The organism is Serratia quinivorans (genome assembly GCF_946227985.1).
Classification (GTDB): domain Bacteria; phylum Pseudomonadota; class Gammaproteobacteria; order Enterobacterales; family Enterobacteriaceae; genus Serratia; species Serratia quinivorans_A.
On record NZ_CAMKGL010000001.1, the window covers coordinates 1,147,476 to 1,378,161 of the forward strand.

The 230,686-nt window shown below is 55.7% G+C and carries 200 protein-coding genes and 4 pseudogenes (1 of these 204 running past the window's edge); 108 read left to right on the forward strand and 96 right to left on the reverse strand.

Going from position 1 to position 230,686, the window contains the following annotated elements:
* The 3 genes from OCH02_RS05355 to OCH02_RS05365 all read left to right on the forward strand — a co-directional run.
* Positions 1-1,280, forward strand: the end of a protein-coding gene (locus tag OCH02_RS05355; RefSeq protein WP_261430245.1) for an efflux RND transporter permease subunit. The gene continues 1,876 nt to the left of window position 1, outside the view; only the last 1,280 of its 3,156 coding nucleotides appear in the window; the start codon falls outside the window, past its left edge; its stop codon occupies positions 1,278-1,280.
* 1 nt (position 1,281) lies between these two features.
* Positions 1,282-2,736 (forward strand): efflux transporter outer membrane subunit, encoded by a 1,455-nt coding sequence (locus OCH02_RS05360; RefSeq protein ID WP_315899151.1) that lies wholly within the window; start codon positions 1,282-1,284, stop codon positions 2,734-2,736.
* A gap of 182 nt (positions 2,737-2,918) precedes the next feature.
* Entirely contained in the window at positions 2,919-3,296 is a 378-nt protein-coding gene (locus OCH02_RS05365; RefSeq protein WP_261430246.1) for a DUF1493 family protein, read from the forward strand.
* Between the two features lie 86 nt (positions 3,297-3,382).
* Here the strand turns inward: OCH02_RS05365 and OCH02_RS05370 are convergent, their stop codons facing one another.
* On the reverse strand, positions 3,383-3,952 hold the full coding sequence (locus OCH02_RS05370) for a DJ-1/PfpI family protein (protein ID WP_017892877.1): 570 nt from the start codon (positions 3,950-3,952) through the stop codon (positions 3,383-3,385).
* 214 nt (positions 3,953-4,166) lie between these two features.
* On the opposite strand from OCH02_RS05370, the gene OCH02_RS05375 reads away from it, so the two are divergent.
* On the forward strand, positions 4,167-5,705 hold the full coding sequence (locus OCH02_RS05375; protein WP_261430247.1) for a long-chain-fatty-acid--CoA ligase: 1,539 nt from the start codon (positions 4,167-4,169) through the stop codon (positions 5,703-5,705).
* A gap of 55 nt (positions 5,706-5,760) precedes the next feature.
* On the opposite strand, the gene OCH02_RS05380 is transcribed toward OCH02_RS05375, so the two are convergent.
* Entirely contained in the window at positions 5,761-7,035 is a 1,275-nt protein-coding gene (locus tag OCH02_RS05380) for a Glu/Leu/Phe/Val family dehydrogenase (RefSeq protein WP_017892875.1), read from the reverse strand.
* Between the two features lie 619 nt (positions 7,036-7,654).
* Between OCH02_RS05380 and OCH02_RS05385 the strand changes: the two genes are divergently transcribed.
* The 3 genes and pseudogenes from OCH02_RS05385 to OCH02_RS05395 form a co-directional block, all read left to right on the forward strand.
* On the forward strand, positions 7,655-9,112 hold the full coding sequence (locus OCH02_RS05385) for an amino acid permease (protein WP_261430248.1): 1,458 nt from the start codon (positions 7,655-7,657) through the stop codon (positions 9,110-9,112).
* Between the two features lie 259 nt (positions 9,113-9,371).
* Positions 9,372-10,874, forward strand: a complete 1,503-nt coding sequence (locus OCH02_RS05390; protein ID WP_261430250.1) for an 8-oxoguanine deaminase — start codon at positions 9,372-9,374, stop codon at positions 10,872-10,874.
* Between the two features lie 94 nt (positions 10,875-10,968).
* Positions 10,969-11,133 (forward strand): annotated as a pseudogene (locus OCH02_RS05395) (MarR family transcriptional regulator); the annotation flags it as partial.
* Here the strand turns inward: OCH02_RS05395 and OCH02_RS05400 are convergent.
* The 4 genes from OCH02_RS05400 to OCH02_RS05415 are packed head-to-tail and all read right to left on the reverse strand — an operon-like array spanning position 11,105 to position 15,505.
* Complete coding sequence (locus OCH02_RS05400) at positions 11,105-12,556, reverse strand: NAD-dependent succinate-semialdehyde dehydrogenase (RefSeq protein WP_261430251.1); 1,452 nt, start codon at positions 12,554-12,556, stop codon at positions 11,105-11,107. The pseudogene OCH02_RS05395 and the gene OCH02_RS05400 sit on opposite strands and share 29 nt — an antisense overlap.
* Complete coding sequence (locus OCH02_RS05405) at positions 12,553-13,599, reverse strand: aldo/keto reductase (RefSeq protein ID WP_261430252.1); 1,047 nt, start codon at positions 13,597-13,599, stop codon at positions 12,553-12,555. The genes OCH02_RS05400 and OCH02_RS05405 overlap by 4 nt, the downstream gene beginning before the upstream one ends.
* 10 nt (positions 13,600-13,609) lie before the next feature.
* Positions 13,610-14,113 (reverse strand): formaldehyde-activating enzyme, encoded by a 504-nt coding sequence (fae, locus tag OCH02_RS05410; RefSeq protein ID WP_261430253.1) that lies wholly within the window; start codon positions 14,111-14,113, stop codon positions 13,610-13,612.
* A 30-nt stretch (positions 14,114-14,143) separates the two neighbouring features.
* Positions 14,144-15,505, reverse strand: a complete 1,362-nt coding sequence (locus OCH02_RS05415) for an MFS transporter (RefSeq protein WP_261430254.1) — start codon at positions 15,503-15,505, stop codon at positions 14,144-14,146.
* Between the two features lie 240 nt (positions 15,506-15,745).
* Here OCH02_RS05415 and OCH02_RS05420 point away from each other — a divergent pair, with 240 nt between their 5' ends.
* Positions 15,746-16,663 carry a LysR substrate-binding domain-containing protein gene (locus OCH02_RS05420; RefSeq protein ID WP_261430257.1) on the forward strand — a complete coding sequence of 306 codons (918 nt, stop codon included), beginning with the start codon at positions 15,746-15,748 and terminating at the stop codon, positions 16,661-16,663.
* 95 nt (positions 16,664-16,758) lie between these two features.
* Positions 16,759-17,328 carry a glycerol-3-phosphate responsive antiterminator gene (locus OCH02_RS05425; protein WP_261430258.1) on the forward strand — a complete coding sequence of 190 codons (570 nt, stop codon included), beginning with the start codon at positions 16,759-16,761 and terminating at the stop codon, positions 17,326-17,328.
* On the opposite strand, the gene OCH02_RS05430 is transcribed toward OCH02_RS05425, so the two are convergent.
* Both OCH02_RS05430 and OCH02_RS05435 read right to left on the reverse strand, forming a co-directional pair.
* Positions 17,317-18,777 carry an FGGY-family carbohydrate kinase gene (locus tag OCH02_RS05430; RefSeq protein ID WP_261430260.1) on the reverse strand — a complete coding sequence of 487 codons (1,461 nt, stop codon included), beginning with the start codon at positions 18,775-18,777 and terminating at the stop codon, positions 17,317-17,319. The two genes, OCH02_RS05425 and OCH02_RS05430, sit on opposite strands and share 12 nt — an antisense overlap.
* A gap of 25 nt (positions 18,778-18,802) precedes the next feature.
* On the reverse strand, positions 18,803-20,086 hold the full coding sequence (locus tag OCH02_RS05435; protein ID WP_261430261.1) for an MFS transporter: 1,284 nt from the start codon (positions 20,084-20,086) through the stop codon (positions 18,803-18,805).
* Positions 20,087-20,471: 385 nt separating this feature from the next.
* Between OCH02_RS05435 and OCH02_RS05440 the strand changes: the two genes are divergently transcribed.
* Positions 20,472-21,257: an SDR family oxidoreductase gene (locus OCH02_RS05440; RefSeq protein ID WP_261430262.1), complete on the forward strand. Its 786-nt coding sequence runs from the start codon at positions 20,472-20,474 to the stop codon at positions 21,255-21,257.
* A gap of 68 nt (positions 21,258-21,325) precedes the next feature.
* Entirely contained in the window at positions 21,326-22,780 is a 1,455-nt protein-coding gene (locus OCH02_RS05445; RefSeq protein WP_261430263.1) for an FAD-binding oxidoreductase, read from the forward strand.
* A gap of 93 nt (positions 22,781-22,873) precedes the next feature.
* Here the strand turns inward: OCH02_RS05445 and OCH02_RS05450 are convergent, their stop codons facing one another.
* The 3 genes from OCH02_RS05450 to dsdC all read right to left on the reverse strand — a co-directional run bounded on the left by OCH02_RS05450 (position 22,874) and on the right by dsdC (position 26,875).
* Positions 22,874-24,931, reverse strand: coding sequence for a TonB-dependent copper receptor (locus tag OCH02_RS05450; protein WP_410001243.1), 2,058 nt, complete (start codon positions 24,929-24,931; stop codon positions 22,874-22,876).
* Between the two features lie 246 nt (positions 24,932-25,177).
* Positions 25,178-25,576, reverse strand: a complete 399-nt coding sequence (locus OCH02_RS05455; protein WP_410001231.1) for a DUF2946 domain-containing protein — start codon at positions 25,574-25,576, stop codon at positions 25,178-25,180.
* Positions 25,577-25,939: 363 nt separating this feature from the next.
* On the reverse strand, positions 25,940-26,875 hold the full coding sequence (gene dsdC / locus OCH02_RS05460; RefSeq protein ID WP_261430266.1) for a DNA-binding transcriptional regulator DsdC: 936 nt from the start codon (positions 26,873-26,875) through the stop codon (positions 25,940-25,942).
* 206 nt (positions 26,876-27,081) lie between these two features.
* On the opposite strand from dsdC, the gene dsdX reads away from it, so the two are divergent.
* Together dsdX and OCH02_RS05470 are read left to right on the forward strand one after the other, a co-directional pair.
* The gene (gene dsdX / locus OCH02_RS05465) at positions 27,082-28,419 is read left to right on the forward strand and encodes a D-serine transporter DsdX (RefSeq protein ID WP_261430268.1); all 1,338 of its coding nucleotides are present in this window, start codon (positions 27,082-27,084) and stop codon (positions 28,417-28,419) included.
* 108 nt (positions 28,420-28,527) lie between these two features.
* Positions 28,528-28,968 carry an NUDIX hydrolase gene (locus tag OCH02_RS05470; protein ID WP_261430269.1) on the forward strand — a complete coding sequence of 147 codons (441 nt, stop codon included), beginning with the start codon at positions 28,528-28,530 and terminating at the stop codon, positions 28,966-28,968.
* Positions 28,969-29,227: 259 nt separating this feature from the next.
* Here the strand turns inward: OCH02_RS05470 and OCH02_RS05475 are convergent, their stop codons facing one another.
* Positions 29,228-29,617 carry a nuclear transport factor 2 family protein gene (locus OCH02_RS05475; protein ID WP_261430270.1) on the reverse strand — a complete coding sequence of 130 codons (390 nt, stop codon included), beginning with the start codon at positions 29,615-29,617 and terminating at the stop codon, positions 29,228-29,230.
* A gap of 435 nt (positions 29,618-30,052) precedes the next feature.
* Here OCH02_RS05475 and OCH02_RS05480 point away from each other — a divergent pair.
* Both OCH02_RS05480 and OCH02_RS05485 read left to right on the forward strand, forming a co-directional pair.
* A pseudogene (locus OCH02_RS05480) lies at positions 30,053-30,747 on the forward strand (hypothetical protein).
* A complete protein-coding gene (locus tag OCH02_RS05485) occupies positions 30,740-31,162 on the forward strand; it encodes a hypothetical protein (protein ID WP_261430272.1) in 423 nt (140 codons plus the stop codon). Before OCH02_RS05480 ends, OCH02_RS05485 begins: the two are co-directional and overlap by 8 nt.
* A 126-nt stretch (positions 31,163-31,288) precedes the next feature.
* Here the strand turns inward: OCH02_RS05485 and OCH02_RS05490 are convergent, their stop codons facing one another.
* From OCH02_RS05490 to OCH02_RS05500, 3 genes are all read right to left on the reverse strand, one after another.
* Complete coding sequence (locus OCH02_RS05490) at positions 31,289-31,606, reverse strand: cupin domain-containing protein (protein WP_012145173.1); 318 nt, start codon at positions 31,604-31,606, stop codon at positions 31,289-31,291.
* Positions 31,607-31,727: 121 nt separating this feature from the next.
* The gene (locus OCH02_RS05495; protein WP_261430273.1) at positions 31,728-32,702 is read right to left on the reverse strand and encodes a Dyp-type peroxidase; all 975 of its coding nucleotides are present in this window, start codon (positions 32,700-32,702) and stop codon (positions 31,728-31,730) included.
* Between the two features lie 172 nt (positions 32,703-32,874).
* Entirely contained in the window at positions 32,875-34,368 is a 1,494-nt protein-coding gene (locus OCH02_RS05500; RefSeq protein ID WP_261430275.1) for a helix-turn-helix transcriptional regulator, read from the reverse strand.
* A gap of 238 nt (positions 34,369-34,606) precedes the next feature.
* Between OCH02_RS05500 and OCH02_RS05505 the strand changes: the two genes are divergently transcribed.
* Positions 34,607-35,581 carry a hypothetical protein gene (locus OCH02_RS05505; RefSeq protein ID WP_261430277.1) on the forward strand — a complete coding sequence of 325 codons (975 nt, stop codon included), beginning with the start codon at positions 34,607-34,609 and terminating at the stop codon, positions 35,579-35,581.
* Between the two features lie 2 nt (positions 35,582-35,583).
* Positions 35,584-35,817 (forward strand): hypothetical protein, encoded by a 234-nt coding sequence (locus OCH02_RS05510; protein ID WP_261430279.1) that lies wholly within the window; start codon positions 35,584-35,586, stop codon positions 35,815-35,817.
* A gap of 73 nt (positions 35,818-35,890) precedes the next feature.
* Here the strand turns inward: OCH02_RS05510 and flhA are convergent, their stop codons facing one another.
* The 6 genes from flhA to hypA all read right to left on the reverse strand — a co-directional run bounded on the left by flhA (position 35,891) and on the right by hypA (position 41,610).
* Entirely contained in the window at positions 35,891-37,957 is a 2,067-nt protein-coding gene (gene flhA / locus OCH02_RS05515) for a formate hydrogenlyase transcriptional activator FlhA (protein ID WP_261430281.1), read from the reverse strand.
* Positions 37,958-38,047: 90 nt separating this feature from the next.
* Positions 38,048-39,061 carry a hydrogenase expression/formation protein HypE gene (gene hypE, locus OCH02_RS05520; protein ID WP_261430282.1) on the reverse strand — a complete coding sequence of 338 codons (1,014 nt, stop codon included), beginning with the start codon at positions 39,059-39,061 and terminating at the stop codon, positions 38,048-38,050.
* Positions 39,058-40,185, reverse strand: a complete 1,128-nt coding sequence (hypD, locus tag OCH02_RS05525) for a hydrogenase formation protein HypD (RefSeq protein WP_261430284.1) — start codon at positions 40,183-40,185, stop codon at positions 39,058-39,060. Before hypD ends, hypE begins: the two co-directional genes overlap by 4 nt.
* Complete coding sequence (locus OCH02_RS05530) at positions 40,172-40,465, reverse strand: HypC/HybG/HupF family hydrogenase formation chaperone (protein ID WP_261430285.1); 294 nt, start codon at positions 40,463-40,465, stop codon at positions 40,172-40,174. The genes hypD and OCH02_RS05530 overlap by 14 nt, the downstream gene beginning before the upstream one ends.
* Entirely contained in the window at positions 40,456-41,250 is a 795-nt protein-coding gene (gene hypB, locus OCH02_RS05535; RefSeq protein WP_261430287.1) for a hydrogenase nickel incorporation protein HypB, read from the reverse strand. Before hypB ends, OCH02_RS05530 begins: the two co-directional genes overlap by 10 nt.
* Positions 41,251-41,265: 15 nt before the next feature.
* Complete coding sequence (gene hypA, locus OCH02_RS05540; RefSeq protein ID WP_261430799.1) at positions 41,266-41,610, reverse strand: hydrogenase maturation nickel metallochaperone HypA; 345 nt, start codon at positions 41,608-41,610, stop codon at positions 41,266-41,268.
* A gap of 260 nt (positions 41,611-41,870) precedes the next feature.
* Here hypA and hycA point away from each other — a divergent pair, with 260 nt between their 5' ends.
* From hycA to OCH02_RS05605, 13 genes are all read left to right on the forward strand, one after another.
* Positions 41,871-42,338: a formate hydrogenlyase regulator HycA gene (gene hycA / locus OCH02_RS05545; protein ID WP_261430289.1), complete on the forward strand. Its 468-nt coding sequence runs from the start codon at positions 41,871-41,873 to the stop codon at positions 42,336-42,338.
* Between the two features lie 87 nt (positions 42,339-42,425).
* Positions 42,426-43,040, forward strand: a complete 615-nt coding sequence (locus tag OCH02_RS05550) for a 4Fe-4S dicluster domain-containing protein (RefSeq protein WP_261430290.1) — start codon at positions 42,426-42,428, stop codon at positions 43,038-43,040.
* On the forward strand, positions 43,040-44,908 hold the full coding sequence (locus OCH02_RS05555) for a proton-conducting transporter membrane subunit (RefSeq protein WP_261430291.1): 1,869 nt from the start codon (positions 43,040-43,042) through the stop codon (positions 44,906-44,908). Before OCH02_RS05550 ends, OCH02_RS05555 begins: the two co-directional genes overlap by 1 nt.
* Positions 44,909-44,918: 10 nt before the next feature.
* Positions 44,919-45,854, forward strand: a complete 936-nt coding sequence (locus OCH02_RS05560; protein WP_261430293.1) for a respiratory chain complex I subunit 1 family protein — start codon at positions 44,919-44,921, stop codon at positions 45,852-45,854.
* A gap of 22 nt (positions 45,855-45,876) precedes the next feature.
* Positions 45,877-47,580, forward strand: a complete 1,704-nt coding sequence (locus OCH02_RS05565) for an NADH-quinone oxidoreductase subunit C (RefSeq protein WP_261430294.1) — start codon at positions 45,877-45,879, stop codon at positions 47,578-47,580.
* Between the two features lie 12 nt (positions 47,581-47,592).
* The gene (locus OCH02_RS05570) at positions 47,593-48,138 is read left to right on the forward strand and encodes a formate hydrogenlyase complex iron-sulfur subunit (RefSeq protein ID WP_261430296.1); all 546 of its coding nucleotides are present in this window, start codon (positions 47,593-47,595) and stop codon (positions 48,136-48,138) included.
* Positions 48,135-48,932 (forward strand): NADH-quinone oxidoreductase subunit B family protein, encoded by a 798-nt coding sequence (locus OCH02_RS05575; protein WP_261411192.1) that lies wholly within the window; start codon positions 48,135-48,137, stop codon positions 48,930-48,932. The genes OCH02_RS05570 and OCH02_RS05575 overlap by 4 nt, the downstream gene beginning before the upstream one ends.
* Positions 48,929-49,345 (forward strand): formate hydrogenlyase maturation HycH family protein, encoded by a 417-nt coding sequence (locus OCH02_RS05580; protein ID WP_261430298.1) that lies wholly within the window; start codon positions 48,929-48,931, stop codon positions 49,343-49,345. The genes OCH02_RS05575 and OCH02_RS05580 overlap by 4 nt, the downstream gene beginning before the upstream one ends.
* Positions 49,338-49,808 carry a hydrogenase maturation peptidase HycI gene (gene hycI, locus OCH02_RS05585; protein ID WP_261430299.1) on the forward strand — a complete coding sequence of 157 codons (471 nt, stop codon included), beginning with the start codon at positions 49,338-49,340 and terminating at the stop codon, positions 49,806-49,808. Before OCH02_RS05580 ends, hycI begins: the two co-directional genes overlap by 8 nt.
* A 162-nt stretch (positions 49,809-49,970) precedes the next feature.
* Positions 49,971-50,513 (forward strand): electron transport protein HydN, encoded by a 543-nt coding sequence (gene hydN, locus OCH02_RS05590; RefSeq protein ID WP_261430301.1) that lies wholly within the window; start codon positions 49,971-49,973, stop codon positions 50,511-50,513.
* 11 nt (positions 50,514-50,524) lie between these two features.
* Positions 50,525-52,681, forward strand: coding sequence for a formate dehydrogenase subunit alpha (fdhF, locus tag OCH02_RS05595; RefSeq protein ID WP_261430304.1), 2,157 nt, complete (start codon positions 50,525-50,527; stop codon positions 52,679-52,681).
* A gap of 218 nt (positions 52,682-52,899) precedes the next feature.
* A complete protein-coding gene (gene hypF / locus OCH02_RS05600) occupies positions 52,900-55,197 on the forward strand; it encodes a carbamoyltransferase HypF (RefSeq protein WP_261430305.1) in 2,298 nt (765 codons plus the stop codon).
* A gap of 1 nt (position 55,198) precedes the next feature.
* Positions 55,199-56,230, forward strand: a complete 1,032-nt coding sequence (locus OCH02_RS05605; protein WP_261430306.1) for a HoxN/HupN/NixA family nickel/cobalt transporter — start codon at positions 55,199-55,201, stop codon at positions 56,228-56,230.
* 35 nt (positions 56,231-56,265) lie between these two features.
* On the opposite strand, the gene OCH02_RS05610 is transcribed toward OCH02_RS05605, so the two are convergent.
* Both OCH02_RS05610 and OCH02_RS05615 read right to left on the reverse strand, forming a co-directional pair.
* A complete protein-coding gene (locus OCH02_RS05610) occupies positions 56,266-57,474 on the reverse strand; it encodes an MFS transporter (protein ID WP_261430307.1) in 1,209 nt (402 codons plus the stop codon).
* Between the two features lie 139 nt (positions 57,475-57,613).
* Positions 57,614-59,488, reverse strand: a complete 1,875-nt coding sequence (locus tag OCH02_RS05615; protein WP_261430308.1) for a diguanylate cyclase domain-containing protein — start codon at positions 59,486-59,488, stop codon at positions 57,614-57,616.
* Positions 59,489-60,100: 612 nt separating this feature from the next.
* Here OCH02_RS05615 and OCH02_RS05620 point away from each other — a divergent pair.
* Entirely contained in the window at positions 60,101-61,492 is a 1,392-nt protein-coding gene (locus tag OCH02_RS05620) for a diaminobutyrate--2-oxoglutarate transaminase (protein ID WP_261430800.1), read from the forward strand.
* Between the two features lie 5 nt (positions 61,493-61,497).
* A complete protein-coding gene (locus tag OCH02_RS05625; protein WP_261430309.1) occupies positions 61,498-62,970 on the forward strand; it encodes a pyridoxal phosphate-dependent decarboxylase family protein in 1,473 nt (490 codons plus the stop codon).
* Between the two features lie 115 nt (positions 62,971-63,085).
* Here the strand turns inward: OCH02_RS05625 and OCH02_RS05630 are convergent, their stop codons facing one another.
* The gene (locus OCH02_RS05630; RefSeq protein ID WP_261430310.1) at positions 63,086-63,982 is read right to left on the reverse strand and encodes a PhzF family phenazine biosynthesis protein; all 897 of its coding nucleotides are present in this window, start codon (positions 63,980-63,982) and stop codon (positions 63,086-63,088) included.
* 118 nt (positions 63,983-64,100) lie between these two features.
* Between OCH02_RS05630 and OCH02_RS05635 the strand changes: the two genes are divergently transcribed.
* The gene (locus OCH02_RS05635; RefSeq protein ID WP_261430311.1) at positions 64,101-65,033 is read left to right on the forward strand and encodes a LysR family transcriptional regulator; all 933 of its coding nucleotides are present in this window, start codon (positions 64,101-64,103) and stop codon (positions 65,031-65,033) included.
* Positions 65,034-65,367: 334 nt separating this feature from the next.
* Here the strand turns inward: OCH02_RS05635 and OCH02_RS25470 are convergent.
* Positions 65,368-65,466: pseudogene (locus OCH02_RS25470) on the reverse strand (hypothetical protein); the annotation flags it as partial.
* 565 nt (positions 65,467-66,031) lie between these two features.
* Between OCH02_RS25470 and OCH02_RS05640 the strand changes: the two are divergent.
* The 4 genes from OCH02_RS05640 (at position 66,032) to OCH02_RS05655 (ending at position 74,579) form a co-directional block, all read left to right on the forward strand.
* Positions 66,032-68,467 carry a glucose/quinate/shikimate family membrane-bound PQQ-dependent dehydrogenase gene (locus OCH02_RS05640; RefSeq protein ID WP_261430312.1) on the forward strand — a complete coding sequence of 812 codons (2,436 nt, stop codon included), beginning with the start codon at positions 66,032-66,034 and terminating at the stop codon, positions 68,465-68,467.
* 280 nt (positions 68,468-68,747) lie between these two features.
* Positions 68,748-70,841 (forward strand): EAL domain-containing protein, encoded by a 2,094-nt coding sequence (locus OCH02_RS05645; RefSeq protein WP_261430313.1) that lies wholly within the window; start codon positions 68,748-68,750, stop codon positions 70,839-70,841.
* Between the two features lie 60 nt (positions 70,842-70,901).
* Positions 70,902-73,436: a heavy metal translocating P-type ATPase gene (locus OCH02_RS05650; RefSeq protein ID WP_261430314.1), complete on the forward strand. Its 2,535-nt coding sequence runs from the start codon at positions 70,902-70,904 to the stop codon at positions 73,434-73,436.
* Positions 73,437-73,652: 216 nt separating this feature from the next.
* Entirely contained in the window at positions 73,653-74,579 is a 927-nt protein-coding gene (locus OCH02_RS05655; RefSeq protein ID WP_261430315.1) for an ABC transporter substrate-binding protein, read from the forward strand.
* Between the two features lie 43 nt (positions 74,580-74,622).
* On the opposite strand, the gene OCH02_RS05660 is transcribed toward OCH02_RS05655, so the two are convergent.
* Entirely contained in the window at positions 74,623-76,419 is a 1,797-nt protein-coding gene (locus OCH02_RS05660; protein WP_261430316.1) for a sigma-54-dependent Fis family transcriptional regulator, read from the reverse strand.
* A gap of 280 nt (positions 76,420-76,699) precedes the next feature.
* Here OCH02_RS05660 and OCH02_RS05665 point away from each other — a divergent pair, with 280 nt between their 5' ends.
* Positions 76,700-78,220 (forward strand): aldehyde dehydrogenase family protein, encoded by a 1,521-nt coding sequence (locus tag OCH02_RS05665; protein ID WP_261430317.1) that lies wholly within the window; start codon positions 76,700-76,702, stop codon positions 78,218-78,220.
* 188 nt (positions 78,221-78,408) lie between these two features.
* On the opposite strand, the gene adhP is transcribed toward OCH02_RS05665, so the two are convergent.
* Positions 78,409-79,422, reverse strand: a complete 1,014-nt coding sequence (gene adhP / locus OCH02_RS05670) for an alcohol dehydrogenase AdhP (protein WP_261430318.1) — start codon at positions 79,420-79,422, stop codon at positions 78,409-78,411.
* A gap of 153 nt (positions 79,423-79,575) precedes the next feature.
* Positions 79,576-79,776 (reverse strand): hypothetical protein, encoded by a 201-nt coding sequence (locus OCH02_RS05675; protein WP_153860444.1) that lies wholly within the window; start codon positions 79,774-79,776, stop codon positions 79,576-79,578.
* Between the two features lie 226 nt (positions 79,777-80,002).
* On the opposite strand from OCH02_RS05675, the gene OCH02_RS05680 reads away from it, so the two are divergent.
* From OCH02_RS05680 to OCH02_RS05700, 5 genes are read left to right on the forward strand one after another with little or no spacing between them, the layout of a single operon-like run.
* A complete protein-coding gene (locus tag OCH02_RS05680; protein WP_261430319.1) occupies positions 80,003-81,106 on the forward strand; it encodes an ABC transporter ATP-binding protein in 1,104 nt (367 codons plus the stop codon).
* A 33-nt stretch (positions 81,107-81,139) separates the two neighbouring features.
* On the forward strand, positions 81,140-82,426 hold the full coding sequence (locus OCH02_RS05685) for an ABC transporter substrate-binding protein (protein WP_261430320.1): 1,287 nt from the start codon (positions 81,140-81,142) through the stop codon (positions 82,424-82,426).
* Between the two features lie 11 nt (positions 82,427-82,437).
* Entirely contained in the window at positions 82,438-83,349 is a 912-nt protein-coding gene (locus OCH02_RS05690) for a carbohydrate ABC transporter permease (protein ID WP_261430321.1), read from the forward strand.
* Entirely contained in the window at positions 83,346-84,188 is an 843-nt protein-coding gene (locus OCH02_RS05695; protein WP_261430322.1) for a carbohydrate ABC transporter permease, read from the forward strand. Before OCH02_RS05690 ends, OCH02_RS05695 begins: the two co-directional genes overlap by 4 nt.
* A 17-nt stretch (positions 84,189-84,205) precedes the next feature.
* Positions 84,206-85,126: a metallophosphoesterase gene (locus tag OCH02_RS05700; RefSeq protein ID WP_261430323.1), complete on the forward strand. Its 921-nt coding sequence runs from the start codon at positions 84,206-84,208 to the stop codon at positions 85,124-85,126.
* A 20-nt stretch (positions 85,127-85,146) separates the two neighbouring features.
* On the opposite strand, the gene OCH02_RS05705 is transcribed toward OCH02_RS05700, so the two are convergent.
* The gene (locus tag OCH02_RS05705; RefSeq protein WP_261430324.1) at positions 85,147-86,253 is read right to left on the reverse strand and encodes a succinylglutamate desuccinylase/aspartoacylase family protein; all 1,107 of its coding nucleotides are present in this window, start codon (positions 86,251-86,253) and stop codon (positions 85,147-85,149) included.
* A gap of 14 nt (positions 86,254-86,267) precedes the next feature.
* Here OCH02_RS05705 and OCH02_RS05710 point away from each other — a divergent pair, with 14 nt between their 5' ends.
* Positions 86,268-86,723, forward strand: coding sequence for an Lrp/AsnC family transcriptional regulator (locus tag OCH02_RS05710; RefSeq protein WP_085116755.1), 456 nt, complete (start codon positions 86,268-86,270; stop codon positions 86,721-86,723).
* A gap of 6 nt (positions 86,724-86,729) precedes the next feature.
* Here the strand turns inward: OCH02_RS05710 and OCH02_RS05715 are convergent, their stop codons facing one another.
* The 5 genes from OCH02_RS05715 to OCH02_RS05735 form a co-directional block, all read right to left on the reverse strand.
* Positions 86,730-87,452, reverse strand: coding sequence for an ABC transporter permease (locus OCH02_RS05715; protein ID WP_261430325.1), 723 nt, complete (start codon positions 87,450-87,452; stop codon positions 86,730-86,732).
* Positions 87,452-88,144: an ABC transporter permease gene (locus OCH02_RS05720; protein WP_261430326.1), complete on the reverse strand. Its 693-nt coding sequence runs from the start codon at positions 88,142-88,144 to the stop codon at positions 87,452-87,454. The genes OCH02_RS05715 and OCH02_RS05720 overlap by 1 nt, the downstream gene beginning before the upstream one ends.
* 36 nt (positions 88,145-88,180) lie before the next feature.
* Positions 88,181-88,954 (reverse strand): ABC transporter substrate-binding protein, encoded by a 774-nt coding sequence (locus OCH02_RS05725; protein ID WP_261430327.1) that lies wholly within the window; start codon positions 88,952-88,954, stop codon positions 88,181-88,183.
* A 27-nt stretch (positions 88,955-88,981) separates the two neighbouring features.
* Positions 88,982-89,743, reverse strand: a complete 762-nt coding sequence (locus OCH02_RS05730; protein ID WP_261430329.1) for a dimethylarginine dimethylaminohydrolase family protein — start codon at positions 89,741-89,743, stop codon at positions 88,982-88,984.
* A 161-nt stretch (positions 89,744-89,904) separates the two neighbouring features.
* On the reverse strand, positions 89,905-90,843 hold the full coding sequence (locus OCH02_RS05735; RefSeq protein ID WP_261430330.1) for a LysR family transcriptional regulator: 939 nt from the start codon (positions 90,841-90,843) through the stop codon (positions 89,905-89,907).
* Between the two features lie 97 nt (positions 90,844-90,940).
* Here OCH02_RS05735 and OCH02_RS05740 point away from each other — a divergent pair, with 97 nt between their 5' ends.
* Positions 90,941-92,164 carry an MFS transporter gene (locus OCH02_RS05740; RefSeq protein ID WP_261430331.1) on the forward strand — a complete coding sequence of 408 codons (1,224 nt, stop codon included), beginning with the start codon at positions 90,941-90,943 and terminating at the stop codon, positions 92,162-92,164.
* 46 nt (positions 92,165-92,210) lie between these two features.
* Here OCH02_RS05740 and OCH02_RS05745 read toward each other — a convergent pair whose 3' ends face one another.
* The 3 genes from OCH02_RS05745 to OCH02_RS05755 form a co-directional block, all read right to left on the reverse strand.
* Positions 92,211-93,134: a substrate-binding domain-containing protein gene (locus OCH02_RS05745; protein ID WP_261430332.1), complete on the reverse strand. Its 924-nt coding sequence runs from the start codon at positions 93,132-93,134 to the stop codon at positions 92,211-92,213.
* A gap of 94 nt (positions 93,135-93,228) precedes the next feature.
* Positions 93,229-94,008 (reverse strand): TIM barrel protein, encoded by a 780-nt coding sequence (locus OCH02_RS05750; protein WP_261430333.1) that lies wholly within the window; start codon positions 94,006-94,008, stop codon positions 93,229-93,231.
* On the reverse strand, positions 94,008-95,024 hold the full coding sequence (locus OCH02_RS05755) for a Gfo/Idh/MocA family oxidoreductase (RefSeq protein WP_261430334.1): 1,017 nt from the start codon (positions 95,022-95,024) through the stop codon (positions 94,008-94,010). Before OCH02_RS05755 ends, OCH02_RS05750 begins: the two co-directional genes overlap by 1 nt.
* 192 nt (positions 95,025-95,216) lie before the next feature.
* Here OCH02_RS05755 and OCH02_RS05760 point away from each other — a divergent pair, with 192 nt between their 5' ends.
* The gene (locus OCH02_RS05760) at positions 95,217-97,175 is read left to right on the forward strand and encodes a sigma-54-dependent Fis family transcriptional regulator (RefSeq protein WP_261430335.1); all 1,959 of its coding nucleotides are present in this window, start codon (positions 95,217-95,219) and stop codon (positions 97,173-97,175) included.
* 44 nt (positions 97,176-97,219) lie between these two features.
* On the opposite strand, the gene arsH is transcribed toward OCH02_RS05760, so the two are convergent.
* Complete coding sequence (gene arsH / locus OCH02_RS05765) at positions 97,220-97,918, reverse strand: arsenical resistance protein ArsH (RefSeq protein ID WP_261430336.1); 699 nt, start codon at positions 97,916-97,918, stop codon at positions 97,220-97,222.
* Positions 97,919-98,008: 90 nt separating this feature from the next.
* Between arsH and OCH02_RS05770 the strand changes: the two genes are divergently transcribed.
* From OCH02_RS05770 to arsC, 3 genes are read left to right on the forward strand one after another with little or no spacing between them, the layout of a single operon-like run.
* Positions 98,009-98,329: a transcriptional regulator gene (locus tag OCH02_RS05770; RefSeq protein ID WP_012145119.1), complete on the forward strand. Its 321-nt coding sequence runs from the start codon at positions 98,009-98,011 to the stop codon at positions 98,327-98,329.
* Positions 98,330-98,373: 44 nt separating this feature from the next.
* Complete coding sequence (locus OCH02_RS05775) at positions 98,374-99,663, forward strand: arsenic transporter (RefSeq protein WP_261430337.1); 1,290 nt, start codon at positions 98,374-98,376, stop codon at positions 99,661-99,663.
* Between the two features lie 12 nt (positions 99,664-99,675).
* Complete coding sequence (arsC, locus tag OCH02_RS05780; RefSeq protein WP_261430338.1) at positions 99,676-100,107, forward strand: glutaredoxin-dependent arsenate reductase; 432 nt, start codon at positions 99,676-99,678, stop codon at positions 100,105-100,107.
* 39 nt (positions 100,108-100,146) lie between these two features.
* Here arsC and OCH02_RS05785 read toward each other — a convergent pair whose 3' ends face one another.
* Entirely contained in the window at positions 100,147-101,619 is a 1,473-nt protein-coding gene (locus OCH02_RS05785; RefSeq protein WP_315899153.1) for a serralysin family metalloprotease, read from the reverse strand.
* A gap of 310 nt (positions 101,620-101,929) precedes the next feature.
* On the opposite strand from OCH02_RS05785, the gene OCH02_RS05790 reads away from it, so the two are divergent.
* The 4 genes from OCH02_RS05790 (at position 101,930) to OCH02_RS05805 (ending at position 104,210) form a co-directional block, all read left to right on the forward strand.
* Positions 101,930-102,424, forward strand: coding sequence for a TIGR00645 family protein (locus OCH02_RS05790; protein ID WP_012145114.1), 495 nt, complete (start codon positions 101,930-101,932; stop codon positions 102,422-102,424).
* 253 nt (positions 102,425-102,677) lie between these two features.
* The gene (fabZ, locus tag OCH02_RS05795) at positions 102,678-103,133 is read left to right on the forward strand and encodes a 3-hydroxyacyl-ACP dehydratase FabZ (protein ID WP_261430340.1); all 456 of its coding nucleotides are present in this window, start codon (positions 102,678-102,680) and stop codon (positions 103,131-103,133) included.
* Positions 103,134-103,170: 37 nt separating this feature from the next.
* A complete protein-coding gene (locus OCH02_RS05800) occupies positions 103,171-103,959 on the forward strand; it encodes a spermidine synthase (RefSeq protein ID WP_261430341.1) in 789 nt (262 codons plus the stop codon).
* A 56-nt stretch (positions 103,960-104,015) separates the two neighbouring features.
* Complete coding sequence (locus OCH02_RS05805; protein ID WP_012145111.1) at positions 104,016-104,210, forward strand: ribbon-helix-helix protein, CopG family; 195 nt, start codon at positions 104,016-104,018, stop codon at positions 104,208-104,210.
* A gap of 51 nt (positions 104,211-104,261) precedes the next feature.
* Here the strand turns inward: OCH02_RS05805 and OCH02_RS05810 are convergent, their stop codons facing one another.
* A complete protein-coding gene (locus OCH02_RS05810) occupies positions 104,262-105,335 on the reverse strand; it encodes a LacI family DNA-binding transcriptional regulator (RefSeq protein WP_261430342.1) in 1,074 nt (357 codons plus the stop codon).
* A 267-nt stretch (positions 105,336-105,602) separates the two neighbouring features.
* On the opposite strand from OCH02_RS05810, the gene OCH02_RS05815 reads away from it, so the two are divergent.
* A complete protein-coding gene (locus tag OCH02_RS05815) occupies positions 105,603-106,868 on the forward strand; it encodes a maltoporin (protein ID WP_261430344.1) in 1,266 nt (421 codons plus the stop codon).
* A 142-nt stretch (positions 106,869-107,010) separates the two neighbouring features.
* On the opposite strand, the gene OCH02_RS05820 is transcribed toward OCH02_RS05815, so the two are convergent.
* From OCH02_RS05820 to OCH02_RS05845, 6 genes are all read right to left on the reverse strand, one after another.
* Positions 107,011-107,331, reverse strand: a complete 321-nt coding sequence (locus OCH02_RS05820) for a glucose PTS transporter subunit EIIB (protein WP_261430346.1) — start codon at positions 107,329-107,331, stop codon at positions 107,011-107,013.
* Positions 107,332-107,400: 69 nt separating this feature from the next.
* Positions 107,401-109,461, reverse strand: coding sequence for a beta-galactosidase (locus OCH02_RS05825; protein WP_261430348.1), 2,061 nt, complete (start codon positions 109,459-109,461; stop codon positions 107,401-107,403).
* A 51-nt stretch (positions 109,462-109,512) separates the two neighbouring features.
* Complete coding sequence (locus OCH02_RS05830; protein WP_261430350.1) at positions 109,513-110,718, reverse strand: arabinogalactan endo-beta-1,4-galactanase; 1,206 nt, start codon at positions 110,716-110,718, stop codon at positions 109,513-109,515.
* 4 nt (positions 110,719-110,722) lie between these two features.
* Positions 110,723-111,592, reverse strand: coding sequence for a sugar ABC transporter permease (locus OCH02_RS05835; RefSeq protein ID WP_410001232.1), 870 nt, complete (start codon positions 111,590-111,592; stop codon positions 110,723-110,725).
* Positions 111,579-112,886: a carbohydrate ABC transporter permease gene (locus tag OCH02_RS05840; RefSeq protein ID WP_410001233.1), complete on the reverse strand. Its 1,308-nt coding sequence runs from the start codon at positions 112,884-112,886 to the stop codon at positions 111,579-111,581. Before OCH02_RS05840 ends, OCH02_RS05835 begins: the two co-directional genes overlap by 14 nt.
* A 45-nt stretch (positions 112,887-112,931) precedes the next feature.
* Positions 112,932-114,167 (reverse strand): extracellular solute-binding protein, encoded by a 1,236-nt coding sequence (locus OCH02_RS05845; protein ID WP_261430352.1) that lies wholly within the window; start codon positions 114,165-114,167, stop codon positions 112,932-112,934.
* Between the two features lie 365 nt (positions 114,168-114,532).
* Between OCH02_RS05845 and OCH02_RS05850 the strand changes: the two genes are divergently transcribed.
* On the forward strand, positions 114,533-115,639 hold the full coding sequence (locus tag OCH02_RS05850; protein ID WP_261430353.1) for an ABC transporter ATP-binding protein: 1,107 nt from the start codon (positions 114,533-114,535) through the stop codon (positions 115,637-115,639).
* A 10-nt stretch (positions 115,640-115,649) separates the two neighbouring features.
* Here the strand turns inward: OCH02_RS05850 and OCH02_RS05855 are convergent, their stop codons facing one another.
* Entirely contained in the window at positions 115,650-116,291 is a 642-nt protein-coding gene (locus tag OCH02_RS05855) for a TetR/AcrR family transcriptional regulator (RefSeq protein ID WP_261430354.1), read from the reverse strand.
* Between the two features lie 124 nt (positions 116,292-116,415).
* On the opposite strand from OCH02_RS05855, the gene OCH02_RS05860 reads away from it, so the two are divergent.
* Complete coding sequence (locus OCH02_RS05860; RefSeq protein WP_261430355.1) at positions 116,416-117,438, forward strand: SDR family oxidoreductase; 1,023 nt, start codon at positions 116,416-116,418, stop codon at positions 117,436-117,438.
* Positions 117,439-117,502: 64 nt separating this feature from the next.
* On the opposite strand, the gene OCH02_RS05865 is transcribed toward OCH02_RS05860, so the two are convergent.
* On the reverse strand, positions 117,503-118,933 hold the full coding sequence (locus OCH02_RS05865) for an MFS transporter (RefSeq protein ID WP_261430356.1): 1,431 nt from the start codon (positions 118,931-118,933) through the stop codon (positions 117,503-117,505).
* Between the two features lie 180 nt (positions 118,934-119,113).
* Between OCH02_RS05865 and OCH02_RS05870 the strand changes: the two genes are divergently transcribed.
* The 6 genes from OCH02_RS05870 (at position 119,114) to OCH02_RS05895 (ending at position 125,526) form a co-directional block, all read left to right on the forward strand.
* Positions 119,114-119,977 carry an alpha/beta hydrolase gene (locus tag OCH02_RS05870; protein ID WP_261430357.1) on the forward strand — a complete coding sequence of 288 codons (864 nt, stop codon included), beginning with the start codon at positions 119,114-119,116 and terminating at the stop codon, positions 119,975-119,977.
* 271 nt (positions 119,978-120,248) lie between these two features.
* Complete coding sequence (locus tag OCH02_RS05875) at positions 120,249-121,568, forward strand: MmgE/PrpD family protein (protein ID WP_261430358.1); 1,320 nt, start codon at positions 120,249-120,251, stop codon at positions 121,566-121,568.
* 17 nt (positions 121,569-121,585) lie between these two features.
* Positions 121,586-122,923 carry an LLM class flavin-dependent oxidoreductase gene (locus tag OCH02_RS05880; protein ID WP_261430359.1) on the forward strand — a complete coding sequence of 446 codons (1,338 nt, stop codon included), beginning with the start codon at positions 121,586-121,588 and terminating at the stop codon, positions 122,921-122,923.
* A 16-nt stretch (positions 122,924-122,939) separates the two neighbouring features.
* Positions 122,940-123,854, forward strand: coding sequence for an ABC transporter substrate-binding protein (locus OCH02_RS05885; RefSeq protein WP_261430360.1), 915 nt, complete (start codon positions 122,940-122,942; stop codon positions 123,852-123,854).
* Complete coding sequence (locus OCH02_RS05890) at positions 123,851-124,768, forward strand: amino acid ABC transporter permease (RefSeq protein WP_261430362.1); 918 nt, start codon at positions 123,851-123,853, stop codon at positions 124,766-124,768. The genes OCH02_RS05885 and OCH02_RS05890 overlap by 4 nt, the downstream gene beginning before the upstream one ends.
* Positions 124,765-125,526: an amino acid ABC transporter ATP-binding protein gene (locus OCH02_RS05895; protein WP_261430363.1), complete on the forward strand. Its 762-nt coding sequence runs from the start codon at positions 124,765-124,767 to the stop codon at positions 125,524-125,526. Before OCH02_RS05890 ends, OCH02_RS05895 begins: the two co-directional genes overlap by 4 nt.
* A 37-nt stretch (positions 125,527-125,563) precedes the next feature.
* On the opposite strand, the gene OCH02_RS05900 is transcribed toward OCH02_RS05895, so the two are convergent.
* Positions 125,564-125,698 carry an AcrZ family multidrug efflux pump-associated protein gene (locus OCH02_RS05900; RefSeq protein ID WP_017892788.1) on the reverse strand — a complete coding sequence of 45 codons (135 nt, stop codon included), beginning with the start codon at positions 125,696-125,698 and terminating at the stop codon, positions 125,564-125,566.
* Positions 125,699-126,290: 592 nt separating this feature from the next.
* Between OCH02_RS05900 and osmB the strand changes: the two genes are divergently transcribed.
* Positions 126,291-126,503, forward strand: coding sequence for an osmotically-inducible lipoprotein OsmB (gene osmB, locus OCH02_RS05905; protein ID WP_261430364.1), 213 nt, complete (start codon positions 126,291-126,293; stop codon positions 126,501-126,503).
* A gap of 443 nt (positions 126,504-126,946) precedes the next feature.
* A complete protein-coding gene (locus OCH02_RS05910; protein WP_261430365.1) occupies positions 126,947-128,185 on the forward strand; it encodes a hypothetical protein in 1,239 nt (412 codons plus the stop codon).
* 34 nt (positions 128,186-128,219) lie between these two features.
* Here OCH02_RS05910 and OCH02_RS05915 read toward each other — a convergent pair whose 3' ends face one another.
* Complete coding sequence (locus tag OCH02_RS05915) at positions 128,220-129,938, reverse strand: penicillin-binding transpeptidase domain-containing protein (protein ID WP_261430366.1); 1,719 nt, start codon at positions 129,936-129,938, stop codon at positions 128,220-128,222.
* Between the two features lie 102 nt (positions 129,939-130,040).
* On the reverse strand, positions 130,041-131,966 hold the full coding sequence (mrdA, locus tag OCH02_RS05920; RefSeq protein ID WP_261430367.1) for a penicillin-binding protein 2: 1,926 nt from the start codon (positions 131,964-131,966) through the stop codon (positions 130,041-130,043).
* A gap of 283 nt (positions 131,967-132,249) precedes the next feature.
* Between mrdA and OCH02_RS05925 the strand changes: the two genes are divergently transcribed.
* Entirely contained in the window at positions 132,250-132,531 is a 282-nt protein-coding gene (locus OCH02_RS05925; RefSeq protein WP_261430368.1) for a YjcB family protein, read from the forward strand.
* Between the two features lie 53 nt (positions 132,532-132,584).
* On the opposite strand, the gene OCH02_RS05930 is transcribed toward OCH02_RS05925, so the two are convergent.
* From OCH02_RS05930 to OCH02_RS05965, 8 genes are all read right to left on the reverse strand, one after another.
* Positions 132,585-133,532, reverse strand: coding sequence for an ABC transporter ATP-binding protein (locus tag OCH02_RS05930; RefSeq protein WP_261430369.1), 948 nt, complete (start codon positions 133,530-133,532; stop codon positions 132,585-132,587).
* The gene (locus tag OCH02_RS05935; RefSeq protein ID WP_261430370.1) at positions 133,522-134,526 is read right to left on the reverse strand and encodes an ABC transporter ATP-binding protein; all 1,005 of its coding nucleotides are present in this window, start codon (positions 134,524-134,526) and stop codon (positions 133,522-133,524) included. The genes OCH02_RS05930 and OCH02_RS05935 overlap by 11 nt, the downstream gene beginning before the upstream one ends.
* On the reverse strand, positions 134,526-135,413 hold the full coding sequence (gene ddpC, locus OCH02_RS05940; RefSeq protein ID WP_261430372.1) for a D,D-dipeptide ABC transporter permease: 888 nt from the start codon (positions 135,411-135,413) through the stop codon (positions 134,526-134,528). The genes OCH02_RS05935 and ddpC overlap by 1 nt, the downstream gene beginning before the upstream one ends.
* 5 nt (positions 135,414-135,418) lie before the next feature.
* A complete protein-coding gene (locus OCH02_RS05945; protein ID WP_261430373.1) occupies positions 135,419-136,435 on the reverse strand; it encodes an ABC transporter permease in 1,017 nt (338 codons plus the stop codon).
* A 48-nt stretch (positions 136,436-136,483) separates the two neighbouring features.
* Positions 136,484-138,034, reverse strand: coding sequence for an ABC transporter substrate-binding protein (locus tag OCH02_RS05950; RefSeq protein ID WP_261430374.1), 1,551 nt, complete (start codon positions 138,032-138,034; stop codon positions 136,484-136,486).
* Positions 138,035-138,069: 35 nt separating this feature from the next.
* Positions 138,070-138,633, reverse strand: a complete 564-nt coding sequence (gene ddpX, locus OCH02_RS05955; protein WP_261430375.1) for a D-alanyl-D-alanine dipeptidase — start codon at positions 138,631-138,633, stop codon at positions 138,070-138,072.
* Positions 138,634-138,651: 18 nt separating this feature from the next.
* Positions 138,652-139,524, reverse strand: coding sequence for a MurR/RpiR family transcriptional regulator (locus OCH02_RS05960; RefSeq protein WP_261430376.1), 873 nt, complete (start codon positions 139,522-139,524; stop codon positions 138,652-138,654).
* A 246-nt stretch (positions 139,525-139,770) separates the two neighbouring features.
* Positions 139,771-140,634, reverse strand: a complete 864-nt coding sequence (locus tag OCH02_RS05965; protein WP_261430377.1) for a GNAT family N-acetyltransferase — start codon at positions 140,632-140,634, stop codon at positions 139,771-139,773.
* Positions 140,635-140,765: 131 nt separating this feature from the next.
* Between OCH02_RS05965 and OCH02_RS05970 the strand changes: the two genes are divergently transcribed.
* The 3 genes from OCH02_RS05970 (at position 140,766) to OCH02_RS05980 (ending at position 142,679) form a co-directional block, all read left to right on the forward strand.
* A complete protein-coding gene (locus OCH02_RS05970; RefSeq protein WP_261088180.1) occupies positions 140,766-140,999 on the forward strand; it encodes a type II toxin-antitoxin system Phd/YefM family antitoxin in 234 nt (77 codons plus the stop codon).
* A gap of 21 nt (positions 141,000-141,020) precedes the next feature.
* Complete coding sequence (locus tag OCH02_RS05975) at positions 141,021-141,353, forward strand: type II toxin-antitoxin system RelE/ParE family toxin (RefSeq protein WP_261094900.1); 333 nt, start codon at positions 141,021-141,023, stop codon at positions 141,351-141,353.
* 120 nt (positions 141,354-141,473) lie between these two features.
* Positions 141,474-142,679, forward strand: coding sequence for a multidrug efflux MFS transporter (locus OCH02_RS05980; RefSeq protein ID WP_261430378.1), 1,206 nt, complete (start codon positions 141,474-141,476; stop codon positions 142,677-142,679).
* Positions 142,680-142,701: 22 nt separating this feature from the next.
* On the opposite strand, the gene OCH02_RS05985 is transcribed toward OCH02_RS05980, so the two are convergent.
* Together OCH02_RS05985 and OCH02_RS05990 are read right to left on the reverse strand one after the other, a co-directional pair.
* Positions 142,702-143,139 carry a glyoxalase gene (locus OCH02_RS05985; RefSeq protein ID WP_261430379.1) on the reverse strand — a complete coding sequence of 146 codons (438 nt, stop codon included), beginning with the start codon at positions 143,137-143,139 and terminating at the stop codon, positions 142,702-142,704.
* Positions 143,115-144,026, reverse strand: a complete 912-nt coding sequence (locus OCH02_RS05990; RefSeq protein WP_261430802.1) for an AraC family transcriptional regulator — start codon at positions 144,024-144,026, stop codon at positions 143,115-143,117. Before OCH02_RS05990 ends, OCH02_RS05985 begins: the two co-directional genes overlap by 25 nt.
* A gap of 178 nt (positions 144,027-144,204) precedes the next feature.
* Between OCH02_RS05990 and OCH02_RS05995 the strand changes: the two genes are divergently transcribed.
* Positions 144,205-145,110 (forward strand): DMT family transporter, encoded by a 906-nt coding sequence (locus OCH02_RS05995; protein ID WP_261430380.1) that lies wholly within the window; start codon positions 144,205-144,207, stop codon positions 145,108-145,110.
* Here the strand turns inward: OCH02_RS05995 and OCH02_RS06000 are convergent.
* A complete protein-coding gene (locus tag OCH02_RS06000) occupies positions 145,087-145,437 on the reverse strand; it encodes a tlde1 domain-containing protein (protein ID WP_315899169.1) in 351 nt (116 codons plus the stop codon). The two genes, OCH02_RS05995 and OCH02_RS06000, sit on opposite strands and share 24 nt — an antisense overlap.
* A gap of 19 nt (positions 145,438-145,456) precedes the next feature.
* Here OCH02_RS06000 and OCH02_RS06005 point away from each other — a divergent pair, with 19 nt between their 5' ends.
* On the forward strand, positions 145,457-146,464 hold the full coding sequence (locus tag OCH02_RS06005; RefSeq protein WP_261430381.1) for an alpha/beta fold hydrolase: 1,008 nt from the start codon (positions 145,457-145,459) through the stop codon (positions 146,462-146,464).
* A gap of 29 nt (positions 146,465-146,493) precedes the next feature.
* Positions 146,494-146,994, forward strand: a complete 501-nt coding sequence (locus OCH02_RS06010) for a GNAT family N-acetyltransferase (RefSeq protein WP_261430382.1) — start codon at positions 146,494-146,496, stop codon at positions 146,992-146,994.
* Here OCH02_RS06010 and OCH02_RS06015 read toward each other — a convergent pair.
* Positions 146,978-147,700, reverse strand: a complete 723-nt coding sequence (locus OCH02_RS06015) for a 2-phosphosulfolactate phosphatase (protein WP_261430384.1) — start codon at positions 147,698-147,700, stop codon at positions 146,978-146,980. The genes OCH02_RS06010 and OCH02_RS06015 overlap by 17 nt on opposite strands.
* A gap of 330 nt (positions 147,701-148,030) precedes the next feature.
* Between OCH02_RS06015 and OCH02_RS06020 the strand changes: the two genes are divergently transcribed.
* Positions 148,031-148,390: a protease inhibitor Inh/omp19 family protein gene (locus OCH02_RS06020; protein ID WP_261430386.1), complete on the forward strand. Its 360-nt coding sequence runs from the start codon at positions 148,031-148,033 to the stop codon at positions 148,388-148,390.
* 39 nt (positions 148,391-148,429) lie between these two features.
* Here the strand turns inward: OCH02_RS06020 and OCH02_RS06025 are convergent, their stop codons facing one another.
* A complete protein-coding gene (locus OCH02_RS06025; RefSeq protein WP_261430387.1) occupies positions 148,430-148,951 on the reverse strand; it encodes a chromate transporter in 522 nt (173 codons plus the stop codon).
* A complete protein-coding gene (locus tag OCH02_RS06030; RefSeq protein ID WP_261430388.1) occupies positions 148,948-149,520 on the reverse strand; it encodes a chromate transporter in 573 nt (190 codons plus the stop codon). The genes OCH02_RS06025 and OCH02_RS06030 overlap by 4 nt, the downstream gene beginning before the upstream one ends.
* A 99-nt stretch (positions 149,521-149,619) precedes the next feature.
* Here OCH02_RS06030 and OCH02_RS06035 point away from each other — a divergent pair, with 99 nt between their 5' ends.
* Complete coding sequence (locus OCH02_RS06035) at positions 149,620-150,540, forward strand: LysR family transcriptional regulator (RefSeq protein ID WP_261430389.1); 921 nt, start codon at positions 149,620-149,622, stop codon at positions 150,538-150,540.
* On the opposite strand, the gene licT is transcribed toward OCH02_RS06035, so the two are convergent.
* From licT to OCH02_RS06050, 3 genes are read right to left on the reverse strand one after another with little or no spacing between them, the layout of a single operon-like run.
* A complete protein-coding gene (licT, locus tag OCH02_RS06040; protein WP_261430391.1) occupies positions 150,537-151,376 on the reverse strand; it encodes a BglG family transcription antiterminator LicT in 840 nt (279 codons plus the stop codon). The genes OCH02_RS06035 and licT overlap by 4 nt on opposite strands.
* A 25-nt stretch (positions 151,377-151,401) precedes the next feature.
* Entirely contained in the window at positions 151,402-152,814 is a 1,413-nt protein-coding gene (locus OCH02_RS06045; protein WP_261430392.1) for a glycoside hydrolase family 1 protein, read from the reverse strand.
* Positions 152,811-154,676: a beta-glucoside-specific PTS transporter subunit IIABC gene (locus tag OCH02_RS06050; RefSeq protein ID WP_261430393.1), complete on the reverse strand. Its 1,866-nt coding sequence runs from the start codon at positions 154,674-154,676 to the stop codon at positions 152,811-152,813. Before OCH02_RS06050 ends, OCH02_RS06045 begins: the two co-directional genes overlap by 4 nt.
* Before the next feature lie 587 nt (positions 154,677-155,263).
* On the opposite strand from OCH02_RS06050, the gene OCH02_RS06055 reads away from it, so the two are divergent.
* The gene (locus OCH02_RS06055) at positions 155,264-156,433 is read left to right on the forward strand and encodes a cupin domain-containing protein (RefSeq protein WP_261430394.1); all 1,170 of its coding nucleotides are present in this window, start codon (positions 155,264-155,266) and stop codon (positions 156,431-156,433) included.
* A 37-nt stretch (positions 156,434-156,470) separates the two neighbouring features.
* Here OCH02_RS06055 and OCH02_RS06060 read toward each other — a convergent pair whose 3' ends face one another.
* Genes OCH02_RS06060 through OCH02_RS06070 form a run of 3 tightly spaced genes read right to left on the reverse strand, consistent with a single transcriptional unit; the run spans position 156,471 to position 160,466 of the window.
* On the reverse strand, positions 156,471-157,775 hold the full coding sequence (locus OCH02_RS06060) for a c-type cytochrome (RefSeq protein ID WP_261430395.1): 1,305 nt from the start codon (positions 157,773-157,775) through the stop codon (positions 156,471-156,473).
* Between the two features lie 11 nt (positions 157,776-157,786).
* Positions 157,787-158,245: a (2Fe-2S)-binding protein gene (locus tag OCH02_RS06065; RefSeq protein WP_020826797.1), complete on the reverse strand. Its 459-nt coding sequence runs from the start codon at positions 158,243-158,245 to the stop codon at positions 157,787-157,789.
* Between the two features lie 13 nt (positions 158,246-158,258).
* A complete protein-coding gene (locus OCH02_RS06070) occupies positions 158,259-160,466 on the reverse strand; it encodes a xanthine dehydrogenase family protein molybdopterin-binding subunit (RefSeq protein WP_261430397.1) in 2,208 nt (735 codons plus the stop codon).
* Between the two features lie 238 nt (positions 160,467-160,704).
* On the opposite strand from OCH02_RS06070, the gene OCH02_RS06075 reads away from it, so the two are divergent.
* Both OCH02_RS06075 and hpxO read left to right on the forward strand, forming a co-directional pair.
* Entirely contained in the window at positions 160,705-161,199 is a 495-nt protein-coding gene (locus tag OCH02_RS06075; protein ID WP_261430398.1) for a DUF1003 domain-containing protein, read from the forward strand.
* 129 nt (positions 161,200-161,328) lie between these two features.
* Positions 161,329-162,486, forward strand: a complete 1,158-nt coding sequence (gene hpxO / locus OCH02_RS06080) for an FAD-dependent urate hydroxylase HpxO (protein ID WP_261430399.1) — start codon at positions 161,329-161,331, stop codon at positions 162,484-162,486.
* Between the two features lie 37 nt (positions 162,487-162,523).
* Here the strand turns inward: hpxO and OCH02_RS06085 are convergent, their stop codons facing one another.
* The 6 genes from OCH02_RS06085 to OCH02_RS06110 all read right to left on the reverse strand — a co-directional run bounded on the left by OCH02_RS06085 (position 162,524) and on the right by OCH02_RS06110 (position 172,322).
* Positions 162,524-164,659 (reverse strand): peptidase domain-containing ABC transporter, encoded by a 2,136-nt coding sequence (locus OCH02_RS06085; RefSeq protein ID WP_261430400.1) that lies wholly within the window; start codon positions 164,657-164,659, stop codon positions 162,524-162,526.
* A 2-nt stretch (positions 164,660-164,661) separates the two neighbouring features.
* A complete protein-coding gene (locus OCH02_RS06090) occupies positions 164,662-165,825 on the reverse strand; it encodes an HlyD family secretion protein (RefSeq protein WP_261430401.1) in 1,164 nt (387 codons plus the stop codon).
* A 641-nt stretch (positions 165,826-166,466) separates the two neighbouring features.
* Positions 166,467-170,042, reverse strand: coding sequence for a molybdopterin-dependent oxidoreductase (locus OCH02_RS06095; RefSeq protein WP_261430402.1), 3,576 nt, complete (start codon positions 170,040-170,042; stop codon positions 166,467-166,469).
* On the reverse strand, positions 170,035-170,577 hold the full coding sequence (locus OCH02_RS06100; RefSeq protein ID WP_261430403.1) for a (2Fe-2S)-binding protein: 543 nt from the start codon (positions 170,575-170,577) through the stop codon (positions 170,035-170,037). Before OCH02_RS06100 ends, OCH02_RS06095 begins: the two co-directional genes overlap by 8 nt.
* A 147-nt stretch (positions 170,578-170,724) precedes the next feature.
* Positions 170,725-171,198, reverse strand: coding sequence for a MarR family winged helix-turn-helix transcriptional regulator (locus OCH02_RS06105; protein ID WP_261430404.1), 474 nt, complete (start codon positions 171,196-171,198; stop codon positions 170,725-170,727).
* A gap of 65 nt (positions 171,199-171,263) precedes the next feature.
* Positions 171,264-172,322, reverse strand: coding sequence for a 2,5-dihydroxypyridine 5,6-dioxygenase (locus OCH02_RS06110; protein ID WP_261430405.1), 1,059 nt, complete (start codon positions 172,320-172,322; stop codon positions 171,264-171,266).
* A 327-nt stretch (positions 172,323-172,649) separates the two neighbouring features.
* Between OCH02_RS06110 and OCH02_RS06115 the strand changes: the two genes are divergently transcribed.
* The 5 genes and pseudogenes from OCH02_RS06115 (at position 172,650) to OCH02_RS06135 (ending at position 177,459) form a co-directional block, all read left to right on the forward strand.
* The gene (locus OCH02_RS06115) at positions 172,650-173,801 is read left to right on the forward strand and encodes an FAD-dependent monooxygenase (protein ID WP_315899155.1); all 1,152 of its coding nucleotides are present in this window, start codon (positions 172,650-172,652) and stop codon (positions 173,799-173,801) included.
* Complete coding sequence (locus OCH02_RS06120; RefSeq protein ID WP_261430406.1) at positions 173,798-174,592, forward strand: alpha/beta fold hydrolase; 795 nt, start codon at positions 173,798-173,800, stop codon at positions 174,590-174,592. The genes OCH02_RS06115 and OCH02_RS06120 overlap by 4 nt, the downstream gene beginning before the upstream one ends.
* A gap of 16 nt (positions 174,593-174,608) precedes the next feature.
* Positions 174,609-175,361 carry an Asp/Glu racemase gene (locus OCH02_RS06125; protein WP_410001234.1) on the forward strand — a complete coding sequence of 251 codons (753 nt, stop codon included), beginning with the start codon at positions 174,609-174,611 and terminating at the stop codon, positions 175,359-175,361.
* A 9-nt stretch (positions 175,362-175,370) separates the two neighbouring features.
* Positions 175,371-176,006 carry an N-carbamoylsarcosine amidohydrolase gene (locus OCH02_RS06130; RefSeq protein WP_261430407.1) on the forward strand — a complete coding sequence of 212 codons (636 nt, stop codon included), beginning with the start codon at positions 175,371-175,373 and terminating at the stop codon, positions 176,004-176,006.
* A gap of 145 nt (positions 176,007-176,151) precedes the next feature.
* A pseudogene (locus tag OCH02_RS06135) lies at positions 176,152-177,459 on the forward strand (MFS transporter).
* A 29-nt stretch (positions 177,460-177,488) separates the two neighbouring features.
* Here the strand turns inward: OCH02_RS06135 and OCH02_RS06140 are convergent.
* The 7 genes from OCH02_RS06140 to OCH02_RS06170 all read right to left on the reverse strand — a co-directional run bounded on the left by OCH02_RS06140 (position 177,489) and on the right by OCH02_RS06170 (position 188,767).
* Positions 177,489-178,652 carry a serine hydrolase domain-containing protein gene (locus OCH02_RS06140; RefSeq protein WP_261430408.1) on the reverse strand — a complete coding sequence of 388 codons (1,164 nt, stop codon included), beginning with the start codon at positions 178,650-178,652 and terminating at the stop codon, positions 177,489-177,491.
* 385 nt (positions 178,653-179,037) lie between these two features.
* On the reverse strand, positions 179,038-181,239 hold the full coding sequence (dcp, locus tag OCH02_RS06145) for a peptidyl-dipeptidase Dcp (protein ID WP_261430409.1): 2,202 nt from the start codon (positions 181,237-181,239) through the stop codon (positions 179,038-179,040).
* Positions 181,240-181,379: 140 nt separating this feature from the next.
* Positions 181,380-182,144 (reverse strand): xanthine dehydrogenase accessory protein XdhC, encoded by a 765-nt coding sequence (gene xdhC, locus OCH02_RS06150; protein ID WP_261430410.1) that lies wholly within the window; start codon positions 182,142-182,144, stop codon positions 181,380-181,382.
* On the reverse strand, positions 182,137-184,530 hold the full coding sequence (xdhB, locus tag OCH02_RS06155) for a xanthine dehydrogenase molybdopterin binding subunit (RefSeq protein ID WP_261430411.1): 2,394 nt from the start codon (positions 184,528-184,530) through the stop codon (positions 182,137-182,139). The genes xdhC and xdhB overlap by 8 nt, the downstream gene beginning before the upstream one ends.
* Positions 184,523-185,953, reverse strand: a complete 1,431-nt coding sequence (gene xdhA / locus OCH02_RS06160; protein ID WP_261430412.1) for a xanthine dehydrogenase small subunit — start codon at positions 185,951-185,953, stop codon at positions 184,523-184,525. Before xdhA ends, xdhB begins: the two co-directional genes overlap by 8 nt.
* On the reverse strand, positions 185,950-187,281 hold the full coding sequence (gene guaD / locus OCH02_RS06165) for a guanine deaminase (RefSeq protein ID WP_261430413.1): 1,332 nt from the start codon (positions 187,279-187,281) through the stop codon (positions 185,950-185,952). The genes xdhA and guaD overlap by 4 nt, the downstream gene beginning before the upstream one ends.
* A gap of 313 nt (positions 187,282-187,594) precedes the next feature.
* Positions 187,595-188,767: an ROK family transcriptional regulator gene (locus tag OCH02_RS06170; protein ID WP_261430414.1), complete on the reverse strand. Its 1,173-nt coding sequence runs from the start codon at positions 188,765-188,767 to the stop codon at positions 187,595-187,597.
* A gap of 100 nt (positions 188,768-188,867) precedes the next feature.
* On the opposite strand from OCH02_RS06170, the gene OCH02_RS06175 reads away from it, so the two are divergent.
* The 8 genes from OCH02_RS06175 (at position 188,868) to ydfG (ending at position 197,116) form a co-directional block, all read left to right on the forward strand.
* Positions 188,868-190,118, forward strand: a complete 1,251-nt coding sequence (locus OCH02_RS06175) for an extracellular solute-binding protein (RefSeq protein WP_261430415.1) — start codon at positions 188,868-188,870, stop codon at positions 190,116-190,118.
* A 9-nt stretch (positions 190,119-190,127) separates the two neighbouring features.
* Complete coding sequence (locus OCH02_RS06180) at positions 190,128-191,036, forward strand: carbohydrate ABC transporter permease (protein ID WP_261430416.1); 909 nt, start codon at positions 190,128-190,130, stop codon at positions 191,034-191,036.
* Positions 191,026-191,865, forward strand: a complete 840-nt coding sequence (locus OCH02_RS06185; RefSeq protein ID WP_261430417.1) for a carbohydrate ABC transporter permease — start codon at positions 191,026-191,028, stop codon at positions 191,863-191,865. The genes OCH02_RS06180 and OCH02_RS06185 overlap by 11 nt, the downstream gene beginning before the upstream one ends.
* A gap of 19 nt (positions 191,866-191,884) precedes the next feature.
* Positions 191,885-192,838: a carbohydrate kinase family protein gene (locus OCH02_RS06190; RefSeq protein WP_261430418.1), complete on the forward strand. Its 954-nt coding sequence runs from the start codon at positions 191,885-191,887 to the stop codon at positions 192,836-192,838.
* Complete coding sequence (locus tag OCH02_RS06195; RefSeq protein WP_261430419.1) at positions 192,838-193,917, forward strand: ABC transporter ATP-binding protein; 1,080 nt, start codon at positions 192,838-192,840, stop codon at positions 193,915-193,917. The genes OCH02_RS06190 and OCH02_RS06195 overlap by 1 nt, the downstream gene beginning before the upstream one ends.
* Positions 193,918-194,118: 201 nt before the next feature.
* A complete protein-coding gene (locus OCH02_RS06200; RefSeq protein WP_261430420.1) occupies positions 194,119-195,558 on the forward strand; it encodes an MFS transporter in 1,440 nt (479 codons plus the stop codon).
* Between the two features lie 97 nt (positions 195,559-195,655).
* Positions 195,656-196,177 (forward strand): GNAT family N-acetyltransferase, encoded by a 522-nt coding sequence (locus OCH02_RS06205; protein WP_261430421.1) that lies wholly within the window; start codon positions 195,656-195,658, stop codon positions 196,175-196,177.
* 189 nt (positions 196,178-196,366) lie between these two features.
* The gene (gene ydfG, locus OCH02_RS06210) at positions 196,367-197,116 is read left to right on the forward strand and encodes a bifunctional NADP-dependent 3-hydroxy acid dehydrogenase/3-hydroxypropionate dehydrogenase YdfG (protein WP_261430422.1); all 750 of its coding nucleotides are present in this window, start codon (positions 196,367-196,369) and stop codon (positions 197,114-197,116) included.
* 35 nt (positions 197,117-197,151) lie between these two features.
* Here the strand turns inward: ydfG and OCH02_RS06215 are convergent, their stop codons facing one another.
* Positions 197,152-197,478, reverse strand: a complete 327-nt coding sequence (locus OCH02_RS06215; protein WP_012145017.1) for a YnfA family protein — start codon at positions 197,476-197,478, stop codon at positions 197,152-197,154.
* Between the two features lie 147 nt (positions 197,479-197,625).
* On the opposite strand from OCH02_RS06215, the gene OCH02_RS06220 reads away from it, so the two are divergent.
* Both OCH02_RS06220 and OCH02_RS06225 read left to right on the forward strand, forming a co-directional pair.
* A complete protein-coding gene (locus OCH02_RS06220) occupies positions 197,626-197,994 on the forward strand; it encodes a DUF1283 family protein (protein WP_012145016.1) in 369 nt (122 codons plus the stop codon).
* A gap of 90 nt (positions 197,995-198,084) precedes the next feature.
* Complete coding sequence (locus OCH02_RS06225) at positions 198,085-198,384, forward strand: DUF1161 domain-containing protein (RefSeq protein WP_017892728.1); 300 nt, start codon at positions 198,085-198,087, stop codon at positions 198,382-198,384.
* A gap of 39 nt (positions 198,385-198,423) precedes the next feature.
* Here OCH02_RS06225 and OCH02_RS06230 read toward each other — a convergent pair whose 3' ends face one another.
* A complete protein-coding gene (locus tag OCH02_RS06230) occupies positions 198,424-199,911 on the reverse strand; it encodes an MDR family MFS transporter (protein WP_261430423.1) in 1,488 nt (495 codons plus the stop codon).
* 275 nt (positions 199,912-200,186) lie between these two features.
* On the opposite strand from OCH02_RS06230, the gene clcB reads away from it, so the two are divergent.
* Positions 200,187-201,467 (forward strand): voltage-gated ClC-type chloride channel ClcB, encoded by a 1,281-nt coding sequence (gene clcB, locus OCH02_RS06235; RefSeq protein ID WP_261430424.1) that lies wholly within the window; start codon positions 200,187-200,189, stop codon positions 201,465-201,467.
* Here clcB and bioD read toward each other — a convergent pair.
* From bioD to OCH02_RS06250, 3 genes are all read right to left on the reverse strand, one after another.
* Positions 201,464-202,135 (reverse strand): dethiobiotin synthase, encoded by a 672-nt coding sequence (bioD, locus tag OCH02_RS06240; protein WP_261430425.1) that lies wholly within the window; start codon positions 202,133-202,135, stop codon positions 201,464-201,466. The two genes, clcB and bioD, sit on opposite strands and share 4 nt — an antisense overlap.
* A gap of 152 nt (positions 202,136-202,287) precedes the next feature.
* Positions 202,288-203,505 carry an ROK family transcriptional regulator gene (locus OCH02_RS06245; protein ID WP_261430426.1) on the reverse strand — a complete coding sequence of 406 codons (1,218 nt, stop codon included), beginning with the start codon at positions 203,503-203,505 and terminating at the stop codon, positions 202,288-202,290.
* A gap of 158 nt (positions 203,506-203,663) precedes the next feature.
* On the reverse strand, positions 203,664-204,554 hold the full coding sequence (locus OCH02_RS06250) for a LysR family transcriptional regulator (RefSeq protein WP_261430427.1): 891 nt from the start codon (positions 204,552-204,554) through the stop codon (positions 203,664-203,666).
* A 145-nt stretch (positions 204,555-204,699) separates the two neighbouring features.
* Between OCH02_RS06250 and OCH02_RS06255 the strand changes: the two genes are divergently transcribed.
* Both OCH02_RS06255 and tus read left to right on the forward strand, forming a co-directional pair.
* On the forward strand, positions 204,700-205,965 hold the full coding sequence (locus OCH02_RS06255; RefSeq protein WP_261430806.1) for an MFS transporter: 1,266 nt from the start codon (positions 204,700-204,702) through the stop codon (positions 205,963-205,965).
* Positions 205,966-206,109: 144 nt separating this feature from the next.
* Positions 206,110-207,048 (forward strand): DNA replication terminus site-binding protein, encoded by a 939-nt coding sequence (gene tus / locus OCH02_RS06260; protein WP_261430428.1) that lies wholly within the window; start codon positions 206,110-206,112, stop codon positions 207,046-207,048.
* 97 nt (positions 207,049-207,145) lie between these two features.
* Here tus and fumC read toward each other — a convergent pair whose 3' ends face one another.
* Both fumC and OCH02_RS06270 read right to left on the reverse strand, forming a co-directional pair.
* A complete protein-coding gene (gene fumC, locus OCH02_RS06265) occupies positions 207,146-208,543 on the reverse strand; it encodes a class II fumarate hydratase (protein WP_261430429.1) in 1,398 nt (465 codons plus the stop codon).
* 253 nt (positions 208,544-208,796) lie between these two features.
* Positions 208,797-209,147 (reverse strand): hypothetical protein, encoded by a 351-nt coding sequence (locus tag OCH02_RS06270; RefSeq protein WP_261430807.1) that lies wholly within the window; start codon positions 209,145-209,147, stop codon positions 208,797-208,799.
* A gap of 454 nt (positions 209,148-209,601) precedes the next feature.
* Between OCH02_RS06270 and manA the strand changes: the two genes are divergently transcribed.
* A complete protein-coding gene (manA, locus tag OCH02_RS06275) occupies positions 209,602-210,780 on the forward strand; it encodes a mannose-6-phosphate isomerase (protein ID WP_261430430.1) in 1,179 nt (392 codons plus the stop codon).
* 139 nt (positions 210,781-210,919) lie between these two features.
* The gene (locus tag OCH02_RS06280; RefSeq protein ID WP_261430431.1) at positions 210,920-212,455 is read left to right on the forward strand and encodes a YdgA family protein; all 1,536 of its coding nucleotides are present in this window, start codon (positions 210,920-210,922) and stop codon (positions 212,453-212,455) included.
* Between the two features lie 37 nt (positions 212,456-212,492).
* Here OCH02_RS06280 and OCH02_RS06285 read toward each other — a convergent pair whose 3' ends face one another.
* A complete protein-coding gene (locus OCH02_RS06285) occupies positions 212,493-213,650 on the reverse strand; it encodes a serine hydrolase domain-containing protein (RefSeq protein ID WP_261430432.1) in 1,158 nt (385 codons plus the stop codon).
* A 102-nt stretch (positions 213,651-213,752) separates the two neighbouring features.
* Here OCH02_RS06285 and OCH02_RS06290 point away from each other — a divergent pair, with 102 nt between their 5' ends.
* Entirely contained in the window at positions 213,753-214,682 is a 930-nt protein-coding gene (locus OCH02_RS06290; protein WP_261430433.1) for a LysR family transcriptional regulator, read from the forward strand.
* 11 nt (positions 214,683-214,693) lie between these two features.
* Here OCH02_RS06290 and ampC read toward each other — a convergent pair whose 3' ends face one another.
* On the reverse strand, positions 214,694-215,830 hold the full coding sequence (ampC, locus tag OCH02_RS06295) for a class C beta-lactamase (protein ID WP_261430434.1): 1,137 nt from the start codon (positions 215,828-215,830) through the stop codon (positions 214,694-214,696).
* Positions 215,831-216,021: 191 nt separating this feature from the next.
* Here ampC and OCH02_RS06300 point away from each other — a divergent pair, with 191 nt between their 5' ends.
* A complete protein-coding gene (locus tag OCH02_RS06300) occupies positions 216,022-216,909 on the forward strand; it encodes a LysR substrate-binding domain-containing protein (RefSeq protein ID WP_410001235.1) in 888 nt (295 codons plus the stop codon).
* Positions 216,910-216,911: 2 nt separating this feature from the next.
* On the opposite strand, the gene OCH02_RS06305 is transcribed toward OCH02_RS06300, so the two are convergent.
* Positions 216,912-217,943 carry a Mal regulon transcriptional regulator MalI gene (locus OCH02_RS06305; protein WP_261430435.1) on the reverse strand — a complete coding sequence of 344 codons (1,032 nt, stop codon included), beginning with the start codon at positions 217,941-217,943 and terminating at the stop codon, positions 216,912-216,914.
* 225 nt (positions 217,944-218,168) lie between these two features.
* Here OCH02_RS06305 and malX point away from each other — a divergent pair, with 225 nt between their 5' ends.
* The 10 genes from malX to add all read left to right on the forward strand — a co-directional run bounded on the left by malX (position 218,169) and on the right by add (position 227,551).
* A complete protein-coding gene (gene malX / locus OCH02_RS06310; protein WP_261430436.1) occupies positions 218,169-219,788 on the forward strand; it encodes a maltose/glucose-specific PTS transporter subunit IIBC in 1,620 nt (539 codons plus the stop codon).
* On the forward strand, positions 219,781-220,962 hold the full coding sequence (locus OCH02_RS06315) for a MalY/PatB family protein (RefSeq protein ID WP_261430437.1): 1,182 nt from the start codon (positions 219,781-219,783) through the stop codon (positions 220,960-220,962). The genes malX and OCH02_RS06315 overlap by 8 nt, the downstream gene beginning before the upstream one ends.
* 523 nt (positions 220,963-221,485) lie before the next feature.
* Positions 221,486-222,466, forward strand: a complete 981-nt coding sequence (locus tag OCH02_RS06320) for a 6-phosphofructokinase (protein WP_261430438.1) — start codon at positions 221,486-221,488, stop codon at positions 222,464-222,466.
* Positions 222,467-222,476: 10 nt separating this feature from the next.
* The gene (locus OCH02_RS06325) at positions 222,477-222,791 is read left to right on the forward strand and encodes a PTS sugar transporter subunit IIB (RefSeq protein ID WP_153860592.1); all 315 of its coding nucleotides are present in this window, start codon (positions 222,477-222,479) and stop codon (positions 222,789-222,791) included.
* Complete coding sequence (locus OCH02_RS06330; RefSeq protein WP_012144986.1) at positions 222,784-224,151, forward strand: PTS sugar transporter subunit IIC; 1,368 nt, start codon at positions 222,784-222,786, stop codon at positions 224,149-224,151. The genes OCH02_RS06325 and OCH02_RS06330 overlap by 8 nt, the downstream gene beginning before the upstream one ends.
* On the forward strand, positions 224,138-224,980 hold the full coding sequence (locus tag OCH02_RS06335; RefSeq protein WP_037414809.1) for a ketose-bisphosphate aldolase: 843 nt from the start codon (positions 224,138-224,140) through the stop codon (positions 224,978-224,980). Before OCH02_RS06330 ends, OCH02_RS06335 begins: the two co-directional genes overlap by 14 nt.
* Before the next feature lie 74 nt (positions 224,981-225,054).
* Positions 225,055-225,324 (forward strand): hypothetical protein, encoded by a 270-nt coding sequence (locus OCH02_RS06340; protein ID WP_261430439.1) that lies wholly within the window; start codon positions 225,055-225,057, stop codon positions 225,322-225,324.
* Positions 225,325-225,333: 9 nt separating this feature from the next.
* Positions 225,334-225,771, forward strand: coding sequence for a PTS sugar transporter subunit IIA (locus OCH02_RS06345; protein ID WP_261430809.1), 438 nt, complete (start codon positions 225,334-225,336; stop codon positions 225,769-225,771).
* Entirely contained in the window at positions 225,768-226,364 is a 597-nt protein-coding gene (locus OCH02_RS06350) for an AAA family ATPase (protein ID WP_261430440.1), read from the forward strand. Before OCH02_RS06345 ends, OCH02_RS06350 begins: the two co-directional genes overlap by 4 nt.
* A 188-nt stretch (positions 226,365-226,552) precedes the next feature.
* Entirely contained in the window at positions 226,553-227,551 is a 999-nt protein-coding gene (gene add, locus OCH02_RS06355; RefSeq protein WP_261430441.1) for an adenosine deaminase, read from the forward strand.
* A gap of 153 nt (positions 227,552-227,704) precedes the next feature.
* Here add and OCH02_RS06360 read toward each other — a convergent pair whose 3' ends face one another.
* Both OCH02_RS06360 and OCH02_RS06365 read right to left on the reverse strand, forming a co-directional pair.
* Positions 227,705-227,959, reverse strand: a complete 255-nt coding sequence (locus tag OCH02_RS06360; RefSeq protein WP_261430442.1) for a cloacin immunity family protein — start codon at positions 227,957-227,959, stop codon at positions 227,705-227,707.
* 14 nt (positions 227,960-227,973) lie between these two features.
* Positions 227,974-230,520, reverse strand: coding sequence for a colicin-like bacteriocin tRNase domain-containing protein (locus OCH02_RS06365; RefSeq protein WP_261430443.1), 2,547 nt, complete (start codon positions 230,518-230,520; stop codon positions 227,974-227,976).
* Positions 230,521-230,686 lie beyond the last annotated feature (166 nt).

Here is a 230,686-nt window from a genome sequence, read left to right on the forward strand (position 1 = left end):
TCAGCCTGAAAGACTGGAGTTTACGCTCTGGCAGTGCCAATACCGCCGATGCGATTGCCAAGCGTGCGATGGCGCACTTCGCCAAGATCCGTGACGCACAGGTGTTCTCGATGAGCCCTCCGGCGATTGACGGTTTTGGCCAGTCTGACGGTTTCACCTTCGAACTGCAGGCCAAAGGCGCAACGACCCGCGCAGAATTGCAGGTGATGCGCGATCAGATAGTTGCGGCGGCGGCGAAAACCCCCAGCCTGAGCGCGGTACGCGCCAACACCTTGCCGGATACCCCACAGCTGCAGGTGGAGATCGACAATGACAAACTGCAGGCATTGGGGCTGAGTAATGGCGACGTCAACAGCACGCTTACCAGCGCCTTCGGCAGCACCTATGTCAACGACTTTATCGACCGCAACCGGGTGAAAAAAGTCTATATGCAGGGTGATGTCGAGTACCGTTCAAAACCGGAAGATCTCGACAAATGGTTTGTGCGTGGGACTTCCAGCAGCGGAGCCACCAGCATGACGCCGTTCTCGGCCTTCGCCGCGTCACACTGGATCTACGGGCCGGAAAACCTGTCTCGCTATAACGGCCTGTCGTCGTTTGAGATCACCGGTGAAGGCGCGCCCGGTACCAGTTCCGGTACTGCGATGGATGAGATGGAAAAACTGGCGGCGAAATTCTCCTCCGCCAGCAGCTTTTCCTGGAGCGGCCTTTCTTATCAGGAGCGCTTGACCAGCGGGCAGGCAGCCTCGCTGTATGCCATTTCACTGGTGGTGGTGTTCCTGTGCCTCGCGGCCCTGTACGAAAGCTGGTCAATTCCGTTTGCGGTGATGATGGTGGTGCCGATGGGCGTGGTCGGCTCGCTGTTGGCGATCACCCTGCGTGGCCTGGAAAACGATATTTACTTCCAGGTGGCGCTGTTAACCATCATTGGGCTGTCGGCCAAGAACGCCATTCTTATCGTCGAGTTCGCCGAAGAGAAATACCTGCGGGGCGAAACCCTGATCGCCGCGGCAGTCGAGGCTTCCCGTATGCGTTTGCGCCCGATTCTGATGACCTCCCTGGCGTTTACCGCCGGCGTGTTGCCGCTGGCCGTGTCCAGCGGTGCCGGCGCCAACAGCCGTATCGCCATCGGTACCGGGATTATTGGTGGCACCATCACGGCAACGATACTGGCGATCTTCTTTGTTCCGTTGTTCTACGTTTTGGTACGCCGGATGTTTTCACGCAAAACCACCGTCGCCAAACCGCTGGAAAACACTGCGCCGCAGGCAGGAGAATAATGTGTTGCAACGTTTAATCATTCTGACATTCCCGCTGTTACTGGCGGGGTGTATCTCGCTGGATCCGAACTACCAGCGCCCACAGGCACCGGTACCGACCACCATGCCACAGGGGGCGGCTTATACTGCGCCTTCCGGTAAATTATCACTGAGCTACCCGGACATTCCGTGGCGTGACTATGTGGTCGACGCCAAACTGCGTCAGGTGGTAGAGATGGGGCTGAGCAGCAGTCGAGATCTGCGTGAAGCCATTGCCAATATTGAATCGGCGCGGGCGCTCTACGGCGAGCAGCGCTCCGATTTGTTCCCAACCATTAACGCCGGTGTGGACGGCAGCCGTGGGCGGGCACTGACCGGTAACGGTAACGCCACCGCGATCAGCCAGAGCTACGAAGCCACGGCCGGCACCAGTGCATTTGAGCTGGATTTGTTCGGCAAGAACCGTAGCCTGTCACGATCGACCTTTGAAACCTATCTGGCGGAATCGGAAGCGGCCAAAAGCACTCGCCTGACGTTGATCGCCGATATCGTCACCGACTGGGTAAACCTTGCGGCGGAACGCAGCAACCTGGCTGCGGCCAAAAGCACCATGGAAAGCGCCAAGTTGTCACTGGCCGTGACGCGCAAAAACCAGCAAAACGGCATTCTGTCGATGGTTGATGTCGCTACGGCGGACACGGTGTATCAGCAGGCTCGCTCGGACGTCGCCAGCTACACCACCAGCGCCGCGCAGGCGAAAAATGCGCTGGATCTGGTGGTGGGGCAAAGCGTACCTGAGAGCCTGTTGCCCACGGATATCGCAGCATTGTCCGGCATCATGAAAGACCTGCCGGCGAATCTGTCATCCCAGGTGCTGCTGAACCGCCCGGATGTGCTGGAGGCTGAGCATAACCTGAAGGCGGCCAACGCCAATATCGGCTCTGCCCGCGCGGCGTTTTTCCCGTCTATCAGTCTGACGGCCAGCGGTGGCATAAGCAGCGGGGAATTGTCATCACTGTTTAGCAAGGGGGCTGGCGTCTGGTCATTTGCACCGAGTATCAGCCTGCCGATCTTCACCGGCGGCTATAATACCGCCCAGTTGAATTACACCAAGGCGCAGAAAGACCTGTACGTTGCCACCTACGAGAAAGCGGTGCAGACGGCATTCCAGGAGACCGCCGATGCCCTGGCGCGTAAAGGCACTATTGAGGAACAGTTAGCGGCGCAAACCGGCTATGTGGCGGCTTCTCAGGAATATTATCGCCTGGCAGAGCTGCGTTATCGCCACGGGGTGGATACCTATCTGACGATGCTTGACGCGCAGCGTACCTTATATAGCGCCCGTCAGTCGTTGATTACCACTCAGCAAACCGAATACCAAAATCTGATCACGCTGTATAAAGTACTGGGCGGTGGTATTAGCGCAGAGAAGCAGGGCGATGGTGTTATTGCCAATAATGGCTCCCTGACCCAATAAGATTTACTGCAGGCAACGCTGCTAATACGCAGGATGGCGACAACATTCTGCGTATTTTTATATTCACTCTGTGGTGAAAGTGTAAAGAAAAGGAAAATTACTTTGCCATGCAGAACTCGCCACATGAAGAAAGGTCAGAATATTATCGCATCATTCTCGCGGCCAAATAGTTTGAGGTTGAAATGGAAAGTGATATTCAGCAGCAGGTCATTTCAGTGGTCGACCGCTATAACGCGCCGGGCCTGTTCAAAAGAGGCATAGACGTGACTCTCAATACCGAAATAAACAAAGAGCTGAACCTGTCTTTGCCGATGTCGGAGACGCTGATGCATGGCTACTTCGACGCTTTCCGAATAGACAGCAGTAATTACAATCATGAGCTGTATTTTCGTCAGGTGTCTAAATCATTGTCATTCATTTCCCCATCATCCCGACGTGGTCATCATTGGGATCTTGAGATGGAAAGGATCCGGCCCTTGTATGTTTATATGCTGGTGCGTTCCGCCCGGGCAAAACGTTGGCTCTATGACATTCACTTTCTGATTGAACAATTAAAATAACCCTGGGTTGTTGGCGAAAGAATTAACCCACGAACAGTCAAAGTAAAATATTGGCCCGCAGCTGTGTTGCGGGCCTTTTCATTGCGTTATTCCGCCAGCAGTTCGGCAAATTTCGCCAACCATTGTGGATGTGCCGGCCAGGCCGGGGCGGTCACCAGGTTGCCATCAACATGGGCCTGATCGATGCCGATATCGGCAAAGTGTCCGCCAGCCAACTGCACTTCTGGCGCGCAGGCCGGGTAGGCGCTGCAGGTTCTGCCTTTCAACACGCCGGCGGCGGCCAGCAGCTGCGGACCATGGCAAACGGCGGCGATGGGCTTGCGTGCGGCGTCAAAAGCCTGCACCAGTTTGATGACCTGCGGATTCAGTCGCAGATACTCTGGCGCTCGACCTCCGGGGATCAACAGGGCGTCGTAGTCTGCTTCTTTGGCTGCCGAAAAATCGGCGTTCAGGGTGAAACGATGACCCGGTTTTTCACTGTAGGTTTGTGCGCCGTCAAAATCATGGATCGCCGTCATGATGTAGTCGCCTATGGCCTTATCGGGGCACACGGCATCCACCTGATGACCTATCATTTGTAACGCCTGAAACGGCACCATAGTCTCATAATCTTCAGCGTAATCGCCGACCAGCATCAGGATCTTTTTCTTGCTCATCAGGGGCTCTCCGTGGGGTAAACGATCCCTAACATATAGTCTATCAGGCAGCGGAGCGCGAACCTTTACACTGGTGCGACCTCTTCTATACTCATTTTTGCCGTGGTCATTTTTCACCGCAGGCTGTTCAGGGAGAGCAACCTCAGCGAGGTCGCGCAGTATCTCAGTCGATGACTCACCGGGCATGCCCGGTCTCTGCATTCGAGAAAACCTCATGCTAAATTTGGCTACATTGCTTGAAGAGAGTGCGCGTTCATTTGCAGATCGCCTGGCGCTGGTGCAGGAGGATGTTCAGTTTAGCTACGCCACGTTGAATCAACGTGCCAATCAGGTCGCTAATTTGTTGATTGCCCGGGGAGTGCAGCCGGGTGAAAGGGTGGCGCTGGCTTGCCCGAACCGTTGGGAGTTTCCCGCTGTTTACTATGGCATCCTCAAAGCCGGTGCGGTGGTCGTCCCTTTGAACACCTTATTAAAAGCGGGGGAGTTTGAATATTACCTGCAAGACTCGCAGGCGGTGAGTTTCTTCTGTTTTGAGGGCGACGCTGGATTGACGCTGGGGGAAGAGGCGCGACGTGCGTTTGAATCCACAGAGCAATGCCGTGATTTTATTATTATCGGCGACAGCCTGCCGCTGGCAGGTGACCGTTTCAGTCAGGTTATCAGCAGCCAGCCCACCGATTTTGACAGCGCCACCACGCTGGAATCCGACACCGCTGTGATCCTTTACACCAGCGGGACCACCGGCCGTGCCAAGGGAGCCGAGCTGACCCATTCCAATCTGGTGCTGAACGCGCTGGGTTCGGTACAGCTGTTCAATAGTTCGTTAGAACATCCCGATCGCCATTTGGTGACGCTGCCGCTATTTCATACTTTTGGGTCCACCGTACAGATGAATGCCGGTTTTGCTTTGGCGGCAACGCTGGTTATGGTGCCGCGTTTTGATGCGAAGCAGGTCATTGCGCTGATGCAACAGCACGCCATCACCTTTTTTGCCGGTGTCCCCACCATGTACTGGGCATTGTTGAACGCGCTGGATGATACGGCGGATCTTGCCCTGTTACGTAAAAACCTGCGCATGGCGGTCTCCGGCGGTGCCAGCTTGCCCGTACAAATCATCGAGGACTTCGCCCGGCGCTTCGGCGTTAATATTCTGGAAGGCTATGGTTTATCGGAAACCAGCCCGGTTGCCACCTTTAACCATCCGGGGCGGATCAATAAAGTCGGTTCTATTGGCCAGCCCATCTGGGGCGTGGAAGTCCGGTTAGTCGATGTCACCGGTAAAACGGTAGAGGGTATAGATCAGGTTGGCGAGATTGCGGTGCGTGGCCACAACGTGATGAAGGGCTACCTTAACCGCCCGGAAGCCACGGCCGAGGTGCTGGAAAAGGGCTGGTTCAGAACCGGTGACCTGGCACGCCGCGATGCCGATGGCTTCTATTTTATCGTTGACCGGTCGAAAGATGTGATTATTCGCGGCGGATTTAACGTCTATCCGCGAGAAATTGAAGAACTGATGATCCGCCATCCGGCCGTGTCATTGGTGGCCGTGATTGGCGTACCGCACCAGTCACTCGGCGAAGAGATTAAAGCGGTGGTGGTGCTGAAGGATTTGGACGAACCGGTGAGTGAAGAACAGCTGATCGCCTGGACCCAAGAGCGGCTGGCGGCGTTTAAATACCCACGCGTCGTTGAGTTTGTCGAACGGTTACCGATGACCAGTACCGGCAAGGTGATGAAACGATTGCTGCGTTGAAGGGATCGCTTGGAAATAATCCCGGCCTGCAGAGCAAGCCGGGAGAGATAACGCATTAACCTGGGTAAATGCCACGCTCTTTACGTGCGGTCAGGATACGCTCACAGGCGACGATATACGCCGCAGTGCGCAGGCTGCACTCTTTCTCTTCGGACTTGTTCCAAACGTGAATCATGGCGTCGGTCATGATTTTGTCCATACGCTCGTTGATTTCGCTTTCGCTCCAGAAGTAGCTGGCCATGTCCTGCACCCATTCGAAGTAGCTGACTGTTACGCCGCCGGCGTTACAGATAACGTCAGGTACCACGGTGATGTTGCGTGAACGCAGCACGTCGTCCGCGTCTGGGTAGGTTGGGCCGTTAGCGCCTTCCAGAACCAGTTTGGCGCTGAGGATTTCTGCACGTTGACGGGTAATCTGACCTTCCAGGGCGGCAGGGATCAGGATATCCATGTCTACGGACCAGAAAGCTTCGCTTTCGATTTCGCTGGCGCCAGGGAAACCGGCAATTTGCTTGTTCTTGGCCTGCCATTCAGTCAGTGCAGTCAAATCGATGCCGTTGGCGTTGAACAGGGTAGCGGAGTGGTCTTGAATCACCACTACACGCGCACCGATACCCACAAACAGGCGGGCGGCTTCGCTGCCCACGTTACCAAAGCCCTGAACCGCAACCTTGGCACCTTCGATTTGCACGCCCAGACGTTTCGCTACTTCACAGCCGGTAACGAATACACCGCGACCGGTGGCTTTCTCACGACCCAGGGAGCCGCCCAGGTGAATAGGTTTGCCGGTAACCACGCCGGTGATGGTCGTGCCGTGGTTCATGGAATAGGTATCCATCATCCAGGCCATAACTTTGGAGTTGGTGCCGACGTCCGGTGCCGGGATATCTTTCTGTGGCCCGATGATAAAACCGATTTCGCTGGTGTAGCGACGGGTCAATCTTTCCAGCTCGCCTTCAGACAGTTTGAAAGGATCGACGCGGATCCCCCCTTTGGCGCCACCGTAAGGCAGGTTGACTGCCGCACATTTGATGGTCATCCAGGCTGACAGCGCCATGACTTCATCGAGATCAACGTCCGGGTGATAACGGATGCCGCCTTTACCCGGGCCGCGCGACAGGTTGTGCTGAACGCGGAAGCCTTCGAAATGGCGGATTGAACCGTCGTCCATCTGCAGTGGGATATCAACGATCAGCGCGCGCTTCGGGTGACGCAGGGTATCAACCCAACGCGACAGATCACCCAGGTAAGGCGCAACGCGGTCGATTTGTTGCAGATAGGTGGCCCAGGCCGTTGTGCTACTTTCTGAAGCGTAGGATAGCTTTTCCATAACCAACCTTTTTTATATAGAGGTGTTTATTTTGTTTAACCGTGGTTTACCAAGTGCATAACACTTTTGCGACGCCAAATTTACCACTAAAAGCACGGCTTGTTAGCCCCCCCCTGGCGGGCTGCGGGCCGGTTTCCAGCGGGTTTTTCGACGCAAAAATGAATAGTTAATTACTTTTTCAGGAAGGGTCAGCTGACTACGCATACTTTATGCATAAAAAATGCATAAAACCCGTTTTTATCTATTTTTCAGAACCTTGAATGTGATCAAAAAGTTTCATTTTATTTAAGTGTCGTGTTGACAATGCCGTTTCCTGACGCCAGAGTTAAATTCATGTTAAATCTGCGGTGGTCGCATTTTTTTCTTAAACGGGAATGATAATAACCCACTGATATAAAGCCTTTTATCCTCCAAGCCCATGCTTCGCATGCTAAATGTGGGCTGGCACTCAGTTCGAACAGCCGTTTTCTGAGACGTACAGATATTTACTTCCCTTTAACAAAAGGGCAGGCAGCGTTTGGCCTGAATTTCTTTTTTGCCGGTAGAACGCCAACGGCGTTTCACTCCTGCTGCAGCGGTGAAAGCTGCTTAATCGCCTTAATGACGGACAGGTAACACCATGACAAAAAGTAAACAACATCGGTTGAATACCCTTTCAACCGAGGGGCACGACTGCGCCCAAACATTGCAACGAGGTCTGAGCGAACGCCATATTCAGCTTATTTCCATCGGCGGTGCCATTGGCACCGGGTTGTTTATGGGGTCGGGCAAAACCATTGCGCTTTCCGGCACTTCTATTGTTTTGACCTACGTCATTGTCGGCTTCTTTATGTTTATGGTGATGCGGGCGATGGGCGAATTATTGCTGACCAAGCTCGACTATCGCTCGTTTGCCGATTTCGTCTCCGAATACCTGGGACCCAAAGCCAGTTTTTTTCTCGGTTGGTCTTACTGGTTGAGTTGGGTGGTGACCTGCATTGCCGATGTTGTGGTGTGCGGGGGATACGTGCAGTACTGGTACCCGGAAGTTTCGCCCTGGCTGCCGGCCTTGCTGACTCTGGGGTTGCTGTGCCTGTTCAATATGCTGTCGGTGAAGATGTTTGGTGAAGCAGAGTTCTGGTTTGCCATCATTAAAGTGATTGCCATTATCGCGCTGATCCTGACCGGGGCCTGGATGGTCTTTATTGGCTGGACCTCGCCGGACGGGGTTAAAGCCTCGGTGAGTAATATCACCGACCCCAATATCTTTATGCCGCACGGCATATTCGGCTTTTTTGCCGGCTTCCAGATTGCCATATTCTCCTGCACCGGCATTGAGCTGCTGGGCACCATGTCGGCCGAGACCAAGGATCCGCAGAAAGTGTTGCCCAAGGCGATCAACGTGATTCCAGTGCGGATCATCATTTTCTATGTGTTTTCAATGTTGGCGATTATCGCCGTGACCTCATGGAGCCACGTTTCGCCGGACAGCAGCCCGTTCGTTATGTTGTTCGACCAGGCCGGTTTGCCTGCGGCAGCCGCGGTGATTAACTTTGTCGCCTTGACCTCCGCCATGTCTTCGGCCAACAGCGGGGTTTATTCCAGCACCCGTATGCTGTATGGCCTGTCGATGGAGAAACACGCGCACGGGCAGTTCAAAATACTGTCACGTACCACCGCTATTCCGATCCGCAGCCTGATGTTTTCCTGCTTCTGTATGGTGGTGGGCACCATGCTGTTGATCCTGATGCCGAACGTGATGACGCTGTTTACCATTGTTTCTACCGTGGCGGCGATACTGGTGGTTTACAGCTGGGGCATGATCCTGGTGGCCTATCTGGTTTATCGCAAACAACGGCCCGAACTGCATGAACGTTCTACCTTCAAGATGCCGGGCGGGGTGATCATGACCTGGCTGACCTTGGCGTTTTTCGCTTTCACGCTGGTGCTGATGGTCTTTGACCGGGATACGCTGATAGCGCTGTGCAGTATGCCGCTGTGGTTTATCGCCCTGGCGATAGTTTGGCGCTTCAGAATCAAAAATAGCCTGGCCCGGGAAGATTACGTCTATTACCAACCAGGCCAAGAAACCGAGTAGGCATTTAGCGTAAAAAAAGGCGAGGGCGCCCCCTAAGAAGGGGGCCGTTTGGATATGGAGTAAAACCGACATTCTTCAAATGGGTTACCGCATAAGGGGATACCCTGACACCATAACGAAAGTGTGATGGCACACGATGATGACATAACCTATATACGATAGGATAAATGCAACACCCTAAAATTAGGAATGCTCACCCAACTCCATTATATATATGATTAAAAATCAGTTTTTAAGTTTATTCAAACAAGGAAAAATCATGAAGGATCAACAACCAGATCGGCTACGTCGATTATTAGTTAAAACACCTTTTCTGGCCCCGTTATTAACCACATTACCGGTGACAGCAAAAGAGAAACTGTTATATTCCCTTACTGAAGATAAGGCGACAAATTCTATCCCGTCTCAGAGCAAGACGCTGCTGTTGAAAAATGCAAATATGGTCGTGACCATGGATAAAGACAAGCGCGAAATTAAAAAAGGCTGCGTCTTTATCAAAGGCAATACAATTGTTGCCGTGGGAACCGAAAGCGAAATGCCGCAAACGGCAGACAGAATTATCGATCTAAAAGGTCATATCGTTATTCCCGGTCTGATTAACACTCACCACCATATGTATCAGAGCCTGACCCGCGTAGTACCTGCGGCTCAGGACGGAGAACTCTTTACCTGGCTGACCACGCTGTATCCTATCTGGGAAAAGCTGACCCCTGAAATGATGAAAGTGGCTACCAAAACCGCAATGGCAGAGCTAATGCTTTCAGGCTGTACCACTTCCAGCGATCACCAGTACGTTTACCCGAACGGCATCAAGCTCGATCACAGCATCGAAGCGGCACAGGAAATGGGGATGCGTTTCCATGCCTGTCGCGGCAGCATGAGCGTAGGCAAAAAACAGGGAGGTCTGCCACCGGACTCTATCGTTGAAGATGAAAAGTTCATCCTCAACGATACTCAGCGCGTGATTGAGCAGTTCCACGATGCTGAACGCGGTGCGATGATCCGCATAGTGGTTGCACCTTGCTCGCCGTTCTCGGTCAGCGAAGGGCTGATGCGCGATTCCGCCAAACTTGCCCGGGCGCACGGTGTTTCCCTGCATACGCACCTCGCGGAAAACGTCAGCGATATTGAATACAGCAAAAAGACTTTCAACAAAACGCCTGCGCAGTATGTGGAAGATCTGGAGTGGGTCGGTCGCGACGTATGGCATGCGCACTGCGTGAAGCTTGATGATTACGGCATGAAACTGTTTGCCCGCACCGGTACCGGTGTTGCGCACTGCCCTTGCTCCAACATGCGTCTGGGTTCTGGTATTGCGCCAGTGCGCCATATGCTGGATGCAGGCATGCACGTGGGCCTGGGTGTGGACGGTTCTGCCTCAAACGACAGCGCCGATATGATTGGCGAAGTGCGTCAGGCGCTGCTGCTGCAACGTGTTGGTTTTGGCCCGGAAGCGCTGACCGCACGTGAAGCGCTGGAAATCGCCACCCTTGGCGGTGCGAAAAACCTCAATCGCGACGACATTGGTGCGCTGGCACCGGGCATGATGGCAGATATTGCGGTGTTTAACCTGGAAGGTGTTGGCCTTGCTGGCGCACAGCACGATCCGGTTTCCGCCCTGGTGTTCTGTAACCCAGGTAAGGTTGCTTACAACATCATCAATGGTCGCGTGGTGGTGGATAACGGTAAAGTGACTACCGTAGATGTACCGGTGATCATTGAAAAACACAATCGCCTGGCTCATCAACTGATGGAAGGCTAACCCCTCTGACGCTGCGCAGCCTCCTTAGCCAACGCTAAGGCGTCTAAGCTGTCTAAGGAAAACCCTCGCCAACAGCGGGTTACCCCGCCCGGGACAAGGCTTTGATAAAGCCCATTTGTGGACTTTCAAAGGGCTGGATGCGGCCCGGCATCTGTATGAAAGCGTCGGTTTCACGCTGGCAGAAGAGCAGCCGGGCACACAATGGGGTCAATTGATGACCGAGCAGCTATTCATTCGCCCCCAAGTTGCCCGAGGTTGACGTACTTGGTTTCGAGATACTCATCAAGCCCGATAGCGGCACCTTCACGACCCAGCCCGGACTCTTTGACGCCGCCAAAGGGGGCGACCTCGGTCGAAATAATACCTTCGTTGATGCCAACCATGCCGCTTTCGAGCTGACGCGTCACGCGAAATGCGCGCGCCAAATCGCGGGTATACAGGTAAGCCGCCAGTCCAAAGGGCGTGTCATTGGCACGGCGGATCGCCTCATCTTCATCGTGGAAGCGGAAACAGGCGGCCAGCGGGCCGAACGTTTCCTCATGCGCCAACTGCATCCGTTCATCGGCATCGGCCAACACCGTTGGCTGGAAGAAGGAGCCACCCAGCGGGTGGCGTTCTCCACCACACATCAGTCGCGCCCCCTGGTTTATAGCGTCCCGCAGATGAGCCTCTACTTTTTCTACCGCTTTCAGGTGGATTAACGGGCCTTGCTGGGCGCCTGGCGTCATGCCGGGAGCGACTTTCAATGTCCGCGCGGCATCGGTCAGCCGCTGGACAAAGCGGTCGTAAATGCCGTCCTGAATGTAGAAGCGATTGACGCACACGCAGGTTTGGCCGCTGTTACGGAATTTGGCCGCCATTGCGCCCGCCACCGCAGCATCCAGGTCGGCATCGTCAAACACGATAAACGGCGCATTGCCGCCCAACTCCAGCGACAGTTTTTTAACCGTATCCGCCGCCTGGCGCATCAGCAGTTTTCCGACCGGCGTGGAGCCGGTAAAAGACACTTTACGCACCCGCGCGCTGGCCATCAGTGCAGCACCAATAGCCGGGGTATCACCGGATACGGCATTAATCACCCCTGGCGGCACTCCGGCAAGTTCGGCCAGTACGATCAACGCGAAGGCGGAAAGCGGCGTCTCGTTAGCGGGTTTGATCACGGCGGTGCAACCGGCCGCCAGCGCAGGGCCTAATTTGCGCGTCAGCATCGCCAGTGGGAAATTCCATGGCGTGATGGCCGCAATCACGCCGACCGACTCTTTAAAGGTGATAATTTGGTTACCGGCTTTGGTCGCCGGAATGGTCTGCCCATAAGCGCGCTTGGCTTCTTCGGCAAACCATTCGATAAAGCTGGCGGCGTAGGCGACTTCGCCCTGGGCTTCGCTCAATACCTTGCCTTGCTCGGTAACCATCAGCTCAGCCAAAGCTGCCTGATTTTTCATGATCAGTTGGAACCAGCGTTGCAGGATTTGTGCTCGTGCCTTGGCGGGCAAGGCACGCCAAGCCGGCAGGGCAGCGGCAGCCGCGGCAATGGCCTCGTCGGTTTCTGCGCTGCCGACTGAAGCGACCTCCGCCACCGATTCACCGGTGGCGGGATTGCTGACCTGATAGTGTTGGGTACTGGTGCGCCATTGGCCACCACAGTACCAACCGTTGCGCAGTAAAGAAGAATAGTCAGTCATGCAATGTTCCTTGTGTCGGTATTGTCCATGGCAAATAGCCCGTTCGCCGGGCGGCTCTCACGCGTTATACGCTTACCGGCGGTGTAATCATTGATGACATCGCATGGGGTATAGTGGCGTTCCAGTTCGTAACGCTCATCCTCACTGAGCGGGGTAGACAAGGCACTGACGGCGCTGTCTATTTGCTGCACCGTATCGGCCCCGACCAGCATGCAGTCGACCCCCGGGTGGCTGAGCACCCAGGCCTGGGCAACCTGTGCTGGAGGGATACCCCGTAGCGACGCCACCAGACTGACCGATTGGGCAACGTTGCGTGAGGTGGCGTCGGCGTACATTTCCTGAGTGAAGAAATCCGTCTGGTTACGCACCGAGTTGAAATCGCAGCTTAATAAACCGCGCGCCAGCGGGCTGAATACCGATACGCCCAGTCCCTGATCGCGGCACAAGGGGATCATCTCCCGTTCTTCCTCGCGATAGGCGCAGTTGAGTTGCAACTGCATGTTGATGGGTTTGACGAAGCCGTGGCGCTCACAAATCCACAGAATTTTGGCCAACTGCCAGGCATACATGGTCGATACGCCGACATATCGGGCTTTGCCGGAGCGGACGATATCGTTCATCGCCGACCAGGTTTCTTCAATCGGCGTATTCACGTCGAAATAGTGCAGCATGTAAATATCGATATAATCGGTACCCAGGCGGCGCAGGCTGGCGTCAATGCTGGCCATAATGTGCTTGCGTGAATGCCCCTGATTATTAGCGCCGCCACCAATCGGGTAGCCGACTTTGGTAGCCAGTACCAGTTCGTCGCGCTGGGCCAAACGCCCAATGATATTGCCTACGACTTCTTCACCCGCACCGCTGGAGTAGAAATCCGCCAGATCAATAAAGTTGATGCCACACTCCAGCGCATGACGGATCAGCGGCTCACTTTGTTGTTCGTCGAAGATCCAGGGTTTCCACTGTTTGCTACCCATGTTCATGGTACCAAGACACAAACGGGAAACGTTCAGCCCACAGTGGCCAAGATTAATGTATTCCATGGGGTTTTCCTCAGACACGCGGCGTATAGAAGGGGTTAGACAATTGCGGCAGGGCGTCGGCAAGCTGGCTGCGGTTGGGTAAGCGATTCATCGCGGCGTGGATGGCCTGACGGCAGGCGCGATAGTTATTGCGATACACCTCGTCAAGATTGTCGCAGGCTGGGTTGACCCAGTTCGCCGTCACGATACACCACTGGTCTTCGGCCTCCGGCGGCAGAATAGCTTCCAGCAAGGCTTCGGCCACCGCTTTGGCGATCGCCGCCTGAGAGGCTCCCCAGGTAGCGTTGCCATGCAGTTCGCTGCTGATTTCAGCCTTGTTGACATACAGGGTCATCGGCTTGGTCGGCACATTGGGTTTCACCACCACCATAAACGGGCAGTGCCCCTGGCTGGGGGACGCCAGGCTGGAAGAAAATGCCTGACCCACCACGCCATGACGCGGTCCAATCATAATATTGATGTGCGAGGCGTTTACGCCATTACCTTCAAAGCCTTCACCGATATACATTTCCACGTTATTACTCCTGTTTTCAATAAGATGGTGTTATTTAGCTGATGTCAGCAACGCATTTTCTGCGCGCTGTGCTGGATCCTGGCTGGCATCAACCAGGGTTAATCCTTTGGTTTCCGGCGCCCAGGCAATGGAGACCCATGCGCCAATAATTAAAATCACCGCCAGAATGCCGGTGGTGGCGGGCATGCCATAGTGGACAATCGCCAACGGCAACAGACCGGTGCCGATAGCCGATCCCAAACGGCTCATTGAGGTGGCGAAGCCGACGCCCATCGATCGCACTTCCGTCGGGAAGCTTTCCGCCGGGAAAACGCCGACCAGGTTGCTGACCGCCGACATAATCAGGGTGAAGGCGGCAAACAGGGCAATCAGCCAGGCCGTTTGGCTGGCGGGAATGAGGCTCAGCAGCATCAGACAGGCGGCCAGGAACACGAAGGCGCCAATCAGGAAACCCCGTCGTGAGCAGAACATCGTCAGCACAATGCCAAGCAGCGCACCGACGATCAGCAGACCGTTGAGCAACAGGTCGGTCGAGAAGTTTTGGTCCAGGCCCATTACCTGCAAAATGGACGGCAAGAAGGTATAAATTGCGAAATACGGGATCACCAGACAGACAAAGAACAGGCTGTTGAACGCGGTTCGACGACGATAAAGGGGGCCAAACAGCGACAAAAATCGCGGTTTACTGAGGGTCGGCGCTTCACCGACCAGCATCACATTCGGGCCGAAATAGCGGTGAACAATCGCCATGGCCTGTTCACGACGGCCTTTGCCCAGCAGCCAGCGGGGGGATTCCGGCGTGCCGATACGCATGATCAGAATGATGAATGCCGGCACTGCAGAGGACGAGAGTAGCCAACGCCAGGCATCCGGGCCCATCGCCGTCAGAAAGTGACCGGCAAATCCGGCCGCAACATAGCCGAAGGTCCAAATCACGCTGAAGGATCCCAGCAGCACGCCACGGTGTTTACGCGGGGAGAATTCGGCAAGCATGGTATGCCCGACAGAAAAGTCACCGCCGAGCCCAATGCCCACCATGACCCGTAACAGGAACAGTTGCTCCGGCGTAGTGGCAAAGAACTGCAGCGCCGAGGCGAGGGTGATCACCACAAAGCTGAAGCAGAATATCTTTTGCCGTCCAATATGATCGGCGATCCAGCCGAGGGCCAGACTACCGATAAACAACCCGATCAACGCTGAGCTGCCGAGCATGCCTTCCCAAAAGGCGGAGATCCCCATTTGTGGTTTGATTTGTGCCAGGGCGAAACCAATGACGCCCAGTACGTATCCGTCGGTAAAGTGGGCACCAAACGTCAGTCCGGCGATTTTGAGATGGAATCGGTTTAAAGGGACGTCATCCATACGAATTTGTTGCGATGTCAGATTTTGCATTGACCAGTCCTCCGGTAGGAGCGGTGTAGGGTTGTTGTTAGAGTTTTGTTTTGAATGCGTGAACAATGTGGCAGCAGTTCGGGGTCGTCGGCGAGTGCGTTTTAGTCATACCCTCAGGTAGAAAATGCATGTGATCGGCTTCTGGTTTTACAGAAATAAGCGCCACGGAGGCTGGCGAATAACTGCAAATTAGCAACATATGATTAACAGGTGGGTTGCTGAACAGAGGCGCTGTGGATCGTGAGAAAACTTCCATCACTCAGTATGTTGCGTGTATTCGAAGAAACCTGCCGGACGCTGAGTTTCAGCAAGGCGGCAGAGGCATTGTTTATTACTCAAAGCGCGGCCAGCCGTCAGATAAAACAGCTGGAGGAGTTTCTGGGGAAATTGCTGTTTATCCGTAGCCACAGCGGCCTGGCGCTAACCCAGGATGCAATTTTGCTGTTGCCGCGGGTACGGCAGTCATTGGATATCCTCGAGGAGGGGATCCAACAGGTGCAGTTGCACAATCCGTTGCAGCATCTGCGGCTACAGGTAGCGCCGACCTTCGCGACCCGCTGGCTGGCACCGCGACTGGTGGCGTTACGTCGCCGTAACAGCCAGTTGCAGATCGCTTTGATCAGCGAGACCCGGCAAAAATATTGCGACTTTGACTGTGCCATTCGTTTTGGCGAACCGGCCGATTGTGCCGTCAATGGGGAATGGTTATGTCATGAACGCCTGGTGCTGGTCGGCAGCCCTTTATTGATGGTCAATGAGGCCTTCCCGCCGTTGCATACCCAGCCGCAGTTGCACATTCTTAACGGTGATATCCGGCTGGATAACTGGGTATGCTGGCTGGCGGCGGCGGGTCAAGTGATTGCCGGTCAGCAGAGCGGGCTGGAATTCAGTACCCAGGATCAGGTGATTAACGCCTGCATTACCGGTGCCGGCTATGCGGTACTGGATCGATTGATGATCCGTAATGAACTGCAAACTGGACTGTTGGTGTTACTGTCACCGCTGGAGTTGAAAAGTCGCAACGGCTACTGGCTGGAAATTCCGGCCGGCAAGCGCGATTTACCTCGGGTAGGTTACTTTCATGACTGGCTGCAGGAAGAAATTGTGCAGCTATCACAGCTGCTTGAACCGATGTCGGGCATGATGGCGGCGGTATGAGCAGACGTGGCGATACCGGGATGTGTGGGTGTGTTACCTTATTGTTAATGAACATTGCTCGTTCCCCATCCGGACGGGCCTGACTGGGGAAAAACGTGTCTTCAATTGTTGAGTTGTTAAAACTGCATCCGGTGATTGCCGCAGTAAAAGATAATGAAAGCCTGCAAGCAGCGGTAAAGTCGGATTGCCGGATTATTTCGGTGCTCTACGGCAACATCTGTAATATCGGGCGCATCGTGCAGCAGATTAAAGAAGCCGGGAAATACGCCTTTGTTCACGTTGACCTGCTGGAAGGCAGTTCCAACAAAGAAATCGTGATTAACTTTTTGAAGATCGTGACGGCCGCCGACGGCATCATCAGCACCAAAACCTCAATGGTGAAAGCCGCGCGTCAGCAGGGGTTCTATGCCATTCACCGGTTGTTTATCCTCGACTCCATCTCCTTTAATAACGTCGATAAACAGGTGGCGCAGTCCACGCCGGACTGTATTGAGATCCTGCCGGGCTGCATGCCGAAAGTGTTGGGATGGGTGGCAGACAAGATTGATCTGCCGATCATTGCTGGTGGTTTGGTCTGTGATGAAGACGACGCCCAGACGGCATTAAAAGCCGGGGCTATAGCCGTCTCCACCACCAACCATGACGTGTGGAAATTAAAGCGTTAACTCATCCACCAGGGGACTGAGCGCTCGTAACAGGGGATCGAGATGGGTGCTCACCCGCTGATAAACCTGCTGATTGAGTTGTTGGTAAAAGCGGTGGTTGTGGGCGTCCGGCGTAAAGCTTTCACCTACTTTCACCAGGGTGTCGGTTGCCTGCTGATAACTGTCGAATACACCTACCGCCATACCGGCGTTGATGGCGCAACCCACCGCAGCAGAACCACTCATCAAATTACGCCTGGTCGGGATACCAAACACATCGGCAAAAATCTGCATAAACAGGTCGCTGTTGGCCCCGCCGCCGGAAATGATTAGGCTGTGGAACGGCGTATTCAGTTCCTGCGCCATCTTGTCCATGTGGTTTTTCATGGTGAAGGCAATGCCTTCCAGAATGGAACGATACATATGCGCCCGGGTGTGACGCCCGTCGAAACCGATCATCGCGCCTTTGCGGAATTCCGCTTCAGGAGGGGGTGCCCAGTCATGCACGGTGATTAACCCTTCACACCCGGCAGGCACGCGTTCTGCCTCTTGGTTTAGCAGATCTTCGATGCTCACCCCGGCGTCATGGGCAGCAGACAGCGCTGCGGCACCAAATTGGTCGCGAAACCAGCTGACTGTCCACATGCCACGTCGAACGCCCATGCATTCATACAAATAGCGGCCGGGGATCGAGGCCTGAAACGGCCAGAAATTCTGCGCATTTTTCACATTGGTATGGCCATGCACCATGGCACCGATATAGGTGCCCAGCGAGACTAACGCAACCCCCTCATCCAGCGAACCGGCCCCCAGGGCTTCTACCGCCTTATCGTGTGCGGTCGCCACGACGGGAATACCGGCAGGCAAGCCGATGTGTTGCGCCGCACGTTCGCTGAGATGACCGAGGATTTCCCCCGGCTTCACCACATCAAAAACCTGATCGCGCGTCAGGTTGCAGCTTTGCCAAACTTGCGGATCGGTGCTCCAGTCCAGTGTGTCATTGTCCATCGGCCACCAGCCGATATAGTTGGCGCAGGTATCTTTAAACTCACCGGTCAACCTGTGCGTGATATAGCCGGAGGTGGTGGTGACATAGCGCACGCCCCGGTAAGCCTCGATATATTCATAGGGCTTATTCAGGCGTTTATCCATCCAGTTGATGACCGGGTAGGCCAGTTCGCCGCTTTCTTTCAGTAACGCCCGGCAACAGCGAATGATGCAGACGCCCATCGCCACAATGTCCTGCGGTTGACCGCCACGGTCGGCAAAATGCTGCATCACGCGGCGAAACGCTACTTTTAAAGCATGCCACAGGTCGTCATCAGGGTGTTCCGCCAACAGCGGTGCGGGGATATCCAGTTTGCGCAGCTGCTGTTTACCTTCGCAAATGACCTTGCCGTCCAAATCAAAAATAACCACTTTTGCGCTTTGGGTGCCAACGTCCACCCCCATCAGATACTTCTTCTTCATGCGATCGCTCCTTAAGAAAAATGCCTTACCCGACGGCCGGCTTTGTGGTTATGGTTTTAGCGTCGGTAGTTTTGATCTTGTTGAACAACAGATAAGTAAACACCACCACCAAACCGGTGGCGACCAGGCCCATCAGCCACATATTGCGGTAGGCCTCGGCGGCGGGCAGGGTGTCTTGCCAGTGTCCGACCAGCGGATAAACAAACACGTCCGGCAGGAAACCAATCACCGAGCAGATGCCGACGGTCGTCCCCATAATGAATTTTGGCGTGCGGGCTTCACCTATGCAGGCGAAATACAGCCCGCGTGAGGCGTAGCAGGCAAAAGCCAACAGCAGAATCAAAGCGATACCGACGGCGACCGACGCGGGTTGCCGATTGGTAAGTAACAGGGCCACCAGCGTGAACAAACTGACCACCGCCAGCAACTGGATCACCCGGGTGGGGGATTTCAGCCGGCTATGGCTGGTGATCAAGCCGCCGAGCGGGCCGCACATGGCGCGGAAAATTTTATTGATGACAATACCCATATAACTGGCGGCCACCAGCGTCATGCCATACATTTCGGTCAGATAATTGGTGGAGTAACTCAGGATGGCATAGATGGTGTAAACACCGAAAATGATCATGCTGCAATACCAGGTGGTACTGACCTTCAACACACTGAGGATATCGCCGAGGCTAAAGCGTCGCGAAGGCTCTGTATTGTCCGCCACCTGGGTTGAACCCTCGCTGACAAAGAACCAGCACAACACGCCGAGCAGAATATACACGCCGCTGTAAATCAGGATCACCGCTTTGAGGCTGTTGGGATCCTCGGACGCAAACAGCGAGAATATCCACATGGTGAATACCGCCAGTGCCATAACGCCGACGCCGCGCAGCCCCTCCATCCAACCCATGATTTTGCCTTGTTCCGTATGATCGCCCAGCAGCGACGCCGCCTTGATGGAAACGGACCACAACAGCAGAATAGTGGTAATGGCGAACGCAACCTGGATCAGGATCATCATCCAGAAAGGGGGGTAGAGTGCCATCAGCCCGCCCAGTAGTCCGGTGGCGATCATGGCGAAGGTCATTATTTTACGATGGGAGAATTTATCGGCGATAATACCGCTGGGGGCATAAAGGATAATAGCGGCGATGCCAAAGGTGCTCATTATTAACCCTATTTCGGTATTGGAAAAACCCATAAATTTCGCCATGGGTATCTGATATATATAACGTAAATAGGCCAAATCAAAACTCACGCCGCCGCTAATGCTTATTATCGCCAGCGTTAACCAGCGGTGAAAATTTGTTTTTTTCATGCGGCACCCCCGTAAAAATGTCAAACAAAAAAAGAGAAAAGCAAGCTCCCCGCATTGCGGGAAGTTACTTTTCTCTTCGGCTCATTCAGTAACTGCATTAACAAATAGCATGGCGATGATAATTATAACAGTGACTACCATCACAAAAGGTTAAAATAAAAACCGCAAGAGATGAGGCGGGGTAATTGTTCATAATAATCTCGAATACGGTAATTTTAGGGATGAAATGCTTTTTGTGAATCAAATCACAGAATGGCGTTAATGCCTTATGTTAGCTTGCTCCTCAGTTACTAGAGCCGATGAGAAAAGTAACTTCTCTGCCCCCCGCAGAGGAGCTTACTTTTCTCATTTTTTTTGCATTTTTTTCAAGCTAAGGAGTCAGCATATGTCACTAGATGCATTGAATGCGTTCTCACTGGATTTCTTTTCATTGAAGGGCAAGACGGCCATTGTCACCGGTGGCAACAGCGGGCTGGGACAGGCGTTTGCCGTTGCCCTGGCCAAAGCCGGTGCCAACCTGTTCATTCCCAGCGTTGCGATGGATCGCGGCCAAACCCGTGAAATCATTGAGCAGCAGGGCGTTCGCGTTGAGTTTATGCAGGTGGATATCACCGAAAAAGGGGCACCGGCAAGGGTCATCGCGCAATGTATGGCGGACTTCGGCAGCGTGGATATCCTGGTGAACAACGCAGGGATCTGCAAACTGAACAAGGTGCTGGATTTTGGCCGGGCGGACTGGGATCCGATGATTGACATCAATCTGACCGCCGCTTTTGAAATGAGTTACGAAGCCGCCAAGGTGATGATCCCCAATCAACAGGGCAAGATCATTAATATCTGTTCTCTGTTTTCTTATCTCGGCGGGCAATGGTCCCCGGCCTATTCCGCGACTAAACATGCGTTGGCGGGTTTTACCAAAGCGTATTGTGATGAACTTGGCCAATATAACATTCAGGTCAATGGCATTGCGCCGGGTTATTATGCCACCGATATTACCGCCGAGACTCGCAGTAATCCGGAAACCAATCGCCGCGTGCTGGAACATATTCCCGCCAACCGTTGGGGCGATACCCAGGATTTAATGGGGGCGATGGTATTCTTGGCCAGTAAGGCATCAAATTATGTTAATGGCCATTTGTTGGTGGTCGATGGTGGTTATCTGGTTCGTTAAATAGACGGGAGAGCTCGTTTTATCTCAGGCAGCAAGTTTTATATTCTTATTATCAGGAAGGAATAATCATGTCTCTGTCTCGTGAAGCTATTGTCACTCATTTAAAAGAAATCGTTGGCCCGGCACGGGTTATTACTGATGAAGAAGTGCTGAAAAAAAACAGCGTCGATCGTTTCCGTAAATATGCCGATATCCACGGGGTATTCACCCAGCCGTTACCTGCGGCGGTCGTCAAGCTGGAGAATACCCAACAGGTGGCTGACGTACTGAAGTTTATGAACGAAAATCGTATCAACTGCGTGCCCCGTACCGGCGCGTCTGCCACCGAAGGGGGGTTGGAGACGGTGGTAAAAAACTCGGTGGTGCTGGATGGTTCGGGATTGAACCAGGTGGTCAGCATCGATATCCGCAATATGCAGGCCACGGCCCAGTGCGGTGTACCACTGGAAGTGCTGGAGAATCAATTGCGGGCTCAGGGTTATACCACCGGGCATTCGCCACAGTCCAAGCCGTTGGCGCAAATGGGTGGGCTGGTGGCAACCCGCAGCATCGGTCAACTGTCTACGCTATACGGGGCGATTGAAGACATGGTGGTCGGGCTGGAGGCGGTGTTCCCCAACGGCACCATTACCCGGATCAAAAATGTGCCGCGCCGTGCGGCCGGGCCAGATATTCGCCATGTGATTATCGGCAACGAAGGGGCGTTGTGCTATATCACTGAAGTGACAGTCAAAATTTTCAAATACACGCCGGAGAACAACCTGTTTTATGGCTATACCCTCGACAATATGCAAACCGGTTTCGACATCCTGCGTGAAGTGATGGTCGATGGCTACCGTCCATCCATCGCCAGACTCTATGATGCGGAAGACGGCACTCAGCACTTTACTCATTTTGCCAAAGGGAAATGCGTGCTGATCTTTATGGCTGAAGGAGCCAAAGGCATCGCGCAGGCGACTGGCGCCGGTATTGAGGCGATCGTACAGCGCCATGCCGAGTGCCATAAGGTGGACAGTAAACTGATCGAACAGTGGTTCAATAATCTGAACTGGGGGCCGGAGAAGGTAGAGGCCGAACGCGTACAGATCATGAAAACCAATAATATGGGGTTCACCACCGAGGTTTCTGGTGACTGGGCGAGTATCAACACCATTTATGAAAACGTGATCCACCGGATACGTGCCGAATTCCCCCACGTCGCGGACATCACCATGCTGGGCGGGCACTCTTCCCATAGCTATATCAATGGCACCAATATGTACTTCGTTTACGATTACAACGTGGTGGGCTGCAAGCCAGAGGAGGAGATCGACAAATACCACAATCCGTTGAACAAGATCATCGTTGAGGAAACGCTGAAGCAGGGCGGATCTATGGTGCATCACCATGGTATCGGCAAGCATCGTACGCACTGGACCAAGGACGAGCATGGCAGCGCCTATTACATCCTGAAGGCATTGAAAGAGGTCTACGACCCCAACGGCATTATGAACACCGGCACCATTTATCCGCTAGAAAAGTAATCTTGCAACTGGCCCGGTTCAGCGGGCCTCCTGCACACAGGTGAATAAAAATGATTTGCCGGGTGATGATAATCACCACCCGGCTCCGTTTAGTTAGAAGGTGACATTGACCTTGGCCCAGAGGGTGCGCCCTGGCTCATTGACCGAAGTATTAGAGGAGTAACCGAAGGTGCTGTTGCCTGCCAGATTGAGATGCTCGCTGTAGGTTTTGTTGAGGATGTTATCCAGGCCGGTACTGAGTTTGACCTGCGGGTGCACCTTGTAGGCCACATTGGCGGAAAGCACGCCAAAGCCCGGACTGTCGGCAAAGTCTTTGCCCACTACGTTACCCTGATTGATCGCCACACGGTGCTGGCTACTGACCAGACGCCAAAGGCCGGTGCTGCTCCAGTCACCACGTTCGTAGGTTAAACCCAGGCGCGCTTCCAGTGGTGGAATTTGCGGCAGTGGCTGGTGGTCAGTGGTATTTTTACCCCAGGCATAGGCCAGGCTGGCATCGGTTTTCCAGTGCTCGGCAAGTTGATAACCCATGCCCATTTCACCGCCCATAATGGTTGCGTTTACGTTATCGGCCTGACTGATACGAGCATGATGCGGATCGTATTTGAACAGGATAAAGTCATTCACATGACCCAAGTACGCGGACACCCAACTGTTAAAGCGTTTATCGGTGTATTGAGCGCCGATATCGATCTGCGTGGTCTTTTCACTCTTCACGCTATCAAACGGGTTTTTACTGCCGTTCGGCCCCAGAGTCGGGGAGAACAGTTCCCAGTAGTCAGGGAAACGTTCGGTATAGCCAATCCCGGCGTAAACCATCAGCGGCATATCGGCAAGCGTATGCTCAATGCGCGTAAAACCGCTGGGCAAGGTATCGGAACGTTCACGCTTATTAACCGATTTATAGTTATCCACCAGGCTGCGATCAAGGCGCGCACCGCTGATAACCTTGCTTTGTTCGGTCGCGGTCCAGGTCAGTTCGCCAAAAGCGCCGTAGTTATGAAATTGCGCATCCTTCTGCCAACCGTCGCCTTGTTTATTGCGGTGAGTGTTGGTTTGGGTATCCATACCACTTTCCAACTTGAAATCTTGCCATAGCCAGGTACCCATGACGCGGCCGCCGACGGTGCGGCGATCCAGTTGCATCGTCATCCCCATATTCATCATATGCCCCATGCCCATGTGTCCCATCGCCATGCCGCCCTGACCGGGGGAGCGAAGGGTGACGTTATCCATAATATGGTTGGCGTAGTTGTAATAAACCTGGGCTTCGAGTTTATCCAGCACCTCGCCAATGTTGGATTTTTCAAACCGCATGCCCAGACTTTCACGCTTGAACTGTGAACCGTCCATGCTACGCCCGGCATAACGTGCTTCACCATTACCCCGGCCCATGGTCACCTCCAACAGCGTATCGCTGTCTGGCGTCCAGCCCAGCGCCAAGTCACCATTCCATTTATCCCAGCGCGATGGTACGCGGTCGCCATTGCCATCCTGATAGTCATTGGAACGCGATTTGTTGCCCATCAGGCGCAAATAGCCTTGTTCGCCCCCCAGACTGGCGTCGATATTTTCATCCCAACGACCATTAGAACCGGCCAATACGCTGGCATTGCCCTTGATGCCTGGCTTGTCAAAGCGCGGACGTTCACGCTCAAAACGTACCGTTCCCGCTGAGGAACCTGGTCCCCAGAGCACCGTCTGCGGGCCTTTGGTGATGGTCAGCAGGTCATAGCTTTCCGGTGAGATATAGGAAGTCGGGGCATCCATTCTTGCCGGGCAGGCACCCAACATTTCGCCGCCGTCGGTCAGAATTTTTAGTCGTGAGCCAAACATGCCGCGAAACACCGGATCGCCATTGGTACCGCCGTTACGGATCTGCGAGAAGCCCGGAATGGTTTTCAGGTAGTCCGATCCATCGCTGGCCGGCACCGGCTGACGGGGTGTTTTAGGTGATGTCACTATGGTCATCGGTGAATAGAGTGGCGCAGTCACGGTAATGACGTCACCGTCGTTGGTTTTGACGGCCACATCATGCTGATGCTGTTCAGCGGCATGGCTGTTGAAGGCCACCAGTGCAAACAACGGCATCGCCGCAGCAATATGCAGTGACAGAGGGTGTTTTTTATAATTCTTGATTTTACCGAACATCATCGTTCCTTAATGTAAATTTTGACGCTAAACGTATTTTCACATCTCGACCGGTTATTATTTAGGCGCAGTAATGCCCGGAACATCATGTCGCCGTAAATATGGGGTCGTCCTCGCCATAGCGGATTAATAACGCCAGTCGAGTTGCGATAAATAATGATCTGCAGCAGTAAATCTGACGGGCGTGCGTCAACCTCCTGATTGAATTATCTCAACAGGAATAATTTGGCTGCAGTCTATTAATTTTTATATCAGAGGAAGTGATGCTGGTGGGGCGCGAGGTTGTGACTTGGAGTAGGCCACATGGGCAAATAGCGGGAAGATGTAATGCGCTGGTGGAGCGTGGGACAGCAACGAACCGGACCAGAACAACGGCGAATAGACCAGGTCCAACAGCGGCACATGGATCAGCAGCACGCAGTAACCGCAGGCGCTGTCATCCATCATCATCGCCATATTGTGGCTGCCGGTCTGCATGGCCATTGGCATATCAGGCATGCTGGCCTTACCGCTCGGTGCTGACGGTGGCGGATGATGCATATGCGCCGACATATCCATACCGCAGTCAGCCATGCTGGCGGTTTCAGACTGCCCGACGCGCGCATGCTCCAGCGATCGGGAGATCACCGGGGCAATGAACAACATCAGGATCGCAAAAATCCCCAGACAGGCTGGGAGACGGCTTCGCGATGTGGCAGTCCTAATTAACGACACATATATCCTAAATTAGTGCGAAATTAACGGACGGAATTGTACTGTTTTATCTGGCAAATGTTAAAACATTTTATCCGGGGTTAGTCTATTGATAAAGTGAATTGCCGTTTTTCTCACATTCTCAACCAATTTAACTATTAAGATATATCTTGGTTCCGACGGTAAATAATACTGGCAGTGAAGAAGTGGTTATATCTTGAACATCGCATTCCTATCGGAAATATCATCCTCGACAACAAAGACGATTAAGTGATATTACCTGCCCACATCCGCACTTCCGTGAGAGACGGCTGCTTACGCAGGGCGTTCCCCCAGAGCTTTTAACCAAGCAATGAAGGCGTCAATCTTCGGCCACTGGCGGTCGGAAAGTGTCGATACATAGTAATGCTGGTCACATTTCAGCTCCATTTTCGGGAAGGGTGCCACCAGTTCACCGGAGTTAAGTCGTTTGTGGATCAACCGTTTGCGGCCCATAGCCACGCCAACATGATTGATGGCGGCCGTAACGGCCAGATCGGAACGATCAAAACCTATACCCGGAGGGGTATCCAGATTGACACCGAAATGCTGAGCCCAACTGTGCCACTCATCGGTACCGGAATCATAGTTCCAGGCTTGTCGATCGTGGAGCAGGGTGCAGTGGGAGAGGTTGCCGGGAAAGTCGGCCAGCTCAAATTGACTGGCGTACTCCGGGCTGCATACCGGGATGATCGCTTCATCCATCAGGTATTGATAATGAAGCTGCGATGACGGCGTGGCGTCAAAGTAAACCGCCAGATCAATGCCGGCGCGTTGGAAGTTCACATATTCGTTGCCGGTCAGAATGGTCAGGTTAATGGCGGGGTATCGCCGGGAGAAATCCGCCAACGCCGGCACAATCCAGCACTGAGCAATGGAGGGGCGGGAGTAAATCGTTAATGAACCTGATAGCGCCTGATTCTTGATATCCAGAATTTCCTGGTTCAGGGTGCCAAGTGAAGATTTTAGCGCCCAAAAAACCCGTTTGCCTTCGGTCGTGAGTTCTACCTTACGGTGAGAGCGGACAAACAGCTGGATACCCAGATTGGCCTCAAGCTGGTTAATATTATGGCTGACGGCGCTGGGGCTGACAGAAAGCTCATCGGCCGCCATGGCGAAAGACTCATGCCGCGCAGCCACTTCAAAGGTAAATAACCGTGATAACTGCCAGCCATTCAGTGACCGATGTGGCCCCGTTAGATTTACCGTCATAATCCCCCCTGAAAATTTAAAAATATCTGCGATTTACTCACCAGCTTGGTGAGTAAAGTTGACTCATGTCGCTAAATTGCACCATTTTTTGGCGTAAGTCACTTGTTTGATTCTGTTTTACTCATGTGAGAGCGGATTTTTATCGTTTGTCACCGATCGTCGTTTTCCTGTCCAATGACAGTCAGTTTATGACGGGGGTATGGGCTATGGATTCGCAAGTTTGGGTTGCCGGCACGTTGATCGCCAGTATCGCGATCATCATTTTGACCATCGTGAAGTTTAAGTTTCACCCTTTTTTGGCGTTGCTGTTAGCAAGCTTCTTTGTCGGCAGCATGATGGGTATGGGCCCGATTGATATGGTCAATGCCATCGAAAACGGCATCGGCAGTACGCTGGGTTTTTTGGCTGCGGTCATTGGGCTGGGGACCATTCTGGGCAAGATGATGGAGGTCTCCGGCGCGGCGGAGCGTATTGGTATTGCGTTGCAGCGCTGCCGCTGGTTGTCTGTCGACGTGATTATGGTGTTGGTCGGCTTGGTTTGCGGTATTACGCTATTTGTTGAAGTGGGCGTAGTGCTATTGATCCCATTGGCATTCTCCATCGCCAGAAAAACCGGGACTTCATTACTCAAGCTGGCCATTCCTTTGTGTACCGCATTGATGGCGGTGCACTGTGTGGTTCCCCCTCATCCGGCTGCGTTATTTGTTACCAACAAGCTGGGCGCCGATGTGGGTACGGTGATTGTTTATGGCCTTTTCGTCGGGCTGACGGCATCACTGGTAGGTGGTCCGCTGTTCCTGAAATTGCTGGGTAAACGCTTGCCGTTTAAGGCGGTACCGCCTGAGTTCTCCAACCTGGCCGTGCGAGAGGAACATTCACTGCCATCACTGGGAGCAACGCTGTTTACGGTTTTGCTGCCCATAGTACTGATGCTGGTCAAAACGGTTGCCGAGCTGAATCTGGATAAAGAAGGGCGCTTGTTTGCCGCTATGGAGTTTATCGGTAACCCGATCATTGCCATGTTTATTGCTGTATTTGTGGCTTACTACGTTCTTGGGATTCGTCGTCATATGGGGATGAGCGCGCTGTTGAGTCATACGGAGTCCGGTTTCTCCTCCATTGCCAATATCTTGTTGATCATCGGTGCCGGCGGAGCATTTAACAGTATTTTGAAGACCAGTGGCCTGGCCGACACCCTGGCGCTGATGCTGTCAAACCTGCATATGCATCCTATTCTATTAGCCTGGCTGGTTGCGCTTATTCTGCATGCTGCCGTGGGTTCCGCTACCGTAGCCATGATGGGTGCCACGGCGATAGTCGCGCCGATGTTGTCGCTTTATCCCAATGTTAGCCCGGAGATCGTGACCATTGCCATCGGTTCTGGTGCTATTGGCTGCACCATAGTGACGGATTCACTGTTCTGGTTGGTGAAGCAATATTGTGGAGCTACACTGAATGAAACCTTCAAGTATTACACTACGGCCACCTTTATCGCTTCGGTATTGGCGCTGGGCATGACCTTTCTGCTTTCATACATTATTTGAGTATGCCGGTACCGGTATCTTCATCGGTAATCGTCGCCAGGTGCAGTCCTGCGACGATTGCCGTTATTAAGGTTGTTTTGGGTCAGAAATGTATAGGGATGGAATAAAGTGCGATCGCGACCAGCCTCCAGGCTTTTGATTACTGAACCTTCAGGACAGGTTTTGTTGTTTAAATTCACGCACAGTTCTGGTGCGTTGGCGGGACAATCATATTGGGCAACACCAGGTGGCGGCGTTGAACAAGGTGAGTCCTATAAGCAAGCGGCTGTTAGAGAGCTACAGGAAGAAACGGGCATTGTGTGCAATGACGTCGGCCAGTGTGTGGCGCAAAGAAACGTTGAGATGATGTTGCCGAATGGCGAGATGGTTGAAGCGCAGGAAAATTTTTACGTTGTGCGAGTGAGACATCGCGAGATCAACACTGACCGTTGGAGCGGTGAAGAAAAGCGTGTCATCAGTGAGCATCACTGGTGGAGTATCGAAGAGTTAAGAACAACGGATGAGATTGTCTATCCACAAAACATAACTGAGATACTCGAGTCGATTTAGCCGTGGACATTCATCAGGTGGGCTGGCGGCAAACCGACGTAGAGATATCTTGAAAGGCCATGATAAAACCCAGAAGCTCAGATTCTACGTACAGTTACCTTGGTGCGCATAATGTATATTATGTTAAATTGCATTTATATCTGCGCACCGGACTGTCCAACCTGGCCATAGCTCACCTCGCCTTTCTCTTTACCGCTTCTTTCAGCAGCTAATGCCTGTTCATTGGTGACTGTTTGGTTTTGGCCCAACATCGCCTGCGTCAACAATTCGTCGGCGTGCCCTGATGAAAACGCATCTGCCATCGACCGCCATTGTCATTTGCAGATAACAACCAGATCGACGATCGCAATGTACATCGAGTAACGCCACCATCTTCACCTTGTTGAAAACTACGGTACGTCAGCAACACTGCGCCTTCGGTAATGATGGTCAGCTTAAACCCTTCGGAAAAGATCGGTGTCTGACCACTTTCGATTTGAAGTGCCGCCAGGGTTTGCTGTTTATCATAGTTATGACCTGAACGCCCAATCTCTTCAAAGTCGTCATGCAGCAACTCGCTGACCACAGCGACGTTGTTCCTCGTTACCGGCAGATGCAGCTTAACTTCCAGGGATTGGATTAATGCCAATAGCTGTGTCGAGTCGGTCAAAACGCCCTCCTTTTTTTGATCGCGCTACGTGAAATCTGAAAACAATTGGCACTAATCCCCCTGCAGATGTCGTCAAAATGCACCATTAAAGACCCCCATAATGAACAGCCAACAAAACCGTTGTCGAACCCTGCAATAACATGATCCATTCACTTTGCTGCTGGCAATACCAGAAATCTGGTGGGCTCAACTGTCCTGTAGAAATGATGCGTTCAATTTTCACATTAGGTTATGATAGCAATGTGTCGAAGGTTTCAGCTTCTGTCTGAAGTGCGGTTTCGGGAAAGTATTTGAATATATTTGTCATCATCTGAACTGACTCCATTGAGCTTACCGAGCTCCATCACACCGCTCAGTGTATTAATGTCCCCCGAATGCTGCCAGATTTAGGACAAGGTGGTTTTTAAATAAATTAAAAAGGAAAGGAGATTAAGGATGAGTAAAAGAAATGATATTATTGATGGTCGGCAAAGTCATCTTACCTTATATATACCGAAGTCCTTGGATGGATTGATCTCGGCCATGCTCAGGGTACTGATATAAGAACGCTGTTGAGAAGTTTTGATTCTGGAGAATCTTCAGGCAAGGAACGCTACGACGTTACCTATTCGCAGTCTATGATTGATCCGACCAGAACCATGAAAATGGGCAAATTTATTACCTGGCGTATCAAACGCGGTCGTTCGTATTTCGAACGCAGAAGCATTGCGCTGGCAATGATGATGTCCCTGGCCCAGAAATTTGAAGGATTGCAGGCATCATTCCCCATCAATTGCGTTACAGACAGTGGCTTCAGCGGAGAAGATCTCGTGTCAGATTTGCTGGGTTTTTACCGTGTTGTCAACCTGCCTAATCCCTTTGAACTTCTGCGTCCGGTCAGCAAAGCAGAGGCGCTAAAAAGATGGGATTATTACGGCAAGATCGGCTCCTGGAAAAACGATTCCTTTTTGCCACTTTTATTCCCCGACCCTGAAAAATTCCCCAATGCGAGGCCTCGAAGAGGTTTTCTGCCGAATTTTATGACGACAGTCAGACCCTGGAGTGACTTCCATTCGTGGAGAGTTAGTATCACCAGCGCTGATGGTTCATATATAGACAAAGCTAAAGGGGGGACATTACCCTATGCGTAAGTCACTTAAGGTATTCGGTGGTGCAACTATCATTATTACTGTTGCTCTCACCTATGCCTGGCCATGGGTTAAAATGGAGTTCACCGGTAGCGCTCACTATACCGAGCAGGATAAACGAGAGTATGATTTTTATACTCCTGAAATACTAAGAAAAATGCCGCGAATTTCCACCCGTTATTCCTTTGATTTTGCAAACATCACAGGACCTGCGGCGCATGTGTATGCAGTGAAATTCTACGATACGCAAGATACCAGTAAAATAGAAGATTATCTGATGTCCATAGGATACAAACGGGCTGAATGTGACTTTGAGTCAGCGTGTTGGCGCAGAACTGATCCTCAGGAATCTGTTTATGTCGGCACTTTGAATGGTGAGAAAACCGTAATTGTGCAGGTTGTCTACAACTTCACATAACCATTTTCTACTCTATCAGGGGGTTGAGATACTTTGCCGCACTCAATCAGAACTCCCCGCTCAGTAACGGGGAATTCCACCAGATAAGCCAATGTGAGCGCTAACCTGGCTTATCTGTAGACCGCCCTAGCGGGCCAGTTCCACGCCATCGAGTTCAGAAATCGCCAGACAGAAAACTTCGGTGATGGCATCCACCGTATAGGCGGTTTTAGCCGGGATCATCAACATCTCATGAGCCTGTAGAGTCTGATCGCCAATTTTCAGCTCACCAGACAGGACCATCAGTTTGACCCAGCCCGGATGCATTCTGGCTGACTGATGACTGCCAGCATCAAGTTTCAACAGCGCCGTGTGCCCCTGCGCCTCACGTTTCAAGATATGGTAATAGACCCCATCGTAAGGCATTTTCTCGTAGTGCAGTGTCGCCAGTGTTCTTTTATGCATGATAGCTTCCTAGTAATCAGTGATTAGTTGGATCAAGTAACACTATTCCCTAACGGCCTATAGGCCTATTAATAAATATATAGGACGTATGCCTCATACGCAAAAACTCACTTTTGCGAACTCAATCAGCCAGATCGCTTAAGAATTTTCGCGCAGGAACAAAGAAGTTAACGCCGGCAACGGCAGTAGAGAAATCAAGGATGCGGTCATGCAAAGGGGCCGGATTGCCAATGAACATGCGCTCAAGCATTTTCTCAATCACCCATAGATGGCGTGAATAGCCGATAAAATAGGTGCCGTATTCACCGCGCCCCGGTGAGGCAAAGGGCATATTATCGCGCAAAATGTCATGTTCACCCTGCTCATCTTCAATGGTGCACAGAGTCTTATGTGATTTTTGTCCCTCTGTTGCATCCGGTAACTCGACGTTATCAAACTTGGTGCGGCCGATAATGGCTTCCTGAGTTTCCACCTTCTGCGCACGCCAGGCGGCCATATTGTGCAAGTATTTTTGTATCACCACATAGCTGCCACCCGCGTAGTCAGGATCCTCATCACCCACGATTGTCGCCTGTGGTAGAGCCAGACCCACCGGGTTCGCGGTACCATCGACAAACTCCAGCAGGTCGCGTCCGTCGAAATAACGGAATCCCGCAACTTCATCGACGACAGTGATCGAATCCCCAAAGGCTTCCAACAGAATTTTCTCGAACTCAATGATTAAATCTGTCGCACCTGCGCGGACGTGGTACAGCAAATCGCCGGAGGTGGCCACGGCCGTATGCTTGGCGCCTTTGATTTCCTTAAACGGCGTCAGCTCTTTGGGCGCGGGTTTTCCGCTAAGGCTCTCCCAGACACGATGCGAAATGCCGACGTTACAGGTGAAGCTGACATCAATGGATCGTATCTGGACATTTTTAATCAGATCTTCGGTGCTGGCGATCACGGCTCGGGCGGTGGCGAGTGATGCACTATCGTCTTTGACCTTGAGGATAAGAAAGGCGGCAGCGGCCGTCATAGGCGCATCAATGTATTGGGGTTCGGTCTCAAGCGCGCGTTGCGCCAACGACAGTGGTGAAGTTGATTCTTGGCTCACGAAAATCTCCCCTAATGGGTGAGTAATCAAGGGTATTTATCTTAGCGTCGATGACGCCGCATAGCCAAGCTATATCCCTGCATATACCATTGACATTGAGTAACAAACTGCTTGGCTGGAATAGCAGAAATGCACGCAAAATGCGGGCGATATCCAGTACATTCGTACCCTATCATCCCTTTTTAGACTGCCGCTCACCGGCAAACAACCCCCGCTCTCTGGCCCAGACAATGGCTTCGCTGCGGCTGTGTACGTCAAGTTTGGAATACACCATCGCCACATGATTGCGCACCGTATTGGGGGCAAGATTGAGTCGCGTGGCGATTTTCTTGTCCGGAAGCCCCTCGCAGATTAACCCCAACACATCGCGCTCACGGGCGGTAAGATCGGTGAAGGAAAATCCGGACAGGTTGGGCTTATTGATGCTTTTCACATTGGCCAGTTTCTCGAGCAGCGTCTGACTGAACCAGGAAGCGTCCTGCATCACTTCCTCGATGGCGGAGACCAACTCCAGTTCCGAACGTTTGCGCTCGGTAATGTCCATCATGACCAACAGGTAACAGGGAGCGTCATGAATACTGACGGCATCGGCAGATACCACACAGTCGATCACTTCGTTGCCCTTCTTGCGGAGTTTAAGATCCTGGCTTTCTACATTGCCGGTTTTTCCCAGTAAGGCAAACAAGCGCCGGCATTCCCCTTGCCCATCGATAAAATTGATATCCTCGACTCTCTTGCCGATCAACTCCTCAGCGACATAGCCGGTGGTCTTCATAAAGGCTTCGTTAATATCCAGCACCTGCTGCTTGTCTGCCGTGCACACCAGCGTGGGGACCGGGCTCAAACGAAAGGACTTGGCGAACCGTTCTTCACTCTCGCGCAGCGCCGACTCGGCCTTACGGCGGGGCTCAAGGTCGGTGAAAGTGAACAGCATGCAATCGACTTCATTAATATCCAGCGGTTGGCCGGCGACGATCACCAGTTTGGTTCCTCCGGCAGGCAGCTTTAACTCGGCCTGCATCTGCGGAATGGTTGCCCCTTCGCTCAAACGCTGCACCGCCAGATCCTTATGCTCCGCTTGCTCCAGCACATCCAGCGCGTAGACCGAGTTACCCATTACCTGTTCGCGACTATAGCCGGTCATATCGAGGAACCCCTGATTAACCTTAATGTAACGCAGGTCGCTCAGGCTACAGATCACCGCGGGCGCTGGATTGGCATTGAAGGTTTTTTCAAAGCGCTCTTCGGCGCTGGCCCATTCGGTGGCGTCACTCAGGATCAATACCAGCAGCTCGGGCTGCCCTTTGGCGTCAGTGATAATCAGGCTGCGTAAACGGTGAACCCAGAGAAAATCCGCCTCGTCAGCGGGCCGTACCTCGACCAGCACGTCGCTGAACTCCTCGCCGGCAGCCACCCGGTTAAGCGGATATTGCTCTGAGCTCAAAGGATGATTATTGCGATAACGCAAGGCAAAGCGCTCTTCATACTCCTGGGCATTGGCACCCAACTCACTCAGCCTGGTCAACCCATGCATGCTCAGTGCGGCCTCATTGGCCCACAGAATGGTCCGGTCGACTTCAGTCAGGATCACCCCTTCGGTCAGTCCTGAGATGATCTGTTGTAGTTGGCTACGGTTGGTTTCGCTGGCAAGAACGGACTGGCTCATTATTTCTCCATAAGACAAAAGGTCTCAGGCCACCGGGCGGCGATCGGCGCTCCTGACAATGACACGACTTCCCAACCAGCATAGTGCTTAAGTAGTTCATTCGCGGGGTGTGAATGCACTAGCTCCATGGGTGCAAATGAACCGGGACGTTGAGTGGTGGACAGCGGCAGACTGATTCTGTCGGCGCAGCGGAGTGCTGCGCGTACAACCACTTGTCCAGTAAATATAAGGAATAACAATGACCACTGTCTATGAATCCAATCGCCTGGCGTTTAACGTTTCATGGGGCTCAATATTGGCCGGGAGTGCCATGGCGCTGGTGACCTATCTGATATTGAGTGTACTGGGTACTGCTGTCGGCGCATCGGCCGTGGATCCGTTGCACGCAGGCAATCCCCTGAGTGGCTTCGGCGTGGGGACCGGCATCTGGCTGTTCGTCACCACGTTGCTTTCCCTGGCCGCAGGAGCCTTTGTCGCCGGCCGCACGGCCCCCAACCGCGGTGGCTTGCATGGCCTGTTGAGCTGGGCGGTCACTACCTTGCTGACCACCTGGCTGGTTATTTCCTTGGCGAGCGGCGTAGTCGGTCTGGCCGGCAGTGCGGTTGGCAAGGGGCTGTCTCTGGCGGGCAACGGTGTGGCGGCGGCAGCGCCGGGTATTGGTGACAGCGTTAAACAGCAACTTGATAAAAAAGGCATCAGCCTGGATTGGGATGACCTGCAAAATCAGCTGGCTACAACGCTCAAGCAAACCGGAAAAACTGAATTAGACCCGTCCACACTGCAACAGAAAACCGAGCAGGCCGGTGCAGACGGCAAGCAGTCGGCGACCGATGCGGCGAGCGACCCGGCACAGGCGGCCACGGAGCTTAAGCAATGGTTCGAGCGCGTTAAGCAATCCGGCGAACCTACCCTGAACGCGGCGGATAAAGACGCGCTGGTGAACATCGTCGCCGCACGTACCGGCAAGAGCCACGCAGAGGCGACCCAAATTGTCGACAATTACGCCCAGGCCTATCAGCAGGCGGTGCAAAAAGTGGAGCAACTCAAGGCTCAGGCCGAGCAGAAAGCGCGTGAAGCGGCTGACGTTGCGGCCAAACAGGTATCCCGTGCCGCCTGGGGCTCCTTGCTGATGCTGCTGTTGGGTGCTGGCCTGAGTTTTGCTATCGGACGGATTGCGCTGTCAACGCGTCGTACCCTGGTTGTGAGCGAATGAAGATGGACCTTTCCACAAAGCGGGAGCTGTCATCTATCTCATTAAACTATCGTAAAGTCGTGGGGGCTTCAGTGCCGGTGCTTACCCTCGATTTTTACAATGAAAAAAACGAGCGCTATACCCTGCGTTATAACTTGCCGCCGGATACCCCGGAACGGACGGAGCGACGGGTGTCTTTACTGCTGCATCTGCTGAGCAAGCAGAAACCGCTGGAGATTAATGACGCGACAACTTAATTCACATTAAGCGACCCGCCAGGCCCGAGCCGGATACACCACCGGACTCGGGCCATTTAATGACATCACCCGGTCACTTGACCACAATCCCCCACTTTTTCATGCGCGACAGCAGCGTAGTGCGTTTGAGCCCCAGACGCTGCGCAGCGCCACGTGGGCCGGCCACCACGCCGTTGGTTTCTTTCAGTACGCGGATAATCCGCTGGCGTTCGTCTTCTCCCGCCTGGGCAGGCTCTGCCGTGGGCATGGGTAAAGCCATCGAGGGCACCGGATAGCGCAGTTCCGGCAACTCCAGGTTAAGCACCGTGCCACGCGTCAGCAAGACTGCCCGTTCGATGACATTCTCCAGCTCACGCACATTGCCCGGCCAGGGCATCTGGCTCAGCAAGCGCAGGGTCTCCGCCGGAATGCTGTCGATGGTGCGCTTCATCCTGCGTGCAATTTTGTAGGTGAGAAACTTCACCAATTGCGGGATGTCTTCCGGCCGTTCACGCAATGGCGGGATGACGATCGGGAACACGTTCAGCCGGTAAAAAAGGTCACTGCGAAACTCCCGGTCGGCCACCATTTGCTGCAGGTCACGGTTGGTGGCGGCAATCAGGCGCACATCCACCGAAATCACCTTGTTGCCGCCTACCCGTTCAAACTCCCTTTCCTGCAGCACTCGTAGCAGTTTAGGCTGCAGTTCCACCGGGATTTCGCCCACCTCATCCAGAAACAGCGTTCCTTTATCCGCCAGCTCAAAGCGCCCCATCCGCTGGTTGGTGGCGCCGGTGAAAGCGCCTTTTTCATGACCAAACAGATCGCTTTCCAACAGCCCGGTCGGCATCACCGCACAGTTCATTTTCACCATGCGCTGGTCACGTCGTTCGCTCAGGTTGTGGATAGCGCGGGCAATCAACTCTTTCCCAGTGCCGGTTTCGCCGAGGATCAGCACCGAACAGTCGCTTTTCGCTACCATTTCAACCTGTTTGAGCACCGCAGACATCACCACGCTGCGCCCGACAATCTCGCCAAAGTCCGGATTGTTGCCGTTGATTTGCTCGGTCAGATAGAGGTTTTCATGCACCAGGCTCTCTTTGAGTCGGCTGATTTCCTGGTAGGCCAACGCGTTGTCCACCGCAATGGCGATACGCTCGGCGATCTGCTGCAACACCCGCAAATTGGCGGCGTTGAAGTTGTCCGGCTGACATTGCGCCAGCTTTAATACGCCCAGGGTCTTGTTGCCAAACACCAGCGGCAAGAGGCACAGCGTTTGAATTTGATCATGCCAAAGGTCAAACAGCTGACGCTCATAAGCCGCCAGGCGATCGGAATGCTTCAGATTGAGCAGCAGCATTTCCCCGCTCTGCATCACCTGTTCGGATAAAGTGCCGGCCAGTGCCACGCTGTACTGCTGACGTTCAACCACGTCGTCTTGCAAATAATGGGTGGAATAGATGGTCACCCGATCGGTTTTATCGACGCATAGCACCATGCTGATGGCATCGATCTTGAAAAAACGGTGGATCTCAGTAGATATTTCGCCAATCAAATCATCCAGATCGAGTTTCGATAACACGGCGTTGGTGACGTCAACCAAAACGCGGTAATCGTCACGCTCATGGCATAACTGACGTTGGCGGTTTTCCGCCTGCTCGCGTAACCTGATCTGCTCCACCGCCAGCGCAACCAATTCCATCAGGGTCTGCAACTGCACCAGACTGGCATCACTGAAGGGGTGCGGGCTACTGCGTAACAGTTCACAACCGCCGATCAGGCTACCGCCAGCGTGCAGCGGCATCAGGCAATATTGGTTAAACGGCAGATACAGCGCCAGTGCGTTGATTTGCGGGTAACGTGCATGCAGATCTTCGCTCTGCCAGCGCTGCGGCAACGGGCTTTGTCGCAGTCGGCTCACTGGCCCATTGGCCAGCAAAGTCTCATCCTGATAGATGACCGGCTGCCGCTGCGCATCCAGCCCATGAAAGCTGACCCGCTCACTGTGCAAATCAAACAGTACCAGCGCCACATGGTCTGCCAGTTGCTGACGTTGGAGCACCTGGCGCAGTTGCCGTAACAAATCGGCGAAGCTGTGCTGACTGAGCAGCGTGCGGGTCGTTTCCAGTAATTCTTGTTTTTCTAATTGAGCATTCGACATTGTTTATCACTTGCCTGCGTCGCGATGATGATTTTAGTGAGTCACGTCACAAAGTGTAACGCTGGACGACAGGGTTCTCCCCCGACAGGATCAACAAATGCGCGGCAAAGGCTCGGCATGCGGCAAATCCAGCAGGCGGCTGATGCCATAAGCGCCCTGCAGTCTCACTTGTCGCCCGGCAGTCACCCGGCCAATCAATGCCGCGGCCTTGCCCAGCGGATGCGCCTGTAACGCAGCCAGTACCGCCTGTTCAGCTTCCGGCGCGGCCACCATCACCAGTTTGCCCTCGTTGGCAAAGTTGATGGCATCCAGCCCCAGCAACTCGCAAATCCCTCGCACTGCCGGTGCTATCGGTAACAAGTTTTCTTCAACTTCAATCCCCACGCCCGCCGCACGAGCAAACTCATGCAAAATGGCGTTCACGCCGCCACGGGTAGCATCGCGTAATGCCCGCACGCCGTTAATGGCACGCAGTGGCGCGATTAACGGTGCCAGCACCGCGCAATCACTGATCACATCCAGCGACATGCCCAGCTTTTCCCGCAGGTTGAGGATAGTCGCGCCGTGATCGCCGAGCGTACCGCTGACAATCACCGCATCACCGGCGCGGATATTTTGCGCTGCCCAATCCAGTTCCGCAGGGATCACCCCAATACCGGCAGTATTGATAAACACCTTGTCGGCGGCACCGCGCTGCACCACCTTGGTATCCCCGGTCACAATGCGAATACCGGCCTGCTGCGCGGTAGCGGCCATCGATGTCACTACCCGCTGTAAATCGGCCAACGGCAAGCCTTCTTCGAGGATAAACCCGCAGGAAAGATAGCGTGGTAACGCGCCGCTGACCGCCAGATCGTTAGCCGTACCGCAGACCGCCAGTTTGCCTATATCACCGCCCGGAAAGAAAAGCGGATCAATCACGTAACTGTCGGTGGTAAAGGCCAGCCGATCGCCCAATTGGGTTAACTCGGCCAAATTCAACCGGGCCTGGTCTTCACGCTGATCCAGCAGCGGATTGGCAAAGGCCGGTAAGAAAACCTCATCCAGCAGTTGCTGCATCGCGGTGCCTCCGCTGCCGTGAGCCATAGTAATTACGTTATTCATGCCGGGGTTTCCTCTGTTTCACGACGGTATTGGTACCAGGCGGCGCAGGCACCTTCCGAAGACACCATCAGCGCGCCAAAAGCGTTTTGTGGCGTACAGCCCCCCCCCAATAGCGGGCAGTCACGCGGTTTGCAACGCCCGGTCAGCACCTCCCCACAGCGGGCACGAGGATCGTCTGCCACCTGCCGGTGCTGCGGGCGGAAACGTCGTTCCGCATCAAAGGGGCCATAGGCCGGGGTTAAGGCAATGCCAGAGTCAGCAATAGTGCCAAGGCCGCGCCATTCGCTGCCGCCGCCTAGCACAAACACGTCGCGCATCGCCTGCTGTGCCAGCAGGTTGCCCTGTTCAGGTACCACCCGGCGGTATTGGTTTTCGGTGTGGCTCCGCTGCCCCACAAACTGCTCAACCAGCATCATCACCCCCTGCAGGATATCCAGCGGTTCAAAACCGGTTACTACCAGGGGTTTGCGATATTGCCGGCTGATAAAGTCATAGGGCTCGGTACCGATCACCATGCTGACATGGCCGGGCGCCAGAAAGCCGTCGATGCGCACGTCCGGCTGCTGCAACAGGCTGCGCAAGGTGGGGATCAGGCTGATGTGCTGACAAAACACGCTGAAGTTATTCACCCCTTCCAGCCGGGCCTGTTGCAGGGTAATGGCGGTGACCGGCATGGTTGTTTCAAACCCCAGGGCAAAGAACACCACCTGCCGCTGCGGGTTTTGCCGCGCCAGCATCAACGCATCCAACGGCGAGTAAATCACCCGCACATCAGCGCCGCGCTCGCGCGCCTGCAGTAAAGAGCCTTGTTTGCCCGGTACCCGCAACGCATCGCCGAAGGTGCAAAAAATCACCTCCGGGTGAGCGGCGATTTCACAGCAGGCATCAATACGCCCCATGGGCAACACACAAACCGGGCAGCCCGGCCCATGAATAAACTCAATCTGCGGCGGCAGCAGTTTATCCAGGCCAAAGCGGAAAATGGCATGGGTATGGCCGCCACAGACCTCCATGATTTGCAACGGCCGCTCGGCGGTAAACGGCAGCTGTGCGGCACGCCGCCGAATATGCTGCAACAGGGTTTTTACCCGCTGCGGATCGCGGAACTCATCAACGTAATGCATGGTTACCTTCTCCCGCCAAGAACAGCGCCACGTCCTGCTCCACTTCCCCCATCGCCTGCAGCGCCGAAAGCATCTCCTCGGCCTCTTGCCTATCGAGCCGGCTCATGGCGAAGCCCACGTGGATCAGCACCCAGCAGCCGATCATCGCTTCCCTGGGCTCACCGTCCTGACGCACCAGCGCAATATTCACTTCCCGTTGCACACCACAGACTTCGGCCCAGGCATGCTGGGGCTGCTTTTCATCCAGCGCCACGATCTGCCCTGGAACGCCTATGCACATAACTGTGTCTCCAGCCAGGAAAGCCACAGATCCATGCCTTCACCGCTGGTCGCCGAAAGGGTAATCACCTCAATCGTCGGGTTCACCTTGCGGGCATTGTCGATGCAGGCTGCCAGATCAAAGTTCAAATACGGCAGCAGATCGATTTTGTTCAGCAGCATCACCCGTGCGGCGGCAAACATATGCGGGTACTTGAGCGGCTTGTCTTCCCCCTCGGTAACCGACAGCACCGCCACCTTGTGGCGCTCCCCCAGATCAAAGCTGGCCGGGCAAACCAGATTGCCGACGTTCTCGATAAACAGCAGGCTGTGGGGTTTGAGTTCCAGACGCCGGGCGGCCTCGTGAACCATTTGCGCATCCAGATGGCAGCCTTTACCGGTATTGACCTGAATCGCCGGCACACCGGTGGCGCGGATCCGTTCCGCGTCATTGGTGGTTTGCTGATCGCCTTCCACCACCGCGCACGGGTGCTGACCACGCAGCCGCAGCAGCGTTTCCGTCAGCAACGTGGTTTTGCCGGAGCCGGGGCTGGAAACCAGATTCAGCGCCAGAATATGTTGTTCAGCGAAATACTGACGATTACCCTCCGCCAGGCGATCGTTCTTATCCAGCACCCGGGTTTCAATTTCCAGCATCCGGCGCTGGCTGATACCCGGTGCATGGGTGCCCGCCAGCCCCAAACCGTAATGCAGATCGCCCTGCACGTTGCGTTGCGGACGGAATGGCACCTTCACATCCCCTTCAATGGTCAATTCACCCTGGGCACAACCGCAGGTACTGCACATATTCATTCCCCTCTGTTATTCAATTTCCAGGCGTTTTATTTGCAAGCCATCGTCGGCCTGTACCCGCAGATTTCGTCCGGTACAGCGCGGACAGACCAGCACCTGGGGTATCAGCAGCTCGACATCGCTCTGGCAGTCATGGCACCAACACCGCGCTTTCTGTTCCGCCAGATGCAGTTCGCAACCTTCGGCCAGCGTGTCGCGGCACACCATGTCAAAACAGAACCGCAGCGATTCGGCCTCGACGCAGGAAAACGCGCCAATCTCGAACCACACCGCGGTGATCCGTTTCGCATTATTTTGGCGAGCCTGTTGCTGCATTATTTCCATTGCATGTTGGCATAAGGTTATTTCGTGCATCCGGCCTCCGTTAATGGCGATAAACGCGTTATTCCCCTCACGTTGCAAATATGATGCCAAGCCGCCAATGACATATTTGTCGAAGCGGCTGACATCGTCAGTCATTAAATCAGCCCCCCTAACGGATTGGCGGGTTAATTTAACTCTGATGGTTGAATTAAAAGGAAATAATGTAATTCGCCGGAATCTGGCACGCTTTATGCTTTAACTCGCTGACCCGGAGCTATTTCGACAACGACCATCAATTTTGAGTGAGGACAATGAGTACAATCAGTGAAGTAACCAGTCAGGCCGATTATATCGCCAACAAAAGCAATCGTCTGATGGCGCAGTGGCAGACCTACCACAGCACCCTGGTCAAAGCGGTCACCACCACCAAAAAGAAGATTAATCATCAGTTTACCTACGGACAGGAAAACGATCTGCGCTTTGTGCTGTTTAACCACTTTACGGTCAGCATCCAATTGAGCGAGGGGTTTTACAGCCAGGATATTTGCTACCGGATTAATCTGGCCACGGCCCATGAGCCGGAAAACTTTGCTCCTTTTGCCCATGCCACGCTGGATGAAAACGGCAATATCGACGGAGTAATAAACAACCGCGATATGCAGGCGGTATTTGAACATTACCTGGATAAGATCGCCGTTATTTATCAATGCCTGTTTGATTCCTTGCATGATGGCCACGCCATTCATGACGCACTGAAAAAAATAACCTTACCCGTCTGACCGTCGGCGTTAATCACCGACAGAAAACTGTCGAAGCGTCATTTTTTACTGACGATTTCGTCATAAATGACGAAGCAAGGAGTGTGCATGAACCGCTTTATTATTGCGGACCCTAAATTGTGTATTGGCTGCAATACCTGTATGGCGAGCTGTTCTGCGGAACATCGGCAATATGGATTGCAGGCATTACCCCGTCTGCAGGTGATTCGCAACGCCCGCGACTCTGCGCCGGCGATGTGCCACCAGTGTGAAGATGCCCCCTGCGCGCAGGTGTGTCCGGTCAACGCTATTCGTCATCAGGATGACGCCATCGTACTGAACGAAAGCCTGTGCATCAGTTGCAAGCTGTGCGGCATTGCCTGCCCGTTCGGTGCCATTGGTTTCGGTGGCAGCACCCCACTGGCGATCCCTGCGGACTGCAACACTTCACTGGCATTACCTGCGCCCAAAGCACCGCGCCCGATCGGCCCCTTTCTGGATTGTGTGCCCGGTGTCCGAGCCGTGGCGGTGAAGTGCGATCTCTGCGACTTCAGCCCCGAAGGCCCCGCCTGTATCCGCACCTGTCCGACCCAGGCGATCCGGCTGGTGACCGACCGAGACGTGCGCAACGCCAGCGAACAGAAAAGGCGCAACGCGATGCAGGCGCTCAGCGCCGAGCTGCCGTTTGCGGCCGTCCCTGGATCCCACAAGGAGCCAAATTGATGATATATGCCCTTTTGCCCGCCCCGTTGTTGCTGCTGACATCGGCCCTGGTCGGGTATTTACTCTGCGCCCTGTTGGGCTGGTTACTGGCCCCCTGGTCGCGTGTCAGCACTCTGCTGAGCGGCGGCAGTCTGCTCTGTGCTGTCGCTTCGCTGTTGGCCGCGGTGCAAATGCTGTTTGCGCCGCTGCACAGCGCCCGCTTGCCGTGGCTGCATTACGCGGTGGAAATCAGTGGCATCAACGCCCTGTTGCTGCTGGTGATGGCTCTCTGCGGAGTCTTTGCCGCGCTGTATCACGCAGGCAGCTTATCCAGGCTGAAGCCGCGTGCTCGTGGCCGGTTGGCTGGGTTAACCAATCTGATGCTGGCGGCATTAAGCGCCGCGGTAATGGCCGATAACGCCCTGGCTTTGCTGTTGCTGCTGGAGTTGGCGGCGCTTTGCGGCTATTTCCTGATCGTCCATGCCCCGAGCGCTAAAAGCCTGCGCGCCGGGCATAGCCAATTTTTGCTGATGCGCTTAGGTACCCTGCTGTTGGTCGCCGCCTTCGCGCTGATCTATTGCCATAGCCACAGCCTGCAGTTCAGCGTGATCCGCGCTACGCCATTGCCCGAGACATTGCGTAACGCGGTCTTTCTGCTGGCGCTGGCCGGGTTTGGCATTGTTGCCGGGCTGATGCCGTTACATGCCTGGGTGCCACAGTCACACAGCAGTGCGCCCGCTTCCGCTGCCATGTTGTTTTCCAGCGCGCTGATGAAAGTCGGCCTGCTGGGCATCCTGAAGATAGGACTGGATCTGCTGGGCACGCCGCCGCTGTGGTGGGGATTACTGGTCTTGTTGCTGGCTGCCGGTACGGCTTTTTTCGGCGGGCTGTATGCGCTCATGGAGCACGACCTGCGCCGCTTGCTGGCTTATCACACGCTGGAGAATATCGGCATCATCCTGCTGGGCATCGGAGGGGGGATGGTCGGCATGGCGCTACAACAACCGCTATTAACCGCGTTCGCCCTGATCGGCGGTCTGTTCCATCTGTTAAACCACAGCCTGTTTAAAAGCGCATTGCTGCTGGCAGCCGGCGCGATTGAACAACAGACCGGGCTGAAAGACATGGAAAAGATGGGCGGTTTGGCGCGGCTGATGCCCTGGACTGCCATTTCTCTGCTGATTGGCCTGGTGGCGATGGCCGCATTGCCGCCGTTGAACGGTTTTGCCAGTGAATGGTTGATCTACCAGGGACTGTTCCGCTTTAGCGCAGCACCCGGCTTTATTGGCCATCTGTTCGGCCCGCTGCTGGCCGTGGTTTTGGCCCTGACCGGTGCGCTGGCGGTAATGTGCGTCAGCAAGGTCTTTGGCGTTGCCTGTCTGGGTGCACCACGCTGCGCCGCTGCGGCAAATGCCGTACAGGCCAATGTCTGGCTGACGCTGAGCCATGCGCTGCCCGCCTTGCTGTGTCTGATTTGCGGCCTCGGGGCCCCCTGGGCCATTCCGCTGTTTGCCCGCCTGATTGGCATCACGCCAGAACATTCCCTTTCTGTCGGCGGTTCACTGGTTTCTACCCCACTGCTCGCCATTTTATTGCTGGCAATGCCACTGCTACCGCTGTTGATCGCGGCGCGTTATCAAACACATCGCCAGCCTTATCGGGTGCAAGGCAGCGCCTGGGCCTGCGGTTATGGGCATGAAGACGCGATGGTGATCACCGCCACCGGCTTTGCCCAACCGCTGCGGGTGATGTTTGCCCCGCTGTACCAACTGCGCCGCTGGCTGCCTGCAAGGGTCAGTGATGGGTTACACCGTAACGCATTCGTTGCCTTCTGCCGCGGTCTGGCCGCCGTAGAGTTGGCGGTGCTGCTGGTCGTGGCTTTTGCCTGAGGAGATAACGATGACCTACCCCTATGTGTTACTCGGTTTGGCGCAGGCCCTGCTGTTACTGGCTGTTGCCCCGCTGTTTGCCGGCATCAGCCGGGTGTTGCGTGCCCGCATCCATACCCGACGCGGCCCCGGCGTATTACAGGAATACCGTGATATCGCCAAACTGCTGAAACGCCAAAGCGTGGCACCAGGCGCTTCCGGCCTGGCCTTTCGCGCCATGCCTTACTTGCTGACCGGCACCTTGCTGGCCATCGCCTGCGCGCTACCGATGCTGACCACCGCCTCACCGCTGCCCGCGATTGGTGATGTGATCACGCTGATCTACCTGTTCGCCGTGGTGCGCTTTGTGTTCGCCATTGCCGGGCTGGATACCGGCAGCCCCTTCACCGCTATCGGCGCCAGCCGCGAAGCGGTGCTGGGCATTTTGGTTGAACCCATTCTGTTGCTCGGTTTGTGGGTAACGGCTCTGGTCGCCGGTTCTACCCAACTGAGCGCCATGGTGCAAAGCCTGCTGGATTTGCCGCATCACGCCTGGCTGCCACTGCTGTTGGCCGGTTTGGCCTGCGCGTTCGCCACCTATATCGAGATGGGCAAGCTGCCGTTCGACATGGCGGAGGCCGAACAAGAGCTGCAGGAAGGCCCGCTGACGGAATACTCCGGCGCCGAACTCGGCGTGATCAAATGGGGCATCAGCCTCAAACAACTGGTGGTGTTGCAGCTGTTCCTCGGCGTGTTCCTGCCCTGGGGCCAGGCGGCACAGCTCACTGCCCCGCAGTTGTTGACGGGACTGGTGCTGGCGTTGTTCAAGCTGCTGTGTGCGGTAGTGCTGATCGCGGTTCTCGAAAACAGCGTGGCACGTTTGCGCTTCCTCAAGACGGGCAGAACCACCTGGGCCGGTTTTGGGCTGGCTTTTCTGGCGCTGGTTTCCTGGCTGGTCGTCGGCTGAATAATGATTAAGGCAATCAATAATGACTAACGAACATCAAGGCCAGCACTACCTGGCGGCATTACAGCAACAATTCCCCGCTGCCATGCTGGCGGCAGAATGGCAAACGGCCGACCAACTGACGGTGACCGTCAAACTCAACGCGCTGCCGGAAGTGGTGGAATGGCTGTATTACCAACAGGGCGGCTGGCTGTCGGTGCTGTTTGGTAACGACGAACGCACGCTGTGCGGTAATTACGCGCTGTATTACGTGCTGTCGATGGAGCAAGGTACCAAATGCTGGATCACGGTGCGGGCCGAGGTTGACGCCCAAACGCTGGAGTTCCCTTCCGTGACGCCACGGGTGCCCGCAGCCGTCTGGGGTGAGCGTGAAGTGCGCGACATGTATGGCCTGCGCCCGGTTGGCCTGCCGGATGAGCGCCGACTGGTGCTGCCGGACGACTGGCCGGACGATCTCCACCCGCTGCGTAAAGACGCCATGGATTATCGCCAACGGCCCGCGCCAACCACCGATGTGGAAACCTATCCTTTCCAGAGCCTGGCCGGTAGCAAAGCCAACGTGGTGCCGATCGGCCCGTTGCATATCACCTCGGATGAGCCCGGGCATTTCCGCCTGTTCGTCGACGGCGAAGACATCATTGATGCGGACTACCGGCTGTTCTATGTGCACCGTGGCATGGAGAAACTGGCCGAAACCCGCATGGGTTACAACGAAGTGACCTTCCTGTCGGACCGGGTGTGCGGCATTTGCGGGTTTACCCACAGCGTGGCGTACACCAGTTCGGTGGAGAACGCGATGGGCATTCAGGTGCCGGAACGCGCCCAGATGATCCGCTCAGTGCTGTTGGAAGTGGAACGCCTGCACAGCCACCTGCTGAATCTGGGGCTGGCCTGCCATTTCGTCGGTTTTGACTCCGGTTTTATGCAGTTCTTCCGGGTGCGTGAACAGTCGATGAAAATGGCGGAGATCCTGACCGGCGCGCGTAAAACCTATGGTTTGAACCTGATTGGCGGCATCCGCCGCGACATTCTGAAAGACGACATGCTGCAAACCCTGCGGCTGGCGGCGCAAATGCGCAGTGAGTTGGTGGATCTGGTCGATATCTTGCTCAGCACGCCGAATACCGAACAGCGCAGCGTCGGGATCGGCCGTCTCGATCCGCAGGTGGCTCGCGACTACAGCAACGTCGGCCCGATGATCCGCGGTAGCGGCCACCGCCGCGATACCCGTCTCGATCACCCCTTTGCCGGTTACGCCAAACTGCCGGTGGAACTCTGTGTGGAAGACGGCTGCGACGTCTACTCCCGGCTTAAAGTGCGCATTCACGAAGTGTTCAACTCGCTCGGCATCATCGAGTTCGGCCTGCAAAGCCTGCCGAGCGGGCCGCTGGCGGTGGACGGTTTCACCTATATCCCGCACCGCTTTGCCCTGGGCTTTGCCGAAGCCCCACGCGGTGATGATATTCACTGGAGCATGACCGGCGACAACCAAAAACTGTTCCGCTGGCGCTGCCGGGCCGCGACCTACGCCAATTGGCCAACCCTGCGTTACATGCTGCGTGGCAATACGGTTTCCGACGCCCCGCTGATCATCGGCAGTCTGGATCCCTGCTACTCCTGTACCGACAGGATGACCATCGTCGACGTACGCAAGCGCCAGTCCATCATCGTGCCGTACAAAGAGATTGAGCGTTATGGCATCGAACGGAAAAACAAACCGTTCTAACCGGAGCCCATCATGCTGAAACTGATTAAAAAAGTGCTGAAAACCGGGCCGGCCACCGTCGCCTATCCGGCCCAGCCGTTGGTTGTCGACCCGAACTTTCGCGGCAAACCCGAATACAACCCGCAGCAATGTATTGCCTGCGGGGCCTGTGCCAACGCCTGCCCGTCCAATGCGTTGAGTATGACGACTGACCTGACCGGCGGCACGGTGCGCTGGCAGCTGTTTCTCGGGCGCTGCATCTTCTGCGCCCGCTGCGAAGAGGTTTGCCCTACCGCCGCCATCCGGCTTTCGCAGCAGTTTGAGCTGGCAGTGTGGCGCAAAGAGGATTTGTACGAGCAAGCCGACTTTGCCCTCTGCCATTGCCGCCAATGTGGCAAAGCCTATGCGTCGCAGAAGGAAATTGACTATGCCATGGCGCTGCTTGGGCTAAGCAGTACAGAAACCGCCGCGCGCCGCACGCAGTTTGAAACCTGCCCGGCCTGCAAACAGCAGCAAAACCTGACCCAGGCCGATCGCATTGACGTTGGCCGCCATTTGACCCGGGAGGTCATCTCATGAATCCGCCCCTGATTGGCCCGCGCGACGAGAATGGCCTGCCGGTGCCAATCACCCTCGACGACAGTATCGCCAAGCTGAAAACCACCCTGCTGAAGGATATCCGCCGCTCGGCCTATGTTTACCGGGTGGACTGCGGCGGTTGCAACGGCTGTGAAATTGAAATTTTCGCCGCCATTTCCCCGCTGTTCGACGCCGAACGCTTCGGTATCAAAGTGGTTCCCTCACCCCGCCACGCCGATATTTTGCTGTTTACCGGGGCGGTTACCCGCGCCATGCGTATCCCGGCGATCCGCGCCTGGCAGGCCTCGCCCGATCCGAAAATCAGCATTTCTTACGGCGCCTGCGGCAACAGCGGCGGCATTTTCCACGATCTCTACTGCGTATGGGGCGGCACCGATCGCATCGTCCCGGTTGATGTCTATATTCCCGGTTGCCCGCCGACCCCGGCTGCCACCATTTATGGTTTTGCCATGGCACTCGGCCTGTTGGATCAGAAAATCAAAGGCCGTCAGCATGACGAAACCCAGGGTGAGGCCACCCGCCTGTTGCACCCGGCATTGCCCCAGCCGCTGCGGGTGTTGCTGGATCGCGAAGCACGACGAATGGCCGGTTATCGCTATGGCCGTCAGATCGCCGACCAGTTTATGCAACTGTTGGCCGCAGACAGCCCACTGCCGGTTGAACAGCGCATTAGCGCTTACCTGCAACAGCAGGACGATATGCGTCTGAGCGAGATTGTCGGCAACTTGCAGGGGATCTATCAACGGGTACTGCGGGGGGAGCTGCGACTATGAACCACGCCCATGCGCAGGTGGTGTTCTACTCCCTGAGCCGCAAATTCGTGCAAGAGAAAAAGGCCCCACCCAAAGCCCAGGAGGTGATCTATTACAGCCTGGCGATTGGCCACCATCTGGGGGTGATCGACTGCCTGGAAGCCAAACTCAGTTGCCCGCTGGCCGGGTTCCGCGCCTGGGTAGCCCAGCTGCCCGCAGGCAGCACCGCCCGGCGCAAGCTGGAAGGGGTCGATCGCTTCGGTGAAATTTGTATCGACAGTAGCCATACCCACCTGCTGGCCACTGCGTTAAGCACCGCCGCCCCGCAAATGAACCCCCAACAGGAAGACTGGAGCCAACAGTTGATCGCCCTGCTGCAGTCGATTGAAAACGAACCCGCCATTTACCTGATGGTCCGGAGGCATGATGACTGACGTTTTATTGTGTGTAGGCAATTGCATGATGGGCGATGACGGTGCCGGGCCGCTGTTGGCAGAGCTCTGTGCCGGCACCCCCCCCGCCGGCTGGACGGTGATTGACGGCGGGGCCGCACCGGAAAACGACATTGGCCATATCCGCGAGCTGCGCCCTGCGAGGTTGGTGATTGTCGATGCCACCGACATGGGGCTGGCCGCGGGTGAAACCCGGGTGATCGATGAAAAAGACATTGCCGACATGTTCATCATGACCACCCATAACCTGCCGCTCAATTTCCTGATCGACCAACTGCGCGAAACGGTGCCGGATATTACCTTTATCGGCATTCAACCTGAGGTGGTGGCGTTTTACTACCCGATCGGCCCGGCGGTACGCCGTGCGGTGACCACCCTGCACCAACGGCTGCATGACTGGCCGATTAACGGCGGTTACCCGCCACTGGTGGTGACGAATGTCTGACGCGGCATCGTCATTTTTGCCGACGTGGCGTCGGTCACTTCGTCACCATCGGGCTAACCCTCTGCTTTTACTTGATTTTCAGGGTTGGCACGCTTTATGCCTAACTCAGGACACAATCTTTCCATAGTCATACCCGGATGAAGGGTAACCCAGGAGTTATTGATGAACCGGTTTATCATCGCCGATCCTAAAAAGTGCATCGGTTGCCGTACCTGTGAAATTGCCTGCGTGATGGCACACAGCGAAAGCCAGGATATATCAGCGCTCAACGCCGCCAGCTTCGCCCCACGGCTGCATGTGATCAAAGGCGTTAACGTCAGCACTGCCGTGCTGTGCCGCCAGTGTGAGGACGCGCCTTGTTCTAACGTTTGCCCCAATGGCGCGATTAGCCGCACCAACGGCATGGTACTGGTGATGCAGGAGCGCTGCATCGGCTGCAAAACCTGCGTGGTGGCCTGTCCTTACGGCGCGATGGAAGTGATCACCCGCCCGGTTATCCGCCAGAACGGTGCCATGATGAGCGCCACCACCGAGAAAGCCGAAGCCCATAAATGCGATTTGTGCATCGGCCGTGATAGCGGCCCGGCCTGTATGCAAACCTGCCCGACCAATGCGCTGCACTGCGTGGACCGCAACATGCTGCAGGAAATGAACGCCGAGAAACGTCGTCGCGCTGCGCTCGACACCCTGTCGTCACTGTTTTAGGAGCTGAACCGATGAAAAAAATCACAACCGTCTGCCCTTACTGCGGTGCAGGCTGCAAAATGAAACTGGTGGTCGACAACGGTAAAATCATCCGCGCCGAGGCGGCTGACGGCGTGACCAATCAGGGCGAGCTGTGCCTGAAAGGCTATTACGGCTGGGACTTTCTCAACGATACCAAACTGCTGACCCCGCGTCTGAGCCAGCCGCTGATCCGCCGTGAGAAAGGCGGCAAGTTTGAGGCCGTCAGTTGGGACGAAGCCATTAGCTATACCGCGCAGCGGCTACAGCAGATCAAGGATAAGCACGGTGCCAGCGCCATCATGCATACCGGTTCTTCACGCGGCACCGGCAATGAAACCAACTACGTGATGCAGAAGTTTGCCCGCGCGGTGATCGGGACCAACAACGTCGACTGCTGCGCCCGCGTCTGCCACGGTCCGTCAGTGGCGGGTTTGCAGGCCACGCTGGGCAACGGCGCGATGAGCAACTCGATTGGTGATATCGAAAACTCCAAATGCCTGCTGGTCATCGGTTACAACTGTGCCGATTCGCACCCTATCGTGGCTCGCCGGGTGCTGAAGGCCAAGGAGAAAGGTGCGCAAATTATCGTCTGCGACCCGCGCCGTATCGAAACCGCGCGCATTGCCGACCAGCATTTGCAAATCAAAAACGGCTGTAACATGGCACTGGTCAATGCCTTCGCCTATACGCTGATTGAAGAAAACCTGTATGACCGCGATTACGTGGCGAAATACACCGAAGGTTTCGAGGCTTACCGCCAGCAGTTAGCGGATTACGCCCCGGAAGCGGTAGAACAGCTGACCGGCGTCAGCGCCCAGCAAATTCGCCAGGCGATGCGCACCTACGCCAGCGCCCCTTCTGCCACCATCATGTGGGGCATGGGGGTCACCCAGTTTGGTCAGGCGGTCGACGTGGTCAAAGGGTTGGCCAGCCTGGCCTTGCTGACCGGTAATCTGGGCCGGGCCAACGTGGGGGTTGGGCCGGTACGTGGGCAGAACAACGTTCAGGGTGCCTGTGACATGGGCGTACTGCCCAATGAGTTCCCGGGTTATCAGGCCGTCACCGACGCCGCGGTACGCGCCAAGTTCGCCGCTGCCTGGGGCATCGATGCCGCCAAAATGGACCCGGAAGTCGGTTACCGCATCACCGAAATTCCGCATTTGGTGCACGAGGGTAAAGTGAAGGCCTACTACATCATGGGGGAAGATCCGTTACAGACCGAAGCCGATCTGAGCCTGGTGCGCGGCGCGTTCGAAGCGCTGGAATTTGTGGTGGTGCAAGACATCTTTATGACCAAAACCGCTGAACAGGCCGATGTGATCCTGCCAGCCACCTCCTGGGGTGAGCATGGCGGCGTGTTCTCCTGCGCCGATCGCGGGTTCCAGCGTTTCGAGAAGGCCATTGAACCGCAGTACAACGTCAAACGCGACTGGGAGATCATCAGCCTGCTGGCCACCGAGATGGGTTATCCGATGCATTACGACGATAACCAGCAAATCTGGGATGAAATGCGTGAGCTTTGCCCGCTGTTCTATGGTGCCACCTACGAAAAAATGGGTGAACTGGGGCATGTGCAATGGCCATGTACCACGCTTGAAAGCCAGGGCACCCCTTACCTGTATCAGGGCAACCAGTTCACCACCCCGACCGGCAAAGGCCAGCTGTTCGCTACCACCTGGCGTGCCCCGGCGGAAGTGCCGGATGCAGATTATCCGCTGGTGCTCTGTACCGTGCGTGAAGTCGGCCACTACTCCTGTCGTTCGATGACCGGCAACTGCGCCGCGCTGCAAACCCTGGCGGATGAACCCGGCTTTGTGCAGGTCAACCCACAGGATGCCGAAGCGCTGGGTATTGCCGATCAGCAGCTGGTGTGGGTCAGCTCGCGCCGTGGCAAGGTGATCAGCCGTGCCAACTATAACGAGCGTATTAACCTGGGCGCGGTGTATATGACCTACCAGTGGTGGATCGGTGCCTGTAACGAACTCACCCAGGAGAATTTGGACCCGATCTCCAAAACGCCGGAAACCAAATACTGCGCGGTAAAACTGGCGGCCATCGCCGATCAGAACTGGGCGGAAAACTATGCCCAGCAAAGCTATAGCGAGATGAAGGCCCGCCTGCGTCGCGCGGCTGAAGACGTGATGTAAATCCCCGTCATACTTGAAGCTGCATCTGTGTTGGCTGCAAGCGCTCCCCCCAGTCACTTACTTAAGTAAGCTCCTGGGGATTCACGCTCTTGCCGCCTTGACGCAACTCCAATTATTTAGGGGGTAAATTGTCAGGGGGATATAGCGCATGGCTGTGCCTCCTGATGACCAATTTGTTGGGATTCAGCGGACTAAAAAACCGCAGAAGGTAATTAACTATGTCCCATTCAGGATTACTGCTGCGCATCAGCGGCAAAGTACAGGGCGTCGGCTTCCGGCCTTTTGTCTGGCAACTGGCCGAACAGCTCAACCTGCGTGGTGAAGTCTGGAATGACAGCGCCGGGGTGGAAATTCGCCTGGTGCAACCCGTCGATCTTGAGATATTCCTGCACGTGTTACACCACCAGGCACCGCCGTTGGCGCAAATCGACCGTATTCAGCAGCGTTCGTTTACCTGGCTGCAAGCCCCCAGCGATTTCAGTATCCGCCCCAGCCAGAATGGCTCCATGGCAACCCAGATCGTGCCGGATGCCGCGACCTGCCCACAATGTCTGCAGGAAATGAACGATCCGCAGGATCGGCGCTACCGTTATCCCTTTATCAACTGCACCCATTGCGGGCCCCGCTTTACCCTTATTCGCGCCATGCCCTACGATCGTCCGGCAACCAGCATGGCGCCCTTTACCCTCTGTCCACGCTGCGCCTGGGAATACCATGCTGCGCGGGATCGACGTTTTCATGCCCAACCGGTGGCCTGCAGCGACTGTGGCCCTCAGTTGTTTAGCTGTCTGGCACAAGGGCTGCCCCAGCATCAGGGAGATCATGCGCTACAACAGGCGGTTGCGGCGTTGGCCGCCGGGCAGATTGTGGCGATCAAAGGCCTGGGCGGTTTTCACCTGGCTTGCGACGCCACCAACACCCAGGCCATCGAGCGTCTGCGCCGGCGTAAACGGCGGCCGGGTAAACCGCTGGCGGTGATGCTGCCGGATGCCGACTGGCTGGTACGCTGCGCCAACGGCGTTGACCAGACGCAATTACAGGAAGTGTTAACTTCGTCCGCCGCACCTGTGGTACTGGTCCCCCAATCCCCTTACTCACCGCTGTCTGCCGCCGTGGCTCCGGGGTTGGATGAGGTCGGCCTGATGTTGCCTGCCAACCCGATTCAACATTTACTGATGCAGGCGATACAGCGCCCCCTGGTGATGACCTCAGGTAATGCCAGCGGCCGTGCCCCGGCGTTAACCAATGAGCAGGCTTTGGCTGATTTGGTCGACATTGCCGATTTGTGGCTGATGCACGATCGCGAGATCCTGCAACGCGCTGACGACTCGCTGGTGCGTTTGCTCCCCGAGGGTCATGAAATGCTGCGCCGGGCACGCGGATTCGTTCCCGACGCCCTGCCGCTGCCGCCCGGCTTCCCTGCCCAGCAGGCCCTGCTGGCGGTGGGCGGCGATCGCAAAAATACCTTTTGTCTGGTTCAGGGAAATCAGGCCCTGCTCGGCGCGCATTTTGGCGATTTAGAGCAAGAGGATATTCAGCAGCAGTGGCAACAGGCCATCAGGCACTTCACCGGTTTGTACCATTGCCAACCGCAACGGCTGGCCAGCGATGCCCATCCCGGTTATGTCAGCCACCAGTGGGCAGCCCGGCAGTCACTGCCGGTGACCCCGGTGCTGCATCATCATGCACATCTGGCCGCTTGCCTGGCCGAGCATCGTTGGCCACTGGAGGGCGGTACCGTGATCGGCCTGGCGCTGGATGGTCTCGGCTACGGTCAGGGCGGTGCCCTTTGGGGCGGTGAGTGTCTGCTGGTCGATTACCGCCGTTGCCGCCATCTGGGGGGATTGCCCGCCGTGGCGCTACCCGGCGGCGATCTTGCGGCACAACAGCCCTGGCGTAACCAGTTGGCACATTTCGCGCGCTTCGTCCCGGACTGGCAAAGCTACCCTCAGGCCGAACGGCTGTTGGCTTACCCATGGCGACCGCTGCTGCAAGCGATTAATGCCGGTATTAATGCCCCGTTGGCCTCCTCCTGTGGCCGTTTGTTTGACGCCGCCGCCGCCGCCCTGGGCTGTGCCCCGGCACAACAAAGTTGGGAAGGCGAAGCGGCCAGCCGGTTTGAAGCACTGGCGCACCAAGGTGGGCCTTGCCCACATCCGGTGACATTGTCACTGATAGGCGTGCAATTTGATCTTGCCACGTTCTGGCAACGATGGCTGGCCTGGCAAGCGCCCGCCCCGCAACAGGCCTGGGCCTTTCACGATGCGCTGGCGCAGGGTTTTGCCAGGCTGGCCAAGCATTTTGCCCTGCAGTATGGCATTGAGCATGTGGCGTTGAGCGGCGGCGTGCTGCATAACCGCCTGCTGCGTCAACGCCTGCAGCACCATCTGGCCCCTTTACAGTTACTGCTGCCACAGCAACTGCCTGCGGGTGATGGTGGGCTGGCGCTGGGTCAGGCGCTGGTCGCCTGCGCCCAACACTCTCCGGCTTCCTCTTCTACCTTTGACAGGACCTGACATGTTAAACCGCGAGTTTTTCCACACTCATCCCCGCGCCTTTTGGTTATTACTGGCGCTGGTGGCGCTAAATCTGTTGGCCTGGGGAGCGGCTTTTGCCGCATTCCATCGCTACCCGGCGTTAATCGCTGCCGCTTTGCTGGCTTATGGCTACGGACTGCGTCATGCGGTGGATGCCGATCATATCGCCGCTATTGATAACGTCACCCGCAAGTTGATGCAGCAAGGCCAGCGTCCGGTTTCCGTCGGCGCATTCTTCTCTTTGGGCCACTCCAGCATCGTGATCCTGGCCTGCATTGCCATTGCCGCCACTTCATTGGCATTTGGCGATCGCATTGGCTGGCTGCATCAGTACGGTGCGACACTGGGCACGCTGATCTCCTCGCTGTTTCTGTTGGCCATGGCACTGCTGAACGGGTTGATTTTCCGCGATGTGTATCGCCTTTTCCGGCAGGTGAAACGCGGGGAAAAACGGGGGGAGCAAGATGTTGCCCTGCTGGTTAACGGCACCGGCGGCGTGATGACGCGCCTGTATCGCTTTGCTTTTAATCTGGTGAATAAAAGCTGGCATATGTATCTGGTCGGCTTTTTGTTTGGCCTGGGGTTCGATACCGCCACCGAAGTCGGCCTGTTGGGCATCTCCGCGGCGGGTGCCACCTCCGGCCTGTCGGTCTGGTCGATTATGCTGTTCCCCTTGCTGTTCGCCAGCGGTATGGCGCTGATTGACTCGCTGGATAATTTTGTGATGGTCGGCGCTTATGGCTGGGCCTTCAATAAACCGATCCGCAAGCTGTATTACAATATGACCATTACCGCCACCAGCGTGGCTATTGCTCTGGTGATCGGCGGCCTGGAGGGTTTGGGGTTGTTGGTCGACAAATTGGGGTTACAAGGCGGACTGTGGCACGGCGTTGAAGTCCTCAATGACCACATGGGCAGCGTCGGTTACGCCGCTATCGCGTTATTTGTGGCGTTGTGGGCGTTGTCCGCGCTGAATTACCGTCGCAAAAACTATGATTCGCTGCCCCTCTAATCCCCCTGACGGCAGCCCAGCAGGCTGCCGCCCCCTTAAGATAATATGGGTTCGGCGTGCGTCACAGAAGCGGCACGAAGTGTGCGTAAACCAATAAGTACCACCACCACCATGACAAGCCCCGCAATAATAGGGATACCGAAGCCTGCGCGTGCGCCGTAGGCATCAACCACCAGGCCCGCCAGCGCAGCACCCAGCGCCACGCCGATACTGATGCCGGTCGTCATCCACGTCAGTCCTTCGGTGATCCTGGACGGGGGCACCAGGATAGTGCCGAGATTCATGACGATCACCATGGTCGGCGCAAAGGACATACCGGCCACAAAGATCGTTCCCATCATGATATAGACATCCGCAGAAAGAATCGGCAATACGGCCGTGGCTGCGGTTAGCAGTATGCCGACAAGGAATTGACGCTCGATGGGTAAAGTTAGCCTGACGGCGCCGAATGCCAGCCCCGCCACCATCGAGCCAAGTGCGTAAGCGGCCAGAATCAAACTGGCGGCCGTTGGCCAACCCTGTACATTGGCGAAAGCCACTACAGCCACATCAATTGAACCGCCTATCACCCCCATCGCCAAAAGAGCCAAGACAATGGTACTCATACCGGGGATACGCAAGGCTGAACCTGTATGCTCACCCGTATTTTTGACCACCTTAGGTTCCGTCTGTCGTTGCAGAAGAAAAATGGTTACGCCAATCACCATTAGCAGAACAGCCACCAGCGGACCTGCTGCGGCGAAAAGACTGGTGCTGAGGCCAATCGATAAAGGCGGACCGATAACGAAGGTCAGTTCTGCCAGCACGGTATCAAGGGAGAACGCGGTGTGGAGTTGGGGTTTACCACGAAAAAGCAGTGTCCATCGCGCTCTGATCATCGCAGGCATGCTCGGCATTGTGCCTGCCAGTGCGGCAAAAATAAAAAGCACCGGGATTGGGGCTTGCCGATGTGCTGCTGTCATCAACGCCAGCAGCATGGCAATACTGAAAGCGGTAACCCAGGGAAGCACCCGCCGCTGCCCTTGCCGATCAACCAGTTTGGAAATCCGCGGGCCAATCAGTGCGTTTGCCAGCGTAAATATGCCGGCCACTGACCCAGCCAACCAATAAAGGCTGCTCTGTTGTACCAGCATGGTAATGATACCGATACCGATCATCGCCTGTGGCAAACGGGCGATAGAACTCGCGAACACTAACCCCTTTACGCCCGGGGTTGTCAGCAGTTCGCGATACGGGTTGGCCATACTTTTCTCCAGACTGTCGTTTCAGTCGGACCATATTGGTTGAAAAAAAAGGGAAGTAAAGGCCGTAATGCTGGTCAGAGAAGCGCTAATGTCCCCTCTGTCGGAGGACACTCACTGGGAGTAATGTCATACACGCCGATTAACGGATGTAATAGGTCCCTTTCCCGGCGGATTTGGCCCGATACATGGCATCGTCCGCTTTGGTCAGCAGAGCTTCTGCCGTCATGTTGCCGCCTGAGGATATGGCTGCGCCGATACTGGCGGAGAGCGTCACTTTTTGATTACCAACCTGTTGCGTCGCCGCCAGCCTGGCCAATATGCTCTCGCAAAACGCACTGACCTGCAGCTGTGGATGCGCCAAAGGCCAGAGGATGACAGTAAACTCATCACCGGCGAGGCGCGAAACGCTGTGATGAGGCCCGGCGCAGACACTGAGCAACTCGGCGAAGGTTTTCAGGATAAGATCGCCGAAATCATGGCCAAAGCTGTCGTTAAGCATTTTGAAACCATCGAGGTCGATAAACAATAAAGCCATCTGCTGCTGTGGGCAACAAGCCTGCAGCGTTGCGCCTAACCGAAGCAGGAAAGCTCGCCGATTGGTGAGCCCGGTCAGCATGTCATGAGACACGTCGTACTCTAACCGCCGCTGCAAACGTTTAAGCTCGGTAATATCCATGGAAAGAATATAGAAGCCCTGGGTTTCACTGGGTACCAGGGTGTTATGAATGATCGCCGTCCCCTGGCGCGTTTGCAGTTCATTCTCAAAACTGACGGTTTCCCCCTGTAACGCCCGTTCAATCATGGGCTTGGCTGCGGCATAAGCCTCGTCGCCCATAAATGCCTGTACGGTCATCGCATTGAGCTGAGATTCATCCAGGTCAAACCAGCTTTTGTAAGCGCTGTTGGCGAACAGAAAACGTTCATTGGCGTCAATCTGACTGATCAAGGCCGGCATATTATCGGTAATGGCCCGCAGACGTTCTTTTTCACTACTCAATTGCAGCTCGGTGAGCGCCCGATTGGCAATCTCCAGATTGAGTTTATTGACGGCAAAATTCAACTCACGGGTACGTGTCACTACCCTGTCTTCCAGCTCATGTTGCAGCGCATAAAGGTCAGCTTCTGCCGCTTTGCGCTCGCTGATATCGACAATGACCGAGATAAAGTGATGAGGCTCGCCATTAGGCATACGATTGAGCGACACCGTCAGTTGGACCCAAATTGTTGTACCATCAGCGCGCATATAGCGCTTTTCCATCGAATAGGTGTCTATTTCATTGGCCAATAACTGTTGCAACAGTCCGAGGTCGTTGTGCAGGTCTTCGCGATAGGTAATGTCCTGGAAGGTACGCTCCAACAGTGCCCGCTCAGAGTACTGCAACATTTCACAGAGCCGCGGATTCACCCGTAACCAATATCCCTCCAATGAGACCAGGGCCATGCCCACTGCGGCCTGTGAAAAGGTCTGCTCAAACAGGGCTTCGGTACGTTGCAGGTTGGATTTCAGATCCTCGGTATAGATATCACGCTCAATGCTGTGCAAATACTCTTCGATAACGGCGGCAAAATCGCGTAAATCATGCACCATCTCAGAAGAAAACGCCTGGGGATGACCGTCGATAATGCATAAGGTGCCCAACGGCAGACCATCCAGTGACAACAAGGGGTGCCCGGCATAAAAACCGATCTTTGGCCCGCCGGTGACCAAGGGGTTGTCAAAGAAACGCGGGTCAACCGCGGTATCCGGCACCACCAACGCGTCATGCTGCAAAATGGCGTGACCGCAAAACGAAATATTGCGTGGCGTTTCCCGTGCCTCCAAACCCGAGCGAGAAAGGAACCATTGGCGCTCACGGTCGATTAACGAAATCAGGGCAATACTGACGCCAAAATATTTGGCGGCCAGGCGCGTGACCCGGTCTAATTTCTCTACCGAATTCGTGTCCAGTATGTTCAGTGAGTGCAGGACCGATAGCCGTTCGGTTTCATTTTCTGGAAAACAGGGTTCGTACATAGATTGCTCCGGCTTATCCTTTCTGGGCGATGCTGATTCACAACCTGCATGGGCTAGCCGTTACCCTTAATGGCTTAACACCGCACCGTAAATGACTTATTTCATTCAGCTTAGACGGTTCTGCTGGTTTTACTGACCCTTGGGAGGAATTAATCATGCAGACAAAACGTCAATAAAACCCTCAATATTTTAGGTTTAACGACAGAAAACCCTTCTTTTAATCAGGTTATGCCGGTCTAAATTCGCTTAATTTCTAAGCAGCGATTTATTTATAATAAGTTATTGCTTAAAAAACACCCACGCGTAAACCCGGACACGATCAGAAAATTGTCAGCAAAATAAGTGCATTGGGTTAGTACCTCTACTTTTACTGAGGGAACTTTCCGTGCCTTGTCAACTCTCCCGTTACGCGCATACGGCAGCATTATTGGCCAACAAACCACCAATTTATTGTTTTTAATAGAAAAAATATTAAATACCCCCCGGCTAAATAACTATTGAGCCGGGGGGTAAAAAGCCATATATTGGGCGCGTTTTTTCACGGTAGTGACTCATTCAATTTAATAATTCAACTAGGGCGTTACTGATACCCCCAGTTGTAGGAGAGATATGATGACGGATAAAGTCCGTATTGATAATTTCGGTGTGAATTTAGAAAATGTAAACAACGAAACATATTTGGCGAGACAAGCCGAATTTGAATCGAATGTCAGGAGTTACCCCCGTAAATTGCCGTTGGCAATTGCGAAAGCCCAAGGCGTGTGGATCACCGATGTTGAGAATAATCAATATCTTGATTGCCTGGCTGGTGCGGGTACGCTGGCTCTGGGTCATAACCATCCTGACATCCTCCAAAGCATCCAAAATGTCATTACCAGCGGCTTGCCGTTACATACCCTCGATCTTACAACGCCGTTGAAAGATCAGTTCTCAGCTTATTTGCTCTCTTTATTGCCAGGACAAGGTCAGGAATACTGCCTGCAGTTCTGTGGCCCTTCAGGCGCAGATGCGGTTGAAGCCGCACTGAAACTGGCGAAAAAGCACACCGGCCGTTCTGGCGTGATCAGCTTCTCCGGCGGTTACCATGGCATGACCCATGGCGCGCTGGCGGTCACAGGCAACCTGTCACCGAAAGAAGCGATTAACGGCATGATGCCGGAAGTTCAGTTTATGCCTTACCCGCATGAGTACCGCTGCCCGCTGGGTATCGGCGGCGAAGCCGGCGTTAAAGCACTGACCTACTATTTTGAAAACCTGATTAATGATGTCGAAAGCGGCGTGCGCAAACCTGCAGCGGTCATCCTGGAAGCGGTTCAGGGTGAAGGCGGCGTCAACCCGGCTCCGGTCGAATGGTTGCAGCGCATTCGCAAAGTGACTCAGGAACACGGCATTCTGCTGATTATCGACGAAGTTCAGGCCGGCTTTGCCCGTACGGGTAAACTGTTCGCCTTCGAACACGCCGGAATTGAGCCGGACATCATCGTGATGTCCAAAGCGGTAGGCGGCGGCTTGCCGTTGGCCGTTCTGGGTATCAAGAAAGAATTTGACGCCTGGGAACCTGGTCACCATACCGGCACCTTCCGCGGTAACCAACTGGCGATGGCCACCGGCCTGACTACCCTGCAACATCTTAAAGATAACAACGTGGCCGCTAAGGTCGCTGCACAAGGCGAATGGCTGAAAGCCAAGCTGGCCGAGCTGCAAAAACGTTATCCGGCCATTGGCCACGTGCGTGGCCTGGGTTTGATGATTGGCATGGAAATCGTTAAACCGGATGAAGCCCAGGATCATATGGGTTGTTACCCGGCAGATCCTCAGTTGTCTGCCCTGCTGCAGAAGAAATGTTTCGAAGCCGGGTTGATCCTCGAGCGTGGCGGCCGTAACGGCAACGTACTACGCCTGCTGCCTTCGCTGTTGATCACCAACGACGAACTGGGCATTTTCCTGGATAAATTTGAACAGGCCCTGTTAGCCGCCGGCGTCAAACCTGTAGGTATGGAGTGAATTCGATGTCCCGGTTAAACCCGATTCTGGCCGCTTCGGCGCAAAGCACCGAAGCCTACCAGCAAGCGATCGAGCAAAGCAGTCAGGCGGTGGTGCAGTGGCTGCAACAACCCGAGATGTATCAGGGGAAAACCGTTGCCGAACTGCGTGAACGCATTACGCTTGATTTTAATCCTCAGGGCCTGGGCAACCAGGCGGCGATCGAACGCGCGATTGAGTACTTTTTAAAAGACAGCCTGTCGGTGCATCACCCACAGTGTGTCGCGCATTTGCATTGCCCAAGCCTGGTGATTAGCCAGGCCGCGGAAGTGCTGATCAACGCCACCAACCAGAGCATGGACTCCTGGGATCAAAGCCCTTCTGCCACCATCATCGAGATGAAGCTGATTGAGTGGTTGCGTACCCAGGTCGGATATCAGCCTGGCGATGCCGGCGTGTTTACCAGCGGCGGTACCCAGAGCAATCTGATGGGGCTGATGCTGGCACGCGATGCCTTCTTCGCCAAGCAGGGCCACTCTGTGCAACAGGATGGACTTGTCGGTAACCTGCGCAAGATTAAAGTCTTATGCTCTGAAAACGCCCATTTCTCGGTGCAAAAGAACATGGCGTTGCTCGGCCTGGGTTATCAATCCGTTACTCTGGTGAAAACCGATCAATTCGCACGGATGGATGTGAACGACCTGGCCGAAAAAGTGGCGCAAGCCCAGGCCAATGGCGAACAGATCCTCGCGATTGTTGCCACCGCAGGTACCACCGATGCCGGTGCTATCGACCCGCTGCGTGCGATTGCGCAGTTGGCGGCAGAACACCAGATCTGGGTGCATGTTGATGCGGCATGGGGTGGCGCGCTGCTGCTTTCCGAGAAGTACCGTGACTATCTGGACGGCATTGAATTAGTGGATTCCATTACCCTGGACTTCCATAAACAATTCTTCCAGACCATCAGTTGCGGTGCCTTCCTGCTGAAAGAGGCCCGTCACTATGAGCTGATGCGCTATCAGGCGGCCTACCTGAACTCCGAATTCGACGAAGCCCAGGGCGTGCCTAACCTGGTGTCCAAATCCTTGCAGACCACCCGCCGTTTTGACGCTTTAAAACTGTGGATGGGGCTGGAGGCATTAGGGCAACAGCAATACGCCGCGATCATCGATCACGGCGTAACACTGGCGCAACAGGTTGCCCACTATATTGGCGACCAACCGGCGCTGGAACTGGTGATGCAGCCACAGTTGGCCAGCGTGCTGTTCCGCTACCGTCCGCAGTCATTAGCCGCCAGCGGCGATGCCGCTGTGGCACTGTTGAACCAGCGAATTGGTGATGCCTTGCTGGAGTCAGGTCGTGCCAACGTCGGGGTGACCGAATTTAATGGTGTAACCTGCCTGAAAATGACGCTGTTAAACCCAACGGTCAGCCTGGACGATATCAAAGTCCTGTTGGCACTGGTGGAAAAAACCGCGCAGCAGTTGCCTGCCGCCTAATCCACCTGCCCTGACCAAGCGAAAAGCCGATAACCTTTGCGGGTTATCGGCTTTTTATTTATTGATGAACACCCACTGTGAAATCAATGATGCCTATCAGTGAATTATTCTACGCCTAAATGTTCAACCAGCCATTAATCAGCGTGCAACTCTGCCCGCCAATCCATGCCTCATCGTGAATAAAATGAACGCTAACCCGGCCTTCTCTATGTAGTTGGGTACCTTGTCGAACCTGATACCCCTGTGCTGTCTGGCCACCGTCGGGGAAGTTGGTCGCCTTCAACAAACGGGCCAGGCACGCATTAGCACTGCCAGTCACTGGATCTTCTACCAACTTATCCCATTCAACCAGAAACGCTCGCATTTCGTAATCGGCTGGACTACCAGATGAATAGGCACCATAAATCACTACGCCATCAACATGGCAATCAATTTGCAGCTTTTTAATCATGGCTTGATCCGGCGTCATTGTCAGGCAGGATTGAGCGTTTGGCATACGTACCATAAGCCAGCGAATGCCCATATCGGCAATCACCGGTATCAGGTCTGTATCAATAACCGCAAGCTGAAAAGCCGCTATTAGCCGTTCCTTTTCTTCAATAGCCAGCGTTCGAAACGTGACTTCAGGTGCGGCAAACGCCAGTGTTCCTTCAGGGAAGATATTAATCGCAACCAGTCCAATTCCGCACTCTTGCATAATAACCCCCGGCTGTTTGGTCACCAGGCCAGCTTCCAATAATGCATGAGCCGTACCCAATGTCGGATGTCCGGCAAAGGGCAACTCTTTTACGGGGGTAAAAATACGCACTTGATAATCTGCAGCCGGATTAACCGGCTTGAAAACAAACGTCGTTTCTGAAAGGTTGGTCCAGCGAGCTAATGAAAGCATCTGCATTTCATTCAACCCATCCGCCTCCAGGATCACCGCCAAGGGATTTCCCTGCAAGGGTGAAGTGGTAAATACATCCACCTGTTTGTAGGCCCGTGGTATCACATCATCTCTTCTGAGCATTTGCCATAATCCGTTATATATAATGCTTGATGATAGCTCTACCAAATGGCATACATCAATTTATGAATCTGCGGTTTTTGACCCGCACTTGCCGGCGAAAGATAGCTCAGGATGCCCGATGACAGACCCCGATCTCAATTTACTGATTGCTCTCGATGCCCTACTTACCCTGGGTAGCGTCGCGGGTGCTGCCCGCCGTCTTAAATTAAGCGCCTCTGCGATGAGCCGCACGCTTAGCCGCCTGCGAACGGTCACCGGCGATCCTTTACTGGTGCGTGCCGGCCGCAATATGGTGTTGACGCCCTATGCCGAAGAGATACGTGAGCGAACAAAAAACGCGGTGTTCGAAGCCCGCGCGGTGCTGCGTCCTGCGGTATCAGATCTGAGTTTATCAAGCCTGGAAAGAACCTTTACCCTGCGTGCCAACGAAGGGTTTGTCGAAGCCTTTGGCGCCGTGCTGATCGCAGCGGCCGCAAAGGAAGCTCCTTTGGTACGCCTGTGTTTTGCCCCCAAGCCAGAGAAAAGCTCCACCCATTTGCGCGAAGGTCTGGTCGATCTTGAGATTGGCGTGCTGGGGGTAATGGGGCCGGAAATTCGATTGCAGGCCCTGTTCCGTGACCGATTTGTTGCGGTAGTCCGCAAAGGCCACCCATTTGAACAACAGCCCGAGATTACGGCCCAACAATATGCCGCCTGTGGTCATGTGGTTGCCTCACGCCGTGGGCTATTAACCGGGCCGGTAGACCAGGCGCTGACCGAACTGGGGCTGGAACGCAAGGTCGCCGCCGTAGTACCGAGCTTTCCCGCCGCGCTGGCGGTGGCTCAGGCCTCTGATTTAGTGGCGCTGGTGCCCGCCTCTTTTCTGATCAATCACCCGGTGGGCAATGACGGTACCGCTACACTCTTTGCTTTTGAACTGCCGGTAAAAACTCAGGGCATTACCGTGTCGCAAATGTGGCATCCACGTTTGGAAGCCGATGTGGCTCATCGCTGGCTGCGACAGTTAGTCTTGCGCGTGGTTAAACAGCGTTTTGAAATTCGGGAGTTTTAAGGGGACGATGTCGGGCGCATTAATGCCGGAGGGAACGTTGGGCTTATTGGCTAACAATGGGCAATGGAAAAATACGTATTAAACCTACCCCAAGATTTTTCATCTTTCGCTTTAAAGGGCTCTGAATCGGGTTAGCGTCCACTATGCAGTGCAGGTAAAACGATGACGCCCAATCAATCGAAACACTGCACAGTGGAACGCGAATGTTAACGTAATGAATTAAATTCCTTAACCTTATGTAACTAAAAAAACCGAAAAGGTTGCGGTTAATTAATTTGTAATGACAAGCCCCAAAAATATAAGCACAAAATAGGCTATTCCCTGCTCATGAAAGTTAGCACCCCTTATTATCCCTGGCCACATCAGGGTTTAATAGATAATCAACAACCTCATCATCCACACATTGATTAACGTCGTAAAGCGCAATGGCATGCCCATCCCCTTTTTACCGTCATCTGTTATATCCACCACGCCGTCCAAAACCATAACCCTGATATTATTAGGGAATCGTTCGCATACATTTGTGATACCTGGGTGCCATAGGAATTACCAATACTCTTTAATTTGTCGTCACCCCGAGTATTTCTGAGTACCTCAAGGTCATTAACTGTCTCATCGGTACCTCTATGTTTCAGCACCTTAAGTCAGGTATTAAACAGACTTTCAAAACACTCATGGCGCAACTTCAGCTAAAGTAAACAGGAACACCTATCCCCAAGGGGCCTATTCTGTCTGCAAATATTCAAGCTTTGGTCAACGGGATCGTTTTACTGCTACCTCATGGCACGGAGGTCGTCAACGTGCCCTTACGGCACGCCAGGCTAACAATTACCGCCAAAAAGCAACATATCCTTAACTCGCTAACGAATCAAATGGTACAATATATTCATTCCGTCGCGTGATCCCCGCGTTGCAATTCCGTTTTGATTGGGCGGACGCAAAATCGCGATCACTCGAGGTAAACATGAAGAAAAACACTATCTTGGAGTCTGTCAGCCATGCCTGAATCAAATACCCGTCCGGGTATAAAATGTAAACTATGGTGTTGTTTATTGGGGATAATCCTGACCGTAGTCGGCTTATTCTTTGCCATTGCCGGTGGCAAGCTGGTCTCGTTGGGGGGCAGCAGCTACTTCCTGATTGCCGGTATCGTCACCCTACTTGCCGCAGTGCAATTCTTCCGCCGTAAATCTTCGGCGGTAGTGCTGTTCCTGCTGGTGTTTATCGGCACGCTGATTTGGTCGGTGTACGATGCCGGTTTCGATTTCTGGCCACTGGTTTCACGCTTAATGGTCCCTACCGGTTTGATGCTACTGGCCTTGCTGGGCTGGCCGACACTGCGTAAATCGGAAGGCAAGGCGCCGCTGGCGAAGCTGTCCTACCTGCTCAGCGCGGTACTGGCGGTTGGCATGGTTGGCACCTTTGTGCAGATGTTCCAGCCACACCCTACCGTTGCTTTCAACGGAAAACCCTTGCCGTTGATCCCGGTGGATAAAGCCAAACAGCAAAAAGACTGGGACAACTACGGCAACACCCCTGGCGGCAGCCGCTTCGTGGCGTTGGACCAAATCACCCGCGACAACGTGAAAGAGCTGAAAGTCGCCTGGACCTTCCACACTGGCGATACGCCGTTAAGCCCGGACGGCAACGGTGCGGAAGATCAGCAAACGCCGCTGCAAATCGGTAATCGCGTCTTCCTGTGTACGCCGCATAATAATGTCATCGCCGTCGATGCCGACAGCGGTAAAGAGATTTGGAAGCGTGAAATCAACGCGAAATCTCAAGTCTGGAACCGTTGTCGCGGCCTGGCCTACTTTGATGTTACCAAGCCAATACCGGCGCCGACGGTGCCGGGTTCAACGCCTGCCATACCTGCTACTTTGGCGGCCGGTGACAGTTGCCAGCGCCGTATTCTGATGAACACCATCGATGCACGCCTGGTGGCGATCAATGCCGATAACGGCGAGTTCTGTCAGAACTTTGGCAACCAGGGTGTAGTCGATCTTAAGGCCGGTCTGGGGGATGCTGCAGATCCCAAATACCAACTGACCTCTGCCCCTACTCTGGCCGGTACCACCATCGTGGTCGGCGGCCGCGTGGCCGATAACGTGCAAACCGATATGCCGGGCGGCGTACTGCGTGGTTTCGACGTGATCACCGGTGAAATGCGCTGGGCGTTCGACCCGGGTAATCAAGATCCGAATTCGGCATTGAAACCGGGGCAGACCTTCGTGCGCAGTACGCCGAACTCCTGGGCGCCGATGTCCTACGACCCGGCGATGAATACCGTGTTCCTGCCCATGGGCAGCTCTTCTGTTGACCTGTGGGGCGCTAACCGCAACGCACTGGATCACAAATACGGTGCCTCTATCCTGGCGTTGGATGCCACCACCGGTAAAGAAAAATGGGTGTATCAAACCGTTCATAACGACCTGTGGGACTTCGATCTGCCCATGCAGCCGAGCCTGATCGACTTCCCAATGAAGGATGGCACCAGCAAACCGGCGCTGGTGATTGGTGCCAAAACCGGGCAGCTCTTCGTGCTGGATCGCCATACCGGTAAACCTTTGACCGAAGTGAAAGAGCTGCCGGTGAAAACCCGCACCATCCCTGGCGAGCAGTACTCGGCCACTCAACCCTTCTCTGTCGGCATGCCGCAGATCGGCAATCAAAAACTCACCGAATCCGACATGTGGGGAGCAACGCCGTTCGATCAACTGATGTGCCGCATCAGCTTTAAATCGATGCGTTATGACGGGCTGTTCACCGCACCAGACACCGATATCTCGCTCAGCTTCCCCGGTTCGCTGGGTGGCATGAACTGGGGCGGTTTGTCGACCGATCCAAACAACCACTATATCTTTGCCAATGATATGCGTCTGGGCCTGTGGGTACAGATGATCCCGCAGAAAACCGATGCAAACGCGCCAGCCAGCAACGGCGGTGAGTCGGTCAACGCCGGGATGGGGGCCGTGCCGCTGAAAGGGACCCCTTACGGCGTGAACAAGAACCGCTTTATGTCACCGCTGGGCATTCCATGCCAGAAACCGCCTTTCGGCACCCTCTCCGCCATCGATCTGAAAACGCAGAAAGTCGTGTGGCAAGTCCCGGCCGGCACGGTGCAGGATACCGGGCCATTCGGCATCAAAATGCGCGCACCTATGCCGGTTGGCATGCCAACGCTGGGCGGCACACTAGCCACTCAGGGTGGCCTGGTGTTCATTGCAGGCACTCAGGATTATTACCTGCGAGCATTTGATTCTTCCACCGGTGAAGAAGTCTGGAAGGCACGTTTGCCTGTCGGCAGCGGCGGCACGCCAATGAGCTATGTTTCGCCGGTCACCGGCAAACAATACATTGTGATCTCCGCCGGCGGCGCACGCCAATCGCCAGACCGTGGCGACTACGTCATTGCTTATGCGCTTGATAAATAAATTCTCCCATAAGCTATAATTACACCAGCCCCCGCTTAATCACGGGGGCTTTTTTATATCTGTCGATATAAGGGTTAATGATAGTTAACAGTGAAAACAGCCGGAGAAAATTGGATGAGTCAAAAAATATAAATACGAGAGTATTCCTAATGTGTTGACCGGGATTATCTCTCATTCTCTCTGGTGGTTTTTTATTGCACAGGCCAGGCTATATGATGATTTCCGCTGGCAAAAAATATTATTGGTGTGAATGCCGAGCGGTTTTCAGAGGAAATGACAAATGAGTGTTTTACCCGAGCGCAGTGATGGCAGTCATCCTGTTGATATGGCTAATGAAATATTTAACGGTTTGCCGAATCTCATTGGCGTAGGTAATAGCCTCGGGGGACATTTCAATACGTTGTGGTGTGAATATACCGGCCTTGCTTCATTTGATAACCAAGACGCCTGCTGGTTGAAAGTCCTGCATCCGGATGACTATGCGCACATCAACTCGTTGTGGCAACAGTCGATAACCGCCATCACCTCGTTCGTTTATCAGGCCCGTCTGCGCCATTGCAGCGGTGAGTATCGTTGGTTTTTACTGTCGTGCGGCGTAAAAAAAGACCCGAACTCCGCTCAATGTCGTTGGTTTCTCAGCTGTACCGATATCCATCAGCAAATGCTGGAAAAACAAATCATTGCCGAGACGTTGGCGGCACAGAAAAATATGCTGGATGCCAGCGTCGACTGTATCAAAGTGATTAATAATGATGGTTCATTGCTGCATATGAACAAAGCGGGCAGCATCGCTTTGGGCGTAGATGAGAACCGGCAGCAGTTTGGCATGCCCTGGTTGGGTTTGCTGCAGCAAGAAGTTCGCCAGCGTGGCAAAAAAGCGCTACGCAAGGTGTTAAGCGGGAAAAATGCCAGATTCGCCGGCCTTAGCGCCACCCCGGATGGCAGATTGCAGCATTGGGATAATATCCTCACTCCGGTGATCGACAAGGACTCCCGGATACAAAATATATTGTGCGTTTCACGCGATGTCACCTCTCAGCGGATAGCTGAAAAACGCTTACTGATCGCCAGTGAATATGACGAACTGACCGGTCTGCCCAACCGGCGGTTATTCAAGAAAAGATTAAGACAGGAAATGAAACGCTCGCTGGCCACGAATAAATCGCTTGGGCTGATTTTGCTGGATCTCGACCACTTTAAGCTGGTCAACGATACCCTGGGACACGATGCCGGCGATCATCTGTTACGCGTATTGGCCCGGCGACTCAAGGCTGATTTGAACGCTAACTCATTTGTCTCACGATTGGGTGGCGATGAGTTTGCGGTAGTGATCAGCGACGTTGAAAACGAGCAGGATATTTTCAAAATCGCCAATAACTTTCTGCTGCAACTTGAAGCACCGGTCACGCATGGCGGTAAAGCGCTTAATTGTGGCATGAGTATTGGCGGAGCCCTCTACCCGCAGGATGCCCGTGACGCGTCAGAATTGATGAAATGTGCCGATACCGCCCTGTACGAACTCAAAGACGGCGGCCGTGGCGGCGTTTATATGTTTAATCCGCAGATGATGGATAAAGCCAGGGAACGTGCGACACAGCTTAATCACGCCCGTCAGATTGTGCGTAACAAGCAGATCCGCCCCAGCTATCAGCCCAAGGTTAATCTGGCAACCGGCGCCATTGTCGGCTTTGAAGCCCTGCTGCGCTGGTATTGTCCGCAAAACGGCATCCAGATGCCGGATAGCGTCTGCGAAGCGTTTAACGATTACGAACTGGCAACCAAAATCGGCGAAACCATGCAGATGAAAGTGTTTACCGATATCTCGACCTGGCTTGCTTCTGGTGCCGAAGTTTTGCCAGTGTCACTGAACGCTTCCCCTATCGAATTTTTACGCGATAGCTACGCCGAAACATTCCTGCAGCGCGTGCAGATGTTTAACATCCCTCACCACCTGATTGAGCTGGAAGTGACCGAACACGCCTTCAACAAGCACGGTTCGAAGTATGTGCTGCGCGCTTTGCAAATGCTCAAGGAAATGGGGATACGGATTGCGCTCGATGATTTTGGCACCGGGCACTCTTCCTTAACCCACCTGATGAACTACCCGCTGGACTGCATAAAACTGGATCGCGACTTTATCCGCCGCATGAACCACGAAGCGGCTATTTTAGGCATCGTGGAAAGTATGGGTATTCTGGGGCAAAAGTTATCCATCGATATCATTGCCGAAGGGATTGAAACCGAACAGCAGCGGCAAACGCTGTGCAATTCCGGATATCATTTGGGCCAGGGTTTTCTGTTTAGCCAGGCCGTTGAGGCGCCCCGCGCGCTCAGTATGTTGTTAAAGAGACCGGCCCCTAAAATAACCGCTTGACCTTCCCGTGGTGGGAAGCTTTAAGCTTTCCACCAACAGACAGCATAAAGGGACAGCTCAATGACTTCCATTTCTCTCAAACCCGCCTCCCCCCCGGCAATGTCTCAGGTCAGCCGACTGAGCCTGCCGGTCGATGGCATGACCTGCGCTTCGTGCGTAGGCCGTGTCGAACGTGCTCTGAAGGCCGTACCCGGAGTAGATAGCGCTTCGGTCAATCTGGCCACCGAACGCGCCGATCTGACCTTCAGCGGCGCGGCTGACCCGCAGGCGGCGGTTCGCGCCATTGAGAACGCCGGATATAACGTGCGTGAAGAGACCACGGAGCTGGTCATCGAGGAGATGACCTGTGCGTCCTGCGTCGGCCGGGTAGAAAAGGCACTGAACCAAATACCCGGCGTGCTTGAGGCCAATGTCAATCTGGCAACCGAACGTGCGCGGGTGCGTCACCTTGCCGGTGTCGTCTCTATTACAGACCTTGAGGCCGCCGTTGAAAAAGCAGGCTACCGACCACGACGCCTGTCCACCGCCACTGCCAGCACAGAGGATCAGGATACCGAGCGACGTGAGCATGAGGCCCGTGGATTACGGCGCTCGTTGCTTATTGCCGCCATCCTCACCTTGCCGGTGTTCATTCTCGAGATGGGATCGCACCTGATCCCCGCCATGCATCACTGGGTGCTGGGCGTGCTGGGTGAACAAACCAGCTGGTATCTGCAATTTGTTCTCACCACCCTGGTGTTGTTTGGACCGGGGCTGCGTTTCTTCCGCAAAGGGATCCCGGCGCTATTGCGCGGCGCACCCGACATGAACTCGCTGGTGTCGGTCGGCACAGTGGCGGCGTACGGCTATTCGGTGGTGACAACTTTCATTCCCGAGGTGCTGCCACAGGGGACCGCCAACGTCTATTACGAAGCCGCTGCGGTCATCGTCACCCTGATCCTGCTTGGTCGGACTTTAGAGGCTCGCGCCAAGGGGCGTACCTCACAGGCCATCAAGCGGCTGGTCGGCCTGCAGGCCAAGACTGCACGCGTCGAGCGTAATGGCGAAACCGTCGAAATCCCGCTCGATCAGGTGGCCCTCGGTGACATCGTGCTGGTTCGTCCGGGCGAAAAGGTGCCGGTTGACGGCGAAGTCGTCGAAGGAACCTCTTACGTAGACGAGAGCATGATCACCGGTGAGCCGGTGCCGGTACAAAAAGGCGTGGGCGCCGCTGTTGTCGGTGGCACCATCAACAAAACCGGGGCTTTCAGTTTCCGCGTCACCAAAATCGGTGCCAATACGGTGCTTGCGCAGATTATTCGTCTGGTCGAGGAAGCTCAGGGCTCCAAACTGCCGATCCAGGCGCTGGTCGACAAGGTCACCATGTGGTTCGTGCCGGCAGTGATGGCCGCCGCCGCGCTGACGTTCCTGGTTTGGCTGGTGTTCGGCCCGACCCCGGCCCTGACCTTTGCGCTGATTAATGCGGTAGCCGTGCTGATTATCGCCTGCCCTTGTGCCATGGGATTGGCCACGCCAACCTCAATCATGGTAGGGACCGGTCGCGCCGCCGAGCTTGGCGTGTTATTCCGTAAGGGCGAGGCCTTGCAGGCGCTGCGCGATGTCAGCGTTATTGCGCTCGACAAGACCGGCACCCTGACCAAAGGTCGCCCTGAACTGACTGATTTGGTGCCCGCAGAAGGCTTTGAATACGATGAGGTTCTGGCCCTGGTGGCGGCCGTGGAAACGCGTTCCGAACACCCGATTGCCGAAGCGATTGTGGCGGCAGCCAGGCAGCAGAACATGACGCTCGCCGCGATAGAAAGCTTTGATGCCACACCGGGCTTCGGCGTCTCTGCCAGCGTCGCCGGACGCACCGTCGCCGTCGGTGCAGACCGCTTTATGACCCAGCTCGGCCTTGATGCAAGCAGCTTCCAACAGGCCGCGCAGCGCCTCGGTGAACAGGGTAAAAGCCCACTTTATGCGGCCATCGACGGCCGTCTGGCGGCGGTGATCGCGGTCGCTGACCCGATCAAGGAAAGTACGCCAGAGGCCATCAAGGCGCTGCATGCGCTTGGCCTTAAGGTGGCGATGATCACCGGCGACAACGCGGCCACCGCTGCGGCGATTGCCAAACAGTTGGGTATTGATGAAGTTGCCGCCGAGGTTCTGCCCGACGGCAAGGTCGCGGCGCTGAAGAAATTCCGCAGCGGCGGTGCCCGGGTGGCCTTTGTGGGCGATGGTATCAACGACGCACCGGCACTTGCCGAAGCCGACGTTGGCCTGGCCATCGGCACCGGAACCGATGTGGCCATTGAGGCCGCTGACGTGGTGCTGATGTCGGGCGACCTGCGCGGCGTCCCCAATGCCATTGCACTCAGCCAGGCGACAATCCGTAACATCAAGCAGAACCTGTTCTGGGCCTTCGCCTACAACGCGGTGCTGATCCCGGTTGCGGCCGGCGCACTCTACCCGCTGAACGGCACATTGCTTTCACCGATCTTCGCCGCGGCGGCGATGGCGCTCTCCAGCGTCTTCGTACTCGGCAACGCGCTGCGGCTCAAGGGCTTTCAGGCCCCAATGGCGGTTGAAGAAAAGATAAGCGCTGACACGCACTAATCCCCCATAACCGACCGCCCGGCGATGCTGCCGGCGGTCGGTTTTTTTATTGCAGCATTATTTCCTCTTCAAACACTCAATGACCTGCCCCCGCCAAGCCATCCTGCAACCTGACATTTCTAAAATTAGTTAGCCAATTTTGTTCGTTCACAGATTTAGCGGCATAAAGGATAGTGAGTCGACCGCCCCAACCACCTAATAATGCAGGTAATAATAATGATGTATAGCGCAAAACTCACCGCAGCGGCGGCACTCCTGGGGATTTCTGCCCTGGCCCATGCCGCACCGGGCATTGACCTGGTTGCCAACGAAACACCGATCCATACGCAAAAAAGCCCTGAGGCGGCGGCCAGGATCCCGGCCGGATTTAAATTTGTCGAGCCGGGCACGCTAACCGTGGCCGTGTCGATACTGGGCAGTGGCCCACCTTTTGGGCTGTACGCCCGTGATAATAAAACGGTGATTGGCAGTGAGTCGGATATTGCCCGCTTGGTGGCCGATGGCCTGGGGCTGAAGCTCAAGCTGGTACCGACCTCGTGGGAGGACTGGCCGCTGGGCGTCACTTCCGGCAAATACGACGCGGCGATTTATAACATTACCGTGACTCAGGAGCGGAAAACCAAATTCGACTTCGCCACTTATCGCCAGGATACGCTGGGGTTCTACGTCAAGACCGGCAGCAAAATCACCTCGATAAAATCGGCCCCGGGTATTGCCGGCAAGAAGATTATCGTCGATTCCGGCACCAATCAGGAAGCGGTGTTGCTGGCCTGGGATAAAGAGAATCAGGCCAAAGGGCTACCCGCCCTCCAGCCGATTTACGTGACCGACAAGGCGGCCGCCACGCTGGCTATTCAGTCAGGCCGGGCTGACGCAACCTTTGGGCCAAACGTCTCCGGTGCTTATCAGGCAAAATTGAACGGTAAAACCACCTTGGTGGGCATCGTACCGGGCGGCTGGCCACGCAGCGCCAACATTGCCGTTACGGTGAAAAAAGGCAATGGCCTGGTGGATGCGGTGCAGGCTTCGCTCAATAGCGCTATCGCCAATGGCAGCTACCTGAAGGTGTTGGATCGTTGGGCGGAAAGCGACGAGAAAATCGAACATTCTGAAATTAACCCACTGGGATTGGGCGACAAATAACCCTCAGGCCAAGGCCCCGAAAGGGGCCTTGGCTATTGGGCAGTCATTCTACTGCCCGCCCACGGTGTTTCTCCATCCTGCGATAAAGCGTACTGCGTGAAACCCCCAGCCGTTTCGCCGCCAGGCTGATATTGCCATTAGCGTGGCGGATAGCGTCCAGCATCTCCTGCGGCGCGGCGCGGGAATCTGGAGGCAACGATAAGGCCTCAAACTGTTCCGGCAGTGCGTCAGGCGCAATCAGCTCGCCATCATCCGCCAGGGCCAACAGCACCTTCAGCGTGCTCAACAACTGCCGAACGTTGCCGGGCCACGGATAGCGAGCCAGCACCGCGACGGTCTCCGCGGCCAGCCGGATACCCCGAGACTCGGCCCCCAGCTCACGCCACAGATTAAGGATAAAACCCTCGACGTGCGCGCGCTGACGAAGCGGTAAAATGCGCAGGTTAAACTCCTGGATCCGGTACATCAAATCCTCACGGAACGCCCCCGCCGCCACCTGCTGCGCCAAATCTTGGTGGGTAGCGCAGATCAGCGAAAAGTCGACGGCATAGCTGATACGGCTGCCAAGCGGCGTAACCGTTTTTTCCTGCAAAACCCGTAGCAGTCGGGTCTGTAGGCTCAATGGCATATCGCCGATTTCATCCAGGAATAACACGCCACCATCGGCCTCTCTGATCTTGCCAAGGTACCCTTTTGGGTTGGCACCGGTAAAAGCACCGGGCGCATAGCCAAAAAGCTCGGATTCGATCAGGTTCTCAGGCAATGCAGCGCAGTTGATCGCCACGAAATTGCCCTGCCGCCGGTGACTTTCCTCAAACAACCGCTGGCTAAAGTACTCTTTGCCGCAGCCGGTTTCTCCGCTAATGCACAGCGCCAGCCCGGCATTCAAAATACGTAATGCTTTTTGTCTGTCGGCACCGTCACGATCAACGGCAGACAGCAGCGGCCGGATCGCCTGCGAATGACGTTTCGGCATCTGCAACTGCGAATAATAGTGACGATTATTGACTGCCAGCGTTTGACGTGGCGAGTTCAGCGTTTGACGCTGCATTTGCGGAAACAGGGTGGCGAAATTCAGAGTGCCAAAACAGGCTGCGGTAAGATTGAACTCTTGCATTGCCAGCCGGTTGGCGGCGGTGAGGATCTCATCGCGAAACACCAGTATCAGCTCATGGGCGCTGCCGAGCACCCGCGCATCACTGTGCAAGCGCAACGTCCAGTGTTGAGCGGTGACACACCCCATCACCCATTGGTGCTCTATGTGCCTGACAGCCTGCAAAATCAAGGATCGTGCGTTATCGAAAGGGCGTTGCGCCGGCGTAGAAATGTCCAGTACGCCGGCAATCAGGCCGTCGGGTCGGTAAATTGGCGCTGCCGCGCAATAAAGCCCCGTGTTCTGATTAAGAAAATGCTCGTCGCCATTAACCTCGCACAGCGCACCCAGCGCCAGCGCGGTACCTATAGCGTTGGTGCCACGTTCCTGCTCACCCCATAAATTGCCCGGAGCCAGCGAGATACGCGACGCCTTACGCAAAAAATGGCTATTGCCGCAGGTTTCCAGCACCAGCCCCTTGGCATCAGAGATCACCACTATTGAGGGTTGTCGGTTAATTTCGCCGCCCAGACGCTCGAGCAGCGGCTGCGCCAGTTGCGCCACCCAGCCATTTTGCCCACGCACTTCATTGAGCAAAGTCGGTCGGATAAAAGGAACCAAATCGTCGGCCCGGTTAAGGCCATAACCCCGGCTGCGTAGCCAGGATTCTGACAGTGAGCCGGATGCAGACAGGTTATCGCTCTCAGAGGCAAACCCGGCTTGGGTGGTCTGGTCTTTATGCAACATCCCCAACTCCCGCCAATAAAGTGTTGCATTTTTGTATCATAAATGTGCCCCATGCGTTGCGACATGGGACACAAAAAATAATAGAAATGAATAATAAGCCCGCGGTTTTATTGCTGTAGAAAGGGTTTTTGTTTATTCAATTGTTTGATATTAATGTTTTTTTGTTTTTACACCTTTGTCATTGACGCAATGTGGCACAGGCAATGCTTAGGGGTAGAGTGATGGCGCCACTCAGTCAGGCGTCAACCCTACACAGTCTGTTCCCATAAGAGGTGTTTACATGAAATACGTTCATCCCGGTTTACCTGGCTCGCTGGTTTCATTCAAGCAACGTTATGGCAATTATATTGGTGGCAAATTTGTCGAACCCGTTTCAGGCAACTACTTCACCGATACCTCCCCTATGACCGGCCAGACGGTGGCCGAGTTTCCACGCTCCGACGCAAAAGACATCGAACTGGCATTGGATGCCGCCCATGCCGCCGCCGAGTCCTGGGGTAAAGCCAGCGTGCAGGAGCGCTCCAACGTGTTACTGGCTATCGCCGACCGTATGGAGTCAAAGCTGGAGTTACTGGCGCTGACTGAAAGCTGGGACAACGGTAAGCCGATCCGCGAAACGCTGAACGCGGATATCCCACTGGCGATTGACCATTTCCGCTACTTCGCCGGATGCCTGCGTGCGCAGGAAGGCACCGCTGCCGAGATCGACCAAAACACCGTTGCCTACCATATTTACGAGCCGCTGGGCGTGGTTGGGCAGATTATCCCCTGGAACTTCCCGCTGCTGATGGCGGCCTGGAAACTGGCTCCGGCGCTGGCAGCCGGTAACTGCGTGGTGCTTAAACCGGCGGAACAAACCCCGCTCAGCATCTGTGTGTTGCTGGAAATGATTGGCGACCTGCTGCCGGCCGGGGTACTCAATGTAGTGCAGGGCTTTGGTAAAGAAGCCGGTGAGGCACTGGCGACCAGCAAGCGCATTGATAAAATTGCCTTTACCGGCTCCACCCCGGTAGGCCGACATATTCTTGCCTGTGCAGCGGAAAATATCATTCCCAGCACCGTCGAGCTGGGCGGCAAGTCACCGAATATCTTCTTTGAAGACATCATGCAGGCCGAACCGGAGTTTATCGACAAGGCAGTTGAAGGCCTGATCCTCGGCTTCTTCAACCAGGGTGAAGTCTGTACCTGCCCTTCACGCGCTCTGATCCAGGAATCTATCTACCCGCAATTTATGGAAAAAGTGCTGGCGCGCATCACCACCATTCGCCAGGGCGACCCCTTTGACACCGACACCATGATTGGCGCACAGGCTTCTCAGCAGCAGTTCGACAAGATCCTGTCTTATATCGAGATCGCCAAGAACGAAGGCGGGAAAATTATCGCCGGCGGCGAGCGTGCCAGCCATCAGCAAACGTTGCAGAGCGGTTTCTATCTCCAGCCTACGCTGATCACCGGTAATAACAGCATGCGCTTCTTCCGCGAAGAGATCTTCGGGCCAGTGATTGGCGTCACCACCTTCAAAGACGAAGCTGAAGCGCTGGCATTGGCTAATGACAGCGAGTTCGGGCTGGGTGCCGGTCTGTGGACCCGCGACGTCAACCGCGCTTACCGCATGGGGCGCGCCATCAAGGCCGGGCGCGTGTGGACCAACTGTTATCACCTCTACCCGGCGCATGCCGCCTTCGGCGGTTATAAAAACTCCGGCGTCGGCCGCGAAACCCACAAGGTGGCACTGTCGCATTACCAGCAGGTGAAAAACCTGTTGGTCAGCTACGATGCCAAACCGCTCGGGCTGTTCTGATTTGGTGGCCTTCAGATGGCTGACAAACCCGCGAAAGGGCTAAATCGGTAAGGGTCGAACATGCTCGGCCCGATTTAACCCATTAATTATGCAAAGGGGCGCAGCATGCAGCGCCCCTACCATTAAACAACAGCGTTCTTGGTCAACGGCCTCAAGGCCCCCCCGCGGTGGCCTTGGTTTTGGCAGGATTAAGAGTGGGTCAGATCGATAACCATACGGCCACGGATGCTGCCTGACTTCATCTCTTCAAAGATGGCATTGATATCCCCCAGCGGTCTTTTGGTCACTTTCGGCGTCACTTTGCCTTCAGCGGCAAACTGGAAGGCTTCTTTCAGATCTTCCCGAGTCCCCACCAACGACCCCACGACCTGAATACCGTCCAGTACCAGGCGCGGAATGCTCAGATCCATGCTCTCTGGCGGCAGACCCACGGCCACCACCTTGCCCCCGGCGCGAACCGCATTTACCGCAGAGTTAAAGGCCGAACGTGCTACCGCAGTGACCACGGCGGCATGAGCGCCCCCGACTTTCTGCTGGATAATTTCTTCGGCGTTCTCAGTTTTGGAATTGATGACCAGATCCGCACCAATTTCTTTGGCAAAATCCAGTTGGCCCTGATTAACGTCAATGGCGATCACTTTGGCGTTGAACACGTTCTTGGCATACTGCAGCGCCAGGTTGCCCAATCCGCCCAGGCCATAAATCGCGATCCACTGCCCCGGTTTGATGTCGGAAATTTTTACCGCTTTATAGGTGGTCACCCCGGCGCAGGTAATGCTGCTGGCGGCGAAAGGATCCAGGCCATCAGGCACCTTGACCGCATAGTCCGCCACCACAATGCACTCTTCGGCCATGCCGCCGTCAACACTGAAACCGGCATTTTTGACCGAGCGACACAGGGTTTCGTTACCGTTGACGCAGTATTCACAATGGCCACAGCCCTGATAGAACCAGGCGACGCTGGCACGGTCCCCGACTTTTAACGAGGTCACCCCCTCGCCAATGGCAGTCACAACGCCGACCCCTTCATGGCCCAGGGTGATGCCGGGAACCTCGCCGAAATCGCCATTTTTGACGTGAAGATCGGTATGACAAACGCCACAACACTCCATCTTGAGCGCCGCTTCGCCATATTTCAGTGGGCGAAGCTGCTTTTCCTGAATATCTACGCTGTGGTTTTTGGTGACTACGGCAGCTTTCATAGGATGTCTCTCCTCAGGTGAGTTGAAGTACAGTTGTTAATGTAGTTACTGTCTCCCCTGAGGGCAAGCCATCTGACGTTTACTTTAAAAACATAAAGTTAATAATTATTTCTTGCGAAATAGTTAAACGAAATTCTTCAGCCGGAATAATGATTAACGCTTGGTTTTAGTGATTTTTGTTGCCTTGGCGGGGTTACCGGCAACAAATTCCAGAGTGGGCGAGTAGTAAAACGGCAACCAGGCGTGGAAACTGCTTTCCCACTCCCACTTGACCGGGCAAGGCCACAAAATATCTTCGTGCAGAATATAGTAGACCCATCGCCCATGCGGACGGCGGGGTTTGGCTGTGCGCATAGACCCTGACTTCTTTGGCACAGGTAGCCGTTGTTCCATATGAAATTCTCTTTGTCATCAGGGGCTACGGAGTGGCAAAGGTCAAATTTAACATGGACGGCGGTCGGCAAGCCATCTTTCCCGCAGGGACATCCGTCCGCTACGACATACAACTGTCATTAATTATTCATACCAGATAAATACGCGCCAGCTAGGGTGAGCAGAACTCGCCAATTCAAGAAGCGCCATGAGCTATTTATCACTTTGTAACATCAAGAAAACCTGGGGCGATAAATCCGCGCTGGATGACGTCAGTTTTGACGTAAAAGAAGGTGATTTTGTTGCGCTGCTGGGGCCTTCCGGCTGCGGTAAGTCTACCCTGCTACGCACCCTGGCCGGGCTGGAGTCCGCTGACAGTGGCACAATTGAGATCCAGCAACGTGACGTGACCGCCCTGCCGCCATCGCAACGTAAGTTATCGATGGTATTCCAGTCGTACGCGCTATTCCCCCACCTCAGCGTGCGTGAAAATCTGTTGTTTGGCCTGCGCGCCAGAGGGGAAGACAAGCAACACTTTGCAGCCCGGTTAGCCGATATCAGCAAGCTAATGGAACTGGAGCCGCTGTTGGATCGCTTGCCGGCGCAGCTTTCCGGCGGGCAGCAACAGCGTGTGGCGCTGGGCCGGGCGGTGATCGCCCAGAACAAACTGTGCCTGATGGATGAGCCCTTATCCAACCTGGACGCCAAGCTGCGCCAGAGCATGCGTCGGGAAATCCGTGCGCTACAGCGTAAGCTGGGATTGACCATGCTGTATGTCACCCACGATCAAACCGAAGCCATGAGCATGGCAGACAAAATCATTCTGCTGAACGATGGCCGCATTGAGCAGCACGACACCCCAGACAACTTATATAACGACCCTGCCAGCATTTTCGTCGCGCAATTTATCGGAGCGCCACCGATGAACATCATCCCGTTAACGCGCAAAAGTGATGGGTTTCATATTGGTAACGCCCCGCTACCGGTCGTCTTTGGTAGCCAGGAAATGGCGCTGAGCCTGGGGATCCGCGCCGAAGAGATTAGCCTGTGTGCTCCGGGCAGCGGCAATCTTACCTGCCAGGTGCTCAGCTATGAATATATGGGTGCCGATACCCTCGTCGTTTGCCATCTGCCGGCGGTTCAGGGGCAAATCACGGTCAAAACTCCCGGCATGCAACACTTTACCGAAGGCAGCCTGGTCGGTCTGCAATGGGCCGGGCACGCGCAGTACCTGTTTTCCTCCGGTGGTGAGCGTTGTCACGCCATGGAGCAGGCTTTTCAGCCAGTGACTCATCAATACGCCGTTCAATAATCAAAAAACATCATTTTATTTCAGGGGAATACCATGTCCGTCTCGATCCGTTTATCCAGGTTAAGCGCTGTCATCCTGTTACTGGCCGGTGTGACGCTTTCTGCCCAGGCGGCAGATGCCGTAAAACTGCAAATGTACTATCCGATCGCGGTCGGCGGCAAAATCAGCCATACCGTTGAAGGCCTGGTGGCAGATTTCGAAAAATTGCACCCGGATATTAGTATTCAGCCGGTCTATACCGGTGACTATGCCACTACGGTGACCAAGGCATTAACCGCATTCCGTGGCGGTAACGCACCGCAAATCGCCGTAATTGGCGATATTGAAGCCTATTCGCTGATCGACGCCGGAGCCATTTTACCGGTCAGCGATCTGGCCAACGATCAGGCAGGCAAGGCCTGGATCGATGGCTTCTATCCGGCATTTATTCGCAAAATCCAGGGTAAGGTCTGGGGCATTCCGTTCCAGCGTTCTACCGTGGTGCTGTACTGGAATAAACAGGCGTTCCAGCAAGCCGGGCTTGATGGCGAGATCCCACCGGCCAACTGGCAGCAGGTGGTCGATTTTGGTCAGAAACTGGTCGTTCGCAACGGCAACGAAGTTAAACAATGGGGAATCGAGATCCCTTCAACCCCGATTGGCTATTGGACTTTCCAGGGCATTGCCGCCACCAATGGCAGCCATTTGGATAACGGCAAGGGTACGGCGGTGACCTTCAACACCCCGGCCAACGTTGAGGCATTGACCTGGCTGAGCGATTTGGCGCAGAAATATCAAGTCTCGCCAAAAGGTGCCATTACCTGGAGCACCACGCCGCAGGACTTTATCGACGGAAAAACCGCCATGATGGTGACCACCACCGGTAACCTGACTACGGTACGTGAAAACGCCAGGTTCCCGTTTGGCGTCGCCATGCTGCCGGAGAAAACCCAACGCGGCAGCCCCACCGGCGGCGGCAACCTGTACCTGTTCAAAGGCACTAACCCGGCTCAACAACAAGCCGCCGTGACCTTTATGCGCTGGCTCTCTGCGCCGGAACAAGCCGCCCGCTGGAGCATCGCCACCGGCTATGTAGCCACCTCACCGGCCGCCTGGGAAACCGACACCATGAAAGAATATGCCGTCAACGTGCCGCAGGCGACCGTGGCGCGAGAACAGTTGAAATATTCACAACCCGAGCTTTCAACCTATAACAGCGTGCAAATTCAGGAGTTGCTCAACCGCGCGGTGGAAGCCGCAGTGACACAGGGTAAAACTCCGGCGCAGGCGCTGGAAAGTGCACAAAAACAAGCCGACCGCCTGCTGCAACGCTACCAATAACCGGAGCCGGCATGACCCAAGCACATTCTGCCGCACCCGCCGCTGCCCATAAGCGCTTTTCTTTGCAGCTTTATGGTTATCTGCTGGTCCTGCCGGCGTTGGTTTTTCTGATCACCTTTACCCATTACCCGGCTTTGGCCACGGTGTGGGAAAGCCTGTTCAGCGCGGCGTACAATAACCGACCGGCCCACTTCGTTGGGCTGGAAAACTACCGTGCCTTGCTGGACGACGAAACCTTCATGCTGGCGCTGCGTAATAACCTGTTATATGCGGCCATCACCATTCCTCTGGCGGTAGGATTGGCACTGCTGATGGCGCTGGCGGTAAACCGGCGCATGCGCGGCACGGCTTTTGCCCGCGCCGCCTTCTTCATTCCTTCGCTGCTGCCGATGGTGGCCATCGCCAATCTGTGGCTGTTTTTTTATACCCCGCAGGTAGGGTTGCTGAATCAGTTGTTGGCCATGTTTTCGCTGCCTGCGGTCAACTGGCTGGGGGATCCCCAATCCGCGTTGTATTGCCTGATGGCGGTATCGGTATGGCGCGAGGCCGGTTTCTTTATGATCTTTTATCTGGCTGCCCTACAGCAGATTGATCCCAAACTGGCCGAGGCTGCCGAGATAGAGGGGGCCTCACGCAGCTACTTCTTTCGCCGCATCCAGTGGCCGCTGCTGATGCCGACCACGCTATTTATTCTGATCAATGCTTCGATGAATGCTTTCCGCATTGTCGATCAGGTGATTGCCATGACCAACGGCGGGCCGGACAACAGCACCAGCCTGCTGCTGTTTTACATCTACCGCACGGCATTCAGCTATTGGGATTTGCCCTACGCCTCGGCGATGACCGTGGTGCTGTTGGTCATTTTAGCCAGCATCGCGTTAATTAAATTCAATCTGCTGGATAAGCGAGCCCACTACCAATGAGCCTTTCCATCACGTCCTCGCCGCCGCGCAGTATTTCGCTACGCCGCCTTTGTTGGTGGCTGCTTACCTGGGGGGCCGCAATTTTGTGGGTGTTCCCGATCCTGGTTGCCACCTGGGTGGCTATTCATCCCGCGGCCGATCAGGGCGGTTTTTCATTGTTTTCGCCGTTAACTGCCCAGAACTTTATCAATGCCTGGCATGCCGCGCCTTTCGGCCGCTATTTCCTCAACACCATCATGCTGGTGCTGCTGATTGTGTTCTGCCAACTGATATTGGCCACCATGGCCGCCTACGCTCTGGTGCGATTCAGGCTTAAGGGGGCGGGCCTGTTGTTTGCTTTGGTGCTGCTGCAGTTGATGATCAGCCCCGATGTGTTGATCCTGAATAACTACCAGACCATTGGCGCGCTGGGGCTACGCGATACGCTTCTGGGGATCGCCCTGCCTTACTTTGCCTCGGCATTTGCCATTTTCCTGCTGCGACAGACCTTCAAAAGTATCCCGCTGGTGCTGGAGGAAGCGGCCATTGTCGAAGGTGCCAGCCGGTTTTACATCCTGCGCCGCATCTATATCCCGCTGGCGAAACCGGTGTATGTCGCTTTTGCGCTGGTCTCAGTCAGTTTCCACTGGAATGATTTTCTCTGGCCGTTGGTGATCACAGACTCGGTTAACGTACGGCCGCTGACCGTCGGGCTGCAGCTATTTTCAGCGCCAGAGCAAGGTGTGCAATGGGCGTTGATCGGTGCGGCGACGCTGATGACCTCCCTACCTTTGCTGGTGCTGTTTCTGGTGTTTCAGCGTCAGTTCGTTCAATCCTTTATGCGCGCCGGCATTCGCTAGCGCTGAGTGGGTAACCCATGACTTCAAATCTCACCGCAGCACAGTCTCTGGCCCTGGGCCAGGTCAGTTCGCTTTACCAGCACCCAGCACTTTCCGGGCAATCACAACCGCCAGGGCCCCTTCGCTTTGGGCTAATTGCCGATCCGCAATATGCTGATGCCGATCCCAATCTGGAATATAACCGTTACTACCGTAACAGCCTGAGTAAGCTGAGCCAGGCGATTACCGAACTGAATGATTTGCCGCTGGCCTTTGTTGCCACGCTCGGGGATTTGGTTGACGATAACTGGAGCAGTTACGCCGAGTTATTGCCGGTATACGGGCAGTTGCTTCATCCCCATGCGGTGGTGTTGGGCAACCATGACGCCGACGTCATTTCCCGTCACCTGGCGGCTCATTCCCCTGCGCTGGCGTTGCCCAAGCACTATTATCAATTCAGCCTTAACGGCTACCGTTTTATCGTGATTGACGGTAACGATCTGAGTCTGTATTGCAATCAGGCAAACGGTGACGAGCGCGCGCAGGCGCAGCAGCTGCTGGCCCGCATCCGTGCCGAGCATCAACCACAAGCACAAAGCTGGAACGGCGCCGTTGGCGATGAACAACTACGTTGGCTGGAATGCAGCCTGGCGGATGCACAAAGCAAAGGCGAAACCGTTGTGGTGTTCGGCCACTATCAGCTGGCACCGGCCAATGAACACAACCTGTGGAACTGCGATGCGCTGGTGGCCCTGCTGTGCCGTTATCAGGTTCGCGCCTACTTTGCCGGCCACTATCATTTGGGGGATTATGTGCGGGTGGAAAACACCGACTTTATCACCTTAAAGGGCATGGTCGATGGTGACGATTTGCTGCCGTTCGCTATGGTTGAACTGGCAGGCGAGACACTTTCGGTCACCGGCTATGGCCCGGAAATCAGCCGGGTGCTGGTGCGTTAGATTTTTGCTGCCGGTCGCAATCAGGACGCCAGCCCGCCGCCGCCTGCGTAAGGGGTTTTACCGGCAATCTTCATCACCTCGGCCCCCAGGGTGACAAAAGGCGTCTGGCGGCCGGCATAAATCAGTCCACCCGCTTTAGCGCGCACTGCTTTTACCGTATCGGTGATCGGGTCAACAATTTCAGCTACCGCCTCATCCGCTTCCACCCACTCCCCCGGCTGGCGTAGCAACAACAGAATGCCGCTGGCGGGTGCGGTAACAATCTCCCCGGCAGCAAACGGCAACATGGCGACCTCAAGCTGCGGTATCGCCGGGGAAGCACCGGCAACGGCACCGCGGTGCTGTAAGTATCGATAGAGTCGCTCGGCGTCACCGCTGGCCAACGGATGGCTGATATCCCGCTGGCCGCGTAACTCCAGCGTGACCGCCATACAACCTGGTGTCATCCCCTCAAGGGCGGGATGCTCTGCGGCCAGCCGGTGCCAAGGCAGGCCGCAGGCTTCATCGAAGGAGCCACCACCGCTGTCTTGCGAAAGCAGCACCGCGCCCATATCCATAAAGCGGGCCAATGTTTCCGCCTGTTCGCTCCAGGCCGGGTCGGCGTACATATGCAGGATCGCCCGGTCGTCGCAGTGCAGATCCAGCACCACATCCGCATCACAGGCCAATAGCAACAGTTGCCTGCGCAGCGCCGTGACTTCGCTGGTGTCTGGCACCGCCTGTAAAACATGGCGCATAGCGGCACGCACCTGCGGATGCGCGGGTTCTGTGGTATTGAAATCCTGCTGCTGCAACAAGCGGGCTAAATCAGGAAAATCACGGTTAAAATTGCGGCCACTGACCAGATCAAAGCGCCCTACACCCGCGTTGAGCAGCACCTGCGCCAGCCCTGGCGGGTTGGCTACCGGGACAAGAATTATTTCACTTTGCAGTTCACCACGCCGTTCCGCCTGGCTGAGCAATCTTTTAAGATAGTGCAGCACCAGCATGCCGGGCAGTTCATCGGCATGCAGACCGGCCTGCAGGTAAATTTTTTCGCCTTTACCCGGCTGGCCGAAATGAAAACTGGTGAATTGGCGCTGCCCACCCAGGGCATGTTCAGGTAACTTATGCTGTTTACTTTTCATTGGACGCCCTATCTGTGGAAAAGAAAGCCCGGCTTGATCGCATCGACAAAAAAATCCTTGAAATACTGTGCCGGGATGGCCGCATTTCGTATCAAAAACTGTCCGAACAGGTCAATCTGACCGCCCGCCCTTGCCTGGAGCGAGTTCGCGGGCTGGAGCGCGACGGCATTATTCGTGGCTACAGCGCCATTATCGAATTGCCGGAGCCGGAACATGCGTTTGTGATCCAGGCGCAGATCGCGTTGGCCGACCACGGCCACTCCCAACCGGCGTTCGAGCAGGAAATGCGCAATACCCCTGAGGTGCTGGACTGCTGGCTGGTCAGCGGCAACTTCGATTTTCTGGTGCGTATCGGCTGCCGCAGCATGGAAAACTATCGGCTGCTGGCCGATACCTGGCTGACCAGCAAAAAGTTTCGGGTGGATAAAATCGTCACCCTGACCGAGCTGCAGTCGATCAAACGCTCCTGAACGGCATCAATCGCGGCGGATAAAGGCCAGCCAGCGACGCTCCGCCCGTGAAAACATGAAGATCAGCAGGAAAGTACACAGCAGGTAGAGCGCTGCCGCCATCAGGAACGGAATAAAGGGTGAATAGGTGGCGGCATAAAAGGCCCGAGCCACGCCGGTGATATCCAGCAGCGTGACGGTGCTGGCCAGCGAGGTGGCATGCAGCAGGAAGACCATCTCGTTATTCAGCGCCGGAATGCCGCGGCGCAGCGTTGCCGGCAGCACCAGGCGGCGGATGATCTGCCATTGGCTCATGCCATAAGCCTCACCGGCAATCCACTCCTGACGCGGGAAGGTCTCCATCATGCCTGCCAACAGCTGGGCAACGTAAGCGCTGGTGTTGAGTACCAACGCCAGCGTGGCGCAGAAAGTGGCGTCGCGAAACAGCAGCCAGAAAGGCTGGTCGTTCTGCCAGCCCAACTGCACCACGTCGAACTGTGACAGGCCGTAGTAAATCAGCATCAACTGCAGGTAAAGCGGCGTACTGCGGAAAAAGTAAGTCACGCTGCGGATAATCCACGACAGCGGGCGCGGGCCATAGACCTGGCCGACAGCCATTAGCGCCGCCAGCAGCAATCCCGGCACCACCGATAACAAGAACAGTTTGGCGGTCATCGCCAGCCCGGTCACGTCGGAACCGTCGCTCCACAGAAAGCTCGGTGCCGCATCCAGCATATTTTGCAGATTCATCAGCGTGCTCCTGCCGAATGTGAGGAAGCCAACGCGTAACGCCGTGCCAGTCGGCTAAAGCCCCAACTGGAGACGGCGGTAATCGCCATATAAATCAACGCCACCAGGAAATAGAACAGGAAAGGCTTTTGCGTGGCTCGCCCGGCCTGCTCTGCCAGCCAAACCATGTCCTCCAGCCCGAGGATCGACACCAGCGCCGAGGCTTTCATCAGCCCAAGCCAGTTGTTGTTGATGCCGGGAATGGCAAAGCTCAGCATCTGCGGCAACAGTACGCGGCGAAAAACCTGGCCCGGCCGCATGCCATAGGCCATTGCCGCCTCAAGCTGGCCACGTTCCACGGTAAGAAAGGCGCCGCGAAAGGTTTCGGTGTAGTAAGCGCCAAACACAAAGCCAATGGCCAGCACGCCAGAGATGAAGGTGTTAAAACGCAGCGGCCCCAACCCCACCAGGCCAAGCAAGCCGTTGACCAGCATTTCGCCGCCAAAGAACAGCAACAGCATGATCACCAACTCGGGAATGCCGCGCACCAGCGTGGTGTAGCCCGTCGATACCCAGCGCAACCAGCGCGGACCAAAGAGTTTGATCAGCGCATTGATCATGCCGAGCGTCAACGCCACCGCCAGTGAAACCAGCATCACGCACAGCGACAGCAACGCGCCATGTGCCAGCAACGGTAAATACTCTGCGACCATTCATGGCCTCCCCTGGGTGACTGGATCCGAGCCGGTTTAGTTGCCGTAAATGTCGAAGCTAAAATACTTTTTCTGGATCGCCTGATAAGTCCCGTCGGCGCGGATCGCCTTGATAGCCCCGTTTAGCGCATCGCGCAGCGCCGGATTGTCTTTCCCCACCGCAATGCCGACGTCGGAAGAAATGCTGCTGTCTTCAATGACCGGCCCGGCGAAGGCAAACTTCTGCCCGCGTGGGGTATCGATAAAGCTGCTGGCGGCCTGAGTGTTGTCCTGCAGTGACGCATTAATGCGCCCGGACATCAGATCCAGATAAACATTATCCTGGTTGGCGTAAGAGACAATTTTCACCCCTTTCCCGCCCCAGTGCTGTTTGGCATAGGCCTCATGAATTGAACCGGTCTGCACGCCAACGGTTTTGCCTTTCAGGCTGGCGACGTCCGGCAGCAACGCGCTACCTTTACGTGCCACCAACTGGGCAGAACTGCGGTAATAGCGGTCGGTAAAATCGACCTCTTTCTTGCGTTCATCGGTAATGGTTAACGACGCGATAATGGCATCAAATTTATGGGCGTTAAGCGCCGCAATCATGCTTTCAAAGGGTTGTTTGACGAACACGCATTTGGCATGCAGCTGGCTACACAACGCATTGGCGATATCGATATCGAAACCGGTGATCTCACCGCTGGGTGCCAGCACGTCGAACGGTGGATAACCGCCGTCAACGCCAAAGCTGATGGTGTCGAAGGCCTGAGCCGCGGCTGGGCCGCCCAATGCCAGACTGGTCAGTAAAACTGCTAATGTTTTTTTCATGGCTGAGATCCCCGGTAAAAGAAAGTGTCAGAAACGCAGTGACAGACAGGTCAGGCCGCCGTCCATTTTTTTAAATTCGCTGGTGTCGAGTTGCACGATGGGCATGCCCAGCTTTTCGATTTGCGCCAGCGTTTGCGGGTAACCTTGCGGGGTGATCAGCGTATCGTTGATCCACAGCGTATTACCGGCGTAGGACTCCGCTTCCGCAATGACGATGCGGTTAAAGCCGCTAAAGGCAGCATGGTGCTGGTAGTCTTCCGTCAGCAACAGAGTGTTGCGACCCACGTAATTGACGATCGATTTCAGGTGCAGCCCGGCGCTCACCTCAATGGCCGTGACCCGATAGCCATAGGGTTCTACCGCCGCGGCAAATTCGCCAATACCGGCCTCATCGGTGCGAGACGTCAGGCCGACAAAAAACTGGCGACCGACCAGCAGCACGTCCCCACCATCAAGATGGCCGCGTTGGCTCATCCGCACCACCGGGCGTTCCCCTTCGAACAGTGGTGCAATGGTGGCCACTTCGCCCTGGCGGCTTGGCGCACCCGGATGGGTGATCACCGCCAGCTCCGGCATCACCACCGCCGTGTCTTCAACAAAGTGGGCGTCAGGAAATGCCGGAGCCGCCGGTAACACTGTCACTTTTAACCCCAGGCGGAGCAAAGTGTCCACATAGGCCAAAAACTGGCGACCGGTGACGGCAATATCCGGCGCCCCCAATTGGGCGGTGGTCTGGCCGCTGGCGCAGCTATCGGCAGGGAGTCGGGCAATGGCTTGAGTAAAGTGCATGGGCGATTCTCTCTGTTGAAAAGGACGGTCACTGTTGTTTCGATTATCAAACAGATAGCCTTGTCAAACAGGCTGAATCCGCCCATTGGCACTCTGGATTTGCGCTGTTTATTATCCCAGCGACGACCTATTCTGCTGCGCTCAGTGCAAAACCGGCCCTTTCACCGCAGGGGCGCATGTGCACCGCTGATGCGTGGCATCACTTCTTTCATCAGCTCAAGAAACTTACGCAAGCGCGCCGGATAATAACTGGCGTACGGGTAAAGCAGATAGATTGGTAAAGGTGCAGCGCGCCATTCCGGCATCAACGGCGTCAGCCGCCCTTGTTCCAGATCCTGTGTGACTACCCAGGATGACAGCATCGCCACCCCCACGCCGTTCAATGCCGCTTTGCGTATCGCATAGAGACTATCGGTGCTCAACCTGGGCGCAATGTCAAAACGGCAGCTTTCGCCACTGACACTGTGGGTCAAGGTGACCTCGTTGCGATAAAAACTGTTTAGCGCCAGCCAGGGCAGCCGCGCCAAATCCCCGATCGTCCCCAACGGCGCATGCGTTGCCAACAGCTCTGGGGCTGCCACCACAATACGCGGTACCTCCGCCAGCAGCACCGCAACCACGGAAGGATCGGTCACCGCCCCGACGTGGATAGCGCAGTCGACCCCTTCAGGAATAAAATCGGGGGAATGATCGTTGAGCGTCCACTCCACGCTGGTCTGGCTATAGCGTTGCAGGTAATCCCCCAGTGGCCCAATCAACTGATCCTGACCAAAGGCATGGGGTGCCCTTACCCGCAAGACACCGACCGGCTCATCGCGCGATCCGCGCAGTTCATCTTCCATGATTTGCCATTGCTCAATCAGCTTGCGTGCGTGCTGATAGCACCGTTCGCCATCATCCGTCAGCTTCATGCTGTGGGTGGTACGCTGGATTAATTTAACGCCCAGCAGTTGTTCCAGCACCTGCAAGCGCCGACTGACGGTGGGTTGTGATGTGTGCATTTGCGCTGCCGCCCCCGAGAGGCTGCCGCTGTCAACGATGCGCACCAGGGTTTGCAGCATGGCTATGCGGTCACCGTTAGGAAATAGGTTCTTATTCATACCTATTACGTATAACAGTTTTACCTGCGCAGGGGCTACAGTTTATGGCGAATACTGGCAAAAATAGCCGCACTTAACCACGATTGGAATAACCACCATGAGCCAGACTTCGCCCGTCCAACACACCACCTTTCCGGCCAGTGCGCTTTCAGCCAAAGTTGTCTTTCTGCTGGCTACCGGCGCCGGTCTGAGCGTAGCGTCAATTTACTACAGCCAGCCGATGCTCGGTATTATGGGCAATGAATTCCACGCCCGAGTGAGTGACGCCGGCATGGTGCCTACGCTGACCCAGGTAGGTTACGCGGTGGGGATCCTGCTGCTGGCCCCGCTGGGCGATCGCCACGATCGTCGCCAGATCATCCGCATTAAAGGCGTGCTGCTGGCGCTCACGCTGCTGCTTTGCAGTTTTTCTTCATCCTTCCCGTTGCTGTTGCTCAGTAGCCTGGCGATTGGCCTGGCCGCTACCGTGGCGCAGGACATTATCCCTGCAGCCGCCACGCTGGCTTCTGATGCTAACCGGGGCAAAACGGTGGGCACGGTGATGACCGGTCTGCTGGCCGGCATTTTACTGTCGCGGGTGTTCAGCGGCGTGGTGGCGGAATATTTCGGCTGGCGCAGCGTTTACCTGCTGGCGGCACTGGGCGTACTGGCGATCACCCTGGCGATCGGGGCGGTACTGCCACGCTTTAAACCCAATACCACACTGAGCTACCCGGCACTGCTGCGTTCTTTAGGCAAATTGTGGGCAGACTACCCGGAACTGCGGCGCGCGGCGCTGGCGCAAGGATTGCTGTCGGTGGCGTTCAGTGCTTTCTGGTCGACACTGGCGGTGATGCTGGCGGAGCGCTATCAACTGGGCAGCGCCGTCGCCGGGGCTTTTGGTCTGGCAGGCGCTGCCGGTGCCCTGGCTGCTCCCTTAGCAGGGATGCTGGCCGATCGTCACGGGCCGAACTACGTCACTAAAATCGGGGCCGCCATGGTGGTAGTTTCATTCGCCCTGATGTTTCTGCTGCCGTTACTGCCGATCCCCGCCCAGTTGACGTTGATTGCACTGAGCGCGGTAGGTTTTGACCTCGGTATTCAGGCTACGCTGGTGGCGCATCAGACCATTATTTACGCCATCAACCCGGCGGCACGCAGCCGTCTCAACGCCATCATGTTTACCCTGGTGTTTGTCGGTATGGCCAGCGGCGCGGCTCTGGGCAGCAAGATCCTCGAAACTGCCGGTTGGCCGGGCGTGGTGGCACTGGCTACTCTGGCGGCCGCAGGCGGGCTGGTACTGAGAATGTTGGCCAAGCCTGCTACACCCGCCACAGCCTGAGTCATAAAGCCGCAGTGAAAACTGCGGCTTTATGGGGTTGCCACGCTTATTTCGAGTTGGCCGCCATAAATTGGGCCAGATTATCCCGGGTGATAATTTTATAAGGCACCCAGTTGTACGGCTCGGTTTTTTGCTTTTCCAGCAGCGCTCTGGTCACCTGCACCGCCCCGGTGGCTTGCCCCTTGGCGTCCTGGAAGATGGTCAGCGTCATACCGCCATTTTTGACAAACTGCTGACCGTCCGGGGTACCGTCAATGCCCGCCACCAAAATGTTTTTATTTTTGGCCTGATTCAACGCCATGATGGCACCAATCGCCATTTCGTCATTGTTGGCGGCGATGGCGTCAATCGGGCGGCCGTTCAACAACCAGCCGGACACCACATCCACCGCCTCATTGCGCTGCCATTTGGCGGTCTGTTTCTCCAGCACCTTCATGTCTTTATACTTGGCGATCACCGCTTCCACCGCCCGCGTGCGTTCGCGAGCCTCTTCGTTGGACAGTGCCCCCATCAGGATCGCCACGTTACCGCGGTAGTTCATCTGTTTCGCCAGGGCTTCCATCTGCATCTCACCGCCCGCCGCCGAGTCGGACCCAACGTAGGCCATCGCTTTGCCCAGTTTCACCTCTGGCTTGCGGTTGACGAAAATCAGTGGAATGTTGGCGCGTTCGGCCGCATCCATCATCGGCTTCACGCCCTGGGTATCGACCGGATTAAGAATAATCGCGTCCACCCCGAGGTTGATAAGGTCATCCACCTGCTGCACCTGCAGCGCCACGTCCCCTTTGGCATCGACAAACTGCCCGTCCATATTCAACTGCTTGAGTTCACTGACCATCTGCGAGCGCAAAATAGAGACAAAGTTAAGATCGAAATTGGCCAGCGCTACGCCGACCTTATAGGTTTTCGCCTGGGCGCTGAAGGCCATGAGCATGCTCAGCAATATCAACAACACGGTTTTGGTTTTCATGGTGACATCCTGTAGGTTGAGGTATGTTTTTTTATTTACATCAAGGGATCACTGCTTATCCCGGGCAACAGGCCAATACCCGGTTTGCTTCGGTTTATAGGGTGAAATGGTCGCGGAACTGTTGCAGCGCCTCGGTGCTGTCACCGGATGCCCAGCCTTCCATCGCCACCACCCCCTGATAGCCCATTTCATCCAACGCGCAGGCGATGGCTCGGTAGTTAATTTCGCCGGTACCGGGTTGTTTTCGCCCCGGCACGTCAGCCACCTGGATTTCACCGATTGCCGGACCACAGCGACGGATCAGCTCAATCAGGTTGCCCTCGCCAATTTGCGCATGGTAAAGATCGAGGTTCATCTTCAGCCCCGGTCGATTAACCGCCTCCACCAAAGCCAAAGTGTCGTCGGCTTTGGCAAAAGGCGTGCCCGGGTGATCCAACGGCAGGTTGAGGTTTTCCAGCGTGAAAACTTTACCGGCCTGCTCCCCCATTTGTGCCAATCGGTTTAACGTATTGGCCGCCTTCAGCCACATCGCGCCCGTCACCACTGCCACCGGTTTCACCGGCAGCCCTTGCGAGTCCAGACCGGTACCGTGCAGATTCAGGCTCGGGCAGTTCAAGCGTTGCGCCACCGCCAGCGACTGCTCGGCGCTTTGCAACAGTTGAGCGATGTCCTCTTCGTCGGTCAGATTGCCGCTGAGATAGCCGGTCATCGAAGTAAAGTGCGCTCCGGTAGCCACCAAAGCATCAAGGTCTTTGTTGGCCCAGTTCCAGATTTCAACGCCGAAACCCAGCGCATCAATACGCGTCACTCGTTCTACAAACGGCAGGTCGAGAAACACCATTTCGGCACAAACGGACAGCTGAAAACGCGCCATTATTGATCTCCCAACGTGATCGGTTTGCCCTGCTGCACCGACGCAATACAGGCCAGTGCGATTTCCAGCGCATTGCGCGCGTCCTGACCCGTCGCCCGAGGCGTTTGTCCTTGCTGAATGCATTGGGCGAATTCAGTCAATTCCGCCACATAGGCGTCGTGCAGCAGATCGGTATCCTGGCGCGAAGTCTCAATGGCGATGCCACCGGCGTGATAACGCACGCAGTTATTCAAATTGATATTGCCCGCCTGCAACATGCCTTTACTGCCAAACACTTCACCGCGTACGTCATAGCCGTAAACCGCCTGGAAATTAGCCTCGGCCGTCGCGATAGCGCCGTTCTCAAAGCGAATAGTGACTACTGCAGTATCCAGCAACCCCTTGTCCTTGAAGTCCGGACGCACCAGCGCATCCGCCAGGGCATAAACCTCTACCGGTCTGGCACCGGGGTTGAAGTGCAGCAAGGTGTCAAAATCATGGATCAGGGTTTCCAGAAAGAGGGTCCACGCCGGGATCGCCGCCGGATCGCGCAACTGCGGGTCACGGGTGACCGATCGGGACAACTGGGTGGTACCATTTTCGCCCGATTTGACGGCGGCAATGGCCGCAGCAAAACCGGTGACAAAACGGCGATTAAAACCCACCTGCAGCACCACACCGGCCTGATTGGCGGCGGCAATGGCGCAATCTGCCTCCTCCAGCGTGACGGCCATCGGTTTTTCACAGAAGACGTGTTTACCTGCCCCGGCCGCCGCTATCACCCACTGTGCATGGGTACGTGCCGGAGAAGCGATAACGACGGCATCAATGGCCGGGTCATCCAGCAGCGCCTGCAAATCGCTATAGGCTTTAACGCCAAGACGTTCCGCCAGCCGCTGTGCCGCCCCTGGTAATGGATCGGCTACCGCGGCCAGTACCGCGCCCGGCACACGCCGCGCCAGAGACTCTGCATGGAAACTGCCCATTCTTCCGGCACCAATCAGACCAACGCGCAGGGTTTGGGGTAAATGGCTCATCGTGATTCCTTATGTGGGTAACGCCCTTGCGGGCAACAAGTTCACGGAGGGTATTGCAAAGGGGATGCCAGCTTAAAACGCGGGGAATTTGTGAGGCGTTGCACAGATAGCCATAACAAAGTGACAACTAAATTGACATGTCAATTTCACATGTCAATAAAATGGACATTACATTCCAAATCGGAGTTGCCCATGCATACCGCCGCCGGCCTGCTGCCAATCAAAGATGAGAGCGATCCGATCTTCAGCCTGCCGGACGGGCCGGAGGCCGGTGAATGGGACAGCCTGTTTTGGCAAGGCTGGCAAGCATTTAACGAAGGAGGTCAGCCGGGCTGGATACGCAAATCAATCCTGCAATCATGGCGGCGCTCGCGCGAGTACGGTATTGACCCCGATGAGTTCGTCTATCACTCACCGCCGGCAGAACAGCTAAAGGCCATCCTGTTGCACAACGCCGGGCTGATTAGCGTGGCGCGCAGCATCATGGAAAATCTGTTGGCCTACAACCCCGACGGCCACATCAACCTGACCGATGCCCACGGCGTCACCCTTCACTACTGCGGTGCGGACATAACGCCGGTCGGCAGTATTCTGCGTGAAGAGGTTCAGGGCACCAACTGCACCGCGCGCTGCCTGCTGGAACAGCGCCTGGTGTATGTGTTAAGCGGTGAAAACTGGAAGATGGGGCTGCGCCAACGCCATCGTCAGTGCGCAGCGGCACCGGTACGTAACGCCGAGGGAGCGATGATAGGCGTGCTGACGCTCACCGCTACGCCGGATAATTTCAATGCCCACACGCTGGGCACCGTGCAGGCGGCGGCGGAGGCCGTCGGTCAACAGCTCAGGCTGCAGCAGCTTCTGGCAGAACAGCAGTCCATTCTGGAAACCCTGAATGAAGGCGTGATGGTTTGCGATCGCCAGGGCCGCCTGAAAACCGTCAATCGCTATGCCCGCCAGATTTTTGACGGTCTGGAGCCGGGCAACGAATCGATCGATGATCTGCTGCGCCCACAGTCCGGCTCGCTGCTGACCATGCCATTTTGTAACGATCGTGAAATGGTGTTTATGCCAGCCGGTAAACCGGCGCTCTCCTGCGTGATTTCATTGATGCCTGCGCCGGATGACGGTCGGGTGCTTTCAGTACGTGAGAATCAGCGTATCCGTGCCATTACCCGCCGCGTAATGGGGGTTAGCGCCAGCTATACCTTTGAGATGATATATGGCCACTCCAACCGTATGCGCGAAGCCATCATGCAGGCGCGTACCTGCAGTCGCAGTGACAGCACGGTACTGTTGACCGGAGAAAGCGGCACCGGCAAGGAACTGTTCGCGCAGGCGATCCACAACGCTGGCGGGCGTTGCAACGAACCCTTTGTCGCCGTCAACTGCGGTGCCTTACCGCGTGACTTGGTACAGAGCGAACTCTTTGGTTATGTGGACGGTGCTTTTACCGGTTCGCGCCGAGGGGGAGCCGCCGGCAAGTTCGAACTGGCGGACGGGGGCACCCTGCTGCTCGATGAAATTGGCGAAATGCCGTTGGAAGCGCAAACCAGCCTGCTGCGCGTGCTGCAGGAAAGCGAAGTGTTGCGCATTGGTGCGGCGCAGCCGGTAAAAGTGAATGTGCGTATCATTGCCGCCACCCATTGCGACCTGGTGCAGGCGGTAGAGACGGGCGCGTTTCGCCGCGATCTGTATTACCGTTTGAACGTGCTCTCAATCCCGGTTCCGCCGCTGCGTGAGCGCCGGGACGACATCGCCGGTCTGGTTAACGGTTTTATTCACAAGCTTAGTGTGCGGATGAAAAAAGTCCCGCCGCAGGTTTCACCACAGGCGATGGCCTGCCTCAACGCCTGGCATTGGCCGGGCAACGTGCGCGAGCTGGAAAACCTGGTGGAGCGAATGGTAAACCTGTGTGAAGGATTACTGATTGACGTAGGCGACCTGCCCGAGGATATCCGCCGCATTGCCCCTGAGCCGGCCCCGCGCCCCTCCAGCCGGCTGGAAGAGCATGAGCGCAGACATATCATTCAGGTGATTGAAGCCAATGGCGGCAATTTGAGGCAGGCAGCCCAGATGCTCGGGCTGTCGCGCACTACGCTGTACAATAAAATCAATAAGTGGCAGATCGATCTGACGCTTTTGCGCCCCTGAGTGCTGTAAAAACAGGCAACTTCGCACTCAGGTACCCAACCCGGTTATATTTTTGTCTGATTAACGCGTGCGGACAACGCCTGATGGCTTTCCTTCCGCTCGCTGTATCTGTCTGCAAGATAGTCAGTCTGTCCCTTCAGCAGCAGGGTTATTTTGAACAACTCCTCGGTGACATCGACGATGCGATCGTACCAGGAAGAGGGTTTCATCCGCCCGTTATCATCAAACTCCTGCCAGGCTTTCGCCACTGAGGATTGATTGGGAATAGTGAACATCCGCATCCATCGGCCAAGAATGCGCATCTGATTCACCGCATTGAATGACTGCGAACCGCCGCACACCTGCATCACTGCCAGGGTTTTGCCCTGAGATGGGCGAACAGCACCTTCGCTTAACGGGATCCAGTCAATCTGGGCTTTCATTACTGAACTCATCGCACCATGTCTCTCTGGAGAACTCCAGACCATACCCTCACACCACCTGACCAGTTCACGCAGCTCAGCAACTTTCGGATGTGTTTCTGGCGCATCGTCAGGCAGCGGCAGACCCGATGGGTTAAAGGTTTTGACTTCGGCGCCCAACGCGGTCAGCAGGCGCCCTGCCTCCTCAGCAGCAAAGCGGCTGTATGAACGTTCTCTTACCGAACCATACAGGATCAGGATCCGTGGTGGCTCTTGCCGATGCAGACGCTCGGCAATTTGCTTATCAAAGCACTCTTCGTTCAGGGCGGGAAATTGCTCCACTTTTTTGTTCCTCATTATTTACACGCGGTGATTTTAAATCTGATACATATGAATTATCATATGTGTAATTTAAACGTATTGAGGTCCAAAATGCTACAGCCCGTTCAACTTTTCAAAATTTTGTCGGATGAAACACGACTGGCCATCATTATGCTTCTCAGAGAGTCGGGGGAGTTATGCGTTTGTGATATCTGCGGGGCCACGTCAGAGTCACAGCCTAAAATATCCCGCCATATGGCAATATTACGCAACGCAGGGCTGGTCATTGATCGTCGTGAAGGGAAATGGATCCACTATCGACTCTCGCCACATATCCCTGCCTGGGCGGCAGAGACCATCACGGCATCCTGGCAGTGCCTGCGTGAAGATGTTCGCGGATGGCTGGCGCAATCAGCGACATCCTCCTGTTAAGCCTACGGAACACATTGCTTTAATCATATATAACGGAGTCTGACATGTTACTGGCAGGGAGTCTCTTTTTACTGACGCTGGTTTTGGTCATCTGGCAGCCCAGAGGGCTTGGCATTGGCTGGAGTGCGAGTATTGGCGCCGTGCTGGCGTTGTTCTGCGGCGTCATCCACCTTAATGACATTCCTGTCGTCTGGAATATCGTCTGGAACGCCACAGCGACGTTTATCGCGGTGATCATCATCAGCCTGCTGCTCGACGAGTCGGGCTTCTTTGAATGGGCCGCACTGCATGTTTCCCGCTGGGGCAATGGGCGAGGACGTTTGCTTTTCACCTGGATTATATTGCTGGGGGCGACGGTCGCAGCGTTGTTTGCCAACGATGGTGCAGCGCTTATCCTGACGCCAATCGTCATTGCCATGTTGCTCGCGCTGGGGTTCAGCCAAGGAACAACGCTGGCCTTCGTTATGGCAGCCGGGTTTATTGCGGATACGGCCAGTTTGCCGCTTATCGTTTCAAACCTGGTGAATATTGTCTCTGCTGACTTTTTTCAGCTCGGTTTTACGGAATATGCGTCGGTCATGATCCCCGTGGATATTGCCGCTATTGCCGCTACGGTGGTCATGCTGCATCTCTTTTTCCGCAAGGACATCCCGGCGACCTACGACATAGCGCGACTGAAAACACCTGCCAGCGCCATTAAAGACCCGGCAACCTTTAAAGCCGGCTGGATTGTCCTGGTACTGCTGCTGGCGGGATTTTTCGCGCTTGAGCCATTAGGCATTCCCGTTAGTGCGATTGCCGCAGCTGGCGCTGTCGTCCTGTTTGCCGTGGCGAAAAGAGGTCATGCCATTAATACCGGAAAAGTGTTGCGAGGGGCACCCTGGCAGATCGTTGTCTTCTCTCTGGGGATGTACCTGGTGGTCTACGGGCTGCGAAATGCGGGGCTGACGGAATATCTTTCCAGTGTTCTGAATGTGCTGGCAAATGAAGGACTATGGGCTGCAACATTGGGTACCGGTTTCCTGACGGCATTGCTGTCGTCAGTTATGAATAATATGCCTACCGTGCTGATTGGCGCATTGTCGATTGACAGCAGCACGGCTTCCGGCGTCATCAAAGAAGCAATGGTTTATGCCAACATCATAGGCTGCGATTTAGGTCCAAAAATCACCCCTATTGGCAGCCTTGCCACACTGCTGTGGCTCCATGTACTTTCACAAAAAAATATGACGATCACCTGGGGATATTACTTCCGCACCGGCATCATCATGACCCTGCCCGTTCTGTTTGTCACTCTGGCCGCGCTGGCGTTGCGGCTCTCCGTTACTTTCTAATGAGATATTGATATGAGCAACATTGTCATCTATCACAACCCGGCCTGTGGCACCTCACGTAACACGCTGGCGATGATCCGCAACAGCGGTAACGAACCGACGATTATTTATTATCTCGACACACCACCTTCACATAATGAACTGGTTAAACTTATTGCGGATATGGGAATTACCGTCCGTGCGTTGCTGCGCAAAAACGTTGAACCCTATGAGCAGCTTGGCCTGGATAATGGATTATTGACTGACGCGCAGCTGATTGAATTTATGCTTCAGTATCCGATCCTGATCAATCGTCCCATCGTCGTCACCCCCATGGGTACCCGATTGTGCCGCCCTTCCGAAGTGGTGTTGGATATCCTCCCAGAACCGCAACAGGCCGCATTCACAAAAGAAGACGGTGAAAAGGTGACCGACCAGGCGGGCAATAGAATCAAGCCGGAGTAAAGGCCTTAAAAACGGTGGGCTTAGCCCACCGTGACTGATTTAAACAATAAAGTCGGTGGCCGTATTCGCTTGCCCGACAATATTAACCAGGAAGTCCGGGTTCGCCTGGCCATTTATATTTAGCGCCAACTCACTTAAATTACTTTGTGAGTCATAGGTTAGCAATGCCTCCCCCGCCTGCCCGCTAAAAGCGTCGACGAAGTGAATAACGTCTGCGCCTTTATCGCCATGATTAAAGAAGGACAAATCAATTTTGTCGATGCCGGTTTCAAAGTCCAGGATTTTATCCGGTGATTTGAACGGTGAATCACTCACCGCAGAGAAAACAAAGATATCTTTGCCGCTGCCACCGAATAACTGATCTTGCCCGCCGCCACCGTAGATAACGTCATTACCCGCACCACCATGGATAATATTGGCCGCATCATTGCCGACAATCACATCATTACCTGAACCACCAATGGCATTTTCAATCACAGCGCCTATGGCGATGGAAACGTTGCCCTTCAACCCGCCGACGTCAGAGAAAGAGCCTTCCGTCAGATTGATACGCTGGTTCTGCGCATAGCCCGAGAAATCAAGCGTATCGTTGCCACCGGCATCCCAGACTGAGAACACCAGCTTCTGGTTGCTGTCCGTCAACGAGTAGAAATCCCGCCCGGTATTGGAATTGAACCCGTACACCGTGTCCCCAGTGCGCGTAGTGGTATTGGCACCATAGAGATACTGAATAGCGGCAATATCGTCAACCAGCGGCGCGGCGGCAAAGTGACCGCCGTTATCACCACCGGTAAGGGAGTCATCCCAATAGCTCATTACGCTGAATTGGCGCGTATCCTCGGCGTAATTCGCCATGCTGTAGTTGGGTGGATTATTTTCATCAGCATTATATTTTCCTGGATGATCCAGACCCAACGTATGCCCCAGTTCATGGGTGATACTCAAACGGCCATAGTTACCCAACTCAGGGTGCAGATTAGCGTAAACCCCATCCCGGGGATCCGCGTAATCGTAATTGATGTTGAACCAGCTTTGACCATCGGTATTATGCCCTCGATAGTCGTTACCCGCCCCGCTGAATGGCTTAATTGCATAAGCCTGGCCAGAACCCTCATAATTTCCGAAGGTAATATTCGACTTTTGATCCGGGGCAACTTCAACAAACTTAAGGTTAGCTACATCAGCCCAGGATTGCAGCGAAAGCTTGGCCTGGGCTTTTTGCTCTGCGGTAAAGGCGCTAAGGCCGGTATCTTGATTATTGGAGCCAAATCGGAAATTTAAATTACTCTGATTATAATCCCAGTCAGGGAACGAGTAAGTGACGGTAGCGCCTTTGCCGGTGACATGAATGCCATTCCAGGTCTGCTCACTACGCGCTATTTGCTTGCCAGCCTCTTCCACACCAAAAGAAGGCTTATTATTGATGATTAAATTATTCCCTCTATTATGATAATTCAGCAAATCATTAACATCATCCCAACCGCTGGCCTTTCCATTTATAAAATTATCCATGTCCATCTCCAGTAGGTTAATTCACTTCCGTTATATAGAAATAAAATTTCGATATATAGAATTACTGCAACATCATACTAGCATTTAAATGCTAGTATGATTTCCAGATACCTCAATATATATTTGATGAAATAATTTATGGCGGAGTAATCATCTTTTAAATATCTAATTATCGGGGCGAATAACCCAATGGCACCGACCAGTGATAATCCAGGGAGAGGCCACCCTTAATCGAGCGACCGCCACTTGCCATTGGCCGGGCCTGTTGCGCTATACTGTGGCCCACTTTTTGTAACGAACTCAAATGACTATGGAACGCTTTCTAGAAAATGCCATGTACGCCTCTCGCTGGCTACTTGCCCCGGTTTACTTCGGCCTGTCGCTGGCTTTGCTGGCGCTGTCGATAAAATTCTTCCAGGAGATCATCCATGTTCTGCCGAACATTTTCGCCATAGCCGAGGCGGATTTGGTTCTGACGCTGCTGTCATTGATCGATATGGCGCTGGTAGGCGGACTTCTGGTGATGGTGATGTTCTCAGGCTATGAGAACTTTGTTTCGCAGCTGGATATCAGCGACGACAAAGAAAAGCTGAGCTGGTTGGGCAAAATGGACTCCACTTCGCTAAAGAGCAAAGTGGCCGCGTCAATTGTTGCTATTTCCTCCATTCACCTGCTGCGGGTGTTTATGGATGCCAAGAATGTGCCGGACAATAAGCTGATGTGGTATGTGATCATCCACCTCACCTTTGTACTTTCCGCCTTTGTGATGGGCTATCTCGATAAGCTGACACGCGACAAAAAATGATCCCCCGTTAGCCGTCATCCTCCGTTGGCGGCTAACCACCCTCCCGTTAAAACCTAATATTAATCAATACATTGATTCGAATTTTAAGCCTTTCTTTTTGGTGACGTTGTCACTAATAAAGCTTTATCCGCTTATATGCCTAATTTCACTTGGTGCATACAATGATAATAACATTATAATGTTATTATACTTCGACAGGCACAGACGCCGGCACAAGCTGAGCGTTGTCCCGCTGACAGGACCCTAACCAATCATGCCGCTCAATGGTAAACCACTACAGTTTCAGGATGTTCAATCTATCCTGCCGCATCGCTTCCCCTGTCTGCTGGTTGACCGCATTCTGCCTGACGGCACAGCCGTTGCCGAAGGCCGCTTGAGCGCCATCAAAAATATCACTGCCAACGAACCGACCTTCTGGACTGGCCACCACCAGACCACGGTATTTCCCGGCATATTAATGGTGGAGGCACTGGCGCAGACCACTGGCCTGTTGGCGCATTATTTTCTCAGCCCGCTATTACCCGGCGAACATTACTATTTTGCCGCCATTCACCACGCTCGTTTTTATCGATCGGCACGCCCTGGCGACCAACTTCGTATGGATGTCGCCTTTGTCCGGCAGCGTTCCGGCCTTGCCCGCTTTACCGGTCGTGCCACGGTAAATGGCCGCCGTATCTGTACCGCCGAGTTTATGTGCGCTCGTAAGTAGCACCGCCGTTTTTTGCTGGAGGCTTAAAGAAATGACTATGTCTATGGTTGATAAATTGCTAAATAGCCTGGATTTTTCTCCTCGTGGCCAGGTGATTGCTCGCGAGCAAGACCACTGCGGTGAAATTATTGTCTCTGACCACAAGGGCTACCGAACCCTGCGTTTTGACGGCATTTGCGAACAGAGCAAAATGTGCATCGATGCGCCACAGGTACCGGTTCACAACTACATCAAAACCATGCTGATGGCCGTGGCCTGGCAACCGCCTTCGGCAGCGCTGATCCTGGGGTTGGGCGGCGGCGGTCTGGTACGGGCACTACATGCCTATGACCCCAATATGCTGCTGGAAGTGGTGGAACTGCGCGAGGCGGTGGTCTCTGTCGCGCAAAGTTATTTCACCTTACCCACCGACGACAGGGTTGTCTTGTGCGTTGCCGATGCGGGCGATTTTTTACGAGCCCCGGTAACTCGGATGTATGATCTGATTTTTTCCGATCTCTACAGCGCCTTCAGCATGGATCCGCAACAGGGTACGCAAAGCTTTCTTCAGCGGTGTGCCGGACGGCTTTCACCGCAAGGTTGGCTGGTGCTGAACTACCATGAAGTGCCCGATGAAGATTCACTGCTGTACCACAGTTTGCACCGGGTGTTTAACAGCGTGTTGTACTGCGTTGCGCCCAGCGGCAACGTGATTATCTATGCCACATTGGCTGAAATCGAGACGCCGCTAAACCTGCTACGCCGCCTTAGTGCCGAAGTCGGGCCGAGTTTTAACTGTGACCTCGGCTACCTGTCACGCAAGATTGAACGTTTGCACTTTAGCTGAGCCGGTACTGTCATTTTACTATTATCATTTGATTATTATTCTCTGGAGTCACCATCATGGAAAAGAAAACGGCGCGCCTGACCGTACTCATTGATCCTGACAAGAAAAAAGCGTTGGAAGAGCTGTGTTTGCAACAGGACGTCACCCCCTCCCAGGTGATCCGCCAGCTGATACGCGACTATCTGCACAAACACCAGGTGGAATATCCCAGCCAGCCGACCCATTCCAATCCGCGCGTGGATAACGCCTGAAGTCAGATAGCGTACCCGCACGCCCTCTGATCTCAGGCCCGCTTAACACACTCACTGTGCCAGACGTTGAGCCAACTGGCGCAGTTGTTCGGCGATTTGCTTCAAATCCTTGTCATTGTGCTCGCGTGGCCCGGTGGAATTACGGATCACCAACTTGGCCGACAGAATGGACGAGGAACGTGAGACTTCACTCTCGCTGGTGTTAAGCACCTTCCTGACGGCTTCTTTGCCCTGCAAGTCAAGATCCAGCGAGACGGTGGTCAGCGCCGGAAAGAAGAAGGCGCTTTCATAAGCGTCATCATAACCAATGACCGATTTTTGCCCCGGAACCGGCAATTGGTTCTGATGGAAGGCGCTGAGCAGACCGAGTGCCATTTGATCGTTTCCCACCAGCACCGCCGAAAAATGCGGAGTTTCACGCAGCATCTGCAATGCACCTGCATAGCCACTTTGCGCATCCCAATTGCCGTGCAGCACGGTAACCGGCGTCAGGCCGTAATCCTGCAGCGCTTCCTGCCAGTTTTTCAGCCGTAAATTGGCGGATATCGAGTACTGCGGACCAGCCAGCAAGGCAATGTCGCGATGCCCAAGTTCATAAAGATACTTAACGCTGGCACGGGTACCGTCCGCCGGATTGAAGGAAACGTTAAATACCGAGCTGTAAGGATCGACGTCGAGAAACAGACAGGTGATGTCGTCGTTGTCCGCTGCAATTTTTTCCGCCACCGCCGTTTCCAGCGGTACGTTAATGATCACCTTCTCTACCCGCTGCGATTTTAGATCGTTGATCGAGTCTTGTATGCCATGATTGACGTTCTCATCAATCATGGATATCAGCACCTGATAACCTTCCGCATTAGCGTAACGCTTCACCGCCGCCGCCACCTGGGAAGGGGCGTGCAGTGCCAGTGAAATAGTCACCAACCCCACAGTGCGGCTCTGCTTGCCGACCAGTTGTTGTGCCAGGCGATTTGGCACGTAGCGAAGCAGTTCAATAGATTGCTCCACCTTGCGGCGCGTGCCCTCAGATACATTGGCGGACTTGTTCAACACCCGCGAAACTGTCTGATAAGACACACCGGCATGGCGGGCAACATCCTCTAAAGTGGTACTTTTCGACTTCATAACCCATTCCCTGTGATTGCTCTGTACGGATTGTAGCAGGCGTGTCCGTTACAACACAGTTAACCGGGTCACACCCAATGAATTTCCACAAAAGTTATTCGTTCACATTCCATGCATTCGTGATCCTCTTCACTAACCGTTACAAATCCCGCTGTTTTATTTGCACTAAATCACAATAAATCAATAACGCGATTGTTTGTTGTCATGATTAACCATTCTATTGCTGCGTGGATGTGAACGTAATACAAAAAACATAATGAGGCATACATGAAAACAAGACTACGCACATTGTCTGTCGCTTTGGCGATGGCGCTTTCCTCACCGGTCGCCTTTGCCGTCGAGACCCCAGGGATCGATTTCCATGGCTACCTGCGTTCCGGGGTCGGCGTATCTCAGGACGGTGGATTAGAAGAATGGCAGAAAAACAAAATTGGCCGTCTGGGTAACGAGTCCGATACCTACGGTGAAATCGAACTGGGCAGTGAAGTCTACAAAAAGAACGACGTCAGCTTCTATCTCGACACTATGGTCAGCATGGTATCGGACGGCTCGAACGACAGCGAAACCACCCTGGGAGATGACGCCGAATTCGGGTTGCGTCAGCTTAATCTGCAAATCAAGGGACTGATCCCGGGCGACCCGAACGCGGTGATTTGGGGCGGCAAACGTTACTATCAACGCCATGACCTGCACATCATCGATACCAAGTATTGGAATATTTCCGGTGCCGGTGCTGGCGTGGAGAACTACACCCTCGGCCCAGGCACGATTTCGGTAGCCTGGATCCGCGGCGACGGCAACGACGTAGACTATCGCGTCGACAACACTAACGACCTCAATATCAACTATCTCGACCTGCGCTATGCCGGTTGGAAGCCGTGGACCGGCGCCTGGACCGAGTTCGGTATCGACTATGCGATGCCAAACCCGACCAACAAGCAAAAAGAGTACGGGGGTCTGTACGACGCTGAAAACGGCGTGATGCTGACTGGCGAGATAAGTCAGGACATGCTGGGCGGCTATAATAAAATGGTGTTGCAGTACGCCACCAAAGGTCTGGCGCAGAACATGGTGTCCCAGGGCGGCGGTTGGTATGACGTCTGGAACAACACCCGCGATGCCACCGGTTATCGGGTGATCAATACCGGCCTGATCCCGATTACCGATAAGTTCTCTCTCAACCATGTGTTGACCTGGGGTTCAGCCAGCGATCTCAGCGATACGATCGACAAAAGTAACCTGATCTCCCTGGTGGGCCGGGCGCAGTACCAATTCACACAGTACGTGCGCGGCATTGGCGAAGCGGGCGCTTTCTACCAGAAAGATGACCACAAGGACGGCAGCCACTACAAGCAAGGCGGCGAGAAATACACGCTGGCGTTGGGGCTGGCGGATGGGCCAGAGTTCATGTCCCGCCCTGAATTGCGCGTATATGCTTCCTACCTCAATGATTCTGAGCAAGGCAATTCATTCAAGGACGGCACCGCCAGCAATACCTGGAACTTTGGCGTACAGGTTGAAGCCTGGTGGTAAGCGGTATAATTCAGGATAAATAACGGCTTTCGATTTATTGGCAGTAGCTTAATTCTCTCATCATTATCTTCTGTGTCTTTGACGATGCTCTCCGGTTGCTGTCGTCCATTGGTAACCACCCTTGGGTGGTTACCAATTATTTTTATTTCTGCTGATTAACTGAAAAACGCTCAGCCAGTAATTTACGCAAATTATCTGATTGCTTGCCAAATATCGCGTGAACTTCCTGGCCAATAATAATGACACCCAAAGCGCCCGACTGCTGCAATCCTTCCGTATCGACTTTGGCTAAATCCGTCACCGTCACGCGCAAGCGAGTAATACAGGCATCGACATGCTGGATATTTTCTCGCCCTCCCAGATAGCGCATCAGCGTTTCTAAAAAAGACATGTCGACACTATTATCTTTCACCGCTAATTTCGGGTGCGAGAAATAATGCGTAAAGGCTTTCAAACTGATCATGGTTATTTCCTCATAAGATACAGGCGTAAAAAAACGCCCGTTCGGATGAACGGGCGCAAGGGGAAGAAACTATGCCAGCTTGCGGGTCAATATGCGGCAGCCCCAGGGGGCCAGAGCCATTTCGCCCTGTAGCGTCGCAGCAGTTGTCATATCGACATACTCCGCTGGCAGCGCCACATCTTTCACCTTGTCGCTGTAGTTTTGCACGATAATAAACTCGGAGTCTCCGTCGGTGCGCCGCTGTGCGGTCACGCCGGGCGGCAATGCGGTGTCCAGCGCACGCGGCAACGCCAGCTGTTGCGCTATCGCCATCAAGAAATCACTCTGGAAAGCGGCGTCGTTGCGCGAAGCAACGTACCACGCCTTGCCTTCGCCAAAGCGATTGACCGTCAACGCCGGGCGACCGGCATAGAAATCGCCGCCGTAGACCGCCTGTACGGTGGCCCCCTCCAGGTTGATTAACTCACACAGATGGCGCGCCTGATAGCTGCCCTGCAAGCCCAACTCATTGCCCGGCACACCACGAATGCTGTTGGCTTCGTCATCCGTCAGGCTGTCGATCTCTTCCGCCCAGATCCCAAGCAGCGGGCGCAGTGGCCCAGGGAAACCGCCCAGATGGCACAGATCGCTCTCATTGACGATGCCGCTCCAATAGCTGGCGACAAACTGCCCGCCCTGCCGGACAAAGGCTTCCGCCCGCGCGGCAAAGCCTTCGCGCACCATATACAGCATTGGCGCAACCACCAGCTTATAGCCGGAAAGATCGCAATCGGCGTTGATGATATCCACCGCAATGCCCTGTTCCCAAAACGGACGATAATGATCCACCACCGTCTGCTCGTAATGCAGCCCGGCGTTGCGCGGCCCCTGGGCATCGTCCATTGCCCAGCGGCTTTCCCAGTCAAAGATAATCGCCACCCGCGCCTCGACCCGGCTACCGGCGACCGGTGCCATGGCGGCCAGCAGGCGGCCGAGTTCGCTTACCTCCTTGCCGACCCGGGTATCCAGCCGCCCGGAATGGTCAATCACTGCACCGTGGAATTTCTCCACCGAGCCGCGGCTTTTGCGCCACTGGAAGTACTGCACCGAATCCGCACCATGCGCAACCGCCTGCAATGAGGACAGAATATGCATGCCCGGCTTCTTCAGCTTGCTGATCGGCTGCCAGTTGGTCACGCTTGGTGTCGACTCCATCAGCACAAAAGGTTTACCCTGCTTCAGAGTTCGCATCAGGTCGTGGAACATGGCGGTATAACAGGCCAGACCGGTTTCATCCTGCCGGTTATGCCACATCGGGTAGCTGTCCCAGGAGATGAAATCGATGACCTTCGACATCTGCCAGTAATCGTAATCGTAGAAGTATTCCATAAAGTTGGTGGTGGCCGGCAAGTTTGGATTGGCCGCCTTCAGCGGCGCAATTTCCTGTGCGCAGAAATCGGTCGCCTGAGTGCTGCAAAAACGCCGCCAGTCCAGGTTCAAACCGTGAATCGACACTTCCCCCTGCGGCGCGGGCGACTCAATCTGCGACCAGTCGCTGTAGGTATGGCTCCAAAAATCGCTCCACCAGGCCTCATTCAACTGATCCAGCGTCTCATAACGCTTCTGCAACCAAGCGCGGAAATCGCTTTGGCAACGGCGGCAATGGCATTCTCCGCTGTATTCGTTAGAAATGTGCCAACCGATCACCGCCGGGTGGTGCGCATAGCGCTGCGCCAATTGCCGGTTGATCTCACTCACCTTGCGGCGATACGTCGGGGATGACAGGCAGTGGTTATGTCGACCGCCGTGCAGCGCCTGAACCCGATTGCGCCCCACGCGCAATACCTCCGGATATTTCTGCGACAACCACGCCGGGCGTGCGCCGCTTGGGGTAGCCAAAAATACGTGAATGCCTTGTGCATATAATTTATTCAACACCTCGTCCAGCCAGGTGAATTGATACTTCCCCTCTTCTGGCTCAATCTTCGACCAACTGAATATCCCCACTGACATAATATTGCAGTTAGCCTGCTTCATCAGCTCTATATCTTTCTCCACCATGCCCGGATAATTACCCCATTGTTCCGGGTTATAGTCAGCCCCATGCAATAAGCCAGGCACCTTTGCACTCAAAGGAGGAAATTTATTCATCATAATTCCTTAGAAAATAATTACTGAAATTCTTTATTAATGACGGCAAAATTAATTAAATGACTTTAATGAAGGCAACACTTTCCCCCGGCAATCGAATAACGCCTGATTTTCCCGCGCGTTGCCATCCTTGCCAGATTCGCCGATATATTTCATCCCGGCAGGCGTAGCCCAACCGGCGCCCGGCACGGCGATCCAGGTCGGCTCCCAATAAAACACACCTTTGCCACGCTGATCCGGCACGTTAATAATGCTCTGCATCAGATCGCGAATAAAATCGGCCTGCCCCTGCACGGTGCCCGGATATCCCCCATCCTGCGCTTCTTTGGCGGAGAAACTGTTGTCGGTATCGTCGCAATTTTCCAGGCCGTAGCCGTAAGCGGCCTCTACCACAATCACGTCTTTGTTATACCGCTTGCTGATGTCGTCCATATTGGTTTGCAGCTTTGAGATGGGGCCGTCCCAATAGGTGTACATCGACAAACCTATGACATCGAACGGCACATTGCGCCGGGTTATCTCGTCAAACCACCAACGGAAAGTGTCATTCTTGGTGCCCTCGGCCAAATGCAGCATGATTTTCACCTGTGCAGGCGAATCGAGGTTTTCCCGCAGTCCGGCGATCGCCGCGTTCAGCAACCCGGCCAGGCGATCGAACTCTCCGCCGCCCTGGCCCCAGCTTTTGCCTTCCGGCCACAGAATGCCGCCATTAATCTCATTACCGATCTGCACCATATCCGGCAAAACGCCTTGCTGCTTGAAGCTGGCAATGGTGTCGCGGGTATAGTCATGGATCGTCGTTTTCAGTTGGTCATAGCTCATGTTGTCCCAGGCCTTAGGCTTGAACTGCTTGCCGGGATCGGTCCAGAAGTCGCTGTAATGGAAATCCAGCAGCAGCTTCATCCCTTGCGCCTTGACGCGCTTGGCCAGCGCCAGCGTGGTGGCGAGATTATTGTTGCCGGCACCATAAGGTTGGCCTGCGCTGTCCTGCGGATCGACCCACAGGCGCAGGCGCACATAGTTCACGCCGTTGTGTTTGAGGATCACCAGCGGATCCTGCTGAACGTCGTTCTGGTCGTAGAACTTGCCGCCGTGCTGCTCCACGTCCGCCAGGGTAGAAATATCGACGCCCTTGATAAAGCCGGCCGGAACATTGCTCAGCGGTTTAATGATGACGCTATCCGCCGCAAACGCCGTGGCGGACAGCAGCCCGGCCGCCAGACACAGGCTTAATAAAGCCGGTTTGAATTTTTGCATCGCATTATCCTTTTGTGCTGCCAGAGGTCAGGCCGGAAACAAAGTACTTTTGCAGGGCCAGGTATAAGATGGCGACCGGCAGCGCGATCAACACCGCCCCCGCCGCGTAGGTGGTGTAGCTGGCGCCCATCTTTTGCGACACCAGGTTATACAGGCCGATGGGCAGCGTATATTGGTCCGGGGTACGCAAAATGGTGCTGGAGAGAATGAAATCCCCCAGCGGGCCGGTAAACGAGAACAGCGCCACCACGGCGATAATCGGTTTGGAGAGCGGCATGATGATCTCGATGAAAATCCGGAAGTTACCGGCGCCGTCCATGCGGGCAGATTCGTCCAAATCCTTCGGAATCGCATCCAGATAGCCCTTCATCAGATAGGTGTTCATCGGGATCATCCCCGCCACGTAGATCAACACCAGCGCCATATGGCTGTTGATCAGCCCCAGCAGCTGCGACAGCACAAAAATGGCAATCAGCGCGGAGAACTGCGGGATCATCTGCAACAGCAGGAACAACATCAGGCCGTTCTGCCGCCCCTTGAAGCGAAAGCGTGAAAACGAATAGGCGGTAAAACTGACGCTGATCAGCGTCAGCACCATGGTCAGGAAGCTGATTTTCATCGAGTTCCAATACCAGGTCAGGTAATTGACCTTGCCGTTGAACAAGTCGGCATAGTGCTGAAACGACAGATTTTCCGGGATGATCGAGCTGCTCAGCAGGCTGTTGCCGGCATTGAGCGACGCGCCGAGGGTCCACACCAGCGGGTAGATGATGATGACGGACACCAGAATGATCACCAGCCAGGACAGCGATAAACGCACCCACTTCTCTTTCTTGATGCTCTTTGACATTGCTCTCCCCTTAGGCCGCGTCATCGTTCTTGAACGAATTGGTGGCGCGGAACTGCCACAGCGCGATGCCCACCACGAAAATCGACAACAGAATGGTGATGGTGGCGGCGATGGCGTATTGCGAAGACGACATCGTCAGCTTGTAGATCCAGGACACCAGAATATCCGTCCCTCCGGCGTTGGAACCGGCCACCGCCGGGCCGCCGTTATTGAACAGGTAGATGATATTGAAATTGTTAAAATTGAAGGTGTATTGCGTGATGATGATCGGCGCAATCGAATAAAGCACCAGCGGCAGCGTAATGGTACGCAGCTTGGTCCAGGTGCTCGCCCCGTCCATGGTCGCGGCTTCGTACAGGTCATCCGGGATCGCCTGCAGCACGCCGGTGGTCATGGCGAACACAAACGGGAAACCCAGCCAGGTCTGCATCAGGATCAGCGCTGTTTTGGTCCAGAACGGATCGGTCATCCAGGCTTTCGGCGCAATGCCGAAAAACGCCAGAATGGCATTGTTGATCACCCCGAACGAGTCGTTGAACATACCGGCGAACACCAAAATTGTAACGAAGCCCGGTACTGCCCAAGGCAAAATGAAAATGGTGCGGATCAGCGGTTTGAAACGTAAATCCTTCTGATTGACCAGGATCGCCAACATCACCCCTACCGTGCATTGCAGCGTGGTGGCCAGCAGCGTCCAGACCACGGTCCATTGCAGCACGTCAAAGAAGGTGGAGCGCCAGATCGACAGGGTGAAGATATTGATAAAGTTCTTGAACCCGACCCAGTCAACCAGCTTGGCCGGTGGCGTGTGATACAGGTTGTAGTTGGTGAAAGCGATAGAGAAGCCAAACAAAATGGGGAAGATCACCACGAACACCAACAGGATAAACCCCGGCGTGATCATCAGATAAGGGAAGCCTTCGCTCAGCAGCATCTGGTATTGCTTGCGTACGCTGTTCAGCGCCACACCGGCATCGCGCTTTCTGCCATTCACCCAGGCGTCGCGTATCGACAGGCCGTAAACCGCCAGGCCAAAGCCAATCACCAGTACGCTGAGGATCCCCTCCGCCAACAGGAAAATGGAGTTATCGCGTGGCACTTCACTGCCGAGCGTATACAGCCCCCACAGCCCTTCGGTGAGGAACTGCCAGGTCACCCCGACAAAGCTGCTGAGCAGCACCAGAAAGATCAGCCCTTTCGCCCATTGGCGATGATAGAACTGACCAAACCCGGGGATCAGCGCCAATATCAGCGCCCCCACGGAATGGCTGTATCGGCCCCGGTCGGCGGACAACTTTTCACTTGGAGTGACAATCACACATTGCTCCTTCTTGAAAACGGGAGGAGACCTCCCGTTGCTCGGTTACTGGTTGCTGGCCTGCATCGCTTCGATCTGCATTTTGATTTGTTTGACGGCATCGTCCAGCGCCGCTTTTGGCGGCTGTTTGCCGGTCATGCTCAGTTCCAGCGCCGCGTTGGCCGGCCCCCAGACTTCCTGCATTTCCGGAATGCCCGGCATGGCGGTCGCGTGGCTGGCCTGAATGGCTACCGCACTGGCCCTTTCGTCGTTCTTGATCAGCGGATCCTCAATCATCGCCACCAGCGGAGGGATCTCTTTGGTCACCTGATAGCGCGTTTTCACGTAGGCCGGCTGATTGATAAATTCGAGAAACTTCTGCGCCAACGCCTTATCCTTGCTCCAGGTGGAGACCACGTAGCCTTTCACCCCCAGGAAAGAGTTCATGGGTTTGCCGTTCGGCAAGGTCGGCAATGGCGCTACGCCATAGTTGATGCCCGCGTCGGCATAAGGCTGGAAGGCCCACGGTCCGTTGATCACCGCAGCGGCTTTCTTCTCGGTGAACAGGGAATCGATAGCGTTCAATCCGCCATCGCCGATGATGCCCGTCGGGAACAGACCATCGGCGTAGAATTTTTTCAGATAGGTCACGGCGTCAACGGCGCCGGGCGTGTTCAGGCCGATATCCAGCGGATTCAGCCCGCCTTTACCGTCGTTGCCGAAGATATAACCGCCCATGCCGGCGATCGCGCCGCGGCTGTAATAAATCTGGTCAAACTTGGCCAGCAGGCCGTATTTTCCCGCCGCACGCTGCCGTTTGGAAAAGTCGTAATAGGCTTCCAGATTAGCCAGCGGCTGCGGCAGCAGATCCTTGTTGTAAATCAGCACCAGCGTTTCTACCGCTTTCGGCACGCCGTACAGCGTTTGATTCATGGTGAACGCGCCGATGGACGGCTTGGTGAACGCGTCGGCTGCGGCCTGATCCAGCTTTATCGGCGATAACAAACCTTGCACCACCGCTGCACCCACCTGATCGTTAGGGATCACCAGCACATCGGGGCCGATACCGGCCGGGCCGTCCAGCCGCAGCTTTTCAATCTGCTGCGCGAACGGCATTTCCAACACGTTAACCTTTACGTTGTTCTGTTTTTCGAAATCGGCGATGGCACCCTTGATGCCGTCGGACTTCTTGATGTCTTCCCAGACGGTAAGCTGTTGGCCTGCCGCTGCGAGGGCGAAACCGGAATATTGACTGGCCGCCAATGTGGCCAGTACCAGAGCAGTGATTGTTTTGGTTTTCATTACCCACCTCATGTGAAGGTATTACATTTCTTGTTTTATCACTTTGGAATTAGATGCTTTAGACCAGTCACAATGTTCGGTATTACAACGCTTAATGCGATAACCTTGCCATTGTCTCGGTTTGTTATACGCTACGCTGAGAACCGCACCAACTCTATACAATTATCACCATTGTGTGATCGTTATTGCAGAAATGAAAACCGATGATATGGCTTGAAATCCAGCGCAGTTATAGTCTTTTCAAGACTTTCTGGCCGTTATGACAATGAGAAAATAACTGTTATACGTATTACATAAAGACGAGAAAACAGCCAGAAGACACCCTGACAGGGTTTGCCTATCGATAACTTCCGAGGATCAACAAGATGTCCAGCATAAGACTGCGGAATGTCACCAAGCGTTTTGGTAAAGCGGTGACGTTGCACAATATCAACCTTGAGATTAAAGGCGGCGAATTCGCCGTGTTCGTGGGGCCGTCAGGCTGCGGTAAATCTACGCTGTTGCGCATGATTGCCGGGCTGGAGGAGATAAGCGACGGGGATATCCTGATTGGCGAAGAACGGGTTAACGATGTGGCCCCCTCTCACCGGGGCGTAGCCATGGTGTTTCAGTCCTACGCGCTCTACCCGCATATGACCGTCGCCGAAAACATGGGTTATGGGTTAAAGGTGAACGGAACGCCAAAAGAAGAGATCCGCCATCAGATCGAGATGGTGGCAAAAACCTTGCAGCTTACCCACCTGCTGGACAGAAAACCCAAACAGCTTTCCGGTGGCCAACGCCAACGTACCGCTATCGGGCGTGCCATCGTGCGCAATCCCAAAGTCTTTATGTTCGATGAACCGCTTTCCAACCTGGATGCCGAGCTGCGGGTCGATATGCGCCTGCATATCGCCAAGCTGCACCAGGAGCTGAAGACCACCATGGTGTATGTCACCCACGATCAGGTTGAAGCGATGACGCTGGCCGACAAGATTGTGGTCATGAATTACGGCAAGGTGGAACAGATGGGCGCGCCGATGGCGCTGTATTACAACCCGATCAACAAATTCGTCGCCGGGTTTATCGGCTCGCCGAAGATGAACTTTTTACCGGCCACCGTAGTGAGCTGGACGCCAGAACGCCTGACTGTATCCATCGGCGCAGACAAAACCCTGGAACTCACCCTCGCCACCCTGCAGATCGCTGCCGGCGAGCCGGTGACGCTGGGTATTCGCCCCGAGCACCTGACGACCCACTCCGACTCACCGTTACGCCTTGATTTCCACTGTGAGGTGGTTGAACGGCTCGGCAACAATACCTACCTGTTTGGCCAATGCCACGGTCACGATGGTTTTAAAATGCTGCTGCCCGGCGATGCGAACTTCCGGCCCTATCAAAAATTGCAACCGGGATTCCAGGCACAGCAATGCCTGGTGTTTGACGCCGACGGCGCGCGTATCAGCGCCGATATCGTCATTCCGCAATCCTGATATCACGAGATCATGGGGGTTCCGTGGAAGGCGGCCAACCTGGCGATGCCCCCCTCAGCAGACTGCGCAGAAACAGCATAATCAACCGGCCCGAGGGATCGGCCCCCCCATGGGTACGTTGCAAAGCCAACCCGTGCGCCATCGCCATAAAAGCCGCCGCCAGCTCATGGGGTTCTGCGGGCGGCGTTTTACCCAGCTGCTGAAACAGCGAGGCTATCACCGCGCCAATTTTTGCCTGATGGGTATCCCAGACCCTTTGATACTCGATGGCGAAGGCCGGGCTGCGCTGCGCATGCAGTTGCAGCTCTATCGACAGCATGCACCAGTCCACCTCCAGATTCAGGGTCGCCGACCAGGCCTCCAGCGCCGCAACGATCTGCTCTGGACTGCCCATATCACGCTGGGTCAGGCGGGTAAGCTGGGCCGCCTCTGTTTCCATATGCCGCTGCAACAGTTGCAACAGCAGATCCTCCTTGGAGGCGAAATTGGAATAGAACGCCCCCTGTGAATAGCCAGCCTCGCTGGCAATATCGCGGATCGACGTGCCGCCATAACCGCCGACAATAAACAATTGGCGAGCGGTTTCAATCAGCCGTTCTCTGGTCTGATGTTGGCTCTCCTCACGGGTTAATCGTTTTTTTATCGTTTTCATCTGTATCAACTTTACGCGGATTGTCACTACTTTATAAGCATTCAAGATATCACTTGATATTTTAAACCTCTACCACTAGATTTGGATATCACTTGAACTTTGAAATTCACTTAAGATTTTAATCATGATGAAAATAGAAACGGCATTTGTCACCGGCGCGACCGGTTTGCTCGGTAATAATCTGGTGCGTGGGTTGATCTCTCGAGGTGCCAGAGTCAAAGCGCTGGTTCGTTCCATGGAAAAAGGTCGCCGGCAGTTCGGGGAGATCGAAGGCGTTGAATTGATCAACGGCGATATGACTGACGTCGCCGCCTTTGCTGAACACCTGCAAGGCTGCGACATCTTGTTCCATACCGCGGCCTACTTCCGTGATAATTACAAGGGCGGTAGCCATTGGCCGAAGCTGAAAGCCATCAACGTCGAGGGCACCAAACATCTGCTGGAACAGGCTTACCATGCAGGGTTACGTCATTTTATCCATACCTCATCTATCGCCGTGCTCAACGGTGAGCCGGGCCAGTCGGTCGACGAAACCTGTCTACGGCGGCCCGAAGATGCCGATGATTACTACCGCAGCAAAATCATGGCAGATGAAGCGGTTTTGGCCTTTCTGAGTCAGTATCCGGCAATGAACGGCAGCCTGGTCTTGCCGGGCTGGATGTGGGGGCCGGGCGATCTCGGCCCCACCTCTTCCGGTCAGTTGGCCAATGACGTGATGCAGGGCAAATTACCGGGGCTGGTGACGGGCAGTTTTTCAGTGGTTGACGCACGAGATGTGGCACTGGCCATGATACTGGCGGCAGAGCGAGGCCAACGAGGTGAACGTTATTTGGCCGCAGGGCAACACATGACCATGCACCAGTTGGTACCCATGCTGGGGGACATAGCCGGTGTCAAAACCCCCACCCGCACGCTGCCACTGCCATTTCTCTACCTGTTGGCGACACTACAGGAAGCCTACGCCCGCCTCAGTGGCAAACCGGTGTTGCTCAGTCTGGCCACGGTACGCCTGATGGTAAAAGAGGCCAATCGTTCTCATTTCAATCACGCCAAAAGTGAACGTGACCTGGGGCTGACATTCCGACCGTTGGAACAAACGCTTCAGGATACGGTGGCCTGGTTACGCAATCACCACAAGCCCGGCTGAGCCGCCAGACGTTGTCCATTAAGACGTGATGTATCGCGTTAGTCGGCTCAGTCCGCCGACTAAATCACTCCCTGCTGTAATCCGCATTCGGCTTAATCGTGGCATGGTTTTTGATGGTCATTACCAGCGCGATGGCCGCCAACACGCCAGCCGTCAGGTAACTCACCCGCATGCCATTGGATATCGCCTCTGCCGTCGCCAACTTGATATCGTCGGTGTTCGCCGCCAGCATAAACAACGCGCCCATGGCAGAGGCACCGGTGATCAGGCCAAGATTACGTGCAAGGTTAACCATGCCGGAGATCACTCCGCGCTGCTCAGGCGCCGCATGCTTCATCAGCGCGGTATTATTGGCGACCTGAAATAGCGAATAACCCAGGGTAATCAGGCAAAGTGGGGCCACGTAGCCGGAAACCCCCTGCCTTAACGACATCATCGACATCACGCCCGCCCCCAGGGTCATGACCGCCAGCCCCACGGCAGTGATTTTTTTTGCCCCCAGGCAATCTACCAATCGGCCGGCAGGCACACCGCACAAAGCGGCTACCAGCGGCCCGGCTGACATCGCCAGCCCGGCATGTCCCACCGTCAAGCCCAAACCGCGCGTCAGGTAAAACGGCCCCACTACCAGCGACGTCATCATTACCGTCATCACCAGTGCGCTCATCATTAACCCACTGCTCATTCCTGGCTGGCGGAACAGCGCCAGCTGTATCAAAGGCGATGCCGTGCTGTTTTCCAGCCGTATGAACAGCCCGGTCCCCACCCCGGCGCACAGCAACAACAGCACATTGATGGCACCGAAATCACCCCGCCCCAACGTCATCGACAGCGCGTAGCTGGCCAACGTCAGACCGAGCAGCAGGGTACCAGGCAGGTCAAACCTGCCGTTGTCCTTTCGCCACTGCGGCGTGTTCCCTGGCAGATAACGATAAACCAATATAAAGGCCAGCAGCCCCAGCGGAAAACTCACCAGGAACATCGCCCGCCAGCCAAAGCCAAAGATCAATGCTCCGCCAAGCGAAGGGCCAAGCGCAGTGCCAATCGCCGACATGCTGCCAAGCAGCCCCATGGCACGGCCGGTATTTTCTTTTCCCAACGTCTCACCGACCAGCGCCATGGTCATCGCCATCATCACTGCCGCCCCCAGCCCTTGCGCAATGCGGGCGGAGAGCAGCAGCCAAATATCAGGTGCCATGGCACAGAGTGCGGAAGCGACGCTGAACAAGCCAATCCCCAGCAGCAACAGGCGACGTCGGCCAATTCGGTCTCCCAGACGCCCGACCGCGATGATGGAAGTGGTAATGGTCAGCAGATAGACGATCATCACCCACTGCACTGCCTGAAATGAGGTGTTAAACGCCAGCGCCAACGTGGGCAAACCGATGTTGGCAATGCTGGCGCCCAGTGAGGAAACCAGCATCGACAAGGAAAGGCTGGCGAGGATCCCACCAATATGGGGGCTGGGGGCGGTATGCTGTGTCATTGGCTTCATAGTCTGACTCCTGAAAGAACCTGTCAGTAGCCTATGCCGGCCAATAACCTGGCGGAAGACGCCGCATATGCAGTTTATTAGTGCATGCGACGCCCTGTTATGGCCGCTATCGGCCAGCATTAAGCAGCAAACATTCAATCCGCTTCAGGCAGATGATGAGGAACCACTCAAGGAGACAAAATGAAAATCGACCTGCTGTTTGATGACCTGTCAGTACGCGCAGTGCAATACAATGCCCGCAACTCGGTAGAAGATTTTGACGCCTGTATGGCGCAATATGCGGCGTTGGCCAGCCAGGCCAAGGCGCAAACGCCGGGAATTTATAACATCCACTACGGCATGGGCGTTGCCGAACGTCTGGATCTGTTCCCGGCCGCCAACCAGCCTGCGCCACTGTTGGTCTTTATTCACGGTGGATATTGGCACTCCCAACGCAAGGAGGAAGCCTGCTCGATGGCCGCCAGTTTTACCCGTCATGGCGTAGCGGTGGCCACGCTGGAATATACCCTGCAGCCGGAAGCCACACTGGCGGAGATTGTCCGCGAAGTGCGCAGCGCAATAGCCTGGCTTTACCATCATGCCGCTCAATACGGCATCGATCCCGAGCGTATTTTTGTCAGTGGCAGCTCAGCCGGTGGTCACCTGAGCGGAATGTTGATTGCCGATGACTGGCAGCATCTGTATCAATTGCCGATCAATGTGATTAAAGGGGCGCTGGCGCTCAGTGGCTTATACGATATTCGCCCGCTGTGCGATATCTACGTGAATGACTGGATGCGTCTGACGTCAGAACAGGCGGCAACGCTCAGCCCGCTGTTTATGCTGCCGGAAAAGGCCAATGCGCCGCAGATCCTGCTCGACGTAGGTGCCAAAGAAACCCAGGGCTTTAAAAACCAGACGCTGGCTTATTACGCCGCCTGTCGCGAAAAAGGGCTTAATGTCACGCTGCTGGAAGACCGACACTGCAACCATTTCACCCTGGTAAACGAATTGGCCAATCCTGACAGCGCCATGTTCAAGCACGTCATGGCGATGATTATGTGACGCCACCGCCCACTCAAACGGCAGAATAGTGCCCGGCTATTCTGCCTGGGTCATTTTATTAAGATCAATTGCGCCTTTGCTATGCACAAAATTGACTAAGGTGGATGCAACGCCGTCATTCTGCGCTCTCTCTGGGCTACCTGTTCTTTTTTATATTCCATTTGGCAATATGAAAGTTCCGTTCGTTCTTTCGGCTCTCGTAAAATCACCACACAATGAAATCTGAATTGCTGACCAGCGCATAACCGCATAAAAAATCAGGTTTTATATCTTGTCATCGCTCATAACCGTTCAATTTGCCCGTCTGGTGCTGGATAGCCGGCCCGAAGCCTCCGCCCTGTTGGCCGCCCGTGTTGGGCTGATGGATTACTTCGCCTGCGCATTGCCTATTGCCCAGGGCGCACTCACCGACAGCGGGCTGGCGGCGGTAAAAACGGTATTCCCCCCTGTCGGGTCAGAGAACCGGGCGCTGTATTTTGGCTATGTCAGCCACTCGCTGGATTTTGATGATTATCACCCCGCGCTGCGCGGTCACCCGACCACGGTAGTGCTGTCTGCACTGCTGGCGCTGACCGACAATAAACCTGACGTTAATGCGCTGCTGAGCGCCTATGCGATTGGCGTAGAAGCCGCCGGGAGGCTGGGGTTGGCTGCGGGAACCCAGCACTATCAGTTGGGTTTTCACAGCACCGCGACCCTGGGGGCAGTGGCCGCCAGTGCGGCTGCGGCACGCTATTTACAACTGACGCCACAACAAACCCAGATCGCACTCGGGCTGGCCGCCACCCAGGCCGCCGGGTTGCGCAGCCAGTTTGGTTCGGCCGCCAAACCGCTGCATGCGGGGTTGGCGGCACGCGCCGCAGTAAATGCGGTGCTGTTGGCTCAGGCGGGTTTTGTCGGCCAGTCGGAAGGCGTGATAGACAGCCTGCTGCACTCGCACGGTGACGGACGGCAGCGGCCGGAGCTGCTGACCGCCGACTGGGGCGCACCCTGGCGCATTCTGCAACCGGGCCTGGAGTTTAAACGCTACCCGACCTGCGGCGGTACCCACAGCGCTGCCGAAGCGGCATTCAACCTGCGTGAGCGCCTGCTTGAACAAGGCATTACCGCCGCCGATATCCCTGCGGCAATCCGTCATATTCAGGTCAGTTTCCCACCCGGTGCCGATACCGCGCCTTATATTCGTCGCCCGTCAAACGGGGTCGAGGCGCGTTTCAGCCTGGAATATGTCATCGCCGATGCCCTGTACACCGGCAGCGTGCCGCTGATGCACTACGGCGAAAACCCGGTTGATCCGCTGATTGCTGCTCTGGCGGCACAGGTCGAGCGCCACGCCGATCTGACGGCGCCACCGGATGAGCTGGATGCAGAGTTACGCTTCCACCGCGTAACGCTGACCCTGCACGACGGTCGACAATTCAGTGACGTTGTCACTAGAAAGCAAACGGCCGCCCGCCAAACCGACGTCAATGCCAAGCTGCGCAGCATTCTGCACCTGTTGCCGCACCTGGACAGTGACCGGGTGATCGGCGACTGTGCGCTGGCACAGCCTGACGCCTTGACCCGTTTAATAAAATTACTAAACCAATAATAAATATAGGAATAATTATGAGTACTTTATCTTCAACACCATCGCGTCAATTACGTCTCGGTCTGTTTGTTCAGGCGCTGGGCCACCACGTCGGCGGTTGGCGTGCCGCCGGTGCCAGTGGTTCTCCGACGGACATTGACTGGTTCACCTGGATCGCTCAAAAAGCCGAAGAAGGCACCTTTGACATGTTCTTCGTCGGCGATGCGCTGGCAACCAGCGTACACCGTTTACCGTCCACCATGTCGCGCCTGGAGCCGCTGACGCTGTTGGCTGCGCTGGCGGTGAATACCCGTCATATCGGGCTGGCGGCTACCGCCTCCACCACCTTCGATCAACCCTTCCATCTGGCACGCGCCATGGCTTCCATCGACCATATCAGTCACGGCCGTGCCGCCTGGAACGTCGTGACCTCATTCTCCAGCGATGCCGCTCGCAACTTCAGCCGTGACGATCTGCCCTCACACGCCGAGCGCTATGAAGTAGCACGCGAGTTCCTGGAGGCCAGCTACAAACTGTGGGACGGCTGGGAGGAAAACGCCATCGTGCGTGACAAAGAAAACGGTGTGTACGCCATCGACGAAAAAATTCATGCCGCCAACCACAAAGGCAAACATTTCTCGGTACAGGGGCCGTTGAATATTTCACGCTCCCCGCAGGGCCGTCCGGTGATTATCGAAGCCGGCTCCTCACCGGCCGGGCAACAGTTGGCGGCAGAAACCGCCGAGGTGGTGTTTACCGCCGCCGCCACGCTGGAAGAAGGCCAGGCTTTCTACCGCAGCCAGAAGAAATTTGTCGCCGATGCCGGTCGCAACCCGGATCACTTGCTGATCCTGCCGGGCGTGATGCCGATCATCGGCCGTACCAAAGCCGAGGCGCAGGAAACCTGGTATCAACTCAATCAGTTGGTGGATATCGATAACGGTATTGAACAGCTTTCTGCCCGTTTTGGCTTCGATTTGAGCGGCTTGCCACTTGACGGTCCGGTACCGGACGTGGGCGCGACCGAAGGCGGCCAAAGCCGGGTGAAACTGCTGACCGATCTGGCGGCGCGTGAAAACCTGACGTTACGTGAACTGGCCGCCGTGGCCGCCGGCTCACGCGGGCATCGCGTGCTGGTGGGTACCGCCGAAGAGATCGCCGATGACTTCCAACTGTGGCTGGAACAGCAAGGCGCCGACGGCTTTAACATTATGCCTGCGGTACTGCCGAACCAACTGGAGCTGTTCGTCGAACTGGTGATCCCGGAACTGCGCCGCCGTGGTCTGTTCCGCGAGGAGTATCAATACTCAACCCTGCGTGAAAACCTGGGCCTGCCGCAACCGGCAATCAACTTCGCCAACGTTAAATCGGCTTAATTCGCAGGGGAACATCATGAAAATCACCATTAAACGTACCGCACTGTCCCTGCTGCTGGCCTCTGCCGTGCTGACACCGCTGGCCAGCGGCTTCGCCGCCGAAGGCGATGTGCCCTTCCGTGCCGCAGTGAAAGCCAGCGCCGATCCGGCTTTACACAACAGCCTGCCTGAAGCCATCAAAAAGGCCGGTTACATCGTGGCAGGCACCAACCCGAATACCCCACCGACCACCTTCTATGAAGCGGATAACAAAACGCTGGCCGGTCGTGAAATTGATGTGATGAGCGCGATTGCCGATCGTCTTGGCGTGGCCATTCACTGGAAAGACACTGGTGGTTTCGACAATATCATTCCTGGCCTGAAATCCGGCCGCTATGATGTGGCGCTGGCCAATATCGACGCCAACAAAAAACGCTTCCAGCAGGTTGATTTCGTCGGCTATTACAACGCGTCCAAACTGGCACTGATTGCCCGTAAAGATGCGGCACTGGGGCCTTATACCGATCTGGCACAGCTTTGTGGCCAGACCGTCGGTGCGGGTGCTGGCACTTCGCAGATCACCCGTTTGCAGCAGGCCAGCGAACAATGCGTCAGCGCCGGCAAACCGGCGATTGTCATTCCGATCTTCCCGGACCGTCCAGCCGGGGTTCAGGCAGTGATCAGCGGCCGGGTGCCGATGTTCTTCGGCCCTTATGAAGGCTTGCGTTACCAGGCGACCCACGTTAAGCCGCTGGCGCTGGCCGGTGATATCAACATTGAAGGCACCACGGTAGCCATCGCCCTGCCGAAAGACTCCGAGCTGGTAAAACCGGTACAGGCGGCGCTGAACTCGCTGATTGCCGATGGCAGCTATCAAAAAATCCTCGACGGTTGGGATATCGGTTTTGGCGCGGTGAAAATCGCCGGTATTAATGAAGAGATCGCAAAATGAGTGGGCAATACCCTACCGACGATGCCGAGCTGCGCATCGTCGGTCATCGGCATTACGGCCGCTGGTTCAGCGCACTGCTGGTGCTGCTGATCGTTGGCATTATCGCCAATTCGATGCTGCATAACCCGCGTTTCGAATGGGCCGTGGTGGCTGAAAACTTCACCGAAGAGTCGATTATCAACGGCGTGATCATGACGCTGAAGCTGACGGTGATTTCGGTGATCTTCGGCTTTGCCGGTGGCGTGCTGCTGGCGCTGATGCGCCTGTCGGCCAACCCGGTGCTGGTGGCAGTGAGCTGGTTCTATACCTGGTTCTTTCGCGCGGTGCCCATGCTGGTGCAGCTTTTCCTGTGGTACAACATCGCTGCGCTCTATCCGCGCATCAGCCTGTGGATCCCGTTCCTGGGTGACGTCGCCAGCGCGCCAACCAACACCATTATCAGCACCTTCAGCGCGGCGGTGATCGCCCTGGTGATGCATCAGTCGGCTTACGCAGCAGAGATTGTCCGTGCCGGTATCCAAAGCGTCGGCAGCGGTCAATTGGAAGCCGCCAAGGCCTTGGGCTATCGTCGGGGGCAAATCCTCTGGCGGGTAGTTTTGCCGCAGGCGATGCGCACTATTTTGCCACCGGCCGGTAATGAGGTGATCGGGCAGCTTAAAACCACCGCGGTGGTGTCGGTGATTGCTCTGCAGGACGTGTTGTATTCGGCGCAGATCATCTACCAGCGCACCTACGAAGTCATCCCGCTGCTGCTGGTGGCCACGCTGTGGTATCTGGTGATGACCTCAATTTTGTCGATCGGCCAGTACTACGTTGAGCGCTACTTTGGTCGAGGTAGCCAGGCCAGCCGCAGCAACTGGCTGTTTCGCCGCCGCAAGGCTCCGGTTAGCCAGCCACAGGGAGCAGAGTCATGAGCGCCGCCATTCAAATCAATCAGGTTCGCAAGTCCTTCTCCGGCACTGAAGTGTTGAAGAATATCAGCCTGCAGATCCCGGCCGGCTCGGTCACGGTGATCCTTGGCCCTTCCGGCTCGGGTAAATCGACCTTGCTACGCTGCATCAACCACCTGGAGAAACTCGATGGCGGCACCATTCGCGTAGGCGAACAGCTCATCGGCTATCGCCAGAAAGGCAATCACCTGTACGAACTGAAGGAGCGTGAAGTCGCCGAACAGCGTAAAAGCATCGGCATGGTGTTCCAGCAGTTCAACCTGTTCCCCCACCGGACGGTGCTGGAAAATGTTTCTGAGGCGCCATTACTGGTAAAAAAAGAAAGGAAAGCCGTAGTTCTGGAGCGCGCAAAAGCATTGCTGACCCGCGTCGGGCTGGAGCATCGCATTCATGCCTGGCCGCGCGAGCTTTCCGGTGGCCAACAACAGCGAGTGGCGATTGCCCGTGCGCTGGCGATGAACCCAGAGGTACTGTTATTCGATGAGCCCACCTCTGCACTCGATCCCGAGCTGGTTGGCGAAGTGCTGCAGGTGATGAAAGGCCTGACACATTCCGGCATGACCATGGTGGTAGTGACGCACGAAATCGGCTTTGCGCGCGAAGTGGCGGATCAAATCATCTTTATGGATCAGGGGAAAGTGGTAGAAACGGGGACTGCACAACAGGTGCTGGATGCGCCACAGCACCAAAGAACGCGTGATTTCCTGGCAACGGTACTCTAAAACTGCATCGGGGGCATTGCGCCCCCGATCATTAAATTCAGTCTTTTTTTCGGCCAATGGCAGAGAAAAGATTACACAGCTCACCCAGACCATAAATCGAGCCCAGCAGTACGGCTATCATTACCGGCACCAGGATCACCACGGTTGCCAAACTCTCAATCATTTCTAACATCGTCGTTTCCTGGTTTTAAACAGAGAACCCTCTTCCGAAGCCGAGGATTTCCCCTTATTTATCTTGAGGTTATTTTTGGGTTGGCTCCAATCTGTGATGCAGATCACAACCAACATCGCTAATGTAACTTACACAGTTGCATTACCACAATACAAAAAAATGCTCTGTTCCAGTGCTCATGGAAGTCTCCCTGCCGCGCTCATACGACGCCTTCTGCAGACTGGCGATCGCCTCCCTGTTTGATAGCGGTCAGTTATCAACTTTTAAACAAGCCGAGTGTTAGTTGTCCTCTACTCAGTCCTTTGCTTTCCAGAAGCATCGCACTGCGTTGGTAAGTCGTGAGAGCGACTAGCCGGCGTAGCGGCAGCGGCATACCCGTGATAGGTCGCTCATCTTGGTCAGGCAGAAAAACGGGTTGTTTTATCTCCAATCCAGAACATGGCAGCGGTGAAATAAAATCTGGCCGCTCAAAATTAAGAATATTTACCTATTCTAATTTCTTGCGCAGGAATACATTCATCTCAACTTTTACCGGCACAATTAACCCATGCTTTCTTTGTCGGTTAATTAGGCAATTTACCAGGAAACTCTTATGAACTTTAAACGTGCCGCAGGTGCGATGCTTGTTGTTATGGCAACCCTTTCTGTAACTGCATGTGGGAATATGTCTCACCGCGATCGCAACACCGCGATCGGTGCAGGCGTAGGGGCATTGGGTGGTGCAGTCTTGACCGACGGCAGTACGCTGGGGACCTTGGGCGGCGCAGCGTTGGGCGGCATCATCGGTCACCAGACCAGTCGCTGATCCCAGTAGAAAAAATATCCATCTCAGAACGGTTATTATCCCTTTAATAATAACCGTTCTGAAATTCACACCATTCTATTATTTTTATTATCTGAGATAAAAGCTTAATACCTCCCACATCATTTCATCCCAATAAAATAAAACCCACTTATAATAGCAACGCTGGTACTACCGCCACTCACTCTCGCTTCCCAACGACGCCACAACGGATGTTGCTGCTGTTCTTACCCGGCTATTTTTTATTTCTTGACTTACACAGCTTCAGGATTATAGTTTCAAAATAAAATGTGAAACAAAGTTTCGTATTTGAAACTTTACCAAACTTAAAATAATAAACACTTAACTAAAACTTGTCTCATATATAAAACTTCACGAGAAATTCCATTATTTCATGGCGGAATAGACTCGCTTTTTTAAACGTCAGTTTTCATCAGGGGAAAGTCATGCGCAAAGTCTTTATCGCATTTTTATTATTTTCACCAATGAGTTACGCCAGCACCCTCACACCAGCCAGTGAGAGTTCCACCACGAAACCTGAGGTAAAAAAGAGTAGTTCTGCATTCCCCCATCTGCATTGGCAAAATGAGGACAATAATAAAAACATTGATATCGGTGGTGCATTACGCGCCAACTATCGTTATGAAGACTGGGGCAGCAGTAATTACCGCAACCCACCCCACTTGCGCTTTGATGCTTTTCGCATCGATGCCAGTGGCAATTATAATGACGCCTTCTTTGATTCCGGCTTTTGGTTTCAGGATCGCCGAAAATACGCCATCGACCGTGCCTATGTCGGCTATCACCTGAGCGGGAATGCTGACCTGCAGTTGGGCGCACCTTTCAAACCCTTTGGTTTGCAGCCTTATCCCCAGTTCGGCTGGTCCTACGGCATCCCGTTTTATCTCGGTTTCGGGGTCAATAACGGGCTAGGTGCCAAATACCAATTCCATGACCATGGCTGGACGCTGGATGCCGCCTATTTCCCCCGCATGATGCCGGCAGGCGTGCGCTATGCACCGGAAGTCGGCAATTTCGCCGATCTGAAAAATACCAACTACGCTTCGCAACATTTACAGGCCAACGAGAAGCGCGATCAGGTGAACCTGCGCCTGGCACGTGAATTCCATCAGGACGGCTGGAACAACGAACTCGGTGGGTCGCTGGCGGTTTCCCGGCTCTATAATCATGACACCGGGGATAATGGCACCTACTGGGCGACAGGTCTGCATGCTTTGGTGAACCACGATCCGTGGCATCTGTCGACACAAGTAATCCGTTATTCTTATGACGCCAAGGGACCTGAGGGAGCCAACAACTCGGTAATATTAATGGGTGGTAACGGCCTGACGCCGGCCTATTTAATTCCGGCGCAGGCCACCACGGCGTCAATCAACCTGGCGCGTGATGTCGAGGTGCCCTGGGGGCCGGTGAAAAAACTGCGTTTTTATAACGACTACAGTGTGTTGTGGAAGGATAAGGACGGCGGTTCCGACTCTAAAATGAATACCCTTGGGGTGCAGGTCTTTGCCCTGCCGGTGATGGTGTGGGTTGATCTGACCTGGGCGCAAAACGCCAACCCCTGGGGCGGTGCCGAAAACGCCACCGGCTGGACCAGTACTCAGTCTTCCGGCAGCAATAAATGGTATTTCCGCACTAACCTGAACATCGGCTATTACTTCTGATCCGTTTCCCCCTCACCGAGGGGGAAACATTGTGTTAGCCCTTAACCTGAGACACCACGTTCAACGGCTGAGCATCAGGCAGGATGTTCATATGTTCCAGCACCTGAGCCATGATTTTGCCAAACACCGGGCCGGCCACCGAGCCGCCGAAGTGTTTGCCGGCCTTCGGGTTATTAACCATCACTACCAGCGCTACCTGCGGATCGCTGGCCGGGGCAACACCGGCGGTGTAGTTGATGTAACCGCCGTCGTATTTGCCATTGGGCCCCATCTTCTCTGCGGTACCGGTTTTAATCGCCAACCGGTACCCCGGCACCGCGGCACTGAGCCCGCTGCCGCCCGGTAAAGCATCGCTTTCCATCATATGCACCACGGTTTTTACCGTATCCTCCGGCAGGATACGCTGCCCCATCACCGGTGGCGTGACCCTGGTTATCGACAAGGGTCGATAAACCCCATAGGAACCGATAGTCGCATATTCACGCGCCATCTGTAGCGGCGTTACCCGCAGGCCATAACCGAAGGAGAAGGTCGCCCGTTCGATATCTGCCCAGCGCTCACGGTGCTGCGGCAAGTAGCCGCTGCTCTCGTTACCAATCCCCAGGTCGGTCGGCAGCCCCAGGCCAAAGCTTTTGTAAACCGCCGGCAACACGGTGGCAGGCAGTGCCAGCGCGATATGTGAAACGGCGATGTCACTGGATTTTTGCAGTACTCCGGTAATGGTCAGTTTCGACCAGTGGCCCACGTCCTTGATTAAGTGCCCGTTAACCCGGTAAGGCGTGGTATCCAGCACGGTATCCGGCCTGATTAAGTGGTGCTCCAGCCCGACCATCACCACCACGGGTTTTACCGTGGAGCCTGGCTCAAAACTGTCGCTGCTGCATACGTTGCGAATATCTTTTGAGGGCGTATCCGCATAGTTGTTTGGGTTAAATGACGGGTAGCTGGCCATCCCCAGCACCTCGCCGGTATTCACCTTCACCAGCACCGCACAACCGGAGTCGGCCTGGTTGGCGACCACGCCATCACGGATCTGCGCATACAGCACGTACTGGATAAATTTGTCGATGCTCAAAGTGACGTTCGGCGGCGGCACAGGATCGACGTTCTTGATCACGCCAATCACCGCCCCGCTGCCATCCTTCTGGTAAACGCGCAATCCGTTCTTGCCTTGCAGCAGGTGGTTAAAGCCCAGCTCGATACCTTCCAGCCCCTGATTATCCTGTCCGACAATACCGATCAGCCCGGCGGCATCCTGACTCATCGGATAAAAGCGGCTGAAGTCCTGCTCGGTGCTGACGCCAGTCAAATGCAGCTTGCTGATATAGTTGGCATTATCATCTTCAACCTTGCGTGCCAGATAGACAAAACGCTTATGCGCATTAGTCTGAATCAGTTTCTGCACCTCGGTCAGCGGCATTTTCAGCACGTTGGCCAGGCTCTGCCAACGTTCATTGGTGATATCCGTATGGCTATCGAGAATATGTTTGGGATCCAGCACGATATCGCGTGAAGACACGCTCACGGCCAGAGCTTCACCATTGCGGTCGGTGATCATTCCCCGGTTGGTCGGCAACACCTGGGTGCGGATCGAACGCTGATCCGCCTGGTCGGTCAGTTGTTGATGCTCCAACAGTTGTAAATAGCCCACTCGAAACGCCAGCAGGAAAAAGCAAACCAGTATCCCGGCGCAGATCCAGCCAAAGCGAAGGGTTGAATAATTTTTACCGCTTTTTTTTATTAATGGCGCCACTGTTAACCCTGCGTTTTTATTAAAGTTATGTAATGATTTCAGTCTAACCTGACGAAAATCTTTAGAAGATTGCAGTTTGTAAGAAAGTAAAAACAAACGCGTTTACTGTTGTACATCCGCGCTGTCGTTTAACTCCGGTTTAACTTTCTGCCCTTGCTCAGGCTGCGGGGCGTTGGCCGGGTCAAAAATATGGTCGAGGATCGCCCGCGCAGTCGGCCCTGCCACCACCCCATCTCCGCCACCATTTTCCAAAATCAGCGCCATCGCGACCCGTGGGTTTTTATAGGGGGCAAACAGCGTATAGAAGATATGGTCACGCAGCCGTACCGGGATCATTTTGGCGTTATAGGTCTGATTTTCTTTCAGCCCGAACACCTGCGAAGTCCCGGATTTGGCGGCAATTTGGTACGGCGCGGTGTGGAACAGCTTATAGCCGGTACCGTTTGGCAGGTTGGCCATGCCATACATGCCGTTGCGCACAATGCCCCAATACGGCGATTTGGCATCACCAATCTGTACGGCCTGCTTCGGCGGTTGATAGAGGCTCACCTGGCGCCCCTGGCGCATGGAATACAGCAAGTGCGGGGTTTTCACCTTGCCGTTATTAACCAGCGTAGTGAGTGCCTTCACCATCTGGATTGGCGTGGCGACCCAATACCCCTGGCCGATGCCCACCGAGATGGTATCCCCCTGGTACCAGGTTTTTTTATGCACCCGCTGCTTCCATTCGCGGCTTGGCAGCACGCCACGATATTCTTCATTAAGATCAATTCCGGTCGCCTGACCGTAACCAAACTTGCTCAGCCAGCTATGAATGCGGTCAATGCCCATTTCATAGGCCACCTGATAGAAGAAGGTATCGGCAGACTCCTCAATCGCCTTGGTCACGTTCAGCATCCCATGGCCGCTTTTCAACCAGTCACGATAGCGGCGCTGGGTACCCGGCAACGTCCAGGTCGGTGCGCCAAAGAAGGTGGTATTGGGGGTGATCACCCCGGCGAACAGTGCAGAAGTCGCCATGTAGGGTTTCACGGTGGATGCCGGTGGGTACAGCCCCTGAGTTACGCGGTTTATCAGCGGCAAATCGGGGTTGGCCAACAGCGATTTATAGGCGGAGTAACTGATCCCCTTCACGAATGGATTGGGATCGTAGCTGGGGCTGGAAACCATCGCCAGAATACCGCCGTCACGCGGATCCTCAACCACCACCGCCGCTCGCTGCCCTTTCAGCACCGACTCGATATACTGCTGCAGCGACAGGTCGAGCGTCAGATAGATATTCTTGCCCGCCTGCGGCGGCTGCTCTTTCAGCAGGCGGATTACCCGGCCGTGGTTATCCACCTCCACTTCCTGATAGCCGGTGGTGCCGTGCAGCTCAGACTCATAATAAGCCTCAATGCCCTGCTTACCGATATTGTGGTCGGCAGCATAGTTCTCACTCAGGCCGGCTTTATCCAGCCGCTTCAGGTCACCGTCATTGATTTTCGATACGTAGCCCACCACATGAGCCAACTCGGCACCGTACGGATATTCCCGTTGCTGGTAGGTATCGATGGTGACCCCATCAAAGCGGTACTGATTGACCGCAAAGCGCGCCACCTCGGTCTCGGTCAGCCCGCTTTTCAGCGTCACCGGCTTGTAACGACCGTTGTGATGCATATCATCGCGGAATGCCGTGATATCTTCCGGGGTCAGATCGACAATCGGCGTCAGCGCCTGCAGTAACGCCGTCATATTGTCGATTTTGCTGGGAATGATCTGGATTTGGTACAGCGTGATGTTACGTACCAGCGGGATGCCATTGCGGTCGAAGATCAGCCCGCGACTGGGAGCAATCGGCACCATTTTAATGTCGTTCTGATTGGATCGCGTTTGGTAAAACCCATGCTGTTTGACCTGTAATCGATACAGGTTGGCAACCAGCACGCCAAAACAGGCGACGACCAGCACCATTGCCACGCTTGCACGGCGAATAAACAGCATTTCCTCTGCGGAATGGTCACGAATTTTATCTTTTAATAGGGCCATGCGTGGCGAGTTACCTGTCAGACGTCACAATTTCCCAAGATAAATCAGGGCAGTGAAAAGTCGGCAAGCATAGCCTTATTGGCAAAGGCTCCCCATTAAAAGGTTGCTAATGAAATGGCATAAATGTTTCAGCATGTTGGAATGTTACCAAATGCCGATTTTTCTGCCGGTCAGGGATTGAGCCGTGATTTATGCCAGTGCTACAATGTGACGCAGATCACACTAATTCATTTTTGCCCGCATCGCCCCCGCCGGTTGCGGCTTTTTCCAAGGACCCTGTTCGATGAGTGCCATTGCCACCGGTTTTATCATGATGCGCTGGGAGTTACTGAGCGCCGTTATGATGTTTATGTCCAGCCAGCTAAACGTCGTTTGCCGTAAGACCAGCCGCAACGGCATGGCATTTATGTTCAGCAGCCTGGGGCTGTTCACCACCTGCTGGTTTGTCATGGGCCTGATGGGCATCAGTTTCAGCCAGGAAGGCTTTACGCAATTCTGGTCCCACGCCTGGGACATGTATGTTGACGTTGTCAGCAACACCCCCACCGACTGGCCACTGCCGTAAATGCCTCGGGCCGGGCGGTCGAACTAAGCCACCCGACCCGAAAAAGACTTTCTCTAAGCCACCTTATGGCAACGCACTGCGGTTCCCCCCAGATTGACCCGCAAATTTTGCGGCAGTTGGCAGCCTTCTCCGGCATATGGACATCGCTCACGAAAGAAACACCCCTGCGGCAACTGGCGGTTGCCCGGCAGTTCGCCCTTGCGGTCTTCAATAGCGTTATCGCTCAGTGAGCGCCCTGCGCGGGGCACCGAATCCAGCAGCAACCGGGTATAGGGATGCTGAGGCTGGCGCAGCACCTGCGCGGTCGGCCCCAGTTCCACAATTTGCCCCAGATACATCACCGCGACCCGATCGCTCATGTGCTGAACCACAGAAACATTATGTGAGATCAGTACGTAAGTCAGATTGCGTTGGCGCTGCAATTCCACCAATAAATTGAGGATCTGCGCCTGTACCGAGATATCCAGCGCCGAGGTGGGTTCATCGAGCACGATAATATCCGGTTGTGAAGATAGCGCGCGAGCAATGGAGATACGCTGCCGCTGTCCGCCGGAAAACTCGTGTGGCAACCGGTCAATCGCCTCCGGCCGCAGACCGACCTGTTGCACCAGTTCCGCCGCCTGTGCCCGCCGCTGCGCCACGCGGGTATGCTGCTGCACATATACCGGCTCGGTGATAATGCGCCACACCGGCAGGCGGGGATCGAGCGACGACTGCGGATCCTGAAACACCATCTGCATACCGCTGCCAAACCAGGAGCCATCGTTGCGCGCCCGCAGCAGCTCACCGCTACTCGGTTTCAACAATCCCATCAGCAGCTGTGCCAGCGTACTCTTGCCGCAGCCGGATTCGCCAACGATACCCAGGGTTTCCCCGCGCATGATGTTGAGATCCAACCCGTTGAGCGCGTGGACATACTCACGCGGCTTGCCACGCCAGTTATAGCTGGCAGGAAAGCGTAGCCGCACGTCGCGCAGTTCCAGCAGCGCTTCAAGGTTCAATTCGCACCTCCAAATCAATAGATTGCGGATGCCAGCAGGCCACCCGCTGGGCCGGTTCTGCGGCTAAGGGCATTAGCGGCGGTGTTTGTCGGCACTGGCCGTCGGCGTGGCTGCAACGATTGCTGAAGGCGCAGCCCGGCGGCAGCGCACTCAGATTGGGCACCGTGCCGGGAATGGCCCGCAGCAGGCTGCGCGGCGCGGCGCGTTCCGGTGCCGCCAACAACAACCCAATGGAATACGGATGGCTTGGGTGTTCGATTACCCGTTCTGTACTACCACTTTCAATCACGTGCCCGGCATACATCACATACACCCGGTCGCAAAGCTGCGATACCACCGCCATATCATGGGTGATAAACAGCACCGCCGTACCGCTGGCGCGCGCTTTTTGTTGCAGCAAACGCAATACTTGCCGCTGCACTGTAACGTCCAAAGCGGTGGTCGGTTCATCGGCGATGATCAGTTCCGGCTCGCAAGAAAATGCCATGGCGATCAACACCCGCTGGCGCATACCACCGGACAACTCAAACGGGTAGCGTTCCATCACGCGTTCCGCATCGGCAATCTGCATTTCACGCAGCAGGTGGATCGCCTTGTCGCGTGCCGCCCGAGCCGATAGCCGCTGATGCAGGCGGATCACTTCACACATTTGGCGACCAATCTTGCGCGTCGGATTCAGTGCGCTCATCGGTTCCTGGAAAATCATCGATACCCGCGCACCACGCAGCTGACGCATTTGCCGCTCACTGGCATTGAGGACGTCGGTGCCCAGTATCTGCAACGAACCGCCGGTCACGCTGTAGCCGTCCTCCGCCAGCAGCCGCAGGGTCATCATCGCCGTCACCGACTTGCCTGAACCTGACTCACCGACCACGCCGACAATTTCGCCGGCCTTGACCTGCAATGAGACGCGGTTGAGCGCTTTGATGCTGCCGCCGTAAACCGGGAACTCCAACTGCAATTCATCGATAGATAACACCGTGGTTTCACTCATTAACGCCCCCGGGATTTAGGATCCAGCAGGTCACGCAGACCGTCGCCGAACAGGTTAAAGCCGGTGGCGGTGATCAGGATCGCCGTACCGGGAAAGGCCGAATACCACCACTGATCGAGCACATAGTTGCGCCCGTTGGCTACCATCGCGCCCCACTCGGCGGTCGGCTGCTGCGCGCCCAGGCCGATGAACCCAAGCGTGGCCGCCATCAGGATCGCAGTACCAATATCCAGCGACGCCTGTACTACCAACGGTGGCATCACGTTACGCAGTACGTGCCAACCGATCAGGTGCCAACGCGAGGCGCCAAAGGTGCGCGCCGCTTGCATATAGGCCTGGTGGCGTAGCGTCAAGGTTTGGCCTCGCGCCAGCCGCACATAAAACGGAATACGCACCACCGCGATAGCCAACATGGCATTGAACAGGCTGGGGCCGAGCGCTGCCGCCAGCGCCATGGTCAGCACCAGCGAGGGCACCGACAGCATAATGTCCATGCAGCGCATAATCAGCGCATCTACCGTGCCGCCCATCACGCCGGAGAAACAGCCAAGCAGCGAGCCAATGCCCCCTGCCAGCACCACCACCGCCAGCCCGGCGGCCACCGACTGACGGCTGCCAACCAGCACCCGGCTGAACAAATCACGGCCTACTTCATCGGTCCCGAACCAGTGTTCTGCCGAAGGCGGCAGCAGGCGTGCGGTAAGGTCAATCGCATCCGGGTTGTGCGGTACCAGCCACGGCGAGAACAGCATCAGGAACAGTACGGCAATCATGATAGCGGCACCCAGCAACGTCAGCGGGCTACGCCGTACCCGATACCAGGCACGGCGCAGGCTGACAAAGCGCAAGGTCGGTTGCGCTGCCGACGGTTGTTCGATTTGAGTCATTGTCATTACCCCTCGCGCCCCATTCGCGGGTCGATCCACAGATAAAGTAGATCGACGATCAAATTAACCATGACGTAGGCGAAGGACACCACCACGGCAAACCCCATAACCGCCGGGAAGTCCAGCGCCTGAATGGAATCCACCACATAGGCCCCCATGCCCGGCCAGGCGAATACCGTTTCGGTCAGTACCGCGCCATACAGCAAATCCCCCAGCGCCAACCCCAACACCGTCACTGACGGGATCAGGGCGTTGGGCAGCGCATGCCCTAGCACCACTCGCCATTGCGAAAGGCCGTTGGCGCGCGCCGTGCGGATATAGTCTTCCCCCAACTGTTCCAGCATCGCCGATCGAATTTGCCGCGCCACCACCCCGAGGTGAACAAAGGCCAGGGTCAGCGCTGGCAAAATCAGGTGCTGCAGGCTGTTCCAGAAGGCTTCGCCGTTGCCGGTCAACAGGGAATCGAGCAGGTAGAAGCCGGTGATATGGGTCGGCGGATCCAGCCAGTCGTCCAGCCTGCCACCGCCGGGTAACAGATTGAGTTGGCCGTAAAAAAGGATAATGACGCCCAGCCCCAGCCAGAATGCCGGAGTGGAGATACCGGTCACCGAGAGTAACCGCACCAGATGATCGGGCCATTTATTGCGATAAACCGCTGATACCACGCCGAGCGGCACTCCCAGCGCTATTGCCAACAGTAACGCGCAAAATGCCAGCTCTAATGTGGCGGGGAAAAAGGCCCGCAAATCCTCTAACACCGGTCGACCGGTGCGAATCGACGTTCCCAGATCGCCATGCAACAGATCCAGCACGTAGCGGCCAAATTGCACATATAACGGCTGATCCAACCCCAACTGCTGGCGAATATGCTGGACAATTTCTTCGCTGGCGCGGTCACCGGCCAGCAACCGCGCCGGATCGCCGGGGATCAGGTGAGAGATGGTAAAGGTGATAACGCACACCCCGAACATCACCAGCACCAACCCCCAGCAACGCTGACGGATAAGGCTCCAAACGTTCATAGCGATTTCCCATGGTGCAGGGGCAGCCAAACGGCTGCCCGAAGAAGATTACTTGCTCATCTGCCCAACGTTGAATACCTGCTCCAGCATCGGGTTATATACAAAGCCCTTCACCTCTTTGTTCATCGCCACCTGATAGTTTTTCTGGAACAAATAAACATAGGCCGCCTGGTCGATGACAATTTTCTGAGCCGCTTGGTAATCGGCGGTACGCATCTGCTGATCGGACACCGATACCGCTTTCTTCAGCAGCGCATCCACCTGCGGATCGCTGTAGAACGAACGGTTGCCCGGCAATCCTTTCTTGTCGGATTCGAACCAGTAGTTCATGAACATGTAGGGGTCGGCGAAGTCCGGGCTCCAGTTGCCGATGGCGATGTCGTAGTTACCCTGGCCGATACGGTCGCGCATGGTGGCATTGGCCAGTTTCTCCAGTTTGACGTTGATGCCCACCGTCGCCAGGCTGGCCTGTACCGACAGCGCTATCGCCTCCCAGTTGGGGTCGCTTACCGAATACAGGAAATTGAGCGAAGCCGGTTTGTCCTTCACCGCCGCCAGCGCCGCCTTCGCCTTGTCAGCATTCTGGCTGTACTGCTGCGCAGTGGCGTCGTATCCCCACATGCCCTCCGGGATCGGGCCACGCATCTGTTTGCCGTTACCGCCGAGAATGCCCTTCACCATGCCCTGATAATCCACCGCGTAAGAAATGGCGCGGCGCAGGTCAACCTGATTCAGCGGTGCCTTGCCGTTGTTGAGATATAAATAGGTCACCCGCAGCGACGGGTACTCATTGACCGCCACCTTGTTTTCACTCTTCAGTGCCGTCAACTGATCGATCGGCAAGGATTCGGCAATATCCAGATCACCACGGGTCAGTTGCAAACGTCGGGTCGCGCTTTCCCCGATAATTTTCACCGTTACCCGCTTAAATGCTGGTTTGGTGCCGCTGTAATGCGGATTCGGTACCAGCACCAGCTGCTGGCCTTTTTGCCAACGATCCAATTTGTACGGGCCGGAACCGGCGCTGTGGTTCGCCAGCCAGGCTTTACCTTCATCAGCCGGATTAGCCTTGGCGATGGCCGGGTTAACGATACCGGCGCCGTCGTTGGCCAGGGTGTACAGGAAGGGTGCAAACGGGGTTTTCAAGGTAAAACGCACCGTCAGTGGGTCCACCGCCGTCACCTGCAAGTCTTTCGGGAAGGCTTCGGACGGCCCCTGACCAATTTTCATCAGGCGCTCGAACGACCACTTCACCGCCTCGGCATTAACATCCGAACCATCATCAAACTTGTTGCCGGGTTTGAGTTTAAAGGTCCACACCAGCTGATCGTCGGAAGCCGTCCAACTCTCGGCCAGTTCGCCTTCCACCTGCGTCGAGCCTTTACCGCCCTCGGTTTTGTACTGCACCAGTCGTTGGTAGGCCGGATAGGTCACCGTCCAGTCGTTGTTATCAATGGTCACCGCCGGATCCAGCGTTTGCGGGTCAGCCGCCTTGCCAATCACCAGCATGTCTTTGGGTACCGCCGCCTGCGCCTGACCCATTACTACCATGCCCAACGTCACTGCCGCCGCCAAAGCGGCATATTTGATCTGATTCATAAACAAAGCTCCCGATGTGTTGAAGGTGTGTTGTTTTAATCGTAAGAAAAACAGCCGAAGCGATCGGCCAGCAGCGGATACTCCCCAGTGTTGGGCAGCTCGAAATGCCACCATTCGCTGGCGATACCGCGAAAACCTCCGGCGGCCATCACCGCATTCAGCAGCAGCCGATTGCGCTGCACCTCCGGAGGGAAATCAGGGTAAAACGGGTGGGATCTTTCGCTCATCTCATCAAAAGCGGTGCCCATATCCAGTGCCACACCGTCGGCATCCAGCAGCGTCACGTCGATCGCCACGCCCCGGCTGTGGTGCGAGCCGGTTAACGTGCTGGTGACATATTGCGGATCCGGACACGCCTGCCACAGCAATGCCTGCGCCTGCTGAGGCCGATAAGCGTCGAACACCAGCAGGGAAAAACCGGCCAGCCGCGCCGCCAGCAAACAGCGCCCTAGTCCCTGCACCGCGTCGGGATGCATCAGGCAACGGCTCTCAAGATAAATCGCCCGGCCGGTCAGGTTGTCGGCGCCGGCGTATTTCAAGTCGATAGGCAACTCGGGAAAGGCTTCGGCCAAATCGACTAACGTTACATTGTCACTCATTGCATTTTCCCATAGTGATTAAGATTCAAATTGCCCCAGCTCTTTTTGTAGCATGCGGTTATTGGCCAGCCGTTGTTCCACCGCCGCGCCGCCCTGTTCCAGCACCGAAGACAGCAACAGATTGAACAGACAACTGAATGGCGCTAGAGAATCCCAAAACTGGCCGGTGTCGGTTTTCACCTGCAGCAGGTCAATCGGGTAATCCCGCGCCCACGGGCAGTAAATATCGGTGATCAGCGCCAATCTCAGCCCCCGGGCACAGGCGGCCTGGCAGTATTTTTGAGCAATAGTGGAATAGGCGCGGGTGTCGGTCAGCACCAAATAAGGCGCGCTGAATTCCGAATTGAGTGATTCCACGTAGGTGCCGGACAACCCGTCGGCGTAATAGACCTTGGGCCGCAGATATTCCAGATGGCTGTAGAAGGCGTTGGCGATGCCGCGCGTGGATTGAATACCAACCACAAACACCGCTTCCGCCTGCGCCAACTGTCGGCTGACCTGGGCAAAGGCATCACCGCCGGCCAATTGGTAAACATGCTCGATAGCCTCCAGCTCCAGCGTTAACGACTGGCGCAGCTTTTGCGGCTGTGGCTGTTCGCGCCGTTGGCGATAAGCGCCCAGACGGTCGGTCACGCCCCAGGGCTGATACAGCGCCGTCCCCTGTTCACGCAGCGTGCGTTTCAAATCGTCAAGATTGCGATACCCCAGGCTACGCAGGTACCGTCCCACGGAGATGCCACTGGTGGCGGTGCTGCGGGCGATGCTGTCGGCCGTTTCAAACGGCACCTGCGCCAAGTTGGCCAGCAGATAGCCGGCAATACGTTTCCCGGTCGGGGTCTGTACCGCAAATGACGCTTCTATTTGTGCGATCACATCTGGATGCTCAGCCATAGTTCGCCCGTTGTTGTTGAGTTGTCATCACGCCACCCTCTGTTACTCAGGTAACAAAGACTGATGATGACAATGCATGGCCCGTGCCAATGGCGAACTGCTGGGGAAAAATTATCGCGTGGCGGCGTATGGCGCTGCAGGAGCGGCAGCGCCTGCGGTTACAACATAGTCATCAGTTGATAACTATTGCACAACAATTGGGCAATGCATCTGGCAATGCACCGCCGTGACCCCTTAATTTCAATTTTATGACCAGGCTTGCGAAACCAGTGCAAAAGTCTGTGCAAGATGGCAATCCGGTCTATGAGGTGTACCACGAACCATGATGGTGGGCGTATCAATACAGGGTAAACCCCGCCCAATCAGCCATTCGCCAAGACCGGTGTCCAGCGGTGTATCCACCCGCACGAACTGACCGCTGCAAGGCTGGCACAAGGCATCAATCAGGATAACCGCGTCGGCAAGCTCAGGGGCAACCACCGGGCCAATCATGCTGCCATAACCAAAATGACGCCGCGAAGCAAAGCCAACGGCCACGCCCCGCCGTTCCAGCACCAACGCCTGCTCGGCAGTTGCCAATAATGCGGCCAACAGTGGCTGACGCTGCAGGCCACTGGCGGCAAAATCCAGCTCACTCAGCAAGGTAATATCCGCTGGCAATGCCGGGCGCAGGCGTAAACCCTCCGGCAAAGGCTGGGCGTTACGCATTGGCAACGCCCGGCATTGATGCTGTGCCAACGCCCCTTGTTCGACAAACCCCAATTGTTGATACAGCGGTTTACCCTGTTCACTCGCCACCAAATGCAGCTGATAATCGGCCAGCGGTGCCATCAGCCGCTGCATCATCGCCCTGGCGATACCTTGCCCACGGTGCTGCTCGGCAACAATCACCAACCCCAGCGTGGCGCGCTGTATCCCCCACAACCAACGCAGCGCACAGCCCACCACCTTCCCTTCGGCCTCGGCTATCACACCGGCCCCCAACGACCACGCCTGCTGCCAATCTTCCAGCCGGTGGGGCCACTGCGCCTGCTGCGACAGTTCGAACGTGGCCGGAAGATCCGTTTCGATCATTGAGCGCAGAATAATGCTCGGTTTTTCCTGGGGCACCTTGACCTCCTGATTCATTTAGCGGCGAAATTCGCTCTGCCACAAAGTAGCAGATTCGCTTCTTTCCGGCGCATTGCTTATGGTCTGAATATGGACTAAATTTGACACATTCGACCTGCGAGGACACCTGTATGAAAGTTGAAACTATAAGCTACGTAAAGAAACACGCCGCCGCACTCGATTTATCTGAGCCCATTCTGGTGACGCAAAATGGCACACCGGCTTATGTGATCGAGTCTTATGCAGAGCGCAAGCAACGGGATGATGCTATTGCCCTGCTTAAATTGCTAACGCTGTCTGAAAAAGACAAAAAAGAAGGCAAAGTTTATTCCCGCGACCAGTTACTGGCTGATATAGATGACTAATGCGGTAAAAGGAGATGTCATATGAAGGAACAGCCTGGTATTGAGTATACCGCAACGGCAAAAGGCACCCTGGTCGAGATTATTCGTCATCTTAAAGCTAATAATGTCCCTCCGATGCCTGTCGTGGATGACATCATCAACGCGTTTGAAGCCAGGGTCAGTCAGTTCTCAGCCGGTTGTCAGATTTGCCCTGAACTTTTAAAGATTGGCTGCGATAAATACCGTGAATGTAATACGCCAAACGGCTACCGCGTCATCTATTCACTCGAAGATTCTCTGATTACCGTGCACGCTTTTCTTGCACAAAAGCAGGATATCCAGCAGCTGTTGTTTAATCGACTGATAGCCCCTTAACCCCACCGCCCGACACCTTTTACGTTTGTTCACGGATTTCGCCCAGCAGCCTCTGATAACCGGTGTTATTATTACTCTGCTCAATAAATCCCTCCCAATTCAAAGTGGTACGACAAGCTGATGGAAGCGTGGAAACTCAATCTGATCTCGGTCTGGCTCGGCTGTTTCTTTACCGGGCTGGCGATGAGCCAAATCCTGCCTTTTCTACCGCTGTACGTCGAACAGCTCGGCGTCAGTGGTCATCAGTCGCTGAGTATCTGGTCCGGACTGGTGTTCAGCGGCACTTTTTTGGTCTCGGCGCTGGTATCACCGCTGTGGGGCAGCCTGGCAGACCGCAAGGGCCGCAAACTCATGCTGCTGCGGGCTTCGTTGGGAATGGCCGTTGTGATTGCGCTGCAGGGTATGGTCACCAACGTTTATCAGCTGTTTGCACTGCGCGCACTGATGGGGCTGACCTCCGGCTATATCCCCAATGCCATGGCGTTGGTCGCTTCGCAGGTACCGCGAGATAAAAGTGGCTGGGCTTTGGGTACTTTGTCTACCGGCCCGGTGACAGGAGTGATCGTTGGCCCACTGTTGGGTGGCCTGATGGCCGACCATCTGGGGCTACGCGTGGTGTTTTTCGTCACCGCCGTGCTGATGTTTGTCAGTTTCCTGATTACCCTGTTCCTGATAAAAGAGCGCCATATCGAGGTAAAAAAAGCCGATCGATTAAGCGGTAAAGCGGTTTTCCGTTCGCTGCCCTATCCGGCGTTGATTGTGACCCTGTTTGTCAGCACTCTGATGATCCAATTGGCCAACTCATCGATCAGTCCGATACTGACGCTGTTTATCAAGGATTTGTCCGGTGATAGCGGCAACCTGGCCTTTATTAGCGGCATGATCGCCGCCGTTCCTGGCGTTGCCGCGTTGATGTCCGCCCCGCGCCTCGGCCGGCTTGGCGACCGTATCGGCACCGCACGTATTTTGTTGGCCGCATTGGGATTGACTACGGTGTTATTTGCCATCATGGCCTGGGTGGAAACGCCACTCCAGTTGGGGATCCTGCGTTTTCTGTTGGGGTTTGCCGATGGTGCCTTGATGCCTGCCGTGCAGACATTGCTGCTGAAGTACTCTTCCGATCAGGTCACCGGGCGCATCTTCGGCTATAACCAGTCGTTTATGTATCTCGGTAACGTGGTGGGTCCGCTAATAGGCTCTGGCGTTTCGGCGCTGATGGGCTTCCGCTGGGTGTTTGTGGTCACGGCGGTGCTGGTGCTGATTAACTGCCTGCAACTGCGCAGCCAGTTTAACAAGGTCGAAGCGAAGTCCTCTCCCTCCGGCTGAGAGGGAGAGCCTTGATTAACGGTTAATCTCGTAACCAGGGGGTAAAGGTCACGCCGATCAACAGTCCTTCCGGGCTGAGCAAGCGGGTGACGCTCTGGCCCCAGGGTTCTTCGCGGTTGGCTATCAGCAAACGATAACCGCGATCAATCAATCCCTGCGTTGCCAGCGCCATATCGGCAACGTCAAATTCCATCCAGGCCTGTGGCACCGGCAAATCGGCCGGCCATTGCTCACTGCCGAAGCAGGACTGTGCGGCCTGCGCCAACGGCCACAGGGCGAAGTGTTTAACCCCCTCCAGTACGCCATGCTCGGTCAGCAAATAATCGGCATTGCCGTCCATCGGCTTAAGCGGCAGCCCCAGCGCGTCAGCGTAGAACGCCTTGCTTTGTTCCGTTTGCCGGGTAATTGGCCCAAATCCGGCGATAAACAACACGCCTAGTCCTGCGAACTGCTGTTCCATGTTCTCTCCTGTTGGCTATCAACGCCCTGACGCATTTGCGTTGGTGAAAATCCATAGGCCGCCTTGAAGCGGTTACTGAAATGGCTGGAGGAGCTAAAACCGCACTCCAGCGCAATCTGTGTCAGTGGCAGCAGGCTGTGACGCAGCAGTTTTTCTGCCTGCTGCAGCCGCGCGCGCATCACAAACTGGTGTGGTGCCAGGCCGGTGTCATGTTTAAACATCCGGGCAAAGTGGAACTCACTCAGCTCTGCCTGCGCCGCCAGGTCTGCCAGCAACAACGGCTGGTCAAGATGGTGCTCAATATACTCTTTCACCCGTCTGGCGACCGCCGGGGCCAGGCCGCCGCGGACCAGCGGTAACGCCCAGTTGAGCTGGCTGTAGCCTTGGATCAGGCGCGACATCAACAACGTTGTGGCGCTGCTGAGTGCCAGTTGGTTGCTGCGTTCTTGCCAGTTGCAGTTGAGTAAGAACTGGCGATACAGCAGTGTGATCTGCGGATCCTCGCCAAAAGCGCAGGGTTCGAGGTTAATCGCCGCCGGGCTGCGATCCCAGGTTTGCTCTGCCACCTGACGCAGGTGACGATCGGTGCAGTAAAGGTGCACAAAAGACAAATCGCTGCGCACGTCCCAGGTAGATTCATACTGACGCGGCATAATGCAGAAGCGATCCGGCCCGCCGCCGTTCTTCCAGCCACCGGGGACTTTTTGATAGCACTCATAACCGTCGGCAATATACAGACTCAGAGTATGGTGATCGGCGCTTTCCTGGGTAATACGGTCATTACAGTTGGACCAGGCGGCCAGTTCCACGCCAGAACCCAGCCGCACGCTGTTGTGCAACCGCGCTTTATGTTCCCGCAGTGTTTCAAACGCCTTGTAGCCGGACATCGCCGCCCCCCTTTTCACCCATCCATCCAGTGTAGAGAGTGGCGCAGCGCCACACCAGCCGTCAGCCCGCGCTTTTGCCAAAAAAAGCGCAAGAATATGCAATTGCCAGCAAAGCGCGGAAAGCACGACGGCGTGCAGCGGCGGATACTGCCTCTCTCTATTTTTGCCGGAGTTTATTATGAACACGCTGTTGTACCTTGCCGTCGTGCTGATTTGGGGCACCACCTGGATTGCGATTACCCTGCAACAGGAAGGACCGGTGGCTATTCCCCTGTCCATCAGTTACCGCTTTGTGGTCGCCGCGCTGGTGATGTTGGTCATTCTGCTACTGGCACGTCGCCTGCGCCGCATTGCTCTGGGCGACCATCTGTTTTGCCTCCTGCAAGGTTGCTGCGTGTTTGGGCTTAACTTCTACTGTTTCTACCATGCCGCAGCCTATATCAGCAGCGGGCTGGAATCAGTGATTTTCTCAATGGCAGTGCTGTTCAACGCGGTCAACGGGTGGATTTTCTTCCGGCAACGTCCCAGCCCGAACCTGCTGCCGGCGGCGGTGCTGGGTATCACCGGGATCGTCGCCCTGTTCTGGCAAGATTTGGTCGCCACCCAACTGGCGCCGGAACTGTTGAAAGGCATTGGGTTGAGCGCACTCGGCACTTTCGGTTTTTCTCTGGGCAATATGATCAGCTCCCGTCACCAGCGGCGCGGGCTGGATATTCTGTCCACCAATACCTATGCCATGAGCTACGGCGCGGTCCTGATGGCGCTGATCGCCCTGGCCCAGGGTGCGTCGTTCCAGATTGAGTTCAGTACCCGCTATATCGGTTCACTGCTGTACCTGGCGATATTCGGTTCGGTGATTGCCTTTGCCGCCTATTTCAGCCTGCTGGGCCGTATCGGTGCCGGTGCAGCGGCGTACAGCACCCTGCTGTTCCCCCTGGTGGCGCTGAGTATTTCGACAATTTATGAAGGCTACCAGTGGCACTTCAATGCGGTGATTGGCCTGTGCCTGATCCTGCTGGGTAATCTGGTGATGTTCGCTAAACCGGACCGGTTCACTGGGTTATGGCGACGCCGGGCGGTGTAGGTAAACGTGCCTTCTGAACGTCGTGAGTAAAGACCACAAAATAAGCCCACGCCCGCCAGGTACACGGACTTTCTTGCGGTTCAACAGAGAACGTCTGAGAATTTGGAAATCGGATGCTTTGTACAGCGTAATGCAGCCCCATGATACACCGCTACCGTCAGTATTAAGCGGATGAAGCCTGAAGCTTCCACGGTTAACACCATTAACGAAAACGTGATCGCTCATCGTCGTATTGCTATAAAGGCCGAACCACTCAGCATGGCGATTCTTGTGTTGAGTGTCCCGTACTCGTAGAAAAATCTGTCCTATACTCAGACTCTTGCCGATTTTTCATAAGGAGATCAGTATGCTGAGATTTTCCCGCCTCTGGCTGCTATCCGCCGCCCTCACCGCCTTTACGGCAAACGCGGCAGCCGAAACGCCGAAGTACGGCCAGGAACTGCAGGGCTTTCACTACCCTTACCCCCTGCAGCAGTTTAGCTTCACCTCTCAGGGGCAGCAGTTAAGCATGGGGTATATGGACGTCCCGCCAGAGGGTGAAGCCAACGGTCACACTGCGGTGCTGATGCATGGCAAAAACTTCTGTGCTGCCACTTGGCAGGACACTATCAAAGCGCTGAGCAAAGCCGGTTACCGGGTGATCGCACCGGATCAAATCGGCTTTTGCAGTTCGACCAAACCGCAACATTACCAATACAGTTTCCAGCAGTTGGCGCAAAACACCCACGCGTTGCTCAATAACCTGAAAATCAGTAAAGCGACGATCGTCGGCCACTCCACCGGCGGCATGCTGGCGACGCGTTACAGCCTGATGTATCCGCAAGCGGTTGAGCGACTGGTGATGGTGAACCCGATTGGGCTGGAAGACTGGAAAGCCAAGGGTGTGCCCTGGCGCAGCGTCGATCAATGGTTCGAGCGTGAGCTGAAAACTTCCGCGGCAGGTATCAGGCAATATGAGTTGAATACCTACTACGTCGGCCGCTGGAAACCAGAATATGACCGCTGGGTCGATATGCTCGCCGGGCTCAATAACGGGCCGGGCCATCGTCTGGTAGCCTGGAATTCAGCCTTGATTTACGACATGATTTTCACCCAACCGGTGTACTACGAGTTTAAGGATCTGCAAATGCCAACCACGCTGATGATTGGTACCGCCGACACCACCGCCATCGGCAGTGACATTGCTCCGCCGGCGGTCAAGGCCAAGCTCGGTGATTACAATCTGCTGGGCAAACAGGTGGCAAAATTGATCCCGCACGCCCGTCTGATCGAGTTTCCGGGGCTGGGCCATGCGCCGCAAATGGAAGAACCCGCACAGTTTAATCAGGCGCTGATTAAGGCATTGCGACCCTAACGATCTCGCTACAGGACAGGAAACCATCCATGCTTGATATTACCATTCGCCGGCTCCAGGCAGAAAACGCAGAGGATTTTCGGGCTATCCGGCTTGCCGCCTTAAAAAAATCCCCCGAAATGTTCGGCTCCCTTTACGCACTTGAGGCTGAGAAACCGCTACAATTTTTTGCAGACAGACTCACCAACTGTGCCGTATTCGGCGCCTATTCAAACGGCAGGATCGTTGGGGTCATGGTATTCAAGCAGGCCGAGGGCATTAAAGATGCGCATAAGGCCTCGCTGACCGGGGTATTTGTTGAACCCGAATTCAGAGGTCAGGGGATTGCCAATGCATTACTAAAAGCGGTGATTGACCATGGTTCTAACCAGGTTGAGCAAATCTTGCTTACCGTTGTCGCAGACAACGATGCCGCAATCAGTCTCTATAAGCGGTTCGGTTTCGAACCTTATGGCGTGGAGCCTCGTGCGTTGAAGACCGAGCAGGGCTATCTCGACGAAATGCTGATGGTGCTTATTTTCCGCCGGTGAAGTGATCGTTGTGCAACCAGCAGGCCTTGTCGTCGACATCGGTTGTCAAACAAAGATCAACGTCGGCGGCGAACCCGCGTTCAATCAACTCACAGGCTGAACTGCACTGGCGTAATGCAGTTGCAGGTAACGCCTGAAAAGTCGCTGCTGCAGCTTGTGCCTCCGGTGACGAATTTCGCTTTGGCAGGCGGGAAATTATCGCGCCCGCCGTTAGCCAGTCCTCAAGTGCTGGCCGCAGGCTGCCATCCGGCCATTTTTCGCCACAGGGAACCACCAAAATTCGTCGATATACTGCGCAGGCGTTAACAGTCGCCTCAAGGTTTCTCAAACTGCCACAGAACACAGCACATCCGGAGTCCCTGGCCTTAAAAGCCAACGCTGAGCCATTGGGCGACGGAAGTACCAGTTTGGTTTCAGGAGGGATAGCAACCAGCGAAACCGGTGAAAGTGAGTATCCCTCGCCCTCAAAACGACGGGTAGTATTGGCTGTAATAGCCCCTAAGTTATTACCGTATACTGTCGCGGTATCATCTTTCCAAGGGTAAGGATAAACCCTGGCCCCTCGCCCAACGGCAACGCTTACGCAGGTTGAAAAAGACATCACATCAACGATAATCACACAGTCAACATCACCAGCCATTTGCTCGATGGCGTGTATCCCCCATTCAAGGCGGATATCGAACTGAGATTGCGAGAAATAACCCATCTACGACTCCATTGAAAAGAAAGGACCCAATGGCCTTTTGAGGCTGTTAACCACCCGCTCTGTTGTTTATGGTAGGGGCGCTGCATGCCGCGTCTAATCTCCTTACCAACAGATAAAATCCGGTTGAACATGGGAACAAATCGGTCATATAGGTAACCCTTTTAACCCATCACGAAAGTTCAGTATAAACGAGCATTAAAACCCCTTGCCCTTCGCTCACCCAGAACCTGGGATCGTGCTATGGTATTAACGGATTTCAGTAAGGAGTGGCCGATGCCGAGATTTCTCTCTATGCGCGCATTACGGCGCGTTGCCCTGACAGGAGTTGTTATGAGCATGATGTTAAGCAGCACGACCTTTGCCAGTTCACTGCCCCTGCTGGCCCCCTCTGCGCTGAAAGGGCACTGGCAGTTGAACGACGCCGAAGGCAAAGCTGCCGCCTGCGAGGTTGAGTTAAGCGATGAATTGATCGAAGGCACCAACGCCTACCGTTTTACCGCCTCTGCACAATGTCTGCAGCCGTTGGCCCTCGCCGAACTGCCGGTCGCCTGGCGCCCTACGCCGGACGGCATGACGCTGACCAACGCCGACGGCAGCATGGTCGCGTTCCTGGCGCTGACGGCCCCCAAACGCTACGAAGTGGTAAACCATAACGGCAAGCCGCGCTTCACGCTGACGCCACGCCAATAACCGTCTTTTCTGGCATGACGGCAGCGTAAAAACCTGTCGTCACGCCACCAACAATCCCATTAACGCACCACCCGCCAAAACCCACAGCGGATGAATGCGCTTGCTCATGCTCACGACCGTGGCCAGCAAAATAATCACCGCCAGCGGCCAACTTGGCGCGGAAGCTTCGGCAATCAGCACCCCACTCGCCGCCACCAAACCGACGGTAACCGGCACCAGGCCGCTCTGCACTCTGCGCCGCCAGGGTTTATCCTTGAAGCGTCGCCAGGCCCCCATCACCAGCAGGGTGACGATCGACGACGGACCGAACTTGGCGACCGAAGAGACCAACAACCCGGCCCAACCGGCCACGTGCCAGCCAATCAGCGGTACGATCATCATATTCGGCCCCGGGGCAGCCTGCGCCATGGCGAACAGCGCGCTGAATTCCTGCGCGCTCATCCATTGATGAACCTCCACCACCTGACGCTGCATCTCCGGCAGAATGGTCATGCCGCCACCGAACGCCAGCAGCGACAACTCGGTGAAAATCAATGCCAGTGAAATCAAGATGGCGATCAAGATGGGTTCCTCCACCACAGCAGCAGAATGCTCAGCGGTGCCAGCACCAGCATGGTCGGTAATAACGGCAGACGCAGCCAGGCAATGGTTATCAGACTGAGCGCCACAATTGCCAGCGCCAGCCATTTACCGCGCAGCGGTAACAGCATTTTCACCCCGGTGGACAACAACAAACCGGCCGCCGCCGCCGCCAGCCCGGCAAACACGTGTTGCACATGCGCATCGTTCTGAAAACGGGCGTAGACCATACCCAACCCGACCACAATCGCCGTTGGCGCGCTGATCAGCCCCAGCAGCGCGCACAAGGCACCGCGTACTCCGCGAAACTCCATACCCACCGCCACGGAAAGGTTGATCACGTTGCCGCCCGGCAAAAACTGACACAGGCCCAGCAGCTCGGTGAACTGTTCACCGCTCAGCCAGCGACGGTCTTCCACCAGCATGTTACGTGCCAGCGGCAGCACGCCGCCAAAGCCGATCAACCCCAGCATCAGAAAGCCCAAAAATAGCTCACCGTTACCCGGTGGAGCCGCGAGTTGGCTGTTTTTTACTGCATCAGATTCAGACATTGCCAGTTCCACATTGCTTCTTATGATGGCTGGTATGATGCGCGCCGCCATGTCATGCTGTCTAATGCATTTCATAAGCAACAAAGATACCTCTGAGGTATGGTTATGATCGAACTTCGTCGCCTGCGGGCGTTCGTTACCGTAGTAGAAGAAGGCAATATCACCCGCGCCGCCGAACGGCTGTTTATTCAGCAGCCGCCGTTAACCCGCCTGTTGCAGGGGCTGGAAGATGAGCTGGGAGTAAAACTGTTGCAACGTTTGCCACGCGGCGTGCGCGTCACCGAAGCCGGCAATGTGCTGTTCAATGAAGCCCGTGCTCTGTTGGCACGGGCAGAACATCTGACCGAAGCGGTGCACCGTGCCGCACGGGGTGAACAAGGGCATATTGCCATCGGCTTCACCAGTTCGGCCGCTCTGCACCCGTTTGTGCCCAATCTGCTGCGCCGCTACCGCGAGATCCTGCCGGGCATTACCACCCAGTTGGAAGAGGCCGGCAGCGGTGAGCTATTGGAGGCATTGGTGGATGAGCGCCTTGACGTGGCCTTTGTCCGCTCACCGGTGGGCGGCATTCCCGGGTTGACGATTGAACCGGTGCTGCGTGAATCGATGTTGGTCGCCCTGCCTGTCGGGCACCCGCTGGCCGTCAACAGTGAGCAACCCTTGCCGCTGGAGGCATTAAGCCATGAAGCCTTTATCCTTTATCGTCGGCCTGCGGGGCAGGGTTTATATGACGCCATTCTGGCGGCCTGCCACCGTGCCGGTTTCAGCCCACGCGTGGTTCAGGAAGCCCCGCGCCTGCCCGCGACCCTCAGTTTGGTCGGTGCCGGTTTGGGGCTGTCCATCGTGCCGGCCTCGATGCGGCGTTTGGGGGGCGACGGCATTGTCTACCGGGCGATTGGCGATCGGGCGCAGCTCAGCGCGCCGCTTTATCTGGCGCTGCGCAACAACCGAACATCGGCCATCATCGCCGGCTTTCGCGATTTGGTGGCCGAAGCGGTCAGTGAGCAAGCGCCCGGCTAATCTTCCTTGTCGGCGATGCGCGTCAGGTGGATCACCAGATACAGCAGCTCATCGTTCGACATTTCCATTTGCAGCAGATTTTTCACGTAGTCGCGGATCAGCAGCGCACCGCGGTAGGCGTGCGGATACTCTTTGGTTACCTGAGCAAAGATAAAATCGTCTTTCGACGTCATCTGTTGCCCCTCGACCATACGCTGAATAAAAAACTGCATATGCACCAGAAAACGCGAGTAATTGAGCGAGTCGGTGTCGATATTGATGCGAAAATGGTATTTGATGATATTGAAAATATCTTTCAACATTTTCACCGCCAGCAGCGTGTGCTCCATGTTTTGCACATCGGTCTGGCCATTAACCAGATGGAAAGCGATGTTGCCCGCCTCTTCTTCCGGCAGGCTAATGTTCAACCGCCGGTTGATGTGCGCCAGCGCCTGCGTCGCCACCGCGAATTCCTGCGGATAAAAACGCTTCACCTCAAACAGCAGGCGGTTCTGGATAGCAATCCCTTTGTGGTAGCGCTCAATGGCGAAGCTGATATGGTCCGCCAACGTGAAGAAAATCTGCTCGTTAATCCGCCCTTTGAGCTGGCGGTTAGCCTCAGCCAGGATCATCTGCACGATCTCAATGTGCTCTTCCGGCGTGGTTTCTATCAGCCGCAGGTAATCACGGCCCTTTTGGCTGTTTTGCACCACATACACTTTCTCTATCGTGGCCGGGTCGAGAACGTCACCCACCTTGCTGTTAAAGCCAATACCCTTGCCCATCACGATAACTTCATTGTTATCGCCGTCAGTCGATAGCACCAGGCTATTATTGAGTACCTTAATGACTTTCATCGTCGCGGCCATCACCCTTTATTTTTTAGCGTTGCCGGCCATCGGAGGCAATCAGCCGTTGATACCAGTCAAAACTGCGTTTTTTAATTCTCCGCAGATCTTTCAGATCCTGCTCACCCCGGTTGACATAGACAAACCCGTAACGCTTGGCATAGCCCTGATGAGTACTGACCACGTCTATCGCCGCCCACGGACAATAGCCGATCAGTTCTACCCCGTCGTTAATCGCCAACTGCATCTGTTCGACGTGCTGACGCATAAATTCAATGCGGTAATCGTCGTTAATTGTACCATCGGCCTGTAACTCATCCGGGGCACCGATGCCGTTTTCAGTAATTAATATTGGCAAATGGTAGCGTTCAGCGGTTTTGCGCAGCGTTAGCCGTAATCCGACCGGGTCGATCACCCAGCCGTAGCGGGTTTTACCGACGAACGGATTCTCCGCTGCGCGGTAAACTCCCGGTTCCCCCAGCATGATTTGCTGATCGCCTGCGCGCGCGCTGATGTCGGAGGCGTCGCCACGGCTGGCGGCAATGGTGGCGGTAGAATAGTAGTTTATCGCCACATAGTCCGGTTTGCCTTGCAACAACAGCGCCGCATCGCCCGGCTCCATCTGCGGAGCCAGTTCGCGGTCCAGCAAATAACGCCAGGCCAGCGGGTTATAGCGGCCATGCACCGCCACATCGAGGAAACTCCAGCAACGCAGCGTCTCCCAGTTATGGGCGGCGATAGCATCCAGCGGATGGCAGGTTTCCTGATACATCGAGGTGGTATTAATCGCCGGGCCAATCTTCCCTGCGGGGCAGCGCTGATGACACAGCGCCATCACCCGTGCCTGAGCCACCAGCATATGGTGGTTTTGCTGATACAGCACCCGTTTGGACGGCAGTACGCCGCCCTTTGGTGTGCCAATGGCCCCTGGGTGCAGGATCATGGTGTTTTGCTCGTTGATAGTCAGCCAGTACTTCACCCGGTCGCCAAAGGCGTCGAACAGCACCCCGGCATAATCGACAAAGGCATCGATGGTAACGCGATTAGACCAGCCACCCTGCTGCTCAAGCACATAGGGAAGATCGAAATGATACAGCGTCACCACCGGCTCGATGCCATGGCTCAGCAGTTCATCAATCAACTGGCGGTAGAAATCCAGCCCGGCAGCGTTGACCTCGCCGGTGCCATTGGGCAGCACCCGCGTCCAGGCAATAGAAAAGCGATAGGCCTTCAGCCCCAACTCGGCAAACAGTTTCACGTCCTCGCGAAAGCGATGATAGTGATCGCTGGCCACCTTAAAGTCGGCGGTGCCTGGCGGATGATCGAGCATATCTACAATCGACGGGCTTTTGCCCTCTTCGTCCCAGGCGCCTTCCACCTGATAGGCGGAAGTGGAAGCCCCCCACAGAAAATCTGCGGGGAAATCGTTCAGTCGTTGATAAATCATGCCGGCTCCTGCTGCGTATGATTAAGGTTGATGATCGGTTCGCCAAAGTCGACCCGGCCCGGCTGACGACAACTCAACTGCGGAAAGGCTTCACTGTTGACCACCAGTACCGGCGTGGTGAGGTCGTAACCCAGCGCAGCAATAGCCGCCAGATCAAAGCGCACCAGTTCATCCCCCACCTTGACCCGGTCGCCAATTTTCAGGTTGGCGCTAAAATGCTGCCCCGCCAAATTAACCGTGTCGATACCGATGTGCACCAGCAGTTCAACGCCGTTATCTCCCTTGATACCCACCGCATGCATTGAGGGCAGGAAGGTCACCACCTCACCGTCCAGCGGCGCACGCAGCAGCCCTTCCTGTGGCCGTATCGCTACGCCCTGGCCCAATAACCCCTGGGAAAAGACATCGTCGTTTACCTGATCCAGTGCCACCAGTTGACCGAACAGCGGGCTGAAAATCTGCTGTTCAGCGTCGCTGTGAGATCCCGTCTTCGGCGTCTCCTGCTCTTCGACCGGATCGTCAAAACCCAGGATCCAGGTCAACGCAAAGGTCACTACGATAGCGATGGCACAGGTGACCAGCGCATGGACGATATTCATCGGGTTTTCACCGATAAACGCAGGCAACGCTGCCAGCCCAGGCGAGACAAAGGCATAGCGTACCAGCCCGCTCAACCCGGCATAGATACCGGCGCAGCCACCGCCGATCATCGCGGCAATCAGGGGTCTGCGCAGCTTGAGCGTCACGCCGTACAGCGAAGGCTCGGTGATACCCAGCAGCGCGGTGAAACCGGCAGAGGACGCCAGTTGGCGCAGGTTTTTGTTTTTGGTACGGAAGGCCACGCACAGGGTGGCCGCGCCCTGTGCAATGTTGGAGGCCAACATGCCCGGCCCGTTAATCATTTCGAAGCCGTTTTTGCTCAACTGACCGGTCGCGATCGGCGTCATCGCCCAGGCGGTGCCGGTGATCACCAGGAAGGGTTGTAGCCCGCCCATCAGCATCGGGATCAGCCAACTGGCCTTACCGTCGACGATCGCCGCGCCGGCGGCAACCAGATCGTTAAGGAAAATACCGAACGGGCCTACCACCACTAACGCCAGCGGTGCGGTAACCAACAGAATAATCATTGGCTTGGTGAAGAATTTGATCATCGTCGGCGAAACTTTTTCGGCAAAGCGCTCGATATAAGACATCAGCCAAACGGTGAAAATAATCGGCAGCACCGAACCGGCATAGTCGGCCATTCGCACCGGAATGCCGATAAAGTCAATCGGCGTCCCCGCCGCCAGCATCTGCGCCAGATTGGGGTGCAACAACACCCCGGCGATGGTCATGGCCAGTATCGGGTTACACTCGAACTTGATTGCTGCACCATAGGCCAGCAACACCGGCAGGAAGAAGAAAGCCGCGTCGGCAATGGTGTCCAGCAGATGATAGGTCGGACTGGCGGCGTCTATCGCCCCGGTCAGCTTGAGGATCGCCAGCAGCGCCTTAATCATCCCCGCGCCGGTGATCGCCGGGATCACCGGGGTAAAGGTGGTAGAGATCACGCTGATAATCTGTGAAACCACCCCGCCGCGGGCCTGTGATTTCTTATCGCTCTGCCGCCCCTCGAGAGCGCCGATTTCTTTTTGTAGCGTGCGGAAGGTTTGCTGCACGTTGTTGCCGACCACGATCTGGAACTGACCGCCGCGGTCCACCACGCTGATCACCCCCGGCAAGGCCTCGATGGCTTTCGCCTCTACCTTGCTGTCATCATTAAACTCCATGCGCAGACGAGTCGCGCAGTGCGTCAGTTTGCTGACGTTGCCCTTGCCCCCTACCCGCGCCAGTATTTCCAGGCCTAGCTGTTTGTAATCCATCGAATTTCCCCGGTAAAAAAACAAAAAAAAAGACCAAAATCAAAATGCGCCTCATCGCATGGAGAGGTGCATTCCTATTTTGGTCTTGCCTGCCTGAGCAGTAACACGCCGTAATAAAAATGTCTGGCGATCGTTAGGATCGCGGCGAAAGTATCGTCATAGTTGTGATTTTTCGGCAATAGCCTGCGTTAAGCTTTGTGATTAACATCACTAATTTTCGAAAATGCACTGCAATGTTGTCCGTCATGCCCCACTTTGGCGCATCGGTTAAATTAACCGATTAAAATAACACTGACAAAAAAACAGCCGCCTAAATAAATTAACTCTGTTTATTATTTATTGAACAAAAAACAGGGTTTAATTGATACCGGAGAATTATTATTTAAAAGTAAAAGAAATAATTACAGCCTCACTCAATTGGTAACACAAACAAATAAATTATTCGCGGTGAATGCAGCTTAACCCACTATGATTTAAACCGTCGCCGAGCATTTTCAATGCGGCAATAACACACCTGTAGCCAATAAAACCAACAGATAAATCCTGCCGATCTTTCGGCAGGCATTCTATATATTGGAGAAAGTTATATGTTATCGCGTCGTGATATATTAAAAGCCTCTGCGGTCAGCGCAGCAGCAGCCAGCGTAATGGGCGGTATGATTAAATCCGCCAGCGCCGACGAACATCGCAATATTGTCCCGCCCAGTACTTTCCAACCCGCCGCCGATGCACAAAACCTTTATAAATATGTCTTTGCCAACAGCAAAAAACGCAGTCTGCCCAGCGGCTGGGCCAGAGAGGCCACCGTCGAACAATTCCCGATTTCTGAAGGCGTTGCCGGGGTAGATATGACGCTGGAGCCGGGCGGCGTACGCGAGCTGCACTGGCACGCCATTGCCGCCGAATGGGCATTTATGCTGGAAGGTCATGCCCGTATCACCATCATCGACCCGGAGGGAAAGTGCGAAGTGGCGGACTTTGGCGCAGGGGATGTCTGGTATTTCCCCAAAGGCTATGGGCACTCGATCCAGGCGCTGGCGGACGGCGCACACTTTGTATTGACCTTTGATAACGGCCATTTTTCCGAGTTTGGTACTTTCAGCATTACTGACTGGGTGGCGCACATGCCCAAAGAGGTGTTGGAAAAAAGCGTCAATATGCCGGCATCGGTATTTTCCAAAGCCAAACAGGGTGAAGCCTATATTGTCGCCGGTGCGGTGCCCCCGGCTCTGCCCCTGCCCAGCAGCGACGGCGGTTTGAATAATGCCCCGCTGGCTCACCGTTATGAATTAATGAAGCAAAAACCTTTCTTTGAAAATGATGCAGGCAGCGTTCATTTGGTGTCTTCAAAAGAATTCCCCATATCAACCACCATGACCGGCATTATCGAGATCGTCAAACCCGGAGCCATACGTGAATTACATTGGCACCCCAACGCCAATGAGTGGCAATACTATATTTCCGGCAAGGGACGTATGACGGTATTTGGTTCACACGGCCATGCGCAGACATCAGAATATGCGCCGACAGACGTCGGTTATGTCCCGCAGGGGTTTGGCCATTACATTGAGAATATGGGCGATGAGGATCTCAAGGTGTTAATCGTACTGGATAACGGCATTTATCAGGATATTTCGCTATCGGACTGGCTGGCGAAAACCCCGGCCTATCTGCTGGCAGATAACTTCAATAATCAGATTGCCGACTGGCAAGATCGCCCCAGGGACAAACTGGTAATGTCCCGCCGTAAAAGCTGATGGGTAGCGAGGGGGCGTTACCCCCCCTCGCCAAGGGTTACTGCTTACGCTGCTCCGCCACCTGTTTGGCGGTCACCTTGCCCTGTTTTTCACCAAACTGGCCCACCACGTAGTTGGCTACCGCAGCCACTTCTTCGTCCGAGTATTGGCTACCAAAGTCCGGCATAAACTCGTGCTGCTCACCAATGCTGATGCGCGTACCTTTGAGGATCGCCTGCACCACGCTACGGCCCTGCGGATCGTTAACCGCGGTGCTGCCAACCAACGAAGCATATTTGCTCTGGCGGCCGGTACCGTTCCACTGGTGACACCCGCTACAGTCCCCGGCGAACAGCCTGCGGCCGAGAGAATCTTCCTGCCCACCCGGCAATACCGCGCTGGAAGAGGTTGCGCCCTTTGGCTGCAGATTCACCGCGCTGGCACTGTCGGTGGCGATCGGCTCGATATTGCGCAGATATTTCACCAGGGCCTGGTTATCCTCCGGCGTCAGGTATTGCAGGCTATTTTCCACCGCTTCCGCCATCGGGCCGGAAGCGCTGCTGCGCCCTTCCGCATGGCCGGTGGCCAGATATTGCGACAGTTGCTGCTCGCTCCAGCCGCCAATACCGGTATGCGAGTCCGGGGTAATATTGCCGGCGAACCAGCCCTGGATCACCTCGCCGCTGAGGTTTTTGCTCTGATTAATGCCAAAACCCAGATTGCGCGGGGTATGGCATTCGCTGCAGTGGCCCAGCGCAGTCGCCAGATAGGCCCCGCGATTCCATTGCTCATCCTGATTGAGGTTCGGCTCGAAGCGTTTTTCGTTGAAGAACGCCAAATTCCAGAACTTCATGCCCCAGCGCTGGTTGAACGGGAACGACAGACCGTTTTCCGGATTGGCCTGCTTCACCGGCGGCAGGCTGAACAGGTAGGCTTTGATCGCCAGTACGTCGTCACGGCTTAAGCCAGTGTAGGAAGTATAAGGCATTGCCGGATACAGATTCCCCTGTGGACCGACGCCTTCACGCACCGCACTCACAAACTGATCGTCACTCCAGCCACCGATCCCGGTTTCCGGGTCGGCAGTAATGTTGGTGCCATAAATGGTTCCGAATGGCAGTTTAAAGGCAAAACCCCCGGCGAAGGGTTTACCGCCAGGTGCGGTGTGGCAGGCCACGCAGTCGGCGGCACGGGTCAGATATTCACCGCGGGCCAGTTTATCGCTAATGCTCGCCGGGGCCCCGGCGATAGGGGCCGCCGGCTCGGGGCCGACCGGGCGTAACAGGGTATAAAGCGCGTAGCCTCCCGCTAACACCACGATTGCGACAATCAGCCATAACAGCCATCTCAGGGCGTTGCTCATGGGTTTCTCCCTTAATCCAACGCCTTGGCGGCCTGGTGAATGGCGGCGCGAATGCGCACGTAGGTAGCGCAGCGGCAAACGTTGCCACTCATCGCCGCGTCAATATCTGCATCGCTCGGGTTCTTGCTTTGGGCCAACAGTGCGCTGGCGCTCATGATCTGGCCGGACTGGCAGTAGCCGCATTGCACCACGTCCAGATTGACCCAGGCCGCCTGCACCGCTTTGCCCGCCGGCGTCTCGCCAATCGCTTCGATGGTGGTAATTTTCTTGCCCTCGGCGGCAGAGACCGGCGTCATGCAAGAACGTACCGGCACGCCGTCCAGATGGACGGTACAAGCGCCGCACATCGCAATGCCGCAGCCAAATTTGGTGCCGGTCAGCCCGGCTTCATCACGCAGGAACCACAGCAGCGGCATATGCGGGTCGCCATCAAACGTCAGCGGTTGGTCGTTCACGGTTAAAGTTATCATGCTGTTCTCCTTGTCAGACGCTGGCGTCACTGTTGGGACGGTGTAAAGGCAGGCTCAGTGAACTGCGGGGCCGCCCGAGCAGCGCCAGAGCATTCCCGACCGCCGGGGCTATGGTCGGCACACCCAGTTCACCCACGCCGGTCGGGGCCTCGGTGGACGGCACGATAATCACCTCTATTTCCGGCATTTCATCGATACGCAGCGGACGGAAATTGTTGAAGTTGGACTGCTCAACCACCCCGTCTTTTAGCGTAATGTTGCCGTACAGTGCGATGCTCAGGCCATAGCCGATGCCGCCTTCAATCTGCGCGCGGATCACATCCGGATTGACCGCGACGCCACAGTCCACCGCACACCACACCTTGTGCACCCGTGGAATGCCGCCTTCGCCGATCGATACCTCGGCAATCTGCGCCACCCGGGTATTAAACGCCTTGGCGACGCCAACTCCTCGCGCCCGGCCATCCACCACCTTCGCGCCCTGCCAGTTAGCGGCTTTTGCCACCGCCCGTAATACGCCGGCCTCACGCGGCGCATCCCCCATCAGTGCCAGTCGCCCCTCTACCGGATCCTGCCCGGTTTCCTGCAACAGTTGGTCGATAAAGCTTTCCACCGCATGGCCGGTGTGGGTACTGGCTACCGATCTCAGTGAGGTGGTAGGCACCTTGCCCGGCACGATATGGGCGTCACAACGGAAGCTCTCAAAGGTATAAGGGACTTCGCTGGCACCTTCTATCATCATCTGATCGACACCCTTGACCACCAGTGCCGTCATCGCACTGTTGAGCGTCCAGGAATGGCCGACGACGGTATCGCTCCAGCCCACCACCTTGCCGCCGCGGATCGCCCCGCGCAGCCGGTGCAGGATCATCGGGCGGTACCAGCCGTTGCGGATATCGTCTTCACGCGTCCACACCACCTTCACCCCGTGCCCGGGGCCAATGGCCTTGGCGGCCGCCGCCATGTCTGCGGCCAGATCCGGCCCCAGCTTCGGGTTGCCCAGATCGATACGGCGACCAAAGCTGCCGCCGGCTAAAATAGTTTCAATTTCTACCTTCTCCGGTGGCAATTGGAACAGGTCGCACAGTTGCTGGTGATCGAGGGTTTGGATCTGACAGCCATAGCGCGCCTTGACGCTTTCACCGTCCCAGAACAGATAGCCGTCCAACGGTTCCATCGGCGCATGGGCCACATACGGAAAGGTGTATTCCGCTTCGATCACTTTGTCGGCTTTATCAAAAACCTCGTCCGGCTGGCCGTGACTTTTCGCCACCGCACCGGGCTTTTGCGCCACCTGGCGGAACTCAGCGAAAATCTGCTCGGTGTTGCGCCGCTCGGCCTGCGAGTCGTCCCACTCCACCTGTAATTTTTCACGCCCCTGGATCGCCGCCCAGGTATTTTTGGCATAGACCGCCACGCCGGTATCGGTCTGCTTCACCGCCACCACGCCCGGCACCGTCAGCGCACGGCTGGCGTCAAACGAGGCCACCTTGCCGCCAAAACGCGGCGGCTTTTTGATGGTCACGGTCAGCATATCCGGTTCATGAATGTCCTGGGTAAATTGCGCCGAGCCGTTGGTCTTGGCCAGTGAATCCACCCGGTGCAAGCCGCTGGCCTTACCGATCAGCGTAAAATTGGCGGGATCTTTCAGCGTCAGGGTCGCGGGATCGGGTGGCGGCAACTGGCTGGCCAATACGGCAAACTCACCGAAGCCCGCTTCACGCCCACTGGCCGCGTGGCGGATCTTGCCCGCCTGCACGGTAATTTCCTGCGCCGAGGTTTTCCAGCTTTGTGCGGCGGCCTGAACCAGCATCGCACGCGCCATGGCCCCCATGCGGCGCATCTGCTCATAGGCATTGGCCACCGAACTGGAACCACCGGTGCCCTGGAAACCAAACGACAGGTTTTTATAGACGTTGGTATCAACCGGCGCGGCAACCACCCGCACCTGCGACCAATCGGCGTCCAGCTCTTCGGCGACCAAGGTCGCCATGCCGGTATACACCCCCTGGCCCACCTCGGTATGTTTACTGATAACCGTCACAATGCCTTCCTGGTCAATCTGCACAAAAGCATTGGCTGCATGAGGATTGTTTTCAGGCGCAGTGGCGGAGTTTGCGCGGGCCAGCGCACCGGTGGACGGCAGATAGGCACCGATCACCAGCGCACTGGCACCGACGATAAAACGCCGCCGGGTAAGCGGGACTTCGGGTAGATTCATTGCTCATCGCTCCAAAATGCCGATCAACCTTAATCAATGCGGCGAAATCATTCTTTTTATGCGCGCCGTCTGCATACACCAGCGCGACGGGCTAATAGTTAGCGTAGTCCATTATTTTGTCTGTCTGGCATTCAGGCGGGGTTTTCTGTGGTGGATTTGTGCTGTGTACTGCGCGGGTATTTCGGCCCTCATGCTATAAATTAACTATCTCTTCATTATCTCCACGAGGGTGAAAGCCATGCCGCAACCCAATAACAAATTTCGTTTTTATCGCCCGCTAAAGAGCTTAACCCATACTTTTGGTGACCAATGGTTTGCACTGAAGGCAGAAGCCTTTGCCCGCTTTTTTGGCACACCGACGTTTTTGGTGGGGCAAACGGTGGTGGTGGCCGTCTGGATCTATCTCAATTTAGCAGGCCATACCAAGTTTGACCCTTACCCTTTTATTCTGTTGAACCTGGCTTTCAGCTTGCAGGCCGCCTACGCCGCCCCACTGATCCTGCTGGCGCAAACCCATCAGGCCGAACGTGACCAGGCGCACGCACTGGCCGATGCTCAGCATCGCGAGGATTTGGATGAGGCAATGGCGCAACGGCAAACCCTTGCCGCGCAGCAATCTGAACAATTGCTGGCGCTGTTGAAACAGAACACTGAATTAACCAACCTGACCAAACAGATGGCAGAGCGCATTGAAAGCCTGGCAATCCAGTTGGCAAACCGGGATCGCAGCTGAATTTGCTTCGTCACGGGTCATGGATTGCACCAAATTGCATCAATCGACGGCCTGATACCGCATCAGCGGCCGGTTTGCGGGCTGGTATGGAAATTGCTTCTCCCGATCGTGGCTATAAGGGAGAAGCAGATGAAAGCAATTGTCATTGGTGGCGGCATCGGCGGTCTGTGTACCGCCATCGCATTACAGCGTGTCGGTATCGACACTGCGGTTTTTGAAGCGGTCAAAGAAATCAAACCGGTCGGGGCCGCCATTTCCATCTGGCCCAACGGCGTAAAATGCCTTAATTACCTGGGGATGAAAGAACCGCTGCGTGCGCTCGGCGGCCCAATGCACTACATGGCCTATCAGGAATACCTGCACGGCCAGACCCTGACTCGCTTTAGCCTGGATCCGCTGATCGCCAGCGTCGGTGAACGGCCGTACCCGGTGGCCCGTGCCGAGCTACAGGCGATGTTGCTGGACACCTATGGCCGAGACCGCGTGCATTTTGGCAAACGCGTCAGCGGCATTGAAGAAACCGCACAAGGCGTGACCGCCTGGTTTACAGACGGCAGCCAGGCCAGCGGTGATTTTCTGATCGCCGCCGACGGCACGCATTCCGCCATTCGCCCTTATGTGCTGGGCCACGGGGTGGATCGTCGCTATGCCGGTTACGTCAACTGGAACGGGCTGGTAGCCATTGATGAGTCTATCGCCCCCGCCGACCAGTGGACGACCTTCGTGGGGGAAGGCAAGCGGGTGTCGCTGATGCCCGTCTCCGACCACCGCTTCTACTATTTCTTCGACGTACCTCTGCCCACCGGGCTGGCGGAAGACCGCAGCAGCGCACGAGCCGATCTGCAGCGCTACTTTGCCGGCTGGGCCGAACCGGTGCAAAAACTGATTGCGGTGCTCGACCCCGACACCGTCAACCGCATTGAGATCCATGATATCGAACCTTTCGAACAGCTGGTGCGCGGGCGCGTGGCATTACTGGGCGACGCCGGACACAGCACCACGCCGGATATCGGCCAGGGCGGCTGTGCGGCGATGGAGGACGCGGTGGTACTGGCGCTTGCCTTACAAACCAACTCGCTGGGCATTGAAGACGCGCTGTTGCGCTATCAGGAAAAACGCAGCCACCGGGTGAAGGATTTGGTGCTGAAGGCGCGAAAGCGCTCTGATGTCACCCACGGTAAAGAAATGGCGATCACCCATGGCTGGTACGAAGAGCTGAAAAGCGAAACCGGCGAGCGAATTCTCTCCGGCATGAAAGAAACCATTATGGGCGGGCCGCTGGCCTGACTCTGCCCTTCCTCGGCGGCAAGGCAAGGCGTTGCCGTCAAACGCTCAACGTGCGGATGCGCCCCGCCGCCAGTTCGATCACCCGGTCCGCCGTGGCGATGGTTTCCGGCCGGTGGGCGATCAGCAAAATGGGTAACCCAAGCTGGCGCAAGGTTTGGCCAATCCGCGTTTCGTTATTCACATCCAAATGGCTGGTGGCTTCATCGAGGATCAGCAGCTGTGGCTGCTTGTACAACGCCCGCGCCAACAGTAAACGCTGTTTTTGCCCGGCGGACAGGGTTCCACCCATTTCACCGATTAACGTCTGGTAGCCCATCGGCAGCTTTTCGATATCCTGTTCCAACTGCGCCAGACGCGCGCACTCACCAAGCTTTTGCTTATCGACCCGGGGGGAGAAAAACGTCATGTTATCGGCAATCGAACCGCGAAACAGTTGGTCCTCCTGCAACACCACGCCGATATGCTGGCGAACCTGTTGATAATCCCCCTGCCGGTGCTCAATGCCCAAGGTGCGGATCACCCCGGCGGTCGGCGGATACAGGCCCAGAACCAGCTTGGCCAGCGTGGTTTTTCCGCAACCAGAGGCGCCGACCAGCGCCACCACCTCACCGGGCATGATCTGCAACGAGACCTGCGAGAGGATCTCACGTTCGGTTCCGGCGTATTTAAAACTGACCTGCTCAAGGCTCAACGCAGGGCGATCGCTCGGCCAGACGCAGGCCGCTGATGGCCCATTTGCACCACCTGCCGCCTGCGACGCCGCATCTTCACGCGCCGCGAGCACAATATCCGCCAGCCGTTGGTTATAAACATCCAGCATTCGGTAAGCGACCAGTTTGTCGATCAAACCGTTGATGCTGGACGAGAAGCGCCCCTGAAAGGACATATAAGCCACCAACATGCCCACAGAAAACTGACCGGCCAGCACCGCGCTGGCCCCCAGCCACAGCACCGCCGCCCCCACCACGCTGCCAATAACGGTTTGCATAATGCCGTACACCATCATCAGTTTGCTTTCGCGCAGTTGAGCATTGCGACGGGCAACATTCAGATTACGCCAGACTGACTCTCTCGGCGTCAGCGCACCATTGACCCGCAGGCTCAGCACCCCGCGCAGGCTCTCCAGAAAGTGGCTGGATTCCTGGGTACCGGCGACCCAGCTGTCATCTGCCGCTTTACGCAGAGCACTGAACCAGAACAGCCGCAGCAGGCCATAAACCAGAGCGGCGGCCAATGCGACCAGGGTTAATTTGGCACTGTAGAAAAACATCATGGTCAGCGTGCCCACCACCAGTAACACATCCAGAAAGGCTTCGAGCAGCGTGGTGGTCAGCGTGTCCTGAATGGTGTCGACGGCGTCGAATTTGGCGCTGATATCCCCCATATTGCGCGCCTCAAACCAGCTAATCGGCAGCCGCAGCAGGTGGTGAAACACGTTCGCCGTCCACTGCATGTTGAAGTTGACCGCCATGGTGAGGGTCGCCCATTGCCGGGCCAACTCCAGTAACGTCTGGGTAGCGGCCATCAACAACATGGCAATAACCACCAGCGTCAGCAGGCTGGCGTCCAGCGCCACCAACACTTCATCAATCACCAGTTGGTTGATAAGTGGGCCAATCAGCGCAAACACCTCGAGTACCAGAGCGAAGCAGAAGATCCTGCCCAGCGCGGCCTTCAAGCCCTGGGTTTTACCAATAAGATCGAACAGGCGGATTTTTTTTCGCTGGTCTTTGGCCGCAAACTGGTGAGTGGGCGTCAGTTCCATGGCGACGCCGGTAAAGTGACGGTTCGCTTCCCGCAGGCTCATGGTTACTGCACCGCGAGCCGGATCGTGCAATTCCAGCCTTTGCCCTCGCACCCGTTTGAGTACCGTAAAGTGATTCATGTCCCAGTACAAAATGCAGGGCACCGACAGCAGGTGCAATTCTTCAAGCTCCAATTGCACGGCACGGCCGCTTAAGTGCAGCTGTTCGGCACAGCTCATCAACTGCGAAAATGTCATACCGAGCTGCGAAACGTTAAATCGTGCTCGCAGCGTGGGCAGATCAACCCGATACCCATGCCAGCCGGCAATCATCGCCAGACAGGCCACGCCACACTCCGCCGATTCTGTCTGGCGAATCAACGGCAGGCGCTTGCGCCATCCCCAGTTAATCACTTCGGTAACGTCCATGTTCAGATCCTCCCTTGCAGACTCCATAACGGCTTCAGCAGCCACTCGTACAGGCGGCGGCTGTCCAATTCTACATCCGCGGAAACGGTCATACCGACGCGCAATGGCTCCTGTCGCCCATAGGCCGTAATGGTGGGTTTATCCAAGGCGACTATAACGCGGTAATGCCCTTCGTTTTCCTTCCACACCATGGGGTTTTGCAGCATTGCTTCGCTGGCGCTGAGGCTGGTATCGGTAATGGCGCGGGTAGCGCCGTACTGTACGCCAAACTTTTCATAGGGGAATGAGGCAAAGCGTAGCCCCACCCGTTGTTGGGGCTTGATAAACCCCACCGCTTTACTCGGGGCAAAGAGTTCGACCTGCAATTGCGCGCCGTCGGCAACCATCATCAGTAAAGGATCGTTTTGTTTTACCGTCTGCCCGGCCCGGGCCAATACCACGGCGATATGACCATCCACCGGCGCGGTCAACGTATGATTGCGCTGGGCGGCAAGCTCGCGCTGTAGCCGTACCTGCGCCTGCCGCTGGAGCTCAACCTTTTCCTGCGCCTTCGCCAGCGCCATTTGCTGCTGCTGGAATTCAAGTTCTGAGACATAGCCTTTGGCGATCAGCTTGCGGTAACGCCCCATCAGCGACTGTGCCAGTTGCGCCTGCTGCTGAACCAGCGTCATTGCCGCCTCTGTGCTGGCCAACTCCTGATTGAGCTGCGCGATACGCTGGTGCACGCCGGTTTGCTGCAGGACTCGGGTCGCCAGCTCTTGCGTTCGCTGATGTTCCAGCATGCGATATTGGCGATGTAGCGAGTCCGACACCGAAGCCAGGGTGCCAACACCTTGCCCATTGAAATACTCGCCGCTGAGCCGATACAGCGCCTGGCCGGCCTTGACCGCCTCCCCCTCTGCTACCAGCCGCTCGGTGACCTGCCCGGCGCTACGGGCCACCACCTTGATCAACCCGCTGGACGGCATCACCACCCCTTCCAGCCGCGCTTTGCGGGTATATTCACCCAGTATCAGAAACAGCATGATGGCCAGCACCAGCAGGATACTGACCCAGGCATAGGCGGTTAAACTGAGGCTGGCGGGGATAATTACTTCACCCTCGGCTCTGGTGGCCTGAGCGGCAAAATAACCCTCGCGGTAAAGCTGGGGAGGACGTCCTGTCATTGGGGTTACACCTTTATCGGCATCAGAGGTCGATAATCAGCTTACTGACCGCGACGCTTCCATTTATGGACAAATCTTCGCGCCGAGATATATATTATTTTCATCAGCGGCATTGTCCCTAACAGGACAAAGAAATAAATCATCCACTTGGCCACTTCACAAGGGATATTGAACCTGAGCAGACCGCAATATTGGCTAAGGCCCACAATAAAAAACAAATTATGGGATAGCGTAACACTAATGATGCCAATAAAAACCGACCAAAACGTCTTCATATAAAAGACACCAGTTTAACATCAATGTTCAACCATATCATAAAACTACGTGCCATTACTGTGCCGAATTAAATTTACGAAACCCATATTTAAACCACATCTTTCAAACGCGTAATGCAGACATAGATATAAACGCCAACCAGAATTATGTCAATATATAAAACCATTATTGCTAATATAACAAATACAACTAAATAGAATATTTTAAACGAGGGAGTTAATTGAACAGTTAGCATGATTGCGATATTTTATCACCACCACTTAGTTTATTCATATTTTAAGTGGCGCCAAATTTAATATTCAATTCACAAGGCCAATAAATCATTAAATAAACGGCGGCGCAAAAGCGCCGCTATCAAGTAGAGATTAGTGGCTGCCCGGATTGGCACGCAGTCTGGCTACCTGCGCTTCTACATCGCGCCAGGCCGGTTTATCACCGGCATAATGCTGACGCAGATAGTTCACCAGATCTGCCACCTGCCGATCGGAGAAGCTGTCCTTAAAGCCCGGCATAAAGCCCAAATCGGCGGTGGCCGGTTTGGCAATGCCCTGCAGGATCACGTTGATCAGGTTATCCGGTCGCTCACTGAAAATATTGGTGTTATTGGCCAGATCCGGGCTGACGCCAAACAGCTGCGGCCCCCCGGCAGCGGCGCTGTGGCAGGCCTGGCAGGCGCCCTGAAACAGCCGTTCACCGGCCTGTTGCCCCAGGGCAGGTTGCAGACGGCTGGCCAGTTTGACCTGCGGCTCTACATTTAATTGAGCCGGACTGCTCAGGGATATCAGATAGTTGGCCATCGCCCGCACGTCAGACTCCGGCAAGCTGGCCAATTCGCTGACCACGGGCCCCATTGGTCCTGCCGCAACGCCGTGCTCGGCGGAATGACCGCTGCTCAGGTACTGGAACAGTTGTTCTTCATTCCAGGGTTTCTCCGCCGTAGCCAGTTGGTTCAGCGCCGGTGCCTCCCAGCCGTCCACCATCGCCCCGGCCAGGAAGCTGCCGCCGCCCTTTTCCGCACCCATCAAATTACGCGGCGAATGGCAGGCCGCGCAGTGCCCCAACCCATTAACCAGATAAGAGCCCCGGTTCCACTGGGCCGTTTGCGCAGGGTCCGGCTGAAACTCGCCCTGACGCAGAAACAGTGCATTCCAACCGGCCATCAACGGACGGATATTGAACGGAAAGCGCATCTGGTTAACCGGATTGCTCTGCGCGACCGCCGGCTGCGACATCATATAGGCATACAACGCCTGCATATCGCCGTCGGTCATCTTGCTGAACGAAGTATAAGGAAATGCCGGATACAGATTACGCCCGTCGCGGCTGATGCCCTGACGCATCGCCCGGTCAAAAGCGCTAAATGACCAGTTGCCGATACCGGTCTCCACATCCGGCGTGATATTGGTGCTGTACAGGGTGCCGAACGGCGTTGCCATCGCCAGTCCGCCGGCGTTGGTTGCCCCTTCGGACGTGGTATGGCACACCGCACAATCCCCAACGGCGGCCAGTTGACGACCGCGCTCCAGGGTGGCTGCCGACCAGGTACCTGCTCCCGGAGTAGCCACCGGGGCAATCTCGGCACGCCACGGCAGCGCCGTAGCCGCTACGCCCAACAGCGCGCCGAAAATACCGGCTGCACCGCCAAACCACCATTTACTGCGCCTGGGTTTAGCCGCGGGTGCGGCTTCCTGCCGGGCGCTATCCGGGCCGTTGAGCGCCTCGCGCAGTCGGTCGGAAGTGATCGGCAACTCGCGGAAACGGATGCCGGTGGCGTCGAACACCGCATTGGCAATGGCCGCGGCACTGGGCACCGAAGCAGACTCCCCGGCACCGAGCGGTGGATCGTAGGGCCGTGGCATCATCACCACGTCCACCTCCGGCACCTCCGGGAAGGTCAGGATCGGGTAAGCCCCCCATTCCTTGCTGGAAAGGGTCGATTCCTCGAAGGTCACCCGCTCTTTCAGCACCCGGCTGGTCGACTGGATCACGTTGCCGTGGATCTGGTGACGCACGCCGTCCGGGTTGACCATCATGCCGGCGTCATGCCCGACCACAATACGCGTGACCGCCACCTCGCCACTGGCCTTGTCAATCGCCACATCGGCGACCCAGGCCGCCCAGGCGGCACCAAAACCGGGGAATTTACTGTGAATGTAGCGCGCATAGGCAAAACCGCGCCCGCGCAGCACACCGTCTTCCGCCGGAGTTTGCATCGGTTCGGTATGCGGGGTCCAGCCAGCACGCTCGGCGGTGCTGAGCATCAGTTCAGTGGCCCGTTGATCCTTGATATAACGCAGCCGATACTCGAGCGGATCCACACCGGCAGCCATGGCCAGCTCATCAATATAGGACTCGTGCGCGAAGGTATTCGGCAGTGCCGACACGCCGCGCATCCAGGAGGCACGAACGATGGGTGCCATATCCTCAATGCTGACGCGCAGTTCCGGGTATTCGTATGGCGGCACCGAGGTGCGGTCTCCCATCTCATAGGCCACCGGCACCGGTTCAACCATTCCGGTCAGCAACAGCGCCAGCGTGGGTGCGCCGTTGGACGGGTAATAGGTACGAAAATCATAGGCCACCGGGTGACCGGCGGCGTCCAGCCCACCGTCAACCTCCATCAACTGTGCCGTGCCCTTGGGTTCCCACAGGTGTTCCTGCTCGCGGGTGAGCTGCACCCGCACCGGACGGCCTACCGCACGTGACAATAACGCCGCATCGGCGCAGACATCATCGGCACAGTTGCGGCCATAACAGCCCGCCGCCTCCATGCGAATAATGTCGATCTGCTCTTCCGGATATTCCAGCAGCCAGGCGAGATCGGCACGTAACAGATGTGGGTTCTGGCTACCTGACCACACCCGTAACTGCTGCGGCTGGTAGTCCGCCAATGCGCAGGAGGGGCCGATCGAAGCATGCAGTTGGTACGGCCACAGGTAGCTGCGGGTAAAGCGACGATCGGCTGCGGCCAATGCCGCATCGACGTTGCCGGTATCATGCACCACCCGTGTCGAATGCGGGTTATCACGCAGCGCCTGCGCCACGTCGGTCATCTGCGGCAGGTTACGCCGCCAGTCCTTCCAACTGACCTGCAGCGCCTCTGCTGCCTTGATAGCCTGTTCTTCGCGCTCGGCGACGATGCCGATAAAATCTTCGATCACCACCAGTTTGACGATGCCGGGAATATGGGCAATGGACTGTTCGTCCACCGCCAGCAGGCTGGTGCCGACAAACTCACCGCTGTCATAGCCGGCATAGGGCGGCCGTACCACCCGGCCATGCAGCATATTTGGCAGGCGCATGTCGTGCGCATAGGTGGATTCGCCGGTGGCCTTGGCCGGGATATCAACGCGCGCGGTGCTGGTGCCGACCAGGCGATATTCGGCCTGCGGCTTGAGCGGCGCATCGCCGGAGACAGGCAGTTCTACATACACGCCGGTGACCAGTTCGCCGTAGCTCACCGTTAGCCCCTGCGGACTGACAATCAGGCCGTCGTTCAACGTCAGTTGCTCAACCGCAACGCTAAAATGCTGCGCCGCCTGTTGCAGCAGCCAGCGACGCGCCTCGGCGGCGGCATTACGCAGCGGCACGGCAGAAATTTGCAGCGTAGCGCTGGCGATGGTCGCGCCCTGATTCGGCGTGCTCTCAGTATCGCCCAGCACCATGCGCACCTGTTCCATACGCAGGTAGAGTTCTTCGGCGACGATTTGCCCCAGCGCGGTGCGCACACCGGTGCCGAGATCAACATGGCCGTTGAAGGCGTAGACCTCACCGCTGTCGCAAATGGCAATAAACAGCCCCTGCTCTTTGGGTTTCAGGATCGGCGTCTGGCCTTTCGGCACCAGCCCCGGCGGCGGTTGGATCTGATCGATAATCAGCAGCGTGCCATGACGCTGCAATAGTTCGGCCTGGCTCGGTAATGAGGAATGGGTGTCAGTCATGGGGCGAGGTTTCCTCACTGCGGCAGAGAATGATGGCGCGCTGAACCGCACGCAGGATTTCAATATGGGTGCCGCAGCGGCACAGATTACCGGACAGCGCCTGACGGATTTCGCAGTCGCTGGGCGACGGATTGCGATCCAACAGGGCTTTGGTAGTCATGATCATGCCATTGAGGCAGTAACCGCACTGCGCAGCCTGTTCCTCAATAAAGGCACGCTGCACCGGGTGCAGATGGTCGCGATCGCCCAAACCTTCCAGCGTGGTCACCGCGCGGCCGGTCATGCCCAGCGCCGGGATCACACAAGAGCGTGCGGCAATGCCGTCGACCAATACGGTGCAGGCGCCACATTCACCCAGGCCACAGCCGTATTTCGGGCCGTTGAGCGCCAGATCGTTACGTAACACCAATAGCAGAGGGGTATCCGCCATGACCCGGGTATGAATATTTTCGCCGTTGACTGACAGCATCAGCGGATGCTCCGTCAGTATTTTTACCGCGCCTTCCCTGGGCAATTGCACTTCAGCTATCGCCATTGTCGCGTCTCCGCCTGCGCTCTGGTTATACCCGTCATCTTTCAAGCCGCCGTTGGGCGCTCAGCTTGAAAGCGATGGGGTATGTCTTGTGGGCCGTGACCTCGCCGCCACCGCACTCACCAGACAACCGCAGTTGCGGGCGGCGAATCAGCCGGGCGGCTGGTCTTCCAGCATTTTATTGAGCAGGAACATCAGTGCTATACGTTCGGCCGGATTCAGCGTACCGAAAGTTAATTCTGTGATCGTCGCCGCATGCGGCACCGTTTCCGCCAGCAGCGCGGCACCGGTATCGGTCAGCCCAACCACCACTTTGCGCCGGTCGACAGGATCCGGCATCACGGTAATCAGCTCGCGCGCTTTGAGCCGCTCGATAATGCCGCGAATGGTGGCCTGATCGACAGCCGTCACCTGTACCAGCTCGGTCAACGAACTTGGGCCCATGTCACGCACCGCGCACAGGGTAATAAACTGCACGGCGGTCAGTTGCGAATCCCCAACGTTTTGCTGGAAAATCGCCACATGGCGCTGATAAACCTTACGCAGCAGGTGCCCAACCTGTTCGGTAAAATGATAACTTTCGGTCTTGCCGCTCTCTGCAGCCGGGTATTCGGGGGGCGTCATTGCGTTACTCTCACCATCTATGGAAACCACCGAGAATAGTACAAACCCCCGCGTTTGGCAGCAAGTTAACCCTGGCTGACCCGCGATGCCGCCGGGGCCACCACTTCACCCTCCGCCACCACCGTCTTGCCGTCCAGACTGATGTCGCAATGACGTAGCGCTATATCCATATGGCACGGGGTTTTGCGCGTGCCGCCGACTTCGGTATTCGGCCCGGTGGAAAACAGGAAATTGCCATAGAAAGCGCGGGCATCCATACACATACCGTCGTTTTTATCGTGCAGCCCCATCGCCGTCCACTGCGCACGCGGCTGCAAGCCCCAGCCGATATGCGAAATGCCATACACCTCAGGATCGTTGAAATACTTCATGTACTCCCGCAGATATTCCGCCTCGAAGCCACCGTGAATGCGCGTCACAAAACCTTTGTCGATCTCCAGCGTTATGCGTTCACGCGCGTAGCTCTTGAACGGCAGCAGGATATCGCCCACCTCCAGTACCAGCACCCCTTCTGCCTGTTCTTCATTTGGCCAGGTGAACAGGAAACCGCTCGGCCAGTGATCCCAGCGCCCCGGTTCGTCGGCAAAGCCGTATTCGGTCACCGTTGGGTACTGCCCCAGTGGCGCACGGAAGTCACTGCCGGCGGCTGACTTGACCTGCATCAGCCTGGCCTGCTCCAGCACTTCGGCGGCGGCCAGCACCCGCGCTTTATCTTCGGCATTAGGCAACATCCGCGCCAACACCTCCGGCGGCTCGACGGCCAGCAGAATGCGCGTGCCGGTTTTCAGGATCTGCTCCTGTTCCGGCGAATGCAGCAACATCATGGTGTCGACGATCAGATCGGCCGCCTCCAATGCACGTTGTGCCGCTGGGTTACCGGTCAGTGCCGTATCGCCACAGTAAGCCGTCATGTCATTGCCCATGGCGCGCGGATGGTTGAACGACGGCAGTTCTACCGCGTAAACCTTGGCACCCAGGCGCAGTGCTGCATCGGTGGCGGCGCGCACCGTCCGCGCATCGGAATAGTGACTTTTCAGGATTGCCACGCTTTGCGAAGCATCAACCTTCGACAGCGTAAGCACCTGTTCGAACAGTTGAGCCAACTGACTATCATTGACCGCCATGGTGTATCTCCTGTCTCGCTAAGGGGGGTCGACGCACCTGGCATCGATGAGGTTATTTTGCACAAATTAAAGTGATCACACTCTTTTAAACATCTAGACCAAAATCAATCGGGAAGCAAGCCCCCGTTTCCAGCCATAAGAAAACCCTATTTAAAGCCCTGTGCATCCTGCTGTTAACATGAGTTTAACAGTAATCGCCGCTAAATTAGCGTGAGCAAGATCTAAATTAACACTTGTGCAACTTTGCGTTATTTAGCGTATACACTATAAATCAATCATCCGGCATCACTACAGATGCCAGGTAAAAAACCAACAGTCAGGGGAAAAATGATGAGCAAACAACAACGCATTGCCGTGGTCGGTGCCGGTCTGGGTGGCGCCGCCGCCGCCGGTCTGCTGCAAAAAGCCGGCTTTATCGTCGACCTGTACGAACAGAGCCCGGTGTTTTCCCGCCTGGGGGCCGGCATCCATATGGGGCCAAACGTCCTGAAGATTTTCCGCCGTCTCGGCATCGAGCAACCGCTGGAACAAATGGCCTCGCATCCGGACTTCTGGTTCAGCCGCGACGCACAAAGCGGTGATTATCTGTCGCGCATTGAACTGGGGGCCTTTGCCCGCAAAGAGTACGGCGCGGCTTACGTGACGGTGCACCGGGGCGATTTACAGGCGTTGCAGATGGCGGCCTTGCAACCGGGCACCGTGCATTTTGGCAAGTGCCTGAGCAAAATTGAGGAACGTGACAATGAGGTGGTGCTGAGCTTTGCCGATGGCACCCAGGCCAGCGCCGATATCGTGATTGGTGCCGACGGTATCAACTCACGTATTCGTGAACATCTGCTGGGGGCAGAAGCACCCACCTACAGCGGCTGGGTTGCCCACCGCGCGTTGATCCGCGGTGAGAAGCTGGCCAAATACAATCTGAGCTTTGAAGACTGCGTGAAGTGGTGGTCGGCTGATCGTCACCTGATGGTCTATTACACCACCCAAAAACGCGACGAATATTACTACGTCAGCGGTGTGCCGCACCCTGCATGGGATTTTCAGGGCAGCTTTATCGACAGCAGCCGCGAAGAAATGTATGAGACCTTCGCCGGTTATCACCCGATTGTGCAAGCGCTGATCGAATCCAGTGAACAGGTCACCAAATGGCCGCTGTTGAACCGTAAACCCTTACCGCTGTGGAGCGAAGGCCGCATGGTGTTGCTTGGCGACGCCTGCCACCCAATGAAACCGCACATGGCGCAAGGCGCGGCGATGGCGATCGAAGACGCCGCCATGCTGGCACGCTGTCTGCAGGAAACCGGCCTGAGCGACTACCGCACCGCTTTCCAACTGTATGAAGCCAACCGTAAGGAACGCGCCTCCCGCGTGCAGGCCGTCTCCAATGCCAACACCTTCCTGCGCACTCAGGAAGATCCGGCCTGGGTCTACGGTTATGACCTATACGCGCAAGCACTGAAGTCGGAGAACGCCGCATGAGCCACTTTCTGTATGGTGCCAACGTGCAGGCCAACGGTATTCGCCAGCACTACCTGCGCTACGGTGGCCAGGGTCCGGTACTGATCCTGATCCCTGGCATCACCAGCCCGGCGATCACCTGGGGCTTTGTTGCCGAACGACTGGCCGAGCGCTATGACACCTACGTGCTGGACGTGCGGGGTCGCGGCCTGTCCGCCAGCGGCCCGGATCTGGCCTATGACGCCGAAACCTGCGCCGAGGACATCAACGCCTTCGCCGCCGCATTAAAACTGGAAAACTACGCCCTGCTTGGCCATTCAATGGGAGCGCGCTTTGCCCTGCGCGCCGCAGTCCTGCAACCGGATGGCGTACGGCGATTGGTCTTGGTGGATCCGCCTGTTTCCGGCCCGGGTCGCCGTGAATACCCAGGGAAATGGCCCTGGTACGTGGATTCGATTCGACAGTCGCTGGTGGGAATGGACGCCGAACAGATGCGTGCCTACTGCCCGAGCTGGAGCGAACAACAGCGCCAACTGCGTGCCGAATGGCTGCACACCTGTTATGAACCGGCGATTCAGCGCGCCTATGAAGATTTTCATCAGGTCGATAGCCATCGCGATTACCCCGCACTGCGCATGCCAAGCTTGCTGATGGTGGCGGGCCTGGGTGGCGTGATCCAGCCGGAAGATGAGGTGGAGATCCGCCAACTGCAGCCGGAAATCACCCTGGTTCACGTTGAAAATGCCGGCCATATGATCCCGTGGGACGATTTCGACGGTTTCTTCCGCGCCCTGGGCGATTTTCTCGATTAATCAAGGAGCCTTTGTCATGAGCAAAAATTACCGTATCGGCCAGATAGTGCCCAGTTCCAACACCACGATGGAAACCGAGATCCCGGCGATGCTGACCGCACGCCAGTTGATCCGTCCGGAACGCTTTACCTTTCACTCCAGCCGCATGCGCATGAAGCACGTCAGCAAGGCGGAACTGGCGGCGATGGACGCCGAATCAGACCGCTGCGCACTGGAGCTTTCCGACGCGCAGGTCGACGTACTGGGCTATGCCTGCCTGGTGGCAATTATGTCGATGGGCCTGGGCTATCACCGTGAATCCCAGACCCGACTGGCGCAGGTTACCCGGGACAACAACGCCGCGGCCCCGGTGATCAGCAGCGCCGGTGCGTTGGTCAACGGCCTGAAGGTGCTGGGTGCCAAACGCATTGCGCTGGTGGCCCCCTACATGAAGCCGCTGACCCAAATGGTGGTGGACTATATCGAGCACGAAGGCATTGAGGTCAAGGTCTGGCGCGCGCTTGAGATCGCCGACAATCTGGCGGTAGGTCGCCATGATCCGGCCAATCTGCCGGGCATTGTCGCCGAGATGGATCTGAGCGATGTCGACGCTATCGTGCTGTCCGCCTGCGTACAAATGCCGTCCTTACCGGCAGTCGCCACCGTGGAGGCACAAACCGGCAAGCCCGTGCTGACCGCCGCCATCGCCACCACCTACGCCATGCTGACCGCACTGGAGCTGGAACCGATCGTTCCCGGTGCCGGGGCTCTGCTTTCCGGCGCTTATTAAGGACGCAAAATGGCAGCCGATAATTCACTTACCGATAACTACCAGGGCGTTTGGGGCAACCGCATCGGTTTTGGCCAACGTCCGGCCCTGTTGATGGTCGACTTTATGCAGGGTTACACCACCGAGGGTGCGCCGTTGTTCGCTCCCGGCGTGGTCAGCGCGGTCGAGGAATGCGTAGCCCTGCTGGCAACCGCACGCCAGGCAGGAGTTCCGGTGATCCACACCAATATCCGCTATCATGCAGGGCATTTTGCCGATGGCGGTATCTGGGTAAAAAAAGCACCGGTTATGAAGGACATGGTGGAAGGTAATCCGCTGGCGGCGTTCTGCCCGCAGGTGGCCCCGCTGACCACGGAGGTGGTGCTGACCAAGCAGTACGCCAGCGCCTTTTTTGGCACCTCGCTGGCCCCGATGCTGGTGGCGCTCGGCATCGATACCCTGCTGCTGGCCGGCTGTTCCACCAGTGGTTGTATCCGCGCCAGCGCGGTAGACGCGGTGCAACACGGGTTTCGCACCATCGTGGTACGTGAATGTGTCGGCGATCGCCATCCTGGCCCACATGAAGCCAACCTGTTCGACATCGACAGTAAATACGGCGACGTCGTGACCAAACAGGAGACTATCGCCTATCTGAAACGGTTGTAATCCAGAGCTTCACCTGCACGGAGTGCTGAAAAATCAAGAAGGTGCGACAAGCGCCTCAGGTGACCGCCCGAGACAGGGCGGCTTCCAAGCAAACACACAACGCTCCTCCTCCGGAGGCCACTATGCACCACCTGGAGACATCATCATGGCCATTGTTGAAACCCCGTTAGCCGGGAAAGCGGGCGCAGAATCGCTTCTGTACCGCAAAATCACCTGGAAGCTGATCCCATTCCTCTGTCTGTGATATTTGGCCGCCTACCTCGACCGCATCAATGTCGGGCTGGCCAAGCTGCAGATGGCCGACCAACTGCAACTGAGTGAAGCGGCCTTCGGTCTGGGGGCCGGGCTATTTTTTGTCGGCTATATCCTGTTTGAGGTGCCGAGCAACCTGATCCTGCAACGGGTCGGTGCCAAGGTGTGGATTGCCCGCATCATGATCACCTGGGGCCTGCTTTCCGCCTGCACCATGTTCGTCACCACCCCCAATCAGTTTTACGTCATCCGCTTTCTGCTCGGCGTGGCGGAGGCCGGTTTTCTGCCCGGCGTGCTGTATTACCTGACGCTGTGGTTCCCGACTTACCGTCGCGGCCGCATTATTGCGTTATTCATGATTGGCCTGCCGCTGTCGAGCGTGCTCGGTGGCCCGATTTCCGGCTGGATCATGGGGCATTTTGATATGCGCCACGGGCTGCACGGCTGGCAATGGCTGTTCCTGCTGGAAGGTATCCCCAGCGTGCTGTTGGGTATATTGACGTTCTGGGTGTTACCGAACCATTTCCGGCAGGCCAAATGGTTATCCGAGGAAGAAAAACAGCGTATTGCCGAGGATTTGGCTAGAGACGACGCCGAAGCCAGCCACAGTAAACACAGCTTCCGCGACGGCTTTTTTAACCTCAAGGTCTGGATGCTCGGCGGCATTGACTTCTCGATCCTGCTCAGTGCCTATGCGATGGGATTCTGGATGCCGACCTTTATCAAAACCGCCGGGGTAACCGACATTACCACCATCGGTATGCTGACCGCGCTACCGAGCGTCGCCGCCCTGTTGGGGATGCTGGCGATCGGCACCAGCTCGGATCGGATGCGTGAGCGGCGCTGGCATATCATAGTGCCGTTTATTGTCGGCGCGATGGCGATGGCCGCCAGCACCTTCTTCACGCATAGCGTGATCGCCACGGTGTTGTTGTTCTCTGTCGCCCAGGCCGCGATCATCGGTGCGGTGCCGGTGTTCTTCAGCCTGCCCGCCACCTTCCTGCGGGGTACCGCAGCGGCGACCGGCTTCGCGCTGGCCTGCTCGTTAGCCAATATTGCCGGGTTGGTGAGTAATTCGCTGATGGGTCTGGCGCTGGATCTGACCGGCAAAAGCGGTGGCGCACTCTGGGCGTTCGCCGGTTGCCTGCTGTTAAGTTCGTTACTGGTGGTCGCTCTGCCGGCCAAGGTGGTTAACCGCTGAGGTGTTGGGCTCCGTTCGCGGAGCCCGGCTTATTGGCAGGTGAAATGCCCGTCCGCCGCTTCGCCCATACGCTGCAGCAGGCGATGACCAATATTGTTGCTCCAGTTGAAGCTGTTTTGCAGCACCACTACCGCCGTTTTATGGCGCAGATCCAGCCCGATGTAACTGGAATAGCCGCCGATAAATCCCACCTGATAGGTAATTTGCTGGCTACCTACGTCGTCGACCACCCAGGCGATGGCAGCCGCCTCTTTACTGCGTGCAAAATGCACGGTCAGCGAGTCTTTCAGCGCCTGATCCAATGCCGCAGAACCGGTCGGGACAAAATGCGCCTGCGCATAGCGCAACAAATCGTCGGCGTCGGTATACAGCCCGGCGGCACCTATCATGTAGGACGAAAACTGCCAATCGGGCACCGGTTGCCCACGCCGAATAAACTTGGGCTGATCGCCGGCATGGCCAATAGCCCGCTGCGCGTAGCCCGGTAACTGCTGTGCATCGTAACTGGTGTGGGTCAGCCCCAATGGCTGGAGGATGTTTTCCGTCGTCAGGCGATCGACGGTTTTGCCGGTGCGTCGTTGCAGAATGTAATCGAGCAGCGCATAGCCCAGATTGGAATAGCGCGGCGCTTGCTCCGCCGGAGCTTTAAAAAAGGCCAGGTCATCGAGGACTTTTGGCGTATCCAGCGAGCCATAAAAATTATCGCCGGTAAACAGGTAGCGGACAAAGGCACCCAGCATTTCCGGCGTCATCATCTGACGTGGCAGACCCGAGGTATGGGTCACCAACTGCAGCAAGGTGATGTTGGCCGCATCCTTGCTGAGCAAGGTACCCGGCGGCAGTAAGGTTGCAAGCGTATCGTCCCAATGCAGCACGCCCTTGTTGACCAACACCACCGTGACTTCGGCAATAAATCCCTTGCTGACCGACCCCACGGCAAACAGCGTGTTGCCGTTGACCGGATAGCGCTGCTGCGCATCGGTCACGCCGTAACCATAGGTGCGCGCTTGCCCGTCCGCCGTCAATACGCCCACCACCAATCCCGGCGTCTGCCCGCTGTCGACTATCGGCCATGCCAGGCTATCGACCTCGGCCTGCAGGTCCGCACTGCACGCCAAACGCCGGCTTTCCAACGGTGATGTGTCGGTTGGCATGCGTGACAGCGTGCCACAGGCTGAAAGCAGCAATGGCATAATCAAAGCAAAACAGCGCGTTAGGAGGATTCTTATCTTCATTGCTCACGGGCCAAAAAATAATCGGCGCATGATAAACCATCACTCCGGCTATGTCCCCATGGAATAAAAAAAGGACGCAAGCAAACTTGCGTCCTTAATTTGATGACAAAGTTGTTTTTGAACCCGAGATACCCGGGCCTAGCGCACCGAGGGGCCATTATGGGACACGTCCATGTGTCCCACCCTACGGGCCGACTGGAAGTCGTTCCAATTTGCTCCCGGCAAATTGGTCGGCAGCTAAAGCTGCTACGACCCCTTCGCTACGCTCTCCCTCATAACGAACTTGGTTAAACGTCTGACAACGGGTAGAGCATCAAACAGCCTCAGCACCCAACGTAGCCTATTACTGGTCTTTCAGGCCCCGGTTAATCAGCATCGGCTCAATGCTTGGCGCTTTGCCGCGCCAGTCGATGTAGAGTTTTTCCAGATCCTGGCTGTTGCCGCGCGACAGGATCATATTGCGGAAACGCTGGCCGTTCTCTGCGGTCAGGCCGCCATGTTCGGTGAACCACTGGAAGGCGTCATCCGCCAGCATTTCGGTCCACAGATAGGCGTAATAGCCGGCAGCATAGCCGTTACCCCAAATGTGCTTGAAGTAGCTGGAGCGATAGCGCGGCGGCACATAACTGAGATCGATTTTGTCTTTCATCAGCGATTCGGCCTCGAACTTGTCCACGTCCTGCTGCGGCTGATCGGCGCTCAACATATGCCAGTGCATGTCCAGCAGTGCCGCAGACAGCAGCTCGGTCATGTCATAACCTTTGTTGAACTTGTCGGCCTTTTTGATTTTGTCGACCAGTTCCTGCGGCATGGCTTCACCGGTTTTGTAATGCTTGGCGAAGTGGGCAAAGACTTTCGGATCGCTGGCCCAGTGCTCGTTAAACTGCGATGGGAACTCAACGAAGTCACGGGCAGTGTTGGTGCCGGACAGGCTTGGATACTCCTGATCGGCAAACATGCCGTGCAGCGCATGACCAAATTCGTGGAACATGGTGATCACATCATCGTACGACAACAACGCAGGCTGGCCCGGCGCCGGTTTGGTGAAGTTGGCGACGTTGTAAATCACCGGTTTGGTGCCTTTCAGCTTCGATTGTTCGACAAAGTTGCTCATCCAGGCGCCACCGCCCTTGTTGTCGCGTTTAAAGAAGTCGGTATAGAACAGCGCCAACGATTTGCCGTCTTTATCGAACACCTCATAAACCCGCACGTCCGGCTGATAAACCGGGATGTCCTTGCGCTCTTTAAAGCTGATGCCGTACAGCAGGTTGGCGGCATAAAACACGCCGTTGTTCAGCACGTTATTCAGCTCAAAGTAAGGTTTGATCTGCGACTCATCCAAATCGTATTTGGCTTTGCGCACCTGTTCAGCGTAGAACTGCCAGTCCCAGGCCTCGACCTTGAAATTGCCTTTCTGCTGGTCGATGACCGCCTGAATATCTTTGGCTTCACGTTCGGCGCGCGCGGTCGCCGCCGGAACGATATTGCGCATAAAGCTCAGCGCCGCATCTGGGGTCTTGGCCATCTGGTTTTGCAGCTTCCAGGCCGCATAGTTCGGGAAGCCCAGCAGTTTGGCCTGCTCGGCACGAACTTTAGCCAGACGAGCAAGGGTCTGGCGGGTGTCGTTAGCATCGCCCTTTTCCGCACGGTTCCACGAAGCATCAAACAGGGCCTTGCGGGTCTCGCGGTTTTTCAGGCTCTGCAATTCCGGCTGTTGGGTGGTGTTTTGCAACACCAGCAGCCACTGTTTATCCAGCTTGCGTTCGCCGGCCGCCTGGGCCGCCGCCGCCAGTTCGCTTTCCGACAGGCCGTCCAGCTTGCCTTTGTCAGCGATCGCCAATGCGCCATCTTTGGTCGCCGCCAACAGTTTGTTGGAGAACTGCGTGCTCAGCGTTGCCGCTTCCTGGTTCAGCGCCTTAAGTTTGGTTTTATCGGCGTCGGACAGATTGGCCCCCGCCAGCTCAAAGTTCTTATAGGTCACTTCTACCAGTCGGCGCGATTCCGCATCCAGTTTTAACGCGTCGCGCTGTTGATAAACCGCCTTGATGCGGGCAAACAGCTTGCTGTTGAGCATGATGGCGTCATCCAGCGCCGCCAGCTTCGGCGAGCTTTGCTCATCGAGTTTTTGCAACCCGTCGCTGGTGTTGGCCGAGGTCATGGCGCCAAAAACGTTCATCACTCGCGACAGCAGCGCGCCACTTTGTTCCATTGCCACAAAGGTATTTTTAAAATCAGGCTTGGCCGGGTTATTGGCAATCTTCTCAATCTCTTCCAGCTTCTGCTTGATGCCCGCATCAATCGCCGGGGCATAATCGCTTTCTTTGATTAGATTGAACGGCGGCGCCTGGAATGGCAGACGGCTTTGATAGAAGAACGGGTTTTGGTTCTTTTTGTTGTCGTGTTGGTTAGCTTCACCGGTCACGTTAGCCTCCTTCGCCTGGCCACTTGGCAACGCGCTATGGTCCGCGTGCGGGTTGGTTTCTGCTGCCTGTGCCTGCGTGCCCAGCGCCATGCCGATCGCCAACACCAATGTCGATAAACGCATCAAATCGAAACTCCTCCATGTCCACAGAATAATGTCGCGGAGAGCTCATCTCCCCTTGAGTCACATCCTAGCTTAGGCGCAGTTGGCAGATTGAGCAAAAACAAGTGATTAGCCAGACTTAACGCAACTCATAAAGAAGGTTAACCGCCATAGCAGGCAATGATCTCTCCGGCCACTGCGACTGCAATCTCGGCCGGTAGTTTGCCTTTAACGTCCGGTAATCCCAGCGGGCAGCGCATGCCGGCGATCGCCGCTTCGCTGATGCCGCGCTGGCCGAGTTTATATTCGAAGCGTTTGCGTTTGGTCAGCGAGCCGATCAGGCCGAAGTAACCGGCATCGCCACGGCGTAAAATCCGTTCCGCCAGCGCCAGATCCAGCGCGTGGTCGTGGGTCATGACGATGAAATAACTGCCCGGCGGCATGGCGTCGACGATTTCCAGCGGTTCTTCGCAAACGTCTTGTTGTACCCCGACCGGGATAAACGCCGGGAACTCCGCCGCACGGCCATCAATCCAGCGTACCCGGCACGGCAGTGTGGCGAGGATATTGACCAGAGCGCGTCCGACATGCCCGGCGCCAAACAGCGCAATTTGCGGGCGTGGCGGGATCAAGGGTTCGAACAGCACGCTGGTGGTACCGCCACAGCACTGTCCAAGGCGTGCCGCCAGCGGAAAACGTTCCAGCCGCAGCGTGGCCGCCCCTTGCTGTAGCATTTCGCGGGCAATCGCCAGCGCCTGGAACTCCAGGTGCCCGCCGCCAATGGTGTTAACCGCCCGTTCGGCCGCAACCAACATTTTGGTCCCGCGATTGCGCGGTGTGGAACCCAGTTCATCCACCAGCGTCACCAGTACGCAGGGCTCTCCGCGCCGTCGCAGGTCGGCCAGTGCCTCAATCCACTCATCCATCGCCGTTCTCTCCCGCTAATTCAGTGACAATGTCACTTGACAGCATCTGCTGTACGCCCCACAGCACCCGTTCCGGCGTGGCCGGCGCGTCGATATTGGGCTGCAGACGGTAGTCCGCCAGACTGGCCACCGCGTCCTTGATGGCGCACCAAACCGAGATCCCCAGCATAAACGGCGGTTCGCCCACCGCTTTGGAATGAAATACCGTGTCCTCGGGGTTTTTGCGGTTCTCCAGCAGCGTGACGCGCAGATCCGCAGGTACATCACCCATCGCCGGAATTTTGTAGCTGGCCGGGCCATGGGTCAGCAGCCTGCCTTGATCGTCCCACACCAGTTCTTCGCTGGTCAGCCACCCCATGCCCTGCACAAAACCGCCCTCCACCTGACCGATGTCGATGGCCGGGTTCAGCGAGTCACCCACGTCATGCAGAATGTCGGCACGCAGCAGTTTGTATTCGCCGGTCAGGGTATCGATCAACACCTCTGCGCAAGCCGCGCCGTAGGCGAAGTAATAGAAAGGATGACCGCTAGCCTTATCGCGATCGTAAAAGATCTTCGGCGTAAGGTAGTAACCGGTACTGGCAAGTGAGATTTGGTTGAAATAGGCCTGTTCAACCACCTGTTCGAAGCTGAAATAGCGCTCACCCACCCTGACCTGTCCATTGTTGAAAACGATCTGCTCAGCGTTAACCTGATGCTGCCTGGCCAGCATGTCTATCAGCCGTTGTTTGATGATCAGAGCGGCATTCTCCGCCGCCTTGCCGTTCAGGTCGCTGCCGGAGGATGCCGCCGTCGGCGAGGTGTTCGGCACTTTGCCGGTATCGGTGGCGGTGATCTGGATACGCTCTATTTCCACCTGGAACACTTCGGCGACAATCTGCGCCACCTTGGTGTTCAATCCCTGGCCCATTTCGGTACCGCCGTGGTTGAGCTGAATGCTGCCGTCGGTGTAAATCAGCACCAACGCCCCCGCCTGATTGAGGAAACCGGCGGTAAAGGAGATACCGAATTTGACCGGCGTCAGCGCCAGCCCTTTCTTGAGGATTGGGTTTTGTGCGTTGAACTGCCGAATAGCCAGCCGCCGCGCCTGATAATCCGCACTGTGCTCCAGTTCGGCGGTGATTTCTTGCAGCAGATTCTGTTCCACCGGCTGATGGTAATGAGTAATGTTGCGCTGATCTTTACCGTAGTAATTGGTTTTACGCACCGCCAGCGGATCGAGCGCCAGATAGCGCGCAATGTGGTCCATAATTTGCTCAATCGCCATCATGCCCTGTGGCCCGCCAAAGCCGCGATAAGCCGTATTGGAGGCGATATGGGTTTTACAGCGGTGGCCGGTTATCAGCACATCCTGCAGAAAATAGGCGTTATCCGCATGGAACATGGCGCGATCGACAATCGAACCGGACAGATCGAGCGAGTAACCGCAGTTACCGGCCAGGCTGATTTTCACCCCATTCAACAGACCGCTGTCGTCAAAACCGACGTCATACTGAATATAAAACGGGTGGCGCTTGCCGGTGATCAGCATGTCATCGCGACGGTTAAGCCGCATTTTTACCGGCCGTCCTGTCAGGTGTGCCACCACCGCACACAGACACGCCGGGCCGGCGGCCTGAGTCTCTTTGCCGCCAAAGCCGCCGCCCATGCGCCGCGTGTCGATAGTCACCTTGTGCATCGGTAAATTAAGCACCGAGGCCACCAGCTTTTGGATTTCGGTGGGGTTCTGGGTCGATGAATACACCAGCATGCCGCCGTCTTCGGCCGGCAGCACCGAGGCTACCTGGGTTTCCAGATAAAAATGTTCCTGGCCACCGACGTGCAGCTCGCCCTGAATGCGGTGCAGCGCCTTCGCCAGTGCGCCGTCGGCGTCGCCGCGTCGATGGTGGTGTGCTTCCTGCACCACGAAGCCTTCCCGGAGCGATTGAGTGACGTCCAGCTGTGCAGGCAGCTCCTGATAGCTGACGTTAATGGCCTGAGCGGCCCGCCAGGCGACCTCCGGATCCTCCGCCGCCACCACCGCAATCACCTGCCCGACGTATTCCACCACATCCTTCGCCAGCAGCGGGTCGCCGTGGGTTAACGGGGCAATGTCCAGTTCGCCTGGCACGTCCTGCCAGGTGATCACCCGTATCACGCCAGGCAAATCGTAGCAGGCGGACAGATCCAGTTTTACGATGCGCGCATGCGCTTTCTCACTCAGCTTTGCCGCCAGATGCAACTGGTTGGGAAACTCCAGCCGGTCGTCAATGTATTGCGCTTCACCGCTGACGTGCTTATCGGCGCTTTCGTGTTTGCGACTGCGCCCCACGCCGCTGGTCAGCTGCTGACGGAAACGTTCGGCCAACTGCTGTTGGGTATATTCGGGACGTTTGCCATTACTCATGCGTGGTCGCCTCGATCGCCAGCTGTGGCTCGGTCAGCGCAATGAAATAGCGACGCAACAGATTCTGCGCCACCAACAGGCGATAAGCGCTGCTGGCACGGAAATCGCTCAGCGGCGTAAAGTCCTGCGCCAACGCCTGAGCCGCAAGCGCCACGGTCGCCCGCCGCCACGGCTGCCCTACCAGTTGCTGTTCGCACAGCTTCGCGCGTTTAGGCGTCGCGGCCATGCCGCCAAAAGCCAAGCGGGCATCGCGGATCATCCCGTGTTCGATGCGCAGGTGGAAGGCACCGCACACCGCCGAAATATCATCCTCCAGCCGCTTGGACACTTTCCAGGCGCGGAAATCCGCCGGTGCCTGGGCCGGCAGCACGATGCTTTCAATAAACTCCCCCGGCTGCAGCGCGGTCTGACGATAACCCAGGAAGAAGTCGCTTAGCGGCAGTTCACGCCGCACGGCACCACAACGCAATATCAGGTGCGCATCCAACGCCAGCAACAGCGGCGCGGCGTCGCCAATCGGCGAGGCATTGGCGATATTGCCCCCCAACGTGCCCTGATTGCGGATCTGCTGCGAAGCAAAACGCGCCAGCAGCTCGCCAAAGGCCGGGTGGTAATCGGCCAGCAGCGGGTAAAGGTCGCTCAATGTGACACCGGCCCCGAGGATCAGACGATCGCCCTGCCGGCTCACCTGCTTTAATGCCTCAATCTGGCCAATGGCGATCATCAAGGGTAAATCCTGATGGCGCTGTGTGACTTCCAGTGCCAAATCGGTACCGCCGGCCAACAGCCTGGCCTGCGGATGCTGTTGATACAGCGTCGCCAGTTCCTCCAGGGTCTGTGGCAATAAACAGCGTTTACCCGCCGCCGCTAACGGCGTGGCCGCAGGTATCGCCAGCAGGCGTTGCAGCGTTTGTTGCTGATGGCCGTCGAAACTGTCTGACGTTTTGCTGCCACACGCCTGCTGCGCCGCGGCCAAGATCGGCCGATAACCGGTACAGCGGCACAGATTACCGGCCAGTGCCTGCTTTGCCTGTTCGCGATGATAACTTTCACCGTTCTTTTGCAGGCAAAACATCGACATCACGAAACCCGGAGTACAAAAGCCGCACTGCGAGCCGTGGCAGTCGACCATCGCCTGCTGGACGCTGTGCAGTTCCCCCTGCTGTTTCAGGTCCTCTACGGTGATCAACTGCTTGCCATGCAGCGCGCTGACAAACGTCAGGCAGGCATTTACGCTGCGGTAGCGCAACTGGTCGCCGTCCGGCTCCGCCAGCACCACGGTGCAGGCACCACAGTCACCGGAAGCGCAGCCTTCTTTGGTGCCACAGCGGCCGAGATCGCGGCGCAGGTAGTTCAGCACCGTGGTATTGGGATCGATCGCGCTCTCATTCTTCAGCGTTTGATTAAGCAGAAACTGGATCATGCGGCCTCCTGCTGCGTAGCCGGTCGGTACACCACTTTGCCGTCGACGTAGGTTCGGTAAACGTTGCGGTCGTCGCCCAGCGTCATCAGCACAAACAGTTGCTCCGCCAGCCCACGGCTGTTTTCATGGCGCAGTTTCTGTAACGGCGATACCGCCGGATCCAGCACCACAAAATCCGCCTCTTTGCCGACCGCGAAATTACCGATTTTGTCATCGAGCGACAGCGCCCGCGCCCCACCCAATGTGGCGTGGTAGAAGGCTTCGCAGGCCGAGAGCTGATAGCGTTGCAGTTGAGCGACCTTGTAGGCTTCACCCAGCGTTTGCAGCATATTAAAGGTGGTACCGGCGCCCACGTCGGTGCCGATGCCCAGCCTGACCTGCTTGTGCCAGGCCTTTTGCAGATTGAACAGGCCGCTACCGAGGAACAGGTTGGAGGTCGGGCAAAAAGCGATGGCCGAACCGGTGTGACACAGGTAATCCCATTCTTGCTCTTCCAGATGCAGGCAGTGGGCAAACACGCTTTTCTCTCCGGTCAACCCGTACTGGTGATAGACATCCAGGTAACTGCGGCTGTCCGGGAACAGTTCTTTCACCCAGGCAACTTCTTCCAGGTTCTCGCTCAGGTGAGTGTGCAGATAGGTATCCGGAAACTCTTCACGCAACCTTTGTACCTGAGCCAACAGCGCCGGGGTACAGGTGGGCGCAAAGCGCGGCGTGATGGCATAGCTGAGCCGTTGCTTACCGTGCCAGCGCTCGATCAGTTCGCGGGTCTGGCGGTAGCTCTGCTCCGGGGTTTCCAGCAGTTCATCCGGCGCATGGCGGTCCATCATCACCTTGCCGGCGATCAGTCGCATATTCAGCGCCGCCGCCTGACTGAACAGCGCTTCAACCGACTGCGGATGTACGGTGCCGAACACCAGCGCCGTGGTGGTGCCGTTGCTTAACAGTTGCTGTAAAAAGAACGCCGACATCTTGCCGGAGTGCTGTTCGCAGCAGAATTGGCTTTCCGTCGGGAAGGTGTAATGCTTCAGCCATGCCAGTAGCCGATCGCCATAGGCCCCGATCATTTCGGTTTGCGGATAATGAATATGGGTGTCGATAAAGCCCGGCACGATCAGTTTGTCCTGATAATGAGTGACCTCAAAACCCGGTGGCAACAGCGTTTCACCCTGCTGCCAGGGGCCAAACCAGACAATGCGGCCTTCATCGAGCAGCAGCAATCCGTCAGGAATATGTCGCAATTGCTGCTCCAACTGCTGTGGTTGATCGACACAGGCAGCAATATCGAAAAAATGGCCACGGATCGCCGTGGTGAATGACAGGCTCATTTTACTTTCCTTCTCTACCGGCCAGCGCACAGCCCCCGGCTGAGTTAATTCAGCCCGAGGTGCCATGGCGGTCTTTTATCGTTTGCATGTGTTGATTTAAGGATAGCAAGCAGCGTGCCAGTTGGTTTTTTATTGGTGATTTTCTTTTTAAAACAAAAAGATAAAAACAAATCTCACAATAATCTGATTCAATAAAAATAAACAGCAAGTAAGCAAACGGTTGCCTTTAAATAGCAACCGTTTGCTTATATTGAGTTAATTGTGAGGCTGCACCAATAACGGGCAAGAATACAAATAAGGGGAATGAAATTTATTACTTCAATAACACTTCATAACGCGGGTTAAATTCATCAAACAGCGGTAACGCGGCCGCGCCTAATGCGGCGGTATCCGCACCGGTAGTCCCCAATCGAACCCGCAGGCCGTCGAGAAATTTGCTGCGCACCGACCGGTGCAGTGGCGCCAGACGCTTGATCAGCTGTTCTACGATACTTTCCGGCATCAGCCCGCCAATAATCACGGCCTCGGCATCGAACATACACTCGATGATGTTGATCGCCTGACGCAACGCCGGTACCGCCGTATCCAGCCAGGCGTCGATCTGTGACTGCGGTAACGCCAGCAGGTCTTGCGGCATGGCGCGCATCGGATCCAGCCCGCAGCTCTCGTAAGCCGCCTGCAACGAAACATAACGCTCCAGACACCCCAGGTTGCCGCAGTAACAGGCTCGCCCGCCCGGTTGCACAATCATGTGGCCGACTTCACCAGCATTGTGCGCATGGCCGGTATAAATTCGGCCATCGGTGAAAATCCCAGCCCCAAGTCCGGTACCGAGATACAAATAAATAAAGGAATTAAGCTGCCTGGCCACACCGTGCAAACGTTCGCCAATAGCGGCCACGGTGGCATCGTTCTCCAGCGTGACCGGCAGGCTGCTTTGCGCGTTAAGCTCAGCCACCACATCAATATCTTCCCAACCGTTAAGCGTGGTCGGCCCGACCGACGAGATCCCTTCCACGCCAAACGGCCCCGGCATCACTACGCCGATGCCCAGCATTTTTCTCCAGTTCAGATCCGGCTGCTGGCGCATTTCTTGCAGTACATCACAAATCAGTTTCAAGGTGGCAGCAGGTTGCGGCTTTTGCACCATAATCAGCCGGTGGAAACGAACGCTGCCTGAAAGATCAACCACGATGATCAGCAGTGACTGGTGATCCAGATGGATGCCGATGGAATACGCGCTATCTGGATTCAGGGTCAACGGCGTGGCCGGTTGACCTCGCCCGCCGGCACGACGCGGCAGGTGCGAGGAGAGAATACCGGCCTGTTCCAGTTCTGTTGCAATGTTTGAAACGGTTTGCGGCGTCAGTGAGGTCAGCCGGGCAATTTCGGCACGGGTCAGTTCACCGTGCAGACGGATAGCCTCTATCACTACGCGCCGGTTGTGTGCACGAGCATGTTCAAGGTTAGTGCCGGAAGTCGTCATAACTGCCTATGCAGAAAGGGAAATCGTCTTTGCAGTATGGTGCCCTCCAATAAAGCAATCAAATTGATTTAAGAATCTTTTTAACACCGGAGAACGCACAATGAAAAGCCACACCCTTGCCGCTACGGCAGTCTGTACCCTCTCGCTCCTGGCGCTTAGCCTGTCATCTGCCCATGCCGCCCCGACGCAAATCAACGCGTTATTTATGACCCAGGCGGCGTACAGCGAAAATGATATCCGTGCCATGACCGCCGATTTTAGCAAACAGCACCCGGACATCACCGTTAACCTGGAGTTCGTCCCTTACGAAGCGCTGCACGATAAAATCGTCGCCGCGCGCGGCGCCGGGAGCAACGGCTACGATGTGGTGCTGTTCGACGCCATCTGGCCGGCGGAATTCACCAAATTCGGTCTGTTGCAAGACGTGACTTCGCGCATCAGCGCCGACGACAGCGCCAAAATCTTTGCCGGTGCCATGACCACCGTCACCTATAAGGACAAGCGCTGGGGCATGCCGTGGATCCTCGACACCAAATACCTGTATTACAACAAAGCCATGCTGGCCAAGGCCGGGATTGCCGCTCCGCCGAAAACCTGGCAGGAACTGGCGCAGCAGGCAGAAATTCTCAAGCAGAAGAACCTGGTCAAATATCCGCTGGTGTGGAGCTGGTCACAGGCCGAAGCGCTGGTTTGCGACTACACCACCCTGGTGTCCGCCTATAAGGGGCAGTTTATCCAGCAGGGGAAAATCACTTTCTCCAGCCCCGGTTCACTGCAGGCCGTCGACTATATGAAAGCCTCACTGGATAAGGGGCTGACCAATCCGAACTCCCGCGAGTATCTGGAAGAGGACGTGCGTAAGGCGTTTTCCAACGGTGACGCGGCCTTCGCCCTTAACTGGACCTACATGTACAACATGGCCAACGATCCCAAGCAAAGCAAAGTGGCCGGTGACGTCGGGATCGTGCCAGCTCCGGGATCGGTGGCGGGTCAGGTCTCTGCGGTTAACGGTTCGATGGGGCTGGGCATCGCCAAGGCCAGCGCCCATCCCGATCAGGCCTGGCAATACATCAGCTACATGACCTCACAGCCGGTTCAGGACAAATACGCCAAACTGAGCCTGCCGATCTGGAAGTCGTCTTACGACGATCCGGCGGTGCAGAAGGGTCAGGAGCCGTTAATCGCCGCCGCCAAACAGTCTTTGAACGTGATGCTGTCGCGCCCTGAAACCGCCGATTACTCTCGTTTGTCCAACGGCTTGCAACAGGACTTGCAGCAAATTCTGCAGGGCAAGGTGACGCCGCAGGCCGGGCTGGATGCGGCAACACAAAGCGCTGCGCGGCTGCGTTAAACGATGACAATGCTCACTTTACCTCAACGTGAGCGGCGTCAGGCATGGGTGCTGCTGGCACCCATGCTGCTGATGATGCTGCTGTTAACCGCCTGGCCGCTGGCCCGCACCCTGTGGCTGAGCTTTACCGATGCGGCGCTGGTGGGCGACGGCGTAACCCCGGCCTGGGTCGGTGCGGATAACTTTTTCTACGCTCTGACCGATCCGGACTTCCAGGCCGCGCTGTGGCGCACGCTGTATTTCACCGTGATTTCGGTGGCATTCGAAGGGGTGATCGGCGTGCTGGTGGCGCTGCTGCTCAACCAGAAATTCCACGGCCGTAATGTTCTGCGGGTACTGGTTATTTTGCCCTGGGCGCTTCCCACCATCGTCAACGCCACGATGTGGCGGCTGAACTTCAACCCGGATTACGGCAGCATCAACGCGCTGTTAACCCAACTCGGGGTGATTGACCACTACCGCAGCTGGCTGGGTGACCCGGCCTCGGCGCTCAACGCGGTGATGCTGGCGGACATCTGGAAGAACTACCCGCTGATTACCCTGCTGACGCTGGCGGCGTTGCAATCAATCCCGGACGATTTGTACGAAGCGGCGCGACTGGACGGTGCCTCAGCCTGGCGACGCTTCCGGGCCATCACCCTGCCCGCCATTCTGGCCCCGCTGGCGGTGGCGCTGGTGCTGCGAACCATTGATGCCTTCAAGGTGTTCGACATCATTTACGTGATGACGCGCGGTGGCCCCATGGACAGCACCAAGACCCTCAGCTTCTTCGTTTATCAGGAGTCGTTCAGCTATCTGCGGGCCGGCAGCGGTGCAGCCTATGCGGTATTGATGACCTTGCTATGCGGCCTGCTGATCGCGTTGTACATGCTGATGCTGTTCCGCCAACGCAGAAGGAGCCTCGCCGATGAAGCGTAAAATCCGCCTGGTATTGGGCTACGGTGCTGCGTTACTGCTGGCGTTGTCGATCCTGGCGCCGATGCTGTGGCTGTTTCTGATGAGCGTCAGTTCCTCGGCCGATCTGACCCGCATACCGCTGGAATGGCTGCCGCGCCACTGGGACTTTTCGCGCTATGGCCGCCTACTTTCATTACAGCCCGGCCAACCGGGTGCCCTGTTCCTGCATGCGCTGTTCAACAGCCTGCTGGTGGCCTGCGGCGCTACGCTGATTTCGCTGTTGCTGGCGATCCCGGCGGCGTTCAGCTTCTCGCGTTATCCGGGACGCGACGGTTGGCTGTTCGCCAGCCTGGCCATTTATATGGTGCCACCGGTGGCCTTTGTGCTGCCGCTGTACTTTATTTTGCAGCAGTTGGCGCTGCTGAACACCCATATCGGCCTGGTGCTGGTCTACTGCTCGCTGATCCTGCCGTTCCTCACCTGGATGCTGAAAAACCAGTTCGACGCCCTGCCGATAGACATTGAACAGGCGGCGCGGCTGGACGGACTGCGTCAGTGGCAGGTGCTGCTGCGCATTACACTGCCCTTGGCCAAACCGGCGCTGGGTGCTTCTGCGCTGTTTGGCTGGCTGCTGGCCTGGGACGAATTTTTCTATGCGCTGCTGTTCACCAGCAATATTCAGGCACAGACGCTGCCGGTGACCATCGCCGGTTTCACCGCCGGGCGCGCCACCGATGACGGGTTGATCGCCGCCGTCGGCATTCTGGCCGCCATTCCACCACTTTTCATTGCCATCTGGCTGCAAAAAACGCTGGTTAGCGGCTTAACCAGCGGTGGCAGCAAAGGCTAATTTATTCAGGGAAATTAACATGATGAGCACCAACACCCGGCCCACGCTGTACGTGGTGGGCAATATCAACGTCGATGTGATCATGAGCACCTTGCAGCAGTGGCCGCAAAAAGGCACCGAGGCAATGTTGGATCACAGCGAACTGCGCCCCGGCGGTTCGGCCGGTAACTGCGCACTGGCGCTGGCGGCGCTGGAAACCCCTTACCGGCTGGTGGCCAATCAGGGCAACGACTATTTCAGCCCGTGGCTGGCACAGCTGTTCCCGGAAAGCTCGCTGTACTGGCCGACCTACAGCTGTGAAACCTCGCTGACCTTCGGTGTCACCCATCCCGACAACGAGCGTACCTTTTTCAGCAATCAGGGCCATATTACCCGCCTGAGTCAGGACGATGTGTTGCATCAAGTCCCACTGTTTGCCGGTAATGGTGACACCATTTTGCTGTGCGGCACCTTCCTGTGTACCACCCTGTTGGCAGAATATCCGGCACTGCTGCAAACCCTGCGCCAGCGCGGCTATCGCATTGCGGTTGATACCGGCTGGCCGCCGCAGGGCTGGAGCGATGAGCTGCGCGGGCAGATCGCCGACTGGCTGCCGTTCTGCGACATCCTGTTGCTCAATGAAGTGGAAACCTGTGGCATGGCGGGTCATGAAGATGTGTACACCGCCGCCCGTACTCTGAACCGGCAACAACCGGCAGATGCCGCCTGCGTGGTGAAATGCGGCCCGGACGGCGCACGCATGTGGTGCGGCGAACGGCAGTTGCAGGCAGCGGCACACCCGATCAAGGTGGTCGACACCATTGGAGCCGGTGACAGTTTTAACGCTGGTTTCCTGACCGCTTGCCTGCACGGTCATTCGGCTGCGGTAGCGCTGCGCTGGGGCATCCGCGCCGCCAGCCATGCTATCAGCAGTTCGCCACGCCAGTATCTGGACTGGAACACGCTGAAAACCTGCGCCGGAGAAATGGTCTGATGGCAAGTGTCGAACTGGTAAAAGTCGCCAAATACTATGGCAAGCAGCGGGTGCTGAATCCGTTGGATCTGACTATCCCCGACGGCAGCTTTACCGTGCTGGTTGGCCCGTCCGGCTGCGGCAAGTCCACCCTGCTGCGGCTGCTGGCCGGGCTCGATACGCTGACCGAGGGGGCGATCCTGCTGGATAAGCAAAAGATTAACGATCTGGATCCGGCCGATCGCGATATTGCCATGGTGTTCCAAAGTTATGCGCTCTACCCACACCTGACGGTAGCGGAAAACATGGCGTTCCACATGCAGGTGATGAAGGTCGCCAAAAGCGAACAACAGGCCAAGGTCCTGCAAGCAGCGCGCATTTTGGCAATCGACCCTCTTTTACAACGCTATCCGAGAGAACTGTCCGGTGGCCAACGCCAGCGAGTGGCGATGGGCCGTGCCATGGTGCGGAACCCGAAAGTCTTTTTATTCGATGAACCGCTGTCCAACCTCGACGCCCAGTTGCGGATGGAGCTGCGTGCCGAGATTAAATCACTGCATCAGCAGTTCAAAACCACCACGGTGTATGTCACCCACGACCAGATCGAAGCGATGACGCTGGCCGACCAAATCGTGGTGATGAAAGACGGCAATATCGTGCAGCAAGGCAAGCCGCTGGAGATCTACGATGCGCCCGCCAACACCTTTGTGGCGCGTTTTATCGGCTCACCGCCAATGAACCTGTTGGCAGGCATAGTCACCCCACGTGACGATCGGCCCGGTGTGGCCTGCGGTGAATTGTGGCTACCGCTGCCGGCCAAGTGGCGATTGGCGACGCCCGGCAGCCAGGTGATCCTCGGGCTGCGTCCGCATGATTTCCGTTTAGTGGAAACCAGCCAGCAGCCTGCCGCCACCTTGCGCCTGATGGAGATCACTGGCGATGTCAGCCTGCTGCACCTTACCTGGGGCGGTTATCGGCTGCATGTCCAATTCAGCGGGCGGGTCAACGCCGAAAGCGGTCAACCGCTTTGGCTGATGCCCAATACCGAGGCGATCCACCTGTTCGACGCCGCGACGGGGTTACGATTGAGTGAAAATTGAGTCGCGGATAATGCGCGAAATCTAAACCGGCAAACAACGCTGCGGGCGCTATTGCTGCGCCCGCTAATTATCACCCGATTAACCTCTTTTTAACCTCTGTGTGATGCGCTATGCTCCAAAACTCTGCCAGCGTTAACATTTTTGAAACGAGGTTTCTGTCATGCCTGCATGCTGTTTTTGCACCGCCCGGCGCACTCAGCCATGAGTTTTTTTTCACGCGCCAGCGCGCTGCCGCTGCTGGTGGCGGGCGCCTTCTTTATGGAAAACCTCGACGGCACGGTGATTGTCACGGCCATGCCGCAGATGGCGGCGGCCTTCGGCGTAAGGCCGGTGGACATGAACATTGGTATTTCGGCTTACATTCTGACGCTGACGGTGTTTATTCCTGCCAGTGGCTGGATCGCCAACCGCTTCGGCGCTCGCAATGTCTTTGCCGCCGCGGTGCTGATTTTTACCCTGGCATCGGTGCTGTGCGCCGCCAGCGTTAACCTGCCCACCTTCACCGCCGCCCGTATTCTGCAAGGCTTCGGGGGAGCGCTGATGGTGCCGGTGGGTCGCCTGGTGGTGCTACGTAACACTGCCAAACCGGATCTGATCAAGGCCATTGCCACCATTACCTGGCCGGGTCTGGTGGCACCGATCCTCGGCCCGCCGGTCGGCGGTTTTATTACCACCTACGCCTCGTGGCACTGGATCTTTATTCTTAATGTGCCGCTGGGTATCGCCGCGCTGTGGTTGGCCTGGCGGCTGATCCCGCAAGAAGCATCACAGAAAGGCGTGCCCTTTGACGCGCTCGGCTTCGTGTTGACCGGTATTGCCTGCTTCGGTCTGATGTTCGGTCTGGATTTGATCAACCACCCGCAACTTTCCTGGGTGGTGCCTGCGCTGTGTATTATCGGCAGCCTGGTATTAGGCGCACTGGCGGTTCGTCACGCCAAACGCATCGAGCACCCGCTGATCAATCTGTGGGCGATGCGCATAAAAAGTTACGCCGTCACCATTTGGGGTGGTACGCTGTTCCGCATCGCTATTGGTGCCGTGCCCTTCCTGTTGCCGTTGCTGTTCCAGATCGGTTTTGGCCTGAATGCCTTCGACGCCGGGCTGCTGGTGCTGGCGGTATTTGCCGGGAATCTGGTGATGAAGCCGTTTACCTCGGCGGTGCTGTATCGTTTTCGCTTTCGCACCACGCTGGTGGTCAATGGTTTGTTGAACGCGGCCACTATTTTCGCCTGTGCGCTGTTGACGCCGCAGACCCCGATCTGGCTGATTCTGGCGCTGCTGTTCGTCAGCGGGCTGACGCGATCCATGCAGTTCACCGCGCTCAATACGCTGGCGTTTTCCGAAGTGCCGCAGCCACAGATGAATGGCGCCAACACGCTGTTCAATGTGTCGCAGCAAATGGGCAGCGGGCTGGGTATTGCCATCGGCGCACTGGCCCTGCGGCTGGCAGAGATGCTGATGCCGCAATCAGGCGAGCGCATCCCCTTGGTCGATTTTCAGTGGGCGTTTGTGGTCATCGGCGTGATTGCCCTGCTGGCCGTGGTTGACTGCTTTACCCTAAACGCCAACGCCGGCAGCGAGGTTCGCCAGAGAAAACCCGCCGCCACGGTGCCAAACTCACCTCAACGATTGCAAAAATAAGTCGCATCTGCCACCAATCAACGTAATATCGATGATCCGCCCCGTTTCACCGGTGCGGATTTTTTGCCGTTTTGGCCTGAAAAGCGAGGTAATAATAATGATTCACAGTGACCTTTCTCAGTGCCGCGTTAACACCGATCGGTTGTTGATTGCCCCATTTACCGCAGCAGACGCCGACGATGTCTACCAGGCGATCACCCCTACCTTGACGCGCTATATGAACTTTGAGCCAGAGGCGTCGCCGGAAGCCTTTGCCAACGTTTGGCAAACCTGGCTGCCGCTGATCCGCGAAGGCGAGGAAATGATTTACATCGCCCGCCTGCGCGATACCAAACAGTTTGTCGGCATGGGCGGCGTGCACGATCTTTACAACACCACGCCTGAACTGGGCATCTGGGTGAAAGAGAACCTGCACGGCAAAGGCTATGGCCGCGAAATCGTTCACGCCATGGCGGTATGGGCAAGCGAACGTTACCACCCGCGCCACTTTATCTACCCGGTGGCCGAACAGAATACGCCAAGCCGGCGTATCGCCGAATCTCTGGGCGGCGTAGTGGCCGGCCGCCGTGAAAACACCAAATACGACTGCGTGGTCTATCACATACCACCGCAGCTTTAACTGTTATCTCCAGGGCCGGATCGAGCGGCCCAGGGTTCGCCATCACCTCTGTTAACTGTTGAAAAAACCGCCCGTCTGGCAACAGCGATGGCGGTTTTTCAGCGTGGATGCCGATAACCACTGCCACTTGAAGTTGGATTATGCTAATGCTAGTAGCATTCAGGTTAAAAACAGTTGAGGAACAGCAACATGATCATTTTTGTTACGGGTGCCACATCCGGATTTGGTGAGGCCATTACACGGCGTTTTATCCGCGAAGGCCATCAGGTGATTGCCTCTGGCCGTCGTATCGAACGTCTGGAAGAGTTGAAAGACGAGCTGGGTGAAGCATTGCATATCGTCCGTCTCGACGTGCGTAATCGTGCGGCCATTCAGCAGGTGATTGATGACCTGCCCACGGCGCTGCGCCACATTGACATACTGGTGAACAATGCCGGGCTGGCGCTGGGTCTGGAGCCGGCACACAAGGCCAATGCCGACGACTGGGAAACCATGATCGACACCAACACCAAAGGCCTGGTCAATATGACCCGCGCCCTGCTACCGGACATGGTCGAACGCAACATTGGCCACGTAATCAACATCGGCTCGGTCGCAGCCAACTGGCCGTATGCCGGTGGCAACGTGTATGGCGCAACCAAAGCCTTCGTCAAACAGTTCAGCCTCGGTCTGCGTGCCGATCTGCACGGTACCCGCATCCGTGTGACCGATATTGAGCCGGGCCTGGTGGGCGGCACCGAATTTTCCAACGTGCGCTTCAAAGGCGACGACGGCAAGGTGGATAAGGTCTATGACGGCGCCAATGCGCTGACGCCGGAGGATATCGCCGAGTCAGTGTTCTGGGTCGCAACCCTGCCGGCCCACGTCAACATTAACTCGCTGGAAATCATGCCGGTCAGCCAATCCTTTGCCGGGTTGAATATCCACCGCGAGTCTTAATCCTGAGCGGCAGGGCCTGCCCCTGCCGTCGTTTCTCAGGCCGCACGCCAGCCGGAAACGATGATCAGCATGCCCGCCAGGGCCACTCCGGCCCCCAGCCAGTCCAGCGCCGATAATTTCACTCCGTCCACGACCCGCAGCCACAGTAACGCCGTCGCCACATAGACCCCACCATAGGCCGCGTAAACCCGCCCACTGGCCGCCGGGTGCAGCGTCAACAACCAGACAAACAGCATCAGACTGGCCGCTGCCGGCAACAGTAACCAGGCACTGGCGCTTTTTTTCAGCCACAAATAGGGCAAGAAACAGCCGATGATCTCGGCCAGTGCGGTGGCAAAAAATAACAGGGTGGTCTTTAACATGGGGAAACTTTCTCTCTGTAAACTAAACAAGGCCGTGCTTGACTGGTGCAGTCCGACAGCGCGATGGTATATTTATCAACACGCCTGCGGGCGCGGCAAAGCCAGTGTTGCCGTTATCAGGCAACACTAACTCATAAGGATGAAACGATGAAAACACTTTCGACTCAACGACTGCTGCGCGGGATGCTGCCGGTCGCCATGCTGATGCTGATGGGTGCCTGGCAGGCTCCGGCGCTGGCCGCCAGCTGCACTCAGGGCAGCACCTGCGTTACCGTCGATGGCAGCAACAGCGGCGCCATGAGTACCGAAGCAGCCCGTCAGAGCAAACAGCAGTTTAACGATACCAAATCCCTGCGCAACAAGGTTAACACCCGCGTGGAGAAAGAGTTCGACAAGGTAGACAAGGCAATTGACAGCGAAGAGCGCTGCGATGATAGCCTGAACGTTAACGCTTACTGGGAACCCAACACCCGTAAATGTCTGGATCGCCAGACCGGCCGTCAGATTAATCCTTAATCTGGTCGTAGCAAGGCGGTGGCCGTTACCCTACGCCACCGTAGCTGCTATCCTGACAAAGGAAGCTCATTTTCAAATAAGGACGAATGGATGAAAAAAGCACTTATCTTGGGTGCGCTGCTGATGGCCGCTGCGCCGTTGGCCGCCCTGGCCTCATGCGAAAGCGTGAAGGCCGACATTTCGCAGAAAATCGTCAAAAACGGCGTGCCTGAATCTGGTTTCAAACTGGATATCGTACCGAACGATCAGGCCCAACAGGCCGGTGGCCTGGTCGTTGGCCACTGCGAAAATGACACGCAGAAGATTGTTTATACTCGCCTTGGCAACGGCGATGACAACGGTGATGCGGCTCAGACCGGCACCAGCCAGGATACAAAAACCTCGCAATAGTTACCGTCCAGGGCGCTCTGTGCGCCCTTTCCTTGTTATTTATGCCTGTTCCGCCTCTTCTCCCTCACCCTGTGGCCGATGCCGCGCGGGGATCAGCATCGCCGCCGCCAGTGCCAGCAATGACAACAGTGCAGAAACCAAAAACACCCAATGCAACGAAGCGGCAACCTGCTGCGTCATGCCCGCCAGTAGTTCCGGCGTCATTGCACTACGCGCAGCCGGTTCCATCAGTTGTTGTACCGGATCGGTCGTTTGCGGCAGACGAATCTGCAAGTTGATGTTCAGCGTCGCACCCAAGATAGCGGTACCAATGGCCGACCCCATCATCCGGGTAAACACCGTGCAGGCGGTGGCAATGCCGCGGATGCTGTGGTGAGCGGCGTTCTGCACCGAAACCAGAAACGTGGTGTTGCACAACCCCATACCGGCACCGACCATAAACGCCGCTACCCGTCCCCACAATAAACCGCCTGTCGGCTGCAGCAACAACAAAATCAGGCCACCGGCCAGTAATAACAACGCCCCCAGTAGCGCCGTGGTGCGATAAGATGTCATCAGCATCAGTCGGCCGCTGAAGGTACTGGCCAGCGGCCAGCCAATCGACATTAGCGCCAGCGTGGTACCGGCCTCCAAAGGTGTTCCGCCCATCACGCCCTGAATAAAGGTCGGCAGAAAGGCGCTGATGCCCATCATCGCCGCGCCAATCACCAGACCGCCAATATTGCCGGCGACGATCACCCGGCTTTGCCATAACGCCAGCGGAAATAGTGGCTCCGGCGCTCGTCGTTCCTGGCGGATTAGCAACATCAGCGAGACCGCCGCCAACGCCAACAACGGCAGCACCCACCAACCGAGATTTTCTGCCTGTAGCAGTGACAGCAGCAGCGCGGTAACAAACAGCGTCAACCAGGCGGTCCCCGCCAGATCCAGCGCGTGTTTACGCACCGGCTGGCGAGAAGGCAGATAACGAGCCAGGAGAAACATCGCCAGCAGACCAATCGGCAAGTTGACCCAGAATACTAACGCCCAGGGCAAGTGCTGGACGATAAACGCCCCCAGCAACGGCCCAATAATCGCCGACACGCCCCAAACGCTGGAAATATAGCCCATCACCTTCGGCCGCTCGGTAGGGCTGTAGATATCACCAATAATGGTGGTCGCTGTTGGCATAATCGCCCCGGCCCCCAGCCCCTGCAACAGTCGAAAGCCGATCAGCCAGTACATGTTAGGCGAGAAACCGCACAGTACCGAACCCAGTAAAAACAGCGATGCACCAAAGAAAAATACCCGTTTGCGCCCCAGCAGATCCGCCAGCCGACCATAAATGGGAATGGTGATGGCCTGCGCCAACAGATAGACCGCGAATACCCAACCAAGCAGGGAAAAACCGCCAAGATCGCCGATGATGGTTGGCATCGCCGTGGCGACAATGGTCGCTTCTATGGCCGACATGAACATCGCCAACATGCAGGCGATCAGAATTAGGGGACGATGAGCAAGTGGAGCAGGTGTGTCGTTATTTGTCATAGCGTTATTACAAACCATGGATTCTTCTTTGCCTTAAATTATACCAGCCGGAATAGAGGTTGCCGTTACCGGTGTCTACTTCCCTGTTTTTACTGGCTATAAACGCACCATTTGAACAAAATGTGACACCGTAACAAAAACGCCACTCATGGCTCGCCGTAACGAATAAACCGCGAGCCTGTCTGCGGATCTGTAAAGATTCTCTGGCCTTCGGCCGGGCCGGCAAGCACAATGCTCAGCTGAACCTTTCATTTTTCTCACGATTTTACTGACGCATGAAACGATTGGTCCACCTGCACCACTATCGCGCCCTGCTGCGCCGCCTGTTTATCGCCATCTTTCTTGGTATTGCCGCTGCGTTGGTGGTCTGGCTGTTTCACCGTGCGATGCTCGGGCTGGAATGGTTACTGCTCGATCATGGAGAAGGTAGCCTGGTGGCCGCCGCCGCCGCGTTGCCGGGCTGGCGCAGAGCGCTAACCCCGGCGTTGGGCGGGCTGGCGGCAGGCCTGCTGTTGTGGGTTTATCAGCGCTATCAGCACCAGCGGCAGGTTGCCCCCACTGACTATATGGAAGCAATTGAAACCGGTGATGGCCGCCTGGACGTCAGCGCCAGCCTGGTGAAATGTCTGGCCTCACTGCTGGTGGTCTCCAGTGGCAGCGCTATCGGCCGCGAAGGCGCGATGATCCTGTTGGCGGCACTGGTCGGTTCGGTCTTTGCCCAGCGCTTCACCCATGAGAAAGAGTGGAAACTGTGGGTGGCCTGCGGAGCCGCAGCCGGTATGGCCAGCGCTTATCATGCCCCACTGGCCGGCAGTCTGTTTATCGCCGAAATTCTGTTTGGCACACTGATGCTGGCCTCGCTGGGGCCGGTGGTGATTGCCGCCGTCAGCGCCCTGCTGGTAACCAATTTGCTCAACGGCGGTCAGGCACCGCTGTATCTGGTAGAACCGCTACCTGCGCCCTGGCCGGTACAATATCTGTTGATGGCGCTACTCGGCGTTTTGGCTGGTGTCTGCGGCCCGTTGTTCCTGTGGGCGATGTCTTCTTCCGGTCGCGCATTCCGTTCGCTACGGCTAAAACCGCCGCTGCAATTGGCGCTGGGTGGGTTGATTGTCGGGCTGCTGTCGCTGCTGTTTCCTGAGGTGTGGGGCAATGGCTACAGTGTGGTGCAGTCGTTGCTCAGTGCGCCGCCCGGCGTATTGCTGGTTGGTGCCATTCTGATCTGCAAGTTGCTGGCGGTGCTCGCCAGCAGTGGCTCCGGGGCGCCTGGCGGTGTGTTCACGCCAACGCTGTTTGTCGGGGCGGCGCTCGGCTCGGTGGTTGGGCAATTCTGCGCCATCTGGCCGGAGCTGGGCAGTGCGGTGCCGATTTTGATGGCGTTAACCGGCATGGCAACGCTGTTGGCGGCCACCACCCACGCGCCCATTATGGCTGCGCTGATGGTGTTCGAAATGACCGGTGAATATACCCTGCTACCGGGTATTCTGTTGGCCTGTGTGATCGCCACCACCGTCTCACGCGGTTTACGTTCGGTATCGGTCTATCACAATGCCTAACGGTTTAGCAGTGGCGATATATCCAGATAACGCGCCAGTTCACGCTGTTCGGCGCGTGGCAGATAAGGAATTTCACCCAGCAGCGGCGCAGGAATGCGTTGCTGCATCGCATCGATAGTTTCGGCGTAGTGTGCCAGCCCAGGATTGATGCGGTTCGCGACCCAACCCAGCAGCGGCAAGCCGTCATTGATGATCGCCTGCGCCGTTAATAAAGCGTGGCTGACGCAGCCCAGTTTGATCCCCACCACCAAAACCACCGGCAGTTGTTCCTGAATGACCCATTCGGCGTAAGGCCGCATATCGTTCATCAACACGCGCCAGCCGCCACTCCCTTCTACCACCACGGTATCGGCTTTGGTGGACAAATGTTGTAGCCCACTGCTCATCACGCCGTAGTTGATATCCTTGGTAGGCTGCGCGTGAAAGACTTCTTCCAGACAGGTAATGGGATTAATTTCCTGGTACGACAGCGGCAGGGTCGAAGATGCCTGCAACACCAAAGCGTCTTTATTGCGAAGGCCTTCGCTGGTTTCCTGACAGCGCGCAGCGACAGGTTTGTAGCCGGCCACTGAACGGCCCTGCGCAGCAAGCGCCTGTAATAATGCGCGGGAAACCACGGTTTTACCGACATCGGTATCCGTACCTGTAACAAATAAACGCGTTAACATGAATTAATTGCCCCGAGATGCAGCGTTAACCAAAAAAGTCGCCAAGAATGTGGCGAAAACGACGAACGGGAAAAGTCTAGAGGATGCCGGGGGGACGGGGCTTGAGGTAGCTCAACCTTTTGTCGTTAAACGATAAGAATTACTGATTGATGTCAGCCTTGCAGCAACTGCACCAGTAGCGAACCGTTGTATAACGCTTCTTTCACCAGTGCCGCGCCAGGCATGGTGCCTTTATTGAAAAACTGAGTGGACTCCACCTGAACCTGCTCACTGTAGGCCGGGAGCGACTGCTGACGAATACAGGAGGCAATGGCCGGATGCAGAATTTCTGCCGCCCGGTTCAGCGGGGAACCGACCAGGATTTTTTCCGGATTGAACAGATTAACCATGATCGCCAGAATGCGGCCCACGCTGTGTCCCACTCCAAGGATAATGTCTTTCGCCAGCTGGTCGCCCGCCAGCGCCGCATCGCATAAAGACTCGACCGTCAGCGGTGCATCGTGCAGGCTGGAACTCATTGAACTGCCGAGACGCGCACGGGCAATTTCCAGCATATTCTCGATGCTGGCGACGGTTTCCAGGCAACCATGATTGCCGCAGTAACAGCGTTTGCCGTAAGGATCGACCTGAGTATGGCCAATCTCGACCACGCTGCGGCTACCGGCATGCAGCACCCTGCCACCGGTGATCACCCCAGCGCCAACGTTGTGGTCGATCACCACCTGAATCACGTTTTGGCTGCCGCGCGATGCACCGTATAAGGCTTCGGCCATGGTCCAGGCGCTGATGTCGTGCTGCAAATAGACCGGCAGACCGGTACGCGTTTCCAGCGCCGGGCCTAACGGCATATCTTCGACGTCGTAAAACGGCATGCGGTGCACCACGCCGGAAATTGCGTCAACCATGCCCGGCAGCGTAATGGCGATCGCCGTCAGCCGTTCAAGCTTGCTTTGATGACGGATAAAGAACTGGTCAACCTCAGCAAGAATGCGTTTTAACAGTGGGTCGGGGTGTTCAGCGGCCAGTGGCAACAACTCTTCCACCACCAGTTTGCTGCTGATATCGCGCAGCGCCAGGGTAATGGTGCCACGGCTGATGCGGGCGGAAAGGTAGTGCCAGGCTTCGGTGTCCAGCACCAGCCCAACCGCCGGACGGCCACGGCTGCCGACTTCCTGGAACTCGGTTTCTTTAACCAGATGGGCTTCCAGCAGTTCGCGTACGATTTTGGTGATACTGGCGGGGGCGAGCTGCGCCCGTTTTGACAGTTCGATGCGCGAAATTGGGCCCAGTTGATCGATTAACCGATAAACTGCCCCTGCATTTGTTTGCTTGATTTGATCGATATGCCCAGGCTGCCCAACCGCAATCACAAACCTGCTCCTACTATTTTTCGCGCTTCTAAATAAAGACTATCGGCTATGGTGGGGCTTTTGTAATACAGCGTCAACTATTTGATTCGTTATGTGATTTGCTGCACAAATTCACCCCGCTTTCACTGCGGATTGCGTTTTATTTGCCCAGTTGGCTTTCAGGGCAACAGCAACGCCATCAGGGATTTGGCCGCTGCCGTCAGGGGGCGTTGACGATGATGCACCAACCAAACTTCGGTCATCGCCTCAGGTTCCGCCAGCGGTAAATATTGCACGCCGTCGATTTTAACCCGCGCGAAAGACGCCGGCAGAATCGAGATGCCCAATCCGGAGGAGACCAGGCCGATAATGGTCATCGCCTCGCCGACTTCCTGGGTGATATAAGGGGTGATCCCCGCTTTGGCCAGCAGCGCCAAGATCTCGTCATGCAGCGCGGTTCCCACTTCACGCGAGAAAAAAACAAAGGGTTCTTCCGCCAGATGTTGGAAGCGCAGCGTACCGGGTGCCACATGGGTTAACGGGTGCCCTTCCGGCACCACCGCCACCAAGGGTTCACACAGTAAAAGCTGATGCTTTAACACGTCCGGTAAGCGCGTGTTGCGCATCACGCCCAGATCCAGCTCGCCATTAAGTAAGGGTTCGATCTGCTGCTTGGTGTTCACTTCGCGCATCTTGATGTGCACCTGTGAGTGCTGCTGACGAAAAGCTCGCAGGCTGCGCGATACCACGCTGATAAAGGGGGCCGAAGAGGTGAAACCTATGGTCAATTCGCCCAGTTCACCGCGTTCCAACCGCGCCGCTTTCTCGGCAGCGCGACTCACCTGATCGAGCACCTGATAGGCCTCTTTCAGAAACATTTCGCCCGCCTGCGTCAGGCTGACATTGCGGTTATTGCGCGCCAGCAGGCGTGCGCCGACCATGTCCTCCAGCGCCTGGATCTGCTGGCTGAGCGGTGGCTGGGAGATGCGCAGACGTTCTGCGGCACGACCAAAATGCAACTCTTCCGCCACGGCGACAAAATAACGCAGATGCCTCAATTCAATATTCATACTTTAAACATCTCAATTTTAATTATTAATATATTAGACAAAAAACTGCCCTCTCCCTATGATTTTGTTAACCAAAGATGTGCTTGTTTAACCCCATGTTCGGTAAGGAAAGACTGTGACAACCCCTGTGCGTTCTGCGGCCGGTATGCCGTCGACGCTGGCCGCCAACGACGATGCGGCTGCTGCGCCAAAAACCCGACGCTCCACCCTTAACAAACTTCCCTACATCGAACGCGGAACGCCGCAGTTTATGCGCGTCACTTTGGCGTTGTTTTCCGCCGGTCTGGCTACTTTCGCCTTGCTGTATTGCGTGCAACCGATCCTGCCGGTTCTGTCTCAGGACTTCGGCATCTCCCCGGCGGAAAGCAGCCTGTCGCTGTCGGTTTCCACCGGGCTATTGGCGATCGGTCTGATGTTTACCGGCCCGCTGTCCGACGCCATCGGCCGTAAATCAGTGATGGTGGTGGCGCTGCTGCTGGCGGCTATTTGCACCCTGATTTGTGCCTTTATGACCAGTTGGCATGGCATTCTGCTGATGCGCGCGCTGATAGGCCTTTCACTCAGTGGCGTCGCCGCCGTTGGCATGACCTACCTGAGTGAAGAAATCCATCCCAGCTTTGTCGCCTTTTCGATGGGGCTGTATATCAGCGGTAACTCCATCGGCGGCATGAGCGGCCGCCTGGTGACGGGGGTACTGACCGACTTCTTCTCCTGGCGGGTATCGCTGGCGGTGATTGGCCTGTTCGCGCTGGGCGCTGCCTGCATGTTTTGGCGTATATTGCCCGAATCAAAACATTTTCGTGCCAGTTCGTTGCGCCCGCGCACCCTGCTGATTAACTTCCGCCTGCATTGGCATGACAAAGGCTTACCACTGCTGTTTGCCGAAGGTTTTCTGCTGATGGGCAGCTTTGTCACCATGTTCAACTATATCGGCTACCGCTTGCTGTCGGATCCTTATCACCTCAGCCAGGCGATAGTCGGTCTGCTGTCGGTGGTATACCTGACCGGTTCCTACAGCTCCCCCAAGGCCGGTGCCATGACCTCCCGTTTTGGTCGTGGGCCGGTACTGTTGGCGTCGACCCTGATTATGCTGATCGGGATCCTGATTACCGCCCTGGCACCGGTAGCGGTTATTTTTATCGGCATGATGCTGTTCACCGCCGGTTTCTTTGCTGCCCATTCGGTTGCCAGCAGTTGGATTGGTCGCCGCGCGCGCCGCGCCAAGGGCCAGGCATCTTCACTTTACCTGTTCTGTTATTACGTGGGTTCCAGCGTCGCCGGTACCCTCGGCGGCGTGTTCTGGCACAGTTTCGGCTGGAATGGCGTGGTGGCCTTTATCAGCATGATGCTGTTGTTGGCCCTGTTGGTCGTGCATTACCTGAAGAAACTGCCGGAAGCGGCCCGCGTTTAACCCCTGCTTACCGCCTGCCTCTTGTGCAGGCGTAAAACCTCTGCCAGGCTGGACCACGCGGTATTCCTGCTCACACCGCTGCTGATGTTGCCCTTTCGTTTGCGCCTCTCTTATTGTATGTTGTAACTAAAATAGGAGTGTGTGATGGATAAATACGGTTTAATAGGTAGGATGAATGCTTGCTTCAGCGAACTGGAACAGGCACTGACGGGCCTCCACCAGCAGATCCAGCCATTGCGCCTGCTGGCAGGACGGGTGTTTAGCCTGCCCGAAATCGAGAAAGGCAAGGAGCATGACGCGGTGGCACAGATTGCCGTCGAACAGCATGTTGGCCTGGCCGCACGCGATTTGGCGCTGGAGCACTATCAGCGGCTGTTTATCCATCACAACAAGCACAACGTCAGTAGCAAAGCGGCAGTGCGCCTGCCCGGTGTGATTTGCCTGGCGGTGGAACAGCCAGAATACCTGGCGCTGCAACAGCAAATTGCCCTGATTAACCGGCTGAAGGCCGAGCTGGAGCAAATTATCACCGTCGACTCCGGCCTGGCACCAGAGCAACGCTTTGACTTTGTCCACACTCACCTGCATGGCTTAATCACCCTTAGCGCCTATCGTACCCTCACCCTTGTAACCAATCCGGATTCGGTGCGTTTTGGCTGGGCCAACAAGCATATTATCAAGAACGTGAAACGCGACGATATTCTGGCTCAATTGGAAAAAAGCCTGAAGGCAGGACGCGCGGTACCACCACATAATCGCGAGCAGTGGGCCGAACTGGTCAGCCGAGAGATCGACGACGTCAACCGCCTGCCACAGCAGGCAGTGCTGAAAATCAAACGGCCGGTAAAAGTGCAACCCATCGCCCGGGTGTGGTATCAGCCGCAGCAAAAACAGGTGCAACACCCCTGCCCACTGCCACTGATTGCCCTGTGCCAGGTAGAAAACGGCGCTCAGGTGCCAAAAATTGGCGAATTGCTCAATTACGACGCCGCGGCGGTCAAACATAAATACAAACCCGATGCCAGACCGCTGCGGCTGCTGGTCAAACGGCTGCATTTATATACCGACGTTCCTACTCGCTGAGGCTGTACACCCGCAGACGATGAACATCCGGCTCCAGGCATTTCTCTCAATAAAAAAGGCTTACCTCAAGTAAGCCCTTTGCTACCGGTGCTATCAATTACTTCTTCATGCTGCCGACCATATCTTCCGGGCGCACCCACAGGTCGAATTCCTCTTCGGTCAGGTAGCCCAGCTTCAGCGCCGAGGCTTTCAGCGTCAGGCCTTCCTTGTGCGCTTTCTTGGCGATTTCTGCCGCTTTGTCATAACCAATATGGGTATTGAGCGCGGTCACCAGCATCAGTGACTCATTCAGCAACTGGCTGATACGGTCACGGTTAGGTTCGATGCCCACCGCACAGTGCTCATTAAAGCCCTGCATACCGTCGGCCAGCAGGCGAATGGACTGTAAATAGTTGTGGATCACCATCGGTCGGAACACGTTTAACTCAAAGTTGCCGGAAGCGCCGCCGATATTCACCGCGACGTCGTTGCCCAGCACCTGCGCGCACAGCATGGTCATCGCTTCGCACTGGGTTGGGTTGACCTTGCCCGGCATGATGGAACTGCCCGGTTCATTTTCCGGAATAGAAATTTCCCCAATGCCGCAACGCGGGCCGGAGGATAACCAGCGTACATCGTTGGCAATTTTCATCAGCGAAGCCGCCAGCCCTTTCAGCGCGCCGTGGCCGTGCACCAACGCGTCGCAGGTGGCCAACGCTTCAAATTTATTGGGGGCGGTAACAAACGGCTGCCCGGTCAGGTCGGCCAGCGCTTTGGCAACGCGAACCGCGTATTCCGGATGGGTATTCAGCCCAGTCCCCACGGCGGTACCGCCCAACGCCAGTTCGCAGATATGCGGGATGCTGGCTTCAATGTGCTGCAGGTTATGCGCCAGCATGGCTGCCCAACCGGAAATCTCCTGGCCGAGGGTCAGCGGGGTTGCGTCCTGCAAATGGGTGCGTCCAATTTTGACGATATCGCGGTAGGCCTCTGCCTTGTCGCTCAGGGTTTTATGCAGCACTTTCAGTTCGGGGATCAGATGCTCACGCACCGCGATCACCGCGGCTACATGCATCGCGGTCGGGAACACGTCGTTTGAACTCTGGCTCTTGTTGACGTCGTCGTTCGGGTGCACCCGACGTTCTTCGCCACGCACCCCGCCCAACAGCTCACTGGCGCGGTTGGCCAGCACTTCATTCATGTTCATGTTGGTCTGGGTACCGGAACCGGTTTGCCAAATCGACAAGGGGAATTCATTGGCATGCTGATCCGCCAGCACTTCATCGGCGGCGCTGATAATGGCATTGGCACGCTCGGCAGGCAGTAAACCCAGGTCCATATTCACGCTGGCCGCCGCGCGTTTGGTCAACGCCAGCGCATGGAGCAAGGCGGTCGGCATCTTTTCAGAAGAGATGCGGAAGTGCTCCAGAGAACGCTGAGTTTGCGCTCCCCATAGCCGATCGGCCGGCACTTCAATCGGTCCCATAGAGTCTTTTTCAATACGAACGACTGCCATCACGATCTCCTTAGTACAATTCCTAAAAATGTACGATTACGCCAACGCGCTCATGCCCGCCGGCACACCCCAACCAGTATAGTGACATAATAACTATTCGCATTAAGAGAGTTGGCTCACAGCACTTTTTCTCCATATGTCCCGTTTATTGTACGGCCATTATTGGCGGGTGAATTTTCTCGCTCCTCAAGATGAAAACAGGTAATAAAAAAACGCCGCATGGCGCTCTGATTATTTATTTTCAGTCAGAAGATTAATGGTGATGTTGATTATAGGCATTAATTCTCTGGTCCTGCAGATGATTGATTTCATCATAAGCGTCCTGACGTTCATTGTGGCGATAGACACCCGCCCCCACGGCACCGACAGCAGCGGCAACCGGGTGAGCAACCGGTGTTGCCACCACCGGCGCAGAATACACCGCGACGGGCACCGGCGTGACTACCACAGGTCGCGGTACTACCACCACCGGACGTGGAGCTACTACCACCGGTCTTGGCACCACCACTGGTCGGGCCCCCCTATACCCATAGGCATGGGTGACCACCACGGCCGCATTGGCACCGGAAGTACAGATAAGCAGGGCCAGTAACAATTTTTTCATCATCGCCTCAACATTAATAATATTTAAATGGGTATATAGGCGAGCAACTGTATAGCGACATTTCCTATTAAATTTAGCTAGCCGTGTGGTTGCCAACAGAAACGAAATAATTATGATGAGAAAAATATTCAACCGGTAATAATTCAATGCGAAAAACACAGTTTGAAATATACGGCAGTGATATTGAACAAAATATTCAGACCTGCACTTTCCGCCAGAAGATATATTCAACGGCAAACTCACTGGCGTTTTTTTAAACGCTGTTTCGCCGGTAGTCGCCAAAGGCGCAATTGTGACGCAGGTTGCTATCACGTTATACTTTGCCGGCCTTGGGCCACTTGTTTGATCGCACCCCGCTTCTACGCCACCGTTCGCGTGTAGGATAAGGCGCACAAGGTTTTTAACAGTCAGCTACTACCGCCCCTGGCGGCGAACGCAAAGGATGTTTATCAAGATGCAAAAAATGACCAACGCAGTGCAAAACTATGCATGGGGCAGCCACGACGCGTTAACCCGGCTTTATGGCATCACCAACCCACAAGGGCAGCCGATGGCGGAACTGTGGATGGGTGCTCATCCAAAAAGCAGCTCCCGCGTGGCCGGAGCCGACGGCAATTTGCGCGCGTTGCGCGACGTGATTGATGAAGATCAGCCCAAACAGCTGGGTGCCGATGTTGCCCGCCGCTTTGGTGAGTTGCCGTTCTTGTTCAAGGTGCTGTGCGCCGACCAGCCGCTGTCGATTCAGGTTCACCCAAGCAAATCGGCAGCAGAAACCGGTTTTGCCAAAGAAAACGCCGCCGGTATTCCACTGGACGCGGCTGAACGCAACTATAAAGATCCTAACCACAAGCCGGAACTGGTGTTCGCCCTGACGCCTTTCCTGGCGATGAATGGCTTCCGCGAGCTGTCCGACATTGTTTCCCTGCTGCAGCCGATCGCCGGTGCCCATCATGATATCGCCGCCTTCCTGCAACAGCCGGATGTCAGCCATCTGTCTTCCCTGTTTGCCAGCCTGCTGGCGATGAGCGGCGAACAGAAATCGCTGGCGCTGGGCGTGCTGAAAGCCGCGCTGAATAACCAACAGGGCGAAACCTGGGACACCATTCGCTTTATCGCCGGTTTTTATCCAGACGACAGCGGCCTGTTCTCACCGCTGTTGCTGAACGTGGTACAGCTCCAACCGGGTGAAGCGATGTTCCTGTATGCCGAAACGCCGCATGCCTACCTGCAGGGCGTGGCGCTGGAAGTGATGGCCAACTCGGACAACGTGCTGCGTGCCGGTCTGACACCTAAATTCATCGATATTCCAGAACTGTTAGCCAACCTGCAGTTCCGCCCACAGCCGGCATCCGGCCTGCTGACCCAGCCGCAAAAGCGCGGTGACGAACTGTTCTTCCCGATCCCGGTTGAAGACTTCGCCTTCTCATTGCATGACCTTTCCCCCGCCCCACAGGCGCTGGCGCAAAATAGCGCGGCCATTGTGTTCTGCGTTGAGGGTGAAGCGGTATTAACCAAACAGGATCAGCAACTGGTGCTCAAGCCGGGTGAATCCTGCTTTATCGGCGCGTTCGAATCGCCGGTCAACGTCAGTGGCAGCGGCCGAATCGCCCGTGTTTATAACCTGTTGTCGTAAACACTCGGTAAATTTCCGCAAATTAGTTGCTGAAAGAGTGGCTTACCTTCACAATTAAACGCCTGCGGGCGTTTTTATTGGCCCAAATTTGCCCATCCATCTGTTTGAAACAGATGGCTTAATAAGGATGAACAGAACTATGAAAAAATCGTTAGTCGCTGTTAGCGTCATTGTGGTTCTTGGCGCAGCATGGACCGGGGCTTCCTGGTACACCGGCAAACTGATCGAACAACGGATGGGTGAAGTGGTTGATAACGCCAACAGCCAGCTGAAAGCCTATCTGCCGAAAGCCGGTGTCAAACTGGGTTATGAAAATTACCAACGCGGTATTTTCAGCAGTAAAATTCGCTATGTCCTGCGCGCCGACGGCAGCGTCACCACCGACGATGCTCCGCTGAAAGCCGGTGAAGAAGTGGCGTTTATCGAAACCATCGACCATGGTCCATTCCCGTTTGCCCAGTTGAAAAAATTCAACCTGCTGCCAAGCATGGCGTCGGTGCATACCGAGCTGGAAAATACCCCGGCCACCAAAGGCCTGTTTGACATAACCAAGGGCAAATCGCTGTTCACCGCCGATTCCCGTATCTCCTACAGTGGCGATACCTCGTCTGCCATTGACGTGATCCCGCTGGAATACCAGAAAGACAAGTCCTCGCTGAAATTTAGCGGTGCGACCATCAATGCCGACGTGTCCCGCGACATGAAAGCCATCACTCTGGACGCCAGCAGCGACAATGCCGTGATCAGCGGCCCAAACCAGTTTGGTCAAACCGAGCAGGTTCAGTTGCAGGGCTTCTCGCTGAAAAGCCAGACCCATGCCGGGCAGTTCGATCTCAGCCTGGGCAACCAGAACATGGAGGTAAAACAGGTCAAGGTTGCCGTTGACGGTAAAGAGACCCTGACGCTGGACGGCTTCAAGCTGGCGAGCCAATTCGGTGAGAAAGACACTAACCTGAACGGCCAGATTGATTACACCATGGACGCGCTGAAGATCCAGAACAGCGACTTCGGCTCCGGCAAGCTGTCGCTGAAAGTCGACAAACTGGATGCCAAATCGCTGAAAGAGTTTGCCGACCGTTACAACCAGCAGGCTATGCAGATGCTGCAACAGGCGCAGACCATGGATCCGGTTGCCTATCAGCAACAAACCACCGATATCCTGCTGCAGAACCTGCCGCTGCTGTTGAAGGGTAACCCGAGCATCAGCGTTGCCCCACTAAGCTGGAAAAACAGCAAAGGTGAAAGTACCTTTACCCTGAATCTGGACCTGACCGATCCTGCGCAAGCCGGTTCCCCGGCAGAGTCACCGGATCAGCTGATTGCCCGTTCAGTGAAAAAACTGGACGCTAATCTGAGCATTCCAGTGGCGATGGCGACCGAAACCACCTCGCAAACCGCGTTACTGCAAGGCTATAGCGCCGAAGAGGCGCAGAAACTGGCGCAGCAGCAGGTGCAGGGGCTGGCGGCTATGGGTCAGATGTTCAAACTGACTACCCTGAAAGACGGGGTGATCGGCAGCAGCTTCCATTACGCTGACAACCAGGTTGATCTGAACGGTAACAAGATGTCGCTGCAAGAATTCATCGGCACCTTCGGCCTGTTGGGTGCACCTGGCCCGGTCGAAACGCCGGCACCGGCTCCGGACGCAGTCCCTGCTCCGGCACCCGCCCAGTAATATTTCCCCTCGGGGCCCGCTTGCCGGGCCCCCTGTTTTATCCCTGAACGCCGTACACCGCATCGCGTATCTGCTGCGGATACAACCCGCTCATGCCTTCAAACGCCGTATTGGTCAGCGCCACCACGCTTAATGCCGCCTGCGGATCATAAAACCAACTGTGTCCATAAACGCCCCCCCACTGCAGGGTGCCATTGTGCTGTGGCGTCGCCGCCAATTGAGCATCTACCAGCACAGCACCGCCGAAACCAAAGCCCCAGCCCGGCCCCTGAATTTCAGCTTCGGCCCCAACATGCGCCTGCCGCATCAGCTCAACGCTAGCCGGTTGCAAAATACCCTCTCCACCATTGCGCAACGTTTCGACCAGTCGCAGCACGTCATCGGCATCACCGACCATACCGGCCCCGCCGGAGGCATAGGCATGAGGGTCAAATGCACGCGATGGGGATAATGCTATGTCGAAACCAAAACCTTCAGGGAGCTTCAATTGCATACCGTCAAAAATCGGTTCCGGCCGGGCGGTGATATCTTGATAAGCCGTCGCCATGTTTTCGCTGTCGGTGGTGTAAAAGCCGGTATTACCCAACCTCAACGGCTGTGCCACCCAACGATCGAACAACTGCGGCAAGGGTTCACCCGCTACTGCCTCCAGCACCGCACCCAGCACGTCAATCGCCAGTGAATAATGAAACTCTCTGCCCGGTTCCACGAGCAGGTCCGCCTGTGCCAGCAGACGCAAATTCTGTTCCAGCGTCAACGACGACGATGTCATCCCGTCTTGAATCCCTAACCGCTGATACGGCCCATCCTCAGGCTGGGTAAAGCGATAATCCAGCCCGGCAGTGTGACTCAGCAAGTGGCGGATTTTAATTTCTGGCTGGCGGCCGTCGGCCAGTGCCGGGGTAAACCAGGGGAGCCAGCGACTGACCACATCATCCAGCCCCAGCTTGTGCTGTTCGACCATGCGCATCGCCGCCAGTGTGATATAGGGTTTAGAGACCGATGAAAGCCGGAACTGCGTCTCACGCCGCATCGGCCGCAGTTGCTCACGGTCGGCGTAGCCACTGGCCTCAGCGTAAACTACCTTGCCGTGCTGAGCCACCAGCACCACGCTGCCGACGATGCGTTCCTCGCTAATCGCCTGCCGGCTGACCGCCTGTACTCTTTTTGCCAATGACTGATTCAGTGTCGTCATGCTTTGATGCTCTCTAAGGGGGTATCAAAACACTTTAAAGCGATTATTATAAAATTAAATACCCGATAACTTAACGAATCATTAAGCAGGGATTACTGATAGATGAGTTCACTATTACAGTTACTGCCGTTTTTCGAAGCCGTCGCCCGGCTGGGCAGTTTTACCCAAGCGGCAAATCAGCTGGGCGTCACCCCTCCTGCGGTGTCGCAAAACATTCAGGCATTGGAAACCCGGTTGGGTGTACGGCTGTTCAACCGTACCAGCCGATCGGTGCGATTGAGCGATGAAGGCCGCCTCTTTTTCCAGCAGGTAGCGCCGGCGATGGGCCAGATTGAGGTGGCCGCAGACGACGTTCGCGCCCTGCGCGGTCGCCCTTCCGGCCTGTTGCGCATCACCCTGCCGCAGTTAGCGGCTTCGCTGCTGGTGATGCCTTATCTGGCTGAATTTCAGGCAATGTACCCCGATGTACAACTTGAGTTGTTTACCGACGACCATTTTTCCGATCTGGTGTTGGACAGTTTCGATGCCGGTATTCGCATGCGTGCCATGGTGCAAAAAGACATGGTTGCGGTGCCGCTCGACAACGACCAGCAGCGGGTGATTATCGCTACTCCCGCCTATCTGGCTCAGCACGGCACGCCATTAACGCCACAGGCGCTGAGCGCGCATAACTGCCTGCGCTATCGTTTCCCCGGCAGCGGTAAGTTTGAACCCTGGTATTTTCGGCAGGAAGGCGGGCAACTCACACTGGAAGTCAGCGGTAACCTGATATTTAACGAAGACAGGCTGATTAAAGATGCGGCGTTGATGGGGCTGGGGATCACCCAACGTTTTGTCAGCACGGTACAACGCGAGCTTGACGCTGGGCAACTGGTGGAAATACTGGCGGATTATCGCTGTCATTTTCCCGGTTTTTTCATCTATTTCCCGGCCAGCCGACATATGCCGCTTAAACTGCGGGTATTTATTGATTTTATACGGGAAAAGCGGGCGCTACAGTCATCGTCTCAGGACGCCATTACAGCGTCCTGAGAGGCCATTAATTAACGTTTATCCAACGCCTGTATCAACTGGTAGGTGGCCGCAACCCGGTCATCGTTCGGGAACCATTTGTTGGCCAGCATCACCACGGCGATTTTCTTCGATGGGATGAATACTGCGTAGGTGGAGAACCCACCGGTCGAGCCGGTTTTATTGTACCAGGCAGCGCGTTGATCCTGCTGCGGCGGCGTGATGGCGGTAGCCGGAGTGCCATTCATGATCATCCCGGCGTTGTTGCCTTCCGTCAGCTTGGGCAATGCTACCGGATACGCGTAGCTTTCCCACATCAGATCCTGGGTGAACACCCCGGCCCGGTAATAACCGGTATGGGTAGCTGCCAGTGCCTTGCGCCACTTATCCCCCACCTTGGCCACCTGCATGTTGGCTTCAAGGTAACGGATCAGATCCTCGGCATTGGATTTGATGCCGTAGGATTCTGCGTCCAACGGGCCAGGTGTGACTCGTACCGGTTGGTCTTTTTTGTTGTAGCCCTGCGCGTAATTATCCCTCTGCGCAGCCGGAACATTAACGTAGCTGTGGTTCATGCCCAAAGCCGGCAACAGCTGTTTTTCCATCGCCTGCGCAAAGGGTTGGTTCAGGCTTTTGGCGGTGATCATCCCCAGCATGCCAATACCCAGGTTGGAATAAACCCGATAACTCCCCACGGCATGTGGCGGCTGCCAGTTTTTGTAATACGCCATCAATTGCGCGTCATTGGTCACATCATCAGGGACAAACAGCGGCAAGCCGGAGGTGTGTGTCGCCAGGTTCAGCAAGCTGACACGGTCAAAGGCGCTGCCGCGCAGCTCAGGCAGGTAATGGCTGGCCGGTTTGGCGAACGACAGTTTGCCCTCATTTTGCGCGTAGGCCGCCAGCGTGGCGGTGAAGGTTTTGCTCAATGAGCCCACTTCAAACAAGGTCTGGTTGGTGATCGGCTTGCCGGTCTGTTTGGACGCCACACCATAATCATAAAACTGCTGTTTCCCGTCCACCGACACGGCGATAGCCATGCCCGGCACGCCATATTTTTGCATCAGCGGCTGAATAATGGCGTCAATATCGGCTTTGTCGGCGGCATGGCCTGCCGGCAGGATCATTGCGGCCAACAACGCGGCCGCCAGGCGATTTATTTTGGTCATGTGAAAGCTCTTGGGTTGCAGGGTATCGGCCGATGGCAAAAGATTTTATTGCCTGTCGACGCGAAGATATCCTTGGATGATGGTGTTATTCCTTTTCTGACTGCGTTAATTCCGCACCAGCAGGCTAAATATCAGGGTTTATCCTTGGGTTGACAAGCGATAAGAATTTCAGCCAGCATAAAGAAAAACTTATGGGTAACGTTATGCGTAACCGACTTCCCCTCAATGCCCTGCGGGCGTTTGAATCCTCCGCCCGTCACCTGAACTTTACCCGCGCCGGGCTGGAACTGAGCGTCACCCAGGCTGCCGTCAGCCAGCAGGTGCGTATGCTGGAACAGCAGCTGGGTATTCAGCTGTTCCGCCGTCTGCCGCGTGGGTTGGATTTGACTGAAGAAGGACAGGCGCTGTTGCCGATATTGACCGACGCTTTCGACCGTATTGAATCGGTGTTGCAACAGTTTGAGGGCGGGCATTTCCATGAGGTACTGACGGTAGCCGTGGTCGGTACCTTTGCCGTCGGCTGGCTGATGCCCCGTCTGGCAGCATTCAGAGAGTCGCATCCGTTTATCGATCTGCGGGTGTTAACCAACAATAACCTGGTTAATTTGTCCGCCGACGGAATGGACTTCGCTATCCGTTTTGGCGAAGGCCGTTGGCCGGCGACCCACAACCTCAAATTGTTTGATGCCCCGCTGACGGTGCTGTGCCCGCCCGAAGTTGCCGCCCGCCTCCGCAGTCCGCAGGATTTACAACACGAGCGGCTGATGCGCAGCTACCGCAAAGACGAATGGGAACGCTGGTTTGCCGCCGCGCAGATAGCCCCATGGCGCATCAACGGCCCGGTGTTCGACTCTTCCCGACTGATGGTGGAAGGGGCGATCCACAGCGGCGGCGTAGCGCTGGCCCCGGCGCGCATGTTTGCTCGGGAGCTGCGTGAAGGTCTGTTACAGCGCCCTTTCAGCGCCGAAGCGGATCTCGGCGGCTACTGGCTGACCCACCTGAAATCACGCGATATGACCCCGGCAATGAAAGTGTTTGTCAGTTGGATCCAGCAACAGGTCACAGATGAACAACAATGAGCTCAGGCCGAGCCACGCTTGATCAGCAATGGCGGCAGGATCACGTTTTGCGGCGGTAAGTCGGCGTCGACTATACGTTGCAGCAAGCGTGAGGCGGCGCTGCGCCCCACTTCTCGCGCGGAACTGGAGACCAGCGTCAGCGGCGGTTCGGTCAGTTCGGCCTCAGGCACGTCGCCGAAACCAATCAGCGCCACCTGCTGCCCGTAATAGGTATCCACACCCTCAGAACCGATGCTGCGCCCACTGCGCACAATGCCAAAGTAGGCCCCCAGCGCCACCGATGCCTTGTGGCAAACCAGCGCGCTGATATTGGGATGTTGCCGCAGCAGGTTTTCCGCCGCCTCCGCCGCGGCCCGTTGATGGCAGTCACATTCGACAATCCAGTCGGAGCGGAAAGGCAGGCCATATTGCACCAGCGTGGCACAAAATCCCCCCAGCCGTTCGGCGCGGGTTAACGAACTGCCTTGTCCGCCCAGATAGGCGATTTGGCTGTGGCCGCGTTTGATCAGAAATTCGGTGGCCATTTTAGCCGCCTGCATATTGTCCGGCCGCACCACATCGACCCCTTCCACCCCATTAGAGCGCGCGGCACACACCAATGGCACCCCCTGTTCGGCGGCTTTTTCCTTCAGGCCCTCGGCCGAGCGTACGCCGCCCGCCAACACCATGCCGTCGACCCCGTGTTCCAGCAGCGTATCAAAACAGCGCATCAGCCCTTTGCCTTCACGCCCGCTTTGGGTCAGAAACAGCACTTTGCCGTGCGCCTCCAGCACCTCGCTCAGGCCCGCGGTCATTTCCGCATAAAACGGCTCGCAAATATCACGCAGGATCAGACCAATCACGCCCGACGCCCCGCCGCGCAACGTTGCCGCCTGACGGTTACGGACGTAGCCAAGGCACTCAATCGCCTGGTTCACCCGCGCCACGGTGGTGGGTGAAATACGCCCTTTGCCGCTCAGTACCAGCGAAACGGTCGTGACGGAGACGCCGGCCTGCTGTGCGACATCGGTGATGGTGATCTTTTTGATGGTCATAACCTCTGCTAGCCCGATCCTGGGCATTGGGCATCTTGCAGCAAATGGTATACCGAATCGGTTTGACCAGTAAAACGTTTTACTGGCATCAGCATTGTCGCCGCAAAGTGCACACTGGAATTGTGATTAGCGGCGCATTTTTGCTAGGTAAAACGTTTTATCTTATTTTTACCTAACAGGGATACACACCATTTTCGCACGTTTTTTCGCCAGGAGCCGCCGGTTATGCCAGCACCTAAAAAACAAAAAATCACGCTTTGGGAGTTTTTCCAGAGCCTGGGCAAAACATTCATGCTGCCCGTCGCCTTGTTGTCGTTCTGCGGCATCATGCTGGGCATCGGCAGTTCGCTTAGCAGCCGTGATGTCATCACCCTGCTGCCGATTATCGGCCATCCTGTCTTCCAGTTACTGTTCACCTGGATGAGTAAGATCGGTTCCTTTGCCTTCAGCTTCCTGCCGGTGATGTTCGCCATCGCCATTCCGCTCGGCATGGCGCGTGAAAACAAAGGGGTCGCCGCGTTCTCCGGCTTTGTCGGTTTTGCCGTGCTGAATCTGGCCACCAACTTCTATCTGACCACTACCGGCATTTTACCCACCACCGATCCGCTGGTACTGAAAGCCAACAACATCCAAAACATTCTCGGGATCCAGTCGATTGATACCGGTATCCTGGGTGCGGTGATCGTCGGGATTATCGTTTATAAATTGCATGAGCGTTTCCACACCATTCGCCTGCCGGATGCGCTGGCATTTTTCGGCGGCACCCGCTTTGTGCCGATCGTCACCACCGTGGTACTGGGTCTGTGTGGTCTGGTGATCCCGCTGATCTGGCCGTGGTTCGCCGCCGGCATTACCGGGCTGGGCTGGGTAATCAACAGCGCCGGCGCCTTTGGCCCGATGCTGTTTGGCACCGGTGAACGTCTGCTGTTGCCCTTCGGTTTACAGCATATTCTGGTGGCCCTGATCCGCTTTACCGAAGCGGGCGGCACGCTGGACGTTTGCGGCCATAACGTGAGCGGCGCGCTGACCATTTTCCAGGCGCAACTCTCTTGCCCTACCACCACCGGCTTTGCCGAAAGCGCCACCCGCTTCCTGTCCCAGGGCAAGATGCCGGCCTTCCTCGGTGGCCTGCCTGGGGCGGCGCTGGCGATGTACCACTGCGCCAAGCCGGAAAACCGCCATAAGATTAAGGGCCTGCTGATCTCCGGCGTAGTGGCCTGCGTGGTCGGTGGCACCACCGAACCCATCGAGTTCCTGTTCCTGTTTGTCGCGCCTTTCCTCTACCTCATTCACGCCGTCCTGACCGGGCTGGGCTTCACCGTGATGGCGCTGCTGGGCGTGACCATCGGCAATACCGACGGTAATATCATCGACTTCGTGGTGTTCGGCATCCTGCACGGCACCGCCACCAAGTGGTACCTGGTGCCCGTTGTCGCGGCCATTTGGTTCGCCGCTTACTACGCCATTTTCCGTTTCTCCATTCAGCGCTTTAATATCAAAACGCCGGGCCGTGAAAGCGAAACTGCCGCCAGCCAGAGCGCATCGGCAGGCCCGGTCGGCAAATCCGGCTATAACGTACCGGCCATTTTGGCGGCGCTGGGCGGCAGTGAGAATATTGTTTCGCTGGATAACTGCATTACCCGTCTGCGCCTGTCGGTCGACGACATGAGCAAGGTGGATGACGCCGCGCTGAAGGCCAATCGCGCCATCGGCGTGGTACACCTCAACGAGCACAATCTGCAGGTGGTGATCGGCCCGCAGGTGCAATCGGTGAAAGATGAATTAGACTCACTGATAGCGGCAGCATCTCCTGCTGCGGCCCTGCAGGGAGCGTCAAATGTTTGATTTTTCCACCCCGGTCGATCGGCACGGCACCTGGTGCACGCAATGGGATTATATCGCTGACCGCTTCGGCAGCGATGACCTGCTGCCGTTCACCATTTCCGATATGGATTTCGCCACCGCCCCCTGCATTCTCGAGGCGCTGCAACAGCGCCTGCAGCACGGTGTGCTGGGTTACAGCCGCTGGCAACATGAGGATTTCCTCGGCGCGGTGCGCCACTGGTATCAACAGCGCTTTAATAGCCCCATCGACACCCAAATGGCGGTGTATGGCCCGTCGGTAATTTACATGGTGGCGCAGTTAATCCGCCTGTGGTCGGCACCGGGGGAATACGTGGTCACCCACACCCCGGCCTATGACGCTTTTTATAAGGTGATCCTCGGTAATCAGCGCCAACTGCTGGCCTGCCCGTTGCAGAAAGACGGTAACGAGTGGCAGTGTGATATGGCCCATCTGGAGGCATTACTGGCACGGCCGCAGACCAAAATTCTGTTGCTGTGCAGCCCGCACAACCCGACCGGCAAGGTGTGGCGCACCGAGGAATTACAGCACATGGCCGAGCTGTGTGAACGCCACGAGGTGCGGGTGATCAGCGATGAGATCCATATGGATATGGTGTGGGGGGAACGGCAGCATACGCCGTGGAGCCAGGTGGCTACCACCTCCTGGGCACTGCTGACCTCCGGTTCCAAAACCTTCAATATCCCGGCGCTGACCGGGGCCTACGGCTTTATCAGCGATGATGCCACGCGCGACGCCTACAGCCAGCAGCTCAAGGCCCGCGACGGACTGTCCTCCCCGGCGGTGTTGGCGGTTGTGGCGCATATTGCCGCTTATCGCCACGGTGAACCCTGGCTGGACGCGCTGCGCGATTACCTGCAGGACAACCTGACCTACGTCGCCGAAAGGCTCCATCAGGCGTTCCCGCAGCTGGCCTGGCAACCGCCGCAATCCACCTATCTGGCCTGGATCGATCTGCGCCCGTTGGGCATTGACGACCAACAGTTACAACAGGTGCTGATCGAGCGTGAGAAGGTCGCCATTATGCCGGGCTTCACCTACGGCGAAGAAGGCCGTGGCTTCCTGCGGCTGAACGTTGGTTGTCCGCGCAGCAAGGTAGAGGCCGGTATGGATAAGCTGATTAACGGACTGAAATTTGTGCTGAATTCAGCGTAACCTCTAGCGCCGCCGGCTCCAACCGCTGCAAATTAGCGGCGATATCGCCCTGGCGCAAAGCAGTATTGGCGAACGCTCAACCGATGCCACGCTGACCGCCCCCCTGGAACAGGCCGGGTTGACGGTGATAAAGGCTTGAGCCGCCCCTTTATTAAATGACTTAATAAATACGCGGTTATTAATCCTGGCCGCGTATTTATTACGGCTAATCTCCGCGTATCGGATAAAAATGCGAGAGCAATCACACTTCATTAAACTTATTTTTTCCCGAAGAATCATTTCCCCCTTGGCAAATACCTTTATAACGGTTCGGATGTAACATGATGATTATTAATAAATAGTATTTAAAACCCCGTTATGCCCCCCAAATAAAAACGAGATCTATCTCTCAAAAACATTACCACCCAGCAGCATGTCAAGGTCATTCACGAAAATATTTGTGATTGTTTTGTGATATCGCCTGCAAATTTTAGCGATGTCAAAAAAGACAATGAGCTCCACGGAACAGATTGGGAGCAGGCATATGAAAATCGGTGTGGTAATAAGCGGCGGCGACGTCAGCGGCATCAATAACTTTATTTTCCAGGTTGCCAGGCTGGCGCAGGCCGATATCATTCTGTTCAACGGCGGAATACCCGGACTATTGGCTAATCAGCACCGGGCCATCAGCCAACGTGACCTGGTTGATTACGCAATTTCACCAATGCCAATAATGTCTTCCGGCCGCACGGCCAAAAAACTGGTCGCCAATGAATATGAAACCATCAGCAAACAGCTAAAGGCTTTGCACATTGACGTGCTTATTATGGCCGGTGGCGACGGTTCGCTGCAGTTTTTAAATACCCTCAGCGAATTTGGCATTAACTGTTTTGGCGTGGGTATGACCATCGACAATGATGTTTTTGGCAGCCTTTACAGCATTGGTTTTTCCACCGCCTGCGAACAGGTGATCAAAGAGGTTTCGAAACTGCGTAACACCGGGCGCGCCCTGCCCGGACGCGTGTTTATGATTGAACTGCTGGGCGGTTACTGCGGGGAACTTACGCTGCAGGCGGCGATCAAATCCAATGCGGATTTTGCCCTGATCCCGGAATGCCAATATGCCTTAAGCCAACTGGCGGAGAAAATAAGCCAGCGACTGGAACAACAAAACAGCGTTATTATTTTATGTTCAGAAGGTTATACCAAAGAATATTCACCGGGTTTTCAGGGTGCCATCGACACCATGATTAAACAGCTTGAGCCAAAAATTGGCGTACGTATTCGTAAAACTATTATGGGGTATGGCCTGCGCAATGGCGACCCTACCTGTGAAGAGATTTATCAGGGCACTATTATGGCCAACGAAGTGGTTCGCTGCATTAACTCCGGCATGAAAAACAAGGCGGTCATTATTAATTCCGCCAACCAACCCATCCCTATTGATTTAATCAGCATGCAAAAACGTTTGGTTGATACCGAAGGACACCATTATAAACTCGCCAGGCAATTAAATATAATCTGAGGAGAGACTCATGCTTAAAATACTGTGCGTATGTGGCTGTGGCCTCGGCTCCAGCTTTGCAATCGAAATGAGCGCAAGAGCGGTGCTGAAAAAATTAGAGATTGAGGCAGATATTGATCACACCACTATCTCTGAGGCCAGTGCCTTTAAATCAGATATTATTCTCACCCAAAAAACCTTCGCCGACATTTTAAATGCCGACGCCAGCGAAGAGGAAAAGAAACGGGTGATTATTCTCCACCGGCTCACCGATAAGGCGGAAATTGAGCAAAAGATTGTGGCCTTTTTGAAAGAACGCGATATGAAGGAAACCCACCATGAATAGCCTGATTGACTTTATCGTCAAGGACCTGCTCGGTCAGGCTTCGATCCTGATCGCCTTTATCGCCATGCTGGGGCTGATACTGCAGAAAAAATCCACCGGAAAAGTGGCCGAGGGGACCTTTAAAACCCTGTTGGGCTTCCTGATCATGATGGCGGGTATCAACATTATTGTCGGTGCCCTGACCTATTTAAACAGCATATTCACCCACGGCTTCGGCATGACCGGCTACATCACCGACGTCGCCGCCATTGCCGGCCTGGCCAACCGCGAACTCGGCTCGGAAGTGGCGATGACGCTGATGGTGATCTTCGCGGTGAATATCATTATTGCGCGTATCACCCCGTTCAAATACATCTTCCTGACCGGGCAGGCGTTGCTGTGGATGGCCACCATTGGGGCGGTGATCGGCTATAAAGCGGGGCTAACCGGCCTGCCGCTGATCCTGACCGGCGGCATATTTGGCGGCGTGATGGCGGTGTTAATGCCGGCGTTGGCGCAGCCGGTGGTCCGCAAGATTACCGGTTCGGATGACGTTGCCCTGGGACATTTCTGCACTATCGGTTATCTGGTACAGGCTGCGGTCGCCAAGGTGGTCGGTAAAGGCTCCCGCTCAACCGAAGATCTGGAGCTGCCCGACAACTTCAAGTTCCTGCAGGACACCTACCTGTCGATGGCGGTGGTGATGATCCCGATGTATCTGATCCCCGCACTGGCAGCCGGCCCGCAGTACATCGCCCAGTATGCCGGCGGCATGAATTATCTGATGTACTCCTTTATGCAGGCCATCCAGTTTGTTGCCGGGGTCTTTATCCTCTACAGCGGCGTGCGTCTGCTGCTCAATGAGTTGGTCCCTGCCTTTCGTGGTATCGCCATGCGCATCGTGCCGGATGCCAAACCGGCACTGGACTGCCCGGTCCTGTTCCCCTACGCCCCTAACGCGGTGATCGTTGGCTTCCTGGCTACCACCCTGGGTTCCATCATCGGCATGATCGTTTTCCCAATGTTCGGACTGGCAATGATCCTGCCCGGTCTGCTGACCAACTTCTTCGCCGGAGGAACCGCAGGCATCTTCGGCAACGCGCTTGGCGGCCGACGCGGTGCCATGATCGGCGGCGTGGTCCACGGCCTGTTTATCACCTTCCTACCCGCCATTCTGGTGCCAATGCTGGAAAGCTACGGTTTTGTCGGCGTGACCTTCAGCGACTCCGACGTCATCAGTAGCGGCCTGGTGATGGGTCATGCCTTCCAGGGCAACTGGCTGTTCATCGCTCTGTTCATCATCTTCGTCACGCTGATTGCGTGGTTTGTTAACGGTAAATCAACCAAGCACCATGAGGAAAAAGTCCATGAAACTCTATAACTTCAACGAGCTGTTGTCCGTAGCCAAAGCCCGTAATTTCAAAGCAATAGGCTCATTCAACCTCCACTGTCTGGAGATGCTGCCGGCCTTTTTCAAAGCGGCCAAGGACACCCACAGCCCGCTGATGATCCAGATATCAACCGGCACCGCCGAGTATCTGGGCTACAAACTGCTGGTTGATTCGGTACGCTCACTGGCAGAGAGTGAAGATGTGCCAACCTGCCTGCATCTGGATCACTGCTCGGATATCGCCTCCATCGTGACCGCGATCGACGCCGGTTTCAGTTCGGTGATGTACGACGGTTCGCACCTGGAAATGGACGAAAACATCGCCAATACCCGCAAGGTGATCGACATTGCACGCCAGCGCAACGTTTCGGTTGAGGCCGAATTGGGCGCTATCGGCGGCTCGGAGGACGGCAAGGCGGTGGCGGAAGAAGATATCACCTTTACCACGGTGGAGGACGCCAAACGCTTTGTCGATGAAACCGGGGTCGACATGTTAGCCGTCTCGGTCGGCACCGTTCACGGCATGTACACCGGTAAGGCACATATCCAGCATCAGCGGCTGGCGGAAATCACCGCGGCCACCCGTACCCCACTGGTCCTGCATGGCGGTACCGGAGTCAGCGATGAAGACATGCGACGAGCAGTGGCGGGCGGCATTGAAAAGGTCAATGTGGGCACAGAGATGAACGTGCAGTGGGTCGGCCGCTGCATGCAAACATTTGAAAAGGGCAAGGTGAATGACAGCGTGCGCAAATTTCTGATTCCGGCCAATAATGCCGTCACCCAGGTATTAACGGAAAAAATCGGCCTGTTTAGATAATTACCAGCCCAGTTTCATTTTAATATAACCCCACAACCCTGGTGCCCCGGCACCCGTCGGGGCTGGAGAATACTATGCTTAATTTTATGAAATTACAGCGAAATAAAAAGGCCGCACCTGATGCGCAAAACGATGCTGAAGCCAATGATATATCAGCCGAAATAACATTATTGGAGCAGCAATTGGCAGCAACACCGGCAAACGGCGAAATTCATAAAACATTAATGCTGGCCTATAATCGGGCATTAAAGATTTATGCCAAAAATAAAAATCACCGCCAGGAAATCGATGTGGTTTTTATCAAAATAGACGCGCTGCGCAATATTATCAGGAAGTCTCTTTGAGGGAACATGATGACCATTAAACAACTGTTGATCGAGGCCGGAGCAATACAGGTCGGCGTGCAGGAAACGGACTGGAAAAAGGTGATTGAGTTGGCGGCACAGCCTTTGGTCGAGAACGGTTATATTCACCCTTCCTATCACCAGGCGGTGATCAGTAATACGCTGGCCCATGGCGCTTATTATGTGTTTGATGAAGGGATTGCCATCCCTCATGCCCGACCCGAGTGTGGCGTGATCAAAAATTGCTTCAGCATGGTGCTGCTGGACCAGGCCATCGCCTTTCAAGGCAGTGAAAAGGCCGATATCGTCATCCTGTTCGGCGCGACGGACAGCAACCGGCATATTGAAGAAGGCATCCGGGCGATTGTCGAGTTACTGGACAACAAACAGCGGCTCGATAAACTGCGCGCCGCCAAACTGTGGCAAGAGGTGGTAGAAATCTTATGACTGCGCTAACTGACAGCGGCGACAAAACCGTTATTTTGGTCAATGGCATTCCGGCTTCTGGCAAGAGCACCCTCGCCCGTGCGCTGGCGCAGCACTTTGGCCTGCCTTATTTGAGCCTCGACGGCATCAAGGAACCCTTTATGGCGCAGCTGGACAACGTGGATCGCGAGCTTAACCGTCGGCTGGGTTACGCCGCCTATCGGGCAATTTGGTCTATGGTGGCACAGGCACCGCAGCGCTGTATCTATGTGATTGACGCCTGGTACGGTTTTCAACCCAGAGAGTTGCTGCGCCAATATCTGCGCGAGGCGGGTGTAACTCAGGTTTTGGAAGTGTGGAATCAGATCTCCGCAAAATTGGCGGCCGAACGCTATGCTGCCCGCCTCGGCCAGCGATCGGCAGGCCACCCCGGCGCAGAATATTTGCCGGAGTTGCGGGCGCTGGCCGAACGTGCCATGCCGATGGCCATCGGTCCGGTGATCCGCGTTGATCAAGCGCTACCGCTGGAGATCGGAAAAATTACGGATTGGCTGGCGCTGCATGGCGTCGCCGAAAACAACGATGAAAATATCACTAAACTGAAGGTCGGCTGATGGGGCAGCCCGCCGTTTGCCTGCCGGGTCGCGGGGGCGATTCTTCTCCCGCCTTCGCCTGAAAATGCGCTACCACCCGTCATTAATGTGACTTCAATCACTTTTTTATGTAACGACATGGCAATTTTCATCATTTTGTTTTTATACTGATCTGCACTTTACCTACAATAAAATAGCGAGTGCACCTTATGATTGACTCCCGCCTTCCGCTGACCGACATCCACCGTCACCTCGACGGCAACATCCGTGCGCAAACCATCCTCGACCTGGGCCGTCAGTTTAACCTTGCCCTGCCAGCCGACGAATTGGAATCCCTGCGTCCACACGTGCAAATTACCCATGCCGAACCGGATCTGGTCAGCTTTTTGCAAAAGCTCGACTGGGGTGTGGCGGTGCTGGGCGATTTGGAAGCCTGCCGCCGGGTCGCTTACGAAAACGTTGAGGATGCCGCCAACGCCGGTCTGCACTATGCCGAACTGCGTTTCTCGCCGTTTTACATGGCGATGAAGCACCAGCTGCCGGTAGCGGGAGTGGTAGAAGCGGTCATTGATGGCATTCGTTCCGGCTCCCGCGATTTGGGCATTGATGTGCGCCTGATCGGCATCATGAGCCGTACCTTCGGCGAGGCCGCCTGTTTGCAAGAGCTGGAAGGCCTGCTGGCACACCGTGACGGTATTACCGCGCTGGATCTGGCCGGTGACGAACTCGGCTTCCCAGGCGGCCTGTTCCTCAACCACTTTAACCGCGCCCGTGATGCCGGTTTGCGCATCACCGTACACGCCGGTGAAGCCGCCGGCCCGGAAAGCATCTGGCAGGCGATCCGCGAGCTGGGTGCCGAGCGCATCGGTCACGGGGTGAAAGCCGTTGAAGATCCGGCATTGATGGACTTCCTGGCGGAACACGGCATTGGTATCGAGTCTTGCCTGACCTCCAACATTCAGACCAGCACCGTGCCGTCACTGGCGCAACATCCACTGGCGAAGTTCCTGCGTCACGGCGTCATGGCGTCGATCAACACCGACGATCCGGCGGTTCAGGGCATCGAAATTGAGCACGAATATCGGGTAGCGGCACCACAGGCCGGGCTGACGCCGGCGGAGATCCGCACCGCTCAGGAAAACGGCCTGAAAATGGCATTCCTCAGCGAGCAGGAAAAGCAGGCGCTACGCGATAAAGTCCGCGGCTGATTGAACAATGAGTTAATAAACGCATAGGGCCAGTCAGTCATACCTGATTGGCCTTTTTTATCTGCTTCCCATGTGTTGCTGAAAATCCTCAGACATGAAAATGCCCAACAATCTTCCGACTATTGGGCGTTGTATATCCATTACAGAAAACTATTACCACTTATCTCGGTAATTGAATGCCAAAAAATAATCAAATTTTTCGCTGGATATTTGATTTTTGAAATAGGGTTGAATAAGTGGCACCCAACCTTTTGCAACAGCAAATTCACCGTTGTTCATTGTGTCATCTTCAGGGAGCCCCAAACGCCCGATGAGCGTATCATCATCCCCAAAATCTTTTGAATACTCTTCGCCAATAAACTCATCGTTTTTTTTGTCAAACCATGTAAGCCGCAGTTTTAATCCCATGACACTTATCTCCGCTATAAATATTTTTTAATATTACGTTTAGGATTTGGACCTTCTAACTGTTTGCCAGTTTTTGGATCAAAGGCACCCAGGTGTTCACCGTCACTGGCACGATATCCTTCCAGCTCACCATGCCGTGAGTCCCACTCATAAATTTTACGGCCTTTATCCCCATACCAACGTGCCCGAAGTCCCCCTCCTGACTGCTTGGGTGTTTTTGGTCTACCCGGTTTAAGCTCTCCCAACCCCTTAATTTCATCCGTCTTTGGTGTTGGGTGATATTCATGCCCACGTTCTGCGGTTCCTTGCCGAGGTTTGACAAACACGGGTTTGTCATCCTTTCCGGCCTTCTTGCGTGGTTTGTTGAACATGACATAAATCGGATCAAGGCCACTTTCTACCGGCGGTACAAGAATATAGTCATGAATTTTCTGAACATCTACTAACGGTAATGTAACTCGCGCTCCTTTGCTCGAAACATCGACATGTCCACCGCGATACAGTTTTCCAGGTTGGGAGCCAAGCGGTGTGACAATAATCTGATAACCGCTAACATCTTTATCACTGGCAGGACGCCAGGTGAGAGTGATGGCTCCATCATCGCTAGTAAAACTAGACTCTCGTTTGACTGCGTTCCAGGTCATTGCCCTCAAGGGAACCGCACCAACCAAATTCTTATCATCGGGACGAACGACGTCAATATGGATCCTTTCATCACCATCGCCATCTAGCCCCGTACGCCGCGAAACCAATCGGTAAGGCATTTGAACAGCACCATAACCTCCAAGTGCATTTCGTGTATCATCTCTGCTCAGTCCGAAATTACTGACATCCAGTGACGATACTATGGTCAAAGCTGAGACATCCAGATCTTCATAGAATACAAATGAGAACTGAGCTAATTCAGATGCCATAACTTGGTCATTCTCATAAAGCTTGTTAGGCGCTACGCTGGCAAGCGGTGTCGACACTGAAGAGAAAGCGCGACGAATTCCATTCACTAGAGTGTCATTTGCGGCAATCGCATCATAGTTAGCCAGAGAAAATCCGTCTCCTTTCCAAAAATACGCTTGGTTCTCCATGTACAATGGACTGGGTTTGGTCCCCATGACAGGCCCATATTTAGGTAAATCTGTTGACGTAACCGACAATACAAATTCCTTTCTTGCCTGGGTCTGCCAGAAAGCAGATTGCTGTGCAGGTGTCCAAGTGGCAATGACCGGATCAGTTCGTTCTCTATCTGGTCTTTCTTTTTTCCAGTTTTCTTTACCAAGACGGGCAAACTCAGCCCTCTGAGCCACTATATCTTTTTCTTTTTCTCGCAAATTGAACAGTGCATCATTCAAGGCCGAAACGGTTTTATTCGTTCTGTCCATTTCTCGGTGGTACTGCTCTGCAAGCGCTGGTTGATGGCGAGACTTTGCATTTGTCTCCTGAACTGATTGCCGTTTGGCAGTCACCTGGCTAAAGGCTATTTCAGCCTGTGTTTCTTCTATCTGCCGTTGAGTAATAGTCAACTCTGGCAGTAACGTCTGATAACTTGTTATTTTTCTTTGCTCATCAGTTTGGACAAATTCGCGACGCTGCCGAGCATCCTGATAAGTCTGAAGCGCTTTGCGCTCAATTTCGCGAGCATTAGCCTCATTCACTGGCATGACTTCCACCACGGCAATATAAACTGGTGGGAGGTTGCTAGCAGTGGGAAACACCACAATCCCATCATGCGTATTGCCGCCAGTAGCAGATGCCGGCAACTGTTTGGCAGGAGCATCTTTGACCTCACTAACCCCATCCGCAGGTTTTGGAGCCGTTGGTGGCGCTGGCGCATTGACACGGATATGGATGTCAGGCATGCCCGGAACAATCCCGGCGGTAAATACATCAGGCCGTTTTGTGGGTTTGGCCTGAACCACCGGAACACTCATCGGCATTGACGGTGAACGTATGACAGCCACTTTCTGCTGACCTTCGTCGACAACATCAGAAAGACGGGCATCAACCACTGTAGCAGGCTGCGTGGGGAGTTGCCCCAGAGGCGTTTTAGTCACCAAATCCGCTGGCAATGTGGTCGTAATGTGCCGAACCATTGACATATCGTCGGGGGCAATTTTTGTTGGTGTAATACCTTCTACCACCAGTCCCCATAGGCTGCCGCGCCACAGCGTGCCTACTGTTGGTACACCCAACGTTTTCACTTTGGCCAGTGCTTCTGTGATAACTGATTGCACGGTTTTGGATTTAAGAAGGCTAAATCCCCACAGGCCATCGACTAGAGAAATGTTGGTCGGTGTACCTAGAGCAATCGATGCCTGCGCTTCAGGGAACAGGCTCAGGTTGACCTTACCACTCCCAGTTGGGTGGTCTCTGTCGCCGCCATTATTACCACCGCCAGTGTTGCCACCAGTATTCTTACCCCCCCACGGATCGTTCTCCGAGCTCCAACCGGAGTGATCCGATGCATCAACTCCACCCCCCTTGTTTCCGTTGCCGCCGAGCCCTGTCGGGCCACCGTTTACACCGCCGCCAGGGCCACGGCTGTCTTTACCATCTCCACCACTCATAGTGTTTCTCCTTTGTGAAATAAAACAACTGTATGTGCAACCAGTAATTTAAAGGGAGGTTAAAAGATGATCAAGCCATCCGCACAATCACTTGTTGTGTGGTGGCGCAAACATAACGAGGGGCCTATTAGAAATAGCATTATGGGAGTTGAGGTTAACAATGGGC

Excerpts from the sequence above, each read along its gene's own strand:
- OCH02_RS05365 (WP_261430246.1), top strand. The coding sequence starts at position 2,919 with ATGGAAAGTGATATTCAGCAGCAGGTCATTTCAGTGGTCGACCGCTAT.
- OCH02_RS05370 (WP_017892877.1), bottom strand. The coding sequence starts at position 3,952 with ATGAGCAAGAAAAAGATCCTGATGCTGGTCGGCGATTACGCTGAAGAT.
- OCH02_RS05375 (WP_261430247.1), top strand. The coding sequence starts at position 4,167 with ATGCTAAATTTGGCTACATTGCTTGAAGAGAGTGCGCGTTCATTTGCA.
- OCH02_RS05380 (WP_017892875.1), bottom strand. The coding sequence starts at position 7,035 with ATGGAAAAGCTATCCTACGCTTCAGAAAGTAGCACAACGGCCTGGGCC.
- OCH02_RS05385 (WP_261430248.1), top strand. The coding sequence starts at position 7,655 with ATGACAAAAAGTAAACAACATCGGTTGAATACCCTTTCAACCGAGGGG.
- OCH02_RS05390 (WP_261430250.1), top strand. The coding sequence starts at position 9,372 with ATGAAGGATCAACAACCAGATCGGCTACGTCGATTATTAGTTAAAACA.
- OCH02_RS05400 (WP_261430251.1), bottom strand. The coding sequence starts at position 12,556 with ATGACTGACTATTCTTCTTTACTGCGCAACGGTTGGTACTGTGGTGGC.
- OCH02_RS05405 (WP_261430252.1), bottom strand. The coding sequence starts at position 13,599 with ATGGAATACATTAATCTTGGCCACTGTGGGCTGAACGTTTCCCGTTTG.
- OCH02_RS05415 (WP_261430254.1), bottom strand. The coding sequence starts at position 15,505 with ATGCAAAATCTGACATCGCAACAAATTCGTATGGATGACGTCCCTTTA.
- OCH02_RS05430 (WP_261430260.1), bottom strand. The coding sequence starts at position 18,777 with ATGAAGAAGAAGTATCTGATGGGGGTGGACGTTGGCACCCAAAGCGCA.
- OCH02_RS05435 (WP_261430261.1), bottom strand. The coding sequence starts at position 20,086 with ATGAAAAAAACAAATTTTCACCGCTGGTTAACGCTGGCGATAATAAGC.
- OCH02_RS05440 (WP_261430262.1), top strand. The coding sequence starts at position 20,472 with ATGTCACTAGATGCATTGAATGCGTTCTCACTGGATTTCTTTTCATTG.
- OCH02_RS05445 (WP_261430263.1), top strand. The coding sequence starts at position 21,326 with ATGTCTCTGTCTCGTGAAGCTATTGTCACTCATTTAAAAGAAATCGTT.
- OCH02_RS05450 (WP_410001243.1), bottom strand. The coding sequence starts at position 24,931 with ATGTTCGGTAAAATCAAGAATTATAAAAAACACCCTCTGTCACTGCAT.
- OCH02_RS05455 (WP_410001231.1), bottom strand. The coding sequence starts at position 25,576 with ATGTTGTTCATTGCCCCGGTGATCTCCCGATCGCTGGAGCATGCGCGC.
- dsdC (WP_261430266.1), bottom strand. The coding sequence starts at position 26,875 with ATGACGGTAAATCTAACGGGGCCACATCGGTCACTGAATGGCTGGCAG.
- dsdX (WP_261430268.1), top strand. The coding sequence starts at position 27,082 with ATGGATTCGCAAGTTTGGGTTGCCGGCACGTTGATCGCCAGTATCGCG.
- OCH02_RS05485 (WP_261430272.1), top strand. The coding sequence starts at position 30,740 with ATGCGTAAGTCACTTAAGGTATTCGGTGGTGCAACTATCATTATTACT.
- OCH02_RS05490 (WP_012145173.1), bottom strand. The coding sequence starts at position 31,606 with ATGCATAAAAGAACACTGGCGACACTGCACTACGAGAAAATGCCTTAC.
- OCH02_RS05500 (WP_261430275.1), bottom strand. The coding sequence starts at position 34,368 with ATGAGCCAGTCCGTTCTTGCCAGCGAAACCAACCGTAGCCAACTACAA.
- OCH02_RS05505 (WP_261430277.1), top strand. The coding sequence starts at position 34,607 with ATGACCACTGTCTATGAATCCAATCGCCTGGCGTTTAACGTTTCATGG.
- OCH02_RS05510 (WP_261430279.1), top strand. The coding sequence starts at position 35,584 with ATGGACCTTTCCACAAAGCGGGAGCTGTCATCTATCTCATTAAACTAT.
- flhA (WP_261430281.1), bottom strand. The coding sequence starts at position 37,957 with ATGTCGAATGCTCAATTAGAAAAACAAGAATTACTGGAAACGACCCGC.
- hypE (WP_261430282.1), bottom strand. The coding sequence starts at position 39,061 with ATGAATAACGTAATTACTATGGCTCACGGCAGCGGAGGCACCGCGATG.
- hypD (WP_261430284.1), bottom strand. The coding sequence starts at position 40,185 with ATGCATTACGTTGATGAGTTCCGCGATCCGCAGCGGGTAAAAACCCTG.
- OCH02_RS05530 (WP_261430285.1), bottom strand. The coding sequence starts at position 40,465 with ATGTGCATAGGCGTTCCAGGGCAGATCGTGGCGCTGGATGAAAAGCAG.
- hypB (WP_261430287.1), bottom strand. The coding sequence starts at position 41,250 with ATGTGCAGTACCTGCGGTTGTGCCCAGGGTGAATTGACCATTGAAGGG.
- hypA (WP_261430799.1), bottom strand. The coding sequence starts at position 41,610 with ATGCACGAAATAACCTTATGCCAACATGCAATGGAAATAATGCAGCAA.
- hycA (WP_261430289.1), top strand. The coding sequence starts at position 41,871 with ATGAGTACAATCAGTGAAGTAACCAGTCAGGCCGATTATATCGCCAAC.
- OCH02_RS05550 (WP_261430290.1), top strand. The coding sequence starts at position 42,426 with ATGAACCGCTTTATTATTGCGGACCCTAAATTGTGTATTGGCTGCAAT.
- OCH02_RS05555 (WP_261430291.1), top strand. The coding sequence starts at position 43,040 with ATGATATATGCCCTTTTGCCCGCCCCGTTGTTGCTGCTGACATCGGCC.
- OCH02_RS05560 (WP_261430293.1), top strand. The coding sequence starts at position 44,919 with ATGACCTACCCCTATGTGTTACTCGGTTTGGCGCAGGCCCTGCTGTTA.
- OCH02_RS05565 (WP_261430294.1), top strand. The coding sequence starts at position 45,877 with ATGACTAACGAACATCAAGGCCAGCACTACCTGGCGGCATTACAGCAA.
- OCH02_RS05570 (WP_261430296.1), top strand. The coding sequence starts at position 47,593 with ATGCTGAAACTGATTAAAAAAGTGCTGAAAACCGGGCCGGCCACCGTC.
- OCH02_RS05575 (WP_261411192.1), top strand. The coding sequence starts at position 48,135 with ATGAATCCGCCCCTGATTGGCCCGCGCGACGAGAATGGCCTGCCGGTG.
- OCH02_RS05580 (WP_261430298.1), top strand. The coding sequence starts at position 48,929 with ATGAACCACGCCCATGCGCAGGTGGTGTTCTACTCCCTGAGCCGCAAA.
- hycI (WP_261430299.1), top strand. The coding sequence starts at position 49,338 with ATGACTGACGTTTTATTGTGTGTAGGCAATTGCATGATGGGCGATGAC.
- hydN (WP_261430301.1), top strand. The coding sequence starts at position 49,971 with ATGAACCGGTTTATCATCGCCGATCCTAAAAAGTGCATCGGTTGCCGT.
- fdhF (WP_261430304.1), top strand. The coding sequence starts at position 50,525 with ATGAAAAAAATCACAACCGTCTGCCCTTACTGCGGTGCAGGCTGCAAA.
- hypF (WP_261430305.1), top strand. The coding sequence starts at position 52,900 with ATGTCCCATTCAGGATTACTGCTGCGCATCAGCGGCAAAGTACAGGGC.
- OCH02_RS05605 (WP_261430306.1), top strand. The coding sequence starts at position 55,199 with ATGTTAAACCGCGAGTTTTTCCACACTCATCCCCGCGCCTTTTGGTTA.
- OCH02_RS05610 (WP_261430307.1), bottom strand. The coding sequence starts at position 57,474 with ATGGCCAACCCGTATCGCGAACTGCTGACAACCCCGGGCGTAAAGGGG.
- OCH02_RS05615 (WP_261430308.1), bottom strand. The coding sequence starts at position 59,488 with ATGTACGAACCCTGTTTTCCAGAAAATGAAACCGAACGGCTATCGGTC.
- OCH02_RS05620 (WP_261430800.1), top strand. The coding sequence starts at position 60,101 with ATGACGGATAAAGTCCGTATTGATAATTTCGGTGTGAATTTAGAAAAT.
- OCH02_RS05625 (WP_261430309.1), top strand. The coding sequence starts at position 61,498 with ATGTCCCGGTTAAACCCGATTCTGGCCGCTTCGGCGCAAAGCACCGAA.
- OCH02_RS05630 (WP_261430310.1), bottom strand. The coding sequence starts at position 63,982 with ATGCTCAGAAGAGATGATGTGATACCACGGGCCTACAAACAGGTGGAT.
- OCH02_RS05635 (WP_261430311.1), top strand. The coding sequence starts at position 64,101 with ATGACAGACCCCGATCTCAATTTACTGATTGCTCTCGATGCCCTACTT.
- OCH02_RS05640 (WP_261430312.1), top strand. The coding sequence starts at position 66,032 with ATGCCTGAATCAAATACCCGTCCGGGTATAAAATGTAAACTATGGTGT.
- OCH02_RS05645 (WP_261430313.1), top strand. The coding sequence starts at position 68,748 with ATGAGTGTTTTACCCGAGCGCAGTGATGGCAGTCATCCTGTTGATATG.
- OCH02_RS05650 (WP_261430314.1), top strand. The coding sequence starts at position 70,902 with ATGACTTCCATTTCTCTCAAACCCGCCTCCCCCCCGGCAATGTCTCAG.
- OCH02_RS05655 (WP_261430315.1), top strand. The coding sequence starts at position 73,653 with ATGATGTATAGCGCAAAACTCACCGCAGCGGCGGCACTCCTGGGGATT.
- OCH02_RS05660 (WP_261430316.1), bottom strand. The coding sequence starts at position 76,419 with ATGTTGCATAAAGACCAGACCACCCAAGCCGGGTTTGCCTCTGAGAGC.
- OCH02_RS05665 (WP_261430317.1), top strand. The coding sequence starts at position 76,700 with ATGAAATACGTTCATCCCGGTTTACCTGGCTCGCTGGTTTCATTCAAG.
- adhP (WP_261430318.1), bottom strand. The coding sequence starts at position 79,422 with ATGAAAGCTGCCGTAGTCACCAAAAACCACAGCGTAGATATTCAGGAA.
- OCH02_RS05675 (WP_153860444.1), bottom strand. The coding sequence starts at position 79,776 with ATGCGCACAGCCAAACCCCGCCGTCCGCATGGGCGATGGGTCTACTAT.
- OCH02_RS05680 (WP_261430319.1), top strand. The coding sequence starts at position 80,003 with ATGAGCTATTTATCACTTTGTAACATCAAGAAAACCTGGGGCGATAAA.
- OCH02_RS05685 (WP_261430320.1), top strand. The coding sequence starts at position 81,140 with ATGTCCGTCTCGATCCGTTTATCCAGGTTAAGCGCTGTCATCCTGTTA.
- OCH02_RS05690 (WP_261430321.1), top strand. The coding sequence starts at position 82,438 with ATGACCCAAGCACATTCTGCCGCACCCGCCGCTGCCCATAAGCGCTTT.
- OCH02_RS05695 (WP_261430322.1), top strand. The coding sequence starts at position 83,346 with ATGAGCCTTTCCATCACGTCCTCGCCGCCGCGCAGTATTTCGCTACGC.
- OCH02_RS05700 (WP_261430323.1), top strand. The coding sequence starts at position 84,206 with ATGACTTCAAATCTCACCGCAGCACAGTCTCTGGCCCTGGGCCAGGTC.
- OCH02_RS05705 (WP_261430324.1), bottom strand. The coding sequence starts at position 86,253 with ATGAAAAGTAAACAGCATAAGTTACCTGAACATGCCCTGGGTGGGCAG.
- OCH02_RS05715 (WP_261430325.1), bottom strand. The coding sequence starts at position 87,452 with ATGAATCTGCAAAATATGCTGGATGCGGCACCGAGCTTTCTGTGGAGC.
- OCH02_RS05720 (WP_261430326.1), bottom strand. The coding sequence starts at position 88,144 with ATGGTCGCAGAGTATTTACCGTTGCTGGCACATGGCGCGTTGCTGTCG.
- OCH02_RS05725 (WP_261430327.1), bottom strand. The coding sequence starts at position 88,954 with ATGAAAAAAACATTAGCAGTTTTACTGACCAGTCTGGCATTGGGCGGC.
- OCH02_RS05730 (WP_261430329.1), bottom strand. The coding sequence starts at position 89,743 with ATGCACTTTACTCAAGCCATTGCCCGACTCCCTGCCGATAGCTGCGCC.
- OCH02_RS05735 (WP_261430330.1), bottom strand. The coding sequence starts at position 90,843 with ATGAATAAGAACCTATTTCCTAACGGTGACCGCATAGCCATGCTGCAA.
- OCH02_RS05740 (WP_261430331.1), top strand. The coding sequence starts at position 90,941 with ATGAGCCAGACTTCGCCCGTCCAACACACCACCTTTCCGGCCAGTGCG.
- OCH02_RS05745 (WP_261430332.1), bottom strand. The coding sequence starts at position 93,134 with ATGAAAACCAAAACCGTGTTGTTGATATTGCTGAGCATGCTCATGGCC.
- OCH02_RS05750 (WP_261430333.1), bottom strand. The coding sequence starts at position 94,008 with ATGGCGCGTTTTCAGCTGTCCGTTTGTGCCGAAATGGTGTTTCTCGAC.
- OCH02_RS05755 (WP_261430334.1), bottom strand. The coding sequence starts at position 95,024 with ATGAGCCATTTACCCCAAACCCTGCGCGTTGGTCTGATTGGTGCCGGA.
- OCH02_RS05760 (WP_261430335.1), top strand. The coding sequence starts at position 95,217 with ATGCATACCGCCGCCGGCCTGCTGCCAATCAAAGATGAGAGCGATCCG.
- OCH02_RS05770 (WP_012145119.1), top strand. The coding sequence starts at position 98,009 with ATGCTACAGCCCGTTCAACTTTTCAAAATTTTGTCGGATGAAACACGA.
- OCH02_RS05775 (WP_261430337.1), top strand. The coding sequence starts at position 98,374 with ATGTTACTGGCAGGGAGTCTCTTTTTACTGACGCTGGTTTTGGTCATC.
- arsC (WP_261430338.1), top strand. The coding sequence starts at position 99,676 with ATGAGCAACATTGTCATCTATCACAACCCGGCCTGTGGCACCTCACGT.
- OCH02_RS05785 (WP_315899153.1), bottom strand. The coding sequence starts at position 101,619 with ATGGATAATTTTATAAATGGAAAGGCCAGCGGTTGGGATGATGTTAAT.
- OCH02_RS05790 (WP_012145114.1), top strand. The coding sequence starts at position 101,930 with ATGGAACGCTTTCTAGAAAATGCCATGTACGCCTCTCGCTGGCTACTT.
- fabZ (WP_261430340.1), top strand. The coding sequence starts at position 102,678 with ATGCCGCTCAATGGTAAACCACTACAGTTTCAGGATGTTCAATCTATC.
- OCH02_RS05800 (WP_261430341.1), top strand. The coding sequence starts at position 103,171 with ATGTCTATGGTTGATAAATTGCTAAATAGCCTGGATTTTTCTCCTCGT.
- OCH02_RS05805 (WP_012145111.1), top strand. The coding sequence starts at position 104,016 with ATGGAAAAGAAAACGGCGCGCCTGACCGTACTCATTGATCCTGACAAG.
- OCH02_RS05810 (WP_261430342.1), bottom strand. The coding sequence starts at position 105,335 with ATGAAGTCGAAAAGTACCACTTTAGAGGATGTTGCCCGCCATGCCGGT.
- OCH02_RS05815 (WP_261430344.1), top strand. The coding sequence starts at position 105,603 with ATGAAAACAAGACTACGCACATTGTCTGTCGCTTTGGCGATGGCGCTT.
- OCH02_RS05820 (WP_261430346.1), bottom strand. The coding sequence starts at position 107,331 with ATGATCAGTTTGAAAGCCTTTACGCATTATTTCTCGCACCCGAAATTA.
- OCH02_RS05825 (WP_261430348.1), bottom strand. The coding sequence starts at position 109,461 with ATGAATAAATTTCCTCCTTTGAGTGCAAAGGTGCCTGGCTTATTGCAT.
- OCH02_RS05830 (WP_261430350.1), bottom strand. The coding sequence starts at position 110,718 with ATGCAAAAATTCAAACCGGCTTTATTAAGCCTGTGTCTGGCGGCCGGG.
- OCH02_RS05835 (WP_410001232.1), bottom strand. The coding sequence starts at position 111,592 with ATGACGCGGCCTAAGGGGAGAGCAATGTCAAAGAGCATCAAGAAAGAG.
- OCH02_RS05845 (WP_261430352.1), bottom strand. The coding sequence starts at position 114,167 with ATGAAAACCAAAACAATCACTGCTCTGGTACTGGCCACATTGGCGGCC.
- OCH02_RS05850 (WP_261430353.1), top strand. The coding sequence starts at position 114,533 with ATGTCCAGCATAAGACTGCGGAATGTCACCAAGCGTTTTGGTAAAGCG.
- OCH02_RS05855 (WP_261430354.1), bottom strand. The coding sequence starts at position 116,291 with ATGAAAACGATAAAAAAACGATTAACCCGTGAGGAGAGCCAACATCAG.
- OCH02_RS05860 (WP_261430355.1), top strand. The coding sequence starts at position 116,416 with ATGATGAAAATAGAAACGGCATTTGTCACCGGCGCGACCGGTTTGCTC.
- OCH02_RS05865 (WP_261430356.1), bottom strand. The coding sequence starts at position 118,933 with ATGAAGCCAATGACACAGCATACCGCCCCCAGCCCCCATATTGGTGGG.
- OCH02_RS05870 (WP_261430357.1), top strand. The coding sequence starts at position 119,114 with ATGAAAATCGACCTGCTGTTTGATGACCTGTCAGTACGCGCAGTGCAA.
- OCH02_RS05880 (WP_261430359.1), top strand. The coding sequence starts at position 121,586 with ATGAGTACTTTATCTTCAACACCATCGCGTCAATTACGTCTCGGTCTG.
- OCH02_RS05885 (WP_261430360.1), top strand. The coding sequence starts at position 122,940 with ATGAAAATCACCATTAAACGTACCGCACTGTCCCTGCTGCTGGCCTCT.
- OCH02_RS05890 (WP_261430362.1), top strand. The coding sequence starts at position 123,851 with ATGAGTGGGCAATACCCTACCGACGATGCCGAGCTGCGCATCGTCGGT.
- OCH02_RS05895 (WP_261430363.1), top strand. The coding sequence starts at position 124,765 with ATGAGCGCCGCCATTCAAATCAATCAGGTTCGCAAGTCCTTCTCCGGC.
- OCH02_RS05900 (WP_017892788.1), bottom strand. The coding sequence starts at position 125,698 with ATGTTAGAAATGATTGAGAGTTTGGCAACCGTGGTGATCCTGGTGCCG.
- osmB (WP_261430364.1), top strand. The coding sequence starts at position 126,291 with ATGAACTTTAAACGTGCCGCAGGTGCGATGCTTGTTGTTATGGCAACC.
- OCH02_RS05910 (WP_261430365.1), top strand. The coding sequence starts at position 126,947 with ATGCGCAAAGTCTTTATCGCATTTTTATTATTTTCACCAATGAGTTAC.
- mrdA (WP_261430367.1), bottom strand. The coding sequence starts at position 131,966 with ATGGCCCTATTAAAAGATAAAATTCGTGACCATTCCGCAGAGGAAATG.
- OCH02_RS05925 (WP_261430368.1), top strand. The coding sequence starts at position 132,250 with ATGAGTGCCATTGCCACCGGTTTTATCATGATGCGCTGGGAGTTACTG.
- OCH02_RS05935 (WP_261430370.1), bottom strand. The coding sequence starts at position 134,526 with ATGAGTGAAACCACGGTGTTATCTATCGATGAATTGCAGTTGGAGTTC.
- ddpC (WP_261430372.1), bottom strand. The coding sequence starts at position 135,413 with ATGACTCAAATCGAACAACCGTCGGCAGCGCAACCGACCTTGCGCTTT.
- OCH02_RS05945 (WP_261430373.1), bottom strand. The coding sequence starts at position 136,435 with ATGAACGTTTGGAGCCTTATCCGTCAGCGTTGCTGGGGGTTGGTGCTG.
- OCH02_RS05950 (WP_261430374.1), bottom strand. The coding sequence starts at position 138,034 with ATGAATCAGATCAAATATGCCGCTTTGGCGGCGGCAGTGACGTTGGGC.
- ddpX (WP_261430375.1), bottom strand. The coding sequence starts at position 138,633 with ATGAGTGACAATGTAACGTTAGTCGATTTGGCCGAAGCCTTTCCCGAG.
- OCH02_RS05960 (WP_261430376.1), bottom strand. The coding sequence starts at position 139,524 with ATGGCTGAGCATCCAGATGTGATCGCACAAATAGAAGCGTCATTTGCG.
- OCH02_RS05970 (WP_261088180.1), top strand. The coding sequence starts at position 140,766 with ATGAAAGTTGAAACTATAAGCTACGTAAAGAAACACGCCGCCGCACTC.
- OCH02_RS05975 (WP_261094900.1), top strand. The coding sequence starts at position 141,021 with ATGAAGGAACAGCCTGGTATTGAGTATACCGCAACGGCAAAAGGCACC.
- OCH02_RS05980 (WP_261430378.1), top strand. The coding sequence starts at position 141,474 with ATGGAAGCGTGGAAACTCAATCTGATCTCGGTCTGGCTCGGCTGTTTC.
- OCH02_RS05985 (WP_261430379.1), bottom strand. The coding sequence starts at position 143,139 with ATGGAACAGCAGTTCGCAGGACTAGGCGTGTTGTTTATCGCCGGATTT.
- OCH02_RS05990 (WP_261430802.1), bottom strand. The coding sequence starts at position 144,026 with ATGTCCGGCTACAAGGCGTTTGAAACACTGCGGGAACATAAAGCGCGG.
- OCH02_RS05995 (WP_261430380.1), top strand. The coding sequence starts at position 144,205 with ATGAACACGCTGTTGTACCTTGCCGTCGTGCTGATTTGGGGCACCACC.
- OCH02_RS06005 (WP_261430381.1), top strand. The coding sequence starts at position 145,457 with ATGCTGAGATTTTCCCGCCTCTGGCTGCTATCCGCCGCCCTCACCGCC.
- OCH02_RS06010 (WP_261430382.1), top strand. The coding sequence starts at position 146,494 with ATGCTTGATATTACCATTCGCCGGCTCCAGGCAGAAAACGCAGAGGAT.
- OCH02_RS06015 (WP_261430384.1), bottom strand. The coding sequence starts at position 147,700 with ATGGGTTATTTCTCGCAATCTCAGTTCGATATCCGCCTTGAATGGGGG.
- OCH02_RS06020 (WP_261430386.1), top strand. The coding sequence starts at position 148,031 with ATGAGCATGATGTTAAGCAGCACGACCTTTGCCAGTTCACTGCCCCTG.
- OCH02_RS06030 (WP_261430388.1), bottom strand. The coding sequence starts at position 149,520 with ATGTCTGAATCTGATGCAGTAAAAAACAGCCAACTCGCGGCTCCACCG.
- OCH02_RS06035 (WP_261430389.1), top strand. The coding sequence starts at position 149,620 with ATGGTTATGATCGAACTTCGTCGCCTGCGGGCGTTCGTTACCGTAGTA.
- licT (WP_261430391.1), bottom strand. The coding sequence starts at position 151,376 with ATGAAAGTCATTAAGGTACTCAATAATAGCCTGGTGCTATCGACTGAC.
- OCH02_RS06045 (WP_261430392.1), bottom strand. The coding sequence starts at position 152,814 with ATGATTTATCAACGACTGAACGATTTCCCCGCAGATTTTCTGTGGGGG.
- OCH02_RS06050 (WP_261430393.1), bottom strand. The coding sequence starts at position 154,676 with ATGGATTACAAACAGCTAGGCCTGGAAATACTGGCGCGGGTAGGGGGC.
- OCH02_RS06055 (WP_261430394.1), top strand. The coding sequence starts at position 155,264 with ATGTTATCGCGTCGTGATATATTAAAAGCCTCTGCGGTCAGCGCAGCA.
- OCH02_RS06060 (WP_261430395.1), bottom strand. The coding sequence starts at position 157,775 with ATGAGCAACGCCCTGAGATGGCTGTTATGGCTGATTGTCGCAATCGTG.
- OCH02_RS06065 (WP_020826797.1), bottom strand. The coding sequence starts at position 158,245 with ATGATAACTTTAACCGTGAACGACCAACCGCTGACGTTTGATGGCGAC.
- OCH02_RS06070 (WP_261430397.1), bottom strand. The coding sequence starts at position 160,466 with ATGAATCTACCCGAAGTCCCGCTTACCCGGCGGCGTTTTATCGTCGGT.
- OCH02_RS06075 (WP_261430398.1), top strand. The coding sequence starts at position 160,705 with ATGCCGCAACCCAATAACAAATTTCGTTTTTATCGCCCGCTAAAGAGC.
- hpxO (WP_261430399.1), top strand. The coding sequence starts at position 161,329 with ATGAAAGCAATTGTCATTGGTGGCGGCATCGGCGGTCTGTGTACCGCC.
- OCH02_RS06085 (WP_261430400.1), bottom strand. The coding sequence starts at position 164,659 with ATGGACGTTACCGAAGTGATTAACTGGGGATGGCGCAAGCGCCTGCCG.
- OCH02_RS06090 (WP_261430401.1), bottom strand. The coding sequence starts at position 165,825 with ATGACAGGACGTCCTCCCCAGCTTTACCGCGAGGGTTATTTTGCCGCT.
- OCH02_RS06095 (WP_261430402.1), bottom strand. The coding sequence starts at position 170,042 with ATGACTGACACCCATTCCTCATTACCGAGCCAGGCCGAACTATTGCAG.
- OCH02_RS06100 (WP_261430403.1), bottom strand. The coding sequence starts at position 170,577 with ATGGCGATAGCTGAAGTGCAATTGCCCAGGGAAGGCGCGGTAAAAATA.
- OCH02_RS06105 (WP_261430404.1), bottom strand. The coding sequence starts at position 171,198 with ATGACGCCCCCCGAATACCCGGCTGCAGAGAGCGGCAAGACCGAAAGT.
- OCH02_RS06110 (WP_261430405.1), bottom strand. The coding sequence starts at position 172,322 with ATGGCGGTCAATGATAGTCAGTTGGCTCAACTGTTCGAACAGGTGCTT.
- OCH02_RS06115 (WP_315899155.1), top strand. The coding sequence starts at position 172,650 with ATGATGAGCAAACAACAACGCATTGCCGTGGTCGGTGCCGGTCTGGGT.
- OCH02_RS06120 (WP_261430406.1), top strand. The coding sequence starts at position 173,798 with ATGAGCCACTTTCTGTATGGTGCCAACGTGCAGGCCAACGGTATTCGC.
- OCH02_RS06125 (WP_410001234.1), top strand. The coding sequence starts at position 174,609 with ATGAGCAAAAATTACCGTATCGGCCAGATAGTGCCCAGTTCCAACACC.
- OCH02_RS06130 (WP_261430407.1), top strand. The coding sequence starts at position 175,371 with ATGGCAGCCGATAATTCACTTACCGATAACTACCAGGGCGTTTGGGGC.
- OCH02_RS06140 (WP_261430408.1), bottom strand. The coding sequence starts at position 178,652 with ATGCCATTGCTGCTTTCAGCCTGTGGCACGCTGTCACGCATGCCAACC.
- dcp (WP_261430409.1), bottom strand. The coding sequence starts at position 181,239 with ATGCGTTTATCGACATTGGTGTTGGCGATCGGCATGGCGCTGGGCACG.
- xdhC (WP_261430410.1), bottom strand. The coding sequence starts at position 182,144 with ATGGATGAGTGGATTGAGGCACTGGCCGACCTGCGACGGCGCGGAGAG.
- xdhB (WP_261430411.1), bottom strand. The coding sequence starts at position 184,530 with ATGAGTAATGGCAAACGTCCCGAATATACCCAACAGCAGTTGGCCGAA.
- xdhA (WP_261430412.1), bottom strand. The coding sequence starts at position 185,953 with ATGATCCAGTTTCTGCTTAATCAAACGCTGAAGAATGAGAGCGCGATC.
- guaD (WP_261430413.1), bottom strand. The coding sequence starts at position 187,281 with ATGAGCCTGTCATTCACCACGGCGATCCGTGGCCATTTTTTCGATATT.
- OCH02_RS06170 (WP_261430414.1), bottom strand. The coding sequence starts at position 188,767 with ATGACGACTTCCGGCACTAACCTTGAACATGCTCGTGCACACAACCGG.
- OCH02_RS06175 (WP_261430415.1), top strand. The coding sequence starts at position 188,868 with ATGAAAAGCCACACCCTTGCCGCTACGGCAGTCTGTACCCTCTCGCTC.
- OCH02_RS06180 (WP_261430416.1), top strand. The coding sequence starts at position 190,128 with ATGCTCACTTTACCTCAACGTGAGCGGCGTCAGGCATGGGTGCTGCTG.
- OCH02_RS06185 (WP_261430417.1), top strand. The coding sequence starts at position 191,026 with ATGAAGCGTAAAATCCGCCTGGTATTGGGCTACGGTGCTGCGTTACTG.
- OCH02_RS06190 (WP_261430418.1), top strand. The coding sequence starts at position 191,885 with ATGATGAGCACCAACACCCGGCCCACGCTGTACGTGGTGGGCAATATC.
- OCH02_RS06195 (WP_261430419.1), top strand. The coding sequence starts at position 192,838 with ATGGCAAGTGTCGAACTGGTAAAAGTCGCCAAATACTATGGCAAGCAG.
- OCH02_RS06200 (WP_261430420.1), top strand. The coding sequence starts at position 194,119 with ATGAGTTTTTTTTCACGCGCCAGCGCGCTGCCGCTGCTGGTGGCGGGC.
- OCH02_RS06205 (WP_261430421.1), top strand. The coding sequence starts at position 195,656 with ATGATTCACAGTGACCTTTCTCAGTGCCGCGTTAACACCGATCGGTTG.
- ydfG (WP_261430422.1), top strand. The coding sequence starts at position 196,367 with ATGATCATTTTTGTTACGGGTGCCACATCCGGATTTGGTGAGGCCATT.
- OCH02_RS06215 (WP_012145017.1), bottom strand. The coding sequence starts at position 197,478 with ATGTTAAAGACCACCCTGTTATTTTTTGCCACCGCACTGGCCGAGATC.
- OCH02_RS06220 (WP_012145016.1), top strand. The coding sequence starts at position 197,626 with ATGAAAACACTTTCGACTCAACGACTGCTGCGCGGGATGCTGCCGGTC.
- OCH02_RS06225 (WP_017892728.1), top strand. The coding sequence starts at position 198,085 with ATGAAAAAAGCACTTATCTTGGGTGCGCTGCTGATGGCCGCTGCGCCG.
- OCH02_RS06230 (WP_261430423.1), bottom strand. The coding sequence starts at position 199,911 with ATGACAAATAACGACACACCTGCTCCACTTGCTCATCGTCCCCTAATT.
- clcB (WP_261430424.1), top strand. The coding sequence starts at position 200,187 with ATGAAACGATTGGTCCACCTGCACCACTATCGCGCCCTGCTGCGCCGC.
- bioD (WP_261430425.1), bottom strand. The coding sequence starts at position 202,135 with ATGTTAACGCGTTTATTTGTTACAGGTACGGATACCGATGTCGGTAAA.
- OCH02_RS06250 (WP_261430427.1), bottom strand. The coding sequence starts at position 204,554 with ATGAATATTGAATTGAGGCATCTGCGTTATTTTGTCGCCGTGGCGGAA.
- OCH02_RS06255 (WP_261430806.1), top strand. The coding sequence starts at position 204,700 with ATGCCGTCGACGCTGGCCGCCAACGACGATGCGGCTGCTGCGCCAAAA.
- tus (WP_261430428.1), top strand. The coding sequence starts at position 206,110 with ATGGATAAATACGGTTTAATAGGTAGGATGAATGCTTGCTTCAGCGAA.
- fumC (WP_261430429.1), bottom strand. The coding sequence starts at position 208,543 with ATGGCAGTCGTTCGTATTGAAAAAGACTCTATGGGACCGATTGAAGTG.
- OCH02_RS06270 (WP_261430807.1), bottom strand. The coding sequence starts at position 209,147 with ATGAAAAAATTGTTACTGGCCCTGCTTATCTGTACTTCCGGTGCCAAT.
- manA (WP_261430430.1), top strand. The coding sequence starts at position 209,602 with ATGCAAAAAATGACCAACGCAGTGCAAAACTATGCATGGGGCAGCCAC.
- OCH02_RS06280 (WP_261430431.1), top strand. The coding sequence starts at position 210,920 with ATGAAAAAATCGTTAGTCGCTGTTAGCGTCATTGTGGTTCTTGGCGCA.
- OCH02_RS06285 (WP_261430432.1), bottom strand. The coding sequence starts at position 213,650 with ATGACGACACTGAATCAGTCATTGGCAAAAAGAGTACAGGCGGTCAGC.
- OCH02_RS06290 (WP_261430433.1), top strand. The coding sequence starts at position 213,753 with ATGAGTTCACTATTACAGTTACTGCCGTTTTTCGAAGCCGTCGCCCGG.
- ampC (WP_261430434.1), bottom strand. The coding sequence starts at position 215,830 with ATGACCAAAATAAATCGCCTGGCGGCCGCGTTGTTGGCCGCAATGATC.
- OCH02_RS06300 (WP_410001235.1), top strand. The coding sequence starts at position 216,022 with ATGGGTAACGTTATGCGTAACCGACTTCCCCTCAATGCCCTGCGGGCG.
- OCH02_RS06305 (WP_261430435.1), bottom strand. The coding sequence starts at position 217,943 with ATGACCATCAAAAAGATCACCATCACCGATGTCGCACAGCAGGCCGGC.
- malX (WP_261430436.1), top strand. The coding sequence starts at position 218,169 with ATGCCAGCACCTAAAAAACAAAAAATCACGCTTTGGGAGTTTTTCCAG.
- OCH02_RS06315 (WP_261430437.1), top strand. The coding sequence starts at position 219,781 with ATGTTTGATTTTTCCACCCCGGTCGATCGGCACGGCACCTGGTGCACG.
- OCH02_RS06320 (WP_261430438.1), top strand. The coding sequence starts at position 221,486 with ATGAAAATCGGTGTGGTAATAAGCGGCGGCGACGTCAGCGGCATCAAT.
- OCH02_RS06325 (WP_153860592.1), top strand. The coding sequence starts at position 222,477 with ATGCTTAAAATACTGTGCGTATGTGGCTGTGGCCTCGGCTCCAGCTTT.
- OCH02_RS06330 (WP_012144986.1), top strand. The coding sequence starts at position 222,784 with ATGAATAGCCTGATTGACTTTATCGTCAAGGACCTGCTCGGTCAGGCT.
- OCH02_RS06335 (WP_037414809.1), top strand. The coding sequence starts at position 224,138 with ATGAAACTCTATAACTTCAACGAGCTGTTGTCCGTAGCCAAAGCCCGT.
- OCH02_RS06340 (WP_261430439.1), top strand. The coding sequence starts at position 225,055 with ATGCTTAATTTTATGAAATTACAGCGAAATAAAAAGGCCGCACCTGAT.
- OCH02_RS06345 (WP_261430809.1), top strand. The coding sequence starts at position 225,334 with ATGACCATTAAACAACTGTTGATCGAGGCCGGAGCAATACAGGTCGGC.
- OCH02_RS06350 (WP_261430440.1), top strand. The coding sequence starts at position 225,768 with ATGACTGCGCTAACTGACAGCGGCGACAAAACCGTTATTTTGGTCAAT.
- add (WP_261430441.1), top strand. The coding sequence starts at position 226,553 with ATGATTGACTCCCGCCTTCCGCTGACCGACATCCACCGTCACCTCGAC.
- OCH02_RS06360 (WP_261430442.1), bottom strand. The coding sequence starts at position 227,959 with ATGGGATTAAAACTGCGGCTTACATGGTTTGACAAAAAAAACGATGAG.
- OCH02_RS06365 (WP_261430443.1), bottom strand. The coding sequence starts at position 230,520 with ATGAGTGGTGGAGATGGTAAAGACAGCCGTGGCCCTGGCGGCGGTGTA.